Consider the following 163505-nt stretch of genomic DNA (forward strand, 5'->3'; position numbering starts at 1 on the left):
TGGGCAGATCTGTTGGCCATGAGTGGGCAGTTTTCATGGCCACCAGCGGGCATTTCTACTGGCCGCCCGTGGGCAGTTCGGATTGGCCATTGACAACCAACCGTCGCTAACCCATAAGACATGACCAGTAGAACGACCCCGAGTACTCCGGTCGGAATCGCGAGACTTCGCACGCGAATTGCTCTCTTCGACATTTGTCCCCCTCGCGCAGACGTTCAGCATCTTACTTCTGAGCTGTCGGCGGTCCGCCAATCCCAGAGTCACGGAGAGCGTCTTCGATTTCTGACTTCTTGAACCCAGCCAGCCACAGCGACTCCCTAAGCCTCGCCTCGGCCCGTTCTTGCCGGCAGCTGCCCCGACGAGGGCTCGTAGCCACCAAGGGCGCACCCACGGTACCGCCACTATGGCGGCGAACAGGAGCACCCAGCTGACGGCCGCGGCGATGATCGCGATCGGTGCTGACGGCGACAGGAACCCTCCGGGGTCACCCAAGCATTCGACAATTCCACAACGGTCGAGTCGAGCATAGGCAACGAGAATGAAGCCAAGAGCGACAGCAAGCGGGATTGTCCAGACTAGATTTGGCGCGATCAGCTTGGATTTGGTGGGTGGGCGGCTTTCAACCATTCCTGACCGTCACCTTGCCGGACACTGCGAAGCAGCCGCTGTCGACAACTGCATTCAGGGTCGCGGTTCCGTTGATGGTTCCCCATAGGGGGCGACAGCGGCCGTTCATTTCCTCGAGCGGCGTTCAGCCCGAGGGCGGCGGGACCGAGGCGCCGCCGCGCAGCGCCACCCGGAGGTTCAGCTCGTCGCCGGCCTGGAGCTGGCGGCTGGTGAGCGGGTTGAGGAAGCCGAGGTCGTCGGCCGTGATGCCGAAGCGGTCGGCGATGTCGTTGACCGTGTCGCCGGCGATTGCACGGTAGGAGAGCAGTGCACCAGCGACTAAAGCCGTGGCACCGCCGGCGCCGAACCGGGCGCCGGTATCGACGGCGAGCAGCCCGGGGCGGGTGTCCGGCACGTCCCAGGTGATCGTGCCGACCGCCCGGGGAGTGAGCACACAGCCGTCAGGATCGGTCGTGGTCGGGTCGGTCTCCGTGACGACGGCGGTCAGGTAGTAGCTGGGGTCGCCCCGGGACAAGTCCCTGGGGCCCATGCTCAGCCCAGGCTGATCGGCGTTCGTGGAGAGGTTGCCGAACGAGAAGCTGTGCATGTCGGCCAGGCAGATCGTGGCCTCCGACCAGGGGCTGAAGGATAGTTGCAAGCCTCCGGGGACGTCCGAGTGGAAGTCCTTCAGTGCGACGTCGAATCCGCCCCCACCCGCCGTGACGACGACGGTTCCGGAGATGGTGTTGTCTCCCGAGGCCGACGTGAGCTCGGCCGCGCCAATGACACCGTCGGGGATGACAACGTCGGCCGCACGGTCGGGCGGGGCCGGCGCATCCGTGTGGACAGCCGTGTCGACCGCTGGAGTCGCAGTTGGCGAGCAAGCCACCAGTCCGAGCACCAGAGCGATGCTCCCCAGAACGGATGTCGCCAGTCGTGGCATCAGGTCCCCTCCCCGCCGGGCCCAGTATGGCAGTCGGCCGCATCGCCGGTCCAGCCCCTGGCCCGACGGACGAGGTGGCTCGACCGACGTCGCTACCGGACGCACCGAACCTTCCCGTTGGCGGTTCCCGACTGCCACTCCCCCGAAACTTTGGAACCTCGGCGAATTGGTGCGCCTCCATGGAGGTCCGCCGTACGGTCCCGCGTAAGGACAGTGAATCCAGCCGCGGCGTGACGACGAGTGTTGCATGCATCGAAGTCAGCGAACGTGCCTGAAATACCGTTCCGGATCGTCCGGGAACGATCGCCAATTCCTAACCAGGTCGAGATCCTCCCAGACGCAGCGACGGTATCCCCATGGCCCGACCTCATAGATCTCCGCACCAGGTATTGACGCCAGAATCGGTGAATGAGTGGACAGGATCACCTGAGACCCACCGGCGGCAACAATGTCCCGGAGATCGCTGAGCAGAGCAAGCGATCCGGTGAACGAGAGCGCTGATTCCGGCTCACCAAGGATCCACAAGCCCGGGTAACGAGACCGGGCAGCCACAAGGTCGAGGAACGACTCGCCATGCGAGCGCTCGTGGAATACGGGGTCGTTTCCGCCGGGGTTGTCCTCCAGATAGGTGAAGAACCCGTGCATCGTTTCCGCGCGGAGAAAGAAGCCGCCCCGGCCAGCGCCGAGACCCCGGTTCAACCGCAGGTGGTCGGCGAGGGGGGACTCGGACCTGCGAGTGGTGTGTCTGGAGCCGGTCGATCCTCCTTCCGGTCCCATGCCGTAGGCACCTGCGATGGCCTCAATGAGAGTCGATTTGCCGACCCCGTTGTCGCCGACGAATACGGTCACTGGACCCAGTTCGAGACCATCATCGAGGAGCTGCGCGATCGGGGCCAGCGTCGCGGGCCACACATCCCGAGGCAGAAATGGCGCGTCGGGATCCTGGCTCACCGAGCGCAACGGAGGATCGTTTCTCGACATGCGATCATTCTGCCTGAACCGGCACTCGAAACAGTTAGACCAACCGTTCAGGGTTCCCCTTTGGGCTCCAGAGGAGTTCGGCTCATGTCGCCGAGGCCGCTTCACTAGCTGTTCTGCAGGGCTCCGAATATTGTCATGCCAACTACGACAGCGGTCAGCAATGCCATGATCAGCCACCCTTGCCAGGTGCGTGGCCCCCAGCCGAAACCTATCCGCTTCCGTCCAAACCAAGGTTCATGTTCTGGCACAGCGTCCCCCTCAAACTCAGATATTTGGCCTGCGGGGCCAACTCTACCGACGCAGTCGCGGCCGAAAGCATTCCCGGTCCCCGTTCCACCTTGATACCCGCAAGCGCTTCCGTAGACGCATCTTCACTGGGGCCCTATCTTGAAGTATCCAAACGAACGGAACAGTCATGGACAGTCCAGCCGCACTTGCAGTCGCTCTCGCATCCGTCGTCGCCGTCCTCTACATCGCTGCGATCGCGTACGCCATCGTCCAGATTGCGCGAACCCTCGACCTGTCCGAGGTGGAGAAGGCCCTCTGGATGATCGCCGTCGTATTCGCGCCACTGCTCGGCGCGCTCGTTTGGTACTTCGCCGGTCCACACCCATTCGGCCTTCGACTCACCCACAAGGTTCGATAGACCTCGACCCTCATTTCCTTCGCGGAGGGGGTTCGCCGATCGGACACGAATGCCCGCGCTCGAACTTGCACTGTTTCGATAGCACAATCTTGTGCTACCTTCACAGCACAAAGCTCGCGATGCTCGCGAGGGATTCGATCTTCTGGGGGCCTAGATGAACTTCCTCTTTCTCTTCGTGCACGCCGTTCAAGACCTGCTACCTCTGGAAGTGGCTATCACCTTCGGCCTGGTCCTCTTCGCTCTGTCGTGGGTTCGTCCCAGGCGGATGGTGTCACTCCCCCAGACCGGGCGGCGCACGGCAACTCTCACCTGGGCAGGAGTGGCGGGTTCATTGCTCGTGGTTGTCGTGGCGACGGCGGTCAGCGCGATTGCCGTGTCAACGCCTGACGTATCCGGGTATGACGGCTGGTGGCGCCGGCCGGCCCCGCTATTTGCGGCCACACTCGTGGTGGCTGCGGCGGCCGTAGCCCTTCGCCGGATCCCTCTTCCCGCACCGGGAGAGCGGTCGATTGTTCCGCGCCGCCCCTGGCATGCGTTCGCGTCTCGCACCTTGCTCTGGATCTCCGGAATCACCGCGACGTTGCTCGCGCTGACTGCAGTGTGGCAGATTGCGATCGCCAGGACCGCGCCCAAAGACGGACCATTCTTTGGAAACGTTCCCGACTTCACTGACCTGCCGATCTACATGAGCTTCAACAGCGGGTACGGCTACCTGTCCGGGGCAGGATGGCCGAACCATCTCGCCACTCTCGTCGCGCTCGCACTGGCCTGCGCCGTCTTTTTCGCCGTGCTGCACACGGACGCCAACCGGCCCGTGTTTGCCCGATCGGCCGCCTCCAGCGCGCGCTCGGAACGAGAACTAACCGCTCGACTGTTCACGTTCATCCTGCTCGGAGGACTCATCACCACGCTTGGAGCCGTGTGGATGCACACCGGTTCCTCCGGGCAAGCTCTGGTCGGATTAGACGAGCAATGGGTCTCCGACAATCAGTCCTACCCGCGCATTCTCGTAGCCGGTAGCTACGACGCGATCGCCCGCCCCATGAACCTTCTGGGCTATGCATTCCAGGCTGGCGGAGTCGCGTTCCTACTCCGCCTTGCGGTTGACACAGCCCGCGCCGCTATCGCGACACGGCGCTCGCGCGTCGCAGCACCGGAGTCTGGAGTCTCGACCAACGGACCACGGCGATGACCGGGACCACGCCGAGCTCTGCGGATGAAATCGATGCGCTCTTCCGCGGGGCGATCCGCTCCGGACAACTCGGAGATGGCGAACGCCTGCCAACCGTTCGACAAACCGCCAGGGATTTCGGCGTCGCACAGGCCACAGCCGCAAAGGCCTACAAGTCTTTGGAACGAGACGGCCTCATCGTTACCCGCACCGCCGCCGGCACCCGCGTCGCCCCCGGGGCATCGCGGGCGCCACAGTCAGTCATCGAGCACGCCCGCGCACTCGCGGAAGCAGGTGAAGGCGCACTCGTCACCCTCGAAGACACCATCGCAATCCTCCGCGCGGTCTGGCGAACAGACGCGACGCAGCTGCCCACATGAGGTTCCGCCTACGGGCCCGCTTTAGCGCCCGTAGTGGTATCTACATCCGGCGATACGGACTTCATCGTTCTCGACCTTGTAGATCAGGCGATGTTCGTCTGTAATCCGACGTGACCAATACCCGTGGAAGCCGTGCTTGAGGGGTTCGGGTTTTCCGATGCCTTCATTTCCGTTGCGAATAACGTCGCTCAGGAGCGTATTGATGCGCTTGAGGATCTTGCGGTCTTGCGTCTGCCACCAGCGGTAGTCGTCCCAGGCATCCTCGTCCCAGATCAACTTCATTCGTCAAGGTCGTGCTGCGTGCCGTGGCCGGCCTCGAGTCGATCGATCGATCCAAGGAGGCGGCGCGCGTTCGCGGGGTTCTTCAGCAGATAGGCGGTTTCCTTGAGCGACTCGTAGTCGTCGAGCGAGACAATGACCACGGGTTCGTGTCCTGCACGGGTGATAACAACTTCTTCTCGGTCATCCACCACTGCTGAGAGAGTCTCGGCGTACTTCGCCCGGGATTCGGAATATGTCATGGTGCGCATTGGGATCCTTTCACGTACAGAAAATTGTACGTCGACTTTGTTGCGACCACAAGATGCACCCACAGCTCCACCATCGTCGCGTAAGCCGTTCCTCTGCCGCACCCGGACGAGAGCCCGAGCCGCTCCCCTCTCTCGCCCCTGGTGAGACTAATGGCCGGCAAGCGACGTGTCTTGCCACTGAAGCCTTCACGACTCTCGAGCCGACCACGGCGCTGTGCCTCAGCGCTCCTCGCTTCCCAGATCAATGCGTTCCGCAATCTCGGAGACGTCGTCAAGGCGCCCGGATGCAAGGTCCATGATGAATTCATAGGCCTCTTCATTAGACCAGGTCAGCCGTCTTCCATTCATACCGAGGAAAGCGATCAGCGCAGTGAGACTCAGCCGCTTATTGCCGTCAACCAAGCCATGGTTGCGGGCCAAGGAGTGCGTCAGCGCCGCGGCCTTCGCGGTGAGGCCATCTCAAGTCATTAGAATTCGCCATCGAGCATGTGACGAGTCAAGCCGCGACTGAATGGCGCGACATCGTCGCTACCCAGAAAAGCTCAGCCGCGGACGCCTGGGACCGGCTCACGAAGGCCCCAAACCAGTCGGACCCCAAATGCCACCAGCTCAAGGGCCAACTCGCAACGATTGTTCGTGACGGCGTCGAACACGATCAGTGGCAGTACGAACTCTCTGGGGGCGCACGCATTTGGTACTACGTCGAGGGCAGAACAGTGAAGATCGTCAACGTGTTCACGAGGCACCCGAACCAAACGAAGTAGGCGTGCGCGATCGCCAGCGGCCTCGAGCTGTATGCGATCTCGCCCGCAGAGGTTCCGATTGCGAATCTGTGCGTCGCTGTTCAGCCGTTCGAATCTTCGTCCCCATCTGGTCGGTCTCAGGCGGGCCGCGCTCCAGGCTCCGCATGCTGTTTCGGTATCATGCGACGCATGGCTATCAAACTGGAGAATGTAGGGATCGCCGTGCGCGACATTGACGCGACTATCGCGTTTTTCACCGACCTCGGGCTCACTGTCATCGGGCGAGACACCATCAGTGGCGACTGGGCCGACACCGCCGTCGGCCTCGACGGCAACCACGCCAAGATCGCAGTGCTCACAACACCGGACGGTCATGGTCAGATCGAGCTCTTCGAATACCTTCATCCGGACGCCATCGAGACGGAACCCACTCTCCCCAACGAGATCGGCATGCACCGCGTCGCGTTCTCCGTCGATGACATCGAGGCGGCGCTTGAAACCGCTGCGAGGCACGGCTGCTATCCGCTTCGCGGCGTGGCGACCTATCAGGACGTCTACAAGCTCACCTATCTCCGCGGGCCGAGCGGGATCCTCGTGATGCTCGCCCAGGCTCTGAAGAAGGGCTGACGGTCGTTCGTTTCGATGGGAGTGCGTTACTGAACTCGATCATGGCGCGAACGCGACGGTCGGCCCGCTTTTCGTCCCTGGTCGTTTTCGGGACACGCTCTCGGTTTGTCTGCAGTAGAGCGGCCTCGAGATGGTCGATGCGATTCTTCAGGCGAGGCAGGCACGAACGCAGCGCTCGACTACGGGACGGATCTCGACATCCGGATCGACGGTCAATCGGTGGAACAAGAGCCCGTTGCCGCACGCCAACAGCGTTCGCGCCGCCTCGTCGGGGTCATCTGCGCCGACCTGCCCCAGAAGTGCCGCCATCCACTCGACCATGACGGCGCGCTGGCGGAGCAGGGGCGCCAGGAGGTCGGCATCGTGTGCCGCCTCGAGGGAAAGAGCGAGGCGCACTCGAGTGCGCGTCGCGCGCGGGCCGGACTCGGTTTCGATCAGCGAACAGACGAGATCGACCAGGTCCCGCTCCGTCATCGTGTCGCCGGCCGGCGGGACCGCCGCATCCGACCGTTCGGCGTCGGCGATGTGCCCGATCAGGCCGGCGAGGAGGGAGGCGCGGGTACGGAACCAATTCGACGTCGATCCCTTGGGGAGCCCCGCGCGGGCATCGACCCGGGCGTGCGTGAGTGCCCGGATGCCGTGCTCCCCGACTTCATCAACGGCCGCATGCAGGGCACGCTCTCGGTTCGTGGTCACACCCAGAATTTACACTACTGATGTAGTGACACCACACTATGAACGTAGTAATTTGTCTTCATGGTGATGCACTACGTCGTCCTCGCCTTGTGGCTGGCCCAAGCCACCGCGGGAGTCTCGCTCGCCGTGAGCTGGTGGCGCGGCGGACATACGGGTGCGCCTACCGTGATCACCCATATCGCGGCAGGAACCGTCGGCCTTGCGCTGTGGGTTGTCTTCCTGGTGGCCGGCAACGTGCTTCCTGCCTGGCTCGCGTTGGCGGCCCTCACGGTGGGAAACAGCTTCGGCGACGCGATGTTGCGCGGGCGGTCACGGGACTCGCGGGCAACGACGACATTCTGGAAGGCATACCTGGGTGCGATCGTCGACACCTTTCAAGGCAGGATGCCTCCCCGCGTCACCTTCCATGCGGTCTTCGCCGGTTTCGTCTACTTCACCTGCCTGGGTGTGTGCATCGGCGCGACCGTCGCCACCGCCGGGTGATGCGGGTGGTAGCGGTTCTGCCAATCCGGGCCACACTGGGAATTGAGGATTACGGGACTGGAGGATGCCATGACTGGCAAGAAACCCAAGGAACAAATGCGCAAGGGAAAGGGCGTGCAGCCGACCGCGGCGCAGGGGCCGCCACCCAGGATCACCCCGGAAACGGCCAACCCGGCACCGCGGTCGCCCAAGGAATCGAAAGAAGGCTAGGCCAGTCGGCCGATCGCGGCCAGGCTCACAGACCGGCCGGTTGGACCGGAACCGGGAGTCAGGCCGCCTCCGCCGAACCATACTCAACGATCCAACTGAGAACGGACAATGCCCCTGCAGTGGAGTCTCGAAGTCGTGACGGTGTGCGTCTCGGACGTCGACCGCGCCAAGCAGTTCTACGCCGAGCAGGTTGGCTTCCACCTCGACCTCGACTTGTGGGTGAGCGACGACCAACGTGTCGTCCAGTTCACCCCGTCCGGATCCGGTTGTTCCATCCAGTTGAAGCTCGGCGAGACGCGGATCGACGGTCTTCAGCTCGTCGTGTCCGACGTTGATGCGGCCCGGGCCGAGCTTGCCGAGCGAGGAGTGGACGCCAGCAGGGTGATGCACTTCGAGAACGGCATCCGCGTCCGGGGACGGGGCGAGGCCTGGAATTCTTTCGTGTTCTTCTCCGACCCCGACGGCAACGCCTGGGTGGTACAGGAACGCCCCGCAGGCATCTGAACACGCGGGTATACGGTCTGGCCTTCGTGGCATCGGGAACATTTTCGATGCCGGGCCCGTTGTCGTGAGCATGACAACTATCGGAATCATCGGTGCAGGAAACATTGGCAGCCAGGTCGCCCGCAAGGCGATCGAGAGCGGCTACGACGTCGTGATCAGCAATTCCCGCGGCCCTGAGACGCTCGCGGACCTCGTCGCCGAGCTCGGCCCGAAGGCTAGCGCAGGGACAGCAGTGCAGGCCGCACAGGCTGCCGACGTCGCGGTCGTGACGGTACCGCTCAAGGCCTATGCGGACGTGCCGGTCCAGCCGCTCGCCGGCAAGATCGTCATCGACACCAACAACTACTACTTCGAACGCGACGGCCACATCGAGGCCCTCGACAACGGCGAGGCGACCGTGACCGGCATGCTGCAGGGGCACCTGCCCACCTCACGGGTTGCAAAGGGCTTCAACCACATCACGGCCGCCGACATCACCGCTGACTCGTTCCCGACCGGAGACCCGGCACGGCGTGCACTCGCTACATCGTCCGACTTTGCGGATGCCTCCGACTTCGTCACTAAGCTCTACGACGAATTCGGTTTCGACACCGTGAACATCGGTCCGCTCGCCGAGAGCTGGCGCGTCGAGCGCGACCGTCCGGCTTATGGCACCCGACAGACCATCGCTGAGCTCGAGGCCAACCTGGCAAAGGCACCGCGCACGATCTGATCCGGACATGCGGCGCGGAACCGGGGTCATCCTCGGTTCCTCCGCGCCGTGGGTGGCCGACTCAGCGCCGGGACCGGACTGTTCTAGTGGCCGCCATCCACGAGCTTGAGACCGACGATGCACCCCACGAGCCCGAGGATCAGCAGGATCTTGACCAGCGATGCGGGCTCGGCGCCGAAGACCATCGCGTAGAGCACGGTCAGTGCCGCCCCGATTCCGACCCAGACGGCATACGCCGTGCCGGTTGAGATGTCTCGCATCGCCCAGGCAAGTCCGGCCATGCTGAACGTGAGCGCCACCATGAAGACCACCGATGGCCACAGCTTTGTGAGGCCGTCGGACTTGCCCAGCGCGGTGGCCCAGACTGCTTCGAGAACGCCGGACACGATAAGCACGATCCAGGACATGACAACAACTCCTACGGCCAGTCTTGTCGCGTTCCGGGTACTGATCCCTCGTCCGGGCCCGCTGATCGCGGCTCCCAACTACGGTATCGCAGTCGGCCGTGCAAACGCAGTGCGCTCACACAGAGATCTGCTGCAGGGCCCAGGAATTGCCGTCAGGGTCACTGAAATAGGCGTAGCGGATGCCTCCGCCCATGTCGTGCACGTCCGAGACCTCGACCCCGTTGCCGATGAGCTCTCGGCGGGCGGCGTCGACATCGTCCACGACCAGGTGGAGGTTCAGGACGGGAGCGGCGTGGGGATCGCTGATCCCGACTCCGATGACGATGGAGCACGCCGATCCGGGCGGGGTCAACTGCACGACGCGCATTCCGTTGCCCGGCTCGACATCGTGATCAAGGGTGAACCCCACCCCGTCCATGTAGAACGCCTTTGAGCGGTCCACATCCGTCGACGGCAGCGGGACCAATTCCAGTCGCATGTCCACAACCACTCCACAATCCCGCCGACGACGCGGCGTTGTTCCCGGTTGGCCGAACGGCCGGCCACCCGATCGTAAGCATGGCATCGCACCGGGCAATCCGCGCGGATTCGCCGAAACCCCGCCCCGAGCCGAGTCAGGACGAACGGGAATCGGCGGCGGCAAGGGCGGGAACGCCGTCGCCGAGCGCCAGCAGGGCGGGGATGCCGACCGGCTCGGCCGCGAGCAGCGGCACGACCGCCAGGCGGGGCGCTTTCAGCTCCCGCACGTGCGCGATCTCCGGCAGTTCGCCCGCGGCACGGAGCCGGAGGAGCGGGGCGTTCGGCGCCGCCGCGGCGATCGAATTGTTGATGATCCAGGCCCAGGGGGCGATTCCGGCGCGGATCAGGTCGTCCTGCAGTTCCGCGGCCTCGAGCACCGGTGTCGTTTCGGCGAGGGTGACCAGGATCACCTTGGTCTGCTCCGGGTCCTGCAGCTTCATCATCGGAGTCGTGAAGTGCATGCCGGGGCCCATCTGGCGCTGGATTTCGCGGTGGTATGACCCGGTCGCATCGAGCAGCAGCAAGGTGTGGCCGGTGGGCGCCGTGTCCATGATGACGAAGGCGTCCTTCGCCTCCCGGGTCACCCGGGAGAAGGCCTGGAAGACGGCGATCTCCTCGGTGCACGGCGAGCGGAGGTCTTCCCTGAGCATCGCCTTGCCCTGCTCATCGAGGCGGGCTCCCTTGGTGCGCATGACCCGATCGGTGTAGTTGGCGATTTCGACGGCCGGGTCGATCCGGGACACCTCGAGTCCGGGAAGCCCGCCCGCCAGCGTGTCGACAAGGTGCGCGGCCGGATCGGTCGTCGTCAGGTGCACGTGATGCCCGCGTTGGGCGAGTTGCACGGCGATCGCGGCAGCCATGGTGGTCTTGCCCACACCGCCCTTGCCCATCAGCATGACGAGGCCGTGCCCGCCGGCCGCGATCTCCTCGACGAGCGCCGACAGCGGAGCCGGGGCAAGGTCGGGCGACGGGCCAGGTTGTCCCGGGAGGTCTTCCGGCTCGAGCAGGCTTCGCAGGGCGGCCAGCCCCACCATGTTGGTGCTTTTCAGCGCCACTCGGTCTGTCGGCGCACTCCGCAGGGCCTCGGGCATTTCGACGAGCGCCCGTTGTTCCCGGGCCCGGATGGCGGCGGCGAGCGGGTCGATCGCACTGCCGGCGGGCTGCTCCGGCAGGATGCCGTTGACCACCAGGTGCTGCCGGGTCATGCCGATCGCGGCCAGTTCGGACTGGGTGCGGGCGGCCTCGGCGAGCGTCGAGCGCTGCGCCCTGGCCACCAGCACCAGCCGGGTGCGGGCAGGGTCCGACAGGGCTGCGACGGCTTCCGCGTAGACGGCGCGCTGCTTCTCCAGCCCCGACAGCGGCCCCAGGCAGGAGGCGTCGCCGGTTCCCTCGGTGAGGAAGTCGGTCCACGAGCCGGGCAGCTGGAGCAGTCGGATGGTGTGCCCGGTGGGGGCCGTGTCGAAGACGATGTGGTCGTAGGCGGCGGTCCAGGCAGCATCCGTCAGCAGTTCGGTGAATTCGTTGAATGAGGCGATCTCCGTGGTGCACGCACCCGACAGCTGTTCCTCGATCGAGGCCACCTGGGCGGCCGGCAGGCGACCGCGGACCGGGCCGACTATTCGCTCACGGTACTGTTCGGCAGCCTGCTCCGGGTCGATCTCCAGGGCCGACAGCCCCGGGACCGCGTCGATCGGGGTGACCGTGTTGCCGATGACCACGCCGAAGACCTGGCCGACGTTCGAGGCAGGGTCGGTGCTGACCAGCAGCACGGATGCCCCGCCGTCGGCCAGGCGCACGGCCGTCGCGCAGGCGATCGATGTCTTCCCGACCCCACCCTTGCCCGTGAAGAACAGGAAGCGTGGCGTGTCGTCGAGGAACCGGGGCGTCGTCATCGCGGGGCTCTGACTAGCAGCAGCCGCCGGTGCCGCCGCAGCAACCCGCCTCGGCGTCGAGAGCCGCGGCCGGTGCTGCCATGGCGAGGAGGCGGGGCCAGTCCTCCGGTTGCACGGCAGAGTCGTGGGCTTGGATTCCGGCCCATTTGCCCAGCTCGGCCCGCGACGGATACCGCCCGGTCAGCACCGTGGCGCCGTCGACGACGGTGAGCGGGAGCCCCTCCTCGCCGGCTCTCAGCAGGAAGGCATGGGCGATCTCGTCCTCGACGAAGGCCAGCGGCTCCTGGGCCAGGTTGAACCTGGTGACCTGTCCACCCTGCGACCGGGTCCAGTCGAGGTCCGCCGACACCGTGACCAGCGCCTCGTCGACGTCCACGCCACAGATTCCGGTGCCGCAGCACAGTCCGGGTTCGAAGATCTGGATGTTTGCCATTGCGCACCAACTCCTGGTCCGGCATCCGTGGGGACGACCTGTCCATGGTGTCGGTCTTACCAGTATATCGATGAACATCGATGTTTGGTGTGTTCGGCGGGGATTGCTCGCAATGCCCGCCGGTCGGTGGCACGATCGGACTGGTCGGCATCCAGCCCCGCCCACAGGGAGCACCTCATGACCGTTAGACACCCGGCGCGCGTGATCGTGGGCGTCGCCCCTGGCCAGCCGGATGCCGTCGTGCAGCAAGCCGCCGGGTTCGCCTCCCATTTCGCGGCAGAACTGGTCTGCGCGTGGGTCGATCCCGGCCGGTACATGGTCTCCGAGCACCCCGACGGCAGCATGTCCACCCTGTCGTTCGACCCGGACAACACGGACCTGGCCGACGAGGGATTCCACCCTGGGCTGCGCGCCCGACTGGAGACGCTGCTCGAGGGGCGTGGCGTGGCGTGGAGCACGCGGGCCCTGGCCGGTGACCCGGCCCTGGCCCTCGGGCACCTCGCCGAGACGCTGGGGGCGTCGATGATCATTGTCGGCACGCGGGAATCCAGCGTCCGCGGCGGACTGCAGGCATTCTTCACCGGGTCCATCGCCGTGCGCCTGGCCCACCGCCAGCACCGCCCGGTGGTGATGATCCCACTCGCCCCTGTCCCCTTCGACGAACGGCTTCCGTGGGAACTGGGCTGAACGTCGTTCAGCTCGCGGCGGAGCTGCGCAATCGGCTCTTCACCGCGTGCTCGATCAGCACGGGCACATAGTCGCGCACCGGGTTCCCCGCCAGCGCCTCCTGCTGCTCGTGCACGGCCTGTTCGATCCGCACTCGCGGCGATTCCGGAAACTTCTCGGCCAACCGGTCGATGACCTTGGCGACGGCACGGTCTTCCTCTTGGGGGTTCACTTCTCCAGTTTCGGCCCCCTCCACCAATTGGTCAACTCAGAACCGGCGCGCGCAGGCCCGTTCGCCCGGTGTCGATACCCCGGCCGCGTGGAAGACTGGGGCTCCGGGCGCACACCGACGTGCCCGGGCGAAAGGCGGACCATGACGGATGCATCGGAGGCGGCAGAACTCCTCACCACCCTGCTCGACCAGGAACGCACCATCCAATTCGACTCCTTCGACTTCGCCGATGCCTGGGCGGTCGGTTCTCGGCTCGTCGAGCTGGGCCTGGAGCGCGGGCATCCGGTCGCCGTGTCGATCATGTTCGGCGACCAGCGGGTCTTCCACGCGGCGCTTCCCGGGTCGAGCGCCGACAACGACGCCTGGCTGGAGAACAAGTTCCGGGTGGTACGCCGGTTTGCGAACTCCTCGTTCGCGGTGGGCACGCGCTTCCGCTCCCTCGGCCGTGACTTCCGCACCTCCTCCAACCTCGACCCGGCCACCCACGCCGCTCACGGGGGTGCCTTCCCGCTGCGGGTGCGTGGCTCGCTGATCGGCGTGGTCGGTGTCTCCGGCCTGGCCCAGCGCGACGACCACGACCTCGTCGTGGAGGTCCTCGCGGAGCACCGCCTGGCCCAGGGCTGACCCACCTCCACCGCGGCGACTCACCCTGCCTGGCCGGCCATTGCCAAATGCGTTAGCCGTTGCTAACGTATTTGCATGGTCGACCTCCTCGAGGTGGCAACGGAGCCCACCAGGCGCCGGTTGCTCCAACTGCTCGCCCACGGTGAACAGACCGTGACCGAGCTGGCCGGCGAGTTCGCCGTGAGTCGCTCCGCGATCTCCCAGCATCTGCTGCTGCTGGAAGGAGCCGGTCTCGTGGCCGCCCGTAAGGAAGGCCGCAACCGGCACTACCGCCTTGACCAGGCGGGAATGAGCCGACTTCGACGCCTCTTCGACGCATTCTGGACCAGCGAACTCGACCAGCTCGTTGCCGATGCCAACGCCCTTCGTCCGCGCCCGCCGCAAGGAGAATCCTGATGCCGTTCGACATGACCGTCTTTCTTCCGCTCGACCCCGACGCCGCCTTCCGGCTGATCACCGAGCCGGAGCGCCTGCGCCGGTGGAAGACCGTGGCCGCCCGGGTGGACCTGCGCGTGGGGGGCGAATACCGGTGGACCATCGTGCCGGGCCATTCCGCGGCCGGCACCTTCACCGAGATCGAGCCGGGCAAGCGGGTCGTGCTCACCTGGGGCTGGGAGGGCTCCCCCGATCTGCCGCCCGGGGCGTCCACGGTCTCGATCACCCTTGACGCGGTCGACGGTGGCACCACCGTGCGGCTCGTGCACGACGGCCTCACCGCCGAGCAGGCCGAAAGTCACGCCCAGGGCTGGCAGCACTTCCTCGGCCGCCTGGTCACCCTCGGTGCCGAGGGTGACGTCGGCCCGGATGAGTGGGCCGCCGTCCCCGACCCGATCGACCCGCTGGCCAGCGCCGAGGCCGCCCTGGCCATCGTGCAGCGGATGCTGCGAGGCGTGACCGCGGCGAACGCGGATGCCCTGACCCCCTGCGAGGACTTCACCGTGGCTGAGCTCGTCGCGCACCTTGAGGACTCGATCGTCCGGATCGGCACGGCGCTCGGTGTGCCTGAACCCGCCCCCGACTCCCCCGCTGCCGCAGCATCCGTTCCGGCCGAGGTGCGGATCGCCGACGCGGCCCAGAAGACCCTCGAAGCCCTCCGGCTCCGCGGGCTGGCCGGAACGGTCGGCCTCGGGCCGGGCGGCCTCCCCGCGTCGACGGTGGCGAACATCCTGAACCTGGAGCTCCTCGTGCACGCCTGGGACCTGGCCACGGCGACCGGGCAGCAGCTCGAGGTGGCGCCTGCCCTGTCGGACTACATCCTCAGCCTCGCCCGCCAGACCATCACGGATGCGACGCGTGGCAACGGCAGCTTCCATCCGGCAATCGAGGTCGAGGAATCGGCGGCGAGCCTGCCTCGGCTCCTCGCCTTCACCGGTCGCCGGAATCCCTCGTGACCGTCGGCCCGGACCGAACGGGCACCCGTCGTTGACCGAAAACAAGAAAACGGCACCTTGCCACCCGGCCGGGTGCACCCACAGGAAGGAAACACCATGAGCAAGTTCATCTACATCTACAAGGGCCCGGCCACGCCAATGGACCAGTTCACTCCGGAGCAGAGTGAGAAGGAAACCGCGGCATGGGGAGCCTGGATGGGGCGGATCGGGTCGGCGCTCGTTGACGGCGGCGCCCCGTTCGCCGGCGGCACCGCAGTCGTCGACGACGGATCGACCGCGGCCGCGGCCGACCTGACCGGGTACAGCATCGTCGAAGCCGACAGCCTCGTCGAGGCGAAGACCCTCGCCGAGGGGCACCCGTTCCTCAGCGAAGGCAAGGGCAGGTTCAGCCTGCAGATCTTCGAACTCGGACAGATGTAACCTCGGATCAAGATCCGGCGGGCCGGGGCCCTGGCCCCGGCCCGCCACCCTCTTCGTCAGGAGGCGCAGATGGGCGAGCCCGTTCCCCTCGGCGCCGCCCCGCCCGACCGCCAGTGGTCGGCCTGGCGCGTGGTGCTCAACTTCGGCATAGTCAGTCTCGTCGTCGATCTGGCCTCGAATGGAGCGGAGTCCCTCACCGGTCCGTTCCTCGGCCAGCTCGGGGCATCCGCGCTGTTCGTCGGCGTCGTGACGGGCTTGGGCGAGGCGTTCGCGCTCGCATTCCGTCTCATTTCGGGCCCCTGGTCGGACCGTACCGGCCGGTACTGGACCTTCACCATCGCCGGCTATGCCCTGACGGCGGTCTGCGTTCCGCTGCTCGCCGTCACCCCGTTCGTCGGCGGCGCCGGCCTGGTGCTCGCCACCACCCTGATCCTGGTCGAACGCACCGGCAAGGCCATCCGCAGCCCGGCGAAGACCGTGCTCCTCGCCAACGCCGCCGGCGCCGTCGGGAGGGGGCGCGGATTCGCCGTGCACAAGTCCCTCGACCAGGCAGGGTCGCTGCTCGGGCCCCTGGTCGTCGCCGCGGTGATCGCCGTGACGACCGTGATCTGGCCGGCCTTCGCCGTGCTCGCCGTCCCGGGCGCCGTCGCTATCGGGATCCTCGTCTGGATGCGCACCCGCGTGCCCGACCTCAGCGTCTACGAGAGAAGCCGGGACCGCGCCCCCGTCGCGGCGCCCCCGCAGCCCGGCGCACCGGAAGATCCCGCTGACCGTGGCGACCCAGCCGACCTCGCGGACCCTCCCACGCCGTTCAGGCTGCCCCGCGCGTTCTACCTGTTCGCGGCGACCGTCGGGGTGTCCACAGTCGGACTGGTCAGCTTCGGCGTGATCTCCTTCCACCTCGTGGATGCGAAGATCCTGCCGCTGGCCGCGGTCCCCCTCATTTTCGCGGTGGCCATGGGCGCCGCCGCCCTCGGTGCCCTCGCCAGCGGGTACGCCTACGACAAGCTGGGCACCGGGGTGCTGTTCTCCCTGCCGCTGATGATCGCGTTCGTGCCTGGCCTGTCCCTGTCGGCCCGGCTCGGCGCAGTCGTCGGCGGCGCCGTGCTCTGGGGCGCGGCCACCGGCATCCAGGAGTCGACCGTCAAGGCTCTGGTTGCCGACCTGGTGCCGAGCGGGCGCCGTGGCACCGCGTACGGCATCTTCGCCGCGTTCGAGGGCGCGGCCGCACTCGCCGGCGGGTCCCTGGCCGGGGCGCTCTACGACCGGGTACCGGTGCTCGTCGCCACCGTCGTCGCCCTCCAGGTCGCGGCCTTCGTCCTGCTCTGGGCCACGATCCGGCTGCAGCGCAGGGAAGCCGGGCTCAGCACCTGAACTTTTCCCTAATCCGGCTGGGCGTGGGATTCTGGAACCAAGCCCCCTACCTGGCTCCCTTGGAGTTCCCGTGACCATACCGATGACACCGAATCCCGAATCGACGTCGGCGCCTGATGCGGACGGCGCCGTCCGCACCCCGGAGCCCGACGACCGCATCACCCTGCGGTTCATGGCCGTGCCCCAGGACGTGGCTGCCTCGGGCGCCACGGTCGCAGCCGGCAGCGTGCTCGAGTGGATCGACAAGGCCGCCTACGCCTGCGCGGTCGGCTGGAGCGCCTCGGACACGGTGACGGCATACGTAGGCAACGTGCACTTCACCCGGCCGATCAAGCCGGGCAACCTCGTCGAGGTGCACGCCCGCATCATCCACACCGGCCGCACGAGCATGCACGTGCTCGTCACGGTCGAGACGACGGATGTGCGCGCCAGGGAATACAGTCCGGCGACCCACTGCATCCTCGTTTTCGTCGCCGTCGACGACGCGGGCAAGCCCCGCGAGGTGCCCACCTGGATCCCCCACTCGGACGTGGACCGCTCCTTGCAGCAGAACGCGCAGGCGCGGCTCGAACCCCGCAAGCGCATCCAATCGGTCATGCGTGCAGCGGAATATACCGATGACGGCACGACGCCGCGCACAGTCTTCCGCTTCCTCGCCGCTCCGGCCGACGCGAACTGGGGCGGCAACGCCCACGGCGGCACGGTCATGCGCTGGATCGACGAGGCCGCCTTCGCCACCGCCGCGGCCTGGAGTTCAGAGGCCGCCGTCGCCGTCTACTCCGGCGGCATCCACTTCTACCGACCCATCCACATCGGTCACATCGTCGAGGTGGATGCCCGGCTCATCCACACGGGTCATCGAAGCATGCACATCAGCATCCGGGTGCGCTCGGGGAGCCCGCGAAACCCGCACGACCTCCAGCTCACCACCGCGTGCATGAGCATCTTCGTGGCGATCGGGGCGGACGGACACGCCGCACCGGTCACCCCGCTCACCCTGATCACCGCGGAGGACAAGGCGCTCGACGAACAGGCCAGGGCGCTCATCGCCCTGCGCGCGCCGCTCGCGATGATGCCCGTGGACCTCTTCCGGCGACCCTAATCCGCCGGGGAGAGGTGCTCGTGCACTCCGAGCCAGCGTCCACCCTGGTTCTCCAGCACGATCGTCTCGCGTTCGTGCTGGGTCTCCCGGGTCCCGTCGGATTCGAGCTCGGTTGTCACGTCGTGGCTGAACACGGCGACCGTGCCGAATAGCTGCAGTCGCCGGTTCGCCGAGGTGCAGCCCAGCACCCGGAAGCCGTTGGTCTGCTCCCAGTCCTTCCACAGTTCCTCGTAGGCGGCGCGCGTTTCCAGCCGCTCCGGGACCGTGTGGAACATGAAGGAGGCCTCGGGCGCGAACCCGGCGAAGTAGGCATCCCGCCGATGGTGCCCGAAATCGTCGATGATCGCGTCCGCTGCGGCGAGTGCCTCGGCGGCCGGGCCGGTCTGGTCCTCTGCGGTCGTCATAATCTAACCTGCCCTGCGGGCAGCGGCCCTGGCCGCCGTCGAACCGTGGTCGGTGACGACCTCCTGGGCGGTTCCGTCGACGGATGCGACGAGGCGTGGCCCGTTCGCACCGAAGACGTAGCGCGGTTCGGGGAAGATCCACAGCGCGCCCAGGTAGAGCACGGCCCCGGCCACAACGGCTGTCACCAGGCTGAGGTCCATGCCGCCGCCGAGGCCGACGAAGGGGCCGACGATGATGGGCGGATAGTTGGCGAAGAGCAGCCCGAGGACGGCCGCGCCGATCCACGCCACCATCCCGCGCCAGTTCACGCCGGAGTTGAACCAGTAGATGCCGCCGATTTCGCCCTTGTTGAAGACCTGGAGGTTTCGGGCGTCGAAGTGGCCGCGGCGCACCACGTAGCCGATCGCCATGATGACCATCCACGGGGTGGTGGTGACGATGATGGCGCCGACGAACGCGTTGACCGCCCCGAGGAGGTCGAAGAAGAGCCGGCCGGTCAGGATGAAGAGGAAGGCGACCACTCCGATCCCGATCGTGGCCTGCACCCGGCTGAAGGTGGGGAACACGGAGGAGAAGTCCAGGCCGGTGCCGTAGAGGGAGGTCGTGCCGGTGGACAGCCCGCCGATGAATGCCACCAGCATCAACAGCACCGCGTACCAGATCGGGGAGGCCTGGATCAGGGCGAAGACGTAATCGGCCTGGCCGGCGACCAGGGTTGCCGTGGCGACGCCGAACAGGAACGGCACGAGGGTGAGGAGCTGGCCGAGGAACGTCGCAAGGAGCAGCTTGCGCGGCGGTGTGCTCTTGGGGATGTACCGGGACCAGTCGCCGAGGAACGCCCCGAACGAGATCGGGTTGCTCATCACGATCAGTGCGGCCCCCACGAAGGTCGGCCAGAATCCGCCGAGTGCCAGCGCGTCGGGCCCGGGGTCGTAACCGGCGTCGAAGGTTCCGGAGAAGGCGACCACGGCCAGGAGGATCAGTGCCGTGTTGGCGATGACGGCCGTCTTGTTCACGAGGAGCATGAACTGGAACCCGTAGACCACCACGACGATCACGATCACGCCGATCACGCCGTAGACCAGGGTTCGCAGGCCGATCGAGTCGGGGATGCCGGCGAGCCGGTTGAGCCCTCCGACGAGGGCGTCGCCGCTCACCCACACCGAGATGGAGTAGAACGCGACCGCGGTGAGGAGCGACAGGAACGACCCGACGACCCGGCCGCGCACGCCGAAGAACGCGCCGGACGACACCGCATTGTTCGTGCCGGTTTTGGGCCCGAAGAGCCCCATCGGCATCAGGAAGACGGTGCCGACGAGCACGCCGGTCACGGTGGCGAGCACGGCCTGCCAGAAGGAGAGCCCGAGCACGATCGGGAAAGTGCCGAGCAGCACGGTTGCGAACGTGTTCGCTCCGCCGAACTGGATCCTCAGCAGGTCAACCCAGGTGGAGGTGCGGTCGGCAGGCGGAATCGTGTCGATCCCGTGCGTCTCCACCTCGGTGGCCTTGGGGCGGGCGTTCAGCACCACCGTGCCGTCATCGTGGCCGGTGCCTGGGTTTTCGCTCATGGGTGACGACCTTCGGGGTCTCGGATGACGCTGCGCGATGGGAGAAGCGGGGGCTCGGAACAAGTTGGGTAGACACTAGCCGCTGACTTGACTCTCATGCAATAGTTTTTGACTATGAAGATAAACAGCGTCGTGGATCTCTCGGTCGTCGTGAACACCGCCACGCAGGTCTACCCGGGCGACCCGGTGCCCGTATTCGACGTGCACAGCACGATCGAGCGCGACGGCTTCAACCTGCTCAGCGTGAGCATGGGCTCGCAGACCGGCACCCATGTGGACGCGCCGTACCATTTCGACGAATCCGCTCCGAAGCTGGACGAGCTGCCGCTCGACCGCTTCATCGGGCCGGGCGTCATCGTCGACGCCAGAGAGGTCGGAGCTCGCGGACGAATCACCTGGCGACAGATCGAACCCGTCGCCCACCTGCTCGAACCCGGCGTGATCGTGCTCCTGCACACGGGCTGGAGCACGCATTACGGCACGGATCGGTACTTCGACAATCCCTTTCTCGATGCGGGCGCGTGCGCTCGCATGATCGGCCTCGGCATCCGCACCTTCGGGATCGACGCCATCAACATCGACGAAACCCCCGACGAGACCCACCCCGGCGAGGGATTCCCCGTGCACCACCTCATTGCCGACGTCGGCGGTGTGATCAGTGAGAACCTCACCAATCTCGCCTCGATCGACTTCGACGGACCGGTCATTTCGCTGCTACCGATAGCCTTTGAAGCGGCAGACGGCGCCCCGGTCCGGGCGGTGGCGCTGCACCTCGAACTGTAGGGATTCCCATGGCGCGACAGGTTCCGATCGGCGCGCGGCTGCGCGCGGCGCGGCTGGGCAAAGGCCTCACCCTCGAGGCCGTCGCCACCAGCGCCGGGATCACCCAGGGATTCGTCAGCCGGCTGGAGCGAGACCAGGTCTCGCCGTCCGTCGCCACCCTGGTTGCCATCTGCGACGCCGTCGGCCTGCGGGTCGGCGAGCTGTTCGAGGCGCCCCCGACCCAGATCGTGCGCGCGGGGCACGGCTCGCCGATCAACTTCGGCGGGAGGGGCGCCACCGAGAGCCTGTTGACGCCCGGAAACCAAAGCCAGGTGGAGGTCATCCGCTCGGTCATCGACCCAGGCGGCTCGGCCGGCCTGGACCTCTACGTGCTCGACACGGAGATCGAGTTCGCCTACGTGCTGCGCGGCAACCTGATCATCGTCATCGGCGAGGAGACGTTCTCCCTCGAGACCGGCGACGCGATGACCTTCCGCGGCCGCGACCCGCACACCTGGCGCAATGCGTCAGCCGCCGAGGAGTGCGAAGTGCTCTGGATGCTGGCACCCGCCCCCTGAACCGACGCTCAGTTGCGGAGAAAGCACCTTCGTGGCGCGCGCGAGGGTGTTTTCTCCGCAACTCAGCCGCAGGAGACGGGAAGTTCAGCTCTCCGGGGCGATCGGGTCCGGGTCGGCCGCGTTTTCCGCGCCCGCCGTGGAACCGCCGTGGTCCTTGCCCTGCCGCGCGACGTAGGCGCGCTTGAGCTCCGCCCAGCGCGGCAACGACACCTGATTGACCGGCGACGGTTGCGTCGCATCGGTTGCGGACGGGTCAGCCACTGTTGCTCTCAGTCCCGATCCTTGTCCCGGTCACCGCTGGTCGCACCCTGCCGGGAGACGAACTCCCGCTTGAGCGCGGCCCATCGAAGCGCCGAAACATACTGGATCGTTGAATTTTTCGTGGAATCGGCCAATGGGTCTCTCAGTCTCAAACGTGAAGTGAACGGCACGCCGCTGAGCCTTGTTCAATGAACGAACGATCGAGATTGTCACGGTTTGGCATCGGACTGCACGAGAGATGTCCCACCGACCCACCACCATCAGTGGACGGGATCGCAACACCCATGATACCTCCGCCGCGGCCGTGCACGGGTATCGGCCAGCCGCGCCCGCTAGAGTCATTCGGATGCAAACGCAGCCCCGCACCTCCGGCCCCACCGGCTCGACCACCGACTCGACCAACCCTGCCCTGACCGGCTTCGTGCGCGTGCGCGGTGCGCGGGAGAACAACCTGCGGGACGTCGACGTCGACGTGCCGCGTGACGCGATCGTGGCGTTCACCGGGGTCTCCGGCTCCGGCAAGTCCTCCCTGGCGTTCGGAACAATCTTCGCCGAGGCCCAGCGCCGGTTCCTCGAATCGGTCGCGCCCTATGCCCGGCGCCTGATCCAGCAGGGACACAGCCCACGGGTCGACGAGATCACCGGGCTGCCGCCGGCGGTTGCGCTGCAGCAGAGGCGCGGAACTCCCAGTTCCCGGTCGTCGGTCGGCACGCTCACCACGCTCTCCAATTCGCTCCGGATGCTGTATTCCCGTGCGGGCACATATCCTGCCGGCGCCGTGCGCCTGGAGTCCGACTCGTTCTCGCCGAACACCGCGGCGGGGGCGTGCCCGCAGTGCCACGGGCTGGGCATCGCACACACCGTCACGGCCGGCTCGCTGGTCCCCCACCCGACCCTGAGCATCCGCGACGGCGCGATCGCCGCCTGGCCGGGAGCCTGGCAGGGCAAGAACCTGCGCGACATCCTGATCGTGTTGGGCTACGACGTCGACACGGCCTGGCGTGACCTCCCGGCCGACGCCCGGGAGTGGATCCTGTTCACCGAGGAACAGCCCGTCGTCGAGGTCGTTCCGCAGCGGGACCGGATCGCCAAGCCGTACCAGGGCCGGTTCTGGAGCGCGCGCAGCTACGTGATGCACACGCTCGCCGACTCGAAGAGCCAGAGCCAGCGCGAACGGGCGCTGCGGTTCGTGGAATCGGGGCCGTGCCCGCTCTGCGGCGGCACCGGACTCACCCCGGCGGCCCTCGCGGTCACCTTCGCCGGCCGGTCGATCGCCGAGCTGGCCGCCCTGCCGCTGACCGGTCTCGCCGAGGTCATCCGGCCCACGGCGGCGCTCACCGAGGCCGGCGCGGCCCGGCCGGATGCGGCATCCGGCGAGGCCACCGAGGTCGCCGTCACCCTGACCCGCGACCTGCTCTCCCGGATCGAGGTGCTGCTCGAGCTCGGCCTCGGTTACCTGAGCCTGGCCAGGGCCACCCCGACCCTCTCGCCCGGCGAGATGCAGCGCCTGCGCATCGCCACCCAGCTCCGCTCCGGGCTGTTCGGCGTGATCTACGTGCTCGACGAGCCCTCGGCCGGGTTGCACCCCGCCGACGCCGAGCCGCTGCTCGTCGTGCTCGAGCAGCTCAAGGAGTCCGGCAACTCCGTCTTCGTCGTCGAGCACAACATGGCCGTCGTGCGCAACGCCGACTGGGTCGTCGACGTCGGACCGCGGGCCGGCACCGAGGGCGGCGCCGTGCTCTACAGCGGCCCGATCGCCGGCCTGGCCGACGTGCCGGAGTCGGTCACCCGTCGCTTCCTCTTCCCCGGGGCCGACGGCGAGACCGAGACCGGCTCGGTGACCCCGTCCCCGGCCGGGCCGAGCCGGCGGGCGCCCGCCGAGTGGCTGGGCCTGCACGGCATCAGCCGCCACAACCTCCGCGCCCTCGACGCCAGCTTCCCGCTGGGCGTTCTCACCGCGGTCACCGGGGTGTCCGGTTCGGGCAAGTCCACCCTGGTCAGCCAGGTGCTCGCCGACGCCGTGCGGCACGAACTGCACCCCGGCGCCACCGACGACGACTCGGATGCCGCCGCGGCCGACGACGACGCCGCCCCGGTCTCCCCCGGCACGGCCTCCGCCGCGACCACCGTCGACCGGATCACCGGGCTGGCCGCCGTCGACCGCCTCGTGCGGGTCGACCAGAAGCCGATCGGCCGCACCCCACGCTCGAACCTGGCCACCTACACCGGGCTCTTCGACGCGGTGCGCTCGGCCTTCGCCGCGACCGACGAGGCCCGCGCACGCGGTTACGGCGCCGGCCGCTTCTCCTTCAACGTGGCCGGCGGCCGCTGCGAGACCTGCCTCGGCGAGGGCTCGGTGGCCGTGGAGCTGCTCTTCCTACCCGGCAGCTACGCGCCCTGCCCGGCCTGCGGCGGCTCCCGCTACAACCCCGAGACGCTGGAGATCGACTACAACGGCCGCACCATCGCCGAGGTGCTCGGCCTCACCGTCGACGCCGCCGCCGAGTTCCTCGCGGACGTCCCGGCCGCCGCGCGCAGCCTCGGCACCCTCCGCGAGGTCGGCCTCGGCTACCTCCGGCTCGGCCAGCCCGCCACCGAGCTCTCCGGCGGCGAGGCGCAGCGGATCAAGCTCGCCACGGAGTTGCAGCGCGCCCGCCGCGGCCACACCCTGTATCTCCTCGATGAGCCGACCACCGGCCTGCACCCCGCCGACGTGCAGCTGCTCCTGACCCAGCTGAACCGGCTCGTCGACGCCGGCAACACGGTGATCGTGGTCGAGCACGACCTCGACGTGGTCGCCGCGGCCGACTGGGTGATCGACCTCGGGCCGGCCGGCGGCGACGCGGGCGGCCGCATCCTCGTCTCCGGGCCGCCCGAGACCGTGGCCGGGCACGCCGAGAGCCGCACCGCGCCCTACCTGGCCCGGCGGCTGGCCGACGGCGGCGCCATCTGACCGGCTGAGGGCGCGCGGTCGATCGGAGAAACCTCGCACACGCCGCGCCGCGCGCCCGAACAGCCCGGCGTGTCCGAGAAACTCCACCCCGGCAGGCGGCGGCGACGGATGCCGGGCGCGAGACCCGCGCCCGGGTGACCTAGATTTGTCAGCACACTCATGGCGCGAAGGAGCATCAATGACCGGTTGGCGTATTCGGGACTACCATGCCGACGATCTCGACGGCATCCTGCAGCTCTGGCAGGAGATCACGGCGGCCAAGACGGAGCCGGTGTACGGGCTCTCCGAGGTCATGGCATCCTGCCAGAAGGACCACGCGGTCGTCGCCCTGCACGGTGACGAGGTGGTCGGCGCCGCGGTCGGCCGGGCCGCTCACGCCCAGGGCTGGATCGTCTTCCTCGCCACCCGTCAGTCCTGGCAGAGCCAGGGCATCGGCACGGCCATGCTCGCGGCCCTCGAGGCGAGGATGGCGCCGCACGGGATCACGAAGCTGTCGGCCCTGATGCCGGAGACCGCCAGCCGGGTCGACGCATTCCTCAACCGCGGCTTCGAGGTGAAGAAGCAGCTTCGCTACTTCGAGCGTCACATCCCGGTGCAGCGCGAGGGTCTGCGCGCGCTCAGCGAGCTGGGCGGCCGCGTCCTCCCCCGCGACCTGTGGGCCGGGGTCGGGGGCATGCGCAAGGAGAAGGAACTGCTCGAGCGCCGCCTCGTCATGCCGCTCGCCAAGCCCGACATGGCCGACCGGTACGGCGTCGTGCCGCCGAAGGCCGTGGTGCTCTTCGGACCGCCCGGCACCGGCAAGACCACCTTCGCCAAGGCGATCGCCTCCCGGCTCGAATGGCCGTTCGTCGAGGTGTTCCCGTCGAGGCTGGCCGGGGACCCCCAGGGTCTGGCCGGCGCACTCCGGGAGACCTTCCTCAAGATCTCCGAACTGGAGCACGCGGTCGTCTTCATCGACGAGGTCGAGGAGATCGCCGCGCAGCGGGGCGGCGAACCGCCCTCGCCGCTGCAGGGTGTGACCAATGAACTGCTCAAGATCATCCCGGCCTTCCGGGAACAGCCCGGCCGGCTGCTCGTCTGCGCGACCAACTTCATCCGCGCCCTCGACTCGGCGCTGCTGCGGCACGGCCGGTTCGACTACGTCATCCCGATCGGTCTGCCCGATGACGCCGCCCGCCAGGCCATCTGGGAGGGCTATATCCCCAAGCCGTTCGCGGACTCCGTCGACCTGGCCACCCTGGTCGAGGCCAGCGGCGGCTTCTCCCCGGCCGACATCGAGTACGCCGCCCGGCGGGCCTCGCAGCAGGCGCTGGAGCGAGCGCTGTTCGACGACAGCAGCGACGCCGAGCCGAGCGGCCCGGGCACCGACGACTACCTGGCGGCGATCCGGTCGACCCGCACCACGGTGTCGGCCCAGGTGGCGGCCGAGTTCCTGGAGGACATCGAGCGGCTCGCCCGGCTGTGAGGGTTGTGCGCGGCGTCAGGCCCCCGGCCGGCTCGCGGCGTCGCCCGCCTCCTGCATGAACTCGGCCAGGGTGGCCTCGATCGTGGCGTACGACCAGCGATAGGCGGCGTCGGCGTCACGGTCGGCGAGCGCGACGGCGAGCTGGTTGTGCCGGTGCGCGGAGGGCGGCGTGTACTCGGTGATGGTGAACCGCTTCTCCTCCTCCCTGGTGCGCAGCAGGGCGGCGACCGTGCCGGCGAAGTGGCCCATCACGCCGTTGCCCGAGCCGACCAGGATCAGGGAGTGGAAGGCGATGTCCGACTCCAGGAACCGGCGGCCGTCACCGGCGAGATCGGCGGCGACCATGGCCGCGGCGGCCTCGGCGACGGCGACGAGCTGGGCATCCGTCATCAGCCGGGCGCTGAGCCGGGCGGCGACCGGCTCGATCCCGAGGCGCATCTCCAGCATCTCCCGCATCTGGGTGAAGTATTCCGGCCCCCGGCCCCGCCAGACGATGATCTGCGGATTCATCAGGTCCCAGGCCTCGCGTGGGAGCACCTGCGTTCCGACCCGCTGGCGCGGCTCGACCATGCCGAGCGACTGCAGCACCCGCAGCGCCTCGCGCAGCACCGAACGGGACACGGCGAAGGCTGCCGCGATGTCATCCAGGTTGAGGATGTCCCCGGGCGCGTACCGGCCGTCGACGATCTCCTGGCCGAGGGAGTTCAGCACTCGGGCGTGCAGCCCGCGTTCGCGCCAGGAGCCGGGGCCAACGCCAGTGATCATCAGTGCTTCCTTGTCTCGCAGCTCGCGGCGCTCCCGGTTCGGCGACCGGTGTCGGCGATCGTTTGCGGCGTCCCCGCGATCGTAGCGGCGAATTGCGCCGTCGCTCTTCCCAAAACCGCGTGACGTATGCCACACTCAATTATCTGATTAATCAGATTTATTACCGCACGGTGTCTCCTCCCACTATGCCGGACTCGCAGCCGGCCGGACGACTCTCCGTGCGCCACTTATGACGATGGGGTCGCAGGGACGCGGCCTCGGAATGGACACCCAGATGTATCTTTCCCTTGCGACCGCGGCGCCCGCGCCGGTTGTGCCGATCACCCCGGCCGGAAGCGACGCCCAGCTGATCATCGCCGCGATCGTCGGCATCGCCGTCATCATCGTGCTGATCACCTGGCTCAAGGTCCACCCATTCCTCGCCCTCGCGATCGGCGCCGTCGGCGTCGGCGCCGGCGCGGGACTCGCACCGGGCGCCGCCGTCACCAGCTTCAGCACCGGCTTCGGCGGCACCATGGCGGGCGTCGGCATCCTCGTCGGCTTCGGCGCCATGTTCGGCAAGCTGCTCGCCGACTCCGGCGGAGCCGACCGGATCGTCGACTCCCTGGTCACCCGCTCCAGCGTTCGCACGCTGCCGTGGACGATGGCACTGATCGGCGGCCTGATCGGCCTGCCGATGTTCTTCGAGGTGGGCCTCGTGCTCCTCATCCCGGTGATCATCCTCGTCGCACGCCGCAGCGGGATGTCGCTCATCCGGATCGCGATCCCCGCCCTCGCCGGCCTGTCGGTCATGCACGGCCTCGTGCCGCCGCACCCCGGCCCCCTCGTCGCCGTCACGGCACTCGGCGCCAACCTCGGCCTCACCCTCGCGATCGGCGTTCTCGTCGCCATCCCCACGGTCATCGTCGCCGGCCCGGTCTTCAGCAAGTTCGCCAGCCGCTGGGTCTCCGTTCCGGTGCCCGCCCTCTTCATCACCACCGAGGACCTCGGCGCCGGCGAGACGCGCACCAAGCGCCCGAGCTTCCTGATCACCCTCTCCGGCATCCTGCTCCCCGTCGTGCTGATGCTGGCCCGATCGATCGCCGACGCCACCGCTCCCGGCTCGACCGCTCCGCTCAACGCCGCACTTGACTTCCTCGGCACCCCGATGATCGCCCTGGGCCTTGCCGTCATCTACGCGATGATCGTCTTCGGCCGTGGCGGCGGCATGGACCGCGCCGCCGTCTCCAAGTCGCTCGCCGACTCGCTGCCCCCGATCGCGGGAATCCTCCTCATCGTCGGCGCCGGCGGCGGGTTCAAGCAGGTGCTGATCGACACCGGGATCGGAACCGTCATCGCCGATGCCGTCGCCGGCAGCAGCATCTCGGTGCTGCTCCTGGCCTGGTTCGTCGCCGCGCTCGTGCGCGTCGCCACCGGTTCGGCGACGGTCGCGACCGTCACCGCCGCCGGCATCCTCGCCCCCGTCGCCGCCAGCCTGGGCGGCACGGACCTCTCGCTGATGGTGCTCGCGATCGGCGCCGGTTCGCTGTTCCTCTCCCACGTCAACGACGCGGGCTTCTGGCTGGTCAAGGAGTACCTCGGTACCACCGTCGGGCAGACCCTGAAGACCTGGACCATCATGGAGTGCCTCATCTCCGTCACCGGCCTGGCCGGCGTGCTCCTCCTGAACATCGTGATCTAGCGTGTTCGAGAACCAGCAGCCCGTCCTCGTCATCATGGGCATCTCCGGCTCCGGCAAGTCGACGGTGGCAGGCATCCTCGCCGGCCAGCTCGGCTGGGACCTGGAGGAGGGCGACGACCTGCACCCGCAGGAGAACATCGACAAGATGTCGGCCGGCCACGCGCTGAACGACGAGGACCGCGCCCCGTGGCTCGACACCATCTCGTCGTGGATCATCGAGCACACCATGGCGGGCGTGCCCGGGATCATCACCTGCTCCGCGCTCAAGCGCCGCTACCGCGACGTGCTGCGGGAGCACAACGTGATCTTCGTGCACCTGGCCGGGTCGAAGGACCTGATCGGCCGTCGGCTCGCCACCCGGCACGACCACTACATGCCGACCTCGCTGCTCGACTCGCAGGTGGCGACCCTCGAGGCGCCCGACGCCGACGAGCGGGCGATCACGATCGACGCCGGGCGCGCGCCGGCCGAGGAGGCCGCTGAGATCGTGCGGCGTCTCGGTCTCACGCCGCGGCCGGGCTCGTCGAGCCTGGGTGCCGCGGAGCCGGGGAAATCCTCGGTCGGGCGCGCCGTCCCGGTCCAGGGAGCCTGAGCACCACACAATCAAAGCACGAACGGCCCCGTTTTCGCGGGGCCGTTCGTGCGTGGCGGTGACTCACAGGGTTCCCCCGCCGAGTTCGGCTAATCTGAGCAGATACTCGTCGGTAGATCCGGCCGGTGATCGTGCCGCACATCCGTGCCGGACGAGCGGAGGTGAGATGAACCAGGTCGCCTCCTCCGCGGTGCCGTCACTCACGCACCATCCCCGCCTTCGCGCTGTGATCCTCGCCACGCTGACCCTGGTCGCCACGCTCCTCTGCCTCGTCGCTGTCCACTCCGGCGGAGACGGGCATTCCATGGCCGACACCGGAGCGACCGGCATGGCCGCGCATCCCACGGCGAGCGCGAACCACCTGCCGACCGCACACCCGGTGACGGATGCGCTTCCGGTCACCTCCACATGGCCGACGACACATCCGACGCGCACCGGCCCGACCATGACCCTCGCCGCGGCCGCAACCCAGCCCGCGCTCTGTTCCGAGCACAACTCCCTGGGCGGCAGCGGTACGGCGTCGATGTCCTGCTCCGACGTGCTCGTGGTCGGCTCCAACGCCGTCCTCGCGAGCGAGCCGTCCGATTCCGGCCTGGTCTTCGCCTCCGGCGGCTTCGTCAACGACACGTTCCGGGCCATTCCCGCCCACCTGCACCGCCCCAGCCTCACCCTCCTCTCGATCAGTCGCGTTTAGACCGAACCCGCCCGCGCGCCCACTCCGGCAGCGCGGATCAGCCGTGTCAACGGCCACCGGTTTCGCACTCTTCCCTGACGAATGGACCACGAACATGCAGCTTTTCCCGCGCACCTCGCGCACTCGCCTCCCCCTCCTCACCCTGGCCGCGCTCACGACCGCCCTCACCCTGAGCGCCTGCTCGGGGGCGACCTCCGGCTCCGGCCCCACGGCCAGCCAGAGCAGCACGGCCGACGCCTCGGCGGCGACCTTCTCCACGGCAGACATCGAGTTCGCCCAGATGATGATTCCGCACCACGAGCAGGCGGTCGAAATGAGCGAGGGGATGCTGGCCAAGCACGGCGTCGATCCTCGGGTGGCCAAGCTGGCCACCACGATCAAGGCCGCCCAGGCCCCCGAGATCGTCCGGCTGAAATCCTGGCTGACGGGCTGGAACGCCTCGGCCGACAGCATGTCCGGGATGGACCACAGCGACGACGGCATGATGAGCGACGCCGACATGATGACCCTCGACAACGCCGACGGCGCGGACGCCGACCGGATCTTCCTCGAGCAGATGATCACGCACCACCAGGGTGCCATCGCGATGGCGCGCACCGAACTCGATAAGGGCACGAATGCCGACGCCAGGGCGCTCGCCGGCGCCATCGTCTCCTCCCAGACCGAGGAGATCGCCGTCATGACGAGCCTCCTCGCGACGCTCTAGAGCCGGGGATACGATGAAATCCTGTCACAGGACCAGGAAACTGGGCTGTGCCGCCGCTCTGACGACCGGCCTCGCGATCCTCCTGGCCGGATGCGCCCCGAGCCCGGATGCCGCTCCGGCGGCCCGGTCGACCGCAGCCGAGGGCTTCGAGCACATCCACGGCCTCGGCACGGACGCCGCAGCCGGCAAGACCTTCGTGGCCACCCACCGGGGAGTCTGGCTGATCCCGACCGACGCTCTCCCGGCCAGTTATCCGGCCAGGTCCTCGGTTGCCGATATCTCGAAGCCGACGCAGGTCGCCGGGCGCGTGCTCGACGTCATGGGCTTCACGGTCGCGGCGCCCGGCCTGCTGCTGGCCTCGGGGCATCCTGATCCCGACGCACCGTCGGATCTCGCCCTGCCCAATCTGGGCCTGATCTCGAGCACGGATGCCGCAGAGACCTGGACCCCGCTCTCGCTCACGGGCAAGACGGACTTCCACGATCTCGACGCGGTGCCCCTGCAAGGCAGTGCGCTGCGGGTGTACGGCTATGACTCAGGCAACGGCACCCTGGCCATCAGCGACGACTCGGGCGCGACCTGGTCAACCGGCGAAACCGTTCCGCTGCGAGACCTCGCCGCCGACCCGGCGAACCCGGACCAGGTCTTCGCGACCACGGCCGACGGGCTTGTCGGCAGCGGCGACGCCGGCCGCAGCTTCAGCCTGGTCGCCGACGCCCCCACCCTGTTCCTGATCGATGTCGGCGACGCACGCACCGGCGGAGGACTCGTCGGCATCGACCCGGAAGGCGTGGTCTGGCATCAAGATTCCGCGGCCGGACCCTGGATCAAGGGCGGCCGCACCGAGGGCACCCCCGTCGCCCTCAGCTACGTCGGCGGCATCGTGCCGTGGATCCTCGCCGCGGACACGCGCGGCGTCGTCGCCAGCGACGACTTCGGGGCGAGCTGGACCGTTCTCGTCCGGGCAGGGGCCTGAGCCATGAACCAGACGCCACCCACGGGCACGGCAACCGGAATTACCCCCGGGGGCATACTGACACCGACAGGCGCACCGTCGACTACGAAAGGAGACCGATCATGATGTGGGGCTATGGAGGAGGAGGAATGGGCTGGGGCTGGTTGTTCGGCCTGCTGGCGCTGGCCGGCATCGCCCTGCTGGTGGTGCTCCTGGTGCGGCTGTTCAGCGGCGGCATCGACCGCAGCGGGACCGACCGGCGGGAGACTCCGCCGGCACCACCCGCAGCCCAGCCGCCGCTGGCGCAGGGCCGCAGCCGCGCCCGCCAGATTCTGGACGAGCGCTTCGCGAAAGGCGAGCTCACCGCCGAGCAGTACCGCGAACAGGTGCAGGTTCTCGGCGAGGACGCGTAGTGAAGCCGATCAGTCGCCGGGCCGCCCTCACCCTGGGCGGCCTGGGGCTGGCCGGCACCGCGATCGGCGGCGCCGGCCTGCTCTGGAGCGCGCAGGACGGCCCCGGCAGAGCCGGCGTCCAGCCCGCCGGCTCTGCCTTCGGGGCGCTACCCGGCGACACCCTGCGCGAGCCCGCCGAGCTGCGAAGCGCCAACGGCCTGCTCGAGGTGACGCTGGATGCCGCACCCGGCCGGGTGGACATCGGCGGCCGGAGCGCGACGACGCTGGGCTACAACGGCGGCCTCCCCGGCCCGACCCTTCGCGTGCGGGCCGGCGACCGGCTCGCGGTGAGCCTGCACAACGGGCTCGCGGAGCGCACCAACCTGCACGTGCACGGCCTGCACGTCTCGCCCGAGGGCAACAGCGACAACCCGTTCGTCATGATCGAGCCGGGCGACTCGTTCGACTACGAGTACCGGCTGCCGGCCGACCACTCGCCGGGACTCTACTGGTACCACCCGCACCACCACGGAGTGGTCGCCGACCAGGTCTCCGGCGGCCTCTACGGCGCCATCGTGGTCGAAGACCCCGACCCGATCCCCGCGGCCCGCGAGCGAGTGCTCGTGATCTCCGACCTCACCCTCGACTCGTCGGGCACCCTGGGCGGCGCCACGGCGGCGGAACGGATGCGCGGCCGCGAGGGCGAGCTCGTGCTGGTGAACGGTCAGCTGAAGCCGGCCCTCGGCATCCGGTCGGGCGAACGCGAACGCTGGCGCATCGTCAACACCTGCGTGGCCCGCTACCTGCGCCTGCGCCTCGACGGCCAGGACCTGCACCTGCTCGGCCTGGACTCCGGCCGGTTCGAGGCCCCGAAGAGCGTGGAGGAGGTGCTGCTGGCGCCGGGCAACCGCGCGGATCTCTGGGTCACCGCGGTCCAGGGCGCCGCGGTGCTGCGTGCCGTCGCCTACGACCGCGGCAGCACCGCCGGGATGGGCGGGATGATGGGCGGGAACGGCGCCGGGGCAACGGAGGGGACCATCGACCTCGCCACAGTGACGGTCACCGGCGCCGGCGTCGCCGCACTGCCCGCGATCCCCCGGCAGCCGAAGCCTGCCGACCTCCGCGGCGCGACCGTGACGGCCCGCCGGGAGTTCGTCTTCGCGATGGGCATGGGCGGCGGGATGGGAGGCGGGATGGGCTTCACCATCAACGGGCGCGAATTCGACGGCGGGCGCGTCGACACGACCGTGCAGGGCGACAGCGTCGAGGAATGGACCCTGACCAACACCAGCCCGATGGACCACCCCCTGCACCTGCACGTCTGGCCGATGCAGGTCGTCAACCAAGGCGGCCGGGCGGTGGACTCCGTGCTCCGGCAGGACGTCGTCAACGTGCCGGCCCGCAGCGCTGTGCGGGTGCGGATCGCGTTCACCGGATTCACCGGGAAGACCGTGTACCACTGCCACATTCTCGACCACGAAGACAACGGCATGATGGGCGTCATCGACGTTCGTCCGGCCGGCCAACCGCTCACCTAGACTGAGCCGGAAAGAATCAGGACTATGAAACACAACGGGCTTTTCCGGCGGGCCACGCCGGAGCCGATCGAGACGGGCCGTCTCGCCGACTTCTCCTACCTCGATCCCGGGGTGGTCTACCTCGACTCCGCCTGCCAGAGCCTGCGCCCCCAGCCGGTGCTCGATGCGCTGACCGAGTATTACACCAGCTACAACGCGTGCGGCGGCCGGGTGAAGTACGCCTGGGGCCGGCGCGTCGATGACGAGGTCGCGGCGGCACGCCAGGGCGTGCTCGGACTGCTCGGCCTGTCGGGGCGGCACTACGCGGTCTCCTTCACCCTGAACACGACCTTCGGCCTCAACCTGCTGTTGCAGCAACTGCCGCAGGACTGTTACGCCCGGGTCGTCACCAGCCACGTCGAACACAACTCGGTCTTCCTGCCCACGATGACGGCGGCGAAACGGCTCGGCGTGCCCCGGCTCGTGCTCGACCGGGCCGCCGACGGCGCCCTGCTCTACGAACCCGCCCAGCTCGAACGCGCGATCGTGGTCGTCAACGCCGCCTCGAACATCGACGGCCGGCTCCTGACCAACCTGTCCGAGCTCGTGCGCGACACCCACGCCAGGGGCGGCATCGTCATCCTCGATGCCGCGCAGTCGATGGCGCACGAGCGCGCCCTGCTGCAGAAGACCGACGCGGATGCGATCTGCTTCTCCGCGCACAAGATGTACAGCGCGAGCCTGGGTGTGATCGTCGCCCGGCGCGAGCTGCTGTCCTCGCTTGAGCTCTCCTTCGTCGGCGGCGGCATGGTCGCGGATGTCCGTGAAGACTCCTACGACCTGCTGCCGAACGACCCGGGCGCCCTCCTCGAGCCCGGGCTGCAGGCCTGGGCCGAGATCATCGCCCTCCGCCAGGCGACCGACTGGCTCGGCACCGTGCGCCCCGGCGGGCGGCCCCCGGCCGAACACGTCTCGGCCCTGTCGGAGCGGCTTTTCGACTCGCTCTCCGACATCCCGGGCCTGACCATGGTCAATGCCGCGGCCAGCCCGGTGATCAGCGTCTACGCCCCGAAGCAGGACTCGCACCGCCTGGCCGTCTTCCTGTCCCAGTCGGGCATCGCCGCGCGCAGCGGCTACTTCTGCGCCCACCACTACCTGAAGGAACGGCTCGGCCTGCCGCCGCTACTGCGTTTCTCGCTCGGACTCCACTCGACCACGGCGGACGTCGACCGGGCGCACGACGCCCTCGCGCGCCTCATGAAAGGCCTCTCCTAAGTGTTCTGCATCGCCGCCTTCATCGTTCTCCTGTTCATGGCCGCCATCTCGGCGCGCTACCGGCGCTACCTCGCGAAAGCGGCGAGTTGCACCCTGCGCCGGGTGACCTTCCGCCCCTGCGACACCACCTTCAAGCAGGACCTCAAGGACCACATGCTCGCGCCGCTCGCGGCACGCCGCCCCGGGCTCGTCGGGCCCGCCAGCGTCGCCCTCGAGGTGGTCGCATTCCTGGTCGTGCTCACCACGATCTGGAGCGGCTACGTCGTCGTCGAGAGCGCGGCGAACCTCTACGTCTACGGCACCTGCAACAAGCAGGACTCCGCCTCCTGCAGCCTGGGCGCGGAGGCCTGCTCCATCCCCGACCAGACCCCGACCTTCGGCGAATCCATCGCCGCCTGGGACATCGTCGGCGCCTTCGGCAACGACTTCGTGCGGCTCGGCGAGACGTTCTCCGCGATCCCCTCCCGGATGCAGAACTGGGACGCGAAGGAGTACCTGCCGGCGAACGCGACCTACCTGAACGCCCTGGATGCGAAGAAGGAGACGGCGCTCGAGGTCATCGACCCCGGCTGCACCTACTGCCTGCAGTTGTTCCAGAACATCGAGAAGGCCGGCTTCGCCGAGCGTCAGAACCTCAGCTACATCGCCTTCCCGATCCAGTCGGCGACGGGCTACAAGTTCCCGAACTCGCTCCTGGTGACCCAGTACCTCGAGGCCCTGCGCCTGAACCCGCTCGAAGGCGCGAAGACCCCGGTCGACTGGCAGATCCTGAAGCGCATCTACACCGAGGAGAACGACAAGGGCGTGTCCTGGCAGAGTGCGATCAACTCAGCGGACTCCGCGGAGACCACCGCGCTGCTCCAGGACTGGGCGCAGGAGTTCGGGCTGAGCCCGGCGCAGGTCGACACCGTCGCATCCGTCGCCGGGTCGGCCGAGGTCGCCCGGGTGATCGCCCACAACAAGACACTGGTCGAGGAGCGGATCCACACCGTGAAGATCCCGACCATCATCTTCGACGGGCGCCGGCACGATGGGCTCGTCCCGGTGGGCGACCTGGACTGACCGCGTTCGTGGCCACGACCGCCGCAAGCACGATCGCCGCGCCGGCCACCTGGCCGAGGCTGAGCGGCTGCTGCAGGAGCGCCCAGCCGCAGGCGACCGCGACGACCGGGCTGAGCAGGCCGAGGAAGGCGACGGAGGCCACCGGCAGGTTCTGGATGCCCCGGAACCAGAGCGTGTAGCTGAGCGCCGTGCCGAGCACCGCGAGGTAGACGTAGCCGGCCAGGTTGCCCGGGGTGAGGGGCTCCGTCGGGAGCCCCTCGACCAGGAGCAGGATCGGCACCAGGACGAGCCCTCCGGCCAGGAGTTGCCAGGACGTGCTGACCAGCGGATGCGCCGGCTGCCCCCACCGCTTGGCGAGCACCGTGCCCACGGCCATCACGGCCGCGCCGCCGAGCGCTGCGAGCACCCCGAGCAGGTCCAGCCGCGCCGTGGCCTGCAACACGAGCAGGGCGACCCCGAACACCCCGGCAATCCCCGCCGCGACCCTCAGCCCGGTGACCCGGTCACCCAGGATCCGGGCCGCGAGCACCGTCACGAGCAGCGGCTGCACGGCCCCCATCGTCGCGGCGACACCGCCGGGAAGCCGGTAGGCGGCGAGGAAGAGCAGGGCGAAGAACACGCCGATGTTCAAGGTGCCGAGCACCAGGGACTTCCACCACCAGGCGCCCCGCGGCAGCCTGCGCGTGATCAGCAGGATCAGGAGGCCGGCCGGCAGCGCGCGCAGGGTCGCGGCCAGCAGAGGGCGGTCGGGCGGGAGAAACTGGGTCGTGACCAGGTAGGTCGTTCCCCAGAAGATCGGGGCCACCATGGTCGTCGCCACCATCCACCATCGATTGCTAAGCACTAAGTCATAATAGCTAAGCGCTTAGGAAAAAGCTAGACTCGTCCCATGGCAGACCACGTCGATCGCATCCTCGAGCAATGGGCGGGCGAGCGCCCCGATCTGGACGTGTCGGCGATGGCCGTGCTCGGCCGGCTCGCCCGCGCGGCCCGGCTCGCCGACTCCCGCCTCGGCGTCACGTTCGCGGCCCACGGGCTCGACGCGGCGTCCTTCGACGTGCTCGCTACGCTGCGCCGGAGCGGGGAACCCTTCCGGCTCACCCCCACCGAGATCCAGCGGAGCGCCATGGTCACCTCGAGTGCCATCGCGCAGCGGCTGAACCGGCTCGAGCGGGACGGCCTCGTGCTCCGCGGCCCGAGCGCGGCCGACGGGAGAGGCACCGTCGTCACCCTCACTCCGGAGGGTCGCGCGCTGATCGACCGGGCGCTGCCCGATCACGTCGCCAACCAGGAGCGGATGCTCGCGGGCCTCACCGACGCCCAGCGCGCCGCCCTCGCGACGCTGCTCCAGGCGCTGGCCGAATCCCTTGCTGAGGCTACGGCTTCCAGACCATGAGCACGACCACGATGACCAGCAGGAGCGACGAGATCCCGGATCCCATCGCCACCCGGGAGTAACCGGCGGGCTTCGCGTCGGGTGCCGTCGTCCCGGCCGTGGCCGTGATGGCCTCCGCCGCCTGGCGCATGGCCGGGACGACGACGAACAGGTTGATCGCCAGGGCGATCGCGTAGGCGACGATCGAGAGCAGCACCCAGGTCGAGCCGAAGGAGAATCCGTCCTCGGGGTCTGAGACGCCGAGGGCGCCGAAGCCGAAGAAGGCGACGACGATCGACAACAGGGTGAACAGGTTGACCGACTTCGCCAGGGTGGCCACCTGTCCGGCCTCCCCCGCACGGATGGAACGCATGGCGGTCATCGGCAGGATGGCCATCGGTCCGACGATGAAGACCGCGGCGACGATGTGCAGGGTGTTGAACAGAGTATCCATGGCTTCAGCGTATTGCTTTGCGCTACCGACCCCGGTCGCCCACGCTGCGCTGGGCAGCCACGGCCGGGTGGTCGTCGGGGAGTCCGTGGCGCTTGCCGGCCCCAAGCAGGGCGAGGTTCTTCTTCTCCCAGTCGCGCACGGCCTGCCGCTGGGGGTCGATTGCCCGGCCGTCGGCGCAGGCAGGGATGCTGCGCCCGCATGTGCAGAAGCCCGGTTTCGCCGGGTCGCCCGAGTGCAGCATCCCGACCCGCCAGATCACCGCCATCGCCCAGTCGAGTTGACGCCCGCCGAGGTCGTTCCGGCGTTCGGCTCGCCTGACCAGATCGCTTTCGAGCACGCCGCGGATGCCTCCGCTCACCGTACGGTCGAACTCACCGGCCACCAGGGCACGAAGTTCGTCGACCTGCCCGGCCAGTTCCGCGATCGTCGCGTCCCGCTCGGCCAGATCGGACTCTGACTTCTGGACGGACTTCCGGTGCACGTCCTGAAGGTCGGCGTACTCGCCGACCCAGAGCATCACGTGGTCGGCGTCGCGGCGTTCGGCCTTCTCGTCGCCCAGGTGGTGCAGGCAGAACGAACAGACCACCTGGTCGCTTGCAGAGGTGAAGTTGAAGGATTGCAGCGACCGGCAGCAAAAGCACTGGGCGCGGATGGCCACATAGAGCGGATACGAGTGCGTCACGGTGTTCTCCCTGGCTGGCCTGCATTCGAGCGTAGCTCGTTGCCCGCAACCGGTGGTCGCGCCCGCATTCCCGGTGGTCGATCATGTCGATTCCCGCCCGTGCGGATCGCGGGCGTATCCCCGAAACGGTGTCGGCCACCGGGAGGACCTGGCAACATTAAATACGACTATTCAACATAATGACTTGAACAATACTCGCATGTATGTTCGAAGTGTGGTATTCTCAGTTCATGGCAGGAACCCCTGATCCCAGAGCCACGACCGCCTCCGGTCCAACCGTTGAGGTGGGTATCGCTGCGGATGCCGCCGCAGCCTTCCCGGGCACGGACGCCGTCGTGGAGCTCTCTCCGGTGCGGCGGCTGGCCGCGTTGCAGATGGCCCTCACGGCCGAGCTGGCAGCGGTGCCGTTGGCCCGGCTGAGTGATCTGGACGCGGTCGCGGTGCTCGCCGCGGTCGAGGACCTGGGCCGGAGTATCGATGCGGCCCGGATCGCGACCGCGTCCGAGGTTGATGTCCGGTCGGTCCGGATCCCACCGGGCAAGTCCCAACCCGATTTGCCGGCCAGCCTGGGGTGCCGGGACGGGGTGGACGTAATCACCCGCGCCACCCGAATCTCGGTCAAAGAAACCAAACGCCGCACCCGACTCGGCGGCTTCGTCACGCCCCGCACCGGCGCCGGCCTCATCATGCCGCCGTTCTACCCGGCCGTCGCCGCCGCCCTCACCGCCGGGAAGCTCGGCGTGGAGACAGCGGACGTGATCGTGACCGGGCTGGAACGCATCAGTACCCGGGTCGCCCCCGACGACCTGCACACCGCCGAACGCGCCCTCGTCGCCTGCGCAACCGGAGCGATCACCGAAGAAACTAAAGGGCTCCCCGGCGAAGGTCTCGCGTTTGCCACCGACCTGATCCGCGGCATCGTGCTCCAATGGCAAGCTCGGCTCGACCCCGACGGCACCGCCCCCACCGAACCCATCCGGCAAGCCCGCAGCACGATCAGCTTCGGCGCTCTCACGGACGGCCTCTACCCCCTCCGCGGCGGCGTCACCCCCGAACTACGCGGCATCATGACCGTCCTCTTCGACACCTACCTCTCCGCTCGTTCAAACCCAGCACGGTCAACCCCCACCTTCCCCACCCACGCCGAACAAGGCCTGCCCAACCCCGACCCGACGAGCACGGACACCAGGTTCGCCAGCACCGAACCGCCCGAGCCGGCCGGTGCCGACCAGCAAGCCCACTGCGGCGCCGACAGCGCCCGGGATGATCTGCCGGCCGGGATTGGGGACGACCGCACCGGCGGCGAGAAACGCGCCGACATCGTCCGGGCCCTCTTCGACCGGGCCGCCCGAGACCCGGCCACCCCCACCCTGGGCGGCGCCGCCCCCACCATCCTCGTCCACGTCAACGCGACCGATCTCCTCACCGGCACCGGTGTCGGCTGGGTCGACGGCGTCAACGCCCCCGTCTCGCTCACCACCGTGAAGCAACTTATCTGCACCGGCGGCTATCAAAAGATCCTCTTCGGACCGAACCAGGAAGTGCTCCGCCTGGAGCTCAAACAACGCCTCTTCACCCCCGCCCAACGCCGCGCCATCGCCGCCCGCGACGGCGGCTGCATCATCCCCGGCTGCACCTGCCCACCCCACTGGGCCGAACTCCACCACGTCATCCCTTGGGCCGCCGGCGGACCCACCGACATCGACAACGGTGTGATGCTCTGCTGGTTCCACCACCACACCATCGACACCTCCGGTTGGATCATCCGAATGGTCAACGGAACCCCCCAAGTCAAAGCGCCACCCTGGTACGACCCCACCCAAACCTGGCACCCCGCCAACCAAAACCGCACCCGCACCACCAACACCCGCCTCGTCCGCAACCGCCCCTGACGGTCTCGACCAGCTCGACCAGCTCGACCACCGGGGGCAGGGTCTCGACCGGATCGAGCACCAGTCAGCCCGCGTCGCGACCGCGCGCATTACCCGTGCTCTGCCCTGGGCGTCCTGCCCCATTGAGCTACTCTCAGAGTCTGAACAGAACGGCAGCCGAGGCGAGGAGCGAGCGTGTCGAACCAACCGGGTGGCGCACCGCTCTCGTGGGCATCCGCCGCCGCCTTCCGCCGCCACTTCTGGCAGCCGCCCCGGGCCCACGGCGACGTCATCCAGGGGCGCGAAGTCAGTTTCCTCGAACTCTTCTATGACCTCGTCTACGTCGTCGTCATCTCCCAGGCGGCCCACCACCTCTCGGGGGACGTGACGTGGGCGGGCGTGGGCCGGTTCGCCATCGTGTTCGGACTGATCTGGCTGGCCTGGGTCAACGGGGCCACCTATCACGACCTGCACGGCCGCTCCGATGGGCGCACCCGGTCGTACGTCTTTCTGCAAATGGCCGTGCTCGGCCTCCTCGCCGTGTTCACCGGTGAGGCAACGGCAGGCGACGGCCCGGCCTTCGCCGCTGTCTACAGCGCCTACCTCTTCCTGCTCGCCTGGCTCTGGTACACCGTGCGGCGCCAGGACGACCCAGAGTTACGTTCCAGGGCGACCCCGTACATCGTCGGCGTCGTCGTCTCGGCTGCTCTCGTCGGGGCCAGCGCGCTGCTCCCGGATACGGCGCGCCTCGCGGTGTGGGCGGTCGTCGTCGTCGGCTGGCTGGGCAGCATCGCCGTCCTGGACTGGCGGAACGGGGCCACCCGCGACACCAGCGTCAACGTGAGCGCGTCGTTGATCGAACGGTTCGACCTGTTCACCATCATCGTGCTGGGCGAGGTGGTGGTCGGGGTCGTCAACGGCATCGCGGATGCCGGTCGCACGCCGAGCGCCATCGTCACCGGGATCCTGGGGCTCGGAATCGGATTCGCCTACTGGTGGAGCTACTTCGACTTCGTGGCGGCCAGCCGAGTGAGGTCTGATCGAGGTGCAGTGGCGAGGTGGCTCGTCGGCCATCTCGCGGTGACAATGACGATCGCCGCGACCGGCGGGATCATGGTCAGCATGGTTGACCACGTGCCGAGGAGTCCGACCGCGGCTCCCGCGGCCATGATGCTGTCGGTCTCGGTGGCCGTCGGCGCCCTCGCTCTCGTCCTCGTCGCGACCTCGCTCGCGAATTGGCAGAGCAAGGCTCCGGTCTACCGCCCGGTCGCGGCGGCGCTGGTGACGGCGGCGGCCGTTGCTCTCGTCCTCGGTTGGCTCGCCCCGCCGCCGTGGCTGCACATCCTGCTGCTGATGCTGACACTCGGCGCCGTCTGGATCTTCGGCAGCCTCACCTGGTTCGCCTACGCCCGTCGAGTGAGGTGACGGGCTCAATCACCGGCGTCAGGACAGGATGTCCTTGGTGACGAACCGGCCGTAGGCCAGCGCCCCGAAGACCAGCAGGTAGCCGCCCTGCAGCAGCGCGTTGTTGCCGAATGACGTCCACTCGAGCGGCTGGCGCAGCAGGTCGGCGAAGTCGAGCCAGTAATGGCTGAACAGCCACGGATGCAGCCAGTCAAGTTGCGGGAGCGCGTCGAGCACCTGCGCCACGACCGAGACCACGATCGTGGCCGCCATCGCACCGACCGGCACCTCGGTCAGGGTGGAGATGAACAGGCCGATCGCCGAGAGGCCGAGCATCGAGATGGTGACATAGCCGGCGATCAGCAGCGAACGCAGCACCGACTCCCCCACCCCGATCGTGTCGCCGGAGAGCAGCGTCACCGGGCCGATCGGGAACAGGGCGGCGCCGATGGCCGCGCCGGAGACGGCAACGGTGAGGGTGGCGGCCAGGCAGAACACCGCGGCGCCCGCGTACTTGACGATGAGCAGGCGCACCCGCCCGGCGGGGGCCACCAGCAGGTAGCGGAGCGTGCCGAGGCCGGCCTCACCGGCGATGGTGTCGCCGGCGACCACGCCGATCGTCAGCGGCAGGAACAGCGGAATGCAGACCACCATCGCGGTGATCGCTACGAAGAGGCCGTTCTGGGTGACCCGGTCGAGGAAGGGCGGGCCGCGCCCCGGCGCCACGGGCGAACTTGTCAGCCGCACGGCGACGGCGATCAGCACCGGCACGGCGGCCAGCGCGAGCAGCATCGCCCAGGTGCGGCGACGCCGGAACAGCACGGTGAGTTCCGACACCATCAGTGCCCAGCCGGAGGAGCGCCGAGGCCGGTCGGGCAGCGGGGCGCCCGGCCCCTGTATGCCGGTCGACGGGGTGACGGATGCCGCGGCATCCGCCGGCCGGGTGTCACTGGACAACGTCGAACCCCTCCCCCGTCAGCGCCACGAACCGTTCCTCGAGGCTGGCGCCCACCACCGCGAACCCGCGAACGCGCACTCCGGCGGCGACCAGGGCGGCGACGATCGTCTCGGGGGCCGCCGCGCCCTCGGGCAGGGGCGCGCTGAGCAGTTCGTCGGTGACCGGGTCACCGGCGACGATTCCGAGCCCGGCGAGCACCCGTCGCGCGTCGGCGCCATCGGGGGTGCGCACCCGCACGTGGGCCTCGCCCACCCGGCGAAGTTCGTCGAGCGTGCCCTGCGCCACGAGGCTGCCGGCGCTCATCACGGCCGCGTGCGTGCACATCTGCTCAACCTCGGCCAGCAGGTGGCTGGAGACGAAGACCGTGGTGCCTTCGGCGGCCAACGACCGCACCAGGCTGCGCACCTCCCGGGTGCCCTGGGGGTCGAGGCCATTCGTCGGCTCGTCGAGCACGAGCAGCTCCCGCGGAACCAGCAGTGCGTTCGCGATGCCGAGCCGCTGCTTCATGCCGAGCGAATAGGCGCGCACCTTCTTGCCGGCCGCGTGGGTGAGGCCGACCCGCTCGAGAGCCAGGTGCACGCGGGCGGAACGCGTGGCCGAGGAGGCGCCGGGGTCGGCGGTGTCGAGCCGGCGCAGGTTGGCCGCGCCGGAGAGGAACGGGTAGAAGGCCGGCCCCTCGACCAGGGCCCCGACCCGCGGCAGCACGTCGCGCAGCCGGCCGGGCATCTCCTGGCCGAGCACCGCGATGTCGCCGCTGCTGGCGGTGGCGAGCCCCAGCAGCATCCGGATCGACGTGGTCTTGCCTGACCCGTTGGGGCCGAGGAAGCCGAACACGGCACCGCGCGGCACCGACAGGTCGATGCCGTCGACGGCCGTCTGGTGGCCGAACCGCTTGGTCAGCCCCCGGGTCTCGATCGCCAGTTCGACGGACGGGGTAGCGACGGTCAACCCCCGACGGCCGCGGCCTGCAGCCGCTCCGCCGGAACCGACCCGGCGAACACCCGGCCGTCGTCGGTGACCAGCACGGTGACCAGCGCGGTCGAGAGCAGCCGGCCTCCGTCGACGCTTTCGGTCACCTGCGCGAGCAACGGGTTGGCGAGGACGTCGGCCGTGACAGTGCCGGCGGGGAGTTCGACGACGGATGCCCAACCGGTGCCGTCGACGGTCACGCCGGGGAGCATGCCGCCGCCGTTCTTCGGCTGCTCGGCCTTCAGCTGTTCGAGGAGCTTCTTCGCTTCCTCCGGGGTGGCGGGCATCTTCGTGCCGGTCATGGTCTTGTCGTGGAGGGCGCTGTGGTGCATTGCGCTGTCATGAATCGCGAGGTCATGAATCGCTGACGGGTCCGGCAGGGTCTTCTCTTCGACCTTCGCGCCGGCGGGCGGGGTGAAGTCGAACAGGTCGGCGCTCGGCGCGTCGAGGGAGAGCTTGGTGAAGGCGAGGGAGAACGCGGGGTCGGACTGGCCGCGGGCCTGCACCTCGACCCGGAGCGGCATCCCGGTTTCGGAGTCGACCGCGATCGAGACCTCGCCGACGAGGGTCGCGTCGGTGCGCGGAGTGAGCCGCAGTTCGTAGGCGGTGCGGCCGGCCACGCGGGTGTCCTTGCCGACGGTGACGGCGGTGCTCGGGTCGATCGCCGCCAGCATCCGTTCGGCCAGTTGCGCCGGCGTCTGCTGGGCGCCGTCCGTCTGGGGCCTCGCCATGCCGGTCATGTCGGGGAGGGTGACGTGCAGGGCCGTGTTGTCCTTGGAGTTGTACATCCAGACGTCGGAGGCGTTGCGCACGAGGTCGCGTTCGGCGAGACGGTCCATGACCTGCACGCGCACGTTGTCGGGCGCGTTGAGGTAGATCCGGGCGGTGTGCGATCCGGTGAGCAGCTCCAGCGCGGAGGAGGCGGAGGCATCCGCACCGGACCCGGTGCTGGGCAGGGAGGGGAGACCGAGCTCAGAGGTCTGTTCGATCGTGCCGGAGAGCGCCTTCACGTTGCTGTCGCCGATCATGGCGAGCACCTGGGCCGGGGTCTTGTCGGGCAGGTCCACGGCGGCGCCGGCCTGGAGCGGCACGGTCAGCACGCCGACGATGACCACGGCGGGGACGACCGCCACGGGGAGCCAGGTGCGCAAACGGCGGGTCATGACAGCCTCCTTCGACTGACGCAATTCATACTGCGATACTACGTCCGGCCCCGCCTGACCACACCCCTCCCGGGAGCCGGATGCCCCCGCACTCGGCGAACTCTCAGCGCCGCGTTCAGGGGGACCCCGTCAGACCGGGCGACGCGCCGCGGCCTTCTCGCAGCAGCCGGGGGAGCAGACATCGCGCCACGGCCCGAGGGAAGTCAGGGCCGCCCGCACCGGGGTCTCTCCGGTCGTGATGCGCTCGAGCAGGAGGTCGACGAGGCCGGCGACGAATGCCGGGTGCAGACCGGGCGTGGGAACCCGCAGGAAGGCCAGGCCGTGAGCGGCGGCCGTGGCCGCGGCCTCGGTGTCGAGGTCCCAGATGACCTCCATGTGGTCGGAGATGAAGCCGAGCGGGACGACCACGACGGCCGTGCCTCCGGCGGCGGCGAGGCCGGTGATCGCGTCGTTGACGTCGGGCTCGAGCCAGGGCATGCCGGCCGGGCCGGAGCGGGATTGGTAGGCCAGCGACCAGTCCGGGCGGTCGGTCTCCGGCAGCGCGGCCATGATCGCTTCGGCGACGGCGCGGTGCTGCGCCTCGTAGGCGCCGCCCGGCCCCCAGCCGACGTCCCGCGGGCCGCTCGCTGCGGCATCCGCGGACGGGATCGAGTGCGTGGTGAAGAGGATATGCGTGTCGGCGTTCGCCAGGTTCCGCCCGGCGAGGTCGGCGAGGGCCGCCCGGAGCCCGTCGACGAACGGGGTGACGAAGCCGGGGTGGTCGAAGTACGGTCGCACCGCGTCGAGGGTCACCCGGCCGGCGAGCCCGGTGTGATCGAGGGCCTGGACCAGGTCTTCCCGGTACTGCCGGCAGCTGGAGTAGGAGCTGTACGCGCTGGTGGTGAGCGCGAGCAGCCGGGTGTGCCCGGCCGCTGCGGCCTCGGCGACGGTGTCACCGAGGTATGGCACCCAGTTGCGGTTGCCCCAGTAGACCGGCAGGTCGATGCCGCGGCCGGCGAGTTCGGTCTCCAGCGCCGCCTTCAGCGCCCGGTTCTGGTCGTTGACCGGGCTGATCCCGCCGCGGGCCCGGTAGTGCGTCGCCACGGCCTCGAGCCGGGCCTCCGGGATGCCGCGCCCGCGGGTGACATTGCGGAGGAACGGGATCACGTCGTCCTGGCCCTCCGGCCCGCCGAACCCGAGCAGCAGCACGGCGTCGTAGGCCGGCGTGGCGCTTCCCACGTCAGACGCCGTCGCGCAGCGCGGCCGCGGCCGGCTGGTACGCGCAGGCCGGGTCCTCGCCGAGCGGGTCACCGCTGTCGGCGTAGGCCCTCGCCCGGGAGCCGCCGCACAGGTCGGCGTAGTCGCAGCTGCCGCAGCGCCCGGTGAACTCGGTGGCCCGGATCTGCTTGAGCAGGGAGTTGTCCCGGTAGATTTCGGCGAGCGGCGTGGTGAGCACATTGCCCAGGCCCAGCGGCAGGAAACCCGCCGGGTAGACCTCCCCGTCGTAGGCGACGAACACGATGCCCTTGCCGTCCCTGGTGGAGGCCGTCTGCGCCCGCGGCAGCCCGATCGGCGGGCCCATCAGGGTCTCGAGCCGCTCGGTCAGGGCGAGGTAGCGCGCGCTGGCCGGTGCGGGGTCACCGGCCCGGCGGCGGGCGACCACCCGGCGGAAGAACGGCGCCTCGACTGTGCGCACGATGAAGCCGTGCTGGGACGCGTCGAAGAGGAAATGGCAGATCTCCTCGTGTTCGAGGGCGGAGACGGCCTCGGTGGACACCCCGCGCCCCACCTGGACGAGGAAGAAGACCTCCCAGATCGACGCGCCCGCGTCGGCGATGAGGGCCGCGACATCCGCCAGCTCGTCGACGTTGGCGCGCATCACTGTCGTGTTCACCTGCACGGTCAGACCGGCCCCGGAGAGCGCACGGATGGCCCGCACGGTGTCGTCGAAGTGGCCGGGAATGCCCCGCACGCCCTCGTGGGTCGCGGCGATGGCACCGTCGAGGCTGATCGAGACGGCCTTGACCCCGCTGGCGACGATCTTCTCGATCATCTCGGCGGTCAGGGTGGGCGTCACCGACGGGGAGAGCGCGGTCGGCAGGCCGAGTCCGGTCGCGTAGTCGACGAGTTCGAAGAGGTCGGGCCGCATCAGGCAGTCACCGCCGGTGAGCACGAGGATCGGGTAGGGGCGGCCGAAGCCGGCAACCTGGTCGATCAGGTTCTTGCCCTGCTCGGTGGTGAGTTCGCCCGGCAGGGCCTGCATGGTCGCGCTGGCACGGCAGTGCTTGCAGGCGAGCGCACAGGCGCGGGTGGTCTCCCAGAAGACGAGCATGGGCCGCTGCGCGTAGTCAGGGCCGGGGCCGCGCTTCCTGGTCGGCACGCTGGGGAGCACTCCGGCCTGGTCGACGGTGTTCATGACCTCGACCGGCAGGGCCGCGCCGGGTAGAACAGCGCCGGGTAAGACCGCGCCGCTCATGATGCCACCTCGGTGAGGGGCCGGTCGCCGGACAGGAGGGCGGCGAGCGAGTCGGCCGTGCGTTCGGCGTCGACGATGCAGCTGGCCAGTCCGACGCCCCGGTACGACGACCCGGTCAGCCGGATGCCGGGAAGGGTCAGCAGGGCCGTCGCCGCGGCGTCGAGGCGGGCCTGGTGGCCGACCACGTATTGCGGCATCCCCTGGGGCCACCGCTCGATATGGCGCTCGACCGGGCGTCGGGTCAGCCCCATGGCCTCGACCAGTTCACCGTGGACCAGGTCGACGAGGGTGTCGTCGTCCAGGTCGAGCCAGCGGTTGTCGCCGCGCCGGCCGACCATGCAGCGGATGAGTACGAGCTCGTCGTCGGCGAGGTGCGGCCATTTCGCACTCGACCAGGTGCAGCCGACGACGAGCTTGTCCTCGATCGGCGGAACGAGGAATCCGGTGCCGTGCAGTTCGGCGGGGGCCGCGGCGCGCGGGTAGGCGAGGCAGACGGTGGCGACGTCGACGAAGGGCACGTCGGCCAGCGTGGCGGCGAGTTCGGGCGACTCCGCAACGAGGAGCTCGGCGGCCACGCCGGCCGAGGTGGCGAGCACGACGGCATCCGCTTCGACGCTGGTGCCGTCGGCGAGGTCGACCGTGTACCCGTCGCCGGTGCGGGTGATCAGTGAGGCCGGGCTGCCGAGGCGGATGTCGTCGCCCGCCAGCCGGGCCGCGAGGGCGTCGATCAGAGTGGCCAGTCCGCCGCGGAGGGTGACCAGGGCGGCACCGCCGGTCTTCGGCGGGGCCGCTCGACGGCGCCTGCCGAGGGCGAGGTAGAGGCTGCGGTTGGCGCGGGCGAGGCCCTCGATGTCGGGGGCCGTGCTGTGCGCGCTGAGCTCGTCGGCCCGGCCGGCGTGCACTCCGCCGAGCAAGGGGTCCACCAGCCGGTCGAACACCTCCGCACCCATCCGCGGACGAACCAGCTCGGCGATGGTCGGATCGGCCGGCTTCAGACCAGGGCGGCGGGGCAGCACGATGTCGAGGGCCGCCCTGGCCACCCCGGACGGGGAGAGCAGTCCGCTCCACAGCAGGGGCAGCAGCCGGTCGGGGATGCCGAACAGGGTGCCGGCCGGGAGCCGGCGGAGCTTGCCGCGTGACCAGATCCGTGCGCCGCCCGCGTTGGGTTCGACGACGAGGTCGCCGAGGCCGAGGTCGTCGATCAGGGTGGCGACGACGGGGGAACGCACCATCAGGGCGTCCGGTCCGACGTCGACGGTGTGGCCGCCGAACGGCACCGTGGCGATCTTGCCGCCGAGCCGCGGACCGCTTTCGATAAGGGTGACCTGCACCTCGTCCCCGAGCCGGCGGTGCAGATAGTGTGCACTCGTCAATCCGCTGATTCCGCCGCCGATGATGACAATCCGTGGTCGCGAGTGCACTGTATATTCCTCCAATTGCCGGGGAACCAGCGCAGCCGACGCCCTGTGGCAATCCTTGTCATCTCCGATCCTACGGCGGACGATGCCACGGAATTCGCGGCGGGCGGGCGGCGGCACGACTGAAGTCGTCGGTTTGCACGTCTGTGCACGACACGGGCGACCAGGAGCCGAGCACGGCAAACGGCCCTCGGCCTGCGCCCGGCATCCGCCCACCGTCCCGCACCTGCCGGCATCCATTCCGATTCAGGTATATGCATCGGCGGGGTCGCCGGGAGCCAGGGCAGCGAGCAGGCGTCGAAGGACTCCGTCGACACCCATTCCATTCTCTGATCTCTTTGATAACCTAGAGAACATGCGTTCTCTGCGCAGGTGAGGTTGTGTGGATTCGATGGACGAACGACGTGACGCCCAGGAGGCCGCGATCGACGCGGCGGACCGGCTGTTCTATGCCCGCGGCATCCAGGCGGTCACCATGGATGAACTGCGCTCGGAGACGGGGATCTCCCTGAAGAAGCTCTACTCGCTCTTCGACTCGAAGGAGGCGATCCTGCTCGCTGTGCTCGACCGGCGCCACGACCTGTGGACCTCCGGGATCGCGCGCGCCGCCGACGCGGTGTCCACCCCGGCGGACAAGCTGCTGTCCATCTACGATTTCCTCCACGACTGGTTCACCGACGGAAACTACCGGGGTTGCGGTTTCATCAACGCCTTCGGCGAGCTCGGCGCCACGGTTCCCGCCGTCGCCCTCGCCGCGCGGGAACAGAAGGAGTCGTTCCAGCGCTACGTCGCCGACCTCGCCGAACAGGCAGGGGCTCCGGCGAGCCTGGCCCCGCAGCTGGCCATCCTGGCCGAGGGCGCCCAGACCACGGCGGCGATCTCGGGAAGCGCGGATGCCGCCCGCTCGGCCCGCGAGGCCGCGGAGATCCTCATCGACGCGGCTTTGCGGCGCTGAGGTCGGCCTCCGGCTCCGGGACCAGTGGGGCTCCGTCGCCGGGCCGCAGGTCCAGGCGTCGCAGCAGCTGCGCGTTGAGCGCGACGACCACCGTGGACGCGCTCATCAGCAGCGCCCCGACCTCCATCGGCAGCACGAACCCGACCGGGGCAAGGATGCCGGCTGCGAGCGGCACCGCGAGCAGGTTGTAGCCGGCGGCCCACCAGAGGTTCTGGGTCATCTTGCGGTAGCTCGCCCGGGAGAGGGTGATCACCGAGAGCACCGACCGGGGGTCATCGCTGGCCAGGATGACGCCGGCGGAGGCGATGGCGACATCCGTTCCCGCGCCGATGGCGATCCCCACGTCGGCCTGGGCCAGGGCCGGGGCGTCATTGACGCCGTCGCCGACCATCGCGACCTTCCGCCCCTCCCGCTGCAGCTCGGCGACCTTCGCCGCCTTGTCTCCAGGGCGCACGCCGGCGAAGACCCGGTCGATGCCCAGCGCCCCGGCCACCGATCTGGCCACGGCGTCGGCGTCGCCGGTGATCATCACGACCTGGATGCCCAGCCGGTGCAGCGCGTCCACGGCCTGTGCCGACTCGGGTCGCACGGTGTCGGCGAGGCCGATCGCACCGATCACGCGTCCGTCGCTGAAGACGTGCAGCACCGTTGCTCCCGCCGCCGCCCAGCCGGCGGATTCCGCGAGCGGCGTCGCGCCGTAGCGCTCCAGCATGCCCGGCCCGCCGACGCCGACCTCTCGCCCATCGACCGACGCGGTCACGCCGAGCGCGGTCGACGCCTGGAAACCGCTCGCCGCATCGAGGCGCAGACCGCGAGCGCGGGCTTCTGCCACGATGGCCCGGGCGAGCGGATGTTCGCTCTCGCCCTCCGCAGCGGCCGCCGCCGCCAGCAGCTCGTCGTCGGTGCTGCCGGGAGCAGCCAGGGCGGACAGCGTCGGCCGCCCTTCGGTGAGGGTCCCGGTCTTGTCGAAGAGCACGGTGTCGACCGTGCGCATGCTCTCCAACGCCAGCCGGTCCTTGACCAGTACCCCGGCCTTGGCCGCCCTCTCGGTGGCGATCGAGACCACCAGCGGGATGGCGAGCCCGAGGGCATGCGGGCAGGCGATCACGAGCACGGTGATGGTGCGGATGACGGCATCCTGCGGGTTGCCAAGCAGGGTCCAGGTTGTAGCCGTGATCACGGCGGCACCGAGCGCGAACCAGAAGAGCCAGCCGGCGGCCCGGTCGGCGAGGCGCTGGGCGCGCGAGGACGACCCCTGCGCCTCGGCCACGAGCCGCTGGATGCCGGCGAGCGCGGTGTCTTCGCCGACAGCGGTGATTCGCACCCGGAGGGCGGAGTCGGTGGAGACGGTGCCGGCGACGACCTGGTCGCCGGGGCCGCGGCGCACCGGCCGGGACTCGCCGGTGATCATCGATTCGTCGACGTCCGCCGTGCCCTCGGTCACGGCGCCGTCCGCCGGGACCCGGCCCCCGGGTCGCACCACCACGGTGTCGCCGACCTGGAGCTCGGACGGGAACACGATCGTCGTCTCGTCGCCGTCGACCCGCTCGGCCTCGTCGGGAAGCAGCGCGGCCAGCGACTCGAGCGCCGTCGAGGTCTGGGCCAGTGAGCGCATTTCGAGCCAGTGGCCGAGCAGCATGATCACGATCAGGAGCGCCAGCTCCCACCAGAAGTCGAGCCGCCGGTCGAGGATGCCGAGGCTCGCGCCCCCGGAGGCCAGGAAGGCCACCGAGATCGCCAGCGAGATCAGCAGCATCATGCCGGGTTTCCTGGCCTTGACCTCGTCGACGGCGCCGGCGAGGAACGGCCGACCGCCCCAGGCGAAGATCACCGAACCGAGCAGCGGCGAGACCCAGCCGAGCCAGGGCAGCGGGGGAAGCCGGTAGCCCAGGATCATCGCGAACATGCCGCTGGACGCCACCACGGGCATGGCCAGCACGAGCATGATCCAGAACAGGCGGCGGAAGCGGGCGACGTGGCCGCCGTGGCCGGCATGGGACATCGGGCCGGGCCCCGTGGTCGCTGCCGGATGGGATCTCTCAGCGTCGTGATCCATACCGGCAGGATAGTCCCGGAGGTCTGCCCCTCCGCCGGGGTCGGCGACGCCGCCGCTAACCTGCCTCGGCCGCCGGGTCCGTGGTCGACGTCATCCCCAGGCCTCGCTTCGACTCTCGGGGTTGGTGCCGGGTTTCGGCTGGAGCGTGCCCTGGGCGGTGAGGGCGAGCACGATGGGGTCGCAGATGACGCCGCCGAAGGCGCCATCGGCATCCGCCAGCGTGAAGCCCAGCAGGACCGGTGCGCCGGCCGGGTCGCGCAGCACCCGGCCGGCGTAGACCCCGGGCGCGGCGATCGGTTCGGCGAGATCGAAACGGAACGGCCCGAGCGGGCCGTCGGCCGGGGCGGTATAGGTGGCGGTGCGCGCGGACACGCCGGCCGCGATCACGTCGGAGGCGGCCGCGCAGAAGACCAGGACGTGCCGCCCCGCAACCTCGAGAACCTGGATCACCTCTGCCTGGCGAAAGCCCGACCGATGACTGAGGGGCGCGGCGACCTCCCACTGCTGCAGATCGTCCGACACACAGTGGCCGATCGAGCCGTGCACCTGACCGTCGACGCGTGGCTCCCTGGCGGTGATGAGCATGTGCCACCGCCCGTCGCCGGCGCGGAACACCCACGGGTCGCGCCAGGGCTCGTCGAACTCCGGCGGCTCCGCGGCCGTCGAGTACCAGCGGGCGTCGGCCGTCGCGACGGGTTCGGTCGAGACCCGTTCCCACGTCACGAGGTCCGGCGAGACGGCGTGGCCGATCCGCTGGATCCGGGTGCGGCTGCGCTTCTCCACCCCGGTGTAGAACAGGTGCCACTCGCCCGCGGCCCGGACGATGCTGCCGGTCCAGACTCCCAGGTCGTCGAAGTCGCCGTCCGCGCCCGGGCCCAGCGCGTCAGCCAGTGCCGTCCACTCGCGCAGGTCGGGCGAGACGGAATGCCCGATCCGGGCGTTCGCGTGGCGCAGGTCGGCGTCGCCGAGCGAGGTCGGGGCCATGAGGTAGAAGGCGTGGTATGAGCCGGCGTGCTCCACGTACCAGGAGTCCCACACCCAGAAGCCGTCTCTCTCGATCACGGTGCCCCACGTCCTTGTAGTTTCCCGGGCAGTTCGCGCCGAACGCCCTGCCGTTGCGGTTTTGTCTTAGTTTCAGATCTGAAGATAGTACCGACGGATTCGGGTGAATCTCCCGAGTTTTGCCAATTCTAATAAAAGTTTCGCTCAGGTATTGACGTACATGATTTCATCATGAAAGTATCTAGCTCAACAACGACGTTGAAGGAGGTCGATCGCATGACGATTACCGAGCGCAAGACAAGCCTGCACCGGGATATTGCCCCGCAGCCCACGGTGAGGAAAGGCCGTCGAGACTCCCAGCTCCGGGCCGCGATACTCTTCCTGATTCCCGCGTCGATCGGCTTCGTCGTCTTCTTCGCCTGGCCGGCCGTGCGAGGCCTCTACCTCAGCTTCACGGACTACAACCTGCTCCGTCCGCCGACATTCATCGGCTTCGACAATTATCTCGCCATCTGGAGCGACCCCGTCTTCTGGAACTCCCTCAAAGTCACGCTCCAGTACGTCGTGATGAACGTCGGCGTTCAGACCGTTGCCGCGCTCGGCCTCGCCGTGCTCATGCAACGGTTCACCCGCTCGATGGTCGTGCGCGGCGTCATCATGCTGCCCTACCTGATCGCCAACGTCATCGTGGCGCTGGTCTGGTTCTGGCTGTGCGACTACAACCTGGGAATCATCAACGCCGCGCTCGACTTCTTCGGCCTCGACAAGGTGGGCTTCTTCGGAAACCAGGACATCGCGATGGGCACGATTGCCATGGTCAACGTCTGGCGGCACCTCGGCTACACCTCCCTTCTCCTCTTCGCGGGGCTGCAGGCCATCCCGAAGGACGTCTACGAGGCGGCAGAAGTCGACGGCGCCGGGGAGTGGCGGGTGTTCCGCAGCGTCACGCTGCCGCTGCTGCGACCCGTGCTCGCCTTCGTGCTCGTGGTCACCGTCGTCGGATCATTCCAGATCTTCGACACGATCGCCGTGACGACGGGCGGCGGGCCGATCGACGCCACCCGGGCGATCAACTACTACATCTATCAACGCGCCTTCGAGCGTCTGGACTTCGGCTACGCCTCTGCCCTGGCCGTCATCCTCATGATCATCCTCGCCGGGGTGGCCCTGTTGCAGAACAAGCTCCTCCGCGCCAACGAATCAGACCTGGAGAGGTAGCGCCATGACCATCATCGCTTTCAAGGCCAACCGCGCCGCGAACCGGGCGTCCAACGAGGACGACCCCGCCCTGGCCAAGTCGAAGGTCGCCAAGTTCTTCGGCCGCCTCGCACTCGTGATCGTGATCCTGATCACCCTGTTCCCGATCTACTGGATGTTCCGCACCGCCTTCAGCAACAACCGGGCGATGTTCTCCGAGCCGCTCAGCCTCCTGCCCGTGGACTTCACCTGGGGGCCGCTCAAGCGGGTCCTCGGCCTGGCCACCCCGGCGGAGGCCCTCGCGGAGGGCGGTTCCGGAGCGTCCATCAACTTCGCGCAGTACATGCTCAACTCGATCCTCGCCTGCACGCTCATCACGGTGCTCCAGGTCACGTTCAGCTCGATGGCCGCCTATGCCTTCGCCCTGCTCAACTGGAAGGGCCGCGACAAGGTCTTCAGCATCTTCCTGATCGCGCTGATGGTCCCCGGCATCTTCACCCTGCTGCCCAATTTCATCCTCGTGAAGGACCTCGGCCTGCTGAACTCGATCATCGGGATCGCCCTCCCCTCGATGTTCATGACCCCGTTCGCGATCTTCTTCCTCCGGCAGTTCTTCCTCGGGATCAACCGCAGCATCCTGGAGGCTGCCGTCATCGACGGAGCCCACCAGTGGCGGATCTTCCGCACGATCGTGGTGCCGCTCGCCTGGCCGCAGATCATCACCCTCGCCATCCTGCAGTTCATCCAGTACTGGAACGACTACCTGTGGCCGTTCCTGGTCGGGCAGAGCGAACAGTCCAAGCTCCTCACCGTCGGCCTGGGCATCTTCAAGTCCCAGACCCCGCAGGGGAACCCCGACTGGGCCGGGCTGATGGCCGGCGCCCTGGTGGCGGCGGTGCCGATCTTCATCCTGATGCTCGTCTTCGGTCGCAAGATCGTCGGTTCGATCCAGTCCTCCGGCGTGAAGTAGCCCCGGAGACCGTCACACCCCTACCCGCTCCTACCCGCTTCACCCCCTTCCCCAACACCAAGAGAAAGCGAAAGAACCATGAAGATGAACCGAGTGGCGATCCTCACCCTCGCCGCGATTCCTCTCGTGCTGACCGGCTGCTCCACGGCCGCGTCCTCCGATTCGGCATCCGGGACCACCCTCAGCTACGGGCTGTGGGATGCCAACCAGGCGCCGGCCTACAAACAGTGTGCCGCCGACTTCCACAAGGCGAACCCTGACATCACCGTCAAGGTCGAACAGCTCGGCTGGGACGACTACTGGAACAAGATCAACACCGGTTTCGTCTCCGGCGAGAACTATGACGTTTTCACCAGCCACCTGGCCAACTTCCCCGAGTTCATGCTCAACAAGCAGATCCTCCCCCTGGACGACTACATCAAGGCGGATGGCGTCGACCTCAAGGGCTACCAGCCTGGGCTGGCCGACCTGTGGAAGGGCGACGACGGCAAGCAGTACGGCCTGCCGAAGGACTTCGACACGATCGCGATGTTCTACAACAAGCAGCTCACCGACGCTGCCGGCCTCACCGCAGACCAGCTGGCCACCCTCGACTGGAACCCCACCGACGGTGGGACCTACGAGAAGGCCATCGCGCACCTCACCGTCGACAAGAACGGTGTTCGCGGCGACGAAGCGGGCTTCGACAAGGCCAACGTCGCCACCTACGGCCTCTGGATGGAGAACTCGGGCGGCAGTGATGGCCAGACCCAGTGGAGCTTCCTCGCCCACACCACGGGTTGGGACGAGACCAACGGCGCCTGGGGCGACAAGTACAACTTCGACGACCCCAAGTTCCAGTCCACGATCGACTGGTGGTACTCGCTGGTCGAGAAGGGCTACATGCCCTCGTTCGAAGCGCAGACCGGTATCGGCTGGTCCGACCAGCTCACCGCCGGCAAGGTCGCCATGGCCAGCAACGGTTCGTGGATGACGGGCGCCGTGTTCGGAGCCACGAGTGACACCTTCACGCCGGCAATCGCTCCGACTCCCGTGGGCCCCAGTGGAAAGCGCGCGTCGATGTTCAACGGCCTCGCCGACAACATCTCGGCCACCACCAAGCACCCGGACCAGTCCTGGAAGTGGGTCAAGTACCTCGGCTCGGTCGAGTGCCAGTCGGTCGTCGCCAAGGCAGCCGTCGTCTTCCCCGCCATCCCGGCCGCCACGGACGAAGCCATCGCCGCCTTCACGGCCAAGGGCATCGACGTGAGCGCCTTCACCACCCAGGTGGCTGATGGAACGACCTTCCTCTACTCGATCACGGACCACCGCTCGGATGTCTCCGCCCTGGTCACTCCCGCCATGGAAGCGATCATGTCGGGCAAGGCGAAGGCGTCGTCGCTGACCGCGGTCAACGACCAGGTCAACGCGCTCTTCAAGTAACCGCAACTCAGCACAGGCCGCCCGGCAGGGCTCGGATCGCGACAGCGAACGGGCCCGGCCGGGCGGCATCACCACACGAACATCGGACTCTGCCGTGGCCTTGCAAGACACCCTTCTCCAGAACGACACCCTGCTCGAACTCGTTGCCAACGGAGTCTCCTTCCAGGTGGACGTGTCGTCGGGGACACCGGCCGTTGTCTACTGGGGCCAGGATCTCGGCTCGGCGTCGCGGCCGGAGGACCTGAGCCTGATGCTGCACGACGGGGTCCCCCAGTCGAACATCGACGAACCGGAGGCCCCGGGAATCTGGCGGGAGAACGCCCGCGGACACCTCGGCCGGCCGGCGGTTCTCGGACACCGCGACAGTCAGGACTGGTCCCAGCTCTTCGCCATCACCAACGTCGAGGAGACCAGCACCTCGCTGGTCATCGACTCCGTCGACACCGCGGCCGGCCTCAGCGTGTCGGTCTCCTTCGACATGCAGCCGTCGGGCGTCCTGCTCATCTCCCAGACCGTGACGAACACCGGACTGGATTCATTCGACCTGGCCGAACTGACCACCTGGCTTCCCCTGCCCGACCACGCCGTCGAGACGATGGACTTCACCGGCCGCTGGCTGAAGGAGCGCCAGCCCCAACGACGCCCGATCCAGGTCGGCACCTGGGCCCGCGAGGTGCGCGAGGGCCGCTCGAGCCACGACTACACCGTCGTGCAACTCGCCCTGTCCGAGGGTGCGGGCTACAAGGACGGCTCGGTGTGGAGCACGGGCCTCCTCTGGAGCGGCAACACCCGGCACCTGGTCGAACGCCTGCCCTCCGGCCACACCTCGATCGGCGCCGGGGAGCTCCTGCTGCCCGGTGAGTCCGTGCTGCAACCCGGCGCGAGCTACACCGGCCCCACCGTCGCAGCCACCTTCTCCTCGGCCGGAATCGACGGGATGACCGACCGGCTCTACCGCTGGCTCCGGGCGCGCCCGGAACACCCGTCCACCCCCCGCCCGCTCACCCTGAATGTGTGGGAGGCCGTCTACTTCGACCACGATCTCGTCAAGCTCGGTGAACTCGCCGACGTCGCCGGCGAGATCGGCGTCGAGCGTTTCGTGCTCGACGACGGCTGGTTCCGAGGCCGGCGCGACGACTCCGCCGGCCTCGGCGACTGGGTCGTCGACCGCGTCGTGTGGCCCGACGGCCTCGGGCCCCTCGTCGACCGGGTCAAGGCCGCCGGCATGCAGTTCGGGCTCTGGTTCGAGGGCGAGATGGTCAACGCCGACTCGGAGCTGTACCGGGCGCATCCTGAGTGGATCTTCCAGGCCGGCGGACGCATCCCTCCCGAGTCCCGGCGCCAGCAGGTGCTCGACCTCGGGCACCCGGGAGCCTACGAGCACGTCCTGGGCCAGGTCGACGCGATCCTGTCCGAGTACGACATCCCCTACATCAAGTGGGACCACAACCGGGTGCTCACCGAGGCCGCCCACCTCGGCGGCGCCGGAGTACACCGGCAGACCGAAGCCATCTACCGCCTGTTCGACGAGTTGAAGCGCCGCCACCCCGGGCTGGAGATCGAATCGTGCTCGTCGGGCGGGGGCCGGGTCGATCTCGGCATGGCGGCCCACGCTGACCGGTTCTGGACCTCGGACTGCAACGATGCCCTCGAACGCCAGTACATCCAGCGCTACACGCAATTCGCGATCCCGCCCGAGATGCTGGGCTCCCACATCGGCCCGACCCGCTCCCACACGACCGGCCGGGTGCACAGCCTGCCGTTCCGGGCGATCACGGCCCTGTTCGGCCACGCTGGAATCGAATGGGACGTCACCGAGGCCACCGAGTCGGAGCGACTGGCACTCGCGTCGTGGGCGGCCTATTACAAGAGGAAGCGCGGGCTGCTCCACTCCGGCCGGATGGTGCGGGTCGACCAGCCGGACGACACGTCCTTCGTGCACGGCGTCGTCGCCCAGGACGGTGCGGAGGCGCTCTTCGCCTATGTGCAGCTGGCCGCGGCCTGCGGCAGCAACCCCGCACGCTTCCTCCTGCCCGGACTCGACCCGGACACGCGCTACCGGGTTCGGATGTTGGAACCGGCCGGAACGTCGGGGGTGGTGCAGATGAAAGCCCCGCCGTGGACGACCGATGGAGTCGAGGCGACCGGCCTCGCCCTCGCGCTGGTCGGTCTCCGGCCGCCGATCCTGCTGCCGGAGAACGCTATCCTGATCGAACTCGAACGTCTGTAGCCAGGCGCATCCGGCGGGCGCTCCGCCGGGTGCGCCGGGCCGTCCCGACTGAACGGAGCATCACCGCCATGGTCCTACTCGAGGCCGTCGAACCCAGATTTCGCGCGCCCTCGAGCGAACTGGCCCGGGAGGTACTCATCCACGGTCCCATCCTGCGGAGCGACCTCGGCCATCGGCTCGGCCTCTCCCCGGCGACCCTCACCCGGCTGACCAGGCCGCTGATCGATCGCGGGCTCCTGATGGAGATGCCCGAACAGCTCGACGGCGCGATGGGGCGGCCGGCGAAACCGCTCGACGTGCGGGCGGATGCGCGGCAGTTCATCGGGATCAAGCTCACCGGCGACGAGGCGGTCGCCGTGACGACCGACCTCAAGGCCAACGAGGGGCGCCGCGCGGAGCGGCCGCTTCCGAACCATGACGTCGCCGTCGTCGTCGACGTCATCGCCGAGCTGGTCCACGAGCTGGCGAACGAGCAGGAATTCTGCGCCATCGGCATCACCGTGGGCGGGGCCGTCTCCGACCAGCGCGTCGTCGATCGCAGCGCCTACCTCGGCTGGCAGTCCGTGCACCTCGCGGATGAGGTCGAACAACGCCTCGGGATCCCCGTCACGGTCGAAAACGACCTGGTCGCCCTCACGATCGCCGAACACTGGTTCGGGCTGGCCAGGGGGCTCTCGAAATTCGCCGTGATCACCATCGGCGCCGGGGTGGGTTACAGCCTCGTCATGTCCGACAAGGTCGTCAGCGGCTCCGACCGCGGGTTCGGGCGCGGCATCCACTTCCCCCTCGACCCCACCGGGCCGCTGTGCTTCCTCGGCCATCGCGGCTGCTCGACGGCGATGCTGACCATTCCGAGCATCCGGGCGCAGGTCGAGGTGGGGATCGGCGCATCCGTGTCCTACCCGGATGTGCTCCGGCTGGCGAGGCAGGGCAACCCCGTCGCCCTCACTGTGCTCCAGGTCTCCGGCCGGGCCCTGGGCCACTTCATCGCCGCGGTCGCGAACCTGGCGATGGTCGAGACCGTGGTGCTCGCCGGCGAGGGGATGTCGATGCTCCCCGTCGTCGAGGACGAGATGTGGGCGGCGATCCACGCCGACCGCGACCCGGAAGCCGATGAAATCGACCTGCGGCTCGACGACGAGGGCTTCCCGTCCTGGGCTCGCGGCGCCGCGGCGGCGGCCATCCAGCAGACGCTCGACACCCTCGCCACCACACCGTAGGCCGGCCGGCACGTCCCGGCGAGGCCGGAAAGGCTCGTAGCATGGCGGAAGAACCCAGGGAGCAAAAGATGAGAATTGCAGTCACCGGCGGAAGCGGCAAACTCGGCAGGACCGTCGTGCGGAGGCTCACCGAGGAGGGGCACGAGGTGCTCAACCTCGACCGGGCCGGGGAGAAGAGCCACGGCCTCGTGCTGATCGACCTCACCGACTACGGCCAGGTGCTCGACGCGGTCCTCGGCGTCGACGACCGGCACACCGGGTTCGACGCGATCGTGCACCTCGGGGCCATCCCCGCCCCGGGACTGGTCCCCGACGTCGCCACGTTCCACAACAACATCCTCTCCACCTACAACGTGTTCCAGGCGGCCCGGCGGGCGGGCATCCGCCGCCTGGTCTACGCGTCGAGCGAGACGGTGCTCGGCCTGCCGTTCGACACCGACCCGCCCTACCTCCCCGTGGACGAGGAATACCCGGCCCGGCCGGAGAGCACCTACTCGCTGGTCAAGCACCTGGAAGAGCAGATGGCGATCCAGCTCACCCGCTGGGACCCCACGCTGAGCATCACCGCCCTGCGGTTCTCCAACGTGATGGACACCGAGGACTACGCCGCGTTCCCCGCCTTCGACAGCGACGCCACCCGGCGCAAGTGGAACCTCTGGGGCTATATCGACGGCCGCGACGGTGCACAGGCCGTGCTGCGCGCGCTCGAGAACGCCCAGCCCGGCTTCGAGGCCTTCATCATCGCCGCCGCCGACACGGTGATGAGCCGGCCCAACGCCGAACTCGCCGCCGAGGTGTTCCCCGGCGTCGAGTTCCGCAAGCAGGTCGGCGCCAACGAGACCCTGCTCTGCATCGACAAGGCCAGGCGGATGCTCGGCTACGCCCCAGAGCACAGCTGGCGAGACCACGCCACGCCGCGACCCTGAACCTGTCAGCTTGCTCATCCAATCCCGGGTCCGCCCAGCGGGCACTCAGCCCATCCCCCGTACCGTGGTTGACGGAGTCCCCCACTCCACACGATCGGCCCCGGCCCCCACCCCGCCTCCCCCAGGCGTGGTGCAGCCGGGGCTTTTCGCGGCCGCCGCCGAACTCGTCCGCCGGAGTCCGAAACCCACAGGTGGAAAAACCCCGCCCGAGGCATAGAATCGATGCTGTATTAACGACGCATGCCTTCCCCGGACCTGGTCCGCGTGTCGTCAATCGCGATCTTTGCCGCCGTTGGCTGAGATGCCTTCACCGCCCGGCCGCCTCTCGATCAATCCAATCAAGCCACTACCGTGGTGCTCCGCCTGCAGCCGAGCACCGGTGGCTGGAAGGGCTCTTACTCACGCGATGACATTCCCCCGCGACAACTCAGTGGCAGAACCTCCACCTCGGCCCGCATCCTGATCCACCGTCATTCTGACAAGCAGAACCCCATTTCCAGGCCGATACCGAGCAGGGCACCACATATGACTTCTCCGCAGAACCCCCTTTCTCACGCCGAAACGCTCGACCGCCTGCACAGCCTGCGCGGCGTGCTGTTCGACCTCGACGGGGTGCTCACGCCGACCGCGGACGTGCACATGCACGCGTGGTCTCGCCTGTTCACCCCTTACCTGGAGGAACAGGGCGTCTCCCCCGCTTACAGCGACGCCGACTACTTCGAGTACATCGACGGCAAGCCCCGCTACGACGGTGTGCGCAGCCTGCTGGCCTCCCGCGGGATCACGCTCCCCGACGGGCTGCCGACGGATGCCCCCGACCAGGAGACCGTCTGCGGGCTCGGCAACCGCAAGAACGAGGCCTTCAACGAGACCCTGGCCGAAGAGGGCGTGACGCCCTACCCCGGCTCGATCGATTTCCTCGACTTCGTCACGAGGGCCGGGCTGCTCGTTGCCGTCGTCACCAGTTCGCGCAACGGCGAACTGACCCTCGCCGCCGCGGGCATCCGGGACCGGTTCGAGGTCGTCGTCGACGGCCTGCTCTCCGCCTCGCGCGGACTCGCCGGCAAGCCGGCCCCCGACACCTACGAGCTGGGCGCCGAGCTGCTCGGCCTCACTCCCGCGGAGTGCGTCGTCGTGGAGGACGCCCAGTCGGGCATCCAGGCCGGCCGCGCAGGCAATTTCGGTCTCGTGCTCGGCGTCGACCGCGGTGTGGGCAGGCAGACCCTGCTGGGCGCGGGCGCCGACATCGTGGTCTCCGACCTCGACGAGCTCGTGCCCGCATCCGTCACCATCACCCCGAACAACACCTCAGCCACCACGGAGGCGAACGCATGAACCTGAACCCCTCGGATCCCCTCGACCGCAACCGGTTCCCCGTCGACGAGTGGGCGCTCGTCGAGAACGCCTTCTCCGGCGAGGACATGGGCCGCACCGAGACCCTGTTCGCGGTAGGCAACGGCTACCTCGGCCTGCGCGGCAACGTCGACGAGGGCCGCGACGGCCACGTGCAGGGCACCTACATCAACGGCTTCCACGAGACGTGGCCGATCCGGCACGCCGAAGAGGCCTTCGGCTTCGCCCGCGTCGGCCAGACCATCGTCAACGCCCCGGATGCCAAGGTCATCCGCATTTACGTCGACGACGAGCCCCTCGTGCTGACCCTGGCCGACCTGCTCAGCTACGAGCGCCGCCTGGACTTCGCCGACGGCGTGCTGTCCCGCTCCCTCGTCTGGCGCACGCCGTCGGGCAAGCGCGTGCTGATCCGGTCCCGCCGGGTGGTCTCCTTCACCGAGCGCCACCTGGCAGTGCTGCAATACGAAGTGACCATGCTCGACGCCGACGCCTCGGTCGTCATCTCCAGCCAGATCCTCAACCGGCAGGACGGCATGGGCGAGTACGACGCCCCGAAGGCCGCCAACGGCAAGGACTTCGACCCGCGCAAGGCGGAGTCGTTCACCGACCGGGTGCTGCAGCCGCGGTTCAAACGCGCCGCCGACGGCCGCTACCTCCTCGGTTTCCGCTGCACCAATTCGGGCATGACGATCGCCTGCGGCGCCGACCACGCGATCGACACCGCCAACGAGTTCGAGGAGTCGTCGCAGATCGGCGACGACATCGCCAAGCATGTCTACAAGATCAAGGCAACGCAGGGCAACGTCATCCGCATCACGAAGACGTTGAGCTACCACACCTCCACCGGCGTGCCCACCCACGAGCTCGCCGACCGTTGCGACCGCACCCTCGACCGGGCGCGCAAGGAGGGCCTCGAGGCCATCCTCACGGCGCAGCGGGACTGGCTAGACGCCTTCTGGGCCCGAACGGATGTCCAGCTCGCCGGCCAGCCCTCGCTCCAGCAGGCCACCCGCTGGAACCTGTTCCAGCTCGCCCAGGCGTCGATGCGCGCCGACGGCCAGGGTGTGTCCGCGAAGGGGGTCTCCGGCTCCGGCTACGGCGGCCACTACTTCTGGGACACCGAGGTCTACGTGCTGCCGTTCCTCACCTACACGTCCCCGAACGCGGCGCGGAACGCCCTGCGCTTCCGGCACGCGATGCTCGACCACGCCAGGATGCGCGCGCGCGAGCTGAACCAGCTCGGCGCCCTCTTCCCGTGGCGCACCATCAACGGCCTCGAATCCTCGGCGTACTACGCCGCGGGAACGGCGCAGTACCACATTGACGCCGACGTCTCCTATGCGCTCGGCCAGTACGTGGCGGCGACCGGCGACGAGGACTTCCTCTCCCGCGAGGCGATCGACATCCTCGTCGAGACCGCCCGGATGTGGGCGGACCTCGGCTTCTGGCGCGGCAACGGCAACGACGTCTTCCACATTCACGGCGTCACCGGGCCGGATGAGTACACGACCGTCGTCAACGACAACCTGTACACGAACATCATGGCCAGGGCGAACCTCCGCTCCGCCGTCACCGCGGTGCGCCGGCTGCGTTACATCGACATCGACTCCTACAACGCCATGGTCGCCCGGCTCGGCCTGGACCAGACCGAGGTCGTGGAATGGGCCTTCGCCGCCGAGGCGATGCACATCCCCTTCGACGAGACCCTCGGCATCCACCCGCAGGATGCCCAGTTCCTCGAAAAGGAACGCTGGGACCTGTCGGCGACGCCGGCGGCCAACCGGCCGCTGCTGCTGCACTACCACCCCCTCGTGATCTACCGCTTCCAGGTGCTCAAGCAGGCGGATGTCGTGCTCGCCCTCCTCCTTCAGGGCGACCAGTTCACGGCCGAGCAGAAGCGCGCCGACTTCGACTACTACGACCCGATCACGACCGGCGACTCGACCCTGTCCGACGTGGTCCAGTCGATCATCGCGGCCGAGGTGGGCTACCACGAGCTGGCCCTCAAGCACTTCACCTCCGGCCTCTTCGTGGACCTCGCCGACCTGCACCACAATGCGGCGGACGGTGTGCACGTGGCCTCGGCCGGCGGCGTCTGGAGCGCGCTCGTCTACGGCTTCGGCGGCCTGCGCGACCACAACGGGCGGATCACCCTCGACCCGCGCCTGCCGGTCGACTGGGAGGAACTCACCTTCCGGATCACCCTCAAGGGCACCCGGGTGCGCTTCGACCTCCGGCAGAAGGAGATCGTCCTGACGATCGAAGAGGGCGACGCGGCCAGGCTGGCCGTGCGCGGGGTTGCCTTCGACCTCGTGGCCGGCCACCCGGTGACCGTCCCGCTGTCCCACCAGGGTCTGCGCGACTCCGGCGCCCCCTCCCCCGCGGCGATCGAGGGCGGCCACCGCGCGGACGGCACCGTCATCACGTCGTCGATCCCCACGATCGCGCACGTGTTCGACTTCGAGGTCAACGACTGACCGGCGAAGTCAGCGACTGACCAGGAGAGGCCCCCACTCCCGCGGGGGCCTCGCAGCGCATCCACCCAGCCAACCTGCACGGCTCACGCCCAGGCCGCCGCGCTCATCCTCGTCGTCGTCGGCTGCGTCGTCAGCCTTGAACTGGTCGACGGCGGCCGCTGACCCCCGGCGTGATGATTCCCATGGTGTACTCCTTCAGAAGGAATGGTCCGCGCCATCGGGGCCAGCACACGGGAGCCTAGCGGCGCGGACCCCGCGGTCCATGGTGGTCAGCAGAATCACTGCGGGAGCCGGACGGTAGGATTTCTCCCGAGCAAATCGTCCACGTCTGGAGAGGACTGCGCCGTGTTCCAGAGGGAATGGACCTGCTATGCCTGAGCAAGGGACACCACCGGCCGTGCTGCGGTATGCCGCGTTCGCCGCCACACCGGGCGGAGGCAATCCGGCGGGAATCGTTCTGCAGGCCGGCGGGCTTGCCGCGCCGGCGATGCAGCGCGTCGCTGCCGAGGTCGGTTACGCCGAAACCGCGTTCGTCACCGAACGGGACATCGCCGGCGATTCGCGGCATCTCCGCCTCCGCTTCTTCTCCCCTGGCGCGGAGGTGCCGTTCTGCGGTCACGCCACTATCGCCACCGCGGTCGCCCTCGCCGAGCGGGAGGGCGCGGGGACGTTCGTCTTCGAGACCCTCGTCGGCCCGGTCACGATCGAGACCTCGGCCGATGGCGGTGGGATCGTCGCGGGGTTCACGAGCGTCGAGCCGGAGGTGGCGCCCCTCGCGCCGGAAGTCGAAGGCGAATTGTTCTCCCTGCTCGGGCTCGATCGCGGCGACCTGGACCCGCGCTATCCGCTCCTGGCGGCGTTTGCCGGCAACTGGCATCCGATTCTGGTTCTGCGCGAGCGCGCCGTCTTCGACGGCTTCACGTTCGACCCGGGATCGATGCGCACTCTGATGGATGCCCAGGGCTGGCGCGGCACGGTTTCCGTCCTGCATGCCACCACGCCGACCGACTTCGCGGCTCGGAATCTGTTTCCCGTCGGCACCCTGACCGAGGACCCCGCAACCGGATCAGCGGCGGCGTCGCTGGGCGGGTACCTCCGCGCAACGAGGTCGATCGAGTTGCCCGGCACGGTGCTCGTGCACCAGGGGGAGCATGTCGGCCGGCCCAGCTTGCTTGCGGTCGAGATCCCCCGAAGCGGGGGCATCGTAGTGACCGGGACGGCTGTGCCAATCGGCTGAGGGCCCGCAGGCGGGCATCGCGCGAACGATCCACCGCCACATCCCGGCACCGCCCCCGGGAATGACAAAAGGCCCCCGGTTTCCCGGGGGCCTTTCCTGTCCGACTTGGGCGTTGCATACAGACCTGATCTGTCCTGCAATCAACCCGCTGTGCGCGAGGGGGGACTTGAACCCCCACGTCCTTTCGAACACTGGCACCTGAAGCCAGCGCGTCTGCCAATTCCGCCACTCGCGCGAACTTAGGAAGATTAGCACTTTCTGGGGGCCATGCGCCATTCGAGGTGGCTCGGCAGGCCAAACGCGCGACTCGACCGGAGAAACGAGTGATCTCTGCACCCTCCCGTAGGATGACAAACCGTGCCCCCAATTGCCTGGCGGGCGAGTTAACACTTCAGGCAAGTAACATGCAGATAGCCGAAAGGATCGGATCGGGAGACCTGTGGGCATTCTGGATAACTTTGAAAAGGGCTTGGAGCGCGCCGTCAACGGTGCATTCGCCAAGACCTTCAGGTCGGGGCTGCAGCCCGTGGAGATCACCTCCGCGCTGCGTCGCGAGCTTGACACAAAAGCAGCGGTCGTGTCCCGCGATCGCATCCTCGCGCCCAATCGCTTCGTCGTCCGGATGAGCCACGCGGATTATCAGCGCATGACCAACCTCGGCCCGACCCTCATCGACGAGCTCACCGAACTGGTGCAGCAGCACGGTCGCGAACAGCGTTACCAGTTCGCCGGCGGCGTTTCGATCGCACTGTCCGACGACCGCGGCCTCAGCGAGGGCATGGTGCAGATCGACTCCAGCACGATCAAGGGCAGCGTCACCTGGACCCCCGTGGTCGACGTGAACGGCAAGCGCTACCCGCTCACCAAGTCCCACACCGTCATCGGCCGCGGCAGCGACGCCGACATCACCGTCGACGACACCGGCACCTCCCGCCGCCACGTCGAGATCCTCTGGGACGGCTCGCGCGCCCAGGTGCGTGACCTCGGCTCCACCAACGGCTCCCAGCTCAACGGGTCCCCGGTCAAACAGGCCATCCTCGAACCGGACTCGGTCGTCACCATCGGTCGCACCCGCATCGTCTTCCGGGTCATCGCCCAGGCCGCCGCCGGCGAGCCCATTGCCGACCGCCGCCACGAATCTCCCGCCGAACGCCACGACATGGGCGGATTCTGGGGGCCCTCCGCATGAGCGTCAGCGAGTTAACGCTGCTTGTGCTGCGCCTCGGCTTCCTGCTGGTGCTGTGGCTGTTCATCTTCGGCATCGTCTACGCGCTGCGGAGCGACCTGTTCGGCCAGCGGGTGCGCAAACAGCAGCAGGATGCCGCGGCATCCGCCCCGCCCGTCGCCTTCGCCGCCGTGCCGACCCCGGTTCCCGCCGCCACCCTGCCTCCGGCCGCCGCGTCTGCCACGGCCCTGACCGAGCAGCTGACCGCCCGGCCGGCCGCTCCCCCTGCGCGTTCCGGACCGGAACGGGCCACCGCGAAGAACGCGACCCGCCTGGTCATCACGTCCGGCCCGAAGTCGGGCACGGAGTTCCCACTCACCTCCGACTCGGTCACGATCGGCCGGTCGGGCGACTCGAGCCTGGTCATCCGCGACGACTACACCTCCACCCATCACGCCCGGCTGATGCTCTGGAACGAAGAGTGGATGATCCAGGACCTGGATTCGACCAACGGAACCTTCCTGAACGGCTCGCGCCTCGCGGTGCCGACGCCTGTCCCCCTCGACACCCCCGTCAAGATCGGCGCAACCAGCTTCGAGCTTCGGCGGTAGCTGCATGGCGACAGTCAGTCACAGCGCGGCCGCGTCCCACGTTGGAAAGATTCGGTCCAACAACCAGGACTCCGGGTATTCCGGCCGCCAGCTGTTCATGGTCGCCGACGGAATGGGCGGGCACGCGGGCGGTGACGTCGCCTCGGCGATCGCCACCAAGCGCATCATCGAGGCCGACCAGCCCTACCGATCCCCGCAGGACGCCGAGTTCGCCCTGCAAGCCGCCCTCATCGCCGCGAACTCGCAGCTTGCCGAGACCGTGTTCGAGCACACCGAGCTCACCGGCATGGGCACCACCGTCAGCGCCCTCGTCGTGCTCGAGGGCGAGGTGGCGATCGCCCACATCGGCGACTCCCGCATCTACCTGCTCCGCGACGGCGAACTCTCCCAGATCACCGTCGACCACACCTTCGTTCAGCGTCTCGTCGACAGCGGCCGCATCACCGAGCAGGAGGCCATGGTGCATCCGCGCCGGTCCGTGCTCATGCGCGTGCTCGGCGACGTGGAGTCGTCGCCGGAGATCGACACGTCGATCCTGGCCACCCTCCCCGGCGACCGCTGGCTGATCTGCTCCGACGGGCTGAGCGGGGTGGTCTCGAACACCGCCATCGCCGCGGCCCTCTCCACCGGCCTCGACGCGCAGGGCGTGGCCGACCGCCTGGTCAAGGAGAGCCTTGACGGTGGAGCGCCGGACAACGTGACCATCGTCGTCGTCGACATCGGCTCCCCCGACGAGCGGGTCGACGTTCCCACCGTGGTCGGCTCCGCCGCCGCCCCCCTCGCCTTCGGGGAGGAGCCCAGCCGGAGCCGCGCCCTGCGGATGTCCAGCCTGCGCCTGCACCCGGTGCGGGAGACCCACTTCGAACCTGACTCGCAGGATTACCTCTCCGAGCTCATCGAGGAAGACGAGCGCCGCGCCCGCCGACGCAAGATCACCTGGCTGATGGGCATCATCCTGCTGGTCATCGCCATCGTCGGCGCCGCAATCCTCGGCTACCAGTGGACCCAGACTCGCTACTTCGTCGGGGTCGAAGGCAGCAACGTCGCCATCTTCAAGGGTGTGCAGCAGGATCTCGGCCCGATCGCACTGTCGTCGGTCTACGAGGACACCAGCCTGAAGGTGTCCGAGCTGCGGGTGTTCGACCGCCAGCAGGTGCAGCAAACCATCAGCGCGACCTCCCTGGAAGACGCGAAACTCATCGTCGAACGGCTCCATGATGCCACCCTCAAATAGCCGCGGCACGGCGACGGCCGCCGCCCAGCGCCCGCAGGGCGCCAAGCCCGTCCGTGTGCGCCGGCTCCATCTCCCGCAGAAGCTGCGCAACCTCGAGTTGTTCCTGCTGCTCATCGCCTGCGGAATCAACGCGGCCGCCGTAGTGCTCGTGCAGCTCGGCGCCCTCGGCCACGTCGACACGACCCTTGTGCTCCTCGGTGCGGGCCTGTCGGTGCTCGTGCTGTGCATGCACGTGGTGCTGCGTCTCGTCGCCCGCGACGCCGACCCGTTCATCCTGCCGATCGCCTCCCTGCTCAACGGCATCGGCGTCGCCATGATCTACCGCATCGACATCGCCAACGGCGACGCCGGCTGGGACAGCTCCGCCGTGCGCCAGACCGTGTGGAGCGCCCTGGCCATCGCCTGTGCGATCGCCGTCCTGCTCATCATCCGCAACCACCGGGTGCTGTTCCGATACACCTACGTCGCCGGTTTCGTCGCCGTCGTCCTCCTGCTCCTGCCGCTGGTGCCGGGCCTGGGCCGGGAAGTCAGCGGCGCCCGGGTCTGGATCGGGATCGGCTCGTTCGCCACCTTCCAGCCGGGCGAGATCGCCAAGATCGCCCTCGCCGTGTTCTTCGCCGGCTATCTGGTGCAGGGCCGCGACAGCCTGTCGATGGTCGGCAAGCGCTTCCTCGGCATGCGATTCCCGCGCCTGCGCGACCTCGGCCCCATCCTGGTGGTCTGGGCGCTGTCGATGTCGGTCATCATCTTCCAGCGCGACCTCGGCACCGCGCTGCTCTACTTCGGCCTGTTCCTGGTCATGCTCTACCTCGCCACCGGCCGGCTCAGCTGGGTGCTCCTCGGCATGACGCTATTCCTCGGCGGCGCCATCATTGCCAGCCAGACCCTCGAATACGTCAACGGCCGGTTCACCAACTGGCTGGACGCGCTCAATCCGGATGTCTACGGGGCCAGCGGCGGCAGCTACCAGCTGGTCCAGGGCCTCTTCGGCCTCGCCAAGGGCGGCCTGATCGGTACCGGGCTCGGCCAGGGCCGTCCGGACATCACGCCGGTGCCGCAGAGCGACTACATCATCGCCAGCCTCGGCGAGGAACTCGGCCTGGCCGGACTGTTCGCCATCCTGGCCCTGTACCTGCTCTTCGTCGCCCGCGGTTTCCGGATCGGCTTCGCCGGCAACGACGACTTCGGCAAACTGCTCGGCGTCGGCCTCTCCTTCGTCGTCGCCCTCCAGTGCTTCATCGTGATCGGCGGCGTCACCCGGGTGATCCCCCTGACCGGGCTCACCACCCCATTCCTCGCGGCAGGTGGTTCGTCGCTTGTGGCGAACTGGATCATCGCCGCCCTGCTGCTCCGCCTGTCCGACACTCTGCGCAACCAACCCAGGCTGGTGATTTAAGTGAATCGCGAACTCAAGCGCGTGAGCATCGTCGTGATGCTCATGTTCGTCGCGCTCCTCACCTCGACCACCATCATCCAGGTGTTCCAGGCCGACAGCCTCACCGCGGATGCCCGCAACACCCGCACGCTCTACGACAGCTACTCCGTCGAACGGGGGGCCATCCTCGTGGCCGGCAACCCGATCGCCCAGTCGATGCCGGTCGCCGACGACTACAAGTACCAGCGCACCTACAGCAACGGGCCGCTCTACGCGCCCATCACCGGCTTCATGCCGATCAATGGTTCGCCGACCGGGCTGGAGCACGCACTCAACGGCGAGCTCAGCGGAACGTCCAACGCGCAGTTCTTCGACAAGATCAACTCACTCATCACCGGCCAGAACGCCAAGGGCGCCTCGGTGGAGGTCACTATCGACCCCGTGGCGCAACAGGCCGCCTGGGATGCCCTGGGTAACCTCACCGGGTCCGTGGTCGTGACAGAGCCGAAGACCGGCCGCATCCTCGCCATGGTCTCCAAGCCCGGGTACGACCCGAACCTGCTCACCGTGCACGACAACCAGAAGGTCACCGACAGCTACGAGTCGCTGGTGAGCGACAAGGCAAACCCGCTGATCGACCGGGCGATCAACGCGCTCAACCCGCCCGGTTCGGTGTTCAAGCTCGTCGTCGTGACCGCCGCCCTGGAATCCGGCAAGTTCACCCCGGAAAGCACGTTTCCGAACCCGGGCACCTTCCAGCTGCCGGGGTCGAGCTCGATCGTGATCAACTCCGGCGGCGGAACCTGCGGCGGCGGAGACACCGTCACCATCGCCACGGCGCTGCGACTGTCCTGCAACATCCCGATGGCCGAACTGGGACTCCAGCTCGGCGACAAGGCCATCCGCGACACGGCCGAGAAGTTCGGGTTCAACACCGATTATTCGATTCCGTTGAACGTCTCCCAGAGCGCCTACCCACTCGAACTCGATGACGCCCAACTGGCCCTGTCCGCGTTCGGGCAGACCAGCGTGCGCGCCACTCCGCTGCAGATGGCCATGGTTTCGGCCACGATCGCCAACGGTGGCGTGGAAATGGCACCGAATCTGATCGACCAGATTCTTGCGCCGAACCTGAGCCCGCTTCAGTCCTTCGAGCCCCGCACCATGAAACGGGTGATGAGCGCTGAAACGGCCGCGACAATCACCCAGATGATGGTGAATGGGGTCCAGGACGGTGCCGCGAGCAATGCAAGAATAGATGGGGTCAACGTGGCAGGTAAAACGGGTACGGCAGAGAATGCCGCCGATGATCCTTACACCTTGTGGTTTACCGGATTCGCCCCCGCGGAGGATCCGAAATATGCAATCTCCGTTCTCGTCGAGGATGGCGGGGGACTTGGCCAGACGGGGTACGGCAATCTCCTTGCCGCACCAATTGCAAAGCAGGTACTAGAGGCGGTGCTGAATAAATGAGACCCACAGCAGGGCTCACCTTCGGGGGACGATACGAGCTGCAATCCCGGATCGCCATTGGCGGTATGGGAGAGGTATGGCAGTCCGTCGACCTCGTGATCGGCCGCACCGTCGCCATCAAGATCCTCAAGGACGAATACCTCGGTGACCCGGGCTTCCTCGAGCGCTTCCGCGCTGAGGCCCGCCACGCCGCCCTCGTCAACCATGAGGGCATCGCCAACGTCTTCGACTACGGAGAAGAAGACGGCAGCGCGTTCCTCGTCATGGAGCTGGTTCCGGGCGAGGCCCTGTCGACCATTCTCGAACGCGAACATGTCCTGCCCACCGACAAAGTGCTCGACATCGTCGCCCAGACCGCGGCCGCGCTGCACGCCGCGCACGCCGCCGGACTGGTGCACCGCGACATCAAGCCGGGCAACCTGCTGATCACTCCCGACGGCCGGGTCAAGATCACCGACTTCGGAATCGCCCGCATCGCCGACCAGGTCCCGCTCACGGCGACCGGCCAGGTCATGGGCACCGTGCAGTACCTCTCTCCAGAACAAGCGAGCGGTCGCTCCGCCTCGCCTACCACCGACATCTACTCCCTCGGGATCGTCGCGTACGAGAGCCTCGCCGGCCGCCGCCCGTTCACGGGTGAGTCCCAGGTCGCCATCGCGATGGCCCAGATCAACGAGACCGCACCTGACCTGCCGGAGACGGTGTCAGAGCCGGTGCGCAACCTGGTCATCTCCTGCCTGGCCAAGAACCCCGCCGACCGCCCGGCCTCGGCCGCGCACCTCTCCCGTGCCGCGGCTGCCCTGCGCCGCGGGGACATCGCCGCCGCCGCGGCATCCGTGCCTGCCATCATGAACGGGGTCACACCGACCGCCGCCACGATGCTCATGCCCGGCGCCGGCGCCATGGCCGCGACGACGGTGCTGCCCACCGGAACTCCGGCCACGCGCGCCTCGACCGCAGCTGCCGCCGCGGCAGCCACGAAGAAGCGCAGCCCGTGGACCTGGCCGCTGATCGCGTTGATCGCCCTGCTCGCCATCGTGCTCACCGGAACCCTGATCGCCCTCTTCACCCAGCAGGGTGCCACCCCCGCGGCGAGCCCCTCGGTGTCCTCGACGCCCAAGGCGACGCCCAAGCCCACGCCGACGCCCACACCCACGCCCACACCCACCCCGACCAGCAACACGGTCGAGGTGACCCTGGCCGACTACGTCGGGCTCACGAGCAGCGAGGCCCGCGACAAGCTCGCCGGACTCGGCTTCGTCGTCGATGTTCAGACGGGCAACGCCTCCACGAAGCCCGAAGAGGTCGCAGACACCGTCTACTCGGTGAACCCCACCGGGCCGGTGCGCAAGGGCGAGAAGATCACGGTCAAGGTCTACGCGCCCGCCGTGACCCCGGACGCCCCCGCCACCGCGCCCACGGCAACCCCGGCAGCCACGGCTCAGAACAAGCCCGTGACCGTCACCTGGACCGCGCAGTCCTGCCCGAGCGGGCAGGCCCTGTCCGGCTACGAGGTGCTGGCCGAGGGCCAGGGCGCCGTCTCGCCCGCCGCCGTCGGGCCGGACGCCACCACCGCGACAGTGACCACCGGGCCGGAATCCGGAACGTTCACGGTCAAGTTCCGGTACCTCTGCGGAGGGACCCCGTCGCCGTACTCCCCGTCGTCGACCGCCGTCACCGTCACCGCGGTGCCGTAATCGGTGCCGTCATCGGTGCCGGGAGTGTTCCGGTAAAATAGCTGGGATCTGTGTCCGCGAACTGGGAGTAATGCTTTGACTGATGAAGGCCGTCTGCTCGCTGGTCGATACCGCGTGGGCGCACTCATCGGGCGTGGCGGCATGGCCGATGTCCACATCGGCACCGACTCCCGGCTCGGCCGCACCGTGGCCATCAAGCTGCTCAAGTCGTCGCTCGCCGCCGACCCGGCGTTCCGCACCCGTTTCCGCCAGGAGGCGCAGGCCGCAGCCCGGATGGCGCACCCGACCATCGTCCGCGTCTTCGACGCCGGCGAAGAGACGGTCATCGACTCGAGCGGCAGCGAAACGCAGATCCCGTTCATCGTCATGGAATACGTCGACGGCCGCCTGCTCAAAGACATCATCCGCGAGGGTCCGCTCGCCTCGGCCGAGGCCGTTCGCATCATCGACGGGGTCCTGACCGCCCTCGAGTACTCCCACCGGGCCGGCGTCGTGCACCGCGACATCAAGCCGGGCAACATCATGATCACCAAGACCGGCCAGGTCAAGGTGATGGACTTCGGCATCGCCCGCGCCATCTCCGACTCGTCGACGACGGTCGCGCAGACGACCGCGATCCTCGGAACCGCATCGTATTTCTCGCCTGAGCAGGCCAAGGGAGAGTCGGTGGATGCCCGCACCGACCTGTACTCCACCGGCGTCGTCCTCTTCGAGATGCTCGCCGGGCGCGCTCCGTTCCGCGGCGACAGTCCCGTCGCCGTCGCGTACCAGCACGTGAGCGAGACCCCGGTCAAGCCCAGCTCGATCAACGCGAAGGTGTCTCCCGCGCTCGACACGGTCGTGCTCCACGCCCTGGCCAAGGACCGGTTCGCCCGGTACCAGAGCGCGGTGGAGTTCCGCAACGACGTCGAGACCGCCGGCTCCGGCCAGATTCCCGTGCGCCGCACCCTCGACGAGTCCGGAGCCGGACTGTTCGGGGCCCCGCCCACGTCAGCGTCCGGCTCCGAGCTCGCGCTCAAGCAGCTCTCCGAGGACGAGACCATGGTGCGCACCCAGCGGCGCCCCCCGGTCATCTGGGTGTGGGCCGGCATCCTGAGCGTCATCGTCATCGTCATCTCCGTGATGATCTGGGCGTTCAGCCTCACTCCCAGCAGCGACCTGCCCGACAACTCGCGCAAGGTGCCCTCGCTCACCGGCCAGACCTACGACAAGGCGCAGAACGAGCTGCTCGACCTCGACCTGGCGGCGACGATGGCCCAGGAGCCCAGCGCCACGGTCCCCAAGGACCGGGTCACCCGCACCGACCCGCCGGCAGGCACGATCGCCCAGCCGACCGACGTGATCAAGGTCTACGTGTCGACGGGCGCCCAGCCGGTCGAAGTGCCGGATGTCGCCAACATGCCGATCGCGGATGCCCAGGCGGCCATCACCGCCCTCGGCCTCGTTCCAGGCTCGGTCACCCAGGAGAACTCCCCGAGCATCGGGGCGAACCTGGTTCTCAGCACCGATCCGCCGGCACTGAGCCCGGAGAAGACCGGCGTCACCGTGAACTTCACCGTGTCGAGCGGACTCGTCACCCTGCCCGACCTCGTGGGCCAGTCCCTGGTCGCGGCCAGCGACCTGCTCGGCGGGGCCGAAGTGCAGCTGGTGCCGATGCCCACCCCCGATCCCGGCTGCCCCTCGAAGCCAGGATCGCCCGTGACCAAACAGTCCTTGCCGGCCGGCGACGTTCCGCAGAAGTCCGAGGTCGCGCTGACCTACTGCGCCGGCTGAACAGGCTCCCGCGTCACCAGGGCCGTCGGCTGAGCGGTCAGCTCAGCTTGAGCATCGGCGTGAGCCCCTTGGCGGTCTCTTTCGCCTCCGGCAGGCCGGCCAGTGCCAGCCAGTTTCCGAGCATCCGGTAGCCGCCCTCGGTAAGCACGGATTCCGGGTGGAACTGCACGCCGAGGATCGGAGCCGAGACATGCCGCAGGCCCATGATCACACCACCCTGGGTGCGTGACGACACGACGAGGTCGTCCGGCACGGTCGAGTCGACCACGGCAAGCGAGTGATACCGGGTGGCCGTGAACGGCTGCGGCACACCCTCATAGAAGGCGCTGTCGTCGTGGGTGATCAGGCTCGTCTTGCCGTGCATGAGCTCATCGGCGTTGGTCACAGTGGCACCGAAGGCCTCCGCGATGGCCTGGTGGCCGAGGCAGACGCCGAACAGGGGCAGTCCGGACTCCAGCGCCGCCCGCACGATCGGGATCGATACTCCGGCGTCCGCGGGCTTGCCCGGGCCTGGCGAGAGCAGCACACCGTCGAACTCGGCGATCCGGGCGGCGGCGTCAGCGTCCGCGAACGCGTCGTTGCGCAGGACCACCGTCTCGGCCCTCAGCTCCATCAGGTACCCGTTGAGGGTGTAGACGAAACTGTCGTAGTTGTCGATGACGAGTATGCGGGTCATGGGCTTCCCACCGTGGCTTCCTGGTTGTTGACGATCGAGTCCACCCACGGGAACACCCAGGTGGAGAGAATGACGAGCACGCCGGCCAGCAGGACGAGCACGAAGAGGATGCGAAGCCAGACCGGACCGGGGAGAACCCGCCAGAGCGCTGCGTACACGGTGTCTCCTAACCCTGCGCCTGGGCGGCGATGATGGTGGCGAGTTCGGCCGGTGCGCCGGCCGAGGTGGGCTGCCAGGACTCGAACACGCCGTAGGCGATGATGCGTTCGGCGGTGGAGTAGAACGGGTTGCAGCTCGTCAGAGTGATGATGCGGTCCACGGCGGACGCGTCCGGGTGGTGCGGCACCGGGTCGAGAACCTCGACGGTGGCCGGGGAGACGTATTCGAGGTCGCGGAATCGATAGGTGTAGAAACCGTCGCTGGTCTGTACGTAGATGGGATCGCCGAGCTGCAACTGATGGATCAGGTGCATGCCGCCGCCGTTGGCGCTGCGGTGTGCGGCGACGGCGAAGTTGCCCACCTCGCCGGGCATCTGGGTTCCCGGGTAGTGCCCGATTCCGAGCTGCGGGCTGTTGAGCACGTCCAGCCCGACCCCCTCGGCGATCGAACGGTGGTAGTCGGCGCCGAAACGCGGCACGTAGAGCACGGCGAAGGCATCCGCTGGCCCTGGGGCCGCTGCGACCACCGGGTCGCCGTACCCGGTCGGCTCCGGCGCCGGCGCGGCCGTGTGGCCTCTGGCGAGCCGATCCTGCTCGATCCAGTTCCGGCTGATCTCGGCCGCGGCGCTCGATTGGGATCCGGCCATGACGGCGTCGTTCCACCACAGCTGCCAACCGAGGAAGAGCAGCACCAGGACGCCCGCCGTGATGAGCAACTCGCCGAGGACCCCGGCGACGCTGGCCCGGCCGCGGGGGCGTGGGCGCCGTCGCCCGCGGCGGGTCTCCTCCGTGGCGGGCAGATCGGCTCGGTCGGACATGGTCTCGATTCTAATCGGAGCGCGGAAGGCCGCCGACGGACCGCCTGCCAGCGGAATCGGGCTTACAGGCTAGAATCGCAGGCATGGCACGCACGAATCCCCGCACCAAGCCCGCCCGCACCGAGGTCGTTCGCTCTGGCGAGGAAGCGCCCAACGCCGTCTGGTTCAAACCGGTCATGTTCGGCTTCATGCTGATCGGGCTGGCCTGGATCATCGTGTTCTACGTGAGCCAAGGCACCCTTCCGGTCGCCTCGCTCGGTTCGTGGAACATTCTGGTGGGCTTCGGGGTCGCCTTCGTCGGCTTCCTGATGACGACCCGCTGGCGCTGACCACCCCCCCATTCAGGGGTGGCAATTACACCGGTGTAATTATCCCCATGTGGAAACACCTGTGGATAACTTCGGACTCGGCTCCTAGGCCAGGAATTTGGCGAAGCTGAGGACCACGAGGAGTGCTCCGAAGGCGGCGATCAGCGTGGTTTGCAGCCGCTGGTCCCTGATCCGCCGGGTCTGCACGTAGATCAGGCCGATGATGGCTCCGCCGATCAAACCGCCCACGTGAGCCTGCCAGGCGATGCCCAACCCGGGGATGAAGCCGATCACGAGGTTGATGCCGATCAGGACCAGCAGCTGGGTCGAGTTGCCGCCCAGGCGGCGCTGGATGACGAGGAATGCCCCCATCAGGCCGAAGATGGCCCCGGACGCTCCGACCACCGGTATGCCCGGGTCGGCCAGGAAGAGCACGCCCAGGGAACCTGCCAGGCCGCTGAGGATGTACAGAGCGAAGTAACGCCCACGGCCCAGCATTCCCTCGAGGATCTGGCCGAAGATCCACAGCGTGTACATGTTCAGCGCCACGTGCAGGATCGAGCCGTGCACGAGGGCGGTGGTGAGCATCCGCCACGGTTCGAAATTGGTTGGGTAGGAGTAGGCGCCGGCATAGAGCAGGAAGCTCGTGACTCGGTCACCAAGCAGGAATTGAAGCACGTAAACGGCGAACGTCACGCCGATGATGCCGTATGTGACTGTGGGGCTGCCCGCTCCGCCGAGCCGGGTCAGCACGGCCGGTTTGGTGCGGGGGGCGTTTTTTCGCTGCTCCTTCATGCATTCGGGACAGATGACGCCGACCGCGGCCTGGGTCTGGCATTCGGGGCAGATGGTTCGGCCGCAGCGTTGGCAGAGTATGAAGCTCTGCCTGCCCGGATGCCGATAGCAGGAATTAGCGGCGGCACCGGGCAGGTCACTCATGGGTGATGGAGCCTAGACCTGCTCGACGGTGACGCTCTCGATGACGACCTCCGTGAGGGGACGGTCACGGCCGTCGGTGGGAACCGTGGCCAGCTTTTCGACGATTGCACGGGAGGCCTCGTCTTCGACTGCGCCGAAGATGGTGTGCTTGCCCTGGAGCCAGGTGGTCGGCACAACGGTGATGAAGAACTGCGAACCATTGGTGCCACGGCCACCCTGGATGCCCGCGTTCGCCATGGCGAGCACGTAGGGCTGGGTGAAGTCGAGGTCGGGGCTGATTTCATCGTCGAACTGGTAGCCCGGTCCGCCGGTGCCCTGGCCGAGCGGGTCGCCGGCCTGGATCATGAAGTCCTTGATGATGCGGTGGAAGACGGTCCCGTCATAGAGGGGAGCCTTCGAAACCTGACCGGTGGCGGGGTGCTTCCACTCGATCTCGCCGGTCGCGAGACCGACGAAGTTCTTGACGGTCTTCGGCGCGTGATTGCCGAAGAGGTTGACCTTGATCGGCCCGAGGGTGGTATTGAGCGTGGCGACGGCAGTGTGCTTTGACATGGAGACAATTCTTGCACAGCAGGATTAGCTCAATCTGACTGCCCAACAGGGGATACCCAGAGCCCTCCCAGTCGATTGCGTGGCAAGATGGAGGGAGTTAGCCACATGACATCGATGGAGGGTCCAGATGAGCCTGTCACGCAAGCGCCGCAAGGAACTGACACGGCTGCGCAAGAGCGCAGACGAATTGTGGAACCACCAGCAGGAAGTGCTTGAGCGCGCAAACGCAATTGCGCGCGAGGCCGGCCGCCAGGCCGGGGTGCTCACCCGTGAGGAAGTTGTTCCTCGGGTGCGCGAGAGCTACGAGAACATCCTCCGCCCCAGCGTGCACGCCACGCAGGAATTGGCTGAGGGAGTGCGGCACCAGGTCGTCGAGAAGGTCCTCCCGGGCCTCGGCACCGCGATCGGCACGGTGATGAGCGTCGGCGACGTCGCCCGCGATGCGCGCGTGCGCGCAGCGATCAACCGGGTGCGGTTCCAGAAGCCCGTTGTGATCGAGAAGAAGGGCCTTGGCGCCGGCAGCTACATCGCCATCGGTGTCGGCCTCGCAGCCGCTCTCGGAGTCGCCTACGCCGTCTGGCAGACGTTCCGTGCGGACGACGAGCTCTGGGTCGCCGAAGACGAGCCCGCAGTAGCCACCTCCGTCGAGGACTAATCCTCCGAGGTTTTCCAGGAAGGGCCCGCATCCGATGGATGCGGGCCCTTCCTCTTGTCACCACCCAGCGCTGGTCGGTCCGCGCGCTGGTCGAACCGCCCCGGTGGTCGGACCGCCCCGGTGGTCGAGCCGCCCGGTGCTCGAGCCGCTCCGGTGGTCGAGCCTGTCGAGACCAAAGAATAAATCTTCGAACAAGTTATCCACAAGACGTGACAATGTCTCATATCTGTGTTCATATTTTGGTATCTTCGTGGCATGAACCCGGCAGAGCAGCTCAGACAGGCGGCGGACGCCGTCGCCCGCCTGGGCTGCTCCAGCGCCGACCTGGCGGCCCTCCCGGATGCGGCGGTGCTGACCGGTCAGTCCCAGATCGCGGAGGCCCGCCGCCTGCTCGAGATGTACGCGGCGTGGATGGCCGCGACCATCGCCGACCGCTCCCGCCCGGAGCTGGGCCACTCGGGCCTGGCTGCGCAGCAGGGTTTCCTCTCGCCCGAGGCGATGATCCAGAAGGTCACCGGCTCGAGCAAGAACGAAGCGTTCAAGCTCGTCGCGGTGGGCACGATGCTCGCCCGGGCGGAGGCCGCCGACCGGCAGGCCGCAGAGGCGCTCGAGGCGGCCGGTGCCGACGGGACCGGCGTTGACGGGACCGGCGCCGACGGGACGAGCGTTGACGGGACGGGCGCCGGCGGCGACTCGGGCGGCCTCGGTGGGACGGGCGGCCTCGGTGGGTTCCCGTCCGATCCGGCCGGCGCCGGGTCGTGGCAGGCGCCGATCGCCCGTGCCGTGACCGCCGGCACTCTCTCGGTAGACGCCGCCGAATCCATCCGCAAGGGCCTGGGCGACATCGACACCGCCGTCACCGCCGACACACTCGCCACCGCCCTGACCCAGCTGCTGGCGGAGTCCGCGACGCTCAACGCGGACCAATGCTTCACCCGGGCCCGCAGGATGCGCGACGACCTCGACCAGGCCGGCATCGCCGCCCGCGAGAAGCAGGCTTACGACGACCGGTTCCTCAAGGTCTACCGCCTCCCCGACGGCAAGGTTCGCCTGCACGGGCTCTTCGCCCCCGAAGACGGCGAGTTCGTGCTCTCCACCTACGACTCGATCACCAGCCCCAGGCGCGGCGGGGTGCGCTTCGTGGACCCGAAGCGCGCCGCCTGGGCCAAGGCCGTCCAGGACGACCCGCGCAGCACCGCGCAGATCGCCGCGGACTCCTTCGTGCAACTACTCAAAATCGCCGGCGAAGCAGACCCCGGCCAGATGCTCGGCGGCCGCCGCCCCACCGTCCGCATCATCGTCACCCAAAAAGACCTCACCAACACCACCCGCACCAACACCGGCATCGGGAGCGGCAGCGCACCCGACGCAGCCGACGCTGCCGGTGCATTCCCCTCAACACCCCACACCACCGCACCTGGACCGCTGGGAGCACCCGGGATGCCAGCAGGCCCCCGGCCCATGCCGGCGGGCAGACCTGCCACAGCCGCTCCCCCCCCCCCAGCCTGCCCGGCCAACCCAGCCGGGCCAATCAGATGGGCCAACTCGGCCAGTCCAATCCGACCAACCCGGCCAACCCACCGAGCCAACCCAGCCGGGCGAGCTTGGCCAACCCCGGCAGCCTCGCGATCCCGGCCAATCCGGCCAGACCAGCCAAACCGGCCAAGCCATCCACGCTGGGCAAACCGGGCCATCCGGGCAAACCGGGCGAACCGGCCAACCTGACCGGCCGGGGACGGCCGTGGTCCTCGCGACCGGGCACGGGTCCATCGAGGGCAACCCCGCCCCGATCTCCCTCGCCACCGTCGAACGACAACTCTGCGACACCGGCTACATCGGAATCCTCTTCGACAACACGGGCCAACCGCTCGACGTCGGAAGGGAACAACGTCTCTTCACCCCGGCCCAACGCACCGCGATGGGCGCCCGCGACGGCGGCTGCGTCTGGCCAGAGTGCGACCGGCCCCCGTCCTGGACCGAAGCCCACCACCTCAAGGAGTGGCTCCTCGAAAACGGCTACACCGACCTCGCCGACGGAGTCTGCCTCTGCCACCCCCACCACCTGCTGCTCCACAACAAAGGCTGGACCATCATCCACGACGGCGACCAGTACTGGCTCAAGCCACCCGTGTCCGTCGACCCAGAACAAACGCTCATCCCCCTCCCCAGCAAGACCCACCGGCAACTCGACCCGGGCACGCCCACCCGGGACCAGGACACGGACTGACCGACCGGTTCAGCGCGGCCCGACCGGAAGCGCCGGCGGCGAATGAGCTTGCCGGACTTATGACACCGGGGTCTCGACAGGCTCGACCACCGGCACAAGGCGCCAGGGCGCGACTCGGTCGCCTGCCGGGACGCCGGGGTCAGCACGTGGGCCGAAGACACTCTGGTGCCCACAATCGCCTCCTGATGCCGCAAAAGGGCACCGGCTCGTCGAGTGCAGAGTGTTGACGCCGGACGATTGTCCCAAAAGGGCGGCTGCACGAACAGGGAACACCTGGCAGTCCGGGAGCCGAGACCCTGAGTCGGGATAACCGAACTGAGTCGACGACGGTTCGCAGGGCGTTTAGTTCGCAAGGCTTTTAATCGAGAAACGCCCGCCCCCAAACCGAGGGGACGGGCGTTCCTGATTTGTGGAGCCACGGGGAATCGAACCCCGGACCTCCTGCTTGCAAAGCAGGCGCTCTACCAATTGAGCTATGGCCCCGCATGATCACGGGGACGTGTGTGTTGCGGTGCTGCGTGGGGATACCGGGATTTGAACCTGGGACCTCTTCGTTATCAGCGAAGCGCTCTAACCAACTGAGCTATATCCCCCTATTGGGCAGATTTGAGACTACCGGATCTGGCCGGTTTCTCCCAATCGGGCCGAGAATCGGCCCGATTGGGAGCGGTTGACGCTAGTTGTTGGTGAAACCGACGAGCAAACCACCGGTGATCTTCACGCTCAGGTTGTACAGCACTGCGTACACGGCACCGAGTGCCGTAATGACGACCGTGTTCAAAATGGCCACGACGACGGCGAAGCCCATGACATTGCCGATCGACAGGATGCTGGCGAGATCTGCCGACGAGCCGGCGATGTCGGCATAGAGGGCGTCGACCTTCTCGAAGATCCCGGTCCCGTTCAGCACGGTGAAGACAAGGAACGTGGCGACGATGGTCACGATTCCCAGGCACAGGGCGATCAGGAACGACAGCTTCACGGCCGACCAGAAGTCGATATAGACCAGCTTGAGGCGAACCTGCTTGCCCGTGCTCGGCCTCCGCCCGGACTTCTTGGCGAGCTTTTCTGCGACACTACTCATTTACGGGCTCTTCCTTCCCCGAGTCGCCATCTGGTTCAGCCGCTTCGATCTCGGCCACCAGATTGCGCTCGGTGTTCTTCGCTATGGCAATGATCCTGTCTTCATCCGCAAACTTAGCGAAGACAACGCCCATCGTGTCCCGCCCCTTGGCCGGGACTTCGGCGACGTCAGAGCGTACCACCTTGCCGCTGGCAAGAACCACAAGGACCTCGTCCTCCTCGTCCACGATGAGGGAGCCGACCAGGTCGCCGCGGTCGTCGTTCAACTTGGCGACCTTGATGCCCAGGCCGCCGCGGTTCTGCAGACGGTACTGGTCAGCGGCGGTGCGTTTTGCGTACCCGCCCTCGGTGACGACGAACACGTAACCATCGTCCGAGACGACGGAGGCGTCGAGCAGCCTGTCCTCGCCACGGAAATGCATCCCGATCACGCCGGAGGTACTGCGTCCCATCGGGCGAAGCGCCTCGTCCGAGGCGGTGAACCGGATGGACATTCCCTTGCGGGAGACGAGCAGCAGGTCGGAGTCCTCTTCGACGAGCAGCGCGGAGACGAGTTCGTCGCCCTCACGGAGCTTGATCGCGATGATCCCGCCGGTGCGGTTCGTGTCGTATTCACTCAGCGCGGTCTTCTTGATCAGACCATCCCTGGTGGCCAGGGTGAGGTACTGGGCAACCCCATAGTCGCGGATGTCGAGGATCTGCGCGATCTCCTCACCGGGCTGCAGTGCGAGCAGGTTGGCCACGTGCTGGCCCTTCGCATCGCGGCCGGATTCCTGCGCCTCGTAGGCCTTGGCCCGGTAGACCCGGCCCGTGTTTGTGAAGAACAACAACCAGTGGTGCGTGGTGGTGACGAAGAAGTGCTCGACCACGTCGTCGGCGCGCAGCTGAGCGCCCTTGACGCCCTTGCCACCGCGGTGCTGGTTGCGGTAGTTGTCGCTGCGGGTGCGTTTGATGTAACCGCCGCGGGTGACCGTGACCACCATCTCCTCTTCGGGGATGAGGTCTTCGACCGACATGTCTCCGTCGAATCCGAACATGATCTCGGTACGCCGCACATCGCCGAACTTGTCGGTGATCTCGGTCAGCTCCTCGCTGATGATCGTGCGCTGGCGCTCCGGGCTGGCCAGGATCGACTTGAATTCGACGATCTGCAGTTCGAGTTCAGCGGCCTGATCGATGATCTTCTGACGTTCGAGGGCGGCCAGACGGCGCAGCTGCATTGTCAGAATCGCGTCGGCCTGAAGCTTGTCCACGTCGAGCAGGTCCATCAGGCCGGTGCGGGCGTCGTCGACCGTCGGGGAGCGACGGATGAGGGCGATCACCTCGTCGAGGGCGTCGAGGGCCTTGAGGTAGCCGCGGAGGATGTGCGCATCCGCTTCGGCCTTGTTCAGCCGGAACTGGGTGCGGCGAACGATGACCTCGACCTGGTGGGCGACCCACGCGGCGATGAAACCGTCGAGGGACAGCGTGCGCGGCACACCGTCGACAATCGCGAGCATGTTCGCGCCGAAGTTCTCCTGGAGCGGGGTGTGCTTGTAGAGGTTGTTGAGTACGACCTTGGCCACCGCGTCGCGCTTGAGCACGATGACGAGGCGCTGGCCGGTGCGGCCCGACGTCTCGTCGCGAATGTCCGCGATGCCGGCGATCTTGCCGTCCTTGACGAGGTCGGCGATCTTGATCGCCAGGTTGTCCGGGTTGACCTGGTACGGCAGCTCGGTGATCACGAGGCAGGTGCGGCCCTGGAGTTCCTCGATGCTGACCACGGCGCGCATGGTGATCGAGCCGCGGCCGGTTCGGTAAGCGTCCTGGATGCCCTTGATTCCGAGGATCTGCGCTCCGGTCGGGAAGTCCGGTCCCTTGATCCGCAGGATGAGCGCTTCGAGCAACTCCTCCCGGGTCGCGTCGGGGTTCTCGAGGTACCAGAGGGCGCCGGCGGCCACCTCGCGCAGGTTGTGCGGCGGGATGTTGGTGGCCATGCCGACGGCGATGCCGACCGACCCGTTCACCAGCAGGTTCGGGAACCGGGCGGGCAGCACGGTCGGCTCGAGCGTGCGGCCGTCGTAGTTGTCCTGGAAATCGACGGTGTCTTCGTCGATGTCGCGAACCATTTCGAGGGCCAGCGGGGCCATCTTCGTTTCGGTGTATCGCGGGGCGGCGGCGCCGTCATTACCCGGGGAACCGAAGTTTCCCTGGCCGAGGGCGAGCGGGTAGCGAAGGCTCCAGGGCTGGACGAGGCGCACAAGCGCGTCATAGATCGAGGAGTCACCGTGCGGGTGGAACTGGCCCATCACGTCGCCGACGACACGGGCGCACTTAGAGAACGCCTTGTCGGGGCGGTAACCGCCGTCGAACATGGCGTAGATGACCCGGCGGTGCACCGGCTTCATGCCGTCACGCACGTCAGGCAGGGCGCGCCCGACGATGACGCTCATCGCGTAGTCGAGATACGACCGCTGCATCTCCAGCTGGAGGTCGACCTGGTCGATCCGGCCGTGCTGCACGAGGTGCTTGGCGGCGGCGTCGGCATCCGCTGCTGCGACCAGGCTGTCGCCGCTGCTCGCCGCAGAGGTTTCGTCGCCGGGGATGCCGTCGTTGGTGGTGTCGTCAGATGTCAAGGAAACGCACGTCCTTCGCGTTCTTTTGGATGAAGTTTCGGCGGGACTCGACGTCCTCGCCCATCAGGGTGGAGAAGATCTCGTCGGCGGCGGCCGCGTCGTCGAGCGTGACCTGCAGCAGGGTGCGGGACTCAGGAGCCATCGTGGTTTCCCACAGTTCCTTGTAGTCCATCTCGCCGAGGCCCTTGTATCGCTGGATGCCGTTGTCCTTCGGGATCCGCTTGCCGGCGGCCGCGCCGTCGGCGAGCAGTGCGTCTCGCTCCTTGTCGGAATACACGTATTCGTGTGCCGAGTTCGCCCACTTCAGGCGGTACAGCGGCGGCTGGGCGAGGTACACGTAGCCGAGGTCGATCAGCGGGCGCATGTACCGGAACAGCAGGGTCAGCAGCAGGGTCGTGATGTGCTGGCCGTCGACGTCGGCGTCGGCCATCAAGACGATCTTGTGATATCTGACCTTGTCCGGGTTGAATTCCTCGCCGATGCCGGCGCCGAACGCCGTGATCATCGCCTGCACCTCGTTGTTGCCGAGGGCACGGTCCAGCCGCGCCTTCTCGACGTTGAGGATCTTGCCGCGCAGCGGGAGGATCGCCTGCGTCTCGGGGTTGCGGCCCTGCACGGCGGAGCCGCCGGCCGAGTCACCCTCGACGATGAAGATCTCAGAGATCGACGGGTCTTTGCTCTGGCAATCCTTGAGCTTGCCGGGCATCCCTCCGCCCTCGAGGAGTCCCTTGCGGCGTGCGGTTTCCCGCGCCTTGCGAGCGGCCATCCGGGCGTTCGACGCCTGCAGCGCCTTGCGGATGATCTCCCGCGCCGGGTTCGGGTTGCGGTTGAACCAGTCGGAGAGCTGATCGTTGGCGACCTTCTGCACGAACGACTTCGCCTCGGTGTTGCCGAGCTTGGTCTTCGTCTGGCCCTCGAACTGCGGCTCGGCGAGCTTGATCGACACGACCGCGGTCAGTCCCTCGCGCACGTCGTCGCCGGTGAGGTTGTCATCCTTTTCTTTCAGGATGCCCTTTTCCCGGGCGTACTTGTTGACCAGCGTGGTCAGCGCAGCGCGGAAGCCCTCTTCGTGGGTTCCACCCTCGTGCGTGTTGATCGTGTTCGCGTAGGTGTGGACGCTTTCGGTGTACGCGGTGGTCCACTGCATGGCCACTTCGAGGGCCATCTTGCGTTCGTGGTCTTCCCACTCGAAGGAGATGATCTCCTCGTTGACCAGGTCGGCCTTCTTCGCACGGTTCAGGTACTCGACGTAGTCGACGAGACCCTTCTCGTACATGAAGGTCTTGTGGATCGGATTGCCCTCGTCGTCGAGGTGATCCGGCCGCTCGTCGGTGAGGGTCAGGCTCAGGCCCTTGTTGAGGAACGCCATCTGCTGGAACCTGGCCCGCAGGGTCTCGAAATCGAATTCGATCGTCTCGAAGGTTTCCGCGCTCGGCCAGAACGTGATTGTGGTGCCGGTCTCGTCGGATGCCTCATCCATGGTGAGCGGGGCATCCGGGACACCGTCGTGGAAACGCTGCCGCCACACGTGCCCCTGCCGGCGCACCTCGACGTCGAGGCGGGAGGACAACGCGTTGACGACGGAGCTGCCGACGCCGTGCAGCCCACCGGAGACGGAGTAACCGCCGCCGCCGAATTTTCCGCCCGCGTGCAGGACGGTCAGAACGACCTCGACGGTCGAACGTCCCTCCGCCTTGTGGATGTCTACCGGGATGCCGCGACCGTTGTCGGCGACGCGAACGGCGCCGTCGGCCAGGATTTCAATGCCGATGGTGTCGCAATGCCCGGCAAGCGCCTCGTCGACGGAGTTGTCCACAATCTCGTAGACAAGGTGATGCAGTCCCCGCGGTCCGGTTGACCCGATATACATGCCGGGTCGTTTGCGAACGGCTTCAAGTCCTTCGAGAACCTGGATATCGTCGGCACCGTATCCGTGCTCCGGCTCGATCTGTGGTTCAACTGACATCTGTAATTGGGCTCCTGACCGTCGCGCGGGCGACCCTTTAGCTTACCAAACGGGTGCACGGACCCGGGCCAAAATCGGCGATCTGACGCGTTTTATTCCCGGGGGTGACCAGATTTGTCTCCCTAGCCGTAGGTATCGCGCGGACCGCGCCCTGGGATTGATCTGGGACCCTTTTTCCAGGAGGGGGCGTTGGGTCCCTGAAAACGGATCGACTGGATACCCGCGTCGGGGTACCTCACGGCGATGTGCGTCATGATGTCGACCCGCATCATCCGAAGCTGGGTGGCCCACGCCGTCGACTCGCATTGCACGGTGAGGACACCGTCCTCGATGCCCGCCGGAGTGGAGTGCTTCGATGTTTCCTCGCCGGCGAGCTCGATCCATGAGGCGAGGAGTTCGGACTGGGCGAGCGGGGAGTTCCAGCCGAGCTGCAGGGTCAGCGAGTTGATGGTGTCGCCAATGCCGCGTGGGTCGCGACCCGCTCCAAATGGAACGCTCGACCCGGTCTCATCCCTCGGGCGGCGCCTGGCCCGCACCCGTTTTGCGTTCGGGTCGCCGAACACATCCTTGAATCGCAGGTAGACCCTGGATGCCTCGCTCGGCTCAGCCATCGACGACGGCCCCCGCGTTGATGTGGATCGTGTGCGCCGTGAGGTCCTCGGGCACATCCTCGAGCACGGCCGCCGTGATCAGCACCTGCTGGAATCCGGTGACCGCCGCCGCCAGCCGCCTCCTCCGGGAGAGGTCGAGTTCGGCGAAGACGTCGTCGAGGATGAGCACGGGGTCGCCACTGGCGGAGTCCCGGCGGAGCAGTTCGGCCGACGCGAGCTTGAGGGCGAGGGCGAATGACCAGGATTCCCCGTGGCTGGCATACCCCTTCGCGGGGAGCTGGTTGAGCATGAAGACCAGGTCGTCGCGGTGCGGGCCGACCAGGGTCATTCCGCGGTCGAGTTCCTTTCGCCGCAGGCCGGCCAGTGCGGCCCGGAACAGGTCTGTCGTCGAGCCGGCCCCTGCCGTCGAGCCTGTCGAGACGCCGGAACCCACAATGGTCTCGACAGGCTCGACCACCGCACGCGGCTCGACCGAGGCGGAATTCTCCTCATCCGCTCCCATGATGCTCAGCGAACTGAGCAGCTGCGGTCCGTGGTCTTCCCCGGCGACGGCTTCGTAGGCCGCGCGCAGCGGTTCGCCGAGCTGGCGCACGAGTTCGGCGCGCTCGTCGATGATCTCCGAGCCCAGTTCGACGAGCCGGTCGTCCCAGATCTCCAGTGTTCCCAGTTGGGTTGTGCGGAGACCGGATGCGCGGGCAGATTTCAACAGGGTGTTGCGCTGGCGCAGAACCCGGTCGTAGTCGGCGAGAACCCCGGCGAGCCGGGGCGTGCGCAAGACGAGGAGCTGGTCCAGGAAACGGCGCCGGCCCGACGGATCGCCGCGCACCAGAGCCAGGTCTTCGGGGGCGAACAAGACGCTCGAGAAGTATCGCGGCAGGTCACGGGTCTTGATCACCGAACGATTGACCTGGGCCCGGTTCAACCCGGAGCGGTTGATCTGCACCTCGGTGAGCAGGTCTCGTCCGTTGTATTCGAGCCTGGCACGGATGATGCCGGCATCCTGGCCGGCCCGGATCATCGCGGAGGTCGTCGACACCCGGTGCGAGCTGAGCGTGCTGAGAAACCCGAGAGCCTCAACCAGGTTGGTTTTGCCCTGGCCGTTCCGCCCCACAATGAGGTTCGGCCCCGGTTCAAAGGGAACCTCGACTGCCGCGTAGTTGCGGAAATCGGTGAGTGAGAGGTGAGTGACCCGCACTCGAGTCAGTCGGCCTTTTTGACGGCGTGGCCACCGAATTGGTTGCGCAGTGCCGCGACCGCCTTCATGGCCGGCGAATCTTCCTGACGTGAAACGAATCGTGCGAAGATCGCCGCGCTGATCGTGGGGACCGGAACCGCGTTGTTGATTGCTTCTTCGATCGTCCAGCGGCCTTCGCCCGAGTCCTCGACGAATCCCTCGATCGCACCGAGGTCCGGGTCCTCGTCCAGCGCCTTGACCAGCAGCTCGAGCAGCCAGGAACGCACCACTGTTCCGCGCTGCCAGGCCTTGAAGATCCCGGGGACATCCTTGATCAGGTCGTCTCGCTTCTCGAGCAGTTCATAGCCCTCGGCGTAGGACTGCATGAGCGCATATTCGATGCCGTTGTGCACCATCTTCGCGTAGTGGCCGGCCCCGACCTCGCCGGCGTGCACGAAACCTTCTTCGCGCGGCCCTTCCGGGCGCAACGCATCGAAAACGGGCATGGCGCGCTCGACCTGATCGGCTGATCCGCCCACCGTCAGACCGAAACCGTTGTGCAGACCCCATACCCCGCCGGACACCCCGGCATCGATGTAGTTCACACCGGTTTTCGCTAGCAGCGCTGCGTGGGTGAAATCATCGGTGAAGCGCGAGTTGCCGCCGTCGATGACCAGGTCGCCCTCTTCGAGCAGGCCGGAGAGTTCGGTGATCACCGCGGTCGTGATGCTGCCGGCCGGAACCATCACCCAGACCAGGCGGGGAGACGGCAGGGCCGCAACGAGAGCGGCCGTCGAGGGGACATCCGTCACTCCCGGGTTGCGGTCGTAGCCGGTGACGTCGATGCTGCCCGCTCGGAGGCGGTCGCGCATGTTCGCGCCCATTTTGCCGAGGCCGATGATGCCGATGTGCATGGTCTGTCTCCTGATCAACGCAGCAGCAGGTTGGGCTGGAGCAGGTACTTGTAGCTGTCGGCGCCGGGCTGGTCACGAGAAGTCTGGCTCGTGATCAGCACAGGGCCTGGCTTGTTGGGGTTCTCCGTCTTCGTGAATGAGATGCGAACGAATTCGGAGTGCACGGCGCCGAGGCCGTCGAGCAGGAACTGCGGCTTGAGCGAGACGACTGTCTCGGTTCCGGAGAGGATCGCATCGATCGTTTCGGATGCCTGCGCCTGCTCTGATCCGACGGCCTCGAGAGTGAGTCCATCGGCGGTGAAGGTGAAGCGCAGTGCTGCCTCACGCTCGAGGACCAGCTGCACCCGGCGGGTGGCCTCGATCAGCTCGGCGGTGTTCATCACGGCGTAGTTGTCGACGTTCTCGGGAAAGAGCCGGCGCACGGGCGGGTAGTTGCCCTTGATCAGGAGGCTTGTCACGGTCTTCTTGTCAGCCGTGAATGCGATCAGCTCGCGATCGTCCGTGTTCGTGATGGCCACCGAGATGGTGCCGCTGTGGCCGAAGGTCTTGCCGACTTCCTGCAGCGTGCGGGCAGGAACGAGCGCCGTGATGGTGTCCGTGGCGGTATTGGTTCCCGGGTCCCAGTCGATCTCGCGCACTGCGACCCGGTAGCGGTCGGTCGCGACGAGGCTGAGGCTGTTCTCGGTGATCTGAAGCTGAACTCCGGTGATGACCGGGGTGACGTCGTCCCGGGATGCGGCGACGGCCACCTGGGCGACGGCTGCAGCGAACTCTTCTGCGGGCACCAGTCCGGATTGGGCGCTGACCTGCGGGATGCTCGGATATTCCTCAACGGGCATGGACAGCAGAGTGAAGCTGGCCGAGCCGCAGCTGACAGTGATCCGCGACTCATTCGTCGAGAAACGCACGGGGGCGTTGGGCATCCGGCTCGCGATTTCGGCCAGGAGACGACCGGAGACGAGAACCTTGCCGGTTTCCTCGACGTCTGCGGCGATCTCGGTTTGCGCCGACACCTCGTAGTCGAACGACGAGAGGATGAGGCCGGTCGCCGTCGCTTCGATCAGCACACCGCTCAAAATGGGCAGCGTGGTGCGCTGGGGAAGGAGCTTCACAGCGAAAGAGACGGCTTCGCTGAAGACGTCTCGGTTGGCCTGAAATCTCACGAAGTCACTCCTGTCGATGGGAGACCTGGATACGGCCTCAATGCTAGTCGGGTTTTTTTGTCATTCGTTGCGGCGGTGCGGAGCAGCAAAGGTTGTCGGATGGAGAGAGATAGAAGTTAATTGTTAATCTTCTTAACCGTTGTGGAAACTGTGGATAACTCTGTGGATGACGCGGAATCACTGGGAACTACAAACATGTAACTTGTTGGCAGCCTGTGAGCGTTAATCGCACTGCGGTGTCGGGCCTCGAGTCTGTCCGACCGAGTTTGCACAAGCAGCGCCGGAGTTTCTACAGGTTGAACCCTGTTGTCCAAAGAGTTTCCACAGGGTTTTCCACAGGTGTGAAAACTGAGGGATTCTGTGGCTTATTTGTAGCGGTGGTTCTGTTTGATGCGGTTAGTGAGCTCTGTGACCTGGTTGTAGATCGAGCGACGTTCCTTCATCAGCTCGCTGATCTTCTTGTTCGCGTACATCACCGTGGTGTGATCCCGGTTGCCGAACAGCTGCCCGATCTTGGGCAGCGAGAGGTTGGTGAGCTCACGGCACAGGTACATGGCGATCTGGCGGGCGGTGGCGACGGCCTGCGACCGGGACGAGCCGTAGAGGTCGTCGACGGTGAGCTTGAAGTAGTCCGCTGTGTTCGTGATGATGTCCACCGGGGCGATGACATTGTCTTCGTCGAGCGTGATGAGGTCCTTGAGCACGGTCTGGACCAGGTCCATGTCGACGGGGGTGCGATTGAGGCTGGCGAAGGCGGTGACCCGGATCAGCGTTCCCTCGAGTTCACGGATGTTGGACGAGACCTTCGATGCCATGAACTCGAGGATGTCGTGCGGCACCTGCAGCTTCTCGCTCTGGGCCTTCTTGCGCAGGATGGCGATACGCGTCTCGAGGTCGGGAGCCTGCACGTCGGTGATCAGACCCCACTCGAACCGTGACCGCATCCGGTCTTCGAACCCGGTGAGGTGCTTGGGCGGCAGGTCGCTCGTGATGACCACCTGCTTGTTGTGGTCGTGCAGGGTATTGAAGGTGTGGAAGAACGCCTCCTGCGTCTCCGCCTTGCCCTGGAGGAACTGGATGTCGTCGATCATCAGGATGTCGATGTTGCGGTACCGGGCTTGGAAGGCCGAGCCGCGGTTGTTCGCGATCGAGTTGATGAAATCGTTGGTGAATTCCTCGCTACTGACGTAGCGAACGCGGATGCCGGGATACAGGCTCATCGCATAGTGACCGATGGCGTGCAGAAGGTGGGTCTTGCCCAGGCCGGAGGACCCGTAGACGAAGAGCGGGTTGTACGCCTTCGCCGGTGCTTCCGCGACCGCGACCGCGGCGGCGTGGGCGAATCGGTTGGACTGGCCGATCACGAAGTTGTCGAAGCTGTACTTGTTGTTCAGCCGGGTGTCGTGGGGGCGTTCGGGTGAGGTGCTCTCGAAGACCGATTGCGGTGCGGCCGGCGTGTCCACGTCGGGCGGGGACATCGTCTCCTGCACCGGGCGGATCGTTTCCTTTTCCAGTTCCGGGTTGACCACCACGTAAAAGGTCGACACCGCGGTCGATTCGGAGAGCTGGCTCATGGCAGTCAGGAGCGGGACGCGCATCCGCTGATTGAGCATGCTCGCGGTGAACTCGTTGGGCACCTCGAGATAGAAGGTTCCCGCCGCGATGCCCTTGGGCTCGACCAGATTGAGGAAGCCGTAAAGCATCGGTGTAATGGTGTCATCGGACTCGAGGCTGGTCAGTACTGCCCGCCAGGTGTCTGCGATAGGTTGTTCGTCGGCCATGGTTCCCCGTTATCTCTCATTGTTGCCTTCAAAGCGACGGGGACGGCGGTACGAGCTCGTCCCTGAACGCGTCTTCCAGCCAAAGCATCCACAAGGTTATCCACCGCCTGTGTGCAAATAAGGCTGAATTCTCAGGGTTTGTTGAAAACCTGTGGATAACTTGTCCTCACGGTAGCCAATCCGCCACGGTGAGGCAAAATTCGTTGCCGTCTTGTGCGCGTGTCATGCCGAATCCAGGTGAATTCTTGTGCAGAATCGATCCTTTGGGGACTTCGAGTTTGACCCGCAGAGGTCGAAGCCGTAGTTTTAATCAGTTGACCCCAGCCCGAGGGCTACCTCACTCTTTCCCGGCCGCTTGTTTTGGCCTGCGGAGATTTAACACGTGGAGACAAAACTATGAGCAAGAGAACGTTCCAGCCGAACAACCGCCGTCGCGCCAAGGTGCACGGCTTCCGCCTTCGCATGCGCACCCGCGCCGGCCGCGCGATTCTCGGTGCTCGCCGTCGTAAGGGTCGCATCGAACTTTCCGCTTAAGCACTCTCGTGCTCGCGGGGGCCAATCGCATCACCAGCGGTGACGACTACAAGATGGTCGTTCGTCGTGGTGTGCGGGTCGTTGGCCCACACCTGGTTGCCTACCTGCGCCGGAACCCCGATGGGGAGCCGGTGCGGTTCGGTTTCATCGTGGCGAAGAACGTCGGGAACGCCGTCAGGCGCAACCGCGTTCGACGGCGCCTGAAAGCAGCCAGTTTCTCTCTACTGCCGTCGGTGCGTCCGGGCACGGATGTCGTCATCCGCGCCCTGCCATCGGCGAACGATGTCTCCTGGCCCGAGTTGTATTCAGAGGTCGAGGGTGCGCTGGCCAAATACCAGCGTCCCGCCGTGTCCCCCCGAGTCGACCCGGCACCGAACCCCGTGAATCGATGAACGTCGATGAATAGGGCGATCGCGACCGTCGTTCTACTCCCTCGAAATGTCGGAGTCGTTCTGCTACGCGCGTACCGGGCGGTGATTTCACCGCTGTATGGCGACGTATGCCGGTACTATCCCTCTTGTTCGGCCTACGCACTCGGGGCCGTTCAGGAACACGGCCTCGTGGTCGGATCGGCCCTGGCCGCCCGCAGGCTTGCTCGGTGTCATCCGTGGGCCGAAGGTGGGATCGATGACGTTCCCCTGAAGCGAAAGCGTCGCTACACGGTGACGTCGTTTGGATTTGTTGTCGCACCGAGCCACGGAAAGGGCTGACCCAAAGTATGGACCTCATAGGTACGATTCTCTGGCCTCTGAAATGGGGAGTCGAGCTTCTGCTCGTTGCCTTCCACTGGTTGTTCACCAACTTCGGAATGGGTTACAACGACGGCATCACCTGGGTGCTGTCCATCGTGGGCCTCGTCCTGGTCGTGCGAGCCGCCCTGATCCCCATCTTCGTCAAGCAGATCAAGAGCCAGCGCAAGATGCTCGAGGTCGCGCCCCAGCTCAAGAAGATCCAGGACAAGTACAAGGGCAAGAAAGACCAGTTCTCGCGTGAGGCCATGTCCCGCGAGACGATGGAGCTCTACAAGCGCACCGGCACGAATCCGCTCAGCTCGTGCCTGCCCCTGCTGCTGCAGATGCCGATCTTCTTCGCCCTGTTCTCTGTGCTCAACGACGCCCAGCACGCCAAGACCGGCGTCGGCCCGCTGAACGCCGACCTGGCCAAGAGCTTCGGCAAGGCCACCCTGTTCGGCGACGCCCCGCTCAACGACTCCTTCGCGTCGCAGTGGACCGCGATGACCGCCGGCAACCCCTTCAACGTGTCGGTCATGATCATCGCGGCCACCATGGTCATCCTGATGACGGCATCGCAGTTCATCACGCAACTCCAGATCGTCTCCAAGAACATGTCGCCGGAGACCAAGGCGAGCCCGATGTTCAAGCAGCAGCGCATCATGCTCTACCTGCTCCCCCTCGTCTTCGCCTTCTCCGGTGTGGCCTTCCCGCTCGGCGTGATGTTCTACTGGCTGACCTCGAATATCTGGACGATGGCCCAGCAGTTCCTGGTGATCCGCAACATGCCGACGCCCGGAAGCGAGGCCGCCAAGGCTCGTGAGGAGCGTCTCGCCCGCAAGGGTAAGCTCATCGCCACCGACGGTGACGTTATCGTGGTCGAAGAGCCCAAGAAGCCGCAGCGCCAGCAGCCGATCGCCAAGAGTCGTGCCAAGAAGCAAACCGGCCCCAAGAAGTAGAAGAGACAGAAGACCAACGTGACTGAGAACACTGACGTGATCGCCGCGGATGCCCCGGCCGATGACTCCCCCACCCTCGACCAGCTCGAGAAGGAAGGGGACATCGCCGCCGACTACATCGAGGAATTCCTCGACATCTGCGACCTCGACGGTGACATCGACATCGATGCGCGCAACGGGAGGGCCTACCTCTCCGTGCAGGCGACGGATGCCGACAACCTCAGGCTCCTCTCGAAGCCGGAGACCGTGAACGCGCTCCAGGAGCTCACCCGGCTGGCCGTGCAGAACAAGACAGGTTCGTTCTCCCGGTTGATCCTCGACATCGGCGGATCGCGTGATGCCCGGCAGGCCGAATTGGCCTCCCTGGTTGCCCGCGCGATCGAGCGCATCGAGGGCGGGGCGGCCGAGGCATCCCTGCCGGCGATGTCGTCCTACGAACGCAAGCGCGTGCACGACCTGGTCTCCGAGGCCGGGTTCGTCTCCGAGTCCAAGGGCGAGGGCCGCGACCGCCACACGGTCATCTCCGCTTCCTGACTGCCCGCGACACTGTGATTGGGATCCTTGAGGCCGAGCCGGCCGTGGCCGCCGATCTGTTCGGAGAACGGATCGATGTCGCCCGAGCCTTCGCTCGGAACCTCGCCGACCAGGGCGAAGAACGTGGGCTGATCGGCCCATTAGAGCTTCCCCGGCTCTGGAGCCGTCACATCCTCAACTGCGCGATCGTCGCTCCCCTGTTGCGCCCCGGCCTGGTCGGAGACGTCGGTTCGGGGGCGGGGTTGCCCGGCCTGGTCCTGGCCATCGCCCGGCCGGACGTGTCCTTCGTGCTGATCGAACCGATGGAGCGGCGGGTCGCCTGGCTGACCGAGCAGGTCGCCGCGCTCGGCCTGGGAAACACCACAGTGACCCGGGCGCGGGCCGAAGATGTGCGTCTCCCCCAGCGCCTCGACCAGGTCACCGCGCGGGCGGTGAGTGCGTTCCGCACCCTGATTCCCTTGACCGCTCCCCTGCTTCGGCCGGGTGGAGAGCTGGTGCTGATGAAGGGAGCGGGGGCTCAGGGCGAGATCGAAGCCGCGGCGAAGGCCATTCGCAAGTATCATCTCGGCAATGTGGAGGTAATCACCCTCGGCGAGGGTGTGCTTCCGGACGTCACAAGGGTCATTAGGGCTACAGTTGATTAGTCCCCGAATTTCCGCCTGAGACTCATTGACGGGCAGACTCGGGGCCTCTGGATGGCTCATTAACCGTCGACTGCAAAGGTTTCACGTGAAACATCCTGGCGAAAACCAGCAAGGCACCAAGACCGCCCCAGGGTTCGACGACACCACTCCCCTGGCGCGCGAGATCTCCGAGCTGACTCGTCGTCGACAGGTGATCGCGGCCGAGCAGCTGCCTAAGCCCGAGCAGACCCGCGTGATCACCATCTCTAACCAGAAGGGTGGCGTCGGCAAGACCACGACCGCAGTGAACCTCGCGGCGGCGCTCGCACGGCAGGGCGCCCGTGTTCTGGTGATCGACCTCGACCCTCAGGGCAATGCGTCGACGGCACTCGGCGTCGAGCATCGAGCGGAGACTCCCAGCGTCTATGACGTCATCGTCAATGACGTGGATCTGGCCGGTGTCGTTCAGGAGAGCCCGGAGGTCGGTTCGCTGTATTGCGTTCCCGCGACCATTCATCTTGCCGGTGCCGAAATCGAGCTGGTCTCCCTCGTCGCCAGGGAACAACGCCTCAGCCGCGCCCTCGCGGTGCACCTGAAGACGATGGATGATCCTTACGACTACGTCTTCATCGACTGCCCGCCCTCGTTGGGTCTTCTCACGATCAACGCTTTCGTGGCCGCGCAGGAGGTGCTCATTCCGATCCAGTGTGAGTACTACGCACTCGAGGGGCTCAGCCAGCTCCTCAAGAACATTGAACTGATCGAGAAGCACCTGAACCCCGACCTGACCGTGTCGACGATTCTGCTCACGATGTACGACAGCCGCACCAACCTGGCCAACCAGGTGGCGCAGGATGTGCGGGATCACTTCCCGAACCAGGTGCTCGACACGCTGATTCCCCGCTCCGTGCGTGTTTCTGAGGCCCCGAGCTACGGCCAGAGCGTCATCAGTTACGACCTGAACTCCGCAGGATCACTCTCCTACCTTGAAGCAGCAGCGGAAATCGCCCGGCGGGGCGCCCCCCAGACAGGAGAACGACTCTGATGGCGAAGAGAACAGGCCTCGGCCGCGGCATTGGCGCCCTGATCCCCATTCAAGACGACCCCACGCTGGCCCGACCGGTCGACGTGTTCTTCCCCTATTCCGAGGCACTGCGGCCGGTCGAAACAGTGGAGCCGCAGGACCTCCTTCCTGTACCGGGAGCGCGGCTGGCCCACCTCGATCCTGCGGACATCGTGCCGAACGCGCACCAGCCCCGGAGCGTCTTCGACGAGAGCGATCTGGCCGAACTGGTCCACAGCATCCGTGAGGTGGGCGTTCTGCAGCCGATCGTGGTGCGGCCGATCCCGGAGCTGCCGGGCAAGTACGAACTCGTCATGGGTGAGCGCAGGCTCCGTGCCACCAAAGAGGTCGGACTCGACACGATCCCGGCCATCGTTCGCGAGACAGCGGATGTCGACATGCTGCGCGACGCGCTGCTGGAGAACCTGCACCGCGCGCAGCTCAATCCCCTCGAGGAGGCATCGGCGTACCAGCAGTTGCTGGCCGATTTCGGCATCACCCAGGACGAACTCGCGCTCAAGATCGGCCGCTCGCGCCCGCAGATCACGAATACCATCCGTCTGTTGAAGCTGCCGGAGCCGGTGCAGCTTCGCGTCGCGGCCGGTGTGCTCACGGCCGGTCATGCCCGGGCCATTCTCTCGGTCGGTGACCCTGAGGGGATGCTGAGGCTCGCCGACAAGATCGTCAACGAGGATCTGTCCGTTCGCGCCGCTGAGGCGGCCGCCACGGCGGAGCCTAGCCCCACGAAGGCGAAGCCGGCGGCAGGCCGCCGCCAGGGGCACCTCGACGAGATCGCCGAGCACCTCGGCGATCGCCTCGACACCCGGGTCAAGATTCATCTGGGCGCACGAAAAGGCCAGATCACAGTGGATTTTGCAACAATTGGAGACCTGAACCGGATTCTGGGCGTTATCGGCGAACCTGGTTTCGGCGCGAGCTGATCGTTCGGGGCCGTTAGGTACCTTGACCGGCTTGTTTGTGCTCCTGCGGGATTTCGCGTCGGAATCGGCAACGGGAGCCTCTGGGAGCCGGCCACGACTTGCGATGCTCGTTGTCTCCCTCTCTGCCGCGTTGCCGCTTTGCCGCTGTCATCCATTCGGCCCACTCCCCCACCGTTGTTACTCTCGAGCGCGCCCTCCCACTGCCCCACTCCCCCAGCCCCGTGACTGCGCCGGTCCATGCCTGCGCGGGTCCATGCCTGCGCGGGTCAATGAGTGCGCCTGTTCGTGGTTGCGGGTGTCCGGTTGGGCCAGCCCGTCAGGTAGTTTCACGTGAAACGTGGGGTCGGTGCTCGGGGCGGCAGTGTCGTTGGGGCGTGACGCTTCAGAGATACCGGGGTCGTGCGCAGCACCCTCCGGTGGGTGCGCGTGGCGAGTCAGTCCCGTGAAGCGTGAAATGCCTGCCAACACTTGTTCGTCTGAGGCCTGGTCTGCAACGTCATGGAACTCGGAGCGGACTGGGACCAGGGGGCGAGTGAGTCCGTGAGGCGGAAGCGAGGCAGCGGCACTCGAGGCGGACGGGCGCCCGGTGCACCCTCGCCGCGGAGCAGGGCTTAGCTCAGGCTGCACGTGACAGCTCTTCGTTCCCTCTCCCCCATTCATCGGGCGGTGGGTGCCGGTGCTGCCGGTGTTGGTGTTGTTCCGGGTTCGCGAGCTGGGGGCGGTGCTCGGCGACGTGAGCGTACGTCGGTGAGGCAATCGACGGAGACAGGGTGAGCACAACCGATACGGCTCCTCGCAGCAGTGTGAGATGGTCGGTGCGGGGGCTGGGTGGCCGGCGGGATGAACGCCGGTCGATGCGTGGAGTTGCCGTCTGGTCGAGTCGCTTGCCCGGTCGATTGTTGTCCTCGCTGGCGAGGCGGAGTCTCCCGCCTGCGTGGGGAGAACGCAGTCGACGCCCTGAGGGGCGCAATAACGAGTGCGGTGATATCCACGCAGCAGCAGCAGCAGCAGCAGCAGCAGCAGCAACGCCAGGCAGTGTCGGTGGGGTGGAGAGGGCACTATCCGGGAAAGACGAGGAGGACGCTCGTGGCGTCCGAGGAGCACAACCATCGCCGGGCAACGTCCGGTGCCTTTGACAGCGGGGTTCCCGCAGCCGGCGGACCGTGAGCCGTCACGGTTGTATGAGCGGCTGGAGAGTCCGGCTAGCCGGTGCGACAACGCAGGGGGACACATTCGGCAGCGGCGAGTGACGCCGAGGAGCGGTCACGCCATTTGTGGGCATGGGTGAGTCGCCGACAGAGTGTGCAGCGCAGGGTCCGGCTGAGTCCGCGGAGCAGAGTACCTGGTGCTCATGCGATGTTTCACGTGAAACGTTGTTGTTGCCCGGCTCGATGGTCAAGGGGCCGTACGGGAGCTGTCGCCTGTTACTCAGCTCCGGCCGAACCGCGATGGCCCGCGAGGGTCGGGGTCTGCGCTCACTCCCCAACCGGTGCATCTGTGAGCCACACGGTCCTCCCTTGAGATAGACGGAGGATTCGGCAGGATATGCGCGCCACGCCGGTGTCATCGGTGTCCGGGAGGCGCTTGTCGCCAGTGCCAGTGCCAGTGCCCGTGCACGTGCTGTTGGGTGATCCACTCAGGTGTGGTTTCACTCTGCGGCCTCACCAGGCAGGCGTGGACGCGGTTCTCGGTCGCGCTGAGGCCGAATGTGGTCGTGAGGCGTCTGGACGGCTGCGGTGGCTGTCATCGCGCAGGTCGTCGCGCGAGCACCGGCGGATTACCAGGCCGTGGCGCGCCTCCCGATGTGACCTGTGAAGGTGGCTTCGGTGACCGCGGAGGCCCCGGTGACCTTGGTGACCTTGGTGACGTCGAAGGCTTCGGTATGCGCGGGAGTGTGCGCGGGAGTTTATAGCCCGGGGATTGGATCAGCTTCTGATTCGGGCGGCGGGTGCCACCTGTGCCTTCTGTCAGCATGTGCGGGGACTGCAGGGCGTCGGAAGCCTCTCTGCCCGGCTGCGCCGGTGAGAGGATCATCAGGGCCAGGGTTGGCGGAGAGGATCATGTTTCACGTGAAACGTCGGTCCCGGGAATCCATCAGGACCGCGCAGTCCTCTCCTGCGGACCACCGGACGGACGCTGCGGCCTATCGGTTAGGGTCCAGAACCAGGACGGTCAGACGGCGGGTACGCTGTGAAAGCCGTCCACCAGGCCCAGCGCGGTTCCCCGTCGGATCTCCCGGTCACTCGTGTAGTCGGCCCGGCGCTCCGGCGGCGCCGCACAGGAGTCTCAACGTCACTGCCGGTGCCGGCACGTCATCGACGATGCGTAGGAGCAGGGCCGGGCGATCGCCTGGGGGTTTTGGCCGGTGAGTGGTTCCGTCGTCCGGAAGGTGCTGGCCGACTGAGTGCACGTTTCACCACGGAGTATTCGCCATATCATCGCACCCTCAGAGTCGGTCCCACCCGTTGAGTCCCCCGCGCGACTCGGACCGGCACGACACTCGGCAGGCCAAACGTCGACCCAGGGGCGGGGCTTTCACATAGGAATGAGTGCGGAGTGACGTGCGAGACGTCCCCGGGGTGTGTTCCGGTGGACAGGACACCTCGCCCTCCGAATTCGCCCGGGGGTGCCTCTCTGGCTGGGAAGCTGGGGAATGCTCAGCGGAGAGCTGATTTGGGGTCGATAATGGGCGAAAAACGCCCGGCACGGAATCCCGGAACTGGTCATAGGATCGATCCTGACGACGTGAAAATCGCTCTTTTGAGGACTTTATCTGCCTGTTCCGGGTGAAAAGTGAGCCGTCGTCGAGGAGCCCTTGGTCGTCGACCGATGACCGTGAATGTTTCACGTGAAACCAGTCGGAGATCGAGGGTCCTCAGCTCTCGGCGAGTGCCGCGCGGGCGAGTGCTTCGTAGACCGAACCGAGTGACTGCCCCGATGCCTCGATCGTCTGCGGGACCAGGCTGGTCTCGGTCAGGCCGGGGAGGACGTTGGCCTCGAGGAACCAGGGGGTGCCGTCGTCGTCGACGATGAGGTCGATCCGGGAGATGTGTCGGAGGCCGAGGAGTGCGTGCACGGCTACGGCGGTTTCGGCGACCCGGGCGGCCGTCTCAGGAGAGATCCGGGCGGGGGTGTAGAAGAGGGTGTCGCCGGCGTTGTACCTTGCCTCGAAACTGTAGACGCCGACGAGTGGGACGATTTCCACGGCCGGAAGCGCGGTGGGTCCGTCACCCGTGTCGATCACGGTCACGGCGAGTTCGGTGCCGGTGACCTTCTCTTCCACGAGCGCGATGGACGCATAGGTGTACGCGTCGACCATCGCGCGCGGCAGCTCTGCCGAGGTCTCGACGATGGTGACGCCCTGGGCTGAACCGCCTTCCGCGGGCTTGACGACCAAGGGGGTGGGCAGCGCGGAGAGGACGTGTTCGAGCACGCTCGCGGCGCCGAGGTCGCGGAAAGTTTCTTTGGACAGGGCGATCCAGTCGGGCGTCGGGAAACCGGCCCGCCGCACGAGTTCCTTCGCCGTCGGCTTGGACCAGGCGAGTGCCGCAGGTCCGCCTCGCGAACCGACGTGAGGTATCCCGGTCGTCTCAAGGAGAGCGAGGAGAGCGCCGTCTTCGCCGGTCGCACCGTGCACGACCGGCCAGATCACGTCGGGGTGGCGGTGCGTGAGGTCGGCGAGCAGACCGGCCTGCGGGTCGAGTACGGTCACGGTGTGTCCCCGGCTCGTGAGGGCGTCCGCGACCCGACGTCCGGAACGGAGTGAGACGTCGCGTTCGTGCGAGATCCCCCCGGCGAGGACGATGATATCAAGTGCCGCTAATTCGCTCATGATCAGGGTTTTTCCTTGCTCTGTCCGGTGGGGTCGTGGTCTAGGAGATGTCGGGTGGCGGCGAACTGAACCGCGAGTTCTCCCGGAGCGGATTCAAGGATCCGGTCCCCGCAAAGGTATCGAGAAGGTCGAGTTCATCGCGGATCACCGTGGCCAGGCGACGTATGCCAATTCGGATATGTTCCGGTGTCGGATAGCAGAAGGATAGGCGCATGTTCTGGCGTCCATCGCCGTCCGCGAAGAACGCCGTGCCTGGCGTGTACGCCACGAGCTCCTTGACGGCCCGCGGAAGCATGGCCTTCGAGTCGAGGCGGTCGGGAAGGGTCACCCAGACGTAGAAGCCGCCGTTCGGATTGGTCCAGGTCAACTCGGGCAGGTACTCGTCCAGGGCGCTGAGCAGGGCGTTCTTCCGCTCGTGGTAGACGCCCCGGAAGGTGTTGATCTGGCCCTTCCAGTCGGCGCTGGAGAGGTATTCGGAGATCACGAGCTGGCTGAAGGAACTCGGCGAGAGCACTGCGGCTTCATTGGCGAGCACGAGCTTCTCACGGATGGCGTGGGGCGCGAGCGCCCAGCCCACGCGGAAGCCAGGGGCGAGGGTCTTGGAGAAGGTGCCCAGGTAGACGACGCCGTCTTGTTCGAGGGAACGCATCGCATCCGGGGCCGGCTGGTCGAAGTAGAGGAGGCCGTACGGGTTGTCTTCGAGCACGAGGATGTCGTTCCGGCGGCAGATCTCCAGGATCTCGACGCGACGGGCCCAGCTCAGGGTCACGCCGGCCGGGTTGTGGAAGTTCGGGATCGTGTAGAGGAACTTGATCGTCTTGCCGGCTGCCCGAACGCTGGTGATGTGCTCCCGCAGTGCCGCCGGGATGAGGCCGTGCTCGTCCATGGGGACATGGTCGACCTCGGCCTGGTACGACTTGAAGATCACCATGGCGGTGACGTAGCTGGGGCCCTCGGAGAGCACGACGTCGCCCGGGTCGAGGAAGAGTTTGCTGACGAGCTCCAGGGCGTGCTGGGAGCCGGTCGTGACGACCACGTCATCGGCGTGGGCTCGGATGCCTTCCAGTGCCATCACCTCGAGGATCTGCTCCCGAAGAACGGGAACGCCCTGACCGGATCCGTATTGCAGCGCCGTGGGGCCCTGTTCGCGCATGACGCGGCCCATGGCGTTGATCACGAGGTCGGGCGGCAGGGCCGCCACGAACGGCATGCCACCGGCGAGGGAGACCACCTCGGGGCGGGAGGCCACGGCGAAGAGGGCCCTGACCTCGGAGGCGCGCAGCCCCGCGGCTCGCTCGGCGTAGTGGTGGTACCACGGGTCGAGATTGTTGCCGGTCTGGGGTGAACCCTGTCCTGTCACGTCACTTCCGTTCTGGTGTGGCTTCAATCGTAGGCGGTGTCACGCGGAGGCCCGTCCTCGCGACGCCTTCCCGCGAGCGTACAGGGCCAGTCGGGCCAGGGCGGAACCCGGGTATGACAAGACCCGCCCGGCTGGTGCCGGGCGGGTCTTCAGGCGTGTCGGCCTGGCGGCCGATGAGAGGCCTAGGCCAGGTATGCGGCCAGGTCGGCCACGAGGGCGACCTTGGGCTTGGCGCCGATGACGGTCTTGACGACCTCACCCTTCTGGAACACCTTCATCGCGGGGATGGAGGTGATCTGGTACTTCGCGGCCAGGGCCGGGAAGTCGTCGACGTTGAGCTTGACGATGTCGATCTTGTCGGCGTTCTCACTCGCGATCTGGTCGAGGATCGGGCTGACGGCGCGACACGGGCCACACCACTCGGCCCAGAAGTCGACCAGAACGGTCTTTTCGTTGTTGATGACTTCCTGGTCGAAAGTCGCGTCGGTAACGGCGCGTGCAGACATGTAGTTGCTCCTTAGTTGGTGACTGTTACGAGTTCGGTCTCGCCGGCGTCAGCCAGCAGGTCCGCGGGAAGGGAGGCGAGGTAGTGCTCGGCGTCGAGCGCGGCGACGGTGCCGGATGCGGCGGCCGTCACGGCCTGGCGGTAGGTCGGGTCGATGACGTCGCCGGCGGCGAAGACGCCGGTCTGGCTGGTCTTGGACGAGCGGCCGGCGACGGCGATGGTGCCCTCGGGGGTCAGGTCGAGCTGGGCGTGCACGAGGTGCGTGCGCGGGTCGTTGCCGATGGCGACGAAGACGCCGCCGACCGGGAGACTGGTCTCCTCCCCGGACACGGTGTTGCGCAGGCGCAAGCCGTCGACGGCTTCGGCGCCGGTGATGCCGACGACCGCGGAGTTCCAGACGAATTCAATCTTCGGGTTGGCGAATGCCCGCTCCTGCATGATCTTCGAGGCACGGAGCGTGTCTTTGCGGTGCACGACATAGACCTTGCTGGCGAATCGGGTCAGGAAGGTGGCTTCCTCCATGGCTGAGTCACCGCCGCCGATCACGGCGATGGTCTTCTCCTTGAAGAAGAATCCATCGCAGGTTGCACACCAGGAGACACCTCGACCGGACAGGCGTTCTTCGTCGGGAAGGCCGAGCTTGCGGTATGCGGAACCGGTGGCGAAGATCACGGCCAGGGCCTCGTGGGTCTCGCCGGAACCGAGCGTGACGGTCTTGGTCGGCCCGGTCAGTTCGAGTTCCGTGACGTCGTCGTAGACGACCTCGGTGCCGAAGCGTTCGGCCTGCTCCTGCATCTTGGCCATCAGTTCCGGGCCCTGGATGCCCTCGGGGAACCCGGGGAAGTTCTCGACCTCGGTCGTGTTCATCAGTTCACCGCCGGCCTCGACGGAGCTGGCGATCAGCAGGGGCTTGAGGTTGGCGCGTGCGGCGTAGATGGCGGCCGTGAAACCGGCCGGTCCTGAGCCGATGATGATGATCTGGCGCACGCGGGGAACTCCTTCGACTGGTGGGGGCAGGGCAGTGGTGACTTGCCTCGCTGCCGGGTACAACACATCCTAATCGGATGCTATTCCGCGCCCCGGCTGCGTCCACAGCGCGCACACAGCCGGGCTGGGGGCGGTCGGCGCCGGTTCGACCGGAAGCCGGTCAGCGCCGGAGGCGGGCGAAGACCGGGGCGAGGAAGCCGCGCAGTTCGTCGCTGCGCATCAGCAGGAGCAGTCCGAAGTAGACGACCGACATGGATGCGCCGATGACCAGCATCACGGCAATGGCCTGCGCCTTGCCCGACAGGGCGAAGCCGTTCTCGTGCGTGCCACCGAGAACGACGAGCAGAACGAGGCCGAGCACGATCGGGGGAACCGCCGCCACGAGGTACTTGACCAGGCTGCGCACGATGCGGCTGCCGTCGATCCCGCCGAGCCGCCGGCGCAGCAGCCAGGCGGCCAACCCGGCCTGGGCGATCCCGGACACCGTGACCGTGAGGGCGATGCCCGCCGCGATCCACGCGCTCGGCAGGAAGGCGCAGGCGAGCACTCCGATGATGACGAGGACGACCTGGAACAGGGTGAAGAAGAACGGCGTGCGGGTGTCGCCGAGCGCGTAGAACGTGCGTTGGACGACGAAGAGTACGCAGAAGGCGACCAGGCCGATCACGTAGGCGACGATCACGTTGCCGATGCCCTGCACCTGGCCGAACCGGGAGACGAAGACCGCGGCGAACGGGTAGGCGCAGACGGCGATCACGGCGGAGGCCAGCACGATGATCAGGGTCGTTCCGCGGATGGCGGATGAGGCATCCGTGCGCACCAGGTCGAGCTTGCCGACCGCTGCGTGCTCGCTCATCCGGGTGAAGTAGGCCGTGGCGACCGAGACGGTGATCACCGAATGGGGCAGCATGAAGATCAGCCACGCCGTGTTCAACACTGCGACGGATGCGTCGGTGTCGCCGGCCAGCGTGACCACCCGTGTCTCGACGATGCCGGCGACGGTGGTCAGCAGCAGCATTCCGAAGGTCCAGCTCGCCATCTTGCCTGCCGCGCCGAGGCCGACCCCGCGGAAGTGGAAGTCCGGACGGAAGCGCAGTCCGATCCGGTGCCAGAAGTAGAACAGCACGACCGCCTGCAGCACCACGCCGAGTGTGGCGCTTCCCGCCAGAAGAGCGATCATCACCGGGGTGAACTCGCCGGCCTGGCGCACGCCGTCCGGGTCGGCGCCGTAGAGCACGGCGAACACGACCAGGCCGGCGATCGCGACGACGTTGTTGAGCACAGGCACCCAGGTGAACGGGCCGAACGACTTGCGGGCGTTGAGCACCTCGCCCAGCACCGTGTACAGGCCGTAGAAGAAGATCTGAGGCAGGCACCAGAACGCGAAAGCGGTGGCCAGCGCCAGCGCCCCGGGCTTCATGTTCGGCGCGTAGAGCAGGGTCAGGACCGGGGCGAGCGCCGTGGCAACGACGGTCGTGACGCCGACGATGACGAGGGCGAGGGTGACGAGCTTGTTGATGTAGGCCGTGCCGCCGTCGGCGTGCAGGCTCGCCCGCACAATCTGGGGCACCAGCACCGCCGTCAGCACACCGCCGGCGACGATCACGTACACGGTGTTCGGCAGCTGGTTGGCGACGGCGAACGCGTTGGTGCTCTGGCCGACCTGGCCGATCACGCCGGCGAGCACGATCAGTTTGATGAAGCCGAGGATGCGGGACACGATCGTGCCCGAGGCCAGGAACGCGCTCGCGCGTCCGATGCTGCCGGTCTTAGGCATTCGGCTCCGTCCCGGCCGGGTTCGAGGAAGCCGGCCGGGCGGCGGCGTTCGGGTCGGTGGCAGTGCCGGGCTCGTCACGTTCCCGGCGACGGCGCAGGATGTTGCGCCACACGCCGAAGCCGAAGAACAGCACGACGGCGGCGGCGAAGATGAGCGACCCGAGGCCCTCCCAATCGGCGCGCACATTGATCGGGATGAGGGCCGGCTGGTTGATCATGGTGCCGGCCGGGGTGAACAGGGTCACCCGCAGGGTCACCGTCCCGTTCCCGACCGCCGAGGTCACGGGCACCAGCACGGTCCGGGCGGATTGTGCTTCGATCGTGGACTCGACGTCACTGCCGACCAGGAGGCGCCCGTTCGAGGGCACGACCTGCACCCGCACGGTGACGGCCTGGCCCAGCGTGTTGTCGAGCGTGACGGGGATGTCCACCTTGCTGCCCAGGACGTTGATCGGGCCCTTGGTCGAGACCGAGACGGAACGCAGCAGGGCGGAGGAATCGACCAGGCTGGTGCCGACGGCATCCCGCCAGCTGCCCGGCTGGGAAGCCCAGGAATTCGCCAGCAGCGAGAGCAGGGTCAGACGGTGCTCGGCGGTCACCGGCAGGGGGACGGTCAGGGCCGAGGAGAACGCCGCCACTTCGGACTCGCGTGCGAGCAATTGCTTGGCGAGTTCGGTGCGCGCGGCCGGTTCGGTGTGGCCCTCGAACGTGACGTCGGTGGTGGTGGCGGCGCGTGCGGCGGCCAGAGTGGCCGGGGCGTGCCAGCTGAGCGCCGCGAGGGCGTCGAGCGTCTGACTGAGTCGGGCGGCGCTCGGTGGCCAGCCCCGGTCGAAGGTGGCGAGCAGGGTGCGCGTCGTGCCGGGCTTCTCGGCCGAGACGACCGCGAGTTGCGAGCCGACCTCCGCCATGGCCTCACGCCAGGAATCGTCGGAGGTCGATGCGGCGGCCGTGCGCAGGGCCTTCGAAAGCGGATCGTCCATCACGAGCCCGGTGCCGGCGCCGTCACCGAGGGCGACTGCGGTGTTCGGGGTGACGTCGCTGTCGGACTGGCTCGCGTTGCTGCCGGCCAGGATCGTCGTGCCCAGGCCGCCGGCCGTGAAGGTGGGCAGGTCGGCGGCAGCAACGGACCCCTCGTGCGGCCACCCGATGTCGGTCGCCGTGTAGTTCCAGGCCAGCAGCTGTTCGGTGGTCGGGGCGGCTCCGCCGACCGGCCCCGCCGGTGGGGTGGGAGCGTCGGAGGGGGCCGGAGTGGTGGAGGGAACCGGCGGCGCGGTTGCTGTCTCCGTCGGGGCCGGCGTGCCTGTCGCGGTGGGGGTGGTGAACAGGGTGGGGTCGATCGCCTGGTCGAACGAGGTCGGTGCGAGAAGCGCCGCGGCCCCGGCCTGGGTCTGGAGGGAGAGGTCCGCATCTGCATAGCTGAGTGGGAATATTTCGTTTGTCGCCCGGGTCAGCCGGTCGAGCCAGGCGGTCGCGCTGGGTGGCGCCGAACTGCCCAGGATGCGGATGGACACGATGATCTGGGGGTCGATGGCGATGGCGACCGGCCGATCGATCACGCCCTCGAGCTGGCGGGTGAGCACACCCGTGGGACTGGTGAACGTCTCGAGCGCCTTTTCGGGGATCAGGCCCGTCGTCTGTTCCGGCGCGGTTATCGGCATGACCACCGCGACGTTCACCGGGGTCAGCTCCTCGTCCGAATACCAGACGAAGGTTCCCCGGCCCTGGGCCAGCACGTCGCCGCTGTCGGTCAGGGTGACCGCGATCCCGCGGGCACCCCAGGCGTTCCCGGTGGTGAGGCCGACGGAGTCGGCGGGAACGGTGACGGTGATGATCTCGGTGCTGTCCGGCTGCACGGGAGCCTTCATCGCCTCGCTCTTCATCAGGTCGCCCGGCTTCCCCGCCTTCTCCGGGCGGAGCCAGTTGTTGAGGGCGGAACGGCTGGTCAGCGCGCGCTCGGCTAGATAGAGGTCGATCGTGCCGGGAGCGATCGGATCGGCGGTCCCGTTCTTGATGGTGACCGTGAGGACGAGGTCTTCCCCGGCGTGCAATGGCTTCAGCGAAACCGGGGCAACGGCGATGCTCACCGAATTGGCCGGGACGGTACTGGAAGAGGCGTGTGCCCTGGCGGTGGAACTGGCGGCGGCCGGCAGGGCAGAGGCGGCGAGAGGCGATGCCACGGCCACCAGGAGGGCGAGAACGGCTCCGAGCAGTGCCCTGACCGGCCCGCGCCGACCAGCGCGCGGTTCGGGGAGCGCAGGCCGACGCGCAGGAATTGAGTCGGCCACCATGTAGGGGATTCTACGGCGTGCAGGCTGGGATATCCGGCCCGGGGCGGGCTGCGACGCGCCCAGCAACTAACATGGAGGTCATGCAGAGCGTCGCGACAGCCCTCACGCGGCTGGGCGACCTGGCTGCCACTCCCCCGGTTTCGGCCCTGGCGCACGCCTTCGCAGCGGCAGGCCACGAGCTTGCCCTGGTCGGCGGACCGGTCAGGGACGCGTTCCTCGATCGCGCGATCAACGACCTCGACTTCACCACGGATGCCACCCCGGATCAGATCCTTGAGATCGTGAAGCCGATCTCAGACGCCCAGTGGGACATCGGCCGGGCCTTCGGCACCATTGGGGCCAGGGTCGCCGGTGAGACCGTCGAGATCACCACCTACCGGGCAGACAGCTACGACGGGCAGACCCGCAAGCCCGAGGTCGTCTTCGGCCGGAGCCTCGAGGACGATCTGCTCCGCCGCGACTTCACGGTGAACGCCCTGGCCCTCCGCCTGCCCGGCCTCACCCTCGTCGACCCGGCGAACGGGATCGACGACCTGCTCGCCGGGGTCCTGCGCACTCCGATCTCGCCCGAGGTGTCATTCGGCGACGACCCGCTGCGGATGATGCGGGCCGCCCGGTTCACGGCCCAGCTGGGCTTTCGACTCGACCTCGACACCGCGGCGGCGATGGAGGCGATGGCCGACAGCATCCGCAACATCTCGGCCGAACGCGTCTGCGAGGAACTGTCCAAGCTCCTCCGCTCGGAGAGCCCGCACGTCGGCCTGGAACTGCTGGTCGAGTCCGGCCTCTTCGACCGGGTGCTTCCCGAGATCCCCGCGCTACGGCTCGAGGTCGACGAGCACCACCATCACAAGGACGTCTACCAGCACACGCTCACCGTGCTCGATCAGGCGATCGGCTATGAGAAGTCCCGCGGCGGCTTCGACGGGCCCGACCTGATCGTGCGGCTGGCGGCGCTCCTGCACGACATCGGCAAGCCGGCCACCCGCAAGCTCGAACCGGGAGGGGTGGTCAGTTTCTACCATCACGACCTGGTCGGCTCGAAGCTGGCCAAGAAGCGGCTGCGTGCCCTGCGCTTCGACAATGACACCATCGCCGCCGTCTCCAAGCTGATCGAACTGCACCTGCGATTCTTCGGCTACAGCGAGGGAGCCTGGACCGACTCGGCGGTGCGCCGTTACGTGCGGGATGCCGGCGACCAGCTCGAACGCCTGCACATCCTGACCCGCGCCGACGTGACCACCCGGAACCGGCGCAAGGCCGACCGCCTGGGCTTCGCCTACGACGACCTCGAGCAGAGGATCCGCGAGCTCGCCGAGCAAGAGGAGATGGCCGCGGTGCGCCCGGACCTCGACGGGGAACAGATCATGGCGATTCTCGGCGTGCGCCCGGGGCGTGAGGTGGGCGAGGCCTACCGGTACCTGCTGGAACAGCGCCTCGATGACGGGCCGTTGGGCGAGGACGAGGCAACGCGCCGGTTGCAGGCCTGGTGGGCAGGGCGTGGCGAGTAACCGCCGGAGACGTCACCCCGGCATCCGTCGGCGCAACACGGTCACCGGCTACGCGCTGCTCGCGCCCAGCCTGTTCGGGGTCGTGTGTTTCATGCTGCTGCCCGTGCTGGTGGTCGTGTGGCTCAGTTTCCAGAGCTGGGACCTGATCGGCCCGATCGGCTTCGTCGGCCTGGACAACTACCGCTCTGTGCTGTCGGACGGCGTGTTCGGCAATTCCCTGCTCGTGACCATCCTGTTCGTGGCCCTCGTGGTTCCGATCCAGACCCTGATCGGGCTGGGCGCGGCCTCGCTGCTCACGAGGGACCTGCCAGGCTCCGCGTGGTTCCGCACCATCTACGTGCTGCCGTGGATCTGCGCCCCGCTCGCCCTCGGCGTGGTCTGGAAGTGGATCCTCGCACCCACGGACGGCGCGCTGAACACCCTGGTCGGGGCAAGAATCGAATGGCTGAGCGACCCCGCACTCGCCCTGCCGACCGTGGCCGCCGTCGTGATCTGGACCAACGTGGGATACGTCACCCTGTTCTTCATGGCGGGGCTGCTCAACATCCCTGAGCAGATCCTGGAGGCGGCGCGGATCGACGGCGCAGGGCCGGTGGCCCTGTTCTGGCAGATCAAGATCCCGCTGCTCCGCCCCACCATGTTCTTCGTGCTCGTCACGACCGTGATCTCCGCCTTCCAGGTGTTCGACCAGGTCTACGCGCTGACCCAGGGCGGCCCCGCCCACACGACGGATGTCGTCGCCGCTCGGATCTACTACGAAGCGTTCAGCGCGTTCGACCTGGGCCGTGCCGCCGTGATGGCGGTCGTCCTGCTCGTCGTCCTGGTCGTCATCACCCTCGCGCAGCAGCTCTACTTCCGCAGGAGGGTCACCTATGAAATGGACTAGGACCGCCGGCATCTACCTGGTGCTCGGCCTCGGGGCCGCGTTCACCCTGGCCCCCTTCCTGCTGAGCATCCTCACCGCCTTCAAGACTCGGGAGCAGTTCGCCGGGCAGTCCGTGCTGGCCTGGCCGGATCCGTTCACCGTCGACAACATCGTGCGGGTCCTGGCCGGACCGGCCGAGTTCGGCCGCGCCGTGCTGGTCACCCTGCTCGCGGCCGTGCTGATCCTGATCGGCCAGCTGGTCTGCTCGATCCTCGCTGCCTACGCGTTCGCCCGGGTGGACTTCCCGGGCCGCCAGGTGTTGTTCTGGGTCTACCTGTCGACGCTGATGATCCCGCCCGTGGTGCTGATCATCCCGCTCTACCTGATGATGACGCAGGCCGGGCTGCGCAACTCGTTCTGGAGCCTCGTGCTGCCGTTCGCGTTCGCCTCCCCCTACGCGGTCTTCCTCCTGCGGGAGTATTTCCGGGGCATCCCGCAGGAGCTGATCGACGCGGCCAGGCTCGACGGGGCGAACACCCTCGACGTGCTGGTGGAGATCGTCGTGCCGTTGTCGAAGCCGATCATCGCGACCCTGACCCTGATCACGATCGTCAGCCACTGGAACAGCTTCATGTGGCCGCTCGTGGTCACCACCGGCCCGCAGTGGCGGGTGGTCACCGTGGCGACGGCGTCCCTGCAGAGCCAGTTCAACGGCAACTGGACCCTCGTGATGGCCGCGACCACGCTGGCCCTGGTGCCCCTGCTGGTGCTCTTCCTCGTCTTCCAGCGGCAGTTCGTGCGTTCCATCACCATCTCCGGATTTAAGTAGGCTTAGGGCTTCCCGGCTTCGGCCGGACTCCCCCGAAGGACACCAATGCCCAAGCGTTCAACAGTCATCGCCGCCAGCGCGCTTGCCGCGGTGCTCGTCATAGCCGGGGCGGTGACGGCACTGACCGTCGGCGGCCAGGCCTCCGCCGCAAAGACGAAAGTGACCGTGCGGCTGTGGGATGACCAGGTCGCCAAGGCGTATGAGGCATCCTTCGCCGCTTTCGAGAAGAAGAACCCGGACATCGACGTGACGGTGACCGTGATCCCGTGGGCCGACTACTGGACGAAACTGCGCACCGACGTGGCCGGCAAGAATGTCGACGACGTCTTCTGGGTGGACGGCGGCGACTACCCGGCCTATGCCGACGCCGGAGCACTGTTGAACATCGACAAGGCGCTGGGCGCGGATGCCGCGGCCGCCTGGTCCCCGGCCGTCGTCAAGCAGTACACCCGGGACGGTGTGCTCTGGGGGGTGCCGCAGCTCGCCGACCCCGGCATCGCCGTGTACTACAACGCCGACCTGCTCGCCGAGGCGGGCCTGACTCCGGCCGACGTCGCGGACCTCCGCTGGGACCCGACCGGCGCCGCGGACACGCTGCTGCCGACGCTGAAGAAGCTGACGAAGGACACCAACGGGACCACGGCCGACAGCCCCGGCTTCGACGGAACCAGCCTGGCGCAGTACGGCTACAACGCCGGTTACGACCTGCAGGCCATGCTGCTGAACTACGTCGCCTCCGGCGGGGCGACCTTCCAGGACGGCGAGGAGTACTCTTTCGCGTCCCCGAAGGGGACGGCGGCGTTCCAGTACCTCGTCGACCTGATCAACACCGCTCACGTGGCGCCGTCGGCGGCCGACACGAACACCAACGGCGACTTCAGCCGCGACCAGTTCCTGCAGGGCAAGATGGCGCTGTTCCAGAGCGGCGTCTACAACCTCGCCAACGTCAACGACGGCGCCTCCTTCCCCTGGGGCGTCACCCGGCTCCCTTCCGGCCCGGCCGGAGCGATCAGCGGCGTGGACGGCATCGTGGCCGCCGGCAGCACCTCCTCCGCCCATCCCGCCGAGACGAAGAGAGTGCTCGAATGGCTCGGCAGCGCCCGGGGATCGAGCTACATCGGCGCCAACGGGTCCGCGTCCCCGGCCGTCACGGCCGCCCAGGCCGACTACACCGCCTACTGGGCCGCCAGGAAGGTGGACATCAAAGCGTTCTACGACGTGCTCGAGAACGGCTCCGCGCCCGCCATCACGGGCGGCGGCTGGCCCGCCGCCGACAACGCGATGCGACCGCTGCTCCAGGAGGTCTTCCTCGGCCGCACTCCCGTCGCCGAGGGTGTGAAGGCCGCGCAGGACGCCGCCAACGCCGCCGTGGCCAAATAGGCGCAGCGCGGTCCGCTCTGCGGAGCCTCTTTCTCCCTACGCTTCTGCCGGGGCTCGGCTCCAGTTCGCCGACAGATACCTTTTCGGTCGAGCCCGACCGGTACGTCCGTCGGACTCGACCGGAACGGTAGAACTCGACGCCCAGGGGGTGGTCCTCCACAAGGGGCAACCTCGGGCTGGTGTGCACGAGGGCGGCTGGCTCCGGTGCTGATGAGCACCACGTCGCCATGATCGGCGGGTGGACACACGCGACTTCCTGCATCCGACAGCCCTGTCCCTGACGCGCCGCCGCAGCCTCGTCGGGCTGGACGGACGCGATCTCCGCCGCGGGCGTGAACGAGGCGAACAGGTCCGGATGCTGCGGGGCGTCTACGTCCCCGCCGACGTGTGGCAGGCGGCCGACGACGACGAACAGTACCTGATGCGCATTCAGGCGGCCGTGCTGACGCGGCGCAGCCAGCCGGTGCTTTCCCACCACTCGGCAGCTCGCGTGTGGGGTCTGCCGATAGTGGGCCCGTGGCCTGCCGAGGTGCATTTCCTCCTCCCCGCCGGCACCAAGCGACGGACCCACGCTTGGGTCGTCTGGCACCACGACAATTTCTGTGACGACGAGGTCGTCGAGTTGGACGGCTATCTGGTCACCAGCCGCCTGCGCACGATGGTCGATCTCGCACGCACGACTCCTTTCGCCTCCGCTGTGGCTACTCTCGACGCCGGGCTTCGCTCGCCCTATCTCCTGCCGACCGGGGAACGTAGCGAGACGATCGCCCAGGACGAGCTCCGGGAGGCCGTGGCACGGCTCGGGTCCGCGCGCGGATGCCGCGCCGCCCGCGTTGCCGCCGACTTCGCCGACGGGGAGTCGGGTTCGACGGGAGAATCAGTCAGCCGAGCGAACATCCACCTCAGCGGCATGCCCGCTCCTCTGCTCCAGGTCGTCTACCCGATTCCCGGCGGCGGCGAGGACAGGGTCGACTTCACCTGGGAGGCACGCCACCACATCCGTCAGTTGACCCTGCTCGGTGAGTTCGACGGCAAGGTGAAATACACCCGCGACCAATACCTCGCCGGCCGGACCATTGAAGAGGTCGTCTGGATCGAAAAGGTCAGGGAGGACCGACTCCGGGCCCCGAATCGGGGAATGGCTCGCTGGCTCTGGGCCGTTGCGGTGAGTCCGACGAGACTCCGGACCCTGCTCATCGCCGCCGGGCTGAGGCCTGAGCGGTGACCTTCCGCGGCCAATCCGCCCTTTGCGGTCGAGACCGACCGGTCCGCAGGTCGGTCTCGACCGAAAAGGTGGATCTCGGCGGCAGGGAGAGGCGAATCGTCGGCGCGGAGGGCGCCGGGTCGGAGCGGTGGCGAACTGGCGCGGCATCCGGTAGTCTTGGCAGGTTGTCTGCGCGCCGGAATCCCGGCCTCCGCGTTCGACACATGCACAACCCTCCTGTTGCAGAGATTCTGCAGCCGTTTAGTCCGAAGGAGGTGGGTTAGTCATGCATCAGTACGAGTTGATGGTTATCCTCGATCCCGAGATCGATGAGCGCACCGTAGCTCCCAGCCTTGACAAGTTCCTCAACGTTGTTCGCAACGATGGTGGAACGATTGACAAGGTTGACGTTTGGGGTCGCCGCCGTCTCGCATACGAGATCAACAAGAAGACCGAGGGCATCTATGCCGTCGTCGACTTCACCGCGAACGCTTCTGCGACGGCCGAGCTCGACCGCCAGTTGAAGCTGTCCGAGGCAGTCATGCGCACCAAGGTTCTCCGCGCAGAAGAAGGCATCGCCCAGGTTGCCGTCGCGAGCAAGCTTGCCGCCGAGAAGGCCGCCCGCAAGGCAGCCAACCCGAAGGTCATCGCAGCCAAGGCTGAAGCCGCCGCTGCCGCTCCCGCCGCCAAGGTCGCCGCATCCGTGAAGCCCGCATCGGCATCCGCCGCCGCGGCCGTCAAGGCTGCTCCTGCCAAGGTCGACGCTCCTGCCGCGACGGAAGCCGACGCTCCCGCCGCTGCCGTGCCCGCCGACAAGGCAAGCGACAAGTAGCCCATGGCCGGCGAGACCGTAATCACCGTAGTGGGCAACCTCACCAGCGACCCGGAGCTGCGTTACACGCAGAACGGACTGGCGGTTGCCAACTTCACCATCGCATCCACTCCGCGCAATTTCGATCGCGCATCGAGCGAGTGGAAAGATGGTGAGTCGTTGTTCCTGCGTGCGAGCGTCTGGCGTGAATTCGCCGAGCACGTTGCAGGGTCACTGACCAAGGGTTCCCGAGTCATCGCTACCGGGCGTCTCAAGCAGCGTTCGTATGAGACGAAGGAAGGCGAGAAGCGCACGAGCATGGAGCTTGAGATCGACGAAATTGGTCCTTCGCTGCGCTACGCCACCGCTTCGCTCACCCGCGCGCAGTCATCGTCCTCTCCCCGTGGCGGCGGCGCGCCTGCCGTCTCCGGGAACGACGAGCCCTGGGCAGCCACCGCCCCCGCCGCGAACACCGGCGGAGACGTGTGGAACACTCCGGGCAACTTCAGCGACGAGACACCCTTCTAAGCCAGGCCCCCGGGCAGCTGGCTGAAAAACTCTTCTTAAGAAAGTAAGGAAATCATGGCTGGAAAGTCGAGCGGCGACCGCCGCAAGCCGCTCCGCGGAGCTAAGGGTGGCAAGAATGCCGCTCCCGCGAAGTCGATCCGGGTTGGTGTCATCGATTACAAGGATGTCCCCACCCTTCGCAAGTTCATCTCCGAGCGTGGAAAGATCCGCGCCCGCCGCATCACCGGTGTCTCCGTCCAGGAGCAGCGTCTGATCGCCCGTGCCGTCAAGAACGCCCGTGAAATGGCGTTGTTGCCTTACGCCGGCTCAGGCAGGTAGGGAACCCACATGTCAAAAATCATTCTGACGCACGAGGTCTCCGGCCTCGGAGCACCCGGTGACATCGTCGAGGTCAAGAACGGGTACGCCCGTAACTACCTCTACCCGCAGGGGTTCGCCGTGTCCTGGACCCGCGGTGGCGAGAAGCAGATCGAACAGATCAAAGCAGCTCGCGTAGCCCGTGAGCACGCCACCCTCGAAGAGGCGCAGGCACTCAAGGCCGCACTCGAGAACGCCAAGGTCAAGCTGGTCGTCAAGGCCGGCGAAGGCGGACGCCTCTTCGGGTCCGTCAAGCAGTCCGACGTGGCCGAGGCAGTCGCGGCTGCCGGACTCGGTGCCATCGACAAGCGCAAGATCGAGCTCAGCCCGGTCAAGATGACCGGTGAGCACAAGGCAACGGTTCGTCTTCGTGACGAGCTCAGCGCGACCATCACCCTCCTGGTGGTAGCCGCAAAGTAAGCCTGCGGAACGAAAGTAGCGGTGGGGTCCGAAAGGACCCCACCGTTACTCCTTTTTAACCCCCGCGTATCCCCCTACTTCGGGGGCATTTCAGATGCTGAAAGCGAGCTTTTGTACACAGGGCACGTCTCATAATCCCAACGTTCAAGGCGTAGTTGAGACAAGTTTTTACACACAGCTGTGAATAGATTTAAATGCAGGTCAAATGCCATTTTTCGACACAAGCTCTTAAGTTGTCCACAGATGAGTGCACAGCTTGTGCACACGACACACGGCGTTTCGCCCAGATTCTCCACAGTCTTATCCACAGGGTGGTTTGGTCCCTGTGAAGACGCGTCCGTATCGTGGGCACGCGGCCGATTCATGGTGTGCACGGGGTGCGGACAGGTGTTGTCGGTGGGCCCTGATAGACCAGCACCGGGAATAGAAGGAGGCACGGGTGTCGATCGCTCACTTGGGTCTGGCAGACAAGCGCGGAGCAGATGCGCGCGGCGGAGCCGAGACCCGGCACACGGAGCGCACCCTCCCCCACGACCTCCTCGCAGAGCAGAGTGCCCTCGGCGGAATGATGCTCAGCAAAGATGCCGTCGCCGACGTCGTCGAGACCGTCCGGGCCGCGGACTTCTACATCCCCAAACACGAGATCATCTTCGACGCGATCCTCTCGCTCTACGCGCAGGGTGAGCCGACCGACGTCATCGCGGTCACCGACGAGCTCACCAAGCTCGGCGAACTGTCCAGGGCCGGCGGCGCCGACTACCTGCACACCCTCACCAGCCTGGTTCCGACCGCGGCCAACGCGGGCTTCTACTCCTCGATCGTCGCCGAACGGGCGTTGCTGCGCCGACTGGTCGAGGCGGGCACCCGCATCGCCCAGATGGGCTACTCCGGCGAGGGCGAGGTGCTCGACCTGGTGAACACGGCCCAGGCCGAGATCTACGCCGTCACCGGCGGCACAGAAACCGAAGACTACGTGCCGTTGACGGATGCCGTGACGGCCGCCATCGACGAGATCGAGGCCGCCAAGCTCAAGGACGGCCAGATGACCGGGGTGCCGACCGGCTTCGCTGACATGGACGAGCTCACCAACGGCTTCCACCCTGGCCAGTTGATCATCGTGGCGGCCCGCCCGGCCCTCGGCAAGTCCACACTGGCCCTCGACTTCGCCCGGGCCGCGTCGATCAAACACGACATGCCCAGCATCTTCTTCTCCCTGGAAATGGGCCGCAGCGAGATCGCGATGCGCCTGCTCGCCGCCGAGGCCTCCGTACCGCTGCAGAGCATGCGCAAGGGATCTGTCGACGCCCGGGACTGGACCACGATCGCGGCCACCCGCGGCCGCATCAATGACGCCCCGCTCTACATCGACGACAGCCCCAACATGACGCTGGTCGAGATCCGGGCCAAATGCCGTCGGCTCAAGCAGCGCGTCGGCTTGAAAATGGTCATCATCGACTACCTGCAGCTGATGACGTCAGGCAAGAAGGTGGAGTCCCGCCAGCAGGAGGTCAGTGAGTTCTCGCGGGCGCTCAAGCTGATGGCCAAGGAACTACAGGTTCCCGTGATCGCGCTGTCCCAGCTGAACCGTGGCCCCGAACAGCGTGCAGACAAGATGCCTGCCATCTCCGACCTCCGAGAGTCCGGCTCGCTCGAGCAGGATGCCGACATGGTCATCCTCCTGCACCGCGAGAGCGCCTACGAGAAAGACAATCCGCGCGCGGGCGAGGCCGACCTCATCGTTGCCAAGCACCGCAACGGTCCCACCCGCACGGTCACGGTCGCGTTCCACGGCCACTACTCGCGCTTCGCGGACATGGTGCCGGGGGCCTAACAACCCGGGCACCGGACCGTCCGGAGGGTTCCAGGTTCACCGGACTCCCAGCCATCCCCGTCATTCCATTCCCGCACCGGTACCCATTCCCGCATCGGTACGCGGTGGCGACGCGCGCGTGCGATCATATTCGCCGAGCGGCAAACGATCACCGCTACGCTACGAATGGGGCGTAAGTGCCGCGCAAGCGTTCGGAACGGTCCGTGCTCGCTCGTGGCTGGGCGCCACGGAGGAGACGCGCGTGAAGGTTGGCATCGGTCGAGAGCGACATGAGGGCGAACGCCGCGTTGCGGCAACACCGGAGACGGTGCTCCAGATGACGGCGCTCGGCGTCGAGGTTCTGATCGAATCCGGGGCCGGTGTCGAGGCAGGTCATCCCGACGCCGCCTACACGGAGGCCGGGGCATCCGTCGTCGCTGAGCTTCCGCTCGCCGAGGTCGACGTGTATTGCCACGTGCGACCGCTCAGCCCGGAGCGCGCGGCGCAACTCCACCCCGACCAGATCACCATCGGCCTGGCCGCGCCGGCCGCCGAGCTGCCCACCGTGGCAGCCCTCGCGCAGGCCGGGGTCACCGCCTTCGCCCTCGAACTGGTGCCGCGCATCTCCCGGGCCCAGTCAATGGATGCCCTCACCTCCCAGGCCCTCGTCGCCGGCTACCGCGTCGTGCTCGAGGCCGCCATCCGTTTCCCCCGGTTCTTCCCGCTCTACATGACCGCGGCCGGAACGATCCCGCCCGCCCGCGTGCTCGTGCTCGGGGCCGGAGTCGCCGGCCTGCAGGCCATCGCCACCGCCAAGCGCCTGGGCGCCCGCGTGTCCGCATACGACGTGCGACCGGCGTCGGCCGACGAGGTCACCTCGATGGGCGGAACCTTCATCACGCTCGACCTGGACGCCATCGAGGGGGTCGGCGGATACGCCCGCGAGCTCAGCGAGGACCGTGCCGTGCGCCAGCGCGACCTGCTCGCTCCCCACGTGGCCGCCGCCGATGTGCTGATCACCACGGCCGCGATCCCGGGCCGCCCGGCACCCCTGCTGGTGACGCGCGAGATGGTCGCCGGCATGCGGATGGGCTCGGTCGTCATCGACCTGGCCGCCGAATCCGGCGGCAACGTCGAGGGTGTCGTCGCCGGGCAGGACGTCTTCGTGCGCACCAGCGCCGACGACGGCGTGGTCACCCTGGTCGGCATGAAGGACCCGGCGTCGACCATGCCTGCCGACGCCTCCCGGCTCTACGCCAAGAACGTGGCCAACCTCCTCGCCCTGATGACGCACGGCGGGCAGGTCTCCCCCGACTTCACCGACGAGGTCATCGCCGGCGCCTGTCTCACCCACGCCGGCGAGGTGCGACACGCGCCGACCGCGGCGGCACTGACCGCCGCAGCATCGAACGGAGAACACTGATGGATCCCGTCACCCTGCTGACCGTCGTCGTCCTGGCGGTGTTCGTCGGCTTCGAGGTCGTCTCCAAGGTCTCGAGCACCCTGCACACGCCCCTGATGAGCGGCGCGAACGCGATCCACGGCATCATTCTGATCGGTGCCATCACGGTCGCCGGTCAGAGCCTGAACCCGTGGCTGCTCACGGTCGCCCTGATCGCCGTCGTGCTCGCGACCGCCAACCTGGTCGGCGGCTTCGTCGTCACCGACCGGATGCTCAAGATGTTCGCCCCCCGCAAACCGGCCGGCGCTGACGCGAAGGACGCAAAGAAATGAGCCTGCTCTCCCCCGAGTGGACCGGCCTGCTCTACCTGGTCGCCGCAGTCTGCTTCATCCTCGCCCTGCGCGGGCTGTCGTCTCCGAAGACCGCCCGACGCGGCAACCTGATCGGAGCCGCGGGCGCGCTGCTCGCCGTCGTCACGGTGTTCCTCTCCGCCCGGATCGAGAACATCCCGGCTATCCTGATCTCCATCGCCGTCGGTTCGGCGATCGCCGCCCCGGTCTCCCGCCGGGTCGAGATGACGCAGATGCCCCAGCTCGTCGCGCTGTTCAACGGCGTCGGCGGAGGAGCGGCCGCCCTCGTCGCGATGCTCGAGCTCGGCAACAGCGGCGAGCCGTGGGCCAAGGTGGCCGTGGTCTTCACGATGCTCGTCGGCGCCGTCTCGTTCTCCGGGTCGGCCGTCACCGTCGGCAAGCTGCAGGGCCTGATCAGCTCCCGCCCGCTCGTCTTCCCGGGGCTCGCTCTTGTGATGGGCGCAATCGTGCTCGTGGCCCTCGTCGCCGGCGGTTTCGTCGTCGCGACCGGCGCCGCGCTCTGGGCGGTCATCCTCCTCGCCATCGGCCTCATCGCAGGTGCCCTGCTCGTGCTGCCGGTCGGCGGCGCCGACGTTCCGATCGTCATCTCGCTGCTCAACGCGTTCACCGGCCTTGCGGTCGCCGCCTCCGGCATCGTGCTCGGCAACCTGCTTCTCGTCGTGGCCGGCACCCTCGTCGGCGCGAGCGGCACCATCCTCACCCGGGCCATGGCCTCGGCGATGGGCCGCGGGGTCAGCGGCATCCTCTTCGGCGCGTTCAAGGGCGGCTCGACGGCGGGGTCGACCACCCAGAGCGACCGCCCGGTGCGCACGTCCAACCCCGAGGACGTGGCGGTGCTGCTCAACTACGCCCAGCGGGTCGTGATCGTGCCCGGCTACGGCCTCGCCGTGGCGCAGGGGCAGCACACGATCGCCGAACTGGCCACCACGCTCGAGGCGCGCGGCGTGGAGGTCGTCTTCGCCATCCACCCGGTCGCCGGGCGGATGCCGGGCCACATGAACGTGCTGCTCGCCGAGGCGAACGTGCCCTACGAGTCGCTCCGGGAGATGGCCGAGGTCAACCCCGAGTTCAAGAACACCGACGTCGCCCTCGTCGTCGGGGCCAACGACGTCGTCAACCCCGCAGCGAAGACGTCTCCCGGCTCACCGATCTACGGCATGCCGATCCTCGACGTCGGCGAGGCCCGCCAGGTCGTCTTCCTCAAGCGGTCGATGCGCCCGGGCTTCGCCGGGATCGAGAACGAGCTTCTCTACGACCCGAAGACCAGCCTGCTCTTCGGCGACGCCAAGGACTCGCTGACCAAGATGCTCGGCGCCGTCAACGCCCTGTGAACGTCGGGGCGGTCCAGCCACGCGCAGCCTGACCGGAGGCGCGCCGCGTAGACTGAACCAGTCCTAACCCGTTACGAAAGAGGTTGCCGCGTGGCGAACGTCCAGGCAGTCAGCGCCGTCGGCGCCCGGTACTGGACGGTCCCGATCGTGCGCGCGGCGCTGGCCCTCGTGCCGGCCGCAGCGATCACGTTCAACGCGAACCACTCGGCCGAATTCGGCCTCTTCGCGTTCGGCGCCTTCGCCCTGCTCAGCGGCCTGGCGGTGGGCGTGCTCAGCCGCCGCACCCTGGCCGACCCGCGGGACCGCTCCCTGTTCCTTGTCCAGGGTTCCGTGGGCGTGACCGCCGGCACGATTGCCCTGGTCTTCCACGGCGGCGGGCTCGGTTTCTTCCTCTACCTCGTCACCGTATGGGCGGCCGTGACCGGCTTCGCCGAGCTGTACAGCGGCATCCGTGCCCGCCGCCGCGACCCGGGCGACCGCGACTGGATGCTGGTCGGCTCGCTGACCGCGGTGCTCGCCCTCGTCTTCCTGCTCCTGCCGCCGAACGCCGTCGTCTCCGTCGGCCTGTTCGGTGCCTACCTCGTGCTGCTCGGCGTCTACCTCGTCATCGCCGGGCTCTCACTCAAATGGGCGACGCCCGCCGCGCGCGTCGACCCGGCACCACCCAACGATTCGGACACCCTGTGACCCAGAACACCCCCCGCAAGCCCAGCCGCTCCGAACTCCTGAAGCCGCTCGAACTCGTCGGCCTGTCCGGCGTGATGGCGCTCTTCCTCGGGCTGGTGATCCTGATGAGCACGCGCGAACCCGTTCTGGCCGTGATCGGCTTCGGCGTGACCTTCATCGTCGTGCTCGTCGTGATCGCGATGCTCGTGCTCGGCATGAAGCCGAATGACGCCGAGAAGACCGATCTGGACGAGCAGAACAAGGGCCTCTGACCTCGGCCGCGGGTGGTGCGGCCGCGCGGGCGGCACACCACCCGCGCGGCACGACCGTCAGGGCAGGTAGTCGACCAGGGAGTCAGCGAGCCCGACATACGCGGCAGGAGTGAGCGCCAGCAGCCGCGCCTTGGCCTCCTCGCCGATCTCGAGCCCGGTGACGAAGGCCACCAGGTCGGCCTGGTTGATGCGCTTCCCGCGGGTGAGCTCCTTGAGCAGCGCGTACGGGTCCGCGATCGTGGACCGGCCGGCCGAGACCTCGGCCCGGATCACGGTCTGGATCGCCTCGCCGAGGATCTCCCAGTTCGAGTCCAGGTCGCTCGCCAACAGGGTGCGATCGATGTCGATCTCCCCGAGGCCGCGCACGATGTTGTCGAGGGCCAGTAGGGAGTGGCCGAAGCCCACGCCGATGTTGCGCTGCGTGGTCGAGTCGGTCAGGTCCCGCTGCAGCCGTGAGGTGACGAGGGTGGCGGCGAGCGAATCGAGGATCGCGCTGGACAGCTCGAGGTTGGCCTCCGCGTTCTCGAAACGGATCGGGTTGATCTTGTGCGGCATGGTCGACGATCCCGTGGCGCCGGCCTGAGGGATCTGCCGGAAGTAACCGAGGGAGATGTAGGTCCAGACATCCGTGGCCAGGTTGTGCAGCACCCGGTTGGCGTGGGAGACCTTCGAATAGAGCTCTGCCTGCCAGTCGTGGGATTCAATCTGGGTGGTGAGCGGGTTCCAGGTCAGGCCGAGTGCCTCGACGAACTCGCGCGACACGGTCGGCCAGTCCACGGCAGGGTCCGCGGCGACATGCGCGGCGAACGTTCCGGTCGCGCCGCTGAACTTGCCGAGATACTCGTTGACGGCGATCTGCTTGTCCAGGCGTTCGAGCCGGTAGACGAACACCGCGAGTTCCTTGCCGACGGTGGTCGGTGTGGCCGGCTGGCCGTGGGTGCGGGCGAGCATGGCATCGGCCCGGTACTCCAGGGCGCGCAGGCGGAGGGCGTCGATGGTGGCCCGGAACTTCGGCAGCCATACCTCGCGGACGGCTTTGCTCACCGTCAGGGCGTAGGAGAGGTTGTTGATGTCCTCGCTGGTGGCCGCGAAATGGGTGAGTTCGCTGATGTGGTCGAGGCCCAGCGCGCTGAGACGGCGACGGACCAGGTACTCCACGGCCTTCACGTCGTGGCGGGTGGTGGCCTCCAGCACGGCGAGTTCGTCGATCTCGGCCTGGCCGAACCCGGTGACCAGGCCGCGCAGCCCCGCCTTCTGATCGGCGGTGAGCGGGGCGGACCCGAACAGGCTGCGGTCGGTGAGCGTGATCAGCCATTCCACTTCGACCTGCACCCGGGCGCGATTGAGGCCGGCCTCGGACAGGTACTCCCCCAGTTCGGTGACGGCGGCTCGATAGCGGCCATCGAGTGGGCTGAGGACCTGGGGCGGTAGTGGACTCATCGGACTCCCTGTCTGATTGCGGGCGCGAGTTGCGCGAAGAGCGCGTGGTTTGCCCTCTCAATCATGCCTAAAACCGAGTCAAACAGCGCATCGTCGGAATAGTAGGGGTCCGGCACGTCGAGGAGGGGCGCCTGTTCCGGGTCGAAACTGAGCAGCAGGCGCACCTTGCTGCGGTCGCGATCGGTCGTCGCCCAGTTGTGCAGGATGCGTTCCTGCGCCCGGTCCAGCACGACAACGAGGTCGAGGTCGGCGTACCAGTCCGGGTCGAACTGGCGGGCGCGATGGTGGCTTCCGTCGTAGCCCCGGCGGGCGAGTGCGGCGATCGTGCGGGCGTCGGCCTGCTCGCCCACATGCCAGTCCCCCGTGCCGGCGGAACTCGTGGCGATCAGCCGGCCGAGACCGGAGCGGGTGACCAGGTCGCGCAGTGTCACCTCGGCCATCGGCGAGCGGCAACTGTTCCCGGTGCAGACGAAGATTATCCGGAAGGGCGTCGACTCATCAGGGGAGAGCGCCGCAAAACTCATGCCTCCATTGTGGTCCCCGTCTCCTCCTCCACATACCCCCGTCGGGCGGACATCGGGTGAATTCCTTGCGCGGCCGTCCGGCGCCGGGCCCGGTGTGCTTCGCTGGGCAGCCAACCAGGGAGGCGCCGCCGTGATCCAAACCGGCTCGATCGTGCTCGTCGACCCCGCCCGGCGCGAGAGACGGCTGGCCGAGCTGCGTCACCGACGGTTGCTGCTGGGCGGGCTCCGGGACGACGTCGACCTCGCCTGGCGGGCGCTCGTCCCCGCCGACCTCGACGGTTCCTGGCGTTCGGCTGCCCAGCGCGGCTACGCCGAGCGTCGCCGGGAGCTCGCGGACGGGCTCCGCCGAGCCTGCCAGGACCTCGACGACGCGCAGGCGGCCGTCGAGGCGGCGATCGCCGCGGTCACGGCATCCGCGTGACGGGGGTCGACGCGGCCGGGCGCTCGGTCCCCGGCGGCGAGGGTGGGAGCTCCTCAGCAGACCTGATCGTCTCCGGCGGCGGCAGCCTGGTCGCCACCGACGTGCTGCTGGCCGAGGCGGTGACGCTGCGCGCGCTGCAGTCGGCGGCCGGCGGCTGGCGGGAACGGCTGGAACGCATCCGGGTGCTCGACTCGGAGCCGGTCCCGGCGCCGCAGTGGTCAGGGAACGACGTCGGAATGAGCGTGTTCGAGGCCGAACGAGCCGTGCACGAGGTCGGCGAGAGGAGCGGGGCCCTGGCCGACGCCCTGGTCTGCGCGGCAGAGGGCTACGGCCGGGCCGAGCGGTCGGCGGAGTACCTAGGCGGGCTGGGCGGGGTGTGGCTCGGCTACCTGGTCGGACGGGTGGCGCCGTTCCTCGCACTTTCCGCGGTGCCGGCCCTCACCGCTGGAGCGGTCGGCTGGTTCCTCGGCAGCCTGCTGGCCGGCAGCCGCCCCGGGGCCGCGCCGGAGGCGGCGGCGCGATGGTTCGCCGAGAATCCCCGGGCGCTGACCAACCCTGTCCTGCCCGCCGTGCTTCGCGTGCTCGTGTCGTCGGTCGACGACGGGGCGGCCGGGGTGGCGACGGTGCCGTTCCCCGTGTCGTTCGCGCTCGGCGACCAGGGCGCCGGGCTGCTCGGCGTGACGACGTCCGCAGCCGGGGTGCTGGCGGTCGCCCGCCCGCTCGGCCTGCTCAGGGAGACCGGCGTCACGGTCGACCGGGTCGGCCGGCCCGCGCCGGTCCGCCCGCCGGCCGGGTTCCGTGAGCTGGCCGCGCGCATCCCGGCGTCCGCCGCCGGCGGCGCGCAGGTGCGGGTCGAGCGCTACGGTCCGGCGGGCGCCGCGGCCTGGGTCGTCTACAGCGGCGGCACGGCCGAGTGGAGCCCGGGCGTCACCGCGGAGCCGTGGGACCTCAGCTCGAACGTCGCCGCCGTGGCCGAGCAGGGCGCCGGGTCCTACCGGGCAGTCGTGGAGGCCATGCGCGAGGCCGGGGTGCGACCGGCCGACCCGGTGGTGCAGGTCGGACACTCCCAGGGCGGGCTGGTCGCCAGCCAGGTGGCGGCATCCGGTCAGTTCAACACCGTCATGATCGCGACCTTCGGAGCCCCGAACGGCCAGGTCGAGGTTCCGGCAGGCCTGGCCGCCGTGGCCGTCGAGCACGCCGACGACATCGTGCCGGCGCTCGGCGGGATCGGGGCGCGGGCGGAGGAGCGCCTGGTCGTGCGCCGGGAGGTGTTCGCCACGGAGCCGGTACGCGCCGACCTGGCCCTGCCGGCCCACGCCCTCACCGCGTACCGGGAGACGGCGCGGTTGATGGATGCCTCGCCGGAGCCACGGCTGCGGGAGTTCCGTTCGGCGCTCGGAACGGTGCTCGGCGGCGAGCCGGGGTCGATGTCACGGTGGCGGGGGGTGCGGGCGCCCGGGAAGTGACCCGGTTCGGCCGCCGGCATGCGACCGGGGCGGTATACCGGGGCCGGTCTACCGGCGGGTCGTGGCCGGCCGGGCCAGCAGCCCGAGCAGCCAGCTGACGACGCCGAGCACGAGCGCACCCAGCACACCCCAGCCGAAGCTGTCGACGACGAGTCCGAAGCCGAGAAGGCCGGAGATCCAGGCGACCAGCAGCAGGAGCAGACCATTGACGACGAGCGCCAGCAGGCCCAGGGTGAGGACGTAGAGCGGGAAGGCGACCACGCGCACGAACCCGCCGACCACCCCGTTCACGATGCCGAAAATGAGGGCGATCAGCAGGTAGCTGATCAGCACGGCGGCCGTATCCGGCGCGTACGGCACCACGTGCACTCCGACCACGAGCAGGGTCGTGATCCACAGGGCGACGGCGTTGAGGATCAGCTTGATCAGGAATCTGGCCATGCCCCCCACTATGGCACCGGATGCCGTGGGCCGCACCGCATTGCACTGTCTGCATATGCCCCGGCGTAGAATCGGCGAGTGAGCCCATCAGACCAGCCATCGGTCCGCCTGCGCCCCGAGATTGTCGCCCTTCCGGCCTATAAGCAGGGACAGGCCGCCGCGGCCACGGCGTTCAAACTCTCGAGCAACGAGAACCCCTTCGACCCGCTGCCCGGCGTCATCGAGGCCGTCAGCGCCGAGACCGCCTACAACCGGTACCCGGATGCCTCGGCCCTCGCCCTGCGTGAGCGTCTCGCCGCCAAGTACCAGGTCGGTGTCGACGAGGTCCACGTCGGAGCCGGATCGGTTGCCCTGCTGGCGCAGTTCATCCTCGCGGCGGCCGGACCCGGCGACGAGGTGCTGTACTCCTGGCGGTCCTTCGAGGCCTACCCCAGCCTCGTCACCGTCGCCGGCGCGACCAGTGTGCGCGTACCGAACCGGGACGATCACGGGCACGACCTGCCGGAGATGGCCGCCCGGATCACCGAGCGCACCCGCGTCGCCATCGTCTGCAGCCCGAACAATCCCACCGGCACCATCGTCACCTCGGACGAGTTCGAGGCGTTCATGGCCGTCGTGCCGAACAACCTCCTGGTCCTGCTCGATGAAGCCTACGCCGAATTCGTCACCGACCCCGAGGCGGTCACGGGCCTGCCGCTGCTGAAGCGCTACCCGAACCTCGTCGTGCTGCGCACGTTCTCGAAGGCGTACGGCCTCGCGGGCCTGCGTGTCGGCTACGCGCTGGGTCCGGTGCCGATCCTCGACGCCGCCCGCGCAACCGCGATCCCCCTGTCGGTCACCGGAGTCGCCGGCGCGGCCGCCATCGCCTCCCTCGCGGCATCCGACCAGCTGTTGAGGCGGGTGCGCACCATTACGGAACGCCGGGACGCGGCCTGGCGGGCGCTCACCGAGCAGGGCTGGAACATCCCCGCACCCCAGGGCAACTTCATCTGGCTGCCCGCCGGCGAGGAAACCACCGACATCGCCGACGTCCTGTCCGCGGTCGGACTGGTCGTGCGTCCGTTCCCGCCGGAAGGCATCCGGATCTCGATCGGCGAGGAAGAATCTGTGGAAAAGCTCGTATGCATGTGCGCAGATATTGTCGATGATCTACCAACGGGGCATCCGGCCCGGCGGATAGGTTAGGACGGTGTCAGCGACCCCGAACGCCTCGCCAACGGTGCAATTGCTCTCCCCCGCCGGTGTCTTCGCGCCCAGCGAGGCCGCCGCCGAGTTCCTGCCCTACCTCGACCGGCTCACCGAGGCCGACCACCGCCGGTTCTACCGCGACATGGTCGTCATCCGCCGGTTCGACAAGGAGGCCGCCAACCTGCAGCGCCAGGGTCAGCTCGCCCTCTGGGTGCCCAGCCACGGCCAGGAGGCCGCCCAGGTGGGGTCCGCCTACGCCACCCGCCCGCAGGACCACATCTTCCCGTCCTACCGGGAGCACGTCGTCGGCATGATCCGCGGCCTCGACCTCGTCGACATCCTCCGGATGCTGCGCGGGGTCACCCTCGGCGGCTGGACCCCCGAGGAGCACGGCAACTTCCACCTCTACACGCTCGTGCTCGCGTCGCAGACCCTGCACGCCACGGGCTACGCGATGGGAATGCAGTTGGACGGCTCGACGGCGACCGGCAACCCGGAGACCGACCAGGCCGTCATCGTCTACTACGGCGACGGGGCATCCTCCCAGGGCGACGCCAACGAGGCCCTCGTCTTCGCGGCCAGCTACCAGACCCCGCAGGTGTTCTTCCTGCAGAACAACCACTGGGCCATCTCCGTGCCGGTGACACGCCAGTCGCGCACCCCGCTGTACCTGCGGGCCGGCGGATTCGGCATCCCCGGAACCCAGGTCGACGGCAACGACGTGCTCGCCAGCTACGCGGTGACCGCCAAGCACCTCGACGACGCGCGGGCCGGCAAGGGCCCGGCCCTGATCGAGGCCCTCACCTACCGGGTGGGCGCCCACACCACGGCCGACGACCCCACCAAGTACCGCGACCCCGACGAACTCGCCTACTGGGTGGCCCGGGACCCGATCGTGCGGTTCCGCGCCTACCTGCAGGGACTCGGCGTCGAACAGGAATTCCTCGACGCCGTCGACGAGGAGGCGGAGGACAACGCCGCCGACGTGCGCCGCCGCGCCCTGGAGATCCACTCGCCGGAGAAGAACGTGATCTTCGACAACGTCTACGCCGAACCCCACCCACGGGTGCAGGAGCAAGAGGCCTGGCTCGAACGGTATGAAGCATCCTTCGAAGGAGGCGACGCATGAGCGACACGATCGTTTCGGCCGCCGCGCACGCGGCACCGGCGTCGGGAACCGCTCCGGCCCCGGCCGGCCCGGAGATGGCCAGCCTGCCGATGACCAAGGCCCTGAACGCCGGGCTGCGCAAGGCGATGCAGGACGACCCGAAGGTGCTCCTGATGGGCGAGGACATCGGCCCGCTCGGCGGCGTCTTCCGGGTGACGGAGGGCCTGTACGCCGAATTCGGCGACAAGCGCGTGCTGGACACCCCGCTGGCGGAGTCCGGCATCATCGGCACCGCGATCGGCCTGGCGCTGCGCGGGTTCCGCCCTGTCTGCGAGATCCAGTTCGATGGTTTCGTGTTCCCCGGCTTCGACCAGATCACCAGCCAGCTCTCCCGCATGCGCAACCGTCACGAGGGACAGGTGATCATGCCCGTCGTGATCCGGATCCCCTACGGCGGCCACATCGGCTCGATCGAACACCACCAGGAGAGCCCGGAGGCCTACTTCGCGCACACGCCGGGCCTGCGCGTGGTCAGCCCGTCCAACCCGCACGACGCCTACTGGATGATGCAGGAGGCGATCGCCTCCGATGATCCGATCATCTTCTTCGAGCCCAAGAGCCGCTACTGGCCCAAGGGCGAGGTGAACCTCGGAACCAGCGGCACCCCCCTGCACGCCAGCCGGGTTGTGCGCACCGGCACGGACGTCACGGTGCTCGGGCACGGCGCCATGGTCAGCGTGCTGCTCCAGGCAGCCGAGCTCGCCGCCGCGGAGGGCATCAGCATCGAGGTCATCGACCTCCGCTCGATCTCCCCCGTCGACTACGGGCCGATCCTCTCCTCGGTGGAGAAGACGGGCCACCTCGTCGTCGCCCAGGAGGCGCACGGCTTCGTCAGCGTCGGGTCGGAGATCGCCGCCACCGTGATGGAGAAGGCGTTCTACCTGCTCGAGGCCCCCGTGCTGCGCGTCTCCGGCTTCGACACCCCGTTCCCGCCCGCAGCCGTGGAGACGCACTTCCTCCCCAGCCCGGACCGGGTGCTCGAGGCCGTCGACCGCGCCCTCGCCTACTGACCATGCCCTGCCGGGTCCCCTCCCTCACCAATCGCAAGGAGCGCACTCCATGAGCGTGTCGAAATTCACACTGCCGGATGTCGGCGAGGGTCTCACCGAGGCCGAAATCGTCGAGTGGAAGGTGGCGCCGGGCGACACCGTCGCGATCAACCAGGTGCTCGTCGAGATCGAGACGGCCAAGTCGCTCGTCGAGCTGCCCTCGCCCTACGTCGGCGTGGTCGGCGAGATCCTCGTCCAGCCCGGAACGACCGTCGACGTCGGAACCGTGATCATCACGATCGTCTCCGACGCCGCAGCCGATGCTGCGGTTCCCGCTCCCCCGGTTGAGCCCGGCGCCCCGGCGGAGGCCACCGAGAACGAACTGGCCGGTGCGGCAGCGGATGCCGGTTCCACCATCACCGACGAACCCGCCGAGAAGCCCGGCGCCGTGCTCGTCGGCCGCGGCGCCACCGCCACCATGCCCACCAGGCGCAAGCGCCACGGCGGCACCCCCGTGGCCCACGAATCGATCGCGCCGCCGCCCGTCGTCGCCCCGCGGCCCCCGGCCGTGCCGCTCCCCCAGCTGCCGCGCGCGGCATCCGCCGGACCGGTCATCGCCAAGCCGCCCATCCGCAAGCTCGCCAAGGACCTCGGTGTCGACCTCGCGCTGGTCGAAGCGACGGGCCCGGTCGGCGACGTGACCCGGGAGGACGTGCTGCGTGCCGCCACCCAGGCCAGCGTCTTCCGCAACATCCAGACGCCCGAGTGGCCGAGCGACCGCGAGGAGCACATCCCCGTCAAGGGGGTGCGCAAGGCCATCGCCCAGGCCATGGTCTCCAGCGCGTTCACCGCACCGCACGTGAGCCTGTTCGTCGATGTGGACGCCACCCGCACGATGGAATTCGTCAAACGGCTCAAGGCCTCCACCGACTTCGCCGGCGTGCGGGTCTCCCCCATGCTGATCATGGCCAAGGCCATGATCTGGGCGGTGCGCCGCAATCCCACGGTCAACTCGATCTTCACCGACGAGGAGATCATCATCAAGCACTACGTCAACCTCGGCATCGCTGCCGCGACGCCGCGTGGCCTGATCGTGCCCAATGTCAAAGAGGCGCAGGACATGAGCCTGCTCGAGCTGGCGGGTGCACTCGAGCGCCTCACGATGACCGCCCGCGACGGCAAGACCACCCCGGCGGACATGTCAGGCGGCACGATCACGATCACCAACATCGGCGTGTTCGGGATGGACACAGGCACCCCCATCCTCAACTCCGGCGAGGCCGGCATCGTGGCCCTCGGCACGATCAAGCCCAAGCCGTGGGTCGTGGACGGTGAGGTGCGGGTGCGCCAGGTCACCACCATCGGGGCGAGCTTCGACCACCGGGTCGTCGACGGAGATGTCGCCAGCCGCTTCCTGGCCGACGTGGCGAGCATCATCGAAGAGCCCGCGCTGCTGCTCGAATAACGAGCGTCGACTTTGGGAAGCCTTACCTCACCAGCTCTTTAACACGCTTGTGAGGTAAGGCTCTCCACGCTGGCGGCCTTCGATTCCGTGTGTTCTGATGTTCAAATGACCTCCATCGCCCCCGCCAGAATCGCCCCCGTCACTCCCGCGGTCGACACCGCAGCCGACGACCGGACACGCACCGAGAGCCATGCCGGCCGCCTGAACTGGCTGCGCGCGGGGGTGCTCGGCGCCAACGACGGCATCGTCTCCGTCGCGGCGCTCGTCGTCGGAGTCGCGGGGGCAACCCACTCGACCGCCGCGATCGCCGCGGCGGGCACAGCCGGCCTCGTCGGCGGCGCCATCTCCATGGCCCTCGGGGAATATGTCTCGGTGAGCAGCCAGAGCGACAGTCAGCGCACCCTCATCGCGCGCGAGAAGAGCGAACTCCTCGCCGACCCGGCCGGCGAGCTCGAGGAACTCGCCCGACTCTACGAAAACCAGGGCCTCGCCCCCGCCACCGCCCGGCAGGTCGCCGTGGAATTCACCGCGATCGACCCCGTTCGAGCTCATCTCCTCGCGGAGCACAACATCGCGGAGGACGACGTCGTGAGCGCCTGGCACGCCGCCTGGGTCTCGGCCATGGCCTTCACCCTCGGCGCGCTCCTGCCGTTCCTGGCGATCCTGCTGCTACCGGAGACCGTGCGGATCCCGGTGACCTTCGCCGCCGTCCTGATGGCTCTGTCCGTCCTCGGCGCGACGGGCGCCCACCTCGGCGGCAGCCCGAAACCCCGCGCGATCGCTCGGGTGGTCCTTGGCGGAGCCGCAGCCCTTTTCGTGACGTTTGCCATCGGCTCGCTCCTCGGAACGTCCGGGGTCGTCTAGGCCCGACGGCTCAGAACCGCGCACGACCCAGTAGGGCAACTGTGGCCGATGCGGACAACTGTGGCCCGCGCACGAGCAACATTTGTCCGAAGCGGCAACAGTTGCGGCGCCGATCGCTCGGTCAGGGGGCCGCGCGCACACCTAATGGTTTTGACACTCATTATCAATAGGCATAGCGTTGATGGTGTGAACACCTCGAAATTCGTCCTGCCAGCCATCCTGGTCGCGGCCGCGCTCGCGCTCAGCGGATGCTCGGCAGCGACGTCCGGTTCGGCCGGCGGTTCCGGCGGTTCCGGCGGCTCGTCGGGGGCACTCAGGGTTGTGGCGACGACGACCCAGGTGGCCGACCTCACCCGCAACGTGGTGGGGGAGACCAGCGGGGTCAGTGTGACCCAGCTGGTGCAGCCCAACCAGAGCGCCCACGCCTACGACCCCTCGGCCGCAGACCTCACCGCCCTCGGCCGGGCCGATGTGCTCGTGATCAACGGCGTCGGACTCGAGGCGTGGCTCACCGACGCCATCGACTCCTCCGGCTTCCACGGCGTCACCATCGACTCCGACACCGGCATCACCATCGCTGCGGATGCCGCGGGCAACGATGAGACGGCGCACCCCGGCGACGCCGCCCATGACCACGCCGGCGGGAACCCGCACATCTGGACCGACGTGGCCAACGCCGAGGCCATGGTGCGCACCATCGAGAAGGGTCTCGCCGCGGCCGCACCGCGCCACGCCGACGCGTTCACGGCCAACGCGGCGGCCTACGGGGCGAAACTGGCAGAACTCGACGCGTGGATCCGGACCAATGTCGACCAGGTCCCGGCCGGCCGGCGCCTGCTCGTGAGCAACCACGACGCCTTCGGCTACTTCACGACCGCCTACGGCATCACCTACGTCGGCAGCGTCATCCCGAGCTTCGACGACAACGCCGAGCCGAGCGCCGCCGCCATCGACCGGCTGGTCGCCGCCATCAAGACCACCGGGGTGAAGGCTGTGTTCTCCGAGGCGTCGATCAGCCCGAAGGCCGCCGATACCATCGCCAGACAGGCCGGCGTCGCCGTCTACTCCGGCGAGGACGCCCTCTACGGCGACTCCCTCGGCCCGGCCGGGAGCGACGGCGCCACCTACATCGCGTCCCAGCTGCACAACGTGCGGCTGATCCTCCGGTCGTGGGGCGTCACCCCCTCCGCGGTCCCGGCCGACCTGCAATAGTGGACTCGTGAACGAGAACGATTCTCAGCTGGGCGGCACGTCCGCCGCCGCACTCAGGGTGACCGGCGCATCCTTCTCCTACGGGCTGAAGCCTGCCCTGGAAGAGGTCAGCTTCGAGCTGGCCGCCGGCGAGGCCGTGGCCCTGATCGGCCCCAACGGCTCCGGCAAGTCCACCCTGCTCAAGGGCATCCTCGGCCTGATCACCCGGGTCGCCGGCACCGTCGAGGTGCTCGGGGAGTCCCCGGCCCCGACCGGCACGATCGGCTACGTGCCGCAGACCGACGAGCTCGACCCCGAATTCCCGGTCACCCTCGAGCAGGTGGTGCTCATGGGCCGCTACCGCACGCTCGGCTGGCTCCGGTTGCCCGGCAAACGCGACCGGGCCATGGCGGCGAAGGCACTCGACGCCGTCGGTCTCGGCCACCTCGCGAAGACCCGTTTCGGCGAGCTCTCCGGCGGCCAGCAGCAACGGGGCCTGCTCGCCCGGGCCATCGCCTCCGGGCCGCGCCTGCTGCTGCTCGACGAACCGTTCAACGGCCTCGACCAGGAGAACCGGGAGGCGCTGGTCGGCACGGTCAAACGGCTGAAGAGCGACGGCGTCGCCGTCCTCGTCTCCACGCACGACCTCGGACTCGCCCGCGAAGTCTGCGAAGACGTCCTCCTGCTCAACGGCAGCCAGGTAGCCTTCGGGCCGACGGAGCAGGTGTTGAGCCTGGAAAACGTGCAGCGCACGTTCAAGGCCGTCGGCGTTGAAATGGACGAGCACACCGTCGTCGTCCCCGGTCACACGGGCCACTAGGTTGGACATCCCCGGCGCCCTGTTCGACGCGTTCACCCTGCCGTTCATGGCCCGCGCCCTCGTGCTGCTGCTCGTGCTCAGCCTGGTTGCCGGCGTGGTCGGGGTGCTCGTGAACCTGCGCGGACTGGAGTTCATCAGCGACGGGCTCACCCACGCCGTCTTCCCCGGCATCGCCATCGGCTTCGTCTGGGGAGGCCGGGAGGGACTCTTCGCCGGCGCCATGGTCGCGGCCGTGCTCACAGCCGTCGTGCTCGCCCTGATCGCGCGCCGGGCCGTGGCCATCGACGCGGCGATCGCCATCGTCTTCACCGCGATGTTCAGCATCGGTGTCATCGTGGTGTCGCGGGAGACCAACTACGTCGGCCAGCTCGAACAGCTCCTGTTCGGGCGCCTCCTCACGGTGAGCCCGGCCGAGGTGATCCAGACCGTCGTCATCTGCGCGGTGGCGCTCGTCATAGTGGCCGTCACCCTCAAGGAACAGGTGTTCCGGGCATTCGACCGCACCGGCTTCGCCGCGGTCGGCTTCCACCCGCTCCTCCTGGACGTGCTCCTCAACGTCGCGATCGCCCTCGTCGTCGTGGCCGCATCGAGCGCCGTCGGAACGCTGCTCGTGCTCGCCGTGCTGATCGTCCCCGGCGCCGTGGCCCGGCTGGCCACGAACCGGCTCTGGCTGCTCTTCCCGATCGCTGCGACGGTCGCCGCCGTCGGGGCCTGGCTGGGGCTCACGATCGGCTATGCGGCATCCGTCAGCGCCGGGATCGACCTGCCCAGCGGCGCGACGGTCGTGCTCGTGCTGGTGGCCGCGTACTTCCTAGCGCTCGTGGGGCGGCTCGCCGTCGACCGGCTGACCAGGGCTCCGGTGGCCCGCTGATGGGCTACTTCGAGAAAGCACTGCTGGCCGCCACGGTGATCGGGGCGCTCTGCGGCCTGGTCGGCGCGCTGGTCATCCTGCGCCGGCGCACCTTCTTCGCCCAGGCCCTGACTCACGCGACTTTCCCCGGCGCGGTGGCGGCGGCCGTCCTCGGGCTGAGTATTCCGTTGGGGGCATTTCTTGCCAGTATCGCGATCGTGGGGGTGATGACGCTGATCGGACGGGTGCGCCGGCAGGGGAGCCAGGTCGCGTCCGGGATCGTACTGACCGCCGGTTTCGCCCTTGGGGTGTTCCTCCAATCGCTGAACCCCGCCCTGCCGGTGCACGTCGACTCCTTCTTGGTCGGGTCGATCCTCACCGTGACGACGGCGGATGTCGCGCTGGCCGGCGGGGTGCTTGTGGCCGCCGTGCTCGTCGTCGTCTTCCTCGGCAAGGAGATCCTGTTCTCGACCTTCGATCGCACCGGGTACCGGGCGGCAGGCTACCGGGAATGGCCGATCGAGCTCCTCAGCCTCGCGCTGATCACCGCGACCGTCGTCACCGCCATGCCGGCCGTCGGCGCCATCCTCGCCATCGCGCTGATCGCGGCGCCGGCCGCCGCGGCACGCCTGCTGGCCCGCACGACGACGCAGATCTTCCTCGCCGCCCCGGTGCTCGGCGCCGGTGCAGGCATCAGCGGGGTGCTGCTCTCCCGGGGTCTCGATATCGCGGCCGGGCCCGCAATCGCCCTCACCGCCGCCGCGTTCTTCCTGGCCGCCCTCGGTGTGCGCTCCCTCGGCCGGGCGCGGTTACGGTTGAGACCATGAGGTTGAGACCGTGAAGCGAAACACCTGGCAGCGGGAGGCCGTGCGCACGGCACTCGGCGACACCGAGGGCTTCGTGAGCGCCCAGGGCCTGCACTCCCGGCTGCACTCCACCGGGTCGCCGATCGGCCTCGCCACGGTCTACCGGGCCCTGGCCGACCTGGCGCTCGAGGGCGAGGCCGACTCCCTGCAGTCCCCGGAGGGGGAGAGCCTGTACCGCGCGTGCAGCACCACCGACCATCACCACCACCTGATCTGCCGCCGGTGCGGCCTCACCATCGAAATCGAAGTGGATGCCGTCGAGAACTGGGCGACGAACGTGGCCGCCGAGCACGGCTTCAGCCAGGCGGCGCACGTGATCGACATCTTCGGACTCTGCGCCGCCTGCACCGCGGCATCCGTCAGCGCCTGAGCCACCCGGCCCGGGGACGCGCCGGTTTGCGGATCGCCGGCCAGACCCGTAGTGTTGGACGTTGCTGCGCATATCTGTGCGTGCACTGCCGTGTCACGGGCTCCCGGTTCACCGGGCATGGCCCGCGTCCCGGCCGACAAGAGATCTTGGGAAGGGCATTCGCCCTTCGGTATTGGAGGAGAACCATGGCAGCTACCTGCCAGGTGACCGGAGCCGTTCCCGGCTTTGGACACAACATTTCACACTCGCACCGGCGCACCAAGCGTCGCTTCGACCCGAACGTACAGACCAAAAAGTACTACGTACCGTCGCTTCGCCGTAACGTGACCCTGACCCTCTCGGTCAAGGGCATCAAGGTAATCGATGCTCGTGGCATCGAGTCGGTCGTCAAGGACCTTCTCGCCCGTGGGGAGAAAATCTAATGGCCAAGCAGCATGACGTCCGCCCGATCATCAAGCTCCGTTCGACGGCTGGAACCGGTTACACCTACGTGACCAAGAAGAACCGCCGCAACGACCCCGACCGTCTCGTGCTCAAGAAGTACGACCCCGTAGTGCGCAAGCACGTTGACTTCCGTGAGGAGCGCTAAAAATGGCGAAGAAGAGCATGATTGCCAAGAACAACCAGCGCAAGGTTATCGTCGAGCGCTACGCGGCGAAGCGCCTTGAACTGAAGAAGGCCCTCGTTGACCCGGCCGGCACCGACGAGTCGCGTGAAGCGGCTCGCCTCGGCCTGCAGAAGCTGCCCCGCAACGCGTCGCCGGTTCGCCTGCGCAACCGCGACGCGGTCGACGGCCGTCCCCGTGGTCACCTCAGCAAGTTCGGGATCTCGCGCGTTCGTTTCCGCGACATGGCTCACCGTGGCGAACTGCCCGGCATCACCAAGTCCAGCTGGTAATACCGCCTGATCCCGGTTCGAAACCCAGGTTTTGAACCGTGAAGGGGATGTCGACTTCGGTCGCCATCCCCTTTGTTTTGCGCGGAGAGCGCAAAATGAGCCGCTTCCGGGGGTGAAAGCGTCTCAAAACGCCGTAAATCCGCGGTTTTTCGCGGAACTCTGTTAGATTCAACGCGGTCGAACCGACCAACGGGGTCGCCCTCACGGCGTCGCCCGCATTTACGTGAAAACCTGTTTTTACAGACAAAGGTCCGAGGAGGACACTCAATGGCTGACAAGTCGCTGAACAAGACCGAGCTCGTTGCCAAGGTTGCCGCAGACTCTGGCCAGAGCCAGGCTGCTGTCGACGGCGTTCTGAACGCTTTCTTCGCAACCCTCGCCGACACCGTTGCAAACGACGGCAAGGTCACGATCCCGGGCTGGCTCGGAGTCGAGCGCACCGCTACCGCTGCGCGCACGGGCCGCAACCCGCAGACCGGTGAAGAGATCGCCATCGCCGCGGGCCACCGTGTCAAGCTGACCGCCGGCAGCAAGCTGAAGGCCGCCGCAAAGTAGTCTCGCTTTCGTGCGGGGGGCGTCGACTTCGGTCGACGCCCCCTGTGTTTAACCTCCCTGGTGTCAGTGACGGAGGTCTGGGCGTTCGGGACAGTGGGGCGCGGATAGGCTGAGTCAGTGACTCGTCTCCTGCGCATCTCCGGTCCGGCGGTCCTTCTGATCGTGGCCGTGCTGTCGGCCCTGGTCGCCCTCGCGTATGGCGGCGGCGCCACCGGACAGCTGCTCGCCGACCCGGGTCCCGTCGTGCGGTGGGGTCTTCCGCTGGCGAAACTACTCGTCAACCTCGGTGCGGCCGGCACCATCGGTGCGCTCGTGCTCACCTGCTTCGCGTTGAGCCCGCGGGAGCCGGAATTCAACACGGCGATCGACTTCGCCGCGGCATCCGCCGCTCTGCTCACGGTGGCCGCTGCGCTGACCGGCTTCCTCACCTTCCTGCAGGTAACCAATGTGCCGCTCAGCTTCGACGACAGGTTCAGTGCGACCGCCGGGCAGTTCTTCAGTGAGATCGAACTCGGCCAGGCCTGGCTCGGCACGACACTCATCGCGGCGGGCGTCACGGTGCTCTGCTTCGCGGTGCGGAACCAGACCGCGCTGGTCTTCGTAGCGGTCCTCGCCGTCGGGGCGCTCGTTCCCATGGCGTTGCAGGGGCACGCGGCCGGCGCGGAGGGGCACGACGTGGCCATCACCGCCCTCGGCCTGCATCTCGTCTTCGCCGCCGTCTGGCTCGGCGGCCTGCTCACCATCGTCGTGCTCCGCAAACAGCTGGTCGGGGGGCGGATCGGCGTCGTGATCGCCCGGTATTCCTCGTTGGCCATGGTCTGCTTTATCGTCGTCGCCGCCACCGGCTATGTCAGCGCCGAGCTCCGCATCGGCAGCTGGGAGCGGCTGCTCACGGCCTATGGCATTCTCGTGCTGGTCAAGGTGGTCGCGCTGATCGCCCTCGGCGGGTTCGGGGTGCTGCACCGCCGCTTCCTGGTGGCCCGGATGCAACGGAGCGCCCAGCCGGGCGACGCCCGGTCACGCACCTGGTTCTGGTGGCTTGTCGTGGCCGAACTGGGCTTCATGGGCCTGGCCTCCGGCGTCGCCGCGGCGCTGGCGCGCACGGCCACCCCGGTGGCGCAGATCGTGGCGACGTCGGTGCCGACCGCGACCCCCGCCCAGATCCTGACGGGGGAGGGGCTCCCGCCGGAACTCACCTTCGGCCGGTATTTCACCGAGTGGCGGTTCGACCTGGCCTGGGTGCTGTTCTGCGCGTTCGGGATCTTCTTCTACCTCGCGGGAGTGGCCCGCCTGCGGCGCCGCGGCGACAAGTGGCCGGTCTACCGCACGGTGCTCTGGGTCATCGGCATGCTGATCCTGTTCTACATCACCAACGGCGGGGCCAACCTCTACGCAAGCTACCTGTTCTCGTCGCACATGCTCATGCATATGGCGCTGACGATGCTCGTGCCGGTGTTCCTCGTGCCCGGCGCGCCGGTGACGCTCGCGGCCAGGGCCATCCGCAAGCGGCAGGACGACAGCCGGGGCCCGCGCGAGTGGATCCTCCTGGCCGTGCACTCCCGCTATGCGGGCATCCTGGCGAACCCGCTCGTCGCCGCCGGACTCTGGGCCGGGTCATTGTGGGTGTTCTACTACTCCTCCCTGTTCAGCTGGGCGACGACCGACCACATCGGCCACGAGTGGATGGTGGTTCACTTCCTGATCACCGGGTACCTCTTTGTGCAGTCGCTGATCGGGATCGACCCGGTGCCCTACCGACTGCCTTATGCCGGCCGGCTGCTCCTGCTGCTCGGGACGATGGCGTTCCACGCCTTCTTCGGCGTGACCCTGATGACCGGCACCGGGCTCCTGCTCGCCGACTGGTATGGCGCGATGGGACGGGACTGGGGCCTCAGCGGCATTGCCGACCAGCAGATGGGCGGCGGCATCGCGTGGAGCGTCGGCGAGATCCCGACGATCGCGCTGGCCATCGCCGTCGCCATCCAGTGGAGCCGCAGCGATGAGAAGGAGTCCCGGCGCACCGACCGCAACGCGGACCGCACCGGCGAGGCGGAACTGAAGCGGTACAACGACCAGCTGGCCGCCCTGGCCTCCCGCGACCGGCTGGTCTGAACGCGCCGACGGGCCGAACGGGTCAGTGCAGCTGGATCGCCAGCGATCCGTCGGGCCGGACGGTCACGCTCAGCGCCACGGCGAACGGGACGTCCTCGTCGCGCGTCTCGACGTCGCCGTCGAACAGGGATTGCACCTCGACGACGATGTGGGCCTGGCCGGTGGTGTCGGCCATCTCGAAGGTGGTTGCTCCGGCGGTCAGGGCCACCACCGGGTACGCCGCGATCGTCCAGACCGGAACGCCCTTCACCCGGTCGTTGATCTCGATGCCGAAGGGGCAGTTCGACGGCTGGAGCACCTGCTGGGTGGTGCAGGCGTCGAGGAAGCCGTTCAACTCGGTCTGCACCTGTTCGAGGAACAGCTTGTTCGGTTCGGCATCGACCGTGACATCCGCGGCCCCGCTCTTCGTGACCGCGATCTGCTGGGCCGGGGCGGTGAGCAGGTTCGACGTGTGGCCGACGGAGTACAGCGCGGGCGCGAACGCGAGGTACGCGGCCTGGTTCGAGAAGGTGGCCGGGGCATCGGCCGCCGCGTGTGCCCGGGTGTCGAGGGTCAGGCCGTTGACCGTGAAGGACGCCTCGTGCAGCACCGTGACCTGCAACACGGCGAGCGGGCTGGCGGCGAAGCGCCAACTGTCGAAGACCCCGGCGAAGGTGCCGGTGTGGGCGACGCTGAACGCCATCGACGCGGGCTTGCCGTCGAGGCGGAAACCGTAGACGACGGTGTGCTTGCCCGGTTCGTCCTCGGTGTCACTGGTCAGGTGGATGTCGGTGAGCGCGCCGAGCACCGCCGGTCGCAGCAGCGTGGCCGGAAGGTCCTGGGGCAGTTTGGCGGCCGCGAGCGCCTTGTCCGTGAGTTCGACCCCGGGCAGCTGGAGCGCGCTCGTCGTGTCGTGCCTGGCGATGGCCTCGAGGTACTGGCGCACGAACCCGCCGGCGCTGTACAGGTCGCGGTTGAGCGAACCGATCGCGGCCGCGAAGGCGGCACAGAGGAGGGCGGCAATCACGACCATGGCGAGGATGGCGCGTCGCCGGCTGCTACGGCCCGTGCCGTCCCCATTGTCCACCTCAACATCCTCCCATGGCGCGGGTCCACGGGCAGGCGCCCGCCCTGCCGGAGTGCACAGGCCGGGTGTTGACGGCCGCCGGTCGCAGGACAGCGGATACAGTGGAATGTCCCTCCCGCACCCATCGAAAGCGTCCCCGTGTCCGAGATCCCGCTGTCGCGCGAACAAGCCGAGGTGTTCCAGGCGATCGAGGGCACCCGCCAGAACGTCTTCGTCACCGGCCGGGCCGGAACGGGCAAGTCCACGCTGCTGAACCACCTCTCCTGGAACACCAGCAAGCAGATCGTCATTGCGGCGCCCACCGGCGTCGCAGCCCTCAACGTGGGCGGCCAGACCATCCACTCCCTGTTCCGGCTGCCGATCGGGGTGATCGCCGATCACCCGATCGACCAGAACGACCAGCTGCGCAAGCTGCTCAACACGATCGACACCGTGGTCATCGACGAGGTGTCCATGGTCAACGCCGACCTGATGGATGCCATCGACCGCAGCCTGCGCCAGGCCCGCCAACGGCCCAACGACACCTTCGGCGGGGCCCAGATCGTGCTCTTCGGCGACCCCTACCAGCTTGCCCCGGTTCCGGGGGACTCCGACGAGCGCGCCTATTTCGCCGACACCTACCGGTCGATGTGGTTCTTCGACGCCAAGGTCTGGCGGGACGCCGACCTGCGCATCTTCGAGCTCAGCGAGGTGCACCGCCAGCGCGACGCGGACTTCAAGCTCATGCTCAACGCGGTCCGGCACGGCCAGGTCACGCCGGAGATCGGCGGGGCGCTCAACGCGGCAGGGGAGCGGAAGCCGCCGACGGAGGGCGTGATCACGCTCGCGACCCGGAACGATTCCGTGAACCGGATCAATGCGGCCGCCCTGAAGAGGCTCTCCGGGAAGGCCCTCACCGCCAAGGCGGACGTCACCGGCGATTTCGGCGGCCGCACCTTCCCCGCCGACGAGGTGCTCGAACTGAAGGTGGGCGCGCAGGTCATGTTCCTGCGCAACGATTCCCCGCAGGACGGCGGTCCGCGCTGGGTGAACGGCAGCATCGGCACCGTCACCCGGGTCGACTCCACGGTCTACGTGGACATCGACGGGGTCACCCACGAGGTGGAGCCCGCCGTGTGGGAGAAGTTCAAGTACACCTACAACGCCACGACCAAGAAACTGAGCAAGGACGTCGTGGCCGAGTTCACGCAGTTCCCGCTGCGGTTGGCCTGGGCGGTCACCATCCACAAGTCCCAGGGGGCCACCTACGAGCGGGCGATCGTGGACCTCGGGGCGCGGGTGTTCAGCCCCGGCCAGACCTACGTCGCCCTGAGCCGGCTGACCAGCCTCGACGGCCTCTACCTCACCCGTCCGCTGCGGCCGAGCGACATCATCGTGGACGAGAACGTGCAGCGTTTCATGAACGGTCCGCGCGACGACCTGCCGCCCATGTCCGCCTGACCGGCCCGCCCGGTCTCCGCGCCGCGCACGAGCATCGCGGCGCACGTTGCGAAAACGGGCGCACGATCGAACATGCGCCCCCATTCCAAACCTGCGCCGCGAGGCGACGGATGCCCGGGGTCAGTGGTGGTGGCCGGACGGGCTGAGGGTGGGTGTCGTCGACGCCGGAAGATCGTGCGAGCCGTGGGGAACGGCGTGGGCTCCGGCCTCCGTCGCGGCCAGGGCCGGCGTGGTCAGTCCGGAGAACAACAGCCCGCCGATCGTGAGTGCGACGAGGAAGCGCCAGCCCTGCGGGGTGGCTGCGCCATCCGTTGGCCCGGTGCCCCGCTCGCCGGTGGACGCGCCACCGGACGGGCGGATGCCCCGCTGGGCCGTGCGGCGGCCGATCGCGAGGGCGGCGGCGATGAAGAGACCGAACAGAGACGCCACCATCATCGGGAAGAGGGGGAGGCCCGTGGCGCCGGAGGGCAGCCCGAACCCGCTGCCCAGCGTCGTCGTCGCTCCCCACACGAAGACGGGGATGAGGGAACCGAACAGGGCCAGGTCCGCGGCGACCAGCCGCCCGCGAACCAGCGTCACGACACCCCAGCCGAGTTCGGCGGCGCCGAACCCGACCAGGATGATCGCGAGGAGTACCGGGGCGCTTGCGCCGACGGCGAGGTGGATCGTGCCGGCGCCCATCGCGGCGAAAGCGAGCCAGAGGCGGCTGATCGAGGTCATGGCGTGCCTTTCGGTGGATCGGGCGTTGACGAGGAAGGTGCGGGCCGGGGTCGTGGCCGATCAGGCCGTGGCGGCGCGGTCGTGGGTGCGGTTGACGACCTTGTCGGTGGCGAGGCCGGCACCGAGCAGCACGATCGCGCTGGCGAGGTGAAGGAAGTGGTCCGGCGTGTTGAGGGCGAGGATGTTCAGCGCGGTGCTCGCGATGAAGAAGCCGACGATACCGAGCAGCAGGTAGACCGCGCCGATCGTGGTGTTGACGGCCTTCGCGGCGGGAACGCTGGCCAGCCCGGCGATCAGGAGTGCCGCGCCGATCAGAAGGTGGGCCACGTTGTGCAGCGGGTTGACTGCGAAGAGGCCGAGGAGCAGGCCACCCTCGGTCGCGATGAAGCTGATGCCGCCGGTCACGGCGAAGCCGAGGAGTCCGACGAGCAGGTAGACGGCGCCGAAGACCGTGGCGACGAGACGGTTGGGTGATGTGCGCATGAGAAGACCTCCTGTTTGGTGTCTCGATCCGTGCACGATAACTATTCGGAGTTCCGGGCGATTCGGTTTGGTCAATGCACGCGCGGCATCCGGGTCATGAGTACACTCCCTCGTAGAGGGGTCAGCAGCCGATGGGGGTAACGGAATGAACGTCGAGATGCCATGATGACCGCTGGGAGGGCGCCCCGACGATGCGCCGTGGCCGCACTCGCGGTGAGCGCGGCCCTTCTGCTCTCCGGATGCACGGGCACGGCCGGTGCATCCGGCGACAGCCACCCGCAGGTGCAGGCCCCGTTCCCGGCGGAGGTCGCCGGCCGCCTGGACGCAGCACTCGCCGAAGCGATCACCCAGTCCGGCTCCAGCGGAGCCCTCGCCGGCGTCTGGGCGCCGTGGGCCGGGCAATGGGTCGTGTCGCCCGGCACCACGGCGCCGGGTAACGGTGTTCCGATGGGCACGGCCATGAGCTACCGGATCGGCACGAACACGACCGCGCTCACCTGCACTGTGCTGGCGAAGCTCGTCGATGAGGGTGTCGTGAAGCTCGACGAACCGGTCTCGACCTACCTCGACCGGATGGTGGGCCTCGAGGGGATCACGCTCGGCCAGTTGTGCCGCAACACGTCCGGCCTGGCCGACTACACCCGGAACCTGCTCCCGCAGTTCGTGAAGAACCCGACCCGGATCTGGCCGGGGCGGGAGGTGGTGTCCAGCGGCATGGGGTCTCCGCGCGTGGGTCTGCCCGGTGGCGTCTGGGCGCAGTCCGACACCGGCGTCGTGCTGCTGGGGATGGCCCTCGAGGAGGCGGCCCACCAGGACCTGTCGTCTCTCTACCGCGGCCGGGTGCTCGAACCGGTGGGTATGACCGGCACGAGCCTGCCCGGCCCGAATGAGCTGGGCCTGCCCGGCTCACACCCCGAGGGGCTCGCCGCTGCGCTCGACGCGGCCGCGCACCCCGTCTGCGATAGTGTGCTCACCGTGACCGAGCTGTCGCCGTCGATGGGCGGTGCCGCGGCCGGCGCCGTGTCGACCCTGGCCGACCAGAAGAAGTGGGTGAGCGCCCTCGCCGAGGGCAGCCTGCTCACCGACGCGACGGCGAAGGCGCAGTGGGCGACGGTGGCCGAAGGACCCGACGCGCCAGACTGGCGCCGCTACGGTCTCGGCGCCGAGCAGCTCGGTCCGCTTCGCGGGAGGGCCGGGGCGATCCCCGGGTTCATCTCGGCGGCGTACTCCGATCCGGCCAGCGGCCTCACGATCGTGGTCGCCTTCAACAACTCGACCGACGGGGCCGGTTTCGCCGAGGCCGTGGCGCGGCGCCTCGCCGCCATCGTGTGGGCCGTGCCGGCGGCTGGCGACACGGCAGGCACGGGGGCAGCGACCGCCGCCCCCGCCGCGGACTCTGCGCCGGCCTCCGCACCGACGACACCCCTGCCGTGGACCGAGGAGCAGGCCGCGGAAGCGATCCGCGCCGCCACGGCGTGCGCCCCGCCCGCTGCGCCGGCACCGGCCGGATAGGATCTGCCCATGGCAATCCAAGCAGACACGAAGGACTGGACCTGGGTGCTCGAGACCCGGTGCCCCGACTGCGGTTTCGCGGCGGCCGAGGTCGACTTCGACGACATCCCGCCGCTCGTGCGCCGGAACGCGGCCCGCTGGATTCCGGTGCTTCACCGGGCGGATGTCGCGGTGCGCCCGAACGAGAACACCTGGTCGGCCCTGGAGTACGCGGCCCATGTCCGCGACGTCTTCCGCATCTTTGAGGCACGCCTGCGGCTGATGCTCACCGAGACCGACCCGGCGTTCCCGAATTGGGACCAGGACGCGACGGCGGTCGCCGACCGCTACGACCAGCAGGAACCTGCCGTCGTGGCCCGGGAACTCACCGAGGCCGCGGCATCCGTCGCCGACGCGTTCGCCAAGGTCGCCGTCGACGACCGGGGGCGCACCGGGCGCCGAAGTGACGGCGCCGTGTTCACCGTGGTGACGCTGGGCCGGTACTTCCTGCACGACCCGGTGCATCATCTGCACGATGTGGCCGGCGACTGACACGCGGAGGGCACGAAAAGAACGGGCGCACCATGACTGGTGCGCCCGTTCTTCGGCTGGGGGCCTGTGTGCCGGTTAGGCCCGGCGACGTCCGGCGAGGGCGCCGTAGACCAGGAGCACGATGATCGATCCGACGATGGCGAGCAGCCACGTCGAGATCGAGAAGAAGTCGCCGAGGTTGACCCCGAAGATGATTGATCCGAGCCAGCCGCCCAGGAACGCGCCGATCACGCCGAGGATCAGCGTGAGGAACCAGCCGCCGCCCTGACGGCCGGGGAGGATCGCCTTCGCGATGGCGCCGGCAATAAGTCCGAGAATCAGAAATCCGATGAAGCTCATGGGTGTGTCCTTCTTTTTGTGGGGGAATCGGGTCGGTGGACCCTGGGTCAGTGCACGGGTGGGGGCGCCGGGGCGCGGGTCGAGCGGGTTCGCTCGGGTGGACTACTCCGGGACGGCCGGGGTCTCGGGCGCGTCGGCCGGGGCCGAGGCGTAGTGAACGTCCTTGATGGTCACGTCGACAGCGGTCACCTGCATGCCCACGATCGTGTGGATCGCAGTCGTGATCGCGGCCCGCACGTCATCGGCGACCTTCTGCAGTTCGTGGGGGTACTCCACGACCAGGGAGATTTCCACGGCGACGCGGGTCTCGTCGACGGTGATGCTCACGCCCTGCGACGGGTCGGTTCCGCTGATGGCCTCCCGGATGGCGCCGAGGGCGCGCACGGCGCCGCCGCCGAGGGCGAAGACCCCGGGAACCTCACGCGCCGCGATCCCGACGATCTTCGCGACAACGCCGTCCACGATGACGGTCTTGCCGGTGCCGGTGGCTTGCGCGGCTTCGAATGCGGTGGTGTCGGTGATGGTGAACTCCAGTCTCTCTCGGTCTGCCCGCCCGGAACGGGCGGCGACCGCAGGTTGGTCAATTACTAAGACGTTAGCCGGGACGGATTCGTCACGTCGAAGTTGCAAAAAGACTGGAAGACGTCACAATCAGGGGCGGGAGGCGCTCCGCGGATGCCACCGCCCGCCGTTTTCGGCGAGGTGCACTCCCGGTCGGGCATATGGCCTGAGTTAAGCTGAAACCGGCTCGGCAAACCCGAACTCGCGGGCCCCAGGCAACACCCACGGAGGTTCTCGTGCTCGAATACTCACTGCCCGTCGTCATCCAGGGCGGCATGGGCATGGCCGTCTCCTCATGGCAACTCGCCCGCACGGTGTCCCAGGCCGGTCAGCTCGGCGTCGTGTCCGGGATCGCGCTCGACACCGTGCTCACCCGGCGGTTGCAGGACGGCGACGCGACCGGCGACATCCGTCGGGCCCTCGCCGCCTTCCCGGTGCCGGCCATCGCCGAGCGAGCGCTGGAGCGGTTCTTCCTGGTCGACGGCCGCCCCGAGGGAGGCTCCTACCTGCCCGTTCCCAAGCTGTCGCTGCACCCCACCCAGGATCAGCAGGAACTGAGCGTGCTCGGCAACTTCGCCGAGGTCTGGCTGGCGAAAGAGGGCCATGCCGGCCTGGTCGGCATCAACTACATGGAGAAGGTGCAGCTCGCCACCCCCGCCGCGGCCTTGGGCGCGATGCTGGCCGGCGTAGATTATGTGCTGATGGGAGCCGGAATTCCGCGGGAGATCCCACATCTGTTGAACGAGTTCGCGGCCGGCCGGGAGGGCCGGGTCACCATCGACGTCTCCGGCTCGGAGACGGTGCACACCGTCGGCGTCGATCCGGTCGCCCTGCTCGGCGAGGCGCTCCCCGCCCTGAAACGCCCGAAGTTCCTCGCGATCGTCGCCGCGCACGTGCTCGCGTTCTACCTGGCCAGGGACGAGGAGATCCGCCCCGACGGCTTCATCATCGAGGGCCCGACGGCCGGCGGCCACAATGCGCCGCCGCGCGGCCGGCTCACCCTCGACGACGACAAGCAGCCCATCTACGGCCCTCGCGACGACGCCAACCTCGAGAAGATCGCGGACCTGGGCCTGCCGTTCTGGCTCGCCGGTGGCTACGGCCAGCCCGAACGCGTGGCCGAGGCCCTCCGGTCCGGCGCGGCCGGGGTGCAGGTCGGCACCCTGTTCGCGTTGAGCCGCGAGTCCGGCCTCGCCGACACCCTTCGCGACGCCGTGCTCGATCGGCTCGACGACGGCGAACTGTCGATCAGAACGGATGCCGCGGCCTCGCCGACCGGCTTCCCGTTCAAGGTCGCGCAACTGCCGGGAACTCTCTCCGTCGCCGCCGTCTACGACAAGCGGGTGCGGCTCTGCGACCTCAGCTACCTGCGCGAACCCTACGAACGAAAGGACGGGGTCGTCGGCTTCCGGTGCCCCAGCGAGCCAGTGCACATGTACGTGCGCAAGGGCGGCGCCGCCGAGGACACGGTCGGCCGGGCCTGCCTCTGTAACGCGCTCACCGCCACCGTCGGCCTGGGCCAAACGCGCAAAACCGGGTACGTCGAGTCGCCCCTGCTCACCCTCGGCAACGACATCGAGGGTGCCGGTCTGCTCCGCGCCGCGCATCCTGAGGGCTGGGGTGCGGCCGACGTCGTGGCCTGGTTGCTCGGCCAGGTGCCCGCCGTCCGCTGAGCCCCGCTAGGCCGCGCGTCCGGCTCGTGCTGCACGGTGAATCACGGAGAAAGCACCGTCCTCGCGAGGGGGAGGGTGCTTTCTCCGCAACTCACCCGAGCGCGGTGTCCCGGCGACGGCCGGGCTCCGGCTCAGCCGACGACGTCTAACACGGCCGTCAGGGTGTGGCTCTGCCCGGGCGCGAGCGTCACCCGGTTCTCCCGCACGTTCGCCGATTCGACGCAGACCATCCCGGTCCACTCGTCGTCGCCGAAATCGCCCATCGAGGCGGCCTTGCCGATCCACGGATTCCAGACGATCGTGCTGTGCGAGCCCTGGGTCGTGATTCCCACGGTGCGCCCCGAGCCGTCAGTCACGGCGGTGGCGGCGGGGCTGTCCAGGTAGATCCGGTCCGTCTCGGCGCTGAACCGCACCGGGCCGGTCTCCGTCCCGACCGACATCCCGGCGAGCTGGTCGAGGTAGGGCGCACCCTCGAGGCCGGTGACCCCGGTGGCGAGGATGTCGTCCACCGCCAGGTAGCTGTGCAGCGCCTCCTCGAAGCTGACGGCATCCGTGTCCCGGTTCGTCACCGTGAGCGCGAGGCTCAGCCGGGCACCGACGGTCACGGTGTAGAGCGCCTCGAAACGGTGCGGCCAGGCCGTGGCGCGGGTGGCCGGGCTGTCGGCCAGCCGCAGGGTGATGGCCACGGTCTCGCCGTCGTCCCGGGCGGCGACGAGCTCCCACTCGGCCAGCCGGGCGAATCCGTGCGCGGGGGCGCCCGGATCGAGCGGGTTGGCGCCGAACCACGGGAAGCAGATCGGCACCCCGCCGCGGATGGCCTTCGCCTCGGTGAACGAGCTGGCCGCGCTCAGCCAGAGCACGGGCCGCCCGCCGGCCGGCGTCCACCGGGCCACGTGAGCGCCGTGCAGGTACAGCTCGGCCGATCCGTGCGAGCCGGACAGTCGCACGACGGGCAGGCCGCCCTCGCCGGTCTCCAGGTGAACGGATGCCGGCAGAGCGGCCGGGTCGAAGGGTGCGGGTGACAAGGGGCCTCCAGTATGTTGGCAGCGCCAACGCCGGACTCCAGTTTCGCAGCTTCGCGGCCTTGCCGTTGCGGGACCTTCGCCCCGTGGCGGCGGCGGTCCGGCGGGGCTACCGTGTGCCCTGGGCGATCGCGTCAGCCGGCCCGATCGAACTGACCAGCCAACCAGGAGGTGGCGGAAATGTCAGGATTCACGGAACAAGGCCGACCGGGCTTCGTGCCCGGTCAGGACGGCTCGGCGCAGCCGGCAACGGACCGGGAATGGGCGCGCAGGAGGCTCGAACGCAGACGCAAGCTCGGCGACGACATTGTGGCGTATGTTGTGATCAACCTGTTCCTGATCGGCATCTGGGCGGCGGTCGGCATGGGCTATTTCTGGCCCGGCTGGGTACTCGCCGGGTGGGGTGTCGCACTGGTGCTGGAATCCTGGAGCCTGTTCTACCACCGGGCGATCACGGATGCCGACATCGAGCGAGAGATGCGCAAGGGCAGGTAGCGGAGTAATCACGACGAGACGGAGCAGGACATGGCTAAGCGGCGTTGGAGTGACCTGACCGGCGGGCAACGAGTGGCGACGATCGTGGGATCGGCGGTGCAGTTCACCCTGGCGGCCCTGGCGTGGTCGGACCTGGCCAACCGGCCGGCGAAGCTCGTGAACGGGAAAAAGGCGGTGTGGGCGGTGGTCATCGCGGTGAACTTCGTCGGCCCGATCTCCTACTTCCTGTTGGGTCGACGCGCTCACCGGTGATCCTGCACGCCGCGGAGCCGAAGGGACAGACAGCGTGAGCCACGTCGACACCACGCACCGGTCCGGGCGGCAGCACCACCAGGCCGGCGCGGCGGGCAACGCGATCGAGGTCGTCGAGCTGAGCAAGCGATTCGGGCGCACGCGCGCCCTGCGGGAGGTCAGTTTCACCGTTCCGCGCGGCGGCGTCTTCGGGGTCATCGGGCCCAACGGCGCCGGGAAGACCACGATCATGCGGGCGCTGCTCGACATCATCCGCCCCACCTCGGGCCGGGCCACGGTGCTGGGGGAGGACTCCCGCAACGCCGGGCCGGAACTCCGCCGGCGGATCGGCTTCCTGCCAGGTGAACTTAGCCTCGAGGGTCGGATCACGGGCCGGCGCCTGCTGCAGCACTACGCCGACATCTCCGGACCGGTGCCGCGGGGCCACATCGACGAGCTCGCGGAGCGCTTCCACCTCGACCTCGACAGCCACGTGCGCACGCTCTCCCGCGGCAACAAGCAGAAGCTCGGCCTCGTGCAGGCCTTCATGCACAATCCGGAACTTCTCGTGCTCGACGAGCCCACGAGCGGGCTCGACCCGCTGATGCAACAGGAGTTCCTCAGCCTGGTCAAAGAGGTGCGTGCAGGCGGCCAGACCGTATTCCTCTCCTCGCATGTGATCAGCGAGGTCCAGCAGGCCGCGGACGTGGTGGCGATCCTCCGGGACGGCCAGGTCGTCACTGTCGCCGGTGTCGAACAACTCCGCCAGACCGCGGTGCGCCACTTAAGGATGACGGCCACCGGAATTCCGCCGGCCGAGCTCGCGGAGCGCCTCGAGCGTCTCGACGGCGTGGGCGGCCTGGTCTGTCGCTCCCTCGCGTCCGGTGCCACCGAAGCCGTCGCCACCCTGGAGGGTGCCATCCGGCCGTTCATCCAGGCCGTCTCCACTCTCGCGGTGACCGACCTCGTGCTGGAGGAACCGGACCTCGAGGAATCGGTGCTGGGTCTCTACTCCGCGCCGGCGGCATCCGCTTCGCCGGTGGGTCCCGAGCGAGGGGGGCGCCCATGACAACGGCGACGGAGCGTCGCCACGCGGATAGCCGGGGCGACGGGGCCTCCACCGGCCGGGAGTACGTGCGCCGCGCGCCGGTCCCCATTTTCGGCAAGGCCTTCACGGATGGCTGGCGCGCCCTGATCGGCTGGGCCGTCGGCTTCGGAGTGGCCGCCTTCCTCTACCTTCCGCTGTTCCCGAGCATGGGGGCCAGCGCGGACATGCAGAAGCTGGTCGACACCATGCCCGCGGCCCTGGTCAAAAGCCTCAACTACGACCAGATCGGCACCGGGTCCGGGTACACCCAGGCCACCATTTTCGGCCTGATCGGCTTCGTCCTGATCAGCATCGCATCGATCGGCTGGGGCGCGGCGGCCCTGGGCGGCGACGAGGAGTCGGGGCAGCTCGAGCTCACGCTCGCGCACGGCGTCACCCGGGTGGAGGTGGCCGTTCAGCGGTTCGCGGCCATGGCGCTGAAGATCGTCCTGATCGCCGTGCTCGCCTTCGTGCTCGTGCTCATTCTCGACGGCCCGGCGGAGTTGAAACTGAATGTGGCATACCTCGTCCAGACCTGCATCCTCTTCGGCGGCCTCGCCCTGCTCTGCGGCAGCGCCGCGATGCTCTGCGGCGCGCTGTCCGGCCGCCGGGTGTGGGGGATCGGCGGCGGGGCGTTCGTGGCCGTCGGCGGTTACGTCTTCAACGCGATCGGCAATCAGAGCGCCGACCTGGAATGGCTGCACGCGTTCTCGCCCTACCACTGGGCCTACGGCAACTACCCGCTGACGAACGGCGCGGACTGGACGTCGGTGCTCGCGTTCTACGGCGGGTCGGTGCTCGCCGGCGCGGCCACCGCGCTTGCGCTGCGCCGCCGTGACATCGGGGTCTAGGCGCATTGCCGCGCCGGGCGTCGCGGAATAGCCTGTGCGCATGTGCGGACGCTTCGCGATGGACAAGGACACCGACGACCTGATCCGGGAGTTCGTCGCATCCGGCGGCGATTTCCGGGACTGGCGGCCGTCGTACAACATCGCCCCGACCGATCTCGTCCCCGTCGTGCGCGAGTGGGAGCACGACCACACCGTCACCCGCGAGGTGGACGGGGCCACCTGGGGCCTGGCCCCGGCCTGGGCGGCCGGCGCGAAGGCCGCGCCGGCCGGCTCGAAGACCAATGCCCGGCGCCCGGCCCCGATCAACGCCCGCCTCGAGACCGTGGCCACGAACGGCATGTTCCGTGCCGCGTTCACCTCCCGGCGGTGCATCGTGCCGATGACCGGCTATTACGAATGGGAAGACCTGCCCGACGGCAAACAACCGCACTTCATCCATAGCGACGGCGTCCTGGCAGCGGCCGGACTCTACGCCGGGCGGCAGGAGCACGACGGAACCTGGTCGCACAGCATGGCGGTGATCACCAGGGAGGCCAGGGACGCCTCCGGCGACATCCACGACCGGATGCCCGCCTTCCTCACCAGGGATGCCTGGGATGAGTGGCTACGGCCGGGCAAGGTCGCCGACCCCGGTGCCCTGCTCGACCTGCTCGACCGGTCGTCACTGACGGTGGCCGGCAACATCAGGAGCCACCCGGTGTCGCGCCGCGTCAACAACGCGCGGGTGCCCGACGAGGAGAAGCGGGACCCGGAGCTCATTGCGCCGGTGGGACTGTGAGCGGATGACGGGAATCGAACCCGCGCTATCAGCTTGGGAAGCTGAAGTTCTACCATTGAACTACATCCGCGCGCCGGGTGAAGGGGTAAGCCCGCACCGAACCGTGCCAGCATATCAACTCCACGCCGTTAGGCTTGAACCGTGCTGCTCTCGGATCGCGATATCAAGGCTGAAATCAACGCTGAACGAATCCGGCTGGAGCCGTATCGGCCCGACATGATCCAACCGTCGAGCATCGATGTGCGCCTGGACGGCTTCTTCCGCCTGTTCGACAATCACAAGTATCCGTACATCGACCCGGCAGAAGACCAGCCGGACCTCACCCGGCTGATCGAGACGCCCCGGGACGAGCCGTTCATCCTGCACCCGGGCGAATTCGTTCTCGGCGCCACCTACGAGAAGGTGAGCCTGCCCGACGACATCGCCGCCCGGCTCGAGGGCAAGAGTTCCCTGGGCCGCCTCGGCCTGCTCACTCACTCCACGGCCGGGTTCATCGACCCCGGCTTCACCGGCCACGTCACGCTCGAGCTGAGCAACGTCGCCACCCTGCCGATCAAGCTGTGGCCCGGCATGAAGATCGGCCAGCTGTGCTTCTTCCGGCTGAGCTCGCCGGCCGAGAAGCCCTACGGCTCGAGCGAGTACAGCTCCCGCTATCAGGGCCAACGCGGACCGACGGCGTCCCGGTCGTTCCTGAACTTCCACCGCACCGACGTCACGGTCTCGGCAAGCCCGACCTCCACGGAGTAGTTCGACCAGGGGGAGTAGCCCGACCGCGGGGGAGCCGCTCGTTCATACGGATGCAACACGCGCCCGGTAAAATCGGCTCATGACCACATCCGTGCCCCGTTTCACCGAGGCGCTCATCGCGCCGGGACCGACGCCCGAGTACCCCGGGCGGATGCGCCGGTTCGGCCAGCTCGTCGGCAGTTGGGCGGCCAAGGGTTCACGGCTCGACGAGGCCAGCGGGGAGTGGCGCGAACGCGACTTCACCTGGATCGTCGAATTCGTCCTGGACGGGCGCGCCGTGCAGGACCTCGAGGTGGTCGCCAGTGACACGCACCCGAGCGGTTTCGAGACCGTGGCGATGGCCGTGCGCGTCTACGACCCGCACGCCGGCGCCTGGCGGGTCAGCTATTTCGCGCCCAAGATCGGGGAGTACTGCCACCTCGTGGCCACCCCGCACCGCAACGGCCTGCGCCAGGACGGCACGGGCACCGACGGCCGGCCGATCCGCTGGAACTTCGTCTCGATCACGGACGACTCCTACTCCTGGGAGGGCTGGGTGTCCGATGACGAGGGCGCGACCTGGCTGCTGGTCGAGCACAACGAGGCCACCCGCATCCGCTGACGCCGGAGGCCGCCGCCTCAGCGGGGTGCGCCGTCGCCGGTGACGGATGCCGGCCGTACCAGGGCGGGTGCGATCCCGAGCAGCCCGAACACCAGGATGAGTTCGACGCTGCCGAGGGCGAAGTAGATCGTCTGCAGCACCGAGTACTCCTCGATCACGGAGAGTTCGACGAAGATCCAGATCAGCATGCCGAAGCCTGCGACGGCTGAGGCCAGGAGCGCCCAGCCGCGTCGCCGCCAGAGACCGACCGCGGCGAGGAGCTGGGTTCCCCCGACAACGACGCCGAGGATGAGCCCGGGCAGGACGAAGGACGAGAACGGCGAGCCCTCGAGATAGCGGAGGGGCACGCCGGCGCCGTTCGCCGCGACACCGAGCACGGCGCCCCCGAACGACGACACGGTACAGAAGACCAGCGTGCCCAGCAGGGCACGCTTCAGGACAACGGGAGAGATCGGCACGACGACTCGCCTTCCAGCAGGGCCGGGCGGCCCGCCGCTGCAGAGCCTAGACCTCGTCAGGGATCAGGGGGCCAGGGCGAAAGGGAAGGCGAGGTCGGCGGGGTAGTCGCCGAGGGCCGTCAGCTGCGCTGCGGAGCGCTGCAGGGCCGCGAGGGTGAGGCCCAGTGAGCCGGGGCCGAAGCTGACCCGGGAGACGCCGAGCTCGGCGAGGCGGGCCAGCGGCACGGCTCCCGGATGCCCGATCACCGAGATGCGGCCGTTGACCTCGTCGAGGGCGCGCTTCACCTTGTTCTCGTCGTTCAGCCCGAGGAAGAAGATCACATCGGCGCCCGCGTCGAGGTAGGCGTTCGCTCGGGCGACGGCCTCGTCCCACTCGCCGCCGCCGGCGAGGGTGTCCACGCGCGCGTTGATCACGAGCGGGATCCCGGTCGCTTCGGCGGCGGTGCGGGCGGCGGAGACGCGGGCGGCCGCGGTCGGGATGTCGAACTGGGGAGCCTTCGGTGCGCCGACCGAGTCCTCGAGGTTGATGCCGACGGCGCCGGACTCCTCGATCAGGCGGCGCACGTTTCGGGCCACCCCCGCGGCATCCGGGGCGTAGCCCTTCTCGAAATCGACCGAGACCGGCAGGTCGACCGCGTCGACGATCAGGCGTGCCGCGGCGATGGCCTCGTTCACGCTGAGTCCCTCGCCGTCCTGCAGCCCGCGCACATTCGACACCGAATGCGAGGCGGTCGCGAGGGCCCGCACGCCGGACGCCTGCGCCACGACCGTGGCGGTGATGGCGTCCCACACGTTCGTGACAATCAGCGGAGTCCCGGGGAGGTGGAGCGCGTTGAGGAGTTCGGCCTTCTGGATCTGCAAGGTAGTCATCACTCCAGCCTGACAAGGAAGACCGGCCCCGACGAGAGTTCAGCGAATGTCCAGAGAACAAACAGGTTGTGTTCAGCCGATTTGGTCCTGTTTCGGTTTCACCGGAATCAGTACGAGCAGGCCGACGAACAGGACCAGCACGATGCCCAGGATGCCCCAGTAGGTCTCGCCGAAGATCGTGACCATCAGCGCGAACATGGTCGGGGCGAGGAAGCTCACCGCACGCCCCGTGGTGGCGTAGAGGCCGAACACCTCGCCTTCGCGCCCCGGCGGGATCAGCCGGGCCAGGAAGGTGCGGCTGGCCGACTGGGCCGGCCCGACGAAGAGGGTCAGGGCGAGGCCGGCGGTCCAGAAGACGATCTGCCCGCCGTCGTGCAGGAAGAAGACCAGCCCGCCGCAGACGATCAAGCCGACCAGGGCCGTCACGATCACCGGTTTCGCACCGAGGCGGTCGTCGAGAACGCCGACGCTGATGGTGGCGATGCCCGCGACCACATTCGCCGCGATCGCGAAGATGATCACCTCGCCGGGCGAGAACCCGAAAACGGATGCCGCGAGCACCCCGCCGAAGGTGAACACCCCGGCCAGGCCGTCCCGGAACACCGCGCTCGCGATCAGGAAGTACACCGTGTGCCGGCTGGTGCGCCAGAGCCGGGCGATGTCCTGGCCGAGCACGACGTAGGAGCGGAGGAAGCCCACCCGTTCCCGCCGCACGGTGGCGGGCGAGTGGTATTCGGGCACGGCGAGCAGCACCGGGAGGGCGAACAGGCCGAACCAGGCCGCCGAAATCAGCATGGCCACCCGAACCGAAAGGCCGTTCTCCCCGGTCACACCGAACAGGCCCACCTCCGGCTTGATGAAGCCGAAGTAGACGATCAGCAGCAGCACGATCCCGCCGATGTAGCCCATGCCCCAGCCGAAGCCGCTGACCTTGCCGATCGTGCGCGGGGTGGAGACCTGGGCAAGCATGGCGTTGTAGTTGACGCTGGCGAATTCGAAGAAGACGTTGCCGGCGGCCACCAGGAACAGGCCGAGCAGCAGGAAGCCGGGTGAGGCCTGCACGAAGAACATCCCGGCCGTGATGACGACGACGATGAACGTGTTCACCCCGAGCCACAGCTTTCGCCGGCCGGAGGTGTCGGAGCGCTGCCCGGTGATCGGCGCGAGAACCGCGACCAGGAAACCGGCGATGGCCAGGGCCCAGCCCAACTGCGCCGAGATCACGTCCTTGTCGCCGAAGGACGAACCCGTGATGTACACGGTGAAGACGAAGGTCGTGACCACCGCGTTGAACGCCGCCGAGCCCCAGTCCCAGAAGCTCCAGGCCACCACGCGGCGGCGACTCGTCTCGTGTGGCAACACCTGGGCATCCGTGCCGCCCTGCGCAATCCCGGTCATGCGCCCAGAGTAGTGGGCGGCGGCCCCGGATCGGGGGAATCCTCGAAGAGTTCCCCGGCCGGCCGCTTCCGGGTCACTCCGGCGGCAGCGACGACAGGCCGGGCACCCACTTCGTGAGCCCGGGAGTGAGCGTGTAGTAGAGGAACCCGTCGCGGTAGCTGAAGCCCCCGTCCCCGTACAACGGGTCGGGCGTCGGGCCGTTGAAGTAGCCCGGAACCGGAGTCTCCTGCTCGACGAAACCGTCGCTCTGGAGTTCGGCCTTGGTCTTCGCCCACTCAGCCTCCGACATCGCGATCTGAGCGAAATAGGCCAGCCCGTCGCCCTCGGCGGTGCGCCACGAGCAGGTGATGCCCGGCCCGGCGATGACCAGCGCCTCGATCCGCCGGTCGGGGTTGGGGCCCCAGGTGGTGAAGGCATCCGGCCGGAGCCCCTGCGCCTCGAATTCGGCGTACCCGCCGGGCAGCAGCGCGTTCTCGCAGGTGACGGGAGGAGCCGCCGGGGTCGGAGTGGGTGATCGAGTGCCGGCGGTCGCCGGGGGAGTCGTCGACGCCGCGCCCTCGGCATCCGTCACCGCGGCGGTGCACCCGGCCAGCATCAGGGTCGCTGCCGATGCCACGGCCAGAGCGGCAACGACCGTCCGCCCGCCGGCCCAGGCCGTGCGTGAGCTCCTCATGGCCGAACCCTAATGGGATCAGGCGAAATCGGCGACCCCTACCCCGGAGTCCACTGGCGGTCGTCGAATGCGTCGGCCCAATGCGCCGGCGCAAAGTTGAGTCACTCCCACTCAACTTTCAGGTGCCCGGCTTGACTCGGATTTGTGGTGATGCCACACTTGAGTCATTACCGCTCAAGTCTGATGAATCATACCGATCACTCACGTTGAGAAACACTTTTGAAGGAGAACGCACACATGGCCCGTGCAGTAGGCATCGACCTCGGAACCACCAACTCTGTGGTGGCCGTCCTCGAGGGTGGAGAACCCACCGTCATCGCAAACGCCGAAGGCTTCCGGACCACCCCCTCGGTGGTCGCCTTCACCAAGGACGGCGAGGTGCTGGTCGGTGAGACCGCCAAGCGCCAGGCCGTCACCAACGTCGACCGCACGATCGCTTCGGTCAAGCGCCACATGGGCACCGACTGGAACGTCGCCATCGACGACAAGAAGTACACCCCGCAGGAGATCTCGGCCCGCATCCTGGCCAAGCTCAAGCGCGACGCCGAGGCGTACCTGGGCGACAAGGTGACGGATGCCGTCATCACCGTTCCCGCGTACTTCAACGACGCCGAGCGCCAGGCCACCAAGGAGGCCGGTGAGATCTCCGGCCTCAACGTGCTCCGCATCATCAACGAGCCGACCGCCGCCGCACTCGCCTACGGCCTCGACAAGGGCAAGGAAGACGAGCTCATCCTGGTCTTCGACCTCGGTGGCGGAACCTTCGACGTCTCCCTCCTCGAGGTGGGCAAGGACGACGACTTCTCCACGATCCAGGTTCGCTCCACCGCGGGCGACAACCGCCTCGGCGGCGACGACTGGGACCAGCGCATCGTCGACCACCTGATCAAGAAGTTCAAGGAAACCACCGGCGTCGACGTCTCCAAGGACAAGATCGCCAAGCAGCGCCTCAAGGAAGCCGCCGAGCAGGCCAAGAAGGAACTGTCCTCGAGCATGTCGGCCAGCATCCAGCTGCCCTACCTGTCGCTCACCGAGAACGGCCCGGCGAACCTCGACGAGACGCTCACCCGCGCCCAGTTCGAGAAGATGACTGAAGACCTGCTCGACCGCACCAAGAAGCCGTTCCAGGACGTCATCCGTGAGGCCGGCATCAAGGTGGGCGACATCGCCCACGTCGTGCTCGTCGGAGGTTCCACCCGCATGCCCGCCGTCTACGAGCTCGTCAAGGCCGAGACCGGTGGCAAGGACCCGAACAAGGGCGTCAACCCGGACGAGGTCGTCGCCGTCGGCGCCGCTCTGCAGGCCGGCGTGCTGAAGGGCGAGCGCAAGGACGTCCTGCTCATTGACGTCACCCCGCTGAGCCTCGGCATCGAAACCAAGGGCGGCATCATGACGCGCCTGATCGAGCGCAACACGGCCATCCCGACCAAGCGCAGTGAGACGTTCACGACGGCAGACGACAACCAGCCGTCCGTGGCGATCCAGGTCTTCCAGGGCGAGCGTGAGTTCACCCGCGACAACAAGAACCTGGGCACGTTCGAGCTGACCGGCATCGCGCCGGCACCGCGCGGCATCCCGCAGGTCGAGGTAACCTTCGACCTCGACGCCAACGGCATCGTGCACGTGTCCGCCAAGGACAAGGGCACCGGCAAGGAGCAGTCGATGACCATCACCGGCGGCTCGTCGCTGGCGAAGGAAGACATCGAGCGCATGGTCCGCGAGGGCGAGGAGCACGCCGCGGAGGACAAGCGCCGCCGCGAGGCCGCTGAAACCCGCAACACCGCGGAGCAGCTCGCCTACTCGATCGAGAAGCTGATCAAGGAGAACGACGAGAAGCTCCCCGAGGAGGTCAAGACGGAGGTCCAGGCCGACGTCGACGCCCTCAAGTCCGCACTGGCCGGAGACGACGACGCGGCCGTGAAGACCGCGTTCGACAAGCTCAACGAGAGCCAGGGCAAGATCGGCGAGGCCATCTACAAGACCAGCCAGGCGGATGCCGCAACGCCTCCCGCCGACGCCGGGGAGCCGAAGGCCGAGTCGGGCAACGCCGATGAAGACGTCGTCGACGCCGAGGTTGTCGACGACGAGGACGAAGCGAAGAAGTAATGGCAGACGACAAGCGTCCTGAGGACGAGCCGTTCGAGCAGGGGGTGCCCGCTGAGGGTGCCCCCGGGGCGGACGACACCGCGGAGACCGGCGCTCCAGCCGACGGGATCGACGAGGACGAACTCACCGTCCAGGACATCCTCGACGCCGCAGACCGGGAAGCCGCCGAGCCGTCCGACGAACACCTCGCCGACCTCAAGCGGGTCACCGCAGAGTACGCGAACTACCGCAAGCGCACCGAGGCGAACCGCGAGGTCGAGCGCGAGCGCGTCACCGTGGATGTCGTCAAGGGCCTGATCCCGGTGCTCGACGACCTGGACCGGGCGGAGAAGCACGGCGACCTCGTCGCCGACACGGCGTTCAGCACGATTGCCGCCAAGCTGCGGGCGAGCGTGGAGCGCCTCGGCGTCAAGCCGTTCGGTGCGGTGGGGGAGCCCTTCGATCCGAACGTGCACGAGGCGATCTTCCAGATGCCCACCGCGGGCATTGAGGTGGACACCGTCGGTGATGTCGTGGAGACCGGCTACTTCCTCGGTTCGACGCTCCTGCGGGTGGCCAAGGTCGTAGTTCAGGTACCGAGCGATGGCTAGCCAGGACTGGTTTGACAAGGACTTTTACAAGGTCCTGGGGGTATCGAAGGATGTCACTCCGGCCGAGTTGAAGAAGGCTTACCGGAAGCTGGCGCGGAAGTACCACCCTGACTCCAACCCGGGCAACCCGGCGGCCGAGGCGAAGTTCAAGGAAATCAGCGAGGCGCACTCGGTGATCGGCGACCCTGCCCAGCGCAAGGAGTATGACGCCGTTCGCGCCATGGGCGGTGGAGCTCGCTTCACCGCCCCCCGGGGCGGCGGCGGGCAGGCCGGCGGCTTCGACGACGTGTTCGGCGGCATGTTCGGAGGAGGGGCCCGGCAACAGGGTTACTCCTACGAGCAGGGCGGCTACGACGACCTCCTCGGCGGATTGTTCGGCCGGGGCGGCGGTGGCGGCGGGTTCGGCAGCACGAGCGGCGGTTTCCGTGGCTACGGAGGCCCGACCCGTGGGCGTGATGTCATCGCGTCGACCACGGTCGACTTCATCACGGCCACGCATGGTGACCAGATCACGCTGCAGACGCAGGATGGCCGCGCGATCAAGGTGAAGATCCCGGCCGGTGTCGCCGATGGGCAGAAGATCAAGCTTCGCGGCCAGGGGCAGCACAGCCCCGACGGCGGCGAGGCCGGCGACATCGTGCTCACGGTCTCGGTGCGCAAGCATCCGGTCTTCGAGCGCGAGGGCCTCAACCTCCGGGTGGCCGTTCCGGTCACCTTCGTCGAGGCCACCCTGGGGGCGACGATCGAGGTGCCCACGCTGGGCGGCCCCCCGGTCAAGCTGCGGATCGCGCCGGGCACGCCGAGTGGGCGCGTGCTGCGCGTCAAGGGGAGAGGCGTCGTGACGCTCAAGGGCACCGGCGACCTGCTCGCCGAGGTGCAGGTTGCCGTGCCGTCGCACCTGTCCAAGGACGCGGAGGAGAAACTCGAAGCCTTCGCGGCAGCCCTGCCGAAGGAGAACCCCCGCGACGACCTCCTGGCGAAGGCGAGAGACTAGCGGTGGACGAGAACACCCGGGTCTTCGTGATCTCGATGGCGGCGGAGCTTGCGGGCATGCACCCGCAAACCCTCCGCCAGTACGACCGCCTGGGGCTGGTGAGCCCCGACCGCACCCCCGGTCGGTCCCGCCGGTATTCCATGCGGGACGTGGCGAAACTGCGTGAGATCGCGGATCTGGGTGCCGAGGGTGTGAGCCTGGAGGGTATCCGGCGCATCCTCGAACTCGAAGACCATGTTCGCGGGCTCGAGGCCCGCCTGCGCGAGCTCGAGGCGGCACTCGCCGACGAGTTGCTCAACCGACCGGGCCGCCGCGTCTTCGCGGCCGGCTCGGCCGGTGAGGTCATCTCGATGCGCGCCGGCACCCGCACCAGGCGCGCGAACCAGATCGTGATCTGGCGCCCGCTCGGCCACCGGGAGTAGGGTCGCATGACGCACCTGACCGGGGCAGCCGAGCCGTCCCCCTTCGCTTTCGAACGGCTGCGGCGCTACCCGGATGTCGAAGCCGACAACCTCTTCGCCGTGGATGCGAGCGACCGGCTGATCCTCGATGAGGCGGCCGACGCCCTCGCGGCCGCGGCCCCCGGCGAGGTCGTCGTGATCGAGGACCGATACGGCGCCCTGACCCTGGGCGCGGCGCACCTCGGTGGAGCCCGCGGCATCCGGGTGCACCAGGACATGCTCTCCGGGGAACTCGCCCTCGCCCGCAACGCCGCCGACGCCGGTCTGGCCGGGACGTACCGGTCGGTGGGCCTCGCCGAGGAGCTGCTGGTCGGCGCCAGGGTCGTGTTGCTGCAGCTGCCGCGGAGCCTGTCGGCCCTCGACGAGATCGCCGCCGCCATCGCTCGGTGGGCCGCCGCCGACGTCAGTGTCTTCGCGGGTGGCCGGATCAAGCACATGGCGCCGGCGATGAACGGGGTGCTCGCCCGCCACTTCACCCGGCTGGATGTGACTCCGGCCCGGCAGAAGTCGCGGGTGCTGGTCGCGACCGGCCCGATCCGTCCGCCCTCGACCGGGACCGCCCCGGACTGGCCGCACAGCCAGCGCCACGAAGACCTGGCCATCACCGTCTGCGCGCACGGCGCGGCGTTCGCGGGAACCACCGTCGACATCGGCACCCGGTACCTGCTTGAGTTCCTCGGCCGGATGAAACCGGGAGCCCGCACGGCAATCGACCTCGGCTGCGGCACCGGCGTGCTCGCGGCGGGCCTGGCCCTGCGCCGCCCCGACCTCACCGTCATCGCCTCCGACCAGTCCGCGGCCGCCGTCGCGTCGGCCGGCGCCACCATGGTCGCCAATTCCATCGCCGACCGGGTCACCGTGATCAGGGACGACGCCCTCGCGAGCCGACCGGATGCCTCCGCTGAGCTGATCCTGTTGAACCCGCCATTCCACATCGGGTCCTCGGTCCACGCCGGCATCGCCCTCAAGCTCTTCGACGACGCCGCCAGAGTGCTCGCACCCGGCGGTGAGCTCTGGACGGTCTGGAACACGCACCTGGGCTATCGTCCCGCGCTCACCCGCATCGTCGGACCCACCCACCAGGTCGGCCGGAACTCCAAGTTCACCGTCACGGTGTCCACCCGTTCCTGACCCCCCCCCGGACCGTGGCGGAGAACCGCCGGTCGAGCCCGTGCTGACCCGCATCCGAGGGCGACACGCCCGGGATGTAGGCGAGAGTTGCGGCCCCCGGGGATTCACCGTAATGTCATTCAAGTCACCCCACAGGTTCGGAAAGCGGAAGTGCTTACCGGCCTCAAGCGGGACCAATCCCAAGTCAAAATCTGCCAGTCAGATTCTGCTTGATGATGTTGTGTTGAGTCCCTTCACCGGGACCGAACACGACAACAAGAAACAACAGGAAGAGCCCCGAAGCGACAGCCCATTTGGGCCTGAAGTCGGGTGCGTCCGATCCTTGAGAACTCAACAGCGTGCACAATGTCAAATGCCAAAAACCTCGGTCGTAGGGCTCCTTTCTAGGGAGTACCGCGGAAGAGATTCCTTTGGAAAACATTTAAACAACAAAGCAAGTCAGTAATGATTTGTTCTGTCAGTTTCAAACTTGTGTCTGGTCCGCC

At 67.9% G+C, this 163505-nt stretch carries 164 protein-coding genes, 4 tRNA genes, 2 pseudogenes and 1 riboswitch; of the genes and pseudogenes, 108 read left to right on the top strand and 62 right to left on the bottom strand.

Going from position 1 to position 163505, the window contains the following annotated elements; all coding sequences use genetic code 11:
- Positions 1 to 751: 751 nt before the first annotated feature.
- Entirely contained in the window at positions 752 to 1549 is a 798-nt protein-coding gene (locus tag IWX89_RS12055; RefSeq protein ID WP_196903809.1) for a LysM domain-containing protein, read from the bottom strand.
- A 258-nt stretch (positions 1550 to 1807) separates the two neighbouring features.
- The gene (locus tag IWX89_RS12060; protein WP_196903810.1) at positions 1808 to 2530 is read right to left on the bottom strand and encodes an AAA family ATPase; all 723 of its coding nucleotides are present in this window, start codon (positions 2528 to 2530) and stop codon (positions 1808 to 1810) included.
- 415 nt (positions 2531 to 2945) lie between these two features.
- Between IWX89_RS12060 and IWX89_RS12065 the strand changes: the two genes are divergently transcribed.
- The 3 genes from IWX89_RS12065 (at position 2946) to IWX89_RS12075 (ending at position 4727) form a co-directional block, all read left to right on the top strand.
- Positions 2946 to 3176, top strand: a complete 231-nt coding sequence (locus tag IWX89_RS12065) for a PLDc N-terminal domain-containing protein (RefSeq protein ID WP_196903811.1) — start codon at positions 2946 to 2948, stop codon at positions 3174 to 3176.
- Positions 3177 to 3330: 154 nt separating this feature from the next.
- Positions 3331 to 4368: a hypothetical protein gene (locus IWX89_RS12070; RefSeq protein WP_196903812.1), complete on the top strand. Its 1038-nt coding sequence runs from the start codon at positions 3331 to 3333 to the stop codon at positions 4366 to 4368.
- Positions 4365 to 4727: a GntR family transcriptional regulator gene (locus IWX89_RS12075; RefSeq protein ID WP_196903813.1), complete on the top strand. Its 363-nt coding sequence runs from the start codon at positions 4365 to 4367 to the stop codon at positions 4725 to 4727. Before IWX89_RS12070 ends, IWX89_RS12075 begins: the two co-directional genes overlap by 4 nt.
- A 21-nt stretch (positions 4728 to 4748) precedes the next feature.
- Here the strand turns inward: IWX89_RS12075 and IWX89_RS12080 are convergent, their stop codons facing one another.
- The 3 genes and pseudogenes from IWX89_RS12080 to IWX89_RS12090 all read right to left on the bottom strand — a co-directional run.
- The gene (locus tag IWX89_RS12080) at positions 4749 to 5009 is read right to left on the bottom strand and encodes a Txe/YoeB family addiction module toxin (RefSeq protein ID WP_196903814.1); all 261 of its coding nucleotides are present in this window, start codon (positions 5007 to 5009) and stop codon (positions 4749 to 4751) included.
- Positions 5006 to 5257: a type II toxin-antitoxin system Phd/YefM family antitoxin gene (locus IWX89_RS12085; protein ID WP_196903815.1), complete on the bottom strand. Its 252-nt coding sequence runs from the start codon at positions 5255 to 5257 to the stop codon at positions 5006 to 5008. Before IWX89_RS12085 ends, IWX89_RS12080 begins: the two co-directional genes overlap by 4 nt.
- A 219-nt stretch (positions 5258 to 5476) precedes the next feature.
- Positions 5477 to 5695 (bottom strand): annotated as a pseudogene (locus IWX89_RS12090) (type II toxin-antitoxin system death-on-curing family toxin); the annotation flags it as partial.
- 494 nt (positions 5696 to 6189) lie between these two features.
- On the opposite strand from IWX89_RS12090, the gene IWX89_RS12095 reads away from it, so the two are divergent.
- Positions 6190 to 6627, top strand: a complete 438-nt coding sequence (locus tag IWX89_RS12095) for a VOC family protein (RefSeq protein WP_196903816.1) — start codon at positions 6190 to 6192, stop codon at positions 6625 to 6627.
- Positions 6628 to 6774: 147 nt separating this feature from the next.
- Here the strand turns inward: IWX89_RS12095 and IWX89_RS12100 are convergent, their stop codons facing one another.
- On the bottom strand, positions 6775 to 7323 hold the full coding sequence (locus tag IWX89_RS12100) for a TetR/AcrR family transcriptional regulator (RefSeq protein ID WP_196903817.1): 549 nt from the start codon (positions 7321 to 7323) through the stop codon (positions 6775 to 6777).
- A gap of 60 nt (positions 7324 to 7383) precedes the next feature.
- Between IWX89_RS12100 and IWX89_RS12105 the strand changes: the two genes are divergently transcribed.
- The 4 genes from IWX89_RS12105 (at position 7384) to IWX89_RS12120 (ending at position 9232) form a co-directional block, all read left to right on the top strand.
- Complete coding sequence (locus IWX89_RS12105) at positions 7384 to 7806, top strand: hypothetical protein (RefSeq protein ID WP_196903818.1); 423 nt, start codon at positions 7384 to 7386, stop codon at positions 7804 to 7806.
- Between the two features lie 69 nt (positions 7807 to 7875).
- Positions 7876 to 8016 (top strand): hypothetical protein, encoded by a 141-nt coding sequence (locus IWX89_RS12110; protein WP_196903819.1) that lies wholly within the window; start codon positions 7876 to 7878, stop codon positions 8014 to 8016.
- 108 nt (positions 8017 to 8124) lie between these two features.
- Positions 8125 to 8520: a VOC family protein gene (locus IWX89_RS12115; RefSeq protein ID WP_307836537.1), complete on the top strand. Its 396-nt coding sequence runs from the start codon at positions 8125 to 8127 to the stop codon at positions 8518 to 8520.
- 70 nt (positions 8521 to 8590) lie between these two features.
- Positions 8591 to 9232, top strand: coding sequence for an NADPH-dependent F420 reductase (locus tag IWX89_RS12120; protein ID WP_196903820.1), 642 nt, complete (start codon positions 8591 to 8593; stop codon positions 9230 to 9232).
- A gap of 83 nt (positions 9233 to 9315) precedes the next feature.
- Here IWX89_RS12120 and IWX89_RS12125 read toward each other — a convergent pair whose 3' ends face one another.
- The 4 genes from IWX89_RS12125 to arsD form a co-directional block, all read right to left on the bottom strand.
- Positions 9316 to 9639 (bottom strand): multidrug efflux SMR transporter, encoded by a 324-nt coding sequence (locus IWX89_RS12125; protein WP_196903821.1) that lies wholly within the window; start codon positions 9637 to 9639, stop codon positions 9316 to 9318.
- Positions 9640 to 9651: 12 nt separating this feature from the next.
- A riboswitch (guanidine-III (ykkC-III) riboswitch) is annotated at positions 9652 to 9715 on the bottom strand.
- A 39-nt stretch (positions 9716 to 9754) separates the two neighbouring features.
- The gene (locus IWX89_RS12130; RefSeq protein WP_196903822.1) at positions 9755 to 10123 is read right to left on the bottom strand and encodes a VOC family protein; all 369 of its coding nucleotides are present in this window, start codon (positions 10121 to 10123) and stop codon (positions 9755 to 9757) included.
- 130 nt (positions 10124 to 10253) lie between these two features.
- Positions 10254 to 12050 carry an arsenical pump-driving ATPase gene (arsA, locus tag IWX89_RS12135; RefSeq protein ID WP_196903823.1) on the bottom strand — a complete coding sequence of 599 codons (1797 nt, stop codon included), beginning with the start codon at positions 12048 to 12050 and terminating at the stop codon, positions 10254 to 10256.
- Between the two features lie 13 nt (positions 12051 to 12063).
- On the bottom strand, positions 12064 to 12483 hold the full coding sequence (arsD, locus tag IWX89_RS12140; RefSeq protein ID WP_196903824.1) for an arsenite efflux transporter metallochaperone ArsD: 420 nt from the start codon (positions 12481 to 12483) through the stop codon (positions 12064 to 12066).
- A 177-nt stretch (positions 12484 to 12660) separates the two neighbouring features.
- On the opposite strand from arsD, the gene IWX89_RS12145 reads away from it, so the two are divergent.
- Entirely contained in the window at positions 12661 to 13170 is a 510-nt protein-coding gene (locus IWX89_RS12145) for a universal stress protein (protein ID WP_196903825.1), read from the top strand.
- A 7-nt stretch (positions 13171 to 13177) separates the two neighbouring features.
- Here the strand turns inward: IWX89_RS12145 and IWX89_RS12150 are convergent, their stop codons facing one another.
- A complete protein-coding gene (locus tag IWX89_RS12150) occupies positions 13178 to 13381 on the bottom strand; it encodes a three-helix bundle dimerization domain-containing protein (RefSeq protein WP_196903826.1) in 204 nt (67 codons plus the stop codon).
- 141 nt (positions 13382 to 13522) lie between these two features.
- Between IWX89_RS12150 and IWX89_RS12155 the strand changes: the two genes are divergently transcribed.
- The 6 genes from IWX89_RS12155 (at position 13523) to IWX89_RS12180 (ending at position 18292) form a co-directional block, all read left to right on the top strand.
- Positions 13523 to 14005, top strand: coding sequence for a heme-degrading domain-containing protein (locus IWX89_RS12155; RefSeq protein WP_196903827.1), 483 nt, complete (start codon positions 13523 to 13525; stop codon positions 14003 to 14005).
- 75 nt (positions 14006 to 14080) lie between these two features.
- Positions 14081 to 14401, top strand: a complete 321-nt coding sequence (locus IWX89_RS12160) for a helix-turn-helix transcriptional regulator (RefSeq protein WP_196903828.1) — start codon at positions 14081 to 14083, stop codon at positions 14399 to 14401.
- Complete coding sequence (locus IWX89_RS12165) at positions 14401 to 15396, top strand: TIGR03086 family metal-binding protein (protein ID WP_196903829.1); 996 nt, start codon at positions 14401 to 14403, stop codon at positions 15394 to 15396. Before IWX89_RS12160 ends, IWX89_RS12165 begins: the two co-directional genes overlap by 1 nt.
- A gap of 96 nt (positions 15397 to 15492) precedes the next feature.
- Entirely contained in the window at positions 15493 to 15816 is a 324-nt protein-coding gene (locus IWX89_RS12170; protein ID WP_196903830.1) for a YciI family protein, read from the top strand.
- A gap of 69 nt (positions 15817 to 15885) precedes the next feature.
- Complete coding sequence (locus IWX89_RS12175; protein ID WP_196903831.1) at positions 15886 to 17190, top strand: MFS transporter; 1305 nt, start codon at positions 15886 to 15888, stop codon at positions 17188 to 17190.
- A gap of 70 nt (positions 17191 to 17260) precedes the next feature.
- Positions 17261 to 18292: a hotdog domain-containing protein gene (locus IWX89_RS12180; protein WP_307836538.1), complete on the top strand. Its 1032-nt coding sequence runs from the start codon at positions 17261 to 17263 to the stop codon at positions 18290 to 18292.
- Here the strand turns inward: IWX89_RS12180 and IWX89_RS12185 are convergent.
- Positions 18289 to 18696 carry a nuclear transport factor 2 family protein gene (locus IWX89_RS12185; protein ID WP_196903832.1) on the bottom strand — a complete coding sequence of 136 codons (408 nt, stop codon included), beginning with the start codon at positions 18694 to 18696 and terminating at the stop codon, positions 18289 to 18291. The two genes, IWX89_RS12180 and IWX89_RS12185, sit on opposite strands and share 4 nt — an antisense overlap.
- A 3-nt stretch (positions 18697 to 18699) precedes the next feature.
- Entirely contained in the window at positions 18700 to 20265 is a 1566-nt protein-coding gene (locus IWX89_RS12190) for a cytosine permease (RefSeq protein ID WP_196903833.1), read from the bottom strand.
- Between the two features lie 114 nt (positions 20266 to 20379).
- Between IWX89_RS12190 and IWX89_RS12195 the strand changes: the two genes are divergently transcribed.
- On the top strand, positions 20380 to 21048 hold the full coding sequence (locus tag IWX89_RS12195; RefSeq protein ID WP_196903834.1) for a cyclase family protein: 669 nt from the start codon (positions 20380 to 20382) through the stop codon (positions 21046 to 21048).
- An 8-nt stretch (positions 21049 to 21056) separates the two neighbouring features.
- The gene (locus IWX89_RS12200) at positions 21057 to 21605 is read left to right on the top strand and encodes a helix-turn-helix domain-containing protein (RefSeq protein WP_196903835.1); all 549 of its coding nucleotides are present in this window, start codon (positions 21057 to 21059) and stop codon (positions 21603 to 21605) included.
- A gap of 84 nt (positions 21606 to 21689) precedes the next feature.
- Here IWX89_RS12200 and IWX89_RS12205 read toward each other — a convergent pair whose 3' ends face one another.
- A complete protein-coding gene (locus tag IWX89_RS12205; protein ID WP_196903836.1) occupies positions 21690 to 21866 on the bottom strand; it encodes a hypothetical protein in 177 nt (58 codons plus the stop codon).
- Positions 21867 to 22212: 346 nt separating this feature from the next.
- Here IWX89_RS12205 and IWX89_RS12210 point away from each other — a divergent pair, with 346 nt between their 5' ends.
- Positions 22213 to 24819, top strand: a complete 2607-nt coding sequence (locus IWX89_RS12210; RefSeq protein WP_196903837.1) for an excinuclease ABC subunit UvrA — start codon at positions 22213 to 22215, stop codon at positions 24817 to 24819.
- 178 nt (positions 24820 to 24997) lie between these two features.
- A complete protein-coding gene (locus tag IWX89_RS12215; protein ID WP_196903838.1) occupies positions 24998 to 26284 on the top strand; it encodes an ATP-binding protein in 1287 nt (428 codons plus the stop codon).
- Positions 26285 to 26299: 15 nt separating this feature from the next.
- Here the strand turns inward: IWX89_RS12215 and IWX89_RS12220 are convergent, their stop codons facing one another.
- Complete coding sequence (locus IWX89_RS12220) at positions 26300 to 27049, bottom strand: FadR/GntR family transcriptional regulator (RefSeq protein WP_196903839.1); 750 nt, start codon at positions 27047 to 27049, stop codon at positions 26300 to 26302.
- Between the two features lie 274 nt (positions 27050 to 27323).
- Between IWX89_RS12220 and IWX89_RS12225 the strand changes: the two genes are divergently transcribed.
- The 9 genes from IWX89_RS12225 (at position 27324) to IWX89_RS12265 (ending at position 35923) form a co-directional block, all read left to right on the top strand.
- Positions 27324 to 28730, top strand: coding sequence for a GntP family permease (locus IWX89_RS12225; protein ID WP_231383232.1), 1407 nt, complete (start codon positions 27324 to 27326; stop codon positions 28728 to 28730).
- Positions 28731 to 28764: 34 nt separating this feature from the next.
- Complete coding sequence (locus tag IWX89_RS12230; RefSeq protein ID WP_196903945.1) at positions 28765 to 29322, top strand: gluconokinase; 558 nt, start codon at positions 28765 to 28767, stop codon at positions 29320 to 29322.
- A 166-nt stretch (positions 29323 to 29488) separates the two neighbouring features.
- Positions 29489 to 30016, top strand: a complete 528-nt coding sequence (locus IWX89_RS12235) for a hypothetical protein (protein WP_196903841.1) — start codon at positions 29489 to 29491, stop codon at positions 30014 to 30016.
- Positions 30017 to 30059: 43 nt separating this feature from the next.
- Entirely contained in the window at positions 30060 to 30722 is a 663-nt protein-coding gene (locus tag IWX89_RS12240; RefSeq protein WP_307836539.1) for a DUF305 domain-containing protein, read from the top strand.
- Between the two features lie 13 nt (positions 30723 to 30735).
- On the top strand, positions 30736 to 31698 hold the full coding sequence (locus IWX89_RS12245) for a F510_1955 family glycosylhydrolase (protein ID WP_196903842.1): 963 nt from the start codon (positions 30736 to 30738) through the stop codon (positions 31696 to 31698).
- A 101-nt stretch (positions 31699 to 31799) separates the two neighbouring features.
- Positions 31800 to 32090: an SHOCT domain-containing protein gene (locus IWX89_RS12250; RefSeq protein ID WP_196903843.1), complete on the top strand. Its 291-nt coding sequence runs from the start codon at positions 31800 to 31802 to the stop codon at positions 32088 to 32090.
- The gene (locus IWX89_RS12255) at positions 32090 to 33607 is read left to right on the top strand and encodes a multicopper oxidase family protein (protein WP_196903844.1); all 1518 of its coding nucleotides are present in this window, start codon (positions 32090 to 32092) and stop codon (positions 33605 to 33607) included. The genes IWX89_RS12250 and IWX89_RS12255 overlap by 1 nt, the downstream gene beginning before the upstream one ends.
- A gap of 24 nt (positions 33608 to 33631) precedes the next feature.
- Positions 33632 to 34861, top strand: coding sequence for an aminotransferase class V-fold PLP-dependent enzyme (locus IWX89_RS12260; RefSeq protein ID WP_196903845.1), 1230 nt, complete (start codon positions 33632 to 33634; stop codon positions 34859 to 34861).
- On the top strand, positions 34862 to 35923 hold the full coding sequence (locus tag IWX89_RS12265) for a hypothetical protein (protein WP_196903846.1): 1062 nt from the start codon (positions 34862 to 34864) through the stop codon (positions 35921 to 35923). It begins immediately after the preceding gene.
- Here the strand turns inward: IWX89_RS12265 and IWX89_RS12270 are convergent.
- A complete protein-coding gene (locus IWX89_RS12270) occupies positions 35868 to 36767 on the bottom strand; it encodes an EamA family transporter (protein WP_307836540.1) in 900 nt (299 codons plus the stop codon). The genes IWX89_RS12265 and IWX89_RS12270 overlap by 56 nt on opposite strands.
- A gap of 45 nt (positions 36768 to 36812) precedes the next feature.
- Between IWX89_RS12270 and IWX89_RS12275 the strand changes: the two genes are divergently transcribed.
- A complete protein-coding gene (locus tag IWX89_RS12275; RefSeq protein ID WP_196903847.1) occupies positions 36813 to 37319 on the top strand; it encodes a MarR family winged helix-turn-helix transcriptional regulator in 507 nt (168 codons plus the stop codon).
- Here IWX89_RS12275 and IWX89_RS12280 read toward each other — a convergent pair.
- Positions 37300 to 37752 carry a DUF2269 family protein gene (locus IWX89_RS12280; RefSeq protein WP_196903848.1) on the bottom strand — a complete coding sequence of 151 codons (453 nt, stop codon included), beginning with the start codon at positions 37750 to 37752 and terminating at the stop codon, positions 37300 to 37302. The genes IWX89_RS12275 and IWX89_RS12280 overlap by 20 nt on opposite strands.
- 22 nt (positions 37753 to 37774) lie before the next feature.
- Positions 37775 to 38434, bottom strand: coding sequence for a hypothetical protein (locus tag IWX89_RS12285; RefSeq protein ID WP_196903849.1), 660 nt, complete (start codon positions 38432 to 38434; stop codon positions 37775 to 37777).
- 230 nt (positions 38435 to 38664) lie between these two features.
- Here IWX89_RS12285 and IWX89_RS12290 point away from each other — a divergent pair, with 230 nt between their 5' ends.
- Both IWX89_RS12290 and IWX89_RS12295 read left to right on the top strand, forming a co-directional pair.
- Positions 38665 to 40326 carry an HNH endonuclease signature motif containing protein gene (locus IWX89_RS12290; RefSeq protein ID WP_196903850.1) on the top strand — a complete coding sequence of 554 codons (1662 nt, stop codon included), beginning with the start codon at positions 38665 to 38667 and terminating at the stop codon, positions 40324 to 40326.
- A 174-nt stretch (positions 40327 to 40500) separates the two neighbouring features.
- Complete coding sequence (locus tag IWX89_RS12295; protein ID WP_196903851.1) at positions 40501 to 41730, top strand: low temperature requirement protein A; 1230 nt, start codon at positions 40501 to 40503, stop codon at positions 41728 to 41730.
- An 18-nt stretch (positions 41731 to 41748) separates the two neighbouring features.
- Here IWX89_RS12295 and IWX89_RS12300 read toward each other — a convergent pair whose 3' ends face one another.
- From IWX89_RS12300 to hemG, 6 genes are all read right to left on the bottom strand, one after another.
- Entirely contained in the window at positions 41749 to 42549 is an 801-nt protein-coding gene (locus IWX89_RS12300; protein WP_196903948.1) for an ABC transporter permease, read from the bottom strand.
- A gap of 106 nt (positions 42550 to 42655) precedes the next feature.
- Positions 42656 to 43615, bottom strand: a complete 960-nt coding sequence (locus tag IWX89_RS12305; protein WP_196903852.1) for an ABC transporter ATP-binding protein — start codon at positions 43613 to 43615, stop codon at positions 42656 to 42658.
- Complete coding sequence (locus IWX89_RS12310) at positions 43612 to 44799, bottom strand: sigma-E factor regulatory protein RseB domain-containing protein (RefSeq protein ID WP_196903853.1); 1188 nt, start codon at positions 44797 to 44799, stop codon at positions 43612 to 43614. The genes IWX89_RS12305 and IWX89_RS12310 overlap by 4 nt, the downstream gene beginning before the upstream one ends.
- Positions 44800 to 44928: 129 nt before the next feature.
- On the bottom strand, positions 44929 to 46017 hold the full coding sequence (locus tag IWX89_RS12315; protein WP_307836542.1) for a ferrochelatase: 1089 nt from the start codon (positions 46015 to 46017) through the stop codon (positions 44929 to 44931).
- A 1-nt stretch (position 46018) separates the two neighbouring features.
- Positions 46019 to 47254: a TIGR04053 family radical SAM/SPASM domain-containing protein gene (locus tag IWX89_RS12320; RefSeq protein ID WP_231383233.1), complete on the bottom strand. Its 1236-nt coding sequence runs from the start codon at positions 47252 to 47254 to the stop codon at positions 46019 to 46021.
- Complete coding sequence (hemG, locus tag IWX89_RS12325; protein WP_196903855.1) at positions 47251 to 48675, bottom strand: protoporphyrinogen oxidase; 1425 nt, start codon at positions 48673 to 48675, stop codon at positions 47251 to 47253. The genes IWX89_RS12320 and hemG overlap by 4 nt, the downstream gene beginning before the upstream one ends.
- Before the next feature lie 388 nt (positions 48676 to 49063).
- Between hemG and IWX89_RS12330 the strand changes: the two genes are divergently transcribed.
- Positions 49064 to 49627 carry a TetR/AcrR family transcriptional regulator gene (locus IWX89_RS12330; protein ID WP_196903856.1) on the top strand — a complete coding sequence of 188 codons (564 nt, stop codon included), beginning with the start codon at positions 49064 to 49066 and terminating at the stop codon, positions 49625 to 49627.
- On the opposite strand, the gene IWX89_RS12335 is transcribed toward IWX89_RS12330, so the two are convergent.
- Positions 49602 to 51683 carry a heavy metal translocating P-type ATPase gene (locus tag IWX89_RS12335; protein WP_307836543.1) on the bottom strand — a complete coding sequence of 694 codons (2082 nt, stop codon included), beginning with the start codon at positions 51681 to 51683 and terminating at the stop codon, positions 49602 to 49604. The genes IWX89_RS12330 and IWX89_RS12335 overlap by 26 nt on opposite strands.
- Before the next feature lie 90 nt (positions 51684 to 51773).
- On the bottom strand, positions 51774 to 52745 hold the full coding sequence (locus IWX89_RS12340; protein ID WP_196903857.1) for a glycosyl hydrolase family 32: 972 nt from the start codon (positions 52743 to 52745) through the stop codon (positions 51774 to 51776).
- Positions 52746 to 52961: 216 nt separating this feature from the next.
- Here IWX89_RS12340 and IWX89_RS12345 point away from each other — a divergent pair, with 216 nt between their 5' ends.
- The 9 genes from IWX89_RS12345 to IWX89_RS12385 all read left to right on the top strand — a co-directional run bounded on the left by IWX89_RS12345 (position 52962) and on the right by IWX89_RS12385 (position 65717).
- On the top strand, positions 52962 to 53903 hold the full coding sequence (locus IWX89_RS12345) for a carbohydrate ABC transporter permease (RefSeq protein ID WP_196903858.1): 942 nt from the start codon (positions 52962 to 52964) through the stop codon (positions 53901 to 53903).
- Positions 53904 to 53907: 4 nt separating this feature from the next.
- Entirely contained in the window at positions 53908 to 54852 is a 945-nt protein-coding gene (locus tag IWX89_RS12350; RefSeq protein WP_196903859.1) for a carbohydrate ABC transporter permease, read from the top strand.
- A gap of 78 nt (positions 54853 to 54930) precedes the next feature.
- Positions 54931 to 56274 (top strand): sugar ABC transporter substrate-binding protein, encoded by a 1344-nt coding sequence (locus IWX89_RS12355; RefSeq protein WP_231383235.1) that lies wholly within the window; start codon positions 54931 to 54933, stop codon positions 56272 to 56274.
- A gap of 94 nt (positions 56275 to 56368) precedes the next feature.
- Entirely contained in the window at positions 56369 to 58504 is a 2136-nt protein-coding gene (locus IWX89_RS12360) for an alpha-galactosidase (RefSeq protein ID WP_196903860.1), read from the top strand.
- A gap of 68 nt (positions 58505 to 58572) precedes the next feature.
- Positions 58573 to 59724, top strand: coding sequence for an ROK family transcriptional regulator (locus IWX89_RS12365; RefSeq protein WP_196903861.1), 1152 nt, complete (start codon positions 58573 to 58575; stop codon positions 59722 to 59724).
- A gap of 68 nt (positions 59725 to 59792) precedes the next feature.
- Complete coding sequence (locus IWX89_RS12370; RefSeq protein ID WP_196903862.1) at positions 59793 to 60650, top strand: NAD(P)-dependent oxidoreductase; 858 nt, start codon at positions 59793 to 59795, stop codon at positions 60648 to 60650.
- A gap of 525 nt (positions 60651 to 61175) precedes the next feature.
- Positions 61176 to 61985: an HAD family phosphatase gene (locus IWX89_RS12375; protein ID WP_196903863.1), complete on the top strand. Its 810-nt coding sequence runs from the start codon at positions 61176 to 61178 to the stop codon at positions 61983 to 61985.
- Entirely contained in the window at positions 61982 to 64480 is a 2499-nt protein-coding gene (locus tag IWX89_RS12380; protein ID WP_196903864.1) for a glycoside hydrolase family 65 protein, read from the top strand. Before IWX89_RS12375 ends, IWX89_RS12380 begins: the two co-directional genes overlap by 4 nt.
- Before the next feature lie 370 nt (positions 64481 to 64850).
- Positions 64851 to 65717: a PhzF family phenazine biosynthesis protein gene (locus IWX89_RS12385; protein WP_196903865.1), complete on the top strand. Its 867-nt coding sequence runs from the start codon at positions 64851 to 64853 to the stop codon at positions 65715 to 65717.
- 151 nt (positions 65718 to 65868) lie between these two features.
- Here IWX89_RS12385 and IWX89_RS12390 read toward each other — a convergent pair.
- Positions 65869 to 65952: transfer RNA gene (locus IWX89_RS12390), tRNA-Leu, on the bottom strand.
- Positions 65953 to 66156: 204 nt separating this feature from the next.
- Here IWX89_RS12390 and IWX89_RS12395 point away from each other — a divergent pair.
- From IWX89_RS12395 to pknB, 7 genes are all read left to right on the top strand, one after another.
- A complete protein-coding gene (locus IWX89_RS12395) occupies positions 66157 to 66906 on the top strand; it encodes a DUF3662 and FHA domain-containing protein (protein WP_196903866.1) in 750 nt (249 codons plus the stop codon).
- Positions 66903 to 67493, top strand: coding sequence for an FHA domain-containing protein (locus IWX89_RS12400; RefSeq protein ID WP_196903867.1), 591 nt, complete (start codon positions 66903 to 66905; stop codon positions 67491 to 67493). The genes IWX89_RS12395 and IWX89_RS12400 overlap by 4 nt, the downstream gene beginning before the upstream one ends.
- A gap of 4 nt (positions 67494 to 67497) precedes the next feature.
- Positions 67498 to 68727 carry a PP2C family serine/threonine-protein phosphatase gene (locus tag IWX89_RS12405; RefSeq protein ID WP_196903868.1) on the top strand — a complete coding sequence of 410 codons (1230 nt, stop codon included), beginning with the start codon at positions 67498 to 67500 and terminating at the stop codon, positions 68725 to 68727.
- Positions 68711 to 70123: an FtsW/RodA/SpoVE family cell cycle protein gene (locus IWX89_RS12410; protein WP_196903952.1), complete on the top strand. Its 1413-nt coding sequence runs from the start codon at positions 68711 to 68713 to the stop codon at positions 70121 to 70123. Before IWX89_RS12405 ends, IWX89_RS12410 begins: the two co-directional genes overlap by 17 nt.
- Entirely contained in the window at positions 70124 to 71575 is a 1452-nt protein-coding gene (locus IWX89_RS12415; RefSeq protein WP_196903869.1) for a penicillin-binding protein 2, read from the top strand.
- Positions 71572 to 73272 (top strand): protein kinase, encoded by a 1701-nt coding sequence (locus IWX89_RS12420; protein ID WP_196903870.1) that lies wholly within the window; start codon positions 71572 to 71574, stop codon positions 73270 to 73272. The genes IWX89_RS12415 and IWX89_RS12420 overlap by 4 nt, the downstream gene beginning before the upstream one ends.
- Positions 73273 to 73347: 75 nt before the next feature.
- Positions 73348 to 75045 carry a Stk1 family PASTA domain-containing Ser/Thr kinase gene (gene pknB / locus IWX89_RS12425; protein ID WP_196903871.1) on the top strand — a complete coding sequence of 566 codons (1698 nt, stop codon included), beginning with the start codon at positions 73348 to 73350 and terminating at the stop codon, positions 75043 to 75045.
- Positions 75046 to 75082: 37 nt separating this feature from the next.
- Here pknB and IWX89_RS12430 read toward each other — a convergent pair whose 3' ends face one another.
- From IWX89_RS12430 to IWX89_RS12440, 3 genes are read right to left on the bottom strand one after another with little or no spacing between them, the layout of a single operon-like run.
- The gene (locus tag IWX89_RS12430) at positions 75083 to 75721 is read right to left on the bottom strand and encodes an aminodeoxychorismate/anthranilate synthase component II (protein WP_196903872.1); all 639 of its coding nucleotides are present in this window, start codon (positions 75719 to 75721) and stop codon (positions 75083 to 75085) included.
- Positions 75718 to 75879 (bottom strand): hypothetical protein, encoded by a 162-nt coding sequence (locus IWX89_RS12435; protein ID WP_166788730.1) that lies wholly within the window; start codon positions 75877 to 75879, stop codon positions 75718 to 75720. The genes IWX89_RS12430 and IWX89_RS12435 overlap by 4 nt, the downstream gene beginning before the upstream one ends.
- 8 nt (positions 75880 to 75887) lie before the next feature.
- Positions 75888 to 76697 carry a class E sortase gene (locus IWX89_RS12440; RefSeq protein ID WP_196903873.1) on the bottom strand — a complete coding sequence of 270 codons (810 nt, stop codon included), beginning with the start codon at positions 76695 to 76697 and terminating at the stop codon, positions 75888 to 75890.
- A gap of 83 nt (positions 76698 to 76780) precedes the next feature.
- Here IWX89_RS12440 and IWX89_RS12445 point away from each other — a divergent pair, with 83 nt between their 5' ends.
- Entirely contained in the window at positions 76781 to 77026 is a 246-nt protein-coding gene (locus IWX89_RS12445) for a cell division protein CrgA (RefSeq protein WP_134507597.1), read from the top strand.
- A gap of 84 nt (positions 77027 to 77110) precedes the next feature.
- On the opposite strand, the gene IWX89_RS12450 is transcribed toward IWX89_RS12445, so the two are convergent.
- Both IWX89_RS12450 and IWX89_RS12455 read right to left on the bottom strand, forming a co-directional pair.
- A complete protein-coding gene (locus IWX89_RS12450; protein WP_231383238.1) occupies positions 77111 to 77800 on the bottom strand; it encodes a rhomboid family intramembrane serine protease in 690 nt (229 codons plus the stop codon).
- A gap of 156 nt (positions 77801 to 77956) precedes the next feature.
- Complete coding sequence (locus IWX89_RS12455) at positions 77957 to 78496, bottom strand: peptidylprolyl isomerase (protein WP_196903875.1); 540 nt, start codon at positions 78494 to 78496, stop codon at positions 77957 to 77959.
- Between the two features lie 127 nt (positions 78497 to 78623).
- On the opposite strand from IWX89_RS12455, the gene IWX89_RS12460 reads away from it, so the two are divergent.
- The 3 genes from IWX89_RS12460 (at position 78624) to IWX89_RS12470 (ending at position 81378) form a co-directional block, all read left to right on the top strand.
- A complete protein-coding gene (locus IWX89_RS12460) occupies positions 78624 to 79151 on the top strand; it encodes a hypothetical protein (RefSeq protein WP_196903876.1) in 528 nt (175 codons plus the stop codon).
- 255 nt (positions 79152 to 79406) lie between these two features.
- Entirely contained in the window at positions 79407 to 80876 is a 1470-nt protein-coding gene (locus IWX89_RS18830; protein WP_196903877.1) for a DUF222 domain-containing protein, read from the top strand.
- Positions 80877 to 80892: 16 nt separating this feature from the next.
- On the top strand, positions 80893 to 81378 hold the full coding sequence (locus IWX89_RS12470) for a DUF222 domain-containing protein (RefSeq protein WP_196903878.1): 486 nt from the start codon (positions 80893 to 80895) through the stop codon (positions 81376 to 81378).
- Between the two features lie 410 nt (positions 81379 to 81788).
- On the opposite strand, the gene IWX89_RS12475 is transcribed toward IWX89_RS12470, so the two are convergent.
- The 10 genes from IWX89_RS12475 to dnaA form a co-directional block, all read right to left on the bottom strand.
- A tRNA-Ala gene (locus tag IWX89_RS12475) sits at positions 81789 to 81861 on the bottom strand.
- Positions 81862 to 81897: 36 nt separating this feature from the next.
- Positions 81898 to 81971 (bottom strand) — tRNA-Ile (locus tag IWX89_RS12480).
- Between the two features lie 83 nt (positions 81972 to 82054).
- Complete coding sequence (locus tag IWX89_RS12485; RefSeq protein ID WP_134507568.1) at positions 82055 to 82462, bottom strand: DUF3566 domain-containing protein; 408 nt, start codon at positions 82460 to 82462, stop codon at positions 82055 to 82057.
- Positions 82455 to 85004, bottom strand: a complete 2550-nt coding sequence (gene gyrA, locus IWX89_RS12490; protein ID WP_231383252.1) for a DNA gyrase subunit A — start codon at positions 85002 to 85004, stop codon at positions 82455 to 82457. The genes IWX89_RS12485 and gyrA overlap by 8 nt, the downstream gene beginning before the upstream one ends.
- A 61-nt stretch (positions 85005 to 85065) precedes the next feature.
- The gene (gene gyrB / locus IWX89_RS12495; protein WP_196903880.1) at positions 85066 to 87042 is read right to left on the bottom strand and encodes a DNA topoisomerase (ATP-hydrolyzing) subunit B; all 1977 of its coding nucleotides are present in this window, start codon (positions 87040 to 87042) and stop codon (positions 85066 to 85068) included.
- Positions 87043 to 87164: 122 nt separating this feature from the next.
- Positions 87165 to 87653 carry a DUF721 domain-containing protein gene (locus IWX89_RS12500; protein ID WP_231383239.1) on the bottom strand — a complete coding sequence of 163 codons (489 nt, stop codon included), beginning with the start codon at positions 87651 to 87653 and terminating at the stop codon, positions 87165 to 87167.
- Positions 87646 to 88848 (bottom strand): DNA replication/repair protein RecF, encoded by a 1203-nt coding sequence (gene recF / locus IWX89_RS12505; protein WP_196903882.1) that lies wholly within the window; start codon positions 88846 to 88848, stop codon positions 87646 to 87648. Before recF ends, IWX89_RS12500 begins: the two co-directional genes overlap by 8 nt.
- 5 nt (positions 88849 to 88853) lie before the next feature.
- Entirely contained in the window at positions 88854 to 89741 is an 888-nt protein-coding gene (gene gnd, locus IWX89_RS12510) for a phosphogluconate dehydrogenase (NAD(+)-dependent, decarboxylating) (protein ID WP_196903884.1), read from the bottom strand.
- 14 nt (positions 89742 to 89755) lie between these two features.
- Positions 89756 to 90904: a DNA polymerase III subunit beta gene (dnaN, locus tag IWX89_RS12515; RefSeq protein WP_134540337.1), complete on the bottom strand. Its 1149-nt coding sequence runs from the start codon at positions 90902 to 90904 to the stop codon at positions 89756 to 89758.
- Positions 90905 to 91269: 365 nt separating this feature from the next.
- Positions 91270 to 92685 (bottom strand): chromosomal replication initiator protein DnaA, encoded by a 1416-nt coding sequence (gene dnaA / locus IWX89_RS12520; protein ID WP_196903885.1) that lies wholly within the window; start codon positions 92683 to 92685, stop codon positions 91270 to 91272.
- A 396-nt stretch (positions 92686 to 93081) separates the two neighbouring features.
- On the opposite strand from dnaA, the gene rpmH reads away from it, so the two are divergent.
- The 8 genes from rpmH to IWX89_RS12560 all read left to right on the top strand — a co-directional run bounded on the left by rpmH (position 93082) and on the right by IWX89_RS12560 (position 98070).
- Positions 93082 to 93219, top strand: coding sequence for a 50S ribosomal protein L34 (rpmH, locus tag IWX89_RS12525; RefSeq protein ID WP_134507576.1), 138 nt, complete (start codon positions 93082 to 93084; stop codon positions 93217 to 93219).
- Positions 93220 to 93227: 8 nt separating this feature from the next.
- Positions 93228 to 93611: a ribonuclease P protein component gene (rnpA, locus tag IWX89_RS12530; protein ID WP_196903887.1), complete on the top strand. Its 384-nt coding sequence runs from the start codon at positions 93228 to 93230 to the stop codon at positions 93609 to 93611.
- Between the two features lie 6 nt (positions 93612 to 93617).
- Positions 93618 to 93929: a membrane protein insertion efficiency factor YidD gene (yidD, locus tag IWX89_RS12535; RefSeq protein ID WP_196903888.1), complete on the top strand. Its 312-nt coding sequence runs from the start codon at positions 93618 to 93620 to the stop codon at positions 93927 to 93929.
- Positions 93930 to 93937: 8 nt separating this feature from the next.
- On the top strand, positions 93938 to 94909 hold the full coding sequence (gene yidC / locus IWX89_RS12540) for a membrane protein insertase YidC (protein ID WP_196903890.1): 972 nt from the start codon (positions 93938 to 93940) through the stop codon (positions 94907 to 94909).
- Between the two features lie 18 nt (positions 94910 to 94927).
- A complete protein-coding gene (locus IWX89_RS12545; protein ID WP_196903891.1) occupies positions 94928 to 95443 on the top strand; it encodes a R3H domain-containing nucleic acid-binding protein in 516 nt (171 codons plus the stop codon).
- A 14-nt stretch (positions 95444 to 95457) separates the two neighbouring features.
- Complete coding sequence (rsmG, locus tag IWX89_RS12550; protein ID WP_374220515.1) at positions 95458 to 96087, top strand: 16S rRNA (guanine(527)-N(7))-methyltransferase RsmG; 630 nt, start codon at positions 95458 to 95460, stop codon at positions 96085 to 96087.
- 85 nt (positions 96088 to 96172) lie between these two features.
- On the top strand, positions 96173 to 97111 hold the full coding sequence (locus IWX89_RS12555; protein WP_307836544.1) for a ParA family protein: 939 nt from the start codon (positions 96173 to 96175) through the stop codon (positions 97109 to 97111).
- Positions 97111 to 98070 (top strand): ParB/RepB/Spo0J family partition protein, encoded by a 960-nt coding sequence (locus IWX89_RS12560; protein ID WP_196903892.1) that lies wholly within the window; start codon positions 97111 to 97113, stop codon positions 98068 to 98070. The genes IWX89_RS12555 and IWX89_RS12560 overlap by 1 nt, the downstream gene beginning before the upstream one ends.
- A gap of 2875 nt (positions 98071 to 100945) precedes the next feature.
- Here the strand turns inward: IWX89_RS12560 and IWX89_RS12565 are convergent.
- The 6 genes from IWX89_RS12565 to IWX89_RS12590 form a co-directional block, all read right to left on the bottom strand.
- Positions 100946 to 101902, bottom strand: a complete 957-nt coding sequence (locus IWX89_RS12565; protein ID WP_196903893.1) for a D-alanine--D-alanine ligase — start codon at positions 101900 to 101902, stop codon at positions 100946 to 100948.
- Positions 101903 to 101942: 40 nt separating this feature from the next.
- Positions 101943 to 103262 (bottom strand): PLP-dependent aminotransferase family protein, encoded by a 1320-nt coding sequence (locus tag IWX89_RS12570; RefSeq protein WP_196903894.1) that lies wholly within the window; start codon positions 103260 to 103262, stop codon positions 101943 to 101945.
- Positions 103263 to 103444: 182 nt separating this feature from the next.
- Positions 103445 to 103768, bottom strand: a complete 324-nt coding sequence (gene trxA, locus IWX89_RS12575; RefSeq protein ID WP_134507586.1) for a thioredoxin — start codon at positions 103766 to 103768, stop codon at positions 103445 to 103447.
- 11 nt (positions 103769 to 103779) lie between these two features.
- A complete protein-coding gene (gene trxB, locus IWX89_RS12580; protein WP_196903895.1) occupies positions 103780 to 104754 on the bottom strand; it encodes a thioredoxin-disulfide reductase in 975 nt (324 codons plus the stop codon).
- A gap of 160 nt (positions 104755 to 104914) precedes the next feature.
- Positions 104915 to 106531, bottom strand: coding sequence for a murein biosynthesis integral membrane protein MurJ (murJ, locus tag IWX89_RS12585; RefSeq protein ID WP_196903896.1), 1617 nt, complete (start codon positions 106529 to 106531; stop codon positions 104915 to 104917).
- Positions 106524 to 108818 carry a DUF6049 family protein gene (locus tag IWX89_RS12590; protein ID WP_231383241.1) on the bottom strand — a complete coding sequence of 765 codons (2295 nt, stop codon included), beginning with the start codon at positions 108816 to 108818 and terminating at the stop codon, positions 106524 to 106526. Before IWX89_RS12590 ends, murJ begins: the two co-directional genes overlap by 8 nt.
- Before the next feature lie 80 nt (positions 108819 to 108898).
- On the opposite strand from IWX89_RS12590, the gene IWX89_RS12595 reads away from it, so the two are divergent.
- From IWX89_RS12595 to IWX89_RS12665, 15 genes and pseudogenes are all read left to right on the top strand, one after another.
- Entirely contained in the window at positions 108899 to 110329 is a 1431-nt protein-coding gene (locus tag IWX89_RS12595) for a CCA tRNA nucleotidyltransferase (protein ID WP_196903898.1), read from the top strand.
- The gene (locus IWX89_RS12600; protein ID WP_307836545.1) at positions 110319 to 111215 is read left to right on the top strand and encodes a sugar ABC transporter permease; all 897 of its coding nucleotides are present in this window, start codon (positions 110319 to 110321) and stop codon (positions 111213 to 111215) included. The genes IWX89_RS12595 and IWX89_RS12600 overlap by 11 nt, the downstream gene beginning before the upstream one ends.
- Positions 111202 to 112023 (top strand): carbohydrate ABC transporter permease, encoded by an 822-nt coding sequence (locus IWX89_RS12605; protein WP_196903900.1) that lies wholly within the window; start codon positions 111202 to 111204, stop codon positions 112021 to 112023. The genes IWX89_RS12600 and IWX89_RS12605 overlap by 14 nt, the downstream gene beginning before the upstream one ends.
- 45 nt (positions 112024 to 112068) lie before the next feature.
- A complete protein-coding gene (locus tag IWX89_RS12610) occupies positions 112069 to 113403 on the top strand; it encodes a sugar ABC transporter substrate-binding protein (RefSeq protein WP_196903901.1) in 1335 nt (444 codons plus the stop codon).
- 238 nt (positions 113404 to 113641) lie between these two features.
- Entirely contained in the window at positions 113642 to 114628 is a 987-nt protein-coding gene (locus tag IWX89_RS12615; protein WP_196903902.1) for a hypothetical protein, read from the top strand.
- A 265-nt stretch (positions 114629 to 114893) separates the two neighbouring features.
- Positions 114894 to 115262: pseudogene (gene rpsF, locus IWX89_RS19035) on the top strand (30S ribosomal protein S6); the annotation flags it as partial.
- A gap of 180 nt (positions 115263 to 115442) precedes the next feature.
- A complete protein-coding gene (locus IWX89_RS12625; protein WP_134509532.1) occupies positions 115443 to 115946 on the top strand; it encodes a single-stranded DNA-binding protein in 504 nt (167 codons plus the stop codon).
- Positions 115947 to 116000: 54 nt separating this feature from the next.
- Positions 116001 to 116264 (top strand): 30S ribosomal protein S18, encoded by a 264-nt coding sequence (gene rpsR / locus IWX89_RS12630; protein ID WP_035835236.1) that lies wholly within the window; start codon positions 116001 to 116003, stop codon positions 116262 to 116264.
- Positions 116265 to 116273: 9 nt separating this feature from the next.
- The gene (rplI, locus tag IWX89_RS12635; RefSeq protein WP_134540375.1) at positions 116274 to 116723 is read left to right on the top strand and encodes a 50S ribosomal protein L9; all 450 of its coding nucleotides are present in this window, start codon (positions 116274 to 116276) and stop codon (positions 116721 to 116723) included.
- Between the two features lie 439 nt (positions 116724 to 117162).
- A complete protein-coding gene (gene dnaB, locus IWX89_RS12640; protein WP_134509528.1) occupies positions 117163 to 118554 on the top strand; it encodes a replicative DNA helicase in 1392 nt (463 codons plus the stop codon).
- A gap of 241 nt (positions 118555 to 118795) precedes the next feature.
- Positions 118796 to 119956 (top strand): Re/Si-specific NAD(P)(+) transhydrogenase subunit alpha, encoded by a 1161-nt coding sequence (locus IWX89_RS12645; protein ID WP_196903903.1) that lies wholly within the window; start codon positions 118796 to 118798, stop codon positions 119954 to 119956.
- On the top strand, positions 119956 to 120267 hold the full coding sequence (locus IWX89_RS12650) for an NAD(P) transhydrogenase subunit alpha (RefSeq protein WP_196903904.1): 312 nt from the start codon (positions 119956 to 119958) through the stop codon (positions 120265 to 120267). The genes IWX89_RS12645 and IWX89_RS12650 overlap by 1 nt, the downstream gene beginning before the upstream one ends.
- Complete coding sequence (locus IWX89_RS12655; RefSeq protein WP_196903905.1) at positions 120264 to 121637, top strand: NAD(P)(+) transhydrogenase (Re/Si-specific) subunit beta; 1374 nt, start codon at positions 120264 to 120266, stop codon at positions 121635 to 121637. Before IWX89_RS12650 ends, IWX89_RS12655 begins: the two co-directional genes overlap by 4 nt.
- 90 nt (positions 121638 to 121727) lie before the next feature.
- Entirely contained in the window at positions 121728 to 122324 is a 597-nt protein-coding gene (locus tag IWX89_RS12660; protein WP_196903906.1) for a DUF308 domain-containing protein, read from the top strand.
- On the top strand, positions 122321 to 122575 hold the full coding sequence (locus IWX89_RS12665) for a hypothetical protein (protein WP_134509518.1): 255 nt from the start codon (positions 122321 to 122323) through the stop codon (positions 122573 to 122575). Before IWX89_RS12660 ends, IWX89_RS12665 begins: the two co-directional genes overlap by 4 nt.
- Positions 122576 to 122632: 57 nt before the next feature.
- Here IWX89_RS12665 and purB read toward each other — a convergent pair whose 3' ends face one another.
- Together purB and IWX89_RS12675 are read right to left on the bottom strand one after the other, a co-directional pair.
- Positions 122633 to 124015, bottom strand: coding sequence for an adenylosuccinate lyase (gene purB / locus IWX89_RS12670; RefSeq protein WP_196903907.1), 1383 nt, complete (start codon positions 124013 to 124015; stop codon positions 122633 to 122635).
- Positions 124012 to 124539 (bottom strand): low molecular weight protein-tyrosine-phosphatase, encoded by a 528-nt coding sequence (locus IWX89_RS12675; protein ID WP_196903908.1) that lies wholly within the window; start codon positions 124537 to 124539, stop codon positions 124012 to 124014. Before IWX89_RS12675 ends, purB begins: the two co-directional genes overlap by 4 nt.
- A gap of 130 nt (positions 124540 to 124669) precedes the next feature.
- Here IWX89_RS12675 and IWX89_RS12680 point away from each other — a divergent pair, with 130 nt between their 5' ends.
- A complete protein-coding gene (locus IWX89_RS12680; protein WP_196903909.1) occupies positions 124670 to 124960 on the top strand; it encodes a hypothetical protein in 291 nt (96 codons plus the stop codon).
- Positions 124957 to 126426, top strand: coding sequence for a hypothetical protein (locus tag IWX89_RS12685; protein WP_196903910.1), 1470 nt, complete (start codon positions 124957 to 124959; stop codon positions 126424 to 126426). The genes IWX89_RS12680 and IWX89_RS12685 overlap by 4 nt, the downstream gene beginning before the upstream one ends.
- A gap of 48 nt (positions 126427 to 126474) precedes the next feature.
- Here IWX89_RS12685 and IWX89_RS12690 read toward each other — a convergent pair whose 3' ends face one another.
- The gene (locus IWX89_RS12690; RefSeq protein WP_196903911.1) at positions 126475 to 126867 is read right to left on the bottom strand and encodes a phage holin family protein; all 393 of its coding nucleotides are present in this window, start codon (positions 126865 to 126867) and stop codon (positions 126475 to 126477) included.
- A 78-nt stretch (positions 126868 to 126945) separates the two neighbouring features.
- Here IWX89_RS12690 and IWX89_RS12695 point away from each other — a divergent pair, with 78 nt between their 5' ends.
- The 15 genes from IWX89_RS12695 (at position 126946) to IWX89_RS12765 (ending at position 140202) form a co-directional block, all read left to right on the top strand.
- Positions 126946 to 128052: a histidinol-phosphate transaminase gene (locus IWX89_RS12695; protein WP_196903912.1), complete on the top strand. Its 1107-nt coding sequence runs from the start codon at positions 126946 to 126948 to the stop codon at positions 128050 to 128052.
- Positions 128053 to 128056: 4 nt separating this feature from the next.
- The gene (locus IWX89_RS12700; protein WP_307836548.1) at positions 128057 to 129184 is read left to right on the top strand and encodes a thiamine pyrophosphate-dependent dehydrogenase E1 component subunit alpha; all 1128 of its coding nucleotides are present in this window, start codon (positions 128057 to 128059) and stop codon (positions 129182 to 129184) included.
- A 74-nt stretch (positions 129185 to 129258) separates the two neighbouring features.
- Positions 129259 to 130233, top strand: a complete 975-nt coding sequence (locus tag IWX89_RS12705; protein ID WP_231383262.1) for an alpha-ketoacid dehydrogenase subunit beta — start codon at positions 129259 to 129261, stop codon at positions 130231 to 130233.
- Between the two features lie 49 nt (positions 130234 to 130282).
- Positions 130283 to 131677, top strand: coding sequence for a dihydrolipoamide acetyltransferase family protein (locus IWX89_RS12710; RefSeq protein ID WP_196903914.1), 1395 nt, complete (start codon positions 130283 to 130285; stop codon positions 131675 to 131677).
- A gap of 105 nt (positions 131678 to 131782) precedes the next feature.
- On the top strand, positions 131783 to 132541 hold the full coding sequence (locus IWX89_RS12715; RefSeq protein WP_196903915.1) for a VIT1/CCC1 transporter family protein: 759 nt from the start codon (positions 131783 to 131785) through the stop codon (positions 132539 to 132541).
- A gap of 186 nt (positions 132542 to 132727) precedes the next feature.
- Positions 132728 to 133753 (top strand): metal ABC transporter substrate-binding protein, encoded by a 1026-nt coding sequence (locus tag IWX89_RS12720; RefSeq protein ID WP_307836549.1) that lies wholly within the window; start codon positions 132728 to 132730, stop codon positions 133751 to 133753.
- A 7-nt stretch (positions 133754 to 133760) separates the two neighbouring features.
- A complete protein-coding gene (locus IWX89_RS12725) occupies positions 133761 to 134552 on the top strand; it encodes a metal ABC transporter ATP-binding protein (RefSeq protein ID WP_307836550.1) in 792 nt (263 codons plus the stop codon).
- Position 134553: 1 nt separating this feature from the next.
- Positions 134554 to 135423: a metal ABC transporter permease gene (locus tag IWX89_RS12730; RefSeq protein WP_196903917.1), complete on the top strand. Its 870-nt coding sequence runs from the start codon at positions 134554 to 134556 to the stop codon at positions 135421 to 135423.
- Positions 135423 to 136229 (top strand): metal ABC transporter permease, encoded by an 807-nt coding sequence (locus IWX89_RS12735; RefSeq protein WP_196903918.1) that lies wholly within the window; start codon positions 135423 to 135425, stop codon positions 136227 to 136229. Before IWX89_RS12730 ends, IWX89_RS12735 begins: the two co-directional genes overlap by 1 nt.
- 10 nt (positions 136230 to 136239) lie before the next feature.
- Positions 136240 to 136638 carry a Fur family transcriptional regulator gene (locus tag IWX89_RS12740; RefSeq protein WP_196903919.1) on the top strand — a complete coding sequence of 133 codons (399 nt, stop codon included), beginning with the start codon at positions 136240 to 136242 and terminating at the stop codon, positions 136636 to 136638.
- Positions 136639 to 136823: 185 nt separating this feature from the next.
- On the top strand, positions 136824 to 137060 hold the full coding sequence (gene rpmB / locus IWX89_RS12745; RefSeq protein WP_104099753.1) for a 50S ribosomal protein L28: 237 nt from the start codon (positions 136824 to 136826) through the stop codon (positions 137058 to 137060).
- Positions 137060 to 137227: a 50S ribosomal protein L33 gene (gene rpmG / locus IWX89_RS12750; RefSeq protein WP_104099752.1), complete on the top strand. Its 168-nt coding sequence runs from the start codon at positions 137060 to 137062 to the stop codon at positions 137225 to 137227. The genes rpmB and rpmG overlap by 1 nt, the downstream gene beginning before the upstream one ends.
- A gap of 2 nt (positions 137228 to 137229) precedes the next feature.
- Entirely contained in the window at positions 137230 to 137535 is a 306-nt protein-coding gene (rpsN, locus tag IWX89_RS12755) for a 30S ribosomal protein S14 (RefSeq protein ID WP_134364793.1), read from the top strand.
- Positions 137536 to 137802: 267 nt separating this feature from the next.
- Entirely contained in the window at positions 137803 to 138090 is a 288-nt protein-coding gene (locus IWX89_RS12760) for an HU family DNA-binding protein (RefSeq protein WP_066598601.1), read from the top strand.
- A gap of 117 nt (positions 138091 to 138207) precedes the next feature.
- Entirely contained in the window at positions 138208 to 140202 is a 1995-nt protein-coding gene (locus IWX89_RS12765; protein ID WP_196903920.1) for a cytochrome c oxidase assembly protein, read from the top strand.
- A 22-nt stretch (positions 140203 to 140224) separates the two neighbouring features.
- Here the strand turns inward: IWX89_RS12765 and IWX89_RS12770 are convergent, their stop codons facing one another.
- Entirely contained in the window at positions 140225 to 141268 is a 1044-nt protein-coding gene (locus IWX89_RS12770) for a hypothetical protein (RefSeq protein ID WP_196903921.1), read from the bottom strand.
- Between the two features lie 138 nt (positions 141269 to 141406).
- Here IWX89_RS12770 and IWX89_RS12775 point away from each other — a divergent pair, with 138 nt between their 5' ends.
- A complete protein-coding gene (locus tag IWX89_RS12775) occupies positions 141407 to 142708 on the top strand; it encodes an ATP-dependent RecD-like DNA helicase (RefSeq protein WP_196903922.1) in 1302 nt (433 codons plus the stop codon).
- A gap of 120 nt (positions 142709 to 142828) precedes the next feature.
- On the opposite strand, the gene IWX89_RS12780 is transcribed toward IWX89_RS12775, so the two are convergent.
- The gene (locus tag IWX89_RS12780; RefSeq protein ID WP_196903923.1) at positions 142829 to 143428 is read right to left on the bottom strand and encodes a hypothetical protein; all 600 of its coding nucleotides are present in this window, start codon (positions 143426 to 143428) and stop codon (positions 142829 to 142831) included.
- 60 nt (positions 143429 to 143488) lie between these two features.
- A complete protein-coding gene (locus tag IWX89_RS12785; protein ID WP_134540430.1) occupies positions 143489 to 143911 on the bottom strand; it encodes a DUF4383 domain-containing protein in 423 nt (140 codons plus the stop codon).
- 198 nt (positions 143912 to 144109) lie between these two features.
- On the opposite strand from IWX89_RS12785, the gene IWX89_RS12790 reads away from it, so the two are divergent.
- On the top strand, positions 144110 to 145423 hold the full coding sequence (locus IWX89_RS12790) for a serine hydrolase (protein ID WP_196903924.1): 1314 nt from the start codon (positions 144110 to 144112) through the stop codon (positions 145421 to 145423).
- 9 nt (positions 145424 to 145432) lie between these two features.
- On the top strand, positions 145433 to 145954 hold the full coding sequence (locus IWX89_RS12795; RefSeq protein WP_196903925.1) for a DinB family protein: 522 nt from the start codon (positions 145433 to 145435) through the stop codon (positions 145952 to 145954).
- A gap of 75 nt (positions 145955 to 146029) precedes the next feature.
- Here the strand turns inward: IWX89_RS12795 and IWX89_RS12800 are convergent, their stop codons facing one another.
- Together IWX89_RS12800 and IWX89_RS12805 are read right to left on the bottom strand one after the other, a co-directional pair.
- The gene (locus IWX89_RS12800; protein WP_196903926.1) at positions 146030 to 146293 is read right to left on the bottom strand and encodes a GlsB/YeaQ/YmgE family stress response membrane protein; all 264 of its coding nucleotides are present in this window, start codon (positions 146291 to 146293) and stop codon (positions 146030 to 146032) included.
- 102 nt (positions 146294 to 146395) lie between these two features.
- A complete protein-coding gene (locus tag IWX89_RS12805) occupies positions 146396 to 146923 on the bottom strand; it encodes an Asp23/Gls24 family envelope stress response protein (protein WP_231383242.1) in 528 nt (175 codons plus the stop codon).
- Positions 146924 to 147090: 167 nt separating this feature from the next.
- On the opposite strand from IWX89_RS12805, the gene IWX89_RS12810 reads away from it, so the two are divergent.
- The gene (locus IWX89_RS12810) at positions 147091 to 148527 is read left to right on the top strand and encodes a nitronate monooxygenase (RefSeq protein ID WP_307836551.1); all 1437 of its coding nucleotides are present in this window, start codon (positions 147091 to 147093) and stop codon (positions 148525 to 148527) included.
- 131 nt (positions 148528 to 148658) lie between these two features.
- On the opposite strand, the gene IWX89_RS12815 is transcribed toward IWX89_RS12810, so the two are convergent.
- Positions 148659 to 149552, bottom strand: a complete 894-nt coding sequence (locus IWX89_RS12815) for a D-hexose-6-phosphate mutarotase (protein WP_196903927.1) — start codon at positions 149550 to 149552, stop codon at positions 148659 to 148661.
- 177 nt (positions 149553 to 149729) lie between these two features.
- Between IWX89_RS12815 and IWX89_RS12820 the strand changes: the two genes are divergently transcribed.
- The 5 genes from IWX89_RS12820 to IWX89_RS12840 all read left to right on the top strand — a co-directional run bounded on the left by IWX89_RS12820 (position 149730) and on the right by IWX89_RS12840 (position 152991).
- The gene (locus IWX89_RS12820) at positions 149730 to 150044 is read left to right on the top strand and encodes a 2TM domain-containing protein (protein WP_196903928.1); all 315 of its coding nucleotides are present in this window, start codon (positions 149730 to 149732) and stop codon (positions 150042 to 150044) included.
- 30 nt (positions 150045 to 150074) lie between these two features.
- The gene (locus IWX89_RS12825; RefSeq protein WP_196903929.1) at positions 150075 to 150296 is read left to right on the top strand and encodes a PLD nuclease N-terminal domain-containing protein; all 222 of its coding nucleotides are present in this window, start codon (positions 150075 to 150077) and stop codon (positions 150294 to 150296) included.
- A 103-nt stretch (positions 150297 to 150399) separates the two neighbouring features.
- Positions 150400 to 151344 carry an ABC transporter ATP-binding protein gene (locus IWX89_RS12830; protein WP_196903959.1) on the top strand — a complete coding sequence of 315 codons (945 nt, stop codon included), beginning with the start codon at positions 150400 to 150402 and terminating at the stop codon, positions 151342 to 151344.
- The gene (locus tag IWX89_RS12835; protein ID WP_196903930.1) at positions 151341 to 152213 is read left to right on the top strand and encodes an ABC transporter permease subunit; all 873 of its coding nucleotides are present in this window, start codon (positions 151341 to 151343) and stop codon (positions 152211 to 152213) included. Before IWX89_RS12830 ends, IWX89_RS12835 begins: the two co-directional genes overlap by 4 nt.
- Before the next feature lie 40 nt (positions 152214 to 152253).
- Entirely contained in the window at positions 152254 to 152991 is a 738-nt protein-coding gene (locus tag IWX89_RS12840; RefSeq protein WP_196903931.1) for an SOS response-associated peptidase, read from the top strand.
- Here the strand turns inward: IWX89_RS12840 and IWX89_RS12845 are convergent.
- Positions 152991 to 153061 (bottom strand) — tRNA-Gly (locus tag IWX89_RS12845). The genes IWX89_RS12840 and IWX89_RS12845 overlap by 1 nt on opposite strands.
- Before the next feature lie 71 nt (positions 153062 to 153132).
- On the opposite strand from IWX89_RS12845, the gene dcd reads away from it, so the two are divergent.
- Complete coding sequence (gene dcd / locus IWX89_RS12850) at positions 153133 to 153738, top strand: dCTP deaminase (RefSeq protein WP_196903932.1); 606 nt, start codon at positions 153133 to 153135, stop codon at positions 153736 to 153738.
- A 79-nt stretch (positions 153739 to 153817) separates the two neighbouring features.
- Complete coding sequence (locus IWX89_RS12855) at positions 153818 to 154339, top strand: hypothetical protein (RefSeq protein ID WP_196903933.1); 522 nt, start codon at positions 153818 to 153820, stop codon at positions 154337 to 154339.
- A gap of 17 nt (positions 154340 to 154356) precedes the next feature.
- On the opposite strand, the gene IWX89_RS12860 is transcribed toward IWX89_RS12855, so the two are convergent.
- The 4 genes from IWX89_RS12860 to IWX89_RS12875 form a co-directional block, all read right to left on the bottom strand.
- On the bottom strand, positions 154357 to 154797 hold the full coding sequence (locus IWX89_RS12860; RefSeq protein ID WP_196903934.1) for a hypothetical protein: 441 nt from the start codon (positions 154795 to 154797) through the stop codon (positions 154357 to 154359).
- Positions 154798 to 154860: 63 nt separating this feature from the next.
- Complete coding sequence (locus tag IWX89_RS12865) at positions 154861 to 155667, bottom strand: isocitrate lyase/phosphoenolpyruvate mutase family protein (protein WP_196903935.1); 807 nt, start codon at positions 155665 to 155667, stop codon at positions 154861 to 154863.
- Between the two features lie 72 nt (positions 155668 to 155739).
- Positions 155740 to 157065 (bottom strand): MFS transporter, encoded by a 1326-nt coding sequence (locus IWX89_RS12870; protein WP_196903936.1) that lies wholly within the window; start codon positions 157063 to 157065, stop codon positions 155740 to 155742.
- 73 nt (positions 157066 to 157138) lie between these two features.
- A complete protein-coding gene (locus tag IWX89_RS12875) occupies positions 157139 to 157738 on the bottom strand; it encodes a hypothetical protein (protein WP_196903937.1) in 600 nt (199 codons plus the stop codon).
- 237 nt (positions 157739 to 157975) lie between these two features.
- Here IWX89_RS12875 and dnaK point away from each other — a divergent pair, with 237 nt between their 5' ends.
- From dnaK to IWX89_RS12900, 5 genes are read left to right on the top strand one after another with little or no spacing between them, the layout of a single operon-like run.
- Complete coding sequence (dnaK, locus tag IWX89_RS12880) at positions 157976 to 159844, top strand: molecular chaperone DnaK (protein WP_196903938.1); 1869 nt, start codon at positions 157976 to 157978, stop codon at positions 159842 to 159844.
- On the top strand, positions 159844 to 160434 hold the full coding sequence (locus IWX89_RS12885) for a nucleotide exchange factor GrpE (RefSeq protein ID WP_196903939.1): 591 nt from the start codon (positions 159844 to 159846) through the stop codon (positions 160432 to 160434). Before dnaK ends, IWX89_RS12885 begins: the two co-directional genes overlap by 1 nt.
- The gene (locus IWX89_RS12890; RefSeq protein ID WP_196903940.1) at positions 160427 to 161428 is read left to right on the top strand and encodes a DnaJ C-terminal domain-containing protein; all 1002 of its coding nucleotides are present in this window, start codon (positions 160427 to 160429) and stop codon (positions 161426 to 161428) included. The genes IWX89_RS12885 and IWX89_RS12890 overlap by 8 nt, the downstream gene beginning before the upstream one ends.
- A gap of 2 nt (positions 161429 to 161430) precedes the next feature.
- Positions 161431 to 161850: a heat shock protein transcriptional repressor HspR gene (locus tag IWX89_RS12895; RefSeq protein ID WP_307836552.1), complete on the top strand. Its 420-nt coding sequence runs from the start codon at positions 161431 to 161433 to the stop codon at positions 161848 to 161850.
- 6 nt (positions 161851 to 161856) lie between these two features.
- On the top strand, positions 161857 to 163020 hold the full coding sequence (locus tag IWX89_RS12900) for a class I SAM-dependent methyltransferase (protein WP_196903941.1): 1164 nt from the start codon (positions 161857 to 161859) through the stop codon (positions 163018 to 163020).
- Positions 163021 to 163505: the final 485 nt, after the last annotated feature.

The organism is Cryobacterium sp. MP_M3 (assembly GCF_015752155.1).
Lineage (GTDB): Bacteria > Actinomycetota > Actinomycetes > Actinomycetales > Microbacteriaceae > Cryobacterium.

Bases quoted from the DNA above. Each gene is read 5' to 3' on its own strand.
- IWX89_RS12145 (WP_196903825.1), top strand. From the start codon at position 12,661: ATGACCGTTAGACACCCGGCGCGCGTGATCGTGGGCGTCGCCCCTGGC.
- IWX89_RS12445 (WP_134507597.1), top strand. From the start codon at position 76,781: ATGGCACGCACGAATCCCCGCACCAAGCCCGCCCGCACCGAGGTCGTT.
- IWX89_RS12355 (WP_231383235.1), top strand. From the start codon at position 54,931: ATGAAGATGAACCGAGTGGCGATCCTCACCCTCGCCGCGATTCCTCTC.
- IWX89_RS12675 (WP_196903908.1), bottom strand. From the start codon at position 124,539: ATGAGTTTTGCGGCGCTCTCCCCTGATGAGTCGACGCCCTTCCGGATA.
- IWX89_RS12055 (WP_196903809.1), bottom strand. From the start codon at position 1,549: ATGCCACGACTGGCGACATCCGTTCTGGGGAGCATCGCTCTGGTGCTC.
- IWX89_RS12195 (WP_196903834.1), top strand. From the start codon at position 20,380: ATGAAGATAAACAGCGTCGTGGATCTCTCGGTCGTCGTGAACACCGCC.
- rplI (WP_134540375.1), top strand. From the start codon at position 116,274: ATGTCAAAAATCATTCTGACGCACGAGGTCTCCGGCCTCGGAGCACCC.
- IWX89_RS12710 (WP_196903914.1), top strand. From the start codon at position 130,283: ATGAGCGTGTCGAAATTCACACTGCCGGATGTCGGCGAGGGTCTCACC.
- arsA (WP_196903823.1), bottom strand. From the start codon at position 12,050: ATGACGACGCCCCGGTTCCTCGACGACACGCCACGCTTCCTGTTCTTC.
- IWX89_RS12610 (WP_196903901.1), top strand. From the start codon at position 112,069: ATGCCCAAGCGTTCAACAGTCATCGCCGCCAGCGCGCTTGCCGCGGTG.
- IWX89_RS12250 (WP_196903843.1), top strand. From the start codon at position 31,800: ATGATGTGGGGCTATGGAGGAGGAGGAATGGGCTGGGGCTGGTTGTTC.
- murJ (WP_196903896.1), bottom strand. From the start codon at position 106,531: ATGCCTAAGACCGGCAGCATCGGACGCGCGAGCGCGTTCCTGGCCTCG.
- dnaA (WP_196903885.1), bottom strand. From the start codon at position 92,685: ATGGCCGACGAACAACCTATCGCAGACACCTGGCGGGCAGTACTGACC.
- IWX89_RS18830 (WP_196903877.1), top strand. From the start codon at position 79,407: ATGAACCCGGCAGAGCAGCTCAGACAGGCGGCGGACGCCGTCGCCCGC.
- IWX89_RS12300 (WP_196903948.1), bottom strand. From the start codon at position 42,549: ATGGTGTCGGAACTCACCGTGCTGTTCCGGCGTCGCCGCACCTGGGCG.
- IWX89_RS12215 (WP_196903838.1), top strand. From the start codon at position 24,998: ATGACCGGTTGGCGTATTCGGGACTACCATGCCGACGATCTCGACGGC.
- IWX89_RS12070 (WP_196903812.1), top strand. From the start codon at position 3,331: ATGAACTTCCTCTTTCTCTTCGTGCACGCCGTTCAAGACCTGCTACCT.
- IWX89_RS12565 (WP_196903893.1), bottom strand. From the start codon at position 101,902: ATGAGCGAATTAGCGGCACTTGATATCATCGTCCTCGCCGGGGGGATC.
- IWX89_RS12690 (WP_196903911.1), bottom strand. From the start codon at position 126,867: ATGGCCAGATTCCTGATCAAGCTGATCCTCAACGCCGTCGCCCTGTGG.
- purB (WP_196903907.1), bottom strand. From the start codon at position 124,015: ATGAGTCCACTACCGCCCCAGGTCCTCAGCCCACTCGATGGCCGCTAT.
- IWX89_RS12165 (WP_196903829.1), top strand. From the start codon at position 14,401: ATGCCGTTCGACATGACCGTCTTTCTTCCGCTCGACCCCGACGCCGCC.
- dnaK (WP_196903938.1), top strand. From the start codon at position 157,976: ATGGCCCGTGCAGTAGGCATCGACCTCGGAACCACCAACTCTGTGGTG.
- IWX89_RS12275 (WP_196903847.1), top strand. From the start codon at position 36,813: ATGGCAGACCACGTCGATCGCATCCTCGAGCAATGGGCGGGCGAGCGC.
- IWX89_RS12065 (WP_196903811.1), top strand. From the start codon at position 2,946: ATGGACAGTCCAGCCGCACTTGCAGTCGCTCTCGCATCCGTCGTCGCC.
- gnd (WP_196903884.1), bottom strand. From the start codon at position 89,741: ATGCACATCGGCATCATCGGCCTCGGCAAAATGGGCGCGAACATGCGC.
- IWX89_RS12245 (WP_196903842.1), top strand. From the start codon at position 30,736: ATGAAATCCTGTCACAGGACCAGGAAACTGGGCTGTGCCGCCGCTCTG.
- IWX89_RS12085 (WP_196903815.1), bottom strand. From the start codon at position 5,257: ATGCGCACCATGACATATTCCGAATCCCGGGCGAAGTACGCCGAGACT.
- IWX89_RS12200 (WP_196903835.1), top strand. From the start codon at position 21,057: ATGGCGCGACAGGTTCCGATCGGCGCGCGGCTGCGCGCGGCGCGGCTG.
- rpmB (WP_104099753.1), top strand. From the start codon at position 136,824: ATGGCAGCTACCTGCCAGGTGACCGGAGCCGTTCCCGGCTTTGGACAC.
- IWX89_RS12110 (WP_196903819.1), top strand. From the start codon at position 7,876: ATGACTGGCAAGAAACCCAAGGAACAAATGCGCAAGGGAAAGGGCGTG.
- IWX89_RS12420 (WP_196903870.1), top strand. From the start codon at position 71,572: ATGAGACCCACAGCAGGGCTCACCTTCGGGGGACGATACGAGCTGCAA.
- IWX89_RS12160 (WP_196903828.1), top strand. From the start codon at position 14,081: ATGGTCGACCTCCTCGAGGTGGCAACGGAGCCCACCAGGCGCCGGTTG.
- IWX89_RS12405 (WP_196903868.1), top strand. From the start codon at position 67,498: ATGGCGACAGTCAGTCACAGCGCGGCCGCGTCCCACGTTGGAAAGATT.
- IWX89_RS12115 (WP_307836537.1), top strand. From the start codon at position 8,125: ATGCCCCTGCAGTGGAGTCTCGAAGTCGTGACGGTGTGCGTCTCGGAC.
- IWX89_RS12855 (WP_196903933.1), top strand. From the start codon at position 153,818: ATGACCACATCCGTGCCCCGTTTCACCGAGGCGCTCATCGCGCCGGGA.
- rpsR (WP_035835236.1), top strand. From the start codon at position 116,001: ATGGCTGGAAAGTCGAGCGGCGACCGCCGCAAGCCGCTCCGCGGAGCT.
- IWX89_RS12650 (WP_196903904.1), top strand. From the start codon at position 119,956: ATGGATCCCGTCACCCTGCTGACCGTCGTCGTCCTGGCGGTGTTCGTC.
- IWX89_RS12380 (WP_196903864.1), top strand. From the start codon at position 61,982: ATGAACCTGAACCCCTCGGATCCCCTCGACCGCAACCGGTTCCCCGTC.
- IWX89_RS12175 (WP_196903831.1), top strand. From the start codon at position 15,886: ATGGGCGAGCCCGTTCCCCTCGGCGCCGCCCCGCCCGACCGCCAGTGG.
- IWX89_RS12785 (WP_134540430.1), bottom strand. From the start codon at position 143,911: ATGCGCACATCACCCAACCGTCTCGTCGCCACGGTCTTCGGCGCCGTC.
- IWX89_RS12885 (WP_196903939.1), top strand. From the start codon at position 159,844: ATGGCAGACGACAAGCGTCCTGAGGACGAGCCGTTCGAGCAGGGGGTG.
- IWX89_RS12780 (WP_196903923.1), bottom strand. From the start codon at position 143,428: ATGACCTCGATCAGCCGCCTCTGGCTCGCTTTCGCCGCGATGGGCGCC.
- IWX89_RS12835 (WP_196903930.1), top strand. From the start codon at position 151,341: ATGACAACGGCGACGGAGCGTCGCCACGCGGATAGCCGGGGCGACGGG.
- IWX89_RS12345 (WP_196903858.1), top strand. From the start codon at position 52,962: ATGACGATTACCGAGCGCAAGACAAGCCTGCACCGGGATATTGCCCCG.
- rpsN (WP_134364793.1), top strand. From the start codon at position 137,230: ATGGCGAAGAAGAGCATGATTGCCAAGAACAACCAGCGCAAGGTTATC.
- IWX89_RS12125 (WP_196903821.1), bottom strand. From the start codon at position 9,639: ATGTCCTGGATCGTGCTTATCGTGTCCGGCGTTCTCGAAGCAGTCTGG.
- IWX89_RS12095 (WP_196903816.1), top strand. From the start codon at position 6,190: ATGGCTATCAAACTGGAGAATGTAGGGATCGCCGTGCGCGACATTGAC.
- IWX89_RS12870 (WP_196903936.1), bottom strand. From the start codon at position 157,065: ATGACCGGGATTGCGCAGGGCGGCACGGATGCCCAGGTGTTGCCACAC.
- IWX89_RS12560 (WP_196903892.1), top strand. From the start codon at position 97,111: ATGGCGAAGAGAACAGGCCTCGGCCGCGGCATTGGCGCCCTGATCCCC.
- IWX89_RS12500 (WP_231383239.1), bottom strand. From the start codon at position 87,653: ATGGCTGAGCCGAGCGAGGCATCCAGGGTCTACCTGCGATTCAAGGAT.
- IWX89_RS12225 (WP_231383232.1), top strand. From the start codon at position 27,324: ATGTATCTTTCCCTTGCGACCGCGGCGCCCGCGCCGGTTGTGCCGATC.
- IWX89_RS12260 (WP_196903845.1), top strand. From the start codon at position 33,632: ATGAAACACAACGGGCTTTTCCGGCGGGCCACGCCGGAGCCGATCGAG.
- IWX89_RS12590 (WP_231383241.1), bottom strand. From the start codon at position 108,818: ATGGTGGCCGACTCAATTCCTGCGCGTCGGCCTGCGCTCCCCGAACCG.
- IWX89_RS12375 (WP_196903863.1), top strand. From the start codon at position 61,176: ATGACTTCTCCGCAGAACCCCCTTTCTCACGCCGAAACGCTCGACCGC.
- IWX89_RS12865 (WP_196903935.1), bottom strand. From the start codon at position 155,667: ATGACTACCTTGCAGATCCAGAAGGCCGAACTCCTCAACGCGCTCCAC.
- IWX89_RS12655 (WP_196903905.1), top strand. From the start codon at position 120,264: ATGAGCCTGCTCTCCCCCGAGTGGACCGGCCTGCTCTACCTGGTCGCC.
- IWX89_RS12795 (WP_196903925.1), top strand. From the start codon at position 145,433: ATGGCAATCCAAGCAGACACGAAGGACTGGACCTGGGTGCTCGAGACC.
- IWX89_RS12410 (WP_196903952.1), top strand. From the start codon at position 68,711: ATGCCACCCTCAAATAGCCGCGGCACGGCGACGGCCGCCGCCCAGCGC.
- IWX89_RS12800 (WP_196903926.1), bottom strand. From the start codon at position 146,293: ATGAGCTTCATCGGATTTCTGATTCTCGGACTTATTGCCGGCGCCATC.
- IWX89_RS12290 (WP_196903850.1), top strand. From the start codon at position 38,665: ATGGCAGGAACCCCTGATCCCAGAGCCACGACCGCCTCCGGTCCAACC.
- IWX89_RS12385 (WP_196903865.1), top strand. From the start codon at position 64,851: ATGCCTGAGCAAGGGACACCACCGGCCGTGCTGCGGTATGCCGCGTTC.
- rpmH (WP_134507576.1), top strand. From the start codon at position 93,082: ATGAGCAAGAGAACGTTCCAGCCGAACAACCGCCGTCGCGCCAAGGTG.
- IWX89_RS12060 (WP_196903810.1), bottom strand. From the start codon at position 2,530: ATGTCGAGAAACGATCCTCCGTTGCGCTCGGTGAGCCAGGATCCCGAC.
- IWX89_RS12370 (WP_196903862.1), top strand. From the start codon at position 59,793: ATGAGAATTGCAGTCACCGGCGGAAGCGGCAAACTCGGCAGGACCGTC.
- IWX89_RS12705 (WP_231383262.1), top strand. From the start codon at position 129,259: ATGGCCAGCCTGCCGATGACCAAGGCCCTGAACGCCGGGCTGCGCAAG.
- IWX89_RS12840 (WP_196903931.1), top strand. From the start codon at position 152,254: ATGTGCGGACGCTTCGCGATGGACAAGGACACCGACGACCTGATCCGG.
- IWX89_RS12105 (WP_196903818.1), top strand. From the start codon at position 7,384: ATGGTGATGCACTACGTCGTCCTCGCCTTGTGGCTGGCCCAAGCCACC.
- IWX89_RS12715 (WP_196903915.1), top strand. From the start codon at position 131,783: ATGACCTCCATCGCCCCCGCCAGAATCGCCCCCGTCACTCCCGCGGTC.
- IWX89_RS12900 (WP_196903941.1), top strand. From the start codon at position 161,857: ATGACGCACCTGACCGGGGCAGCCGAGCCGTCCCCCTTCGCTTTCGAA.
- arsD (WP_196903824.1), bottom strand. From the start codon at position 12,483: ATGGCAAACATCCAGATCTTCGAACCCGGACTGTGCTGCGGCACCGGA.
- IWX89_RS12455 (WP_196903875.1), bottom strand. From the start codon at position 78,496: ATGTCAAAGCACACTGCCGTCGCCACGCTCAATACCACCCTCGGGCCG.
- IWX89_RS12350 (WP_196903859.1), top strand. From the start codon at position 53,908: ATGACCATCATCGCTTTCAAGGCCAACCGCGCCGCGAACCGGGCGTCC.
- IWX89_RS12820 (WP_196903928.1), top strand. From the start codon at position 149,730: ATGTCAGGATTCACGGAACAAGGCCGACCGGGCTTCGTGCCCGGTCAG.
- IWX89_RS12210 (WP_196903837.1), top strand. From the start codon at position 22,213: ATGCAAACGCAGCCCCGCACCTCCGGCCCCACCGGCTCGACCACCGAC.
- IWX89_RS12735 (WP_196903918.1), top strand. From the start codon at position 135,423: ATGGGCTACTTCGAGAAAGCACTGCTGGCCGCCACGGTGATCGGGGCG.
- IWX89_RS12365 (WP_196903861.1), top strand. From the start codon at position 58,573: ATGGTCCTACTCGAGGCCGTCGAACCCAGATTTCGCGCGCCCTCGAGC.
- IWX89_RS12220 (WP_196903839.1), bottom strand. From the start codon at position 27,049: ATGATCACTGGCGTTGGCCCCGGCTCCTGGCGCGAACGCGGGCTGCAC.
- IWX89_RS12460 (WP_196903876.1), top strand. From the start codon at position 78,624: ATGAGCCTGTCACGCAAGCGCCGCAAGGAACTGACACGGCTGCGCAAG.
- IWX89_RS12605 (WP_196903900.1), top strand. From the start codon at position 111,202: ATGAAATGGACTAGGACCGCCGGCATCTACCTGGTGCTCGGCCTCGGG.
- IWX89_RS12310 (WP_196903853.1), bottom strand. From the start codon at position 44,799: ATGACCCGCCGTTTGCGCACCTGGCTCCCCGTGGCGGTCGTCCCCGCC.
- yidD (WP_196903888.1), top strand. From the start codon at position 93,618: ATGAATAGGGCGATCGCGACCGTCGTTCTACTCCCTCGAAATGTCGGA.
- IWX89_RS12430 (WP_196903872.1), bottom strand. From the start codon at position 75,721: ATGACCCGCATACTCGTCATCGACAACTACGACAGTTTCGTCTACACC.
- IWX89_RS12185 (WP_196903832.1), bottom strand. From the start codon at position 18,696: ATGACGACCGCAGAGGACCAGACCGGCCCGGCCGCCGAGGCACTCGCC.
- gyrB (WP_196903880.1), bottom strand. From the start codon at position 87,042: ATGTCAGTTGAACCACAGATCGAGCCGGAGCACGGATACGGTGCCGAC.
- IWX89_RS12080 (WP_196903814.1), bottom strand. From the start codon at position 5,009: ATGAAGTTGATCTGGGACGAGGATGCCTGGGACGACTACCGCTGGTGG.
- IWX89_RS12825 (WP_196903929.1), top strand. From the start codon at position 150,075: ATGGCTAAGCGGCGTTGGAGTGACCTGACCGGCGGGCAACGAGTGGCG.
- IWX89_RS12190 (WP_196903833.1), bottom strand. From the start codon at position 20,265: ATGAGCGAAAACCCAGGCACCGGCCACGATGACGGCACGGTGGTGCTG.
- IWX89_RS12485 (WP_134507568.1), bottom strand. From the start codon at position 82,462: ATGAGTAGTGTCGCAGAAAAGCTCGCCAAGAAGTCCGGGCGGAGGCCG.
- IWX89_RS12760 (WP_066598601.1), top strand. From the start codon at position 137,803: ATGGCTGACAAGTCGCTGAACAAGACCGAGCTCGTTGCCAAGGTTGCC.
- IWX89_RS12440 (WP_196903873.1), bottom strand. From the start codon at position 76,697: ATGTCCGACCGAGCCGATCTGCCCGCCACGGAGGAGACCCGCCGCGGG.
- IWX89_RS12320 (WP_231383233.1), bottom strand. From the start codon at position 47,254: ATGAGCGGCGCGGTCTTACCCGGCGCTGTTCTACCCGGCGCGGCCCTG.
- trxA (WP_134507586.1), bottom strand. From the start codon at position 103,768: ATGTCTGCACGCGCCGTTACCGACGCGACTTTCGACCAGGAAGTCATC.
- yidC (WP_196903890.1), top strand. From the start codon at position 93,938: ATGGACCTCATAGGTACGATTCTCTGGCCTCTGAAATGGGGAGTCGAG.
- IWX89_RS12235 (WP_196903841.1), top strand. From the start codon at position 29,489: ATGAACCAGGTCGCCTCCTCCGCGGTGCCGTCACTCACGCACCATCCC.
- IWX89_RS12400 (WP_196903867.1), top strand. From the start codon at position 66,903: ATGAGCGTCAGCGAGTTAACGCTGCTTGTGCTGCGCCTCGGCTTCCTG.
- rpmG (WP_104099752.1), top strand. From the start codon at position 137,060: ATGGCCAAGCAGCATGACGTCCGCCCGATCATCAAGCTCCGTTCGACG.
- IWX89_RS12170 (WP_196903830.1), top strand. From the start codon at position 15,493: ATGAGCAAGTTCATCTACATCTACAAGGGCCCGGCCACGCCAATGGAC.
- IWX89_RS12330 (WP_196903856.1), top strand. From the start codon at position 49,064: ATGGACGAACGACGTGACGCCCAGGAGGCCGCGATCGACGCGGCGGAC.
- IWX89_RS12335 (WP_307836543.1), bottom strand. From the start codon at position 51,683: ATGGATCACGACGCTGAGAGATCCCATCCGGCAGCGACCACGGGGCCC.
- IWX89_RS12595 (WP_196903898.1), top strand. From the start codon at position 108,899: ATGCAGAGCGTCGCGACAGCCCTCACGCGGCTGGGCGACCTGGCTGCC.
- IWX89_RS12890 (WP_196903940.1), top strand. From the start codon at position 160,427: ATGGCTAGCCAGGACTGGTTTGACAAGGACTTTTACAAGGTCCTGGGG.
- IWX89_RS12625 (WP_134509532.1), top strand. From the start codon at position 115,443: ATGGCCGGCGAGACCGTAATCACCGTAGTGGGCAACCTCACCAGCGAC.
- IWX89_RS12155 (WP_196903827.1), top strand. From the start codon at position 13,523: ATGACGGATGCATCGGAGGCGGCAGAACTCCTCACCACCCTGCTCGAC.
- IWX89_RS12230 (WP_196903945.1), top strand. From the start codon at position 28,765: ATGGGCATCTCCGGCTCCGGCAAGTCGACGGTGGCAGGCATCCTCGCC.
- IWX89_RS12450 (WP_231383238.1), bottom strand. From the start codon at position 77,800: ATGAAGGAGCAGCGAAAAAACGCCCCCCGCACCAAACCGGCCGTGCTG.
- IWX89_RS12875 (WP_196903937.1), bottom strand. From the start codon at position 157,738: ATGAGGAGCTCACGCACGGCCTGGGCCGGCGGGCGGACGGTCGTTGCC.
- IWX89_RS12075 (WP_196903813.1), top strand. From the start codon at position 4,365: ATGACCGGGACCACGCCGAGCTCTGCGGATGAAATCGATGCGCTCTTC.
- IWX89_RS12120 (WP_196903820.1), top strand. From the start codon at position 8,591: ATGACAACTATCGGAATCATCGGTGCAGGAAACATTGGCAGCCAGGTC.
- IWX89_RS12280 (WP_196903848.1), bottom strand. From the start codon at position 37,752: ATGGATACTCTGTTCAACACCCTGCACATCGTCGCCGCGGTCTTCATC.